215 protein-coding genes, 3 tRNA genes and 3 pseudogenes (1 of these 221 cut by a window edge) are annotated in these 228010 nt (G+C 64.7%); 93 read left to right on the forward strand and 128 right to left on the reverse strand.

Annotated elements, in window-relative coordinates; translation table 11 throughout:
* Positions 1-467: 467 nt before the first annotated feature.
* Positions 468-1955 (reverse strand): adenosylhomocysteinase, encoded by a 1488-nt coding sequence (gene ahcY / locus CXY77_RS14375; RefSeq protein WP_092341991.1) that lies wholly within the window; start codon positions 1953-1955, stop codon positions 468-470.
* A 78-nt stretch (positions 1956-2033) separates the two neighbouring features.
* Positions 2034-3257: an MFS transporter gene (locus tag CXY77_RS14380; protein ID WP_104130319.1), complete on the reverse strand. Its 1224-nt coding sequence runs from the start codon at positions 3255-3257 to the stop codon at positions 2034-2036.
* Positions 3258-3434: 177 nt separating this feature from the next.
* On the opposite strand from CXY77_RS14380, the gene CXY77_RS14385 reads away from it, so the two are divergent.
* The gene (locus tag CXY77_RS14385) at positions 3435-3869 is read left to right on the forward strand and encodes a MarR family winged helix-turn-helix transcriptional regulator (RefSeq protein ID WP_092341993.1); all 435 of its coding nucleotides are present in this window, start codon (positions 3435-3437) and stop codon (positions 3867-3869) included.
* Positions 3870-4056: 187 nt separating this feature from the next.
* Here CXY77_RS14385 and CXY77_RS14390 read toward each other — a convergent pair whose 3' ends face one another.
* Entirely contained in the window at positions 4057-4281 is a 225-nt protein-coding gene (locus tag CXY77_RS14390) for a DUF3499 family protein (RefSeq protein ID WP_092341994.1), read from the reverse strand.
* A gap of 44 nt (positions 4282-4325) precedes the next feature.
* On the opposite strand from CXY77_RS14390, the gene CXY77_RS14395 reads away from it, so the two are divergent.
* Positions 4326-4772, forward strand: coding sequence for a metallopeptidase family protein (locus tag CXY77_RS14395; protein WP_092341995.1), 447 nt, complete (start codon positions 4326-4328; stop codon positions 4770-4772).
* A 347-nt stretch (positions 4773-5119) separates the two neighbouring features.
* Positions 5120-5800: a hypothetical protein gene (locus CXY77_RS14400; protein ID WP_104130320.1), complete on the forward strand. Its 681-nt coding sequence runs from the start codon at positions 5120-5122 to the stop codon at positions 5798-5800.
* A 224-nt stretch (positions 5801-6024) separates the two neighbouring features.
* Here CXY77_RS14400 and CXY77_RS14405 read toward each other — a convergent pair whose 3' ends face one another.
* Entirely contained in the window at positions 6025-7044 is a 1020-nt protein-coding gene (locus CXY77_RS14405) for a glycerophosphodiester phosphodiesterase family protein (protein WP_104130321.1), read from the reverse strand.
* 197 nt (positions 7045-7241) lie between these two features.
* Here CXY77_RS14405 and CXY77_RS14410 point away from each other — a divergent pair, with 197 nt between their 5' ends.
* The 3 genes from CXY77_RS14410 (at position 7242) to CXY77_RS14420 (ending at position 10519) form a co-directional block, all read left to right on the forward strand.
* Positions 7242-8225 (forward strand): carbohydrate ABC transporter permease, encoded by a 984-nt coding sequence (locus CXY77_RS14410; RefSeq protein ID WP_104130322.1) that lies wholly within the window; start codon positions 7242-7244, stop codon positions 8223-8225.
* Entirely contained in the window at positions 8225-9088 is an 864-nt protein-coding gene (locus CXY77_RS14415) for a carbohydrate ABC transporter permease (protein WP_104130323.1), read from the forward strand. The genes CXY77_RS14410 and CXY77_RS14415 overlap by 1 nt, the downstream gene beginning before the upstream one ends.
* A 78-nt stretch (positions 9089-9166) precedes the next feature.
* Positions 9167-10519, forward strand: a complete 1353-nt coding sequence (locus CXY77_RS14420; RefSeq protein WP_104088455.1) for an ABC transporter substrate-binding protein — start codon at positions 9167-9169, stop codon at positions 10517-10519.
* 187 nt (positions 10520-10706) lie between these two features.
* On the opposite strand, the gene CXY77_RS14425 is transcribed toward CXY77_RS14420, so the two are convergent.
* The 3 genes from CXY77_RS14425 to CXY77_RS14435 all read right to left on the reverse strand — a co-directional run bounded on the left by CXY77_RS14425 (position 10707) and on the right by CXY77_RS14435 (position 13502).
* Complete coding sequence (locus CXY77_RS14425; protein ID WP_104130324.1) at positions 10707-10946, reverse strand: hypothetical protein; 240 nt, start codon at positions 10944-10946, stop codon at positions 10707-10709.
* A 2-nt stretch (positions 10947-10948) separates the two neighbouring features.
* Positions 10949-11989 carry a glycerophosphodiester phosphodiesterase family protein gene (locus CXY77_RS14430; protein WP_104130325.1) on the reverse strand — a complete coding sequence of 347 codons (1041 nt, stop codon included), beginning with the start codon at positions 11987-11989 and terminating at the stop codon, positions 10949-10951.
* Positions 11990-12116: 127 nt separating this feature from the next.
* Entirely contained in the window at positions 12117-13502 is a 1386-nt protein-coding gene (locus CXY77_RS14435; RefSeq protein ID WP_233197429.1) for a glycosyltransferase family 87 protein, read from the reverse strand.
* Between the two features lie 112 nt (positions 13503-13614).
* Between CXY77_RS14435 and CXY77_RS14440 the strand changes: the two genes are divergently transcribed.
* Together CXY77_RS14440 and CXY77_RS14445 are read left to right on the forward strand one after the other, a co-directional pair.
* Positions 13615-14871 carry a molybdopterin-dependent oxidoreductase gene (locus CXY77_RS14440; protein WP_092342003.1) on the forward strand — a complete coding sequence of 419 codons (1257 nt, stop codon included), beginning with the start codon at positions 13615-13617 and terminating at the stop codon, positions 14869-14871.
* Positions 14871-15389 (forward strand): hypothetical protein, encoded by a 519-nt coding sequence (locus tag CXY77_RS14445; RefSeq protein ID WP_140425540.1) that lies wholly within the window; start codon positions 14871-14873, stop codon positions 15387-15389. The genes CXY77_RS14440 and CXY77_RS14445 overlap by 1 nt, the downstream gene beginning before the upstream one ends.
* 119 nt (positions 15390-15508) lie before the next feature.
* On the opposite strand, the gene CXY77_RS14450 is transcribed toward CXY77_RS14445, so the two are convergent.
* The 3 genes from CXY77_RS14450 to CXY77_RS14460 are packed head-to-tail and all read right to left on the reverse strand — an operon-like array spanning position 15509 to position 17681.
* Positions 15509-16276 (reverse strand): class I SAM-dependent methyltransferase, encoded by a 768-nt coding sequence (locus CXY77_RS14450; RefSeq protein WP_233197430.1) that lies wholly within the window; start codon positions 16274-16276, stop codon positions 15509-15511.
* The gene (locus CXY77_RS14455; RefSeq protein WP_104130327.1) at positions 16273-16941 is read right to left on the reverse strand and encodes a DUF2064 domain-containing protein; all 669 of its coding nucleotides are present in this window, start codon (positions 16939-16941) and stop codon (positions 16273-16275) included. Before CXY77_RS14455 ends, CXY77_RS14450 begins: the two co-directional genes overlap by 4 nt.
* Positions 16938-17681, reverse strand: a complete 744-nt coding sequence (locus CXY77_RS14460) for a glycosyltransferase family 2 protein (RefSeq protein WP_104130328.1) — start codon at positions 17679-17681, stop codon at positions 16938-16940. The genes CXY77_RS14455 and CXY77_RS14460 overlap by 4 nt, the downstream gene beginning before the upstream one ends.
* Positions 17682-17978: 297 nt before the next feature.
* Between CXY77_RS14460 and CXY77_RS14465 the strand changes: the two genes are divergently transcribed.
* Both CXY77_RS14465 and CXY77_RS14470 read left to right on the forward strand, forming a co-directional pair.
* The gene (locus tag CXY77_RS14465; protein WP_104130329.1) at positions 17979-18758 is read left to right on the forward strand and encodes a response regulator transcription factor; all 780 of its coding nucleotides are present in this window, start codon (positions 17979-17981) and stop codon (positions 18756-18758) included.
* A gap of 103 nt (positions 18759-18861) precedes the next feature.
* On the forward strand, positions 18862-20013 hold the full coding sequence (locus CXY77_RS14470; protein WP_233197431.1) for a sensor histidine kinase KdpD: 1152 nt from the start codon (positions 18862-18864) through the stop codon (positions 20011-20013).
* Positions 20014-20220: 207 nt separating this feature from the next.
* On the opposite strand, the gene CXY77_RS14475 is transcribed toward CXY77_RS14470, so the two are convergent.
* The 7 genes from CXY77_RS14475 to CXY77_RS20195 all read right to left on the reverse strand — a co-directional run bounded on the left by CXY77_RS14475 (position 20221) and on the right by CXY77_RS20195 (position 29228).
* The gene (locus tag CXY77_RS14475) at positions 20221-21456 is read right to left on the reverse strand and encodes an NAD(P)-dependent oxidoreductase (RefSeq protein ID WP_104130330.1); all 1236 of its coding nucleotides are present in this window, start codon (positions 21454-21456) and stop codon (positions 20221-20223) included.
* A gap of 112 nt (positions 21457-21568) precedes the next feature.
* Entirely contained in the window at positions 21569-22534 is a 966-nt protein-coding gene (locus tag CXY77_RS14480) for an MTAP family purine nucleoside phosphorylase (RefSeq protein WP_369831307.1), read from the reverse strand.
* 281 nt (positions 22535-22815) lie between these two features.
* Positions 22816-24273, reverse strand: coding sequence for a DUF5719 family protein (locus CXY77_RS14485; RefSeq protein WP_104130331.1), 1458 nt, complete (start codon positions 24271-24273; stop codon positions 22816-22818).
* Positions 24263-27370 carry a glycosyltransferase family 2 protein gene (locus CXY77_RS14490; RefSeq protein WP_104130332.1) on the reverse strand — a complete coding sequence of 1036 codons (3108 nt, stop codon included), beginning with the start codon at positions 27368-27370 and terminating at the stop codon, positions 24263-24265. Before CXY77_RS14490 ends, CXY77_RS14485 begins: the two co-directional genes overlap by 11 nt.
* A 172-nt stretch (positions 27371-27542) precedes the next feature.
* Entirely contained in the window at positions 27543-27860 is a 318-nt protein-coding gene (locus CXY77_RS14495) for a WhiB family transcriptional regulator (protein WP_092342011.1), read from the reverse strand.
* A 215-nt stretch (positions 27861-28075) separates the two neighbouring features.
* On the reverse strand, positions 28076-29041 hold the full coding sequence (galE, locus tag CXY77_RS14500; RefSeq protein ID WP_104130333.1) for a UDP-glucose 4-epimerase GalE: 966 nt from the start codon (positions 29039-29041) through the stop codon (positions 28076-28078).
* A gap of 46 nt (positions 29042-29087) precedes the next feature.
* Entirely contained in the window at positions 29088-29228 is a 141-nt protein-coding gene (locus CXY77_RS20195; protein ID WP_158252843.1) for a hypothetical protein, read from the reverse strand.
* Between the two features lie 92 nt (positions 29229-29320).
* On the opposite strand from CXY77_RS20195, the gene CXY77_RS14505 reads away from it, so the two are divergent.
* Positions 29321-30277, forward strand: a complete 957-nt coding sequence (locus CXY77_RS14505; RefSeq protein ID WP_104130334.1) for a GlxA family transcriptional regulator — start codon at positions 29321-29323, stop codon at positions 30275-30277.
* A 190-nt stretch (positions 30278-30467) separates the two neighbouring features.
* On the opposite strand, the gene manA is transcribed toward CXY77_RS14505, so the two are convergent.
* Positions 30468-31748 (reverse strand): mannose-6-phosphate isomerase, class I, encoded by a 1281-nt coding sequence (gene manA, locus CXY77_RS14510; RefSeq protein WP_104130335.1) that lies wholly within the window; start codon positions 31746-31748, stop codon positions 30468-30470.
* A gap of 125 nt (positions 31749-31873) precedes the next feature.
* Here manA and CXY77_RS14515 point away from each other — a divergent pair, with 125 nt between their 5' ends.
* From CXY77_RS14515 to CXY77_RS14545, 7 genes are all read left to right on the forward strand, one after another.
* The gene (locus tag CXY77_RS14515; RefSeq protein ID WP_104130336.1) at positions 31874-33052 is read left to right on the forward strand and encodes an acyl-CoA dehydrogenase family protein; all 1179 of its coding nucleotides are present in this window, start codon (positions 31874-31876) and stop codon (positions 33050-33052) included.
* A 435-nt stretch (positions 33053-33487) separates the two neighbouring features.
* Complete coding sequence (locus CXY77_RS14520; RefSeq protein WP_104130337.1) at positions 33488-34954, forward strand: NAD(P)/FAD-dependent oxidoreductase; 1467 nt, start codon at positions 33488-33490, stop codon at positions 34952-34954.
* Positions 34955-35065: 111 nt separating this feature from the next.
* Complete coding sequence (locus tag CXY77_RS14525) at positions 35066-35503, forward strand: SRPBCC family protein (RefSeq protein WP_104130338.1); 438 nt, start codon at positions 35066-35068, stop codon at positions 35501-35503.
* 153 nt (positions 35504-35656) lie between these two features.
* Positions 35657-37078: an O-antigen ligase gene (locus CXY77_RS14530; protein WP_104130339.1), complete on the forward strand. Its 1422-nt coding sequence runs from the start codon at positions 35657-35659 to the stop codon at positions 37076-37078.
* Positions 37079-37100: 22 nt separating this feature from the next.
* The gene (locus CXY77_RS14535) at positions 37101-38384 is read left to right on the forward strand and encodes an O-antigen ligase (RefSeq protein WP_104130340.1); all 1284 of its coding nucleotides are present in this window, start codon (positions 37101-37103) and stop codon (positions 38382-38384) included.
* 493 nt (positions 38385-38877) lie between these two features.
* Entirely contained in the window at positions 38878-39129 is a 252-nt protein-coding gene (locus CXY77_RS14540) for a type II toxin-antitoxin system Phd/YefM family antitoxin (protein ID WP_104130341.1), read from the forward strand.
* The gene (locus tag CXY77_RS14545) at positions 39096-39527 is read left to right on the forward strand and encodes a PIN domain-containing protein (protein WP_199181929.1); all 432 of its coding nucleotides are present in this window, start codon (positions 39096-39098) and stop codon (positions 39525-39527) included. The genes CXY77_RS14540 and CXY77_RS14545 overlap by 34 nt, the downstream gene beginning before the upstream one ends.
* 39 nt (positions 39528-39566) lie before the next feature.
* Here the strand turns inward: CXY77_RS14545 and CXY77_RS14550 are convergent, their stop codons facing one another.
* Complete coding sequence (locus tag CXY77_RS14550; RefSeq protein ID WP_104130343.1) at positions 39567-40550, reverse strand: glycosyltransferase family 2 protein; 984 nt, start codon at positions 40548-40550, stop codon at positions 39567-39569.
* 227 nt (positions 40551-40777) lie between these two features.
* Between CXY77_RS14550 and CXY77_RS14555 the strand changes: the two genes are divergently transcribed.
* The 5 genes from CXY77_RS14555 to CXY77_RS14575 are packed head-to-tail and all read left to right on the forward strand — an operon-like array spanning position 40778 to position 45353.
* The gene (locus CXY77_RS14555) at positions 40778-41836 is read left to right on the forward strand and encodes a glycosyltransferase family 2 protein (RefSeq protein ID WP_104130344.1); all 1059 of its coding nucleotides are present in this window, start codon (positions 40778-40780) and stop codon (positions 41834-41836) included.
* Complete coding sequence (locus CXY77_RS14560) at positions 41833-42903, forward strand: UDP-N-acetylglucosamine 2-epimerase (protein WP_104130345.1); 1071 nt, start codon at positions 41833-41835, stop codon at positions 42901-42903. Before CXY77_RS14555 ends, CXY77_RS14560 begins: the two co-directional genes overlap by 4 nt.
* 28 nt (positions 42904-42931) lie before the next feature.
* A complete protein-coding gene (locus CXY77_RS14565) occupies positions 42932-44218 on the forward strand; it encodes a hypothetical protein (RefSeq protein WP_104130346.1) in 1287 nt (428 codons plus the stop codon).
* Positions 44219-44253: 35 nt separating this feature from the next.
* Positions 44254-44985: a glycosyltransferase family 2 protein gene (locus tag CXY77_RS14570; protein WP_104130347.1), complete on the forward strand. Its 732-nt coding sequence runs from the start codon at positions 44254-44256 to the stop codon at positions 44983-44985.
* A complete protein-coding gene (locus tag CXY77_RS14575) occupies positions 44985-45353 on the forward strand; it encodes a DUF2304 domain-containing protein (protein WP_104130348.1) in 369 nt (122 codons plus the stop codon). The genes CXY77_RS14570 and CXY77_RS14575 overlap by 1 nt, the downstream gene beginning before the upstream one ends.
* On the opposite strand, the gene CXY77_RS14580 is transcribed toward CXY77_RS14575, so the two are convergent.
* The 4 genes from CXY77_RS14580 to CXY77_RS14595 form a co-directional block, all read right to left on the reverse strand.
* A complete protein-coding gene (locus CXY77_RS14580; protein WP_158252844.1) occupies positions 45354-46889 on the reverse strand; it encodes a DUF2142 domain-containing protein in 1536 nt (511 codons plus the stop codon).
* Positions 46890-47004: 115 nt separating this feature from the next.
* Positions 47005-49521, reverse strand: coding sequence for a glycosyltransferase (locus tag CXY77_RS14585; RefSeq protein ID WP_369831308.1), 2517 nt, complete (start codon positions 49519-49521; stop codon positions 47005-47007).
* A 45-nt stretch (positions 49522-49566) separates the two neighbouring features.
* Complete coding sequence (locus tag CXY77_RS14590) at positions 49567-50700, reverse strand: DegT/DnrJ/EryC1/StrS aminotransferase family protein (protein ID WP_140425541.1); 1134 nt, start codon at positions 50698-50700, stop codon at positions 49567-49569.
* Positions 50697-51107, reverse strand: coding sequence for an FdtA/QdtA family cupin domain-containing protein (locus tag CXY77_RS14595; RefSeq protein ID WP_104130352.1), 411 nt, complete (start codon positions 51105-51107; stop codon positions 50697-50699). Before CXY77_RS14595 ends, CXY77_RS14590 begins: the two co-directional genes overlap by 4 nt.
* A 107-nt stretch (positions 51108-51214) precedes the next feature.
* On the opposite strand from CXY77_RS14595, the gene CXY77_RS19960 reads away from it, so the two are divergent.
* The 4 genes from CXY77_RS19960 to CXY77_RS14610 all read left to right on the forward strand — a co-directional run bounded on the left by CXY77_RS19960 (position 51215) and on the right by CXY77_RS14610 (position 56203).
* Positions 51215-52669 carry a hypothetical protein gene (locus CXY77_RS19960; RefSeq protein WP_140425542.1) on the forward strand — a complete coding sequence of 485 codons (1455 nt, stop codon included), beginning with the start codon at positions 51215-51217 and terminating at the stop codon, positions 52667-52669.
* On the forward strand, positions 52666-53697 hold the full coding sequence (locus CXY77_RS14600) for a glycosyltransferase (protein ID WP_158252845.1): 1032 nt from the start codon (positions 52666-52668) through the stop codon (positions 53695-53697). The genes CXY77_RS19960 and CXY77_RS14600 overlap by 4 nt, the downstream gene beginning before the upstream one ends.
* Positions 53698-53717: 20 nt before the next feature.
* The gene (locus CXY77_RS14605; protein WP_104130354.1) at positions 53718-54311 is read left to right on the forward strand and encodes an N-acetyltransferase; all 594 of its coding nucleotides are present in this window, start codon (positions 53718-53720) and stop codon (positions 54309-54311) included.
* A gap of 818 nt (positions 54312-55129) precedes the next feature.
* Positions 55130-56203 (forward strand): DUF563 domain-containing protein, encoded by a 1074-nt coding sequence (locus tag CXY77_RS14610; protein WP_158252846.1) that lies wholly within the window; start codon positions 55130-55132, stop codon positions 56201-56203.
* Between the two features lie 18 nt (positions 56204-56221).
* On the opposite strand, the gene CXY77_RS14615 is transcribed toward CXY77_RS14610, so the two are convergent.
* Positions 56222-57016, reverse strand: a complete 795-nt coding sequence (locus CXY77_RS14615; protein ID WP_104130356.1) for an N-acetyltransferase — start codon at positions 57014-57016, stop codon at positions 56222-56224.
* Positions 57017-57020: 4 nt separating this feature from the next.
* On the reverse strand, positions 57021-58178 hold the full coding sequence (gene rffA / locus CXY77_RS14620) for a dTDP-4-amino-4,6-dideoxygalactose transaminase (protein WP_104130357.1): 1158 nt from the start codon (positions 58176-58178) through the stop codon (positions 57021-57023).
* A 288-nt stretch (positions 58179-58466) separates the two neighbouring features.
* On the opposite strand from rffA, the gene CXY77_RS14625 reads away from it, so the two are divergent.
* Together CXY77_RS14625 and CXY77_RS14630 are read left to right on the forward strand one after the other, a co-directional pair.
* Positions 58467-59459 carry a glycosyltransferase family 2 protein gene (locus tag CXY77_RS14625; RefSeq protein ID WP_104130358.1) on the forward strand — a complete coding sequence of 331 codons (993 nt, stop codon included), beginning with the start codon at positions 58467-58469 and terminating at the stop codon, positions 59457-59459.
* Between the two features lie 81 nt (positions 59460-59540).
* Positions 59541-61022: a hypothetical protein gene (locus tag CXY77_RS14630; protein ID WP_140425544.1), complete on the forward strand. Its 1482-nt coding sequence runs from the start codon at positions 59541-59543 to the stop codon at positions 61020-61022.
* A gap of 113 nt (positions 61023-61135) precedes the next feature.
* Here the strand turns inward: CXY77_RS14630 and CXY77_RS14635 are convergent, their stop codons facing one another.
* From CXY77_RS14635 to CXY77_RS14645, 3 genes are all read right to left on the reverse strand, one after another.
* Positions 61136-64063 carry a hypothetical protein gene (locus CXY77_RS14635; protein ID WP_104130360.1) on the reverse strand — a complete coding sequence of 976 codons (2928 nt, stop codon included), beginning with the start codon at positions 64061-64063 and terminating at the stop codon, positions 61136-61138.
* Between the two features lie 158 nt (positions 64064-64221).
* Positions 64222-64965: an ABC transporter ATP-binding protein gene (locus CXY77_RS14640; protein ID WP_104130361.1), complete on the reverse strand. Its 744-nt coding sequence runs from the start codon at positions 64963-64965 to the stop codon at positions 64222-64224.
* On the reverse strand, positions 64962-65759 hold the full coding sequence (locus CXY77_RS14645; RefSeq protein ID WP_233197433.1) for an ABC transporter permease: 798 nt from the start codon (positions 65757-65759) through the stop codon (positions 64962-64964). Before CXY77_RS14645 ends, CXY77_RS14640 begins: the two co-directional genes overlap by 4 nt.
* Positions 65760-65853: 94 nt before the next feature.
* On the opposite strand from CXY77_RS14645, the gene CXY77_RS14650 reads away from it, so the two are divergent.
* The gene (locus CXY77_RS14650; protein ID WP_233197434.1) at positions 65854-66762 is read left to right on the forward strand and encodes a glycosyltransferase family 2 protein; all 909 of its coding nucleotides are present in this window, start codon (positions 65854-65856) and stop codon (positions 66760-66762) included.
* On the opposite strand, the gene rfbA is transcribed toward CXY77_RS14650, so the two are convergent.
* Positions 66759-67622: a glucose-1-phosphate thymidylyltransferase RfbA gene (gene rfbA, locus CXY77_RS14655; protein WP_104130363.1), complete on the reverse strand. Its 864-nt coding sequence runs from the start codon at positions 67620-67622 to the stop codon at positions 66759-66761. The genes CXY77_RS14650 and rfbA overlap by 4 nt on opposite strands.
* Positions 67623-67627: 5 nt before the next feature.
* A complete protein-coding gene (locus CXY77_RS14660; RefSeq protein WP_104130364.1) occupies positions 67628-68236 on the reverse strand; it encodes a dTDP-4-dehydrorhamnose 3,5-epimerase family protein in 609 nt (202 codons plus the stop codon).
* Positions 68237-68309: 73 nt separating this feature from the next.
* Between CXY77_RS14660 and rfbB the strand changes: the two genes are divergently transcribed.
* From rfbB to CXY77_RS14695, 7 genes are all read left to right on the forward strand, one after another.
* Positions 68310-69296 (forward strand): dTDP-glucose 4,6-dehydratase, encoded by a 987-nt coding sequence (gene rfbB / locus CXY77_RS14665; RefSeq protein WP_104130365.1) that lies wholly within the window; start codon positions 68310-68312, stop codon positions 69294-69296.
* 19 nt (positions 69297-69315) lie between these two features.
* Positions 69316-69750 carry a GtrA family protein gene (locus tag CXY77_RS14670; RefSeq protein ID WP_104130366.1) on the forward strand — a complete coding sequence of 145 codons (435 nt, stop codon included), beginning with the start codon at positions 69316-69318 and terminating at the stop codon, positions 69748-69750.
* Between the two features lie 140 nt (positions 69751-69890).
* Positions 69891-70742: a dTDP-4-dehydrorhamnose reductase gene (rfbD, locus tag CXY77_RS14675; RefSeq protein ID WP_104130367.1), complete on the forward strand. Its 852-nt coding sequence runs from the start codon at positions 69891-69893 to the stop codon at positions 70740-70742.
* On the forward strand, positions 70739-71881 hold the full coding sequence (locus CXY77_RS14680; RefSeq protein ID WP_104130368.1) for a glycosyltransferase family 1 protein: 1143 nt from the start codon (positions 70739-70741) through the stop codon (positions 71879-71881). Before rfbD ends, CXY77_RS14680 begins: the two co-directional genes overlap by 4 nt.
* Positions 71882-71883: 2 nt before the next feature.
* Complete coding sequence (locus CXY77_RS14685; RefSeq protein WP_233197435.1) at positions 71884-72288, forward strand: GtrA family protein; 405 nt, start codon at positions 71884-71886, stop codon at positions 72286-72288.
* 165 nt (positions 72289-72453) lie between these two features.
* Positions 72454-72714, forward strand: a complete 261-nt coding sequence (locus tag CXY77_RS14690; protein WP_158252847.1) for a helix-turn-helix domain-containing protein — start codon at positions 72454-72456, stop codon at positions 72712-72714.
* A gap of 3 nt (positions 72715-72717) precedes the next feature.
* Positions 72718-73986, forward strand: coding sequence for a type II toxin-antitoxin system HipA family toxin (locus CXY77_RS14695; protein WP_104130370.1), 1269 nt, complete (start codon positions 72718-72720; stop codon positions 73984-73986).
* 7 nt (positions 73987-73993) lie between these two features.
* Here the strand turns inward: CXY77_RS14695 and CXY77_RS14700 are convergent, their stop codons facing one another.
* From CXY77_RS14700 to CXY77_RS14710, 3 genes are all read right to left on the reverse strand, one after another.
* Entirely contained in the window at positions 73994-75358 is a 1365-nt protein-coding gene (locus CXY77_RS14700; RefSeq protein WP_233197436.1) for an LCP family protein, read from the reverse strand.
* On the reverse strand, positions 75355-75822 hold the full coding sequence (purE, locus tag CXY77_RS14705; RefSeq protein WP_092341640.1) for a 5-(carboxyamino)imidazole ribonucleotide mutase: 468 nt from the start codon (positions 75820-75822) through the stop codon (positions 75355-75357). The genes CXY77_RS14700 and purE overlap by 4 nt, the downstream gene beginning before the upstream one ends.
* An 83-nt stretch (positions 75823-75905) precedes the next feature.
* Positions 75906-77042 (reverse strand): 5-(carboxyamino)imidazole ribonucleotide synthase, encoded by a 1137-nt coding sequence (locus CXY77_RS14710; protein WP_092341614.1) that lies wholly within the window; start codon positions 77040-77042, stop codon positions 75906-75908.
* A 131-nt stretch (positions 77043-77173) separates the two neighbouring features.
* On the opposite strand from CXY77_RS14710, the gene CXY77_RS14715 reads away from it, so the two are divergent.
* Positions 77174-77704, forward strand: coding sequence for a GtrA family protein (locus tag CXY77_RS14715; protein ID WP_092341613.1), 531 nt, complete (start codon positions 77174-77176; stop codon positions 77702-77704).
* Here CXY77_RS14715 and CXY77_RS14720 read toward each other — a convergent pair.
* The gene (locus CXY77_RS14720; protein WP_092341612.1) at positions 77681-78256 is read right to left on the reverse strand and encodes a PH domain-containing protein; all 576 of its coding nucleotides are present in this window, start codon (positions 78254-78256) and stop codon (positions 77681-77683) included. The genes CXY77_RS14715 and CXY77_RS14720 overlap by 24 nt on opposite strands.
* Before the next feature lie 8 nt (positions 78257-78264).
* Complete coding sequence (locus CXY77_RS14725; RefSeq protein WP_104130372.1) at positions 78265-79089, reverse strand: biotin--[acetyl-CoA-carboxylase] ligase; 825 nt, start codon at positions 79087-79089, stop codon at positions 78265-78267.
* A gap of 243 nt (positions 79090-79332) precedes the next feature.
* Between CXY77_RS14725 and CXY77_RS14730 the strand changes: the two genes are divergently transcribed.
* Both CXY77_RS14730 and CXY77_RS14735 read left to right on the forward strand, forming a co-directional pair.
* On the forward strand, positions 79333-80937 hold the full coding sequence (locus CXY77_RS14730) for an acyl-CoA carboxylase subunit beta (RefSeq protein WP_092341610.1): 1605 nt from the start codon (positions 79333-79335) through the stop codon (positions 80935-80937).
* A gap of 47 nt (positions 80938-80984) precedes the next feature.
* The gene (locus tag CXY77_RS14735; RefSeq protein ID WP_158253279.1) at positions 80985-81173 is read left to right on the forward strand and encodes an acyl-CoA carboxylase epsilon subunit; all 189 of its coding nucleotides are present in this window, start codon (positions 80985-80987) and stop codon (positions 81171-81173) included.
* 417 nt (positions 81174-81590) lie between these two features.
* Here CXY77_RS14735 and CXY77_RS14740 read toward each other — a convergent pair whose 3' ends face one another.
* The 4 genes from CXY77_RS14740 to CXY77_RS14755 are packed head-to-tail and all read right to left on the reverse strand — an operon-like array spanning position 81591 to position 86071.
* Positions 81591-82640 carry a hypothetical protein gene (locus CXY77_RS14740; protein ID WP_233197437.1) on the reverse strand — a complete coding sequence of 350 codons (1050 nt, stop codon included), beginning with the start codon at positions 82638-82640 and terminating at the stop codon, positions 81591-81593.
* Complete coding sequence (locus CXY77_RS14745; RefSeq protein ID WP_104130373.1) at positions 82637-84016, reverse strand: sensor histidine kinase; 1380 nt, start codon at positions 84014-84016, stop codon at positions 82637-82639. Before CXY77_RS14745 ends, CXY77_RS14740 begins: the two co-directional genes overlap by 4 nt.
* The gene (locus tag CXY77_RS14750) at positions 84009-84716 is read right to left on the reverse strand and encodes a response regulator transcription factor (RefSeq protein ID WP_104130374.1); all 708 of its coding nucleotides are present in this window, start codon (positions 84714-84716) and stop codon (positions 84009-84011) included. The genes CXY77_RS14745 and CXY77_RS14750 overlap by 8 nt, the downstream gene beginning before the upstream one ends.
* 38 nt (positions 84717-84754) lie before the next feature.
* Positions 84755-86071: a class I SAM-dependent RNA methyltransferase gene (locus tag CXY77_RS14755; RefSeq protein WP_104130375.1), complete on the reverse strand. Its 1317-nt coding sequence runs from the start codon at positions 86069-86071 to the stop codon at positions 84755-84757.
* 85 nt (positions 86072-86156) lie between these two features.
* Here CXY77_RS14755 and CXY77_RS14760 point away from each other — a divergent pair, with 85 nt between their 5' ends.
* Both CXY77_RS14760 and CXY77_RS14765 read left to right on the forward strand, forming a co-directional pair.
* The gene (locus CXY77_RS14760) at positions 86157-86807 is read left to right on the forward strand and encodes a nucleoside triphosphate pyrophosphatase (protein WP_174774993.1); all 651 of its coding nucleotides are present in this window, start codon (positions 86157-86159) and stop codon (positions 86805-86807) included.
* Between the two features lie 85 nt (positions 86808-86892).
* Positions 86893-88665, forward strand: a complete 1773-nt coding sequence (locus CXY77_RS14765; RefSeq protein WP_104130516.1) for a biotin carboxylase N-terminal domain-containing protein — start codon at positions 86893-86895, stop codon at positions 88663-88665.
* 48 nt (positions 88666-88713) lie between these two features.
* Here CXY77_RS14765 and CXY77_RS14770 read toward each other — a convergent pair whose 3' ends face one another.
* Positions 88714-90150: an NAD(P)H-quinone dehydrogenase gene (locus tag CXY77_RS14770; protein WP_092341605.1), complete on the reverse strand. Its 1437-nt coding sequence runs from the start codon at positions 90148-90150 to the stop codon at positions 88714-88716.
* A gap of 182 nt (positions 90151-90332) precedes the next feature.
* Here CXY77_RS14770 and CXY77_RS14775 point away from each other — a divergent pair, with 182 nt between their 5' ends.
* Together CXY77_RS14775 and CXY77_RS14785 are read left to right on the forward strand one after the other, a co-directional pair.
* On the forward strand, positions 90333-91166 hold the full coding sequence (locus tag CXY77_RS14775; protein ID WP_104130376.1) for a purine-nucleoside phosphorylase: 834 nt from the start codon (positions 90333-90335) through the stop codon (positions 91164-91166).
* A gap of 389 nt (positions 91167-91555) precedes the next feature.
* Positions 91556-93337: a phospho-sugar mutase gene (locus CXY77_RS14785; protein WP_104130517.1), complete on the forward strand. Its 1782-nt coding sequence runs from the start codon at positions 91556-91558 to the stop codon at positions 93335-93337.
* 142 nt (positions 93338-93479) lie between these two features.
* Here the strand turns inward: CXY77_RS14785 and CXY77_RS14790 are convergent, their stop codons facing one another.
* The 5 genes from CXY77_RS14790 to CXY77_RS14810 form a co-directional block, all read right to left on the reverse strand.
* Positions 93480-94172 carry a DUF1345 domain-containing protein gene (locus tag CXY77_RS14790; RefSeq protein ID WP_104130518.1) on the reverse strand — a complete coding sequence of 231 codons (693 nt, stop codon included), beginning with the start codon at positions 94170-94172 and terminating at the stop codon, positions 93480-93482.
* A gap of 251 nt (positions 94173-94423) precedes the next feature.
* On the reverse strand, positions 94424-95476 hold the full coding sequence (locus CXY77_RS14795) for an NAD(P)-dependent alcohol dehydrogenase (protein WP_104130378.1): 1053 nt from the start codon (positions 95474-95476) through the stop codon (positions 94424-94426).
* Positions 95477-96027: 551 nt separating this feature from the next.
* The gene (locus CXY77_RS14800) at positions 96028-96303 is read right to left on the reverse strand and encodes a PTS sugar transporter subunit IIB (RefSeq protein WP_092341602.1); all 276 of its coding nucleotides are present in this window, start codon (positions 96301-96303) and stop codon (positions 96028-96030) included.
* Positions 96300-96743 (reverse strand): PTS sugar transporter subunit IIA, encoded by a 444-nt coding sequence (locus CXY77_RS14805; protein WP_092341601.1) that lies wholly within the window; start codon positions 96741-96743, stop codon positions 96300-96302. The genes CXY77_RS14800 and CXY77_RS14805 overlap by 4 nt, the downstream gene beginning before the upstream one ends.
* A gap of 69 nt (positions 96744-96812) precedes the next feature.
* The gene (locus CXY77_RS14810; protein ID WP_092341600.1) at positions 96813-97931 is read right to left on the reverse strand and encodes an adenosine deaminase; all 1119 of its coding nucleotides are present in this window, start codon (positions 97929-97931) and stop codon (positions 96813-96815) included.
* 192 nt (positions 97932-98123) lie between these two features.
* Here CXY77_RS14810 and CXY77_RS14815 point away from each other — a divergent pair, with 192 nt between their 5' ends.
* Together CXY77_RS14815 and CXY77_RS14820 are read left to right on the forward strand one after the other, a co-directional pair.
* Positions 98124-99074: a nucleoside hydrolase gene (locus CXY77_RS14815; RefSeq protein WP_104130379.1), complete on the forward strand. Its 951-nt coding sequence runs from the start codon at positions 98124-98126 to the stop codon at positions 99072-99074.
* A 416-nt stretch (positions 99075-99490) separates the two neighbouring features.
* On the forward strand, positions 99491-100447 hold the full coding sequence (locus CXY77_RS14820; RefSeq protein ID WP_104130380.1) for an SDR family oxidoreductase: 957 nt from the start codon (positions 99491-99493) through the stop codon (positions 100445-100447).
* On the opposite strand, the gene CXY77_RS14825 is transcribed toward CXY77_RS14820, so the two are convergent.
* The gene (locus CXY77_RS14825; protein WP_092341597.1) at positions 100444-101283 is read right to left on the reverse strand and encodes an alpha/beta fold hydrolase; all 840 of its coding nucleotides are present in this window, start codon (positions 101281-101283) and stop codon (positions 100444-100446) included. The two genes, CXY77_RS14820 and CXY77_RS14825, sit on opposite strands and share 4 nt — an antisense overlap.
* A 2-nt stretch (positions 101284-101285) precedes the next feature.
* Positions 101286-101507, reverse strand: a complete 222-nt coding sequence (locus CXY77_RS14830; protein WP_092341596.1) for a hypothetical protein — start codon at positions 101505-101507, stop codon at positions 101286-101288.
* 141 nt (positions 101508-101648) lie between these two features.
* On the opposite strand from CXY77_RS14830, the gene CXY77_RS14835 reads away from it, so the two are divergent.
* Genes CXY77_RS14835 through CXY77_RS14845 form a run of 3 tightly spaced genes read left to right on the forward strand, consistent with a single transcriptional unit; the run spans position 101649 to position 105086 of the window.
* Positions 101649-102509, forward strand: coding sequence for a DUF4349 domain-containing protein (locus CXY77_RS14835; RefSeq protein ID WP_092341595.1), 861 nt, complete (start codon positions 101649-101651; stop codon positions 102507-102509).
* Between the two features lie 10 nt (positions 102510-102519).
* The gene (locus tag CXY77_RS14840; RefSeq protein WP_233197438.1) at positions 102520-103743 is read left to right on the forward strand and encodes an acyl-CoA dehydrogenase family protein; all 1224 of its coding nucleotides are present in this window, start codon (positions 102520-102522) and stop codon (positions 103741-103743) included.
* Complete coding sequence (locus CXY77_RS14845; protein ID WP_104088561.1) at positions 103740-105086, forward strand: threonine/serine exporter ThrE family protein; 1347 nt, start codon at positions 103740-103742, stop codon at positions 105084-105086. The genes CXY77_RS14840 and CXY77_RS14845 overlap by 4 nt, the downstream gene beginning before the upstream one ends.
* Positions 105087-105137: 51 nt before the next feature.
* Here the strand turns inward: CXY77_RS14845 and CXY77_RS14850 are convergent, their stop codons facing one another.
* Positions 105138-105383, reverse strand: a complete 246-nt coding sequence (locus CXY77_RS14850) for a hypothetical protein (protein ID WP_134505318.1) — start codon at positions 105381-105383, stop codon at positions 105138-105140.
* Positions 105384-105562: 179 nt separating this feature from the next.
* Between CXY77_RS14850 and CXY77_RS20885 the strand changes: the two genes are divergently transcribed.
* The 3 genes from CXY77_RS20885 (at position 105563) to CXY77_RS14860 (ending at position 108262) form a co-directional block, all read left to right on the forward strand.
* Entirely contained in the window at positions 105563-105685 is a 123-nt protein-coding gene (locus CXY77_RS20885) for a hypothetical protein (RefSeq protein ID WP_255408738.1), read from the forward strand.
* A gap of 147 nt (positions 105686-105832) precedes the next feature.
* Positions 105833-106702, forward strand: coding sequence for a metal-dependent hydrolase (locus CXY77_RS14855; protein WP_104130381.1), 870 nt, complete (start codon positions 105833-105835; stop codon positions 106700-106702).
* A gap of 306 nt (positions 106703-107008) precedes the next feature.
* Positions 107009-108262, forward strand: a complete 1254-nt coding sequence (locus tag CXY77_RS14860; RefSeq protein WP_092341591.1) for an acyl-CoA dehydrogenase family protein — start codon at positions 107009-107011, stop codon at positions 108260-108262.
* Here the strand turns inward: CXY77_RS14860 and CXY77_RS19965 are convergent.
* The 15 genes from CXY77_RS19965 to CXY77_RS14930 all read right to left on the reverse strand — a co-directional run bounded on the left by CXY77_RS19965 (position 108182) and on the right by CXY77_RS14930 (position 123847).
* The gene (locus CXY77_RS19965) at positions 108182-108523 is read right to left on the reverse strand and encodes a hypothetical protein (RefSeq protein ID WP_140425545.1); all 342 of its coding nucleotides are present in this window, start codon (positions 108521-108523) and stop codon (positions 108182-108184) included. The genes CXY77_RS14860 and CXY77_RS19965 overlap by 81 nt on opposite strands.
* Before the next feature lie 421 nt (positions 108524-108944).
* A complete protein-coding gene (locus CXY77_RS14865) occupies positions 108945-110171 on the reverse strand; it encodes an acetyl-CoA C-acetyltransferase (protein WP_104088566.1) in 1227 nt (408 codons plus the stop codon).
* Between the two features lie 136 nt (positions 110172-110307).
* A complete protein-coding gene (locus CXY77_RS14870; protein ID WP_092341588.1) occupies positions 110308-110982 on the reverse strand; it encodes a 3-oxoacid CoA-transferase subunit B in 675 nt (224 codons plus the stop codon).
* Positions 110982-111776 carry a CoA transferase subunit A gene (locus tag CXY77_RS14875; RefSeq protein WP_092341587.1) on the reverse strand — a complete coding sequence of 265 codons (795 nt, stop codon included), beginning with the start codon at positions 111774-111776 and terminating at the stop codon, positions 110982-110984. The genes CXY77_RS14870 and CXY77_RS14875 overlap by 1 nt, the downstream gene beginning before the upstream one ends.
* 12 nt (positions 111777-111788) lie before the next feature.
* Positions 111789-113123 (reverse strand): alpha/beta fold hydrolase, encoded by a 1335-nt coding sequence (locus CXY77_RS21130; RefSeq protein ID WP_104130382.1) that lies wholly within the window; start codon positions 113121-113123, stop codon positions 111789-111791.
* Positions 113120-114664: a lyase family protein gene (locus tag CXY77_RS14885; protein WP_092341585.1), complete on the reverse strand. Its 1545-nt coding sequence runs from the start codon at positions 114662-114664 to the stop codon at positions 113120-113122. The genes CXY77_RS21130 and CXY77_RS14885 overlap by 4 nt, the downstream gene beginning before the upstream one ends.
* Positions 114657-115220, reverse strand: coding sequence for a protocatechuate 3,4-dioxygenase subunit alpha (gene pcaG, locus CXY77_RS14890; protein ID WP_092341584.1), 564 nt, complete (start codon positions 115218-115220; stop codon positions 114657-114659). Before pcaG ends, CXY77_RS14885 begins: the two co-directional genes overlap by 8 nt.
* Positions 115213-116022, reverse strand: a complete 810-nt coding sequence (gene pcaH, locus CXY77_RS14895) for a protocatechuate 3,4-dioxygenase subunit beta (protein WP_233197439.1) — start codon at positions 116020-116022, stop codon at positions 115213-115215. The genes pcaG and pcaH overlap by 8 nt, the downstream gene beginning before the upstream one ends.
* 77 nt (positions 116023-116099) lie before the next feature.
* A complete protein-coding gene (locus CXY77_RS14900) occupies positions 116100-116807 on the reverse strand; it encodes a TetR/AcrR family transcriptional regulator (protein WP_092341583.1) in 708 nt (235 codons plus the stop codon).
* Between the two features lie 92 nt (positions 116808-116899).
* Positions 116900-118255, reverse strand: coding sequence for an MFS transporter (locus CXY77_RS14905; protein WP_233197440.1), 1356 nt, complete (start codon positions 118253-118255; stop codon positions 116900-116902).
* Between the two features lie 55 nt (positions 118256-118310).
* Positions 118311-120188, reverse strand: a complete 1878-nt coding sequence (locus CXY77_RS14910; protein ID WP_104130384.1) for a bifunctional sugar phosphate isomerase/epimerase/4-hydroxyphenylpyruvate dioxygenase family protein — start codon at positions 120186-120188, stop codon at positions 118311-118313.
* Positions 120188-121090, reverse strand: coding sequence for a shikimate dehydrogenase (locus CXY77_RS14915; RefSeq protein ID WP_104088569.1), 903 nt, complete (start codon positions 121088-121090; stop codon positions 120188-120190). Before CXY77_RS14915 ends, CXY77_RS14910 begins: the two co-directional genes overlap by 1 nt.
* Complete coding sequence (aroQ, locus tag CXY77_RS14920; RefSeq protein ID WP_092341579.1) at positions 121087-121584, reverse strand: type II 3-dehydroquinate dehydratase; 498 nt, start codon at positions 121582-121584, stop codon at positions 121087-121089. The genes CXY77_RS14915 and aroQ overlap by 4 nt, the downstream gene beginning before the upstream one ends.
* Positions 121585-121731: 147 nt before the next feature.
* Positions 121732-122913, reverse strand: a complete 1182-nt coding sequence (locus CXY77_RS14925) for a 4-hydroxybenzoate 3-monooxygenase (RefSeq protein ID WP_104088571.1) — start codon at positions 122911-122913, stop codon at positions 121732-121734.
* Positions 122914-123028: 115 nt separating this feature from the next.
* Entirely contained in the window at positions 123029-123847 is an 819-nt protein-coding gene (locus CXY77_RS14930; protein ID WP_104088573.1) for an IclR family transcriptional regulator, read from the reverse strand.
* 31 nt (positions 123848-123878) lie between these two features.
* On the opposite strand from CXY77_RS14930, the gene CXY77_RS14935 reads away from it, so the two are divergent.
* On the forward strand, positions 123879-124253 hold the full coding sequence (locus CXY77_RS14935) for a DUF6855 family protein (RefSeq protein ID WP_233197441.1): 375 nt from the start codon (positions 123879-123881) through the stop codon (positions 124251-124253).
* A 147-nt stretch (positions 124254-124400) separates the two neighbouring features.
* On the opposite strand, the gene CXY77_RS14940 is transcribed toward CXY77_RS14935, so the two are convergent.
* From CXY77_RS14940 to CXY77_RS14970, 7 genes are read right to left on the reverse strand one after another with little or no spacing between them, the layout of a single operon-like run.
* Positions 124401-125081 (reverse strand): GntR family transcriptional regulator, encoded by a 681-nt coding sequence (locus CXY77_RS14940; RefSeq protein WP_104088576.1) that lies wholly within the window; start codon positions 125079-125081, stop codon positions 124401-124403.
* A gap of 25 nt (positions 125082-125106) precedes the next feature.
* Entirely contained in the window at positions 125107-126837 is a 1731-nt protein-coding gene (locus tag CXY77_RS14945; protein ID WP_104130385.1) for a biotin carboxylase N-terminal domain-containing protein, read from the reverse strand.
* 3 nt (positions 126838-126840) lie between these two features.
* Positions 126841-128403: an urea amidolyase family protein gene (locus CXY77_RS14950; RefSeq protein ID WP_104130386.1), complete on the reverse strand. Its 1563-nt coding sequence runs from the start codon at positions 128401-128403 to the stop codon at positions 126841-126843.
* A 3-nt stretch (positions 128404-128406) separates the two neighbouring features.
* Positions 128407-129165 carry a LamB/YcsF family protein gene (locus CXY77_RS14955; protein ID WP_104088581.1) on the reverse strand — a complete coding sequence of 253 codons (759 nt, stop codon included), beginning with the start codon at positions 129163-129165 and terminating at the stop codon, positions 128407-128409.
* A 5-nt stretch (positions 129166-129170) separates the two neighbouring features.
* On the reverse strand, positions 129171-130244 hold the full coding sequence (locus tag CXY77_RS14960) for a DUF2891 family protein (protein WP_104088582.1): 1074 nt from the start codon (positions 130242-130244) through the stop codon (positions 129171-129173).
* Between the two features lie 23 nt (positions 130245-130267).
* On the reverse strand, positions 130268-131236 hold the full coding sequence (locus CXY77_RS14965; protein ID WP_104088584.1) for a DUF979 domain-containing protein: 969 nt from the start codon (positions 131234-131236) through the stop codon (positions 130268-130270).
* The gene (locus CXY77_RS14970; protein ID WP_104130387.1) at positions 131233-131952 is read right to left on the reverse strand and encodes a DUF969 domain-containing protein; all 720 of its coding nucleotides are present in this window, start codon (positions 131950-131952) and stop codon (positions 131233-131235) included. The genes CXY77_RS14965 and CXY77_RS14970 overlap by 4 nt, the downstream gene beginning before the upstream one ends.
* A gap of 507 nt (positions 131953-132459) precedes the next feature.
* Here CXY77_RS14970 and CXY77_RS14975 point away from each other — a divergent pair.
* Both CXY77_RS14975 and CXY77_RS20200 read left to right on the forward strand, forming a co-directional pair.
* Positions 132460-133446: a serine protease gene (locus CXY77_RS14975; RefSeq protein ID WP_233197442.1), complete on the forward strand. Its 987-nt coding sequence runs from the start codon at positions 132460-132462 to the stop codon at positions 133444-133446.
* On the forward strand, positions 133427-133597 hold the full coding sequence (locus tag CXY77_RS20200) for a hypothetical protein (protein WP_158252848.1): 171 nt from the start codon (positions 133427-133429) through the stop codon (positions 133595-133597). The genes CXY77_RS14975 and CXY77_RS20200 overlap by 20 nt, the downstream gene beginning before the upstream one ends.
* 50 nt (positions 133598-133647) lie before the next feature.
* On the opposite strand, the gene CXY77_RS14980 is transcribed toward CXY77_RS20200, so the two are convergent.
* Together CXY77_RS14980 and CXY77_RS14985 are read right to left on the reverse strand one after the other, a co-directional pair.
* A complete protein-coding gene (locus CXY77_RS14980) occupies positions 133648-134295 on the reverse strand; it encodes a CoA transferase subunit B (protein ID WP_092341630.1) in 648 nt (215 codons plus the stop codon).
* An 11-nt stretch (positions 134296-134306) separates the two neighbouring features.
* Positions 134307-135023, reverse strand: a complete 717-nt coding sequence (locus CXY77_RS14985) for a CoA transferase subunit A (RefSeq protein WP_092341575.1) — start codon at positions 135021-135023, stop codon at positions 134307-134309.
* Positions 135024-135190: 167 nt separating this feature from the next.
* Between CXY77_RS14985 and CXY77_RS14990 the strand changes: the two genes are divergently transcribed.
* The gene (locus CXY77_RS14990; protein ID WP_104130388.1) at positions 135191-136063 is read left to right on the forward strand and encodes an IclR family transcriptional regulator; all 873 of its coding nucleotides are present in this window, start codon (positions 135191-135193) and stop codon (positions 136061-136063) included.
* A gap of 118 nt (positions 136064-136181) precedes the next feature.
* Here the strand turns inward: CXY77_RS14990 and CXY77_RS14995 are convergent.
* From CXY77_RS14995 to galU, 4 genes are all read right to left on the reverse strand, one after another.
* A tRNA-Ala gene (locus tag CXY77_RS14995) sits at positions 136182-136257 on the reverse strand.
* A gap of 100 nt (positions 136258-136357) precedes the next feature.
* Entirely contained in the window at positions 136358-137287 is a 930-nt protein-coding gene (locus tag CXY77_RS15000) for a hypothetical protein (RefSeq protein WP_104130389.1), read from the reverse strand.
* A gap of 105 nt (positions 137288-137392) precedes the next feature.
* Positions 137393-138052 carry a GNAT family N-acetyltransferase gene (locus tag CXY77_RS15005; protein ID WP_092341573.1) on the reverse strand — a complete coding sequence of 220 codons (660 nt, stop codon included), beginning with the start codon at positions 138050-138052 and terminating at the stop codon, positions 137393-137395.
* Between the two features lie 40 nt (positions 138053-138092).
* Complete coding sequence (gene galU / locus CXY77_RS15010) at positions 138093-138986, reverse strand: UTP--glucose-1-phosphate uridylyltransferase GalU (RefSeq protein ID WP_092341572.1); 894 nt, start codon at positions 138984-138986, stop codon at positions 138093-138095.
* Between the two features lie 34 nt (positions 138987-139020).
* Here galU and CXY77_RS15015 point away from each other — a divergent pair, with 34 nt between their 5' ends.
* The 3 genes from CXY77_RS15015 to mscL all read left to right on the forward strand — a co-directional run bounded on the left by CXY77_RS15015 (position 139021) and on the right by mscL (position 140547).
* Positions 139021-139599 (forward strand): 5-formyltetrahydrofolate cyclo-ligase, encoded by a 579-nt coding sequence (locus CXY77_RS15015; protein WP_092341571.1) that lies wholly within the window; start codon positions 139021-139023, stop codon positions 139597-139599.
* Between the two features lie 107 nt (positions 139600-139706).
* Positions 139707-140057 carry an FmdB family zinc ribbon protein gene (locus tag CXY77_RS15020; protein ID WP_104088590.1) on the forward strand — a complete coding sequence of 117 codons (351 nt, stop codon included), beginning with the start codon at positions 139707-139709 and terminating at the stop codon, positions 140055-140057.
* A gap of 4 nt (positions 140058-140061) precedes the next feature.
* Positions 140062-140547 (forward strand): large conductance mechanosensitive channel protein MscL, encoded by a 486-nt coding sequence (gene mscL / locus CXY77_RS15025; protein ID WP_233197443.1) that lies wholly within the window; start codon positions 140062-140064, stop codon positions 140545-140547.
* On the opposite strand, the gene CXY77_RS15030 is transcribed toward mscL, so the two are convergent.
* The 3 genes from CXY77_RS15030 to CXY77_RS15040 all read right to left on the reverse strand — a co-directional run bounded on the left by CXY77_RS15030 (position 140548) and on the right by CXY77_RS15040 (position 145629).
* The gene (locus tag CXY77_RS15030; RefSeq protein WP_140425546.1) at positions 140548-140766 is read right to left on the reverse strand and encodes a hypothetical protein; all 219 of its coding nucleotides are present in this window, start codon (positions 140764-140766) and stop codon (positions 140548-140550) included.
* Positions 140763-144533: an ATP-binding protein gene (locus CXY77_RS15035; RefSeq protein WP_104130391.1), complete on the reverse strand. Its 3771-nt coding sequence runs from the start codon at positions 144531-144533 to the stop codon at positions 140763-140765. The genes CXY77_RS15030 and CXY77_RS15035 overlap by 4 nt, the downstream gene beginning before the upstream one ends.
* A gap of 79 nt (positions 144534-144612) precedes the next feature.
* Entirely contained in the window at positions 144613-145629 is a 1017-nt protein-coding gene (locus tag CXY77_RS15040; RefSeq protein ID WP_092341566.1) for a magnesium and cobalt transport protein CorA, read from the reverse strand.
* Between the two features lie 89 nt (positions 145630-145718).
* Between CXY77_RS15040 and CXY77_RS15045 the strand changes: the two genes are divergently transcribed.
* Entirely contained in the window at positions 145719-146327 is a 609-nt protein-coding gene (locus CXY77_RS15045; protein WP_158252849.1) for a 4'-phosphopantetheinyl transferase superfamily protein, read from the forward strand.
* A gap of 336 nt (positions 146328-146663) precedes the next feature.
* On the opposite strand, the gene CXY77_RS15050 is transcribed toward CXY77_RS15045, so the two are convergent.
* Both CXY77_RS15050 and CXY77_RS15055 read right to left on the reverse strand, forming a co-directional pair.
* Positions 146664-147989 (reverse strand): M1 family metallopeptidase, encoded by a 1326-nt coding sequence (locus CXY77_RS15050; RefSeq protein ID WP_092341563.1) that lies wholly within the window; start codon positions 147987-147989, stop codon positions 146664-146666.
* An 18-nt stretch (positions 147990-148007) separates the two neighbouring features.
* On the reverse strand, positions 148008-151955 hold the full coding sequence (locus CXY77_RS15055; protein ID WP_104130393.1) for a Pls/PosA family non-ribosomal peptide synthetase: 3948 nt from the start codon (positions 151953-151955) through the stop codon (positions 148008-148010).
* Between the two features lie 530 nt (positions 151956-152485).
* Between CXY77_RS15055 and CXY77_RS20205 the strand changes: the two genes are divergently transcribed.
* Complete coding sequence (locus CXY77_RS20205) at positions 152486-152641, forward strand: hypothetical protein (RefSeq protein WP_158252850.1); 156 nt, start codon at positions 152486-152488, stop codon at positions 152639-152641.
* Between the two features lie 122 nt (positions 152642-152763).
* Here the strand turns inward: CXY77_RS20205 and CXY77_RS15065 are convergent, their stop codons facing one another.
* A complete protein-coding gene (locus CXY77_RS15065; RefSeq protein ID WP_104130395.1) occupies positions 152764-153168 on the reverse strand; it encodes a VOC family protein in 405 nt (134 codons plus the stop codon).
* A 1439-nt stretch (positions 153169-154607) separates the two neighbouring features.
* On the opposite strand from CXY77_RS15065, the pseudogene gnd reads away from it, so the two are divergent.
* The 3 genes and pseudogenes from gnd to CXY77_RS15080 all read left to right on the forward strand — a co-directional run bounded on the left by gnd (position 154608) and on the right by CXY77_RS15080 (position 158026).
* A pseudogene (gnd, locus tag CXY77_RS15070) lies at positions 154608-155555 on the forward strand (phosphogluconate dehydrogenase (NAD(+)-dependent, decarboxylating)).
* 418 nt (positions 155556-155973) lie between these two features.
* Positions 155974-156333, forward strand: a complete 360-nt coding sequence (locus CXY77_RS15075) for a MerR family transcriptional regulator (RefSeq protein ID WP_092341559.1) — start codon at positions 155974-155976, stop codon at positions 156331-156333.
* Between the two features lie 43 nt (positions 156334-156376).
* Positions 156377-158026, forward strand: a complete 1650-nt coding sequence (locus CXY77_RS15080; RefSeq protein WP_092341558.1) for a peptide chain release factor 3 — start codon at positions 156377-156379, stop codon at positions 158024-158026.
* A 74-nt stretch (positions 158027-158100) separates the two neighbouring features.
* On the opposite strand, the gene CXY77_RS15085 is transcribed toward CXY77_RS15080, so the two are convergent.
* Entirely contained in the window at positions 158101-159786 is a 1686-nt protein-coding gene (locus CXY77_RS15085; RefSeq protein ID WP_104130396.1) for a ribonuclease J, read from the reverse strand.
* Between the two features lie 26 nt (positions 159787-159812).
* A complete protein-coding gene (locus CXY77_RS15090; RefSeq protein WP_104130397.1) occupies positions 159813-160307 on the reverse strand; it encodes a hypothetical protein in 495 nt (164 codons plus the stop codon).
* 315 nt (positions 160308-160622) lie between these two features.
* Between CXY77_RS15090 and CXY77_RS15095 the strand changes: the two genes are divergently transcribed.
* Complete coding sequence (locus CXY77_RS15095) at positions 160623-161894, forward strand: MFS transporter (protein ID WP_233197444.1); 1272 nt, start codon at positions 160623-160625, stop codon at positions 161892-161894.
* A 15-nt stretch (positions 161895-161909) separates the two neighbouring features.
* On the opposite strand, the gene CXY77_RS15100 is transcribed toward CXY77_RS15095, so the two are convergent.
* Complete coding sequence (locus CXY77_RS15100) at positions 161910-162308, reverse strand: MerR family DNA-binding transcriptional regulator (protein ID WP_104130398.1); 399 nt, start codon at positions 162306-162308, stop codon at positions 161910-161912.
* 198 nt (positions 162309-162506) lie between these two features.
* Between CXY77_RS15100 and CXY77_RS15105 the strand changes: the two genes are divergently transcribed.
* The 3 genes and pseudogenes from CXY77_RS15105 to CXY77_RS15115 all read left to right on the forward strand — a co-directional run bounded on the left by CXY77_RS15105 (position 162507) and on the right by CXY77_RS15115 (position 167211).
* A complete protein-coding gene (locus CXY77_RS15105; RefSeq protein WP_092341553.1) occupies positions 162507-164027 on the forward strand; it encodes a SulP family inorganic anion transporter in 1521 nt (506 codons plus the stop codon).
* 183 nt (positions 164028-164210) lie between these two features.
* Positions 164211-165731, forward strand: a complete 1521-nt coding sequence (locus tag CXY77_RS15110) for a SulP family inorganic anion transporter (RefSeq protein ID WP_104130399.1) — start codon at positions 164211-164213, stop codon at positions 165729-165731.
* A 185-nt stretch (positions 165732-165916) separates the two neighbouring features.
* Positions 165917-167211 (forward strand): annotated as a pseudogene (locus CXY77_RS15115) (IS3 family transposase).
* A gap of 275 nt (positions 167212-167486) precedes the next feature.
* On the opposite strand, the gene CXY77_RS15120 reads toward CXY77_RS15115, so the two are convergent.
* The 8 genes from CXY77_RS15120 to CXY77_RS15155 all read right to left on the reverse strand — a co-directional run bounded on the left by CXY77_RS15120 (position 167487) and on the right by CXY77_RS15155 (position 172709).
* Positions 167487-167897, reverse strand: coding sequence for an ester cyclase (locus CXY77_RS15120; RefSeq protein ID WP_092341875.1), 411 nt, complete (start codon positions 167895-167897; stop codon positions 167487-167489).
* Between the two features lie 473 nt (positions 167898-168370).
* Positions 168371-169219, reverse strand: a complete 849-nt coding sequence (locus CXY77_RS15125) for an alpha/beta fold hydrolase (RefSeq protein WP_092341874.1) — start codon at positions 169217-169219, stop codon at positions 168371-168373.
* A 178-nt stretch (positions 169220-169397) separates the two neighbouring features.
* Positions 169398-169829, reverse strand: a complete 432-nt coding sequence (locus CXY77_RS15130) for a hypothetical protein (protein WP_140425547.1) — start codon at positions 169827-169829, stop codon at positions 169398-169400.
* Positions 169830-170055: 226 nt separating this feature from the next.
* Complete coding sequence (locus tag CXY77_RS20210; RefSeq protein WP_158252851.1) at positions 170056-170334, reverse strand: hypothetical protein; 279 nt, start codon at positions 170332-170334, stop codon at positions 170056-170058.
* A 287-nt stretch (positions 170335-170621) separates the two neighbouring features.
* On the reverse strand, positions 170622-171005 hold the full coding sequence (locus CXY77_RS15140) for a hypothetical protein (RefSeq protein WP_104130401.1): 384 nt from the start codon (positions 171003-171005) through the stop codon (positions 170622-170624).
* Positions 171006-171065: 60 nt separating this feature from the next.
* The gene (locus CXY77_RS15145; RefSeq protein WP_092341871.1) at positions 171066-171428 is read right to left on the reverse strand and encodes a single-stranded DNA-binding protein; all 363 of its coding nucleotides are present in this window, start codon (positions 171426-171428) and stop codon (positions 171066-171068) included.
* A 479-nt stretch (positions 171429-171907) separates the two neighbouring features.
* Complete coding sequence (locus CXY77_RS15150; RefSeq protein ID WP_104130402.1) at positions 171908-172321, reverse strand: hypothetical protein; 414 nt, start codon at positions 172319-172321, stop codon at positions 171908-171910.
* 178 nt (positions 172322-172499) lie between these two features.
* The gene (locus CXY77_RS15155) at positions 172500-172709 is read right to left on the reverse strand and encodes an AlpA family transcriptional regulator (protein ID WP_104130403.1); all 210 of its coding nucleotides are present in this window, start codon (positions 172707-172709) and stop codon (positions 172500-172502) included.
* 269 nt (positions 172710-172978) lie between these two features.
* Between CXY77_RS15155 and CXY77_RS15160 the strand changes: the two genes are divergently transcribed.
* The 4 genes and pseudogenes from CXY77_RS15160 to CXY77_RS20890 all read left to right on the forward strand — a co-directional run bounded on the left by CXY77_RS15160 (position 172979) and on the right by CXY77_RS20890 (position 174587).
* A complete protein-coding gene (locus tag CXY77_RS15160; protein ID WP_140425549.1) occupies positions 172979-173413 on the forward strand; it encodes a hypothetical protein in 435 nt (144 codons plus the stop codon).
* 77 nt (positions 173414-173490) lie between these two features.
* A complete protein-coding gene (locus tag CXY77_RS15165; RefSeq protein ID WP_233197445.1) occupies positions 173491-174363 on the forward strand; it encodes a site-specific integrase in 873 nt (290 codons plus the stop codon).
* Positions 174279-174461 (forward strand): annotated as a pseudogene (locus tag CXY77_RS20735) (site-specific integrase); the annotation flags it as partial. The gene CXY77_RS15165 and the pseudogene CXY77_RS20735, both read left to right, overlap by 85 nt.
* Before the next feature lie 3 nt (positions 174462-174464).
* Positions 174465-174587, forward strand: coding sequence for a hypothetical protein (locus CXY77_RS20890; protein ID WP_255410050.1), 123 nt, complete (start codon positions 174465-174467; stop codon positions 174585-174587).
* 226 nt (positions 174588-174813) lie between these two features.
* Here the strand turns inward: CXY77_RS20890 and CXY77_RS15170 are convergent.
* From CXY77_RS15170 to CXY77_RS15190, 5 genes are all read right to left on the reverse strand, one after another.
* A tRNA-Arg gene (locus CXY77_RS15170) sits at positions 174814-174888 on the reverse strand.
* Between the two features lie 83 nt (positions 174889-174971).
* Positions 174972-175364, reverse strand: a complete 393-nt coding sequence (locus tag CXY77_RS15175) for a VOC family protein (protein WP_104130521.1) — start codon at positions 175362-175364, stop codon at positions 174972-174974.
* A 10-nt stretch (positions 175365-175374) separates the two neighbouring features.
* Positions 175375-175872 (reverse strand): HNH endonuclease, encoded by a 498-nt coding sequence (locus tag CXY77_RS15180; protein ID WP_092112504.1) that lies wholly within the window; start codon positions 175870-175872, stop codon positions 175375-175377.
* Between the two features lie 346 nt (positions 175873-176218).
* A complete protein-coding gene (locus tag CXY77_RS15185) occupies positions 176219-176971 on the reverse strand; it encodes a C40 family peptidase (RefSeq protein ID WP_233197446.1) in 753 nt (250 codons plus the stop codon).
* A gap of 335 nt (positions 176972-177306) precedes the next feature.
* The gene (locus CXY77_RS15190) at positions 177307-178026 is read right to left on the reverse strand and encodes a metal-dependent transcriptional regulator (protein WP_092341864.1); all 720 of its coding nucleotides are present in this window, start codon (positions 178024-178026) and stop codon (positions 177307-177309) included.
* Positions 178027-178157: 131 nt separating this feature from the next.
* Here CXY77_RS15190 and serC point away from each other — a divergent pair, with 131 nt between their 5' ends.
* Positions 178158-179276, forward strand: a complete 1119-nt coding sequence (gene serC, locus CXY77_RS15195) for a phosphoserine transaminase (protein WP_104130405.1) — start codon at positions 178158-178160, stop codon at positions 179274-179276.
* A 19-nt stretch (positions 179277-179295) separates the two neighbouring features.
* Positions 179296-179556, forward strand: a complete 261-nt coding sequence (locus CXY77_RS15200) for a DUF2530 domain-containing protein (RefSeq protein ID WP_092341862.1) — start codon at positions 179296-179298, stop codon at positions 179554-179556.
* Here CXY77_RS15200 and CXY77_RS15205 read toward each other — a convergent pair.
* Positions 179449-180129, reverse strand: a complete 681-nt coding sequence (locus tag CXY77_RS15205) for a DUF3027 domain-containing protein (RefSeq protein WP_104130406.1) — start codon at positions 180127-180129, stop codon at positions 179449-179451. The two genes, CXY77_RS15200 and CXY77_RS15205, sit on opposite strands and share 108 nt — an antisense overlap.
* The gene (locus tag CXY77_RS15210; RefSeq protein ID WP_092112494.1) at positions 180122-180502 is read right to left on the reverse strand and encodes a cold-shock protein; all 381 of its coding nucleotides are present in this window, start codon (positions 180500-180502) and stop codon (positions 180122-180124) included. Before CXY77_RS15210 ends, CXY77_RS15205 begins: the two co-directional genes overlap by 8 nt.
* 93 nt (positions 180503-180595) lie before the next feature.
* Here CXY77_RS15210 and CXY77_RS15215 point away from each other — a divergent pair, with 93 nt between their 5' ends.
* From CXY77_RS15215 to CXY77_RS15225, 3 genes are all read left to right on the forward strand, one after another.
* The gene (locus tag CXY77_RS15215; protein WP_134505257.1) at positions 180596-180871 is read left to right on the forward strand and encodes a hypothetical protein; all 276 of its coding nucleotides are present in this window, start codon (positions 180596-180598) and stop codon (positions 180869-180871) included.
* Entirely contained in the window at positions 180871-182763 is a 1893-nt protein-coding gene (locus CXY77_RS15220) for a helicase-associated domain-containing protein (RefSeq protein ID WP_104130407.1), read from the forward strand. Before CXY77_RS15215 ends, CXY77_RS15220 begins: the two co-directional genes overlap by 1 nt.
* A gap of 167 nt (positions 182764-182930) precedes the next feature.
* Entirely contained in the window at positions 182931-184583 is a 1653-nt protein-coding gene (locus CXY77_RS15225; RefSeq protein ID WP_104089149.1) for a DNA repair helicase XPB, read from the forward strand.
* Between the two features lie 294 nt (positions 184584-184877).
* Here CXY77_RS15225 and CXY77_RS15230 read toward each other — a convergent pair whose 3' ends face one another.
* Both CXY77_RS15230 and folP read right to left on the reverse strand, forming a co-directional pair.
* Positions 184878-185552 carry a pyrimidine reductase family protein gene (locus tag CXY77_RS15230; protein WP_158252852.1) on the reverse strand — a complete coding sequence of 225 codons (675 nt, stop codon included), beginning with the start codon at positions 185550-185552 and terminating at the stop codon, positions 184878-184880.
* Between the two features lie 119 nt (positions 185553-185671).
* Positions 185672-186586, reverse strand: a complete 915-nt coding sequence (gene folP / locus CXY77_RS15235) for a dihydropteroate synthase (protein ID WP_104089148.1) — start codon at positions 186584-186586, stop codon at positions 185672-185674.
* 142 nt (positions 186587-186728) lie between these two features.
* On the opposite strand from folP, the gene CXY77_RS15240 reads away from it, so the two are divergent.
* The 3 genes from CXY77_RS15240 (at position 186729) to CXY77_RS15250 (ending at position 189616) form a co-directional block, all read left to right on the forward strand.
* Positions 186729-187421 carry a response regulator transcription factor gene (locus CXY77_RS15240; RefSeq protein WP_092112483.1) on the forward strand — a complete coding sequence of 231 codons (693 nt, stop codon included), beginning with the start codon at positions 186729-186731 and terminating at the stop codon, positions 187419-187421.
* Positions 187422-187467: 46 nt separating this feature from the next.
* Positions 187468-189201: a HAMP domain-containing sensor histidine kinase gene (locus CXY77_RS15245; RefSeq protein WP_092341855.1), complete on the forward strand. Its 1734-nt coding sequence runs from the start codon at positions 187468-187470 to the stop codon at positions 189199-189201.
* A gap of 124 nt (positions 189202-189325) precedes the next feature.
* Complete coding sequence (locus CXY77_RS15250) at positions 189326-189616, forward strand: WXG100 family type VII secretion target (RefSeq protein WP_092341854.1); 291 nt, start codon at positions 189326-189328, stop codon at positions 189614-189616.
* 33 nt (positions 189617-189649) lie between these two features.
* Here CXY77_RS15250 and CXY77_RS15255 read toward each other — a convergent pair whose 3' ends face one another.
* From CXY77_RS15255 to CXY77_RS15300, 10 genes are all read right to left on the reverse strand, one after another.
* The gene (locus CXY77_RS15255; protein ID WP_092341853.1) at positions 189650-191050 is read right to left on the reverse strand and encodes an ABC transporter permease; all 1401 of its coding nucleotides are present in this window, start codon (positions 191048-191050) and stop codon (positions 189650-189652) included.
* A complete protein-coding gene (locus CXY77_RS15260) occupies positions 191047-191808 on the reverse strand; it encodes an ABC transporter ATP-binding protein (protein ID WP_092341852.1) in 762 nt (253 codons plus the stop codon). The genes CXY77_RS15255 and CXY77_RS15260 overlap by 4 nt, the downstream gene beginning before the upstream one ends.
* A gap of 80 nt (positions 191809-191888) precedes the next feature.
* Positions 191889-192557 carry a response regulator transcription factor gene (locus CXY77_RS15265; protein ID WP_092341851.1) on the reverse strand — a complete coding sequence of 223 codons (669 nt, stop codon included), beginning with the start codon at positions 192555-192557 and terminating at the stop codon, positions 191889-191891.
* Positions 192554-193816: a sensor histidine kinase gene (locus CXY77_RS15270; RefSeq protein WP_092341850.1), complete on the reverse strand. Its 1263-nt coding sequence runs from the start codon at positions 193814-193816 to the stop codon at positions 192554-192556. The genes CXY77_RS15265 and CXY77_RS15270 overlap by 4 nt, the downstream gene beginning before the upstream one ends.
* 31 nt (positions 193817-193847) lie before the next feature.
* Positions 193848-194168 carry a hypothetical protein gene (locus CXY77_RS15275; protein ID WP_092341849.1) on the reverse strand — a complete coding sequence of 107 codons (321 nt, stop codon included), beginning with the start codon at positions 194166-194168 and terminating at the stop codon, positions 193848-193850.
* Positions 194169-194458: 290 nt separating this feature from the next.
* Positions 194459-196087 carry a chaperonin GroEL gene (groL, locus tag CXY77_RS15280; protein WP_092341848.1) on the reverse strand — a complete coding sequence of 543 codons (1629 nt, stop codon included), beginning with the start codon at positions 196085-196087 and terminating at the stop codon, positions 194459-194461.
* 141 nt (positions 196088-196228) lie between these two features.
* The gene (locus CXY77_RS15285; RefSeq protein ID WP_092341847.1) at positions 196229-197284 is read right to left on the reverse strand and encodes a DUF3048 domain-containing protein; all 1056 of its coding nucleotides are present in this window, start codon (positions 197282-197284) and stop codon (positions 196229-196231) included.
* Positions 197285-197355: 71 nt separating this feature from the next.
* On the reverse strand, positions 197356-197559 hold the full coding sequence (locus CXY77_RS15290) for a cold-shock protein (protein ID WP_035834941.1): 204 nt from the start codon (positions 197557-197559) through the stop codon (positions 197356-197358).
* A 282-nt stretch (positions 197560-197841) separates the two neighbouring features.
* The gene (locus tag CXY77_RS15295) at positions 197842-198405 is read right to left on the reverse strand and encodes a LytR C-terminal domain-containing protein (RefSeq protein WP_104130409.1); all 564 of its coding nucleotides are present in this window, start codon (positions 198403-198405) and stop codon (positions 197842-197844) included.
* An 82-nt stretch (positions 198406-198487) separates the two neighbouring features.
* Complete coding sequence (locus CXY77_RS15300) at positions 198488-198805, reverse strand: DUF3263 domain-containing protein (protein WP_104130410.1); 318 nt, start codon at positions 198803-198805, stop codon at positions 198488-198490.
* A 228-nt stretch (positions 198806-199033) separates the two neighbouring features.
* Here CXY77_RS15300 and msrB point away from each other — a divergent pair, with 228 nt between their 5' ends.
* On the forward strand, positions 199034-199435 hold the full coding sequence (gene msrB, locus CXY77_RS15305; protein WP_104130411.1) for a peptide-methionine (R)-S-oxide reductase MsrB: 402 nt from the start codon (positions 199034-199036) through the stop codon (positions 199433-199435).
* Positions 199436-199439: 4 nt separating this feature from the next.
* Positions 199440-200012 (forward strand): nitroreductase family protein, encoded by a 573-nt coding sequence (locus CXY77_RS15310; protein WP_104130412.1) that lies wholly within the window; start codon positions 199440-199442, stop codon positions 200010-200012.
* 1 nt (position 200013) lies between these two features.
* Here the strand turns inward: CXY77_RS15310 and CXY77_RS15315 are convergent, their stop codons facing one another.
* From CXY77_RS15315 to CXY77_RS15335, 5 genes are all read right to left on the reverse strand, one after another.
* The gene (locus tag CXY77_RS15315) at positions 200014-200724 is read right to left on the reverse strand and encodes a type 1 glutamine amidotransferase (RefSeq protein WP_104130413.1); all 711 of its coding nucleotides are present in this window, start codon (positions 200722-200724) and stop codon (positions 200014-200016) included.
* A complete protein-coding gene (locus tag CXY77_RS15320; protein ID WP_233197447.1) occupies positions 200721-201761 on the reverse strand; it encodes a DMT family transporter in 1041 nt (346 codons plus the stop codon). Before CXY77_RS15320 ends, CXY77_RS15315 begins: the two co-directional genes overlap by 4 nt.
* Before the next feature lie 121 nt (positions 201762-201882).
* Entirely contained in the window at positions 201883-203478 is a 1596-nt protein-coding gene (locus CXY77_RS15325) for an ABC-F family ATP-binding cassette domain-containing protein (protein ID WP_104089136.1), read from the reverse strand.
* Positions 203479-203632: 154 nt separating this feature from the next.
* Positions 203633-203708: transfer RNA gene (locus CXY77_RS15330), tRNA-Thr, on the reverse strand.
* 92 nt (positions 203709-203800) lie between these two features.
* Positions 203801-204715, reverse strand: a complete 915-nt coding sequence (locus tag CXY77_RS15335; protein WP_092341839.1) for a thioredoxin domain-containing protein — start codon at positions 204713-204715, stop codon at positions 203801-203803.
* A 210-nt stretch (positions 204716-204925) separates the two neighbouring features.
* Here CXY77_RS15335 and CXY77_RS15340 point away from each other — a divergent pair, with 210 nt between their 5' ends.
* Together CXY77_RS15340 and CXY77_RS15345 are read left to right on the forward strand one after the other, a co-directional pair.
* Complete coding sequence (locus CXY77_RS15340; RefSeq protein WP_092341838.1) at positions 204926-206023, forward strand: ABC transporter ATP-binding protein; 1098 nt, start codon at positions 204926-204928, stop codon at positions 206021-206023.
* Positions 206024-206076: 53 nt separating this feature from the next.
* Positions 206077-207387, forward strand: coding sequence for a DUF4032 domain-containing protein (locus tag CXY77_RS15345; protein ID WP_092341837.1), 1311 nt, complete (start codon positions 206077-206079; stop codon positions 207385-207387).
* A 276-nt stretch (positions 207388-207663) separates the two neighbouring features.
* Here the strand turns inward: CXY77_RS15345 and CXY77_RS15350 are convergent, their stop codons facing one another.
* From CXY77_RS15350 to CXY77_RS15370, 5 genes are all read right to left on the reverse strand, one after another.
* The gene (locus CXY77_RS15350) at positions 207664-208650 is read right to left on the reverse strand and encodes a type IV toxin-antitoxin system AbiEi family antitoxin domain-containing protein (protein ID WP_104130414.1); all 987 of its coding nucleotides are present in this window, start codon (positions 208648-208650) and stop codon (positions 207664-207666) included.
* A 355-nt stretch (positions 208651-209005) separates the two neighbouring features.
* Positions 209006-210160: a 23S rRNA (guanosine(2251)-2'-O)-methyltransferase RlmB gene (gene rlmB, locus CXY77_RS15355; protein ID WP_104130415.1), complete on the reverse strand. Its 1155-nt coding sequence runs from the start codon at positions 210158-210160 to the stop codon at positions 209006-209008.
* Positions 210160-211575, reverse strand: a complete 1416-nt coding sequence (cysS, locus tag CXY77_RS15360; RefSeq protein ID WP_092341834.1) for a cysteine--tRNA ligase — start codon at positions 211573-211575, stop codon at positions 210160-210162. The genes rlmB and cysS overlap by 1 nt, the downstream gene beginning before the upstream one ends.
* Positions 211572-212885, reverse strand: a complete 1314-nt coding sequence (gene ispD / locus CXY77_RS15365) for a 2-C-methyl-D-erythritol 4-phosphate cytidylyltransferase (RefSeq protein WP_104130416.1) — start codon at positions 212883-212885, stop codon at positions 211572-211574. Before ispD ends, cysS begins: the two co-directional genes overlap by 4 nt.
* 83 nt (positions 212886-212968) lie before the next feature.
* On the reverse strand, positions 212969-213451 hold the full coding sequence (locus CXY77_RS15370) for a CarD family transcriptional regulator (protein WP_092341832.1): 483 nt from the start codon (positions 213449-213451) through the stop codon (positions 212969-212971).
* A gap of 177 nt (positions 213452-213628) precedes the next feature.
* Between CXY77_RS15370 and CXY77_RS15375 the strand changes: the two genes are divergently transcribed.
* Complete coding sequence (locus tag CXY77_RS15375; RefSeq protein ID WP_092341831.1) at positions 213629-214156, forward strand: hypothetical protein; 528 nt, start codon at positions 213629-213631, stop codon at positions 214154-214156.
* A gap of 60 nt (positions 214157-214216) precedes the next feature.
* On the opposite strand, the gene CXY77_RS15380 is transcribed toward CXY77_RS15375, so the two are convergent.
* Together CXY77_RS15380 and CXY77_RS15385 are read right to left on the reverse strand one after the other, a co-directional pair.
* Positions 214217-214900 (reverse strand): response regulator transcription factor, encoded by a 684-nt coding sequence (locus tag CXY77_RS15380; RefSeq protein WP_104130417.1) that lies wholly within the window; start codon positions 214898-214900, stop codon positions 214217-214219.
* Positions 214897-216078 carry a cell wall metabolism sensor histidine kinase WalK gene (locus CXY77_RS15385; RefSeq protein WP_092341829.1) on the reverse strand — a complete coding sequence of 394 codons (1182 nt, stop codon included), beginning with the start codon at positions 216076-216078 and terminating at the stop codon, positions 214897-214899. Before CXY77_RS15385 ends, CXY77_RS15380 begins: the two co-directional genes overlap by 4 nt.
* 159 nt (positions 216079-216237) lie before the next feature.
* On the opposite strand from CXY77_RS15385, the gene phoU reads away from it, so the two are divergent.
* Positions 216238-216894, forward strand: a complete 657-nt coding sequence (gene phoU, locus CXY77_RS15390; protein ID WP_092341828.1) for a phosphate signaling complex protein PhoU — start codon at positions 216238-216240, stop codon at positions 216892-216894.
* 53 nt (positions 216895-216947) lie between these two features.
* On the opposite strand, the gene CXY77_RS15395 is transcribed toward phoU, so the two are convergent.
* The 4 genes from CXY77_RS15395 to CXY77_RS15410 all read right to left on the reverse strand — a co-directional run bounded on the left by CXY77_RS15395 (position 216948) and on the right by CXY77_RS15410 (position 220624).
* Entirely contained in the window at positions 216948-217700 is a 753-nt protein-coding gene (locus CXY77_RS15395) for a phosphoglyceromutase (RefSeq protein ID WP_092341827.1), read from the reverse strand.
* A gap of 299 nt (positions 217701-217999) precedes the next feature.
* Positions 218000-219280, reverse strand: a complete 1281-nt coding sequence (locus tag CXY77_RS15400; RefSeq protein ID WP_092341826.1) for a folate-binding protein YgfZ — start codon at positions 219278-219280, stop codon at positions 218000-218002.
* A 184-nt stretch (positions 219281-219464) separates the two neighbouring features.
* A complete protein-coding gene (locus tag CXY77_RS15405) occupies positions 219465-220229 on the reverse strand; it encodes an FABP family protein (protein ID WP_104130418.1) in 765 nt (254 codons plus the stop codon).
* A gap of 143 nt (positions 220230-220372) precedes the next feature.
* Positions 220373-220624: a hypothetical protein gene (locus CXY77_RS15410; RefSeq protein ID WP_092341824.1), complete on the reverse strand. Its 252-nt coding sequence runs from the start codon at positions 220622-220624 to the stop codon at positions 220373-220375.
* Positions 220625-220696: 72 nt separating this feature from the next.
* Between CXY77_RS15410 and CXY77_RS15415 the strand changes: the two genes are divergently transcribed.
* The 7 genes from CXY77_RS15415 to pstA all read left to right on the forward strand — a co-directional run.
* Complete coding sequence (locus CXY77_RS15415) at positions 220697-221389, forward strand: response regulator transcription factor (RefSeq protein WP_092341823.1); 693 nt, start codon at positions 220697-220699, stop codon at positions 221387-221389.
* Positions 221358-222392 carry a mycothiol synthase gene (gene mshD / locus CXY77_RS15420; protein WP_104130419.1) on the forward strand — a complete coding sequence of 345 codons (1035 nt, stop codon included), beginning with the start codon at positions 221358-221360 and terminating at the stop codon, positions 222390-222392. Before CXY77_RS15415 ends, mshD begins: the two co-directional genes overlap by 32 nt.
* Positions 222393-222527: 135 nt before the next feature.
* Positions 222528-224699 (forward strand): RNA degradosome polyphosphate kinase, encoded by a 2172-nt coding sequence (locus CXY77_RS15425; RefSeq protein ID WP_104089125.1) that lies wholly within the window; start codon positions 222528-222530, stop codon positions 224697-224699.
* A 5-nt stretch (positions 224700-224704) separates the two neighbouring features.
* On the forward strand, positions 224705-225640 hold the full coding sequence (locus tag CXY77_RS15430) for an NUDIX domain-containing protein (RefSeq protein ID WP_092341876.1): 936 nt from the start codon (positions 224705-224707) through the stop codon (positions 225638-225640).
* 150 nt (positions 225641-225790) lie between these two features.
* Positions 225791-226882: a phosphate ABC transporter substrate-binding protein PstS gene (pstS, locus tag CXY77_RS15435; protein ID WP_104130420.1), complete on the forward strand. Its 1092-nt coding sequence runs from the start codon at positions 225791-225793 to the stop codon at positions 226880-226882.
* A gap of 145 nt (positions 226883-227027) precedes the next feature.
* Positions 227028-227969, forward strand: a complete 942-nt coding sequence (gene pstC / locus CXY77_RS15440; RefSeq protein ID WP_092341819.1) for a phosphate ABC transporter permease subunit PstC — start codon at positions 227028-227030, stop codon at positions 227967-227969.
* Positions 227969-228010, forward strand: partial view of a phosphate ABC transporter permease PstA gene (gene pstA, locus CXY77_RS15445; protein ID WP_104130421.1) — the 5' portion only. The gene runs 1047 nt beyond the window's last position; 42 of the gene's 1089 nt are visible here — the first part of the coding sequence; it begins with the start codon at positions 227969-227971; the stop codon falls past the right edge of the window. Before pstC ends, pstA begins: the two co-directional genes overlap by 1 nt.

Raw genomic sequence — 228010 nt, forward strand, 5'->3', positions numbered from 1 at the left:
CACGCTGTTGAGTTCTCAAGGATCGGACACACCCGACTTCAGGCCCTGTTCTGGGCTGTCGCTCCGGGGCAACTTGTCTAAGTTACCCACCCAGCCAGTCGCTGTCAAATCGGCCAAACCGGGCAGTTTGCGGCACGCAAAGCACACCAAAACGCTCAGAAAACCCGACTCAACCAGCAACACACACTCGATGGGAGGCTTACTATCCTAGCCCAACTTCAACGCACTTGAAACAAGCACTCTCAGCTGATCTGGCTACGATCTGGTCCCGCATGAGGCCGAAAAGCACTGCGGCTTTTCGCACCTTTGGGGTACGTATAGATACATTACGGCCACCACACCCACCCGTCAAAACGCACCCCACCCGGGCGTGTCGCACCTACCGGGCCCACCCTATGAACACGGGCCCAGTTTATAAACTGGGCCCACGGACGGGGCCTGGGCCCCGTCCGCAATACGGGCAGGGGCTAGTAGCGGTAGTGGTCCACCTTGTAGGGGCCCTCGGCGGGAACGCCGATATAGGCGGACTGCTCGGGAGTCAGCACGGTCAGCTCCACGCCGAGGGCGTCGAGGTGCAGGCGTGCCACCTTCTCGTCCAGCAGCTTGGGCAGCACGTACACGCCCACCGGGTACTTCTCCGGCGAGACGTAGAGCTCGATCTGCGCGAGCACCTGGTTGGTGAAGGAGTTACTCATCACAAACGAGGGGTGGCCGGTGGCGTTGCCGAGGTTCATCAGGCGCCCCTCCGACAGAATGAGCACACTGCGTCCGCTCGGGAGGCGCCATTCGTCGACCTGCGGCTTGATCTGCACCTTGACGGCACCCGGCAGCGACTCGAGCGTGGCCATGTCGATCTCGTTGTCGAAGTGTCCAACGTTGGCGACGATGGAGAGGTGCTTCATGCGCAGCATGTGGTCGACGCCGATGACGTTGAAGTTTCCGGTGCCACTGACGAAGATGTCGACCTGCTCGACAACGGACTCGAGGCGGGCCACCTGAAAACCGTCCATCGCGGCCTGCAGCGCATTGATCGGATCGATCTCGCTCACGATTACGCGGGCGCCCTGGCCGCGCAGAGCTTCGGCGGCGCCCTTGCCGACATCACCATATCCGGCGACGAAGACGACCTTGCCGCCGATCAGCACGTCGGTGGCGCGGTTGAGGCCGTCGGGCAGTGAGTGACGAATGCCGTACTTGTTGTCGAACTTGCTCTTGGTGACCGAGTCGTTCACGTTGATGGCCGGAAAGAGCAGTTCATTGCTCGCGGCGAGCTCGTAGAGGCGGTGCACACCGGTGGTCGTTTCTTCAGTGACGCCCATGAGGTCGGCGGCGACCAGGGTCCAGCGGTCGCTCGACTCCGCCAGGGACTTACGGAGGGCGGCGAGAATGACGCCGTATTCGTGGCTGTCACCGGCAGCATCCGCTGGTACGGCACCTGCCAACTCGAATTCGCGGCCCTTGTGCACGAGCATGGTGGCATCGCCACCGTCGTCGAGGATCATGTTCGGGCCGGTCCAGCTGGCTCCGGCGCTAGCCGCCTCGGCGCTCCAGTCGAAGATCTGCGCGGTGCACCACCAGTAGTCCTCGAGGGTTTCGCCCTTCCAGGCGAACACGGGAACGCCGGCCGGGGCATCCGTTGTGCCGGTGGGGCCAACCGCGATCGCGGCGGCGGCATCGTCTTGCGTGGAGAAGATGTTGCAGCTGGCCCAGCGCACCTGGGCGCCGAGGGCCACGAGGGTCTCGATCAGCACGGCGGTTTGCACGGTCATGTGCAGGGATCCGGCGATGCGGGCGCCAAGAAGCGGCTTGGTCTCACCGAATTCGGTGCGGAGGGCCATGAGGCCGGGCATCTCGTTCTCGGCCAGGCGCAGCTGGTGGCGCCCAGCCTCCGCGAGCGACAGATCGGCGATTTTGTAGGTGAAGGTGGAGGGCACGGTGGGTGCGGCGACAGTCATGGCACTATCTTGCCATTTCAGCCTGAATGAACTCGACATTCTTACGCTCGTTGTGCGCGTAATCGCTCGCGCTGGCCGCTACGCTCGCGCTGCCACTTCGCTGCGGCTTTCCTCGTGCTGGCCGCGGTCCGTTGGCAGAGCGGATGCCGCGGCCCGGCGCCGCGCGCCCGCTGCGGCCAGCGCCATCACGAGGAACGCCACGAGCGCGGCGGCCGCTCCGGCCCAGATCGGCGCCGTGTAGCCGAGGCCGGAGGCGATGAGGCTGCCGCCCGCTCCGGCACCGAGCGCGTTACCGAGGTTGAACGCCGCGATGTTGGCGCCGGAAGCCAGCGTGGTGGCGCCGTTTGCGTAGCGCATCACCCGCATTTGTAGGCCGGGAACGACGCCGAAGCCGAATCCGCCCATCAAAATGAGCGAGACCACGGTCGCGATCGGGTTGGCAGCGGTGAGCGCAAAGAAAACGAGCACGAGGGTCAGGGCGCCGAGGAAGGCGAGCAGGCTCGCGTCGAGGTTGCGGTCGGCGAGTTTGCCGCCGAGCGCGTTGCCAGCGAAGAGTCCGACGCCGAACACCACGAGCAGCCACGGCACCATGCTCGCCGCGAAGCCGGCCACCTCGGTGAGGGTGAACGCGATATAGGTGAAGGCTCCGAACATACCGCCGAAGCCGAGCACGGTGACCGCGATCGACAGCCACACCTGCGGCGACCGGAAGGCGCGCAGCTCCTGGCGCAGGCTCGCGGTGCCGGCGCGCGGCGGCGCCATGGCCGGCAGCAGAAAGACCAGACCAAGCAGGGCGACGACGCCGATCGCGGTGATCGCCCAGAAGGTGGAGCGCCAGCCGAAGGCCTGGCCGAGCAGGGTACCGAACGGCACACCGAGCACATTGGCGGCGGTGAGCCCGGTGAACATGATCGCGATCGCGCCGGCCTTCTTGTTCTCGGGAACGAGGCTGGCCGCGACGACGGCGCCGATTCCGAAGAAGGCACCGTGGCAGAGGGCGGCGATGATGCGGCCGCTGAGCATGATTCCGTAGGTGGGGGCGATGGCCGAGAGCAGGTTGCCGACGATGAAGAGCACCATGAGCGCCACGAGTACGCGTTTGCGGGAGAACCGATTGACGGCGGCGGTGAGGCCGAGCGCGCCGACGACCACGCTGAGCGCGTAGCCGGAGATGAGCCAGCCCGCCACGGCCGGGGTCACCGCGAAGTCGGCGGCAACTTCGGGCAGCAGGCCCATGATGACGAATTCGGTGAGGCCGATTCCGAAGCCACCAAGGGCGAGGGCGATCAGGCTGATGGGCATGGCGAAACTCCTTGAACGAGACGGATGAGCGCCAACTCTGGTGGGACACAGATTGACCACCTACGCTGGTAATTGCACGCGCTGGTAGTTGCAGCCAACACTTGTTGCAGGCGCGCTACAAATACTTGCACACGCTAGCTATCCGCGCAAGCAACCATCGTGAACACCGGAGGATCCATGGGTATTGCAGACGACGCCGTCGAGGTGCGCGCCCAGGGCTGGCGTACCCTGGCATCCCTGCACGCGGCCATTGACACCGAACTCGAGCGAGCGCTCCAGGGCGCGGTCGAACTGTCGGTCGTGGAGTACACCGTGCTCGACGCGCTCGGCCGCCAACACGGCTGGCACATGCGCATGCAGCAACTCGCTGGCGCGACCGCCCTGTCGAGCAGCGCGACCACCCGCCTGGTCAACCGCCTCGAAGAGCGGATGCTGCTCACCCGCGTTCTCTGCGCCGACGACCGGCGCGGCATCTACACCGAACTCACCGCGGCCGGGCACGCCCTGCACGATCGGGCCCGCCCGGTGCACGATGCGGCACTCGAGCGGGCGCTGGCATCCGCTCGGCTGGCGCCGGAACTGGCCGGTCTCGTCGACGCGATCGCCGGCTAGCCCGGTCCGAACGGCTCGGCACGTCGCACTATGCCGCGCTCAAGCGAGCACTGCCATCCGCTCGGCTGGCACCGGCACTGGCCGGTCTCGTCAAAGCTATCGCCGCCTAGCCTGGTCCGAACGGTTCAGCAGCGTTCCCCCGGGCCGCGTCAGCGCGTTGGTCGGAGGCCGGGCCGTGCCACCGATGCTAGCGGGGAGAGTCGGGGTCGTCGGCCACGAAGCGGTGCTTCATGAGCTGCCAGCCCTGGGGCGCGCTCGTGCGCTCGGCGTGACGCGAGCACAGGTCAAAACTGTGCGGTTCTTTGCGGCCGGACAGCGGGCCGAGCACAGCCAGGGACTCCCCATAGTCAAAGGTGAGCGTGGCCACCGAGGGTTCGAGGCAGGCAACGCGAGAACACGGGCGGAATGTCATTGCCTATAAGGGTAGCCGCTCCCAGCCCGCCGTAGGATGGCAGCATGTCCCGATCCCGTCGATCCGCTTCGCCCGAACCGACCGTGCGCGGCCGCGGGCGTGACCGGCACGGCCGCGGCATCCGTAGTTCGGCGACCGGCCCGTTTCTGCCGCCGCTGCGCACCCGCATCGACCTGTTCGACATGACGATCGCCTCGACGATCGAGTATTTGCGCGGCGTCTGGCCCGAAGAATTGGGCAAGTCGGTTTTTGAGGTGGCCGCCGGACCGCCCTCGGTCATCCCCGGTGTCGGGGTCGAGCGCTGGATGGTCACGCCGGAGACGAATCGCGTGGTGTTCTACCGCCTGCCGATTCAGCGGCTGTCGCGCCTGCACGAGAACGACGAGATGCACCAGCGCATGATGATCGAGACCTGCGTGTTTCGCGGCGTCGCCGAACTCCTCGGCAAAGACCCCTGGGATCTCGCGCCGGATCGCTTCCGCCACTTCTAGACCACCGGGCGTGCTTTCGGCGAGCGCCGCCACAGAGAAGCGTCGGCCACTGGGCGTCGCGGCATGTGTTTGAAAAGTTGGCAGGTGTTCAAACCAGTGCCAACTTCCCCAATATGTGCCACGCGCAGAATGCGGGCGGGGCGGGCATTCGCAGGGCGGCAACCCCGCGATCCCTTTCTGCGACTGGGATCGCGGCGCTATTAGCGCGCGCGCTTGTCTGAACGTTTGCTGAATTGAGTAACAGAACGGTAACGGATTGGGGTAATTCCAAACCATTTCGGAGGTGGAACCGAACACCATGCAGACCCCAACACCACCTGCTCGAACTACAGAAAAGGATTTATCCCATGCGTACATTCACCAAGGCCACCATCGGTTTCGCATCTGCTGGAATTCTCATCGCCGGCCTCGCCGGCTGCTCGACGACCGGCACCACGACCACCCCGGCGCCTGCCGCCAGCTCGTCCAGCTCGGCCGAAGCCACCCCGACGCCGCTCGCCTCGATCCCCAGCCTCTCCGGTGTTGACACCGCGGTGCTACTCGACGCCAACTTCGCCGCTGCCCTGACGAGCCTCGGCCTCACCGCCGGAACCGTCGGAACGGCCACCCTCGAAGACGGCAGCCTGCACTTCCCGATCACCGGCGGCAACGTGGACTACTACGACCCGGCCGAAAGCTACCGCCCGTTCGTTCAGGGCTCCATTCAGCACGAGGGTTCCGGCTTCTCGCTGACCGCCGGCGACACCGTCGTCGAGCTGACCAACTTCACCATCGACCCGGGCACCTCGGAGCTCTTCGGTGACGTCTCGGTCAACGGCGCATCCGCCGCGACCCAGGTTCTCCTCTTCAACCTCTACGGCGGAACCCTGGAGCCCCTCAAGATGGACGGCGACAACGCCATCCTCACCGGCACCACGGTGCACATCTCCTCCGTCGCCGCCGGCCTGCTGAACGACACGTTCAAGACCGACGCCGTCGCTGACCAGCTGCTCGTTGGTATCGCGACGATCACCGCCGCCACCAAGTAGCTCTTCACAAGAGAGTCAGCGTCACAGCACGAATCGGGGCTCGCCACACGGCGGGCCTCGATTTTTGTGTGCCCGGGCGGTGTGTCGCACGTGACGTGCGCGCGCGGCGGGCTCGTGGCACGTCTTGGAGAAGTTGGCACGTGTTCAAACCAGTGCCAACTTCTCAAACGCGTGCCACGGCAGGATTAGGCGGCGGGACTGCGCGGCGGCATCCGCGCGGCGCGTCAAACGGATGCCGCCGCCCGGCTGCGCAGGTCGTCGCGCACGGTCACGGCGAGGTCGGGGTGGTCGACGAAGACCCCGTCGATGCCGCTGCCCATGACCGCTGCGAACTCGCCGCGCCAGTGGCCGAAATCGGCGGCCTGTTCACCGCGGCGATGCGGCTCAGTGAGGAAGGCGTTCTCGGGGCGCAGCGTCCAGCAGAGGATGTCCAACCCGGCCGCGTGGGCGTTCGCGACGAGAGACGAGACGACCAACTCGCCGGCGGCATCCGCCTGGATGATCAGGGATTTGTCAACGCTAATACCGTCAACGCTGAGAGCGGCGAGGCCGCTGTCGGTGAGATAGTCCGAGTAGTACGGGGCTGCGGCGCCGAGCTCGATGATTTTGTCGAGCGGCTGTCCGGTCGGGGCGATGAGAAACACGCTTTGAGCGCTGATGCCCCGGGCAGCGAGCTGCTCGAGCACGGTCGGTTCGAAGCTCTCGATGATGAGGCGCTCGTCGTCGTTGCTCCAGCCGGCCGCGCGCACCTCGGCGGCGAACAATTCGTCGAGCGGCAGGCCGATCGATTCGAAATAGGCGGCGTTCTTGATTTCCGCGACCATGCCGAGGGTGCGCCGATAGGTGTTCGAGGCCTCGTCGATGAGGTGGAACAGTTCGCTCAGCCGAAGGATCGGATACTGGTCGTCGTGCACGGCGCTCGTCGGCCGCAGGTGGGCGAGGCGTTCCCGGGCGCGCAGCGTGGCGAGTTCGGCCCAGGTGAAGTCCTCGGTGAACCAGCCGGTGAGGGTGTGGTCGGCGAATTCCTTGGTCGTGCGGCGGCCGGCGAATTCGGTGCGGGAGGCGACATCCGTTGTGGCGGAGATGTCGTTCTCGTGGCGCAGCACCAATATGCCGTCGCGGGTGGCGACAATGTCGGGCTCGACGGCGTCGGCGCCGAGCTCGAACGCGAGGTCGTAGGCGGAACGAGTGTGTTCGGGGCGGTAGCCGCTGGCTCCGCGGTGACCGATGACAAGAGGGGGCATCTGCACACCGTAACGGCGCCGGGTGACGTTGATAGCCGCTCAGGTGAACACCCGCTGAAGTTTCGACGCGGTGCAGGCGAACGACTCGCGAAGAGTGCGCGCAAACAATCAAATTGGCCGATCAGCGCCACGGGCGCTCCCTAACCTGACAGAGTCCACTGCTTGGCCGACGGTATTTTTCAGGGAGATTTCAGCGTATGCCCACCATCGAGGACCTGCACCGCAGCACCGATTCAGCGGTGGCGGTATCGGTTTCGACCGGCGTTGTGTCGCCCGTGATGCCCCGTACTTTCACGCCGCGTAAGAAGAAAAAGCCGTGGAAATCGTGGCTGCTGTTTCTGCTGTTCGCCGGGCCGAATGTGGCGCTGCTCATCGTCTTCACCTACAAACCGCTGCTGCAGTCGCTCTATTACTCGACGCTGCAGTGGAACCTCGGCTCGGCATCGGCAATACCCGTGGGGCTCGGCAACTACGTGACCTGGTTCAACGACCCCGGCACCGTTCGCGTCGTCACGGTCACCCTGATCTTCACGATCGCGACCGTCGGCGGCGGCATGGTGATCGGCCTGTTGTTCGCGGTGCTACTCAACCGCAAACTGCACGGTCGCGGCGCGGCCCGCACCATTGTGGTCGCACCGTACGTACTCTCCGGGGTTGCGGTCGGGCTGCTCTGGCTGTTCGTGTTCGACCCGAATTTCGGCATCACCGCAGCGCTGCTCGACGCGATCGGCGTGGCCTCACCGCCCTGGTACAATGATCCGCACTGGGCGCTGGTCATGGTCATCATCGTCTACCTGTGGAAAAACGTTGGCTACGTCGCCCTCATCTACCTGGCGGCGTTGCAGTCGGTGCCGCGCGACCTGCTCGAGGCTGCCTCGCTCGACGGCGCGTCGCCGGTGCGCGCGTTTCGCAACATCGTGCTGCCGCTGCTCGGCCCGACGACCTTCTTTCTGTCGATCACCACCCTGCTGAGCTCGCTGCAGTCGTTCGACATCATTCAGGCGATGACCAAGGGCGGACCGCTCGAGGGCACCACCACGATGATGTACCAGATTTACCAGGAGGGCTTTCAGGCCGGTCGGGCGGGGTATTCTTCCGCCGTCGCGACGATTCTGTTCGCCGTGCTGCTCGTGGTCACGCTGATTCAAATGAAGTACGTCGAGAAACGAGTGCACTACTAATGGCCACGCCTAGCCGTTCAAGGACCGCGGCCGCACCGCGTCGCCGCAAGCCGCTGCAGCTCGGCGGCTACCTCGGCCTCGTGCTGGCCATCGCGATCATGATCCTGCCGCTGGCCTGGATGTTCCTGGCCGGGTTCAAGGAACGCGACGAGATCTACACCGTGCCGATCCAGTGGCTGCCTGAAGCCTATGACCTGTCCAACTATGCGGCAGCCCTGGCCGCCGTGCCGTTTGGAAATTTCTTTCTCAACAGCACCATCACCACCGTCATCGGCGCCGGCCTCAAGATGCTGCTCGGCCTGACCACCGCCTACGCGGTCGTCTTTCTGGAGTTTCCGTTCAAGAAATTCGTCTTCGGGCTGGTCATCTTTGCCCTGCTGGTTCCGCAGCAGATCGTTATGATCCCGAACTTCACCCTCGTAGCCTCGCTCGGCTGGATCAACACCTACCAGGGCATCATCGTTCCGGGGTTGGCCAGCGCGTTTGGCACCTTTCTGTTTCGTCAGCATTTTCTGACCCTGCCGATCAGTATTCTCGAAGCCGCAGCCCTCGACGGTGCGAGCCACTGGATGCGCCTCTGGCGGTTCATCGTGCCGATCAGCGCGCCGACCATCGCCGCGGTCGCCCTGGTCTCGATCGTCTCCGAGTGGAACGAATACCTCTGGCCGCTGCTCGTCGTCGACCGCTCCGACATGATGACGCTGCCGGTGGGCCTGACCCTGCTGCAGAACAACGACGGCGTCACCAACTGGGGCGTGCTGATGGCCGGCACCGTGCTGGTCACCGTGCCCGTGCTGATCGCGTTCTTTGCGCTGCAGAAACGCATCATCGCCGGACTGACCGCCGGTGGCGTGACCGGCTGATCTGCGGGCATCCGTTTTATTGAAGCGGATGCCACCCCCTTCTTTTCCGCTTGTGCCTACCCCTACAAGGAGAGTTCTATGACCGCGACACCCACGTTCACCATCAACCGCCGGCAGATTCTGAAGCTCGCCGCGGTATTCGGAGCCACCGCCACTCTCGCCGCGTGCAGCGGGCCCTCGCTCGGAGCGGGTGCCGGCGCCGCTGACGCACCGGTCACGGACTGGACGGGAGTCATTCCGGCCAAGGAGATCACCTGGTGGAGCAACCACCCGGGAACCTCGAAGCTGATCGAGGAAGAATTCATCAAGCGCTTCCAGGCCGAGAACCCCGAGATCACGGTGAACCTGGTCACGGCCGGCGCCAACTATGACGAGATCGCGCAGAAGTTCCAGGCGGCATCGGGCACCAACAGCGTGCCCGACCTCGTGCTGGCGAGCGACGTGTGGTGGTTCCGGTACATGATCAACGGCCAGATTCTGCCGCTGGACGACCTCGCCAAGCACCTCGAGTTCGACACCGCCGACTTCAACACGACGCTGTACGACGACTACACCTTCACCGGCAACCACTGGGCTATCCCCTACGCCCGCTCCACCCCGCTGTTCTACTACAACAAGGCAGTCTGGGCGAAGGCCGGGCTGCCCGACCGGGCACCGAAGACCTGGGCCGAATTTGATGAGTGGGCACCGAAGATTGCGGCCGACGGCGGCGTGATGCCGCTCGGACTCGGCAAGGGCGCATCCTGGGCGGCCTGGTGGTTCTGCAACATGCTGTGGGGCCAGGGCGGCGCCTACTCCGACGAGTGGACGATGACTCTCGACACTCCCGAAGCGATCGCAGCGGCGGACTACCTGCAGTCCCTGATCTACGACCGCAAGATCGCTACCGTGGCCGCGGTCGACCAGGTCGCCGACTTCGGTGCTGGCCTGACCGGCTGCATCATGGGCTCGACCGGCTCGCTGACCGGCATTCTGAAGGCCGCAACGTTTGACGTCGGCACCGGTTTTCTGCCGGAAGGCCCGAAAGGGCAGGCCTGCCCGACCGGCGGAACCGGCGTCGCGATCGCCTCCGACCGCACGCCGGAACAGCAGCTGGCCGCCGGCATGTTCCTGAAGTTTCTGACGAACTCCGAGAACACGGCGTACTTCTCCTCGAACACGGGCTACATGCCGGTGCGCACCTCGGCCCGCGATGGCGAGACCATGACCAAGGTCTACGCCGAGTTCCCGCAGTTTCGTACCGCCGTCGACCAGCTCGAGACGACTCGCTCGCAGGACTGGGGCCGCGTCTTCGTGCCGAACGGCGACAAGGAGCTCACCACCGCGCTCGAGAAGATCATGCTGCAGCAGGCCGCCCCGGCCGAGGCCTTCGCCGTTGCGAGCACGGCGATCGCGACCTCGTTCGACGAGAACGTGAGCGCGTACCTGTAACTCCGGGTGCAGGAGAGCGGGCTCGCCGGTTGGCGGGCCCGCTTTTGCGTCTGCCGGGGCGGCATCGGCTTGCCAGGTAGCGACTCGTGGCGAGCGCCCGATAATAGGCGGGCGAGCCGCTTTTCACGAAGCGCACCGTTCGATCGCGGCGAAACTCTTTGCGCGCCGCGTGCGGGTTCTTCAGCGCCTAATTGTGCCGCAAATGAGCCTGATCGGGGGTAATACGGAGCTGTCGGAACAGGGCTTCGGGTTTGCAGAGCAGGCCGGACCCATTGAACGCCTCATACAGCACCGCGTGCGGGTTGATCGGGCGGGAGCGCCAGAAGGCATGGGCCTCATAGCGCAGAGCACGACGGATGCGACCGGCCGCCTGCGCGAGGCGGCGACGCGGCTCCGTGAACACGGTGGCGAGCAGCCGAGCGATCATGCTCACAGCTTTGGGTAGGCGGTCGGGAGGGCAAGGCCGCGCTCGGTGAGCACGGCGCGCAGCCGGGTCGGATAGTCGGTGCTGATGCCGTCGACGCCCAGGTCGATGAGGGTGTGCATGAGCGCGGTCTCGCTGACCGTCCACGGGATCACAGGCAGTCCGGCGGCGTGCGCCGCGGCAACGAGCTCGGGCGTGACCGTCTCGAAGATCGGCGAGAGCGCGTCATACCCCTGCGCGGCAGCGGCGCGGGCGACGGATCCGTCGTAGTCGTCGATGTCGATGCCGCCCAGGTGCACGCTCGTGCCGGGCCGGCCGACTCCGAGCCAGTCGTCGTCCTGGGCGAGGGCGACGAGTCGCAGCTTAGGGGCGATGTCGCGCACGAGGTTGAGGGACGCCCAGTCGAAACTCTGCACCGTCACACGATCGGCGCGGCCCGACGCTTCGATCGATGCGACGACGGCGCGGGTGAGCGCCTTCATTTCGTCTGCGCCCGCCGGGCCGGGGGTCTCGATCTTGGTCTCGATGTTGAGTTGCACGGTGTCGGCCTGGTGAACGTCGACGAGCGCGAACACGTCGGCGAGTTCGGCAATGGTGTTTCCCGGCACATTCTGCTGCTCCGGATAGCCCGGAAGCTGCTGGTAGCCGCAATCGAGCGTCTGGATCTGTTCCAGGGTCAGCTCGCGCACCCGGCTGCCGGCGTAGGGAAATTGCGGGTCGCCGCGGAAGGCGGCATCCGTGTCGCGGCACTTGGTCGCGGTGAGCACATCGTCGTGCCAGACCACGACGGCGTCGTCGCGGGTGAGATGGGTGTCGAGTTCGAGGGTGCTGACGCCCAGCTCCAGCGAGGCGGCAAAGGCGGCGAGGCTCTCTTCGGAATGTTCGCCGCGGCCGCCGCGGTGGGATTGCAGGTCGAACTCGGCGAGTTGTGTCGCGCGGGGTGTCTGCGCGGCGGGCGCCGGCTCCCCCTGCGCGGCCACCACGGCACCGCCGACCAGGACCGTGCTGAGGGCGGCAGCCGCCGCGATGATCACAATCTTGCGCATGCGGCACTCTTTCGTGGATCGAAGCACGCCGAGAGGCGTGCATCTGCCCACGTTAAGGAGGCGAGGTGGCCGGCATCCGCTTCGCAGCGGTCAGGCGGATGAACTCTGTGTTAACACGTTGACTGCGTTACGCGCGACGGGCGGTCAGGCGGGGCGGCAGCATCTGCTTGAGCGCACCGGGGCCGGCGCGGCGCAGCGAGACGGCCACGATCACCATCACCGCGACCGCGATCGACACCTGGGTGAGCTGCGGGTTCGGCAGGAGCAACCGCAGGGTGAGCGCCATCGGCACGAGCAGCCATTCCCAGCGGCCGCTGAGCGCCACGAACGGCAGCAGCAGCAGCGCATACCAGGGGTAGCGGGGGCTGAGCACGAGCAGGGTCGCGCCGATCATAACGAGCTGACCGACCCAGGGCTGGGTCTGGTCGGTTTTGATGATGACGAAAACGGCCACGATCGCCAGAATAATGCCCGCCACGATCACAGCGGATGCCCCCGGCGCGACCAGAGACACCAGCGCGAACCGCGAGCCGTCCTGGTAGCCCTCTTCGGTGAGGTAGCCGGGCAGGTAGCCGAGCACCCCGATTCCGGTGGCGAGCACATAGGGCACGTACAGCAGAGCGAAACTCAGAACAGATGCCGCCACCATGCGCCACCCGCCCCTTTTCAGCAGCGCCGGTGCCGCCAGCACAGGAATGAGTTTGGTGCCGATTGCGATTCCGAGCATGATGCCGCCGCGCCAGACTTTTTTGCTCGAGACCAGGAACACGGCCGCGACCACGAAAATGACGCCGAGCATGTCCACGTGCGAGTTGGTGATGGCTTCGGTCGCCACGAGCGGACACCAGGCCCAAAGGGCCGCGTTTCTCTCGTTCAGGCCGCGGCGGCGCATGCCGTTCAGGAGCAGGACGGTCGTTCCGAGGCTCAGCAGCAACCCGGCGAGCTGCAGCGGCCAATATTCCGGCCCTGGTCCGGTGAGAAAGCGCACACCGGCGAAAAAAATCTCGCTGGCCGGCGGATAGATCGTGGGTACGGCCGTACGGTTCAGGGCCGAGCAGAGCAGGTCGCCATCGGTCGTGCGGGCGCGCACGATGCGTTCACCGTCGCAGATTTCCTTGCCGACGGCGTTGGTCTGGGGTGCGGGGAAGAGCCAATCTGGTCTCAGGGAATCGAGGCGGGCATCCGCTGGCGTGAAAGCGAAGGGGCTGATGCCGTTGGTTTGTACGATGCCGTCCCAGGCGTAACGGGCCGAGTCGGTACTCGTGTTGGGTGGGCCGACCATGGCGGCGCCGCCGATCAGAGCGGAACCGGCGAGGATCAGCGCAACGACCGTTTTGCCCCGGACACGGCGCAACAGCCACCAGGCCAGGCCGAAGAGCAGCCAGAGCGCGCTCGTGACCAGCACGAGCTGCACCTCGTCGCGGTCGGGGTTGAACAGGTCGAACGTGAGCACGCCGAACGCGGTGAGGGCAGCGCTGGCCACCAGCAGGGCAGCGATGATCGTTATGCGCACGGTTCAGTCTGTCTCATGGGTCGTGACTTTTCCGGGACCGTTCACCCATTCACCCGCACATCGTAAGGAATTCTTACCCTTTTTGAGCGCGGCGCGGTGGTGCAATAAAGGTATGCGGCGATTGATGTACGAGGCCCAGCGAGCGCTGGCGTCGCCGGTGCGCAATCCGCGCATGGCCACCGTGATCGGGCGGCTGCTCGGCGCCGCTTTTCTGATCTGCTTCGGCACCGGCCTGTACAGCCACTTTCTGCAGGAACCGCTCGACTGGATGCGCTTCGCGACCCGGCCCGAGTTTCTCTACCAGGTGACCCAGGGCACGCACATCATCACGGGCATCGCCTGTTTTCCGCTGCTGTTGGCCAAGCTGTACATCGTCTTTCCAAACCTGTTTGCGTATCCCCCGGTTCGCGGCATCGTGCATTTTCTGGAGCGCGCGTCGATCGCCCTGTTTGTCGGTGCCTCGCTCGTTCAGATCACGATCGGGCTGCTCAACACCTACCAGTGGTACCCGTGGCCGTTTCCGTTTCGGCAGGTGCACTTTGCGCTCGGCTGGGTGCTGATCGGGCTGCTGGTCATCCACATCGCGGTCAAGCTTCCGGTGATCACGCGGTACTGGAACAAATCTCCGTCCTCCGACGACGAGCATCTCTCCGATGCGGTGTCGGGGGACCGCGGTTCCGATGCCGAGGCCGTGCGCCTCTGGGGCACGACCCGCCCCAATGGCGTGACCGGGCGGGTGCTCGACTACATTGACGCGACGCCGCGCACTGCGTCGCGGGTCAGTCGGCGCGGGTTTCTCACCACGGTCGGTGTGGCTACGACCGCCGTCGTCGGTCTCACCGCCGGGCAGACCTTCACACCGCTGAACGCGGTCAACCTGTTCGCGCCGCGCAAGAAGGGCGTCGGCCAGCAGGGAGTTCCGGTGAACCGCACGAGCGAACAGGCCAAGGTAGCGGATGCCGCCATGGCCCCCGCGTGGAGCCTCACCCTCGCTGTCTCCGGCACCGAACGCTCGTTCACTCGGGACGAGCTGCTCGCACTGCCGCAGACGTCCGTGCAACTGCCGATCGCCTGTGTCGAGGGCTGGAGCCAGATGGCATCGTGGCGGGGTGTGCGACTGCGCGACCTCGCCGATCTGATGAACGCCGACCCTGACACGTCGTTTCGCCTGATCAGCCTCGAAGAACGCGGCAGTTTCAGCAAAACGCAGATGGGGCGCGAGTATGTGCGCGACCCGCTCACGCTCGTTGCGCTCGAGCTCAACGGAGAGACGCTCGACCTTGAGCACGGGTATCCGGCCCGCATGATCGCGCCCGGCCGGCCCGGTGTGTTGCAGACCAAGTGGCTGAGCCGAATCGAGGCGATCTGATGACTTCTCTTCAAGGCGGTCTGACACCACCGCCGGCCGGAATCGAGGCGTCGACCGGTCAACGGATGCGCAGCATCCGCTTGGTGCTGCTGGGTGTCGGCGTGCTGATGCTGGCCTGGGGCGCGTTCGTGATGTTCGACTCGGTGCGGCTGACCCGCATTCCCGGGGTGGCGCTGTGGATTGCGGCGGCGATCGTGCTGCACGATGCGATTCTGGCGCCGATCGTGTTTGCGTTCGGGATTGCGCTGCGGCGGGTCGGACGACGGGCGACCGGGACGATCATTGCGATCGTGCAGGGCGGCATTGTCGTCGGGTCTCTGGTCTCGCTCGTGGCGGTGCCACTGCTCGTGGCAAAAAACTTCGCCCCGGCCAACCCAACGGTGCTGCCGCTAAATTACGGGCTCAACCTAGGGATTTTCTGGCTCGTGCTCGCGGTGGTAACCGTGGGGCTGTCGGTGTGGGCGTTTCTGCGCGGGCGACGACCGGACGTGGCTTTTCCGGACGACTCCGGGCGCTGATGTGGGGGGCTGTTGTCGGCGGCCCGCTATTGAGGAGCGGCCGAGCCCAGCTTTGAGAACTGGGACCATGATCTAGCATGGGCCCAGTTACCGGGCCCGGGCCCGGAAAGAAGGTACGGTCAGGCGCGGGCTAGGCGGGCGAAGGAACGGCCTCCGCGGGTCCATTCGGCGACCTGCACGAGTCCAACGCGGGCCGCGCGGCGGCGCAGGGCGCTGACGCCGATCTCGGCCCAGGGGAACGCATCGCTCGTGTGTCCGGCGGCGTCGTGCAAGGTGCCCTCGTAGGCGAGGTCATGCTCGGGGTCGCGGTGCACCTCGACGACGAGCACGCCGTCGGCGCAGAGCAGCGACACACAGCGGTCGAGCAGAGCGTCGGGGTCGCCGCCGATACCGATATTGCCGTCAACGAGGAGCAGGGTCGCCCAGGTTCCCGCGAGCGGAATGTAGTCGAAGACGGAGCGCTGCAGCACGGCGAGACCGGCTGCGAGGGCGATGCGCACGGCGGTCGGCGAGACGTCGACGCCGAGGGCATCGAGTCCCTCGTCGATCGCGGCCTGGATCATGCGGCCCGGTCCACAGCCGATGTCCAGCACCGGTCCCGCGACGCCGCAGAGCAGGGAACGGTCGATTGCATCGGCTCCGGCGCTCCAGCGCCCGGCGTGCATGGTCGACACGCGCGTCGGCGTTCCCGGATCAGCATCGGCTCGATTGCCGTGCAGGTACAGCACGTTGTCATCGGATTGCAGCGCCTGGGCATACGGTTCGGATCCGCCGGACCCGAACGTGGTCGGGCGGCGAAAACGCTCGGCCGTGGCGCGGTCTCTGGCAGCGTCGTCGAGTTCCCAGTCGGCCGACTGCTCCCACAGGCGCGGCGACACGAGGGTCATGAGCGTGCCCCGTTCACGGTGGGCAATTCGGCATTCCGCAACAGAGCGGATGCCGTCACCCCCGCGAAAGCACGCGCGAACCGGGTGTGGGGGGCGCTGGAGGCGACGGTGTGGGCATCCGTTATGGTGTCGATGTCGGTGAGTGAGGGCAGCAGGCCGACGGTGAGGCCGGCCTCGTCGAGGCGTTGCAGCTGGTGGGCGCCGGTGTCGGCGCGGCTCATCGGGATGCCGCGGAGCAGCGCGCCGGTCGGGTTTTTGAGCGCGAGCGCCCAGAAACCGCCATCGTCTGCGGGGCCGAACCAGGCAACCGTTTCGTCGCCCCAGCCGGTGAAGACGGGGGCGAGCGCGGCGGCGTTGATCTGGGGGGTGTCCATGCCGAGCAGGAGCGTCGGCTCATCGAGGTGGTCGAAGATGGCGGCGAGTCGCTCATCGAGACCGCCGGAGGTCTGCGGCAGAATCTCCCAATCGGATGCCTCCGGCGGCGGGGTCACACCGTCGAACGCGAGGATGTGGCGGGTGGCGGGCAGCGCGCCGGCGACGGCGAGGGTGTCGGCGAGGCTGGCGGCGGCAAGCTGGGCAGCCTGCTCGAGGGAGAGCGGCGGGTGCAGGCGGGTCTTGACCTTGCCGGGAAGGCATTCCTTGGCGATGACGACGATAGCGGTCATGAGCGGGCCTCGTTGGTGTTTGGGTTCCTGGTGCTGCTCGCGCTGTTGGCGCTTCGGGCGTTGTTGGCACTTTGGGCGTTGTTGGCGCTGAGCAGCGCGGACATGTCCTGAATGGCAGTCAGGGTTCCGCGCACGGTTCCGGTTACCTTGCTGCGGCCGACGCGCGGCGCGTAGCCCGTGTCCACCTCGCGGATGCGCCAATTCGCTGCGGCCGCGCCGAGAAACATCTCGAGCGGATATCCGCTGCGGCGGTCGTGCAGGTCGAGGGCGAGGAGGTGGTCGCGGCGGGCCGCTCGCATGGGGCCCAGGTCATGAATGTTCACACCTGTTATTCGGCGCAGTCGCCAGGAAAGATAGGTATTTGCTAGACGGGCATGCGGAGGCCAGGCGTTTCGGGTCGTGGGGCGACGGCGACCAAGCACGAGATCAGCCTCGTCGGCGCTGATCGGATCGACCACGAGAGGCAGGTCGCGGGGGTCCATCGAGGCGTCGGCGTCGCAGAAGGCCACGATCGGGGCGGTCGCGGCGAGGAGCCCGGCGTGGGCGGCGGCGCCGAATCCACGGCGGCGTTCGTGCACGACGTACGCGCCGAGGATGCGGGCGAGGTCGGCGGACCCGTCGATCGACCCGTTGTCGACGACGATCGCGCGGTAGCCGGCGGGCAGGCGTTCGAGGATCCACGGCAGTGCCTGCGCCTCGTTGAGGCAGGGCAACACCACATCGACCCGAATATTCATCATTCTTCGACCCTAAAGGGGAGGTCTGGGGCTTCGGGGCGAAACAGGTTACGAACCGCTGAATGTTTCTGGGCGTTTGGTGTGAAGTGGCTCAACGCACGATTGGCGGATGCCGGTGGCGGGTTGGTTGTCCGGGCCCATGTTGTGGCCCTGGGCCCAGTTTAGAAGCTGGGCCCGTGGACGAGGCCCGGGCCCCGTCCGGTTGGGCGGACGGCGTGAGGCGGGGCATCCGCTGGACCGACCGACAGGTGGGTGCGCGCGCCCCGCGCGGTATGGGGTGTGCACGCCTAGTCTGAGGGGGTGTCTCCCTCCCAATATTTTGCGCCGCCCCGAGCGGATGCCCTCGCCGGCCGTCGCGTGCTCCTGATCGAGGACGACCCGACGGTATCCGAGGTGGTCGGGCGATACCTGCGCGCCGCCGGATTCGTCGTGGATGAAACCGTGGACGGGCTTGCCGGCCTGCGCCAGGCCGAACTCGCGCAGCCCGACCTTATTGTGCTCGACCGCATGCTTCCGCTGCTCGATGGCATCGAAGTGTGTCGCCGCATCCGCGTGAACTGGGGCGCGCTTCCGGTGATCATGCTGACGGCGCTCGGCGAGGAGGAACACCGCATCGAAGGGCTCGAAGCGGGCGCGGACGACTACCTGGTGAAGCCGTTCTCTCCGCGCGAGCTGGTGCTGCGGGTGCAGTCAGTATTGCGGCGGAGCGGCACCGAATCCATTCCGGAGGGGATCCTCGACGCCGGCGAATTCTCGCTCAACCTCGCCGCACACGAGATTCGGTTGCGCGACAAGCCGCTCATGCTCACGAGCCGGGAATTCGACCTGCTCGCCTATCTGATCTGGCGGCCGTCGCGGGTGCTGACCCGCGAGGAGTTGCTGCGTTCGGTCTGGGGCTGGGAATTCGGGGACCTGTCCACCGTGACCGTGCACGTGCGGCGGTTGCGGGAGAAGGTCGAAGCCGACCCGGCGCATCCGCTGCTCGTGAATACCGTGTGGGGGGTCGGATACCGGTTCGATCCGGTGCCGCTTGGGGCCGGTTCGATGCCCGCTAACGACGCATCGAGGAGCGCGGGATGAGCGCGCCGGGCGAGGTCGTCACCACGGTGGTCTGGTATTCGAGGCTCGCGGGAGGCACCGGGGCTTGGCCGGCCCGCGGCATCCGTTTAGCGGGTGGCACACCGTGACCGCTGGCGTCTTTGCGACCGTGGCCGGCATCGCGCTCGGTTGCGCGCTGGTTGTGGGAGCACTCGCCCTGCTCACCCTGCGGCTGCTGTCGCGGGGGTCGCTCGTGATGCAGGTGGTCGTCGTCGCGTTCGCGACCGTCGTGTCGGTGGTCAGCGGAACCTCCGCGGTGGCGTCGCTCATGTACCTGTCGGAGCACGACCTGAACGTGTTCTACTCGGTAGCCGCCGTCGCCGGAATCGTGTCGCTCGTCATGGCCTCTGTTTTGGGGCGGTCGCTGGTTCGCGACAACCAGTACTTTCGGGCTGCTGCGGCAAGCATCGGTCGGGGCGAATCTGTTATATCTCCGGATCGGCATACATCGACGGAGTTCGCCTCGCTCGCCGGGGAGTTGGCCGCGACGGCCGATCGGCTGACCGAATCCCGCCAGCGGGAGGAGCGCATCGAGTCGTCGCGTCGCGAAATCGTGGCGTGGATCTCGCACGACCTGCGCACGCCCCTCGCTGGCATCCGCGCCATGGCCGAGGCCCTCGAAGACGGCATGGCTCCCGACCCACAGCGGTATTACGCGCAGATTCGCGGGCAGGTCGACCGGCTCAGCGGCATGGTCGACGACCTGTTCGAGCTGTCCAAGATCCACGCCGGGGCGCTGCAACTCAACTTTGAACGGGTGGCCCTGTATGACCTGATCAGCGACACCGTCGCAGATCTCGCGCCGGTCGCCCTCGGCAAATCGCTCGACCTGCGCTTCGAGGGTGAACGCGGTGTCACCCTCCAAGCGGATGCCCGGGAGCTCGCCCGCGCGGTCGGCAACCTGGTCATGAACGCCATTCAGTATTCTCCGGCCGACAGCGCCATCGTCGTCTCGGTCACCCGGCACGTCGACGGCAGGGCTGTGATTTCGGTTGTGGATGCGGCCGGCGGGATTCCGGAGCAGGATCTCGGTCGGGTGTTCGAGGCTGGCTGGCGAGCGAGTGAACCGCGGACCGTGTCCGCCTGGGGAACCGGCGCCGGTCAGAGCGGCGGCGCCGGGTTGGGGCTCGCGATCGTCGAGGGCATCGTGCGAGCTCATGCTGGGCAGGTGACGGTGACCAATGTGGGGAACGGATGCCGGTTTGAGATGCTGTTGCCGCAGCATCCGCTGGCCTGATCGGTCGGCAGGCCAAAGCATCTCCCGGTCTCTCTTCAGGGTTCAATCACTTCCCAGGGCATGACTCCTGCAATTTGCAGAAGGTGCCCGGAAAGTTGGCTGGAATTCCGCGCTTCCGCGCGGGGCCGCCGAGAATTTGCAGGAGTTACGCCGTTTTCGCCACTCCCACAGGTGTCTGTGGCGACCGGAATAGCCCCGTGGGCTGGGTCAGGGACACACGGCAGCACGCAGAGGGGCCGTGGCGAACTCGCGCATGCCGTCTTCGAAGGAGACCTGGGCGGACCAACCGAGTTCCGTGCGCAATCGCTCGGAGGACGCCGTAATGTGTCGCACGTCGCCGAGCCGGTACTGCCCGGTCACGATCGGGGTGAGGCCACCGGCCGCCGCGGCAAGGGCGGTCGCCATATCGCCAATGGTGTGCACGATTCCGCTGCCAACGTTGAACGGGCGGAATATTCCGGAATCGGAATGGGCCGTGAATTCCAGCGCGGAAATGTTGGCGGCGGCCACATCACGCACGTGCACGAAGTCGCGGCGCTGCCGGCCGTCTTCGTACACCCGCGGAGCCTCACCGCGCTCGATCGCCGAACGAAACAGGGAGGCGACCCCCGCGTAGGGCGTGTTCTGCGGCATGCCCGGTCCGTAGACGTTGTGGTAGCGCAGGGCGGCGACCTGCCCGCCGGTCGAGCGAGCCCAGGCCGTGGCGAGATATTCCTGACCGAGTTTGCTGCTCGCGTAGACGTTGCGCGGGTCGAGCGGGTCGGTTTCGCTCACCAGAACGGGCTCGAGCGCCTGGCCCGTCTCCGGGTCGCGCGGGTCGAAGCGCCCGGCGTCGAGGTCGCTCGCGAGGCGCGGGCCTGGCCGGGTGAAACCGTTCGGGCCGCGATAGCTGCCCTCCCCGTAGACCACCATGGATGACGCCAGAACCAGACGGCGGATGCCCCGCTCGGCCATCGCGGCCAGCAATACCGCCGTTCCCACCTCGTTGCTGTGCACGTAGTCGGGGGCGTCGGCAAAGTCGACGCCGAGTCCCACTTTGGCCGCCTGATGGCAGACCACGTCGATGTCTTCGAGGGCGCGGGCGACGGTGTCCGGGTTGGTCACGTCGCCGAGCAGGAACTCCACCCGTGGGTCCAGGCCCGCCGGGCGTGCGTTCCCGGCCCGGAAGCTGGGCCCAGATTCTCTCATGGGCCCGCTTTCCGGGCCCGGGCCCGGAAAGATAGGGGACGCGGATTCAGGCGCGGACTCAACCTCGGACCTTGGCTCGCGGTCGGCCGCGGACGCTCGCTCGGGCTCGGACACGAGTGCCGGCGCAGGCCCGTGCACGTCGGCGCGCAGTGAGTCCAGTACGCGCACCTGATAGCCGCGGGCGAGGGCGGCGTCGACGATCGCGGATCCGATGAAGCCCGCTCCGCCAGTGATCAGCAGGTGTTCGCCGGTCATGGCTGGTCCCGCTTGACGGTGCTGACGCAGCCGGCACCAGGGTGGCGCTCCGCGTTTCCCGTCGATCCGCCGGCGACCCGCTGAAACGCACCGCGCGCCGAGCGATCCATGTTCACGCCAGCGCATCCGGGTCAGACACCACGGCACGAGCGAGTACGGCGGCGACCTGGGCCGGGTCGATGAGCTCACGCGGAGCGAAGTCAGTCGGCAGAGCTCGCAGGATGCCGTCGATCGCGGCCAGAATACGCGGCTGGGCGTCGCGCAGGCGCCGGAACACGACCGAGGCGGTCACGGCATCCGTTTCGAGGGAGGTTACATCACGGGCGGCGGTCTCGGCGTCCCCGGCATCCGCTGCGAGCACCGGCGCGAGCCCGGCGTCGGCATCCGTCACGAAGGAAAGGTTCACAGTGCCCAGGTTGAGCTCCCCGGCCAGCACGATTTCGGGGTAGGCGGTCATATTGACGATGTGGGCGCCGATCGAGCGGAACCAGACTGACTCCGCCCGGGTCGAAAACCGCGGGCCCTGAATGACGACGACCGTTCCGGTGGGGGCGAAGTTCTCGCCCAGCTCTTCGAGGGCGTTCACGGCGTACCCGCGCAGCAGCGGATCGAACGGGTCGGCGGCGGAGAGATGCTGCACCGATTCCCGGTCGTAGAACGTGTCGGGACGTCCAGTCGTGCGGTCGATGAACTGGTCGGTGACCACGAGCAGCCCGGGCGCATACTCCGGCGTGACTCCCCCGACCGCCGAAGACGAAATGATCGCCCGCACGCCGATCGAGGCCAGCGCCCAGACATTCGCGCGGTAGTTGATCAGGTGCGGGGCGACGCTGTGACCGCTGCCGTGCCGGGGCAGAAACGCGACCCGGCGACCGGCTCGCAGGCCGATCGTGACGGGCGTGGTTCCGTAGGGCGTGTGTACCTGGTGCGTTACGGCGCCGGCCGGGTCGATGAGTTCGTAGAGTCCGGATCCGCCGATGACGGCAAACTCGGCACGCGCCGTCGGGTCGACCAGAGGTTCGGGCAGCGATTCGGCCGAGGGCGCAGCCAATTGGTCGGCAGTCGGGTCAAACGTCACAAGCGGCTCCCAGCGTTTAAAAGTCGAGTGTTCAGTGTGCCATCGAAACCTGCGTGCCCGCGCAGACCGCCTACGCGGTCGGGGCCCAGGCCCCGTCCACGGGCCCAGTTTATAAGCTGGGCCCAGGGACGGGGCCCGGGCCCCGACCAGAAAATGGGCGCCCGACACGGACTTCGAACTCGGCCCAAGGTCCGAGCCTGTTTCCGGGACCGGGACCGGTCGCTGGGACCACGCTAGAACATGGGCCCGGTTTCCGGGACCGGTCCCGGTTGCACAGACAGCTAGTGCGTGTAGACGCGAATCGACGACGCGAGCGGCCCGGGCGGGTTCAGCGCGAACGACGACAGCACCCCGTCGCCGGAGTAATCCACGAGCGCCCAGAGTTCAGACCCGCCACTCACCACGTAGCGCTCTCCGCTTTGAAGCGGCACCGTGGCGCTGGCCCCGGCGCCCACCGTGAGGTCTACCGGGGTGCCAGCGGCGGGGGTGAGGGTGAGCGAGGCATCCGCTGCCCCACTGTTGACGAGGTGCAGCGTCGGCGACGGGCCGTCGGCCACGGCCACCACGAAGGGGCCCTTGAGCGGCGCCGACGCCGAGAACCAGCCGAAGTCCTTACCGCCGGTGCTGTCAGTGGCGGTGCGGGCGGCCGCGACGATCGGCTCGTCGGAGCGCAACTGCACCGAGAAGCTGCCAACGGCCAGCGGCGCGAGCGGAATTTCGGTGGCGATGCCGGGCTCGACATCCACCTGGGTCGACGTGCCGGAACCTGACCCGTCGGCGCTCGTCACGCCGATCTGCACGGTCGCCGCCGCATCACCCGGCACGAACACCCGAATCGACGCGGTGTCGGCGTTGAACCCCTCGCCCGTCGTCACCGTCTCCTCGCTGACGGCCGCCGTGACGCGTACGCCGGCAATGATCTGGTTGGTGGCGGGGGTCGCGGTGGTACCGATGATCTCGACTCCGCCCGGTTCGATGCCGCGAATGCTGCTCTGCTCCAGCGACGCGGCAACCTGCCCGCCGCGCGAGGAGACGTGCAGAACCGGCGATTTCACGTTCGGCGCGAGTCCGGCTAGCGAGATGACCCGCTGCTCGCCCGGCTGCACCAGGATGCCGCTCGCGCCGGGTGCGTCCACGAGTCCGCTCTCGCCGTAGACCGTCACGTTGACGGTCGCAAGTACGGAGGTCGGGTTGCCGAGCAGCAGCAGGCTGGTACGCCCGATATCGGTCGAGCCGCCCACGATCCAGCTGTCGCTGACCGCTTCGGCGCAGGCGGCGACGGCGAGCCCGCCAATGGTGTCGGTGGCGGCGACCTGCGACTGACTTCCGGCCACGAGAGGCGGAACGGTCGCGCCATCCTGCACGGGAACGGTCAGCAGCAACGGCGGCTGCCGGCTGTTCGAATCATCGACCGCGGTGATCTCGGTCACCTGCGGCCGAATCTGTTCCAGCGATGAAGCCTCAACCGCTCCATACACAGCGGATGCCGCTCCCACACTCGACGCGGACTGCGCCTTCGTCGAGTCCTCGGCCAGGGTCAGCAGTGGTCCGGGGCAGACCCGCTGCTGCTCACTGGGCAGCGGCGCGATCTCGCTGGACTGCGGGTTGCGTTCAACGGTCGGCAGCGTCACGAGGGTGGCCGCGCCGAGCGTCGCGACGACGACAGCGATGCCGACGAGGCCGAGCACACCGCGTCCGGCCCGGCCGCCGATGCGGGCGAGTTGGCTTTTATCTGGCATTGTCGTCCTTCGGTCGGTCGTTGGCAGCCGGGCCGACGCCAGAGACGCCAGGCGTGCCAGCCCCTGAGGCAACGGCCGGGTCGGCAACAGCTGGTTCGGCCGCAGCATCGTCGTCGGCGAACCCGTCGTCCGATTCCAACCCGGTTCCGACGCCGGTCTCCCGGTCGATCGCGAGGTCGGCTTCGAGATCGGTGCCGAGCGGCACCTCCAACTCCTCGTCACGATCGGATGACACAGCACCCTTCGACCGCCGCACGCGCTTGGGCTTCTGTTTGGCGTCGGCACGGGCGGCCCGACGAATCGCGTCGCGGTTGGCCTGGCGCACGGCTTCGCGCCCGGCGCCGATCGGCAGCGACAGCAGAACGGCGCTGCCCACCACGGCGAAGGCAATGAGCAGGGTCACCAGGCCGAAAACGCCGCCGGCGCGAGCCGGTATCGGGGTCGAGGCGGCAGCATCCGTTTCGCCGAACTGCCAAAGGCGGCCGAACTCGGTATCGCCGACCGGGGCCAGGCTCGAGTTGCCGTCGAGGGCGGTTTCGGTGCGCAGCGCGGTGTCGGCCGCGTCGACGCCGGTATCGCCGGGCTGCAGCACAATAAAGCGGATGCCGAACTCGGCCAGGTCAGCGTTGGTGTCGAGTCCGCTGTGCGAGGCCAGGTTGCCGGCGAGCTCCGCGAGCGCTTTCTCGCGGGTACTGAGAGTCGCATCGGTGCTGTCCAGGGTGGATTGCTGGTTCAGTGTGGCGCCGATACCGCGCTCGATCGTGGCGAGCAGCCCGCCGTCAGCCTGCGGGGTGAGCTTGAGCGTGCCGACCCGGTTGTCGATCTGGGCCTCGGCGGCGACGAAGGCCGGCTGGGTCTGCCCGGTTCCCTCGCGCACGGCGGCGGTGCCGAGGTGCAGCGAGGCGACCAGCGGCAGCACGACCACGGCCAGGGCGAGCGCGGCGACCACACCGGGCGTCGATGCGAAGCGGTGCAGGGAGCGCAGGCTGATCACCAGGGCGCCGACTAGTCCGAGCCAGTACAGACTGAGGCCGCTGCCGGTCCAGACGCGCACCGGTTCGGCGCCGATCGCGGCGAGAACGAGCTGGTTGACGGCGAGGGCGGTGCCGAAGCCGAGCAGCGCAACGAGCCAGGCGCCGCCGGCGAGGCGCGCGCCGGGCAGCAGCAGCGCGAGCAGGGCGAGCACGGCGAGGGGCGCGAGCAGAATCGGTACGAACAGCTGCGGGTCCAGGCCCTCGACGCCGAAGCGGTCGAGCACGCCGGCCCAGCCGTCGGTTCCGGGCAGTCCGAGCAGAAGTTGCAGGGTAGGAGCCTGGCCGCTCGGCACGGGCAGGCCCGGGTCGGCGACGAGGTTCAGCCAGTCACCGCGCAGTCCCTGGTTGACCAGCAGGGGCAGGGCCAGCGCGAGCGCCGGCAGCGGAATACCGATGAAGCGCATCACTCGGCGGCCGGCCAGGGCCACGCTGAGCGCCCAAACCACGAGCAGGGCCGGGGCGAGCGAGGGCGCGCAGGCGACGACGGCCGCGAACAGCAGGGCAGCGGATGCCGATGCCGACCAGGTGCGCGCGGCGGCGAACCAGGCGAAGAACAGCCACGGCAGCAGCAGGTGCACCAGAATCGCGGCCGGACGTGCGTCGGCGAGGGCGATCAGAAAGGTCGGGGCCAGCACCCAGAGCGCGGCGGCCAGGGCGCGCAGGCTGCCGCGGTCGGTCAGCCGGGTCGCGGCCATCCAGGCGCCAACGGCGGCGAGGGGAAAGGCGAGCGCGTAGACCAATACGAAAGCAAACGACGGCGACCAGAACGCAATCGAGCCGAGCACGGCCACAACCGCGGCGAACGGATCGGCGGCGCCGACGAAGCCGAGCCCCAGGTCGCGCCAGCCGAAGCCGACACTCGCCCACAGTTCGGGCAGGGTCGGAGACAGCGGCAGCAGCCCGCCGCCGGTGAGGGTGTCGGCGCCGAGCAGCGGCACCATCATGATGATGCCCACGACCGCAGCGGCGAGCATGGTCCAGGCGCCGCCGCCGGAGAAGAATCGAATCTCGGGGCGTTCGCCGTGCAGGCCGAACAGGCTCGCCTCGCGCTTGAGCGAGTGTCGCCGGCGCACCTCATTCGAGGGAACCCGCAGCGTGGAGATGGCATCCCAACCGAGCGTGCGCGTTTTCGCAAAGGAGCGGCGGGCGTTGCCGACGCGCATTCCGTTGAACGCGGCGCCGAACGCGGCCGCGAATTCGCCCACGATCGCGCCGGGTTCCTTGCGCAGCAGTTGCCCGAGCGAGCGCACAAAAGCCAGCGGCAGCAGCGACAGCCAGTGAAAAACCAGGGCTCCGGCGGGCGCGTAGACCAGCCGGCGGTGCAGCTGCGCTGAACGTTCCGCGCGCACGCGGCGACGGCGGAGGCGCCCCCGCGAGGACTGGTTGGGCCCGGCGACGCCGTCACCGGCCGAGGCGACGCGGGCCGCCGGAACGACCGACACGCGGTACCCGGCGAGCCGCACACGCACGCAGAAGTCGAGGGAATCATCCACTGTCGGCAGGGCCGGATCGAACCCGCCGAGCTGCTCCCACACCGTGTGGCGCACGAGCAGGCCGCCGGCGCTGACGGCGAGCACGTCGCTCAGGCCGTCGTGCTGGCCCTGGTCGAGTTCACTCTCGACCAGGGTGACGGTGGCGCCGGTCGGCGTCATCGACTCGCCGAAATTGTGGATATATTCGCCGGCGATCCATTCCATGACCTTCGGTCCGGCGACTGCTACCGAAGGGGCGATCTCGAGCGCGTCGACGAGCACCTCGAGGGCGGTCGGGTCGGGCGCGCTGTCCTGGGCGAGCAGCCAGAGCAGCTCGCGGTCGTGCGTGGGCGGCGCGCTCACGCGCACTGCGGCGGCGATCGCCTGACCAAAGTTCAGATCGGTGTCGGCGGCAATGAACTGCGTCGGCCCGAATTCGGCGAGCATCTTTGCGGTCGCATCGCTCGAACCGCAGTCCACGGTGATGACAATGTCGGGTTTACGGGTCTGCAGCGACAGCGCCTTGAGAGTTCGCTCAAGGTGTTTCGCGCCGTTTCGGGCGACAAGGATGGCGGTGACTCTGGGTTGCATAACAGAACCAGCCTAGGTCGGGATCGGCCCGCGGCCCTGAACCGAGAGGGCGCGCCTCAAATATTGACGACGCAATAGCGAAGCGGATGCGGCGCCATCCTCTCAGAGACCGGGTCTCGTCGGTCCGTGGAGCGGCTCGCCTGCCGGCATTTGCTTGCGAGCGCCGAAGGAGTTAGGCGCGCTTTCGCAGTTTGCGGCGTTCGCGCTCGGAGAGTCCGCCCCAGATGCCGAACCGCTCGTCGTTGCTGAGCGCGTATTCGAGGCACTGGTTGCGCACCTCGCAGCCGGAGCAGATCTTCTTGGCGTCGCGGGTGGAGCCGCCTTTTTCGGGGAAGAACGCCTCGGGGTCGGTCTGGGCGCAGAGCGAGTCGGCCTGCCAGGCCAGAAGGTTCTCGTCGCCGAGATCTTGTCGTACGCCCGGGACACCGAGGGTGACGGGGTCAACGAACCAGTCCTCTGGTACTCCGGAACGATAGTCAGGTATAGCCATATCGTCTCCCAGCGCTCGCTACGCACCGTTTGGTGCTGCACCTAATTACACCGGTGTAATTCGCTAACGTCAAGTCGCAGATCGTAAACCCTCAATACGGGCTGGAGGGTTGCGACGCGCCGATGACGGCAAAATCGGCATTCGGGGGGTACGCGGGCTCAAAACAACGTCGCGAACGTAGCACGATCGTTGGCCCGACCGGCGTGTCGCTGAGCTCAGTGCGCGGCGGCGCGCGAGGAATCCCAGGCGCTCTGCACCATCTGCTCCAGGGTGTGACGCATGCTCCAGCGCAGGTCGCGGGCGGCGAGCGCGCCGGAGGCCACGATGCGATCCGGGTCGCCGGCGCGGCGCGGACCGATCTCGGGCTCGAAGTCGATGCCGGTGACCCGGCGCACCGTCGCCATGATCTCGCCGACCGAGACGCCATCGCCGCTGCCCAGGTTGTAGACAGGTTCGATTGCGTCGCCGGCATCGAGGCGGCGAGCCGCAGCCACATGGGAGAGCGCGAGGTCGGCCACGTGAATGTAGTCGCGCACGCAGGTGCCGTCGGGCGTGGCATAGTCATCGCCGTTGATGCGCGGCGTGCGGCCGTCGAGCAGGGCCGCAAAGACCAGGGGAAAGAGGTTGTGCGGACTGGTGTCACGCAGTGACACGTCACCGGAGCCGACCACGTTGAAATAACGCAGCGAGGTGTGGCGCAGACCGGTCGCCACGGCCTGGTCGCGCAGCAGCCACTCGCCGATCAGCTTGGATTCGCCGTACGGCGACTCCGGGCTCTTCGGCGTCTCCTCGGTGACCAGGTCGGTGTGCGGCGTGCCATAGACAGCGGCGCTCGAGGAGAACACAATGCGATCGATCTCGGCCGAGCTCATGGCGGCGAGCAGCGTGGCGGTTGCCGTCACGTTCTGCTCGTAGGTGTGCAACGGGCGCTGCACCGAGACGCCGGCGTACTTGAAGCCGGCCACATGAACGACTCCGTGCACGTGATGCTCGTGGAAGGCATGCAACACGGTTTCGCCATCGAGCACGTTGGCCCGAATGAACGGCACGTCGGCCGGCACGAACGACTCGTGTCCACTCGAGAGATCATCGAGCACGACCACGTCAAGGCCTTCAGCCTGGAAAGCACGCACCACATGCGAGCCGATATAGCCCGCCCCGCCGGTTACCAACCACGCCATGAGGCTCCGCTCGTTCGCGTGGCACTCGATGCGCCACCGCTACAGGCTAGCGCCAGCGAATCAGAGCGTCATATTCGTCGGTCACGTGGGGAGTTTTCTGGCCGTAGCCGTCGAGGTACAGGGAGCGGATCGTGGCAGCAATACCCGCGACCGCAAGGACGATGAGGAGGAGCATAAAGATGAACATGGCAGAAACTCTATGTATTGTGCTTTTCTGCCGCGAGTGGCAGCATTGACACCGTTCGACACATTTCTGCCAACCTTGACGAGAGGATGCCCATGCTCCAGAAAATCGTCTGCGTCACCCTCCCGGGTCTGGCGCCGTTCGAATTCGGCGTGATCTGCGAGGTGTTCGGCATCGACCGCAGCGCCCAGGGCGGGCCAGCCTTCGACTTCCACGTTGTGGCCGCCGAACCCGGACCGATCCGCACCAAGATCGGCTTCGACATCGTCGTGCATGACGACCTGTCAGCCGCCGCCGATGCCGACCTGATCGCCATTCCCGGCTACGAGTCCGGCGCACCCATCGACCCCCGCGTGCTCCAGGTCGTGCGCGACGCCGAAGCCCGCGGCGCCTGGGTACTCAGCGTCTGCAGCGGCGCCTTCGTGCTCGCCCACGCCGGCATCCTCGACGGACGCCGCAGCACCACCCACTGGATGTACACCGACGCCCTCGCCCGATCGTTCCCCCAGGCCACCGTCGACCCCGACGTGCTCTTCGTTGACGACAACCACGTCGTCACCGGCGCCGGCACCGCCGCCGGCATCGACGCCGCACTGCACATCGTGCGCACCGAGCTCGGCGCCACGGCCGCCAATATCATCGCCCGCCGCATGGTCGTGCCGCCGCAACGCGACGGCGGCCAGTCGCAGTACATCGAAGCCCCGGTCGTGGACTGCCAGGACGAATCCTTCGCCGCCGTCACCGAGTGGATGCTGCGCCACCTCGACCAGGAACTACCGGTCGACCTGCTCGCCCGCAAGTCGCTCATGTCACCGCGCACCTTCGCCCGCCGGTTTCGCGCTGAGCTCGGCACCACGCCGACTCGCTGGCTCAACCGGCAGCGACTGTTGCGCGCACAGGAACTGCTCGAAGACAGCTCCCGCAGCCTCGAAGAGATCGCCGCCGACACCGGCTTCGGCGCGGCCGCCGTGATGCGCCACCATTTTTTGCAGGTTCTGCAGACCACCCCGACCGCCTACCGCCGGGCCTTCGGCCCCCGCAAGGTCGGCTAGCCGCGCTGCGCCCTGCGTGGGACTTGCGCCAGTGCGCGGGAGTGCCAGTCTGGCCAGAACTCCAGCGCAACGCGCCGCGCGGGACTTGCGCCAGTGCGCTCGCGTTGTGCCTCCCACGCAGTGGCGCAACTCGAGCGCGGCGAAAACCTGCGGCCGCGGCGGCGAACTGCGGGGGGCGGCAGTCCCCGGGCTAGGCGCCGGACATCGCCAGAAAGACCTCGCCGGTGCCCGCGAAGGTCAGCGTGCCCTCGTCGGGTGTGACGTACACGGCCTGTCCGCGCTTCAACGGGCGAGAGGATGCCGCCCCCGCGACCAGAAACCCGCCGGCCGTGCAGATCGCAATGGCCGGGCCGGTGAGGGTGATCTGTCGCATGGTGACGGGTGTCGCCGATGCGGCGGCAGCATCCGCTTCAATGTGCACGAGCTCAAAATCAGGCACCCCGGGGCGATACACCGAGACGCCCTCCGCGAGCGCGACCGGCGCGAGGTACGGCGCCGTCACCGCCTCGAAGTCGAGCACCGCGAGCAGCTCCTCGATATCGATGTGCTTCGGGGTGAGCCCGCCGCGCAGCACGTTGTCGGAGGCGGCCATCAGCTCCACTCCGAGTCCCGACAGATACGCGTGGATGTTGCCGGCCGGCAGATACAACACCTCGCCGCGTTTCAAAGACACCCGGTTGAGGAGCAGGGCCAGCACGATTCCGGGGTCGCCCGGGTACTCGGCGGCGAGCGCGCGCACCGTCGCGAGCTCGCGGGCATAGCCGATGGCCGCTCCGCCCGCGGCCAGGAACTCGGCGTGCGCGGCGAGCGCGACCACCCGCTCGACCAGCCATTCCACCTCGCCGGAGTCGCCGCCGCGACCGTCGCGCAGCAGCCAGTCGACGGTGTCGCGCAGCCCCCCGGCCAGGTGATTCTCGAGCGAGTCGATGGCCGCGGCTTGCGGGTTCTCGGTCGCGAGGTCGAGCAGGCGCAGCTCGGCGATGATGCCGCGCACCTCGGGCAGCGGGCGGAATCCGCAGAGCGCTTCGAACGTGTCGCTCAGGGCAAAAATGAGTTCGGGCTTGTGGAACGGGTCACGGTAGTTGCGGTTGCCGGCGTCGACGGCGATTCCGGCCTCGTTTTCGAGCTCGAATCCGGCGCGGGCCTGCTCTGTCGTGGGGTGCGCCTGCAGCGATAGAGGGCGTCCGGCGGCCAGAATTTTCAGCAGAAAGGGGAGGCGCGGGGCATCCGCTTGCCGCGTCGCCCAGCCAGCGCCGAGCGCCACCTCGGGCGCCGCAGCGATCCATTCGGCGAGGTTCGAAGACCCACCGATTTGCGACGGATCCTCGATTACCGACGGCGAACCGGCATGGGCCCCCAGCCACAACTCCGCCTCCGGACCCCCCGACGGCGTGCGACCCAGCAGGTCGGCGATCGCGTGCGTGGACCCCCAGGCGTAATTGCGCGGCGCGTTGGTGATGCCCACAAACATGTTCGGCTCCTTCTCAAAGTGTTTAGACCAAACTACCAACCGACTTCGAGCATTCAGCCAACGACCCTAGGCTGACCAAACCGCACCGGTCGCGCGTCGACCGCCCATCTTGCAACGGAGCATCCATGACCTTTGAGCTACTCGGCAGCGACTTCTTCGGCTACGAAAACCTTCTCACCGAGCCCGAACAGACGGCCATCGTCAAACTGCGCGCCTACCTCGAAAAAGAGGTACGGCCGATCGCAAACGGATGCTGGGACCGCGCCGAATTCCCCACCCAGATCATCAAGCCGCTCGCTGAGCTCGGCATGTACTCCTTCGGCTGGGAGTCCACGAAGCCGTTTGCGAATTCGGCGGTGTTTCGGGGATTCGTGGCGCTGGAACTGGCGCGAGTGGATGCATCCGTCGCCACCTTTGTCGGCGTGCAGAACGGCCTGGCGGCCGGGTCGCTCGAAGCCTGCGGGTCGGACGAGCAGCGGGCCGAGTGGATTCCGCAGCTGGCCTCGGGCGACATCATTGGAGCGTTCGGGCTGACCGAGCCGCTCAGCGGTTCGGACAGCGCACGGGGCCTGCGCACCACGGCCACTCGCAGCGGCGACAACTGGACCCTGAACGGCGCCAAGCGCTGGATCGGCAACGCCACGTTCAGCGACATAACAATCATCTGGGCCAAGAACACCGCCGACAACCAGGTGTTGGGGTTCCTCGTTCCCACCGATACCGCCGGCTATGCGGCCACCAAGATCGAGGGCAAGATCAGCCTGCGCGCGGTGCAGAACGCGGACATCACCCTGACCGACGTGGTGGTTCCCGAGCGCCTGCGCCTGCAGAATGCCAACTCGTTCAAGGACACCGCCAAGGTGTTGCGGGCCACGCGCGCCGAGGTCTCCTGGGCGGCCGTCGGCAACGCCATCGGGGCTTACGACGCCGCCGTCGCCTACGCGCACGAGCGCGAACAGTTCGGCAAGCCGATCGGCGGGCACCAGCTCGTGCAGGACCTGCTGGTCAAAAGCCTCGGCAACATCACCGCGAGCCTCGGCATGGTCGTGCGGGTGTCGCAGCTGCAAGACGAGGGCGTGCAGCGCGACGAGCACTCCGCACTCACCAAGGCCTACACGACCAGCCGCATGCGCGAAAGTGTGGCCTGGTGCCGCGAGCTGTTCGGCGGCAACGGCGTCACCCTCGAGTACAACGTGGCCCGGCACTTCGCCGACGCCGAGGCCATCTACTCCTACGAGGGCACCCAAGAGATGAACACCCTCATCGTGGGCCGCACCATCACCGGCCAGGCCGCCTTCGTCTGAGCTTTCGGCGCGGGTGACGTGTGGCCCGGGGGCGGGCCACACGTCGATGTGTAAACATACCGGCGGCATGTGCTGTAACGGCAGCCCCAGACGGGGTGCCCCCAGAAAGAACGACCCCGGCCGCACGCTCTGCCGCGATCCGTTTGGCGCGGCGTGTCGCAGATCCCCGGCGTTACGTACCCAAACGGATGGCCTGCGACCCCGCTCCCGCGATCTCTACCCGGAGTGCCGTTCATAACTGCGGAGATTTCGCACGAACCGGGTCGTCATAGCCGGATTCCACGCATTCGCGGGAACATCTCCGCAGTTGTGAACACCGCCTCGAGTAGGGCTGCAGATTCTTAGGCACCCGCCCCCAAAACCGGCCGTGTACTGTGCGACAACCACACCCCCGGGCTACGGTGTCGGAATGAGACTTGACGAGCACGGCCGCGCGTGACGACCGACCAGGGGCTTGACGCGATAGTCGTCGGATCCGGCCCGAACGGACTCGCCGCCGCCGTCACCCTCGCCCGCGCCGGCCTCAGGGTGCGCGTCTACGAGCGCAACGCGCAGATCGGCGGCGGGGCGGCAACCGCCGAGCTCACCCTGCCCGGGTTCCACCACGACGTGGGCAGCGCCGTGCACCCACTCGCGCTGGCCTCCGAGTTCTTTCAGAAGTTCGGTCTCAAAGACCGCATCGAACTCACTGTGCCCGAGATCTCCTACGGGCATCCGCTGCCCGGCGGCCGCGCCGGCGTGGCCTGGCATGACATCGAGCGCACCGCGGCCGGCCTCGGCCGCGACGGCCCGGCCTGGCTTCAGCTGCTGAATCCCCTCGTCGATAACATCTCAGAAGTCGCCGAACTCACCGGGGACTCGCTGCTGCGGGTGCCGCGGCATCCGCTCACGCTGGCCCGGTTCGGGCTGCGCACCCTTGAGCAGGGCGGCCCTGCCTGGAACTGGCGCTTCACCGGCGACACCGCCCCGGCGCTGCTCACCGGAACGTTCGCCCACTCGATCGGGCGGCTGCCGAGCCCGTCAACCGCCGGCGCCGGCCTCGTTCTCGCCGCACACGCGCACGCCGGGGGCTGGCCCATCCCCACCGGCGGAAGCGGCGCCATCGTTCAGGCCCTCGCCGACGACCTGCTCGCGCACGGCGGCGAAATAATAACGGATGCTGACATCCACAAGCTCACAGACCTGCCACCGGCCCGAATCGTGCTGCTCGACGTGACGCCCCGGGCGCTCATCGAGCTGGCCGCCGGGGCACTGCCCGACCGGTACACCACGACCCTCAGCCGGTTTCGTTATGGCAACGCCGTCGCCAAGGTGGATTTCGCCCTGAATGAACCGGTGCCGTGGAGCGCCGACGACCTGCGGCGAGCGCCGACACTGCATGTGGGCGGAACCCGCGCCGACCAGGCCCGCGCCGAGAACTTGGTCGCCCGCGGGCAGCACTCCGACTCCCCCTACGTGCTCGCGAGCCAGCCGAGCATCATCGACCCCAGCCGCGCCCCGGAGGGCAAGCACGTGCTCTGGGCCTACACCCACGTGCCGGCGGGCTCCACCCGCGACCAGACCGAGCAGATCACCCGCCAGATCGAACGCTTCGCCCCGGGGTTTCGCGACACCATTCTCGCCACGGCCAGCCAGACCGCCGCGCAGATGCAGAACCACAATCCCAATCACATCGGCGGCGACATCGCGGCCGGAGCCATCAGCCTGGCCCAACTCGTGCGCCGTCCCGTGCTCTCGCCCGACCCGTGGCGCACCCCGCTCGACGGCGTCTACCTGTGCTCATCGTCGACCGCGCCCGGCCCCGGCGTGCACGGAATGTGCGGCTACCGCGCAGCCCTGAGCGCCCTGGCCCACGAATACAACATCGTGAAACCGCCCGACCTCTCTCCCACCGCCCAATAGGTCCGCGAGAGCGGGTGAAGTGTTGTTTCGGCCGCTCCGAAGCAACACTTCACCCGCTCTCGCGAATCGCTTGGCAGCATCCGCTCGCCGCAACCACCCGAAGGAGCCCCGATGGCCGTGAACTACCGAAAATTCAGCTGCACCCCCGAGCAGGTCTTCGCGGTGCTCGAAAACGGATGGCTCTACCCCACCTTGGTCGTCGGCGCGAGCCGCATGCGCGACGTCGACGCCAGCTGGCCCGCGGTCGGCAGCCGCATCCACCACTCGGTCGGAGTCTGGCCCGCCCTCATCGACGACACCACCTCCGTGCTCGAGTGGAACGCGCCCCGCCATGTCATGCTCAAGGCCCGCGGCTGGCCGATGGGTGAGGCGCACGTGTCGATCGACATCCAAAATCACGACAGCGGATGCCGCGTGCGCATCACCGAAGACGTCGTCGCTGGCCCGGCCCGCCTGGTTCCCACCCCGCTGAGCGATCTGGCCATCGCTTACCGCAACACCGAGACCCTGCGCCGCCTCGCTTACTTAGCCGAGGGCCACGCCGAGTAGCCGCGTCCCCTCGTCCCCCTCGTCCCGCCTCGTTCTGCGAGAGCGCAAAAAGTGCCCGATTGAGCCCTCCAATCGGGCACTTTTTGCGCTCTCGCGTGACCTGGCGCATCGGTGTCGCGCCTGCCGATACAACAACACCGGTAATCTGAAGCCATGTCCGCCGTGCAGAGTCGCCTCGTCATTCGACTCTTCGCGACCTTCGTCTGGTTCACCGTTCTGGCCGGCCAGTTCTGGCGCAACCTCGGCGGCTGGTGGGGCTTCGGCGCCATCGCCCTCATCGTGGTGGTCGGCAGCTTGATCGGCCTCAGCACCCAGCGCACCAACGCCCGCAACCGCGCCGCCGCCCGAAAACTCGTCAACGCAGGCAACGCCGCAAACGGCACCCCCACCGACCGCGACATCGCCCGCGGAAACACCTACCAGGCCGCCCTCGCCCCCGCCCTGAACTGGCGCAAGTTTCCCAAGACCATCACCGCGTTCCTGCTACTGGCGACCCTGTCCATCGCGTGGTCGTATTACCCGGGGGCATCCGCTCTGGGTGTGGCCCTGCAGCTCATCACCACCCTCGCCGCGCTGTTCCTGGCCGTCACCCTCACCTGGCCGGAGCTGCTGCGCACCCTGGGGGGCGCCCTGCGCTGGGTGCTCGCACTCAGCCTCGTGTTCGAGCTGTTCGTGGCCGTCGTCGTACAACATGAAGTGCTGCCGTTCTTCGTCGACTACGGCACGAATGACGTACCGAACGCCTTTTACTGGAGCCGCGGCCTGCTGCTAGCCGGCGGCCCCATCGAGGGCATCGTCGCCAACCGCAACCTGCTCGGATTCATCGCACTCACCGCCATCATCGTCTTCGCCGTTCAGCTACGAGCCCACACCGTCAAGCGCAACGCCGGCCTGGTCTGGCTCGCCCTGGCCATCGGGATGCTGCTGCTCACCCGCTCCGCCACGGTCACCGTGTCGCTCGTCGCGGTCGTCGCCGCCCTGCTCTTCGCCCTCTGGGCGCGCACAGTGCACGACCAGCACCGCCGGCCGCTGTATGCCGTGGCGGCGGCATCCGTTCTGGCGGTGGCAGCGGCACTCGCGCTGTTCTCCGGGCAGCTGTTCGGCGTGCTCGGCCGCAGCGACGACCTCACCGGCCGCTTCGACATCTGGGGCAGCGTCACTCACCTCGCCCTGGAACGTCCGGTGTTCGGCTGGGGCTGGGTGAGCTACTGGGTGCCGTGGGTGGAACCGTTCAACGACCTCGCCGTGCGCAACGGCGTCACCTACCTGCAGGCGCACAACGTCTGGCTCGACGTGTGGCTGCAGCTCGGCGTGATCGGCGTGATTCTGTTCGCCGCCCTGGTCTTCTCCACCCTGTGGCGGGCCTGGTTTCTGGCCGTCGACCGGCCGCGGCTCGGCGTGAAAGACACCGAACCGTTCGCCGCCAGCGCCCTGCTGCCGCTGCTGCTGCTCGCCGCGCTGATCGCGCAGAGCATCGCCGAAAGCCGGATGCTGATCGAGAGCGGCTGGGTGATTCTCATCGTGCTCGCCGTTGTCACCAAGCGGCAGCAGCACGCGCCACGACCAATGCCCTGACTTCGGCGCGGTAAATTAGAGGATGCCCACCCTGCCCGAAGCCCTGCGTCGCGTACTCGCGTCGCCGAAGTTCGCGGCTTCGCTCACGCTCATCATTCTGGCCACCGCCTTCAGCACCCACCTGCTGCGCAGCGTCATGGGCTGGGCCGGCCTCATCGGCATTCTCGGCGGCCTCGTCGTGCTGGCCATCTTCTCGCTCGTAGCCCGCCGCCCCATCGTGGAGTGGCACGGCCTGCTCCCCATCTCGATCATCGTGTTCGTGGCCTGGTGCGCGCTCTCCGGTCTGTGGAGCGGCTACGTCTCCGACACCATCATCGGCGTCAGCTACCAGGTCACCGTGGGGTTCCTCGCGATCTACGTGGCCCTCGTGCGCGACACCTTCCAAGTCGTGCGCGCCACCGGCGATGTGCTGCGCGTGCTGCTCGGGCTCTCCATTGTGCTCGAGGTGCTCTCCGGCCTGCTGCTAGACCTGCCGATCGCCTTTCTCGGCGTCGTCGGCGACATCGACCGGCTCGGCCCCATCCAGGGCATCTTCGGAAGCCGCAACGTCTTCGGCCTCATCGCCCTCATCGCCGCGGTCACCTTCTACGTGGAGCTGCGCGCCCGGTCCATTCCGCGCGGGCTCGGCATCGGCTCCATGTGGCTGGCCGGCATCTGCCTCGTGCTCACCCGCTCCCCCGTCATCGTGGTCGTCGCACTCTGCGTGACCGTCGCCGCGCTCGCCCTCTACCGGCTGCGCCGCACTGCCGTTGACGGCAGGTGGATGCTGCAGCTCGGCCTCCTGAGCGCGGCTCTCGTGGCCGCCGGCGCGGCCTGGCTCGGCCGCGCCGCCATCATCAGCGCCCTCAACGCCGGCAGCGAGTTCGAAGCCCGCTACTCACTCTGGACCGAGATGTGGCGGCTGGTGGAGCTGCATCCGCTCGAGGGGTGGGGCTGGGCCGGATTCTGGCCGCAAGACGTGACCCCGTATGGCTGGCTGGAATTCACCACGGGACGCCTGCACGTGACCGGCCTGAACGCCTACCTCGACGTGTACTTTCAGGTGGGACTGATCGGCTTTCTGGCGTTTCTCGCCCTGGTGCTGCTGGCTTTCGTGCGCTCCTGGCTGCTCGCTTCGAACAAGCGCTCGCTGGCGTATGTCTGGGCTCCGCTCATTCTGGTGACCCTGCTCGTGACGAGCGCGGCCGAGAGCACCATTCTGTTCGAGTTCGGCTGGCTGCTGCTCGTGATCTGTGCGGTCAAGGCCGCCCAAGGTCTGAGCTGGCGCAGCGCCCTCCCGCACAAGCCGCACCCCGACGCCCCGTAGCGGTTGACCTGGCGGTTTCCGGACCCTGGGTTGGCCGCGTGGCGCGCAGGCCGTCTGTCATCGGGCCCACCTACGCGGGGACTGCGCCGCTGCGCGGGACTTGCGCGACTTCGCGGGGATTGCCGTGGCCCGGTGTCCCGAAGCCGGGCCACGCTGCGCGGGAACTGCGCCAGAACGCGGGAGCTGCGCTCCCAAAGCTCTGCCAGCCAATCGCCCAGCGCGGGGGCTGCGCCAATTCGCGGGAGTTCCGGCCTGGCCACAACTCCAGCGCAACCCGCCACGCTGGAGTTGCGCCAGTGCGCCCGAGTTCCGCCTCCCGCGCACTGGCGCAACTCGCGCGCCTCGCGAAAGCGGCCCGCGACGAGCTCCCGACCGCTCGGTCAAGGCCGCGCAGGGCGCCGTAGCCTGCCCCACTCGCCCGACCCCGAAGCCTCGTGAGCGCAGGCAGCCTCGCCCCCTAGTTCCGGACTGCTACGTTTGCTACATTCGCGGCATGAGAACAATCGCTCGTCGCGACCTACGCAACAACAGTGCCGAAGTGCTCCGCGCCGTTCGGGATGGTGAGACTCTCCAGATCACCAATCACGGCGAGGTCGTCGCCGTGCTGTCCCCACCGCCCGTCGCAGCGCTCGGCGGCATACGACACCGGGCGCCCCTGATCCGCGGCGGCTTTTCCAACATGCCGCTCTTCACTGTTGCCGTGAGTACCGAGTGCGCCCTGGACGAGCTGCGCGCCGAACGTTGATCAGCTACCTGGATACCTCTGCCGTCGCCAAGCTTCTCGCCGACGAGGTCGAGACCAACGCGCTCCGGGCACACCTCGACGACAGGGTCGCGAGCGGGGACGCCGATCTGGTCTCGGCGTTTCTCCTGGAATCCGAATTGCGACAAATGGCCACGCGAACAGGAATACCACAGACCGCGGTCCCTGACGTGCTGTCACGGTTGAGCCTGTTGGACATGGACCGGAGCGTTTTCCGCGATGCCGGACTCCTCATCGGCGCCAACCTGCGGAGTCTGGACGCCCTCCACATCGCCGCGGCCCTCCACGCAGGAGCGAACGAGTTCATCACGTACGATACTCGCCAACAGGAGGCAGCCGGGGCCGTCGGCCTGCTCGTACGCACCCCCGGACGAAGCTAGCAGCTCCCAGCGCTTGAGGCGCGCGCTGCGGCCCATGAATCAGACCGGCTGCACCAGATCCCGCAGCACGTCCTGCAGACCCAGCCCGAACCGGGAGTAGTCCCTCGCGCGCCAGCCGCGCACGATCGGCGCCACGCGCCGCAGCCGCGCCGCGGGCAGTGCGCTCCGCCGCTTTTCGTGTGCGAGCTTCGCCTCGATCAGCGCCAGCACCGAAACGGATGCCGCCGGCTCAAACCCCGACGCGCGTTGCTGCAACGCCGCAGCTCGCGCTAACAGCCGTGCATTGCGTGCCCTACGCGGTGCCCGCAGCCGACTGAGCTTGCCCGTTGCGTCGAGGGTGGTCACGCCGATCTGGTTGCGGCCGTGTTGCCGATAGTCGGTAAGGGGCTCTTCGATCAGGTCGACCTCGCCGGTCGCGGCGGCGACCATCGCTATCCACTCGTCGTGAACCCACGCGGGCGGAAAAGGCCTTGAGCGCTCGACCAGCTCGCGCCGCACCATCATCGTTGCGCCGGTTACGATGTTACGGCGCAGATAGGCGTCGATGGCGTGCCCCGCGTGCACGGACGCCCGGTCGGTATCAGACACACCCAAGGTTTGCAGCAGAGTGAAACCCAAGGGTGCCCCGGCAGCATCAACGAGTCGGGCGTCTGCGTGCAACATCTGCAGTGCGGGCCGCCGGGTGAACTCGGCCATCATGCGTTCCAGACGCTCCGGCCACCAGACATCATCCTGGTCGCAGAGCGCGATGAGGTCGCCCGAGCAGGCCGCGAGCGCCTGCTCGAAGTTCGCCGTCACTCCGAGCGCGGTGGCGTTCCGCAGTACCACGAAGTTGAGATCAGGCCACCCAGCCGCGACCCGCTCCAGAATGGACAGCGTCTCGTCCGTCGATCCGTCGTCGGAAACAACGATCTCGCCCACAGGCAGAGACTGGCCCAAAATGCTGAGCAGCTGCTCTTCAAGATAGGCGGCGCCGTTGTAGGTACACAACGCGACGGAGGTTCTTGGCGCTACCGGAATCATTTTCCCAATTTCATCACGAGGCGCTTCGCGCGTTGGCAGCCAATCCGTACTAGTACCTTAAGGCTAAAGACATTCTGGCATGCCAAGCTGAACCACTCGGAGGACAAACTAGCCACCCGACGGTGAGCGATTTCCTAGGCACGATTCACGAACGTTTACCATGTACATGGCGGCAGCGTCAGAAATGACGATATGAGGAGTACCGATTGAAGTCCCGGCAACACAACATGAATGACTTTTCGCTGTCCGTCGTCATACCGAGCTATAACTCTGCGCCGTGGCTGCCCTCAACCCTGGCGGCTCTGGCGGCGGCCCTTTTGCATACCGCATGGACGGTCGAAATCATTGTCGTCGACGACGGCTCAACGGACGACAGCGGAACCGTACTGCGCGAGATTCAGGCAGCGTATCCCTTCCCATTGCGCATCGTGGCTCAGCCGAATCAAGGACGATTCTTGGCCCGGTGGGCCGGGACTCAGGCTGCGAGGTATGAGAACATACTTATCGTCGATTCACGAGTTCTCGTACACGAGCGCGCATTCGAGCACGTCGCCCTGGGGCTGCGGGGTGACGACGCCGCGAAAGTGTGGAATGGCCACATGGTGACGGACCGCGCCGCACCCTTAGTCGGCCTGTTCTGGGAGGTACCTACTTATGCTTTCTGGGGCGACTATCTATCACACCCTCGACCGACCGTAATCACCGTGGAAAACCTAGACCGGGTTCCGAAAGGCACGACATTCTTACTCTTGCCGAAAGAGCTGTTTGTGCGGGCTTGCCTTGCATCTTGGCCAGAGGGGAACGCTCACCTCGTCTCTGACGACACCAAATTGTTGCGTTTTATGGTTACTCAGATGCCCATTCGTCTCGATCCTGGATTTTCGGCAACTTATCGCCCCCGCACGACTATCAAACAGTTTCTTTCCCATAGTTGGGTACGGGGCACACTCTTTGTGGACAGTTATGCCGGCACGAGCGCTCTGCGGAGCCTCATGCTGATCGCGTTGGTTGTGTTGCCGCCCGTTACGGTTGCGCTCGCGGTGGTAGCAATTGTCACCGGCATATGGTCATTGTTCTTCGTTCTGATCGCGCTCGCATTTGCCTCACTCCTTGCTCCCGCATTCGTCGGCACCCTACGTCGATGCCCGCCGCGCGCGACGATGTCCTACCTCACGTTCGTACTGCCATTCGGTGTCGTGTTTTGGGCCGGCCTCACTCGCGGTCTCGTAATTCATCGGGGGGCCTTCCTCCACACCCCACACTCTGAGGAAAAGGCACGATCATGATTGTATTTATTTTTGGAACGACAGCGGAGGCGATCAAACTCGCCCCGATCGCCCGGCGCCTCGACGAGCAGAAGATTCCCTACCAATATTGGCTCACCCTTCAGCACACGGCCGCGTTGATGGAGATCCTGCCTGGTCTCGGATTCGGCGATCCCGATCAGATGATCGCGAATACCCCCACGGGCAAACCACTAAAGAACTATGGCGACGTTTTTCGATGGTTGGTTCAAAGCGCCCGTTGGCTCGTCTTCAAGTCGCGATCGGTCCGCCGATCGCTGCCGGCCAACACCATCGTCATCGTGCACGGTGACACCATGACCAGCGTGCTTGGAGCTTTCATCGCAAAGTGGTTGAGGTTTGATTCGGCGCACGTGGAGGCAGGTTTGCGTTCCGGCAACTGGCGCCACCCGTTTCCCGAGGAGCTCGACCGGCGGATCGTCGGAAAAATGGCGAGAGTGCATTACTCACCCTCAGATGTTTCGACAGCGAATTTGGGGCGCAGGCCCAATGTCGTGCACACTCACGGCAACACGGCCATCGACGCCGTACTCGACCGGCCCGCGTTCGAGACCGACAACACCGATAAATTTGGTGTGGTCCTTCTTCACCGTTTTGAGCTTCTCGCCAAGCCGTCTTTGGTGGAGGACACCATGAAGACTTTGGCTTCTCGTAGCCCCCTACCGTTTCATCTGTTTGTCAACGAGTTTTCCGAGGGCGCGCTCACGCAGGCCATTCCGTCAGCGGATCGGAGCAAAATCCAAGTACAAAAAAAGGTGGCACACGACGAATTCGTGGGTTTTCTTCGCAATGCACAGTTTGTCGTGACGGACTCGGGCGGCATCCAGGAGGAGGCCGCCCTCCTTGGCGTGCCGACGCTTGTGCATCGCGTAGCCACTGAACGCGGCGAGGGCCTCGGCCAGAATGTCGTGCTTTCGGAATGGAAAATCGACCGCCTATCAGACTTTCTTGCAAATTTCGCTCGTTATCGCAGACCGATGGCTGTACCGGAATCGTCGCCGTCAGATGTAATCGTGTACGACCTGATCGCGCGCGGCTACGCACGATGACGAGAGCAGGCACGATTGGTAAATCAGTATGAGTATCCGAAACAGGGGCCAGGCTCTCTTTGCCCAGCACGGCAAGGCATTGCTTGAGATTGGGGCGCTCAGCGCCCTTGGAATCTTGGCGACGGCCGGGTTTCAGGTAGCTGCCAGCCGGGGGCTGGGACCCGGCGGATTCGGGCTACTTGCTGCCTTTCTCGCGATTATCAATGTGGCTGCCGTTGGAAGTTCGGCGCTGCGTAACTCGGTCGCCGTGGTCGCGGCGGACAGCAGGCTGTCGGGACAGTCGCTAGTGAAAGTACCTGGCCTTGGCACCGCACGTCGACGCCTGGACAGCTCCATGGTAGAGGCGCTTGTTTTGGGCGGCGTCGGCATGGTCGTGCTCAGCGTTGTTTCGCCTTGGTTGGCCCGTTCTCTCGAGACGAATGTCACTGCCCTCGTGTTGACGGCCGCTACGATCCTCCCGTATTTCCTTTTCGCGCGAGCCCAGGGATTGCTTCAGGGAACTGGCGACTCTCGCTCGGTCGTGATGTGGACTACTGGGTCCCAAGTCGCTCAGCTGCTGCTGGCGTTGGTCGCGATCGCGTTGGGATTCGGCGCCATCGGGATCCTCGTCGTCGTCTTGGTCACGGCAACGGCAGGGGCATTAGGCGCGGCTTACCAAACAAGACGGCTCACAATTCCCGTTATCCGCAAGCCATTCTCCATCGCCAGCTCCGTCGTACTTCTGCTCACGATCGCCTTCGCCTGGTTGACCAACGCGGATGTCATCCTGGTGCGCTCGGGTGCCTCCGAACTGATCGCCGGTTCGTTTGCAGCTGCCGCCGTGCTCATCAAGACCACCCTAATATTGCCCACCACATTGTCGCTTTACCTCCTGCCCCGGTTCGTTAACCGTCGGGGTGACGCATCAATGACCAAGTTCGGTGTCAATATAACTTTGGCACTCACCTTTCTCAGTGGCATAGCCATGTTCTTGGTCGTACTCATTGCCGGCAAGCCTCTCGTGCTTCTGATTTTCGGAAGCGGATACGAAATGGCCGTAGCGCTTCTGCCGTGGCTCGCTCTGATGTGGCTGCCGTGGGCTATGGCCCTCGCCGTACTTGTGCGCATCACTGCGGCCGTATCGAAGACGAGCTTGGTTGTTCTCCTTCTCGTCGTCGCCATCCAGTGGTTGGGATCAACGGCAATTCTCCCGGACATCTACGGCATGATGGCGTTCAACGGCTCACTCGGTGGGGTCACGCTTGCATTGCTTTTCCTCATTCACTTACGCAAAACCCGCAGCGTTGAAACCTCCACGGCGGCCCCTGCCCGCTGATCGGGGAGAGTTTGTAAGCTTGGTAATATTGGATGATGCAACCCCTTTTAGCCAAGACGCTTATCGTCATGCCGGCTTTCAATGAGGAAGAGTCGGTCGGCGCAGTTGTCCGAGAAGTATTTGCCAAGGTACCGGGAGTTTCCGTTCTTGTCGTCGATGACGGATCAACGGATGCTTCAAGTCGGGTCGCGCGCGCTGCTGGCGCGCAGGTTGCCACCCTCCCCTTCAACCTGGGTGTTGGCGGCGCGATGCGCGTGGGCTTTCGATACGCCCTCGAAAATGACTTCCAAAACGTCGTGCAGATCGACTCCGATGGGCAACACGACCCCGCTAGTGTTCCCTCCTTACTCGCAGCGCTCCACGGCTCTGATCTCGTGCTCGGTGCTCGTTTTGCTGGGCAAGGGGACTACGCGGTCAGCGGACCACGCCAATGGGCGATGCGTTTGCTAGCGTTCATTTTGAGCAGGATCACTAAGACCAAGCTCACCGACACGACATCAGGGTTTCGCGCTTCAGGTCCGCGCGCTGTTCGACTTTTCGCGGAGCACTATCCGGCCGAATATTTGGGCGACACCATCGAGGCTCTCGTCATAGCGTCACGTGCCGGGCTCACGGTGAAGCAGGTGCCTGTGTCCATGCGGCATCGCGCCGGTGGCGTTCCATCGCACAATCCATTCAAAGCGGCCGCGTACCTCTCGCGAGCGTTTTTAGCACTAATCTTTGCCCTCGTGAGACCTTCGTCGACCTATCATGTGGGGACCCGCTGATGAACGCCACTACTTACATCTTCGGCATTATCTCAGCACTTCTAGTGCTGATCGTCGTCGTGGAGTTATTGCGCCGCCGACACCTGCGGGAACGACATGCAATCTGGTGGCTTGTCGCTGGGGTATTTGCCCTCATCGCAGGCATCTTTCCCAGCACTCTTAACTTCACGGCCGGTCTTATCGGGGTTGCCGTGCCTATTAATCTGGTGTTCTTTGCCAGTATCGCCATACTGTTCTTAGTGAGCTTGCAATTCAGTTCAGAGCTCACCCAACTTGAGAGTAAAACGCAAACACTTGCGGAGCGTGTCTCGCTCATCGAACTCGAGTTGCGCACACTCAAGAGTAAGAACGTGGGCCACGACGTCTAATCATGCAGCGACAACTTCCGACTCCGAAAGTGCGTTTGTCGCTCCCGCCGCACCGCCAATGGCGCCTTGCTGGAGAACAGCCTGAGAGTGTCGAATAGTGTAAACCGTGACGCCGAATAGAGTCGCAGCTAACGAAACAGACGCGATAACCCACACAGCCATAGGCGAGATAGGTAAGTCCCACCACCATTCGCGTCCGTTGTCCAGATTCAATCCACCCACGTCAACCCCAGTTACATAGCGGCGAATATTGACGTGAAGTGCTACCGCGTGGGCCATGGAGAGCACCGACGCCACGACAATGAGTTGAATTGAATTCAGTCGAATCGTCTCTCGCTTCAATTGAAGCAACGCTACACCAACGAGGATGATCATCAACGGATAGATATATCGTGGTTGGACACCTGACCCTACCAACACCCTGTCGTTAACAAGAATGTACATAGGTATGACAATTAGACTACCAAATATCATGGTCAAAGCGAGCGACTTCCGTTTGCCCATGGAGTTCAATCCCCAAAAGAGCAATGCGGCGAATACTGCGAGCGTTGTCACCCAGACCAAACCCGGCATAGCCGTATCCAGCCACCCTAATCCCCAAAAACCAAGAGCGCCCGCCCACAACTGTGGCAAGAGTATGAGGTTTGAGTAGGTCAAGTTAACCACCTCGGCACGTGTCGCGCCCTCAGCAATGGCATCTGGAGTAACAACGGAAGACTGACCCGATGCCAAAAACATAATTGCAGCAACCACGGCCAGCGAAGCAGGCAGCAGGCACAAGAGTGCAAAACGTTTTGTGCGCGCCCAACTGAGAACGAAGACCACTGCTATGGCCAAGACACCGTAGACGGCAGCATCGCTCCTAGCGCCCGCTCCCATCACTAAGCTGACCGTCGCGATAACGCCGAACGCCGTCCTCTTCCTAATTGATTTCGCCTCAAAATACCCGAGGAGGGCTACCCACAAGGTAGCAGCCGACAGGACAGCCCAACTGCTCGGGTTCACACTCGGTATCAAGAACATACCAAGAGGGATTAGCGATGCAAGGGCGCCCCACACCAGGGGCGGACGCCGCGATCGCTGGAGGAGATAGAAGAGTGAAGATCCCACCACAACAAATAGAAAAGCATTTACCATTCTCATTGCAATGATCGAAGCTGCTATATCCTCCCCCGCAAATATGCTCATGAAACCATAATATAGGGGGGGGTAAACCCCACCGAAGTTGCCGCGGTCAGTATTGACCATCGTATTGGAAGCATCAACGGAACATGCTGCGCTATTTGTGGGTTGAAACGCATAGCAATGCGCGGCCTCATTTACATATACCGGTACTCGACGTTCCTCGGGCTTGTCCCCAAGTTCACATAAATTCTCTCGGATACCTTGGCCGCACCAAATGCTAGCCATGTGATAGTCGTCATCAGGGCTAGCGCCTACCGGTGACGCAAGCCCCCAGCTAGATAAAGAGATGAAGAGCATTATCGGTATAAGGGTCGAGAGAACGATTTTCTTGACAGTTCGTTTTCTGCTCATTACATTCTCCGTAAGCATTGACTCAATTTTCAGACTCGTCTCTGCTGCGGTCTGGCACTTAGACAGCTTACTGGCGGCATTTTTTGTTCAAATCGCGAGTGCGGTCTTTCAGAAATTAGCGAAGACGTCTTAAACGGCTCTGAACCTTCTTGACGACCACTCGAGGACCTCCCGTGCGGAGATAGTGCAGGAGGAGATCAACGTCGTGACGCAGGCCGTGCTTCCGCCGGCGTATGAGAGGAGACCGCACGGCCTGATTTGTGGCTGAGACCACGCCGCTCACGAGTAGATCTGGAGCATGGTGAGGGCTGGCAACAAATGTGACGAGGGGTTCCAGCACCGAGTCCCACTCATAGCTGGTACGCACTCGCTGAATATTGCTGCGGGCGGCTCGAATGAAAGTCTCGTCGAACAGAATTGTCTCAAGCGCATTTGCTAGCGCAGTCACGTCGCCGGCGGGAACGACGATACCAAGCTCTTCGGACGCTACGAGTTCTGCGAAGTGGTCACCTTCAGTGACGACCATCGGGAGACCCGACCAAAGATAATCCAGAATTCGCGTGCGAAAGGAAAAGGTAGTTTCCACATGCGCAAAATGCGTGCTGACGCCGGCATCAGCTTCACCAAGGTAGTTGTGACGGTCGGCATAATCTACCCACGAGCCGTTGAAAAAGACCGACCTGTCGAGGACACCAAGGTCGCGGGCCAAGCTCCGCGATTCCGCTACGATTCCCATCTCAGGCACGCCAGGATGCGGATGCTTTGTTCCCTGAAAGAAAAGCCGCACGTTGTCGTGCCGAGTCGATAGGTCGGCCACAGCGGAAATCAGGGTCTTGGGGTCAAACCAGTTATATAGCCCACCGCTCCACAGGAGCAGTTTGTCGTCGTTCCCGATACCCGGCAGTACACCCTTAAGTACCGGCCGGCTACTTGGGGGGAACACCGGGTTGAGTCCGAACGGCACAACGTCGATAAGGCCCGTCAAATCGGGGTCATCGGCGTAGTTGGCCGGATTGACCCTACCTAGGGCTGCGAGTTGGCCCAAGTAGAAAAATCTTTGGCGTTCAGATGCGCACAAGAAAAAGTCGCCACGAGCGAGCTGCTCATTGAGCACGTCGGTGGCGTCGGATACCTGTCGACCCCATTGCTCCGCGCCTTTCTCTCGGCCCTGTTCGAGTTGTTCGAGGTGCATAGGGTCGTAAATATCGGCGACAACAATTTTGTCCGTCTTTCTCAATGACTCAAACAGCGCCATAGCCAGACCTTGAAAGATGATGACGTCAGTATCGGACTCAAGTCGCCTCATGGCACGGTCATCACCGGGCTGAATGTGCAGGATGTTGAACTGAGCCGAAGTTAACGCCGCCCCAGCCAGCGTAACCAGAGTGACCGCGTTGTCTTTCGACAGGGCTTCAGCGATATGCCACGCTCGAATCGCTGGACCCGCCATCTTGGCGCCGATTGGGTCGCCAGTGATAATAAGCACACGGGTCAATGCGGGCTTTTCCGTCACGCCAAATGCTGTAACGATCTTCTCGTATCCGGATAGATAGTGATCCTTGGAGTAGGAGGGAGCGTCCGTCTCGCCGAAAAGCTCCCAAATCTTGTTGTCCCCAACCATTCGGCTGGCCTGAATCTCAGTTCGCGATTGCACCAAAGACGGTAGATTCTCGACAAACTGATCTATTGCGTACAGGCCCGCCAGCGTCTCCTTCGCCACGGTGGAGGACGGCCCGTCATTGCCGCCCTTTCTGATATCAAATTCGGTCGAATCCAAATCTCCGCGGGCAACTGCCCGGCGCGCCGCCAAAGCAAGGGTGGCCGGAAAAGTCTTGGCCAGAGCCTCATCGCTCAGGTTCTTGTACTGGCTAAAAAGTGCATTTCGTTCGAGAAGGTAGGTCTCTTTGAAGGAACCAAACGAAGTCATCGACGCATGGTGTTTATGAAAAGCAATGGACGTAGGCGCGTAGGCATAGCGCCAGCCCTTGAGGTTCAAACGCCAGCCGAGGTCGACGTCTTCGAAGAACATGAAGAAGCGTTCGTCAAAGCCGCCCAGGTCGAGAAAGACGGATCTCCGAACGAACGTGGCCGATCCAGTACCGAAAAGCACGTCTTGGGCACGATCAGGTGTCGTCGGGAGGGGCTGGCCGGTGAGCGGCTTGTAGCCCATTCCGAACCACGTCATACCTGCGCCAATGAAATCCACGAGCGCGCCATCCCAATCCAAAACTTTCGATGCAACCGCCCCGATCCGTGGCGACTCCTCAAAAGTCGCAACTGCAGCGGCAACCCACTCAGGGTCGGGCTTCGCGTCGTTGTTGAGAAAGGCCAAATACTCGCCGCTGCTCGCTGCCACTCCCAGATTGCAGCCTCCGGCGAATCCTAGGTTCTCACTCGACACCACGAGATTGACGTATGGCGCTGCAGCTCGGATTTGCTCCGCACTGTCATCACCTGAGGCGTTTTCGACAATAACAATTTCGAGCTGATCCTGCGGCCAATTGAGTTTCTTGAGGTGCTCCAGGGCTTCAATTGTGTCACTTGCGCCGCGAAAGTTCACGAGTATGACGGAGACGAGGCCGGACTTAACTAGAGGCATTTGTCGTGCTTTCTGCGCAGGGGATACGTACATCGAAGCGAATCAAGTAGAAATTGAGCAAAATAGGTCGGTCGATCGCTAGGTCGCCAGGAGGCGGTCCGGCATTTCCTTCAGGACGGCGGCGACGTGATTAATCTGATCGGCGGACATCCACGGTCCCATAGGAAGGCTCGTAACCCGCTCAGCCAACGTGTCTGCGACTGGAAATTCCTGCTCGAGGCTGAGCGTATTCATAAGTGCGCGCATGGGGGCAAGTTGATAAACGGAATAGGGATAGTGCGCATCGGAACTCACGCCATGTTCGGACAGGTAGGACTGTAGTTCGTTTCGGTTGGCGGCCTTCAAAACGAAGTGGTGCCAGACACTCCCCTGAACGTCCATTGGACCGACGACCGACGCGGCCTTGCCCTCTCCCAACGCATCACGATACGAGGTCGCGATAGCGCGCCTCTTGTCGGTCCAGTCGTCCAGGCTCCTGAGATGAAGCGATAGAAAGGAGGCCTGAAGAGGATCCATCCGGGAGTTCCAGCCTGTGTCCACGTGGTCATATTTGGCCGCCCCTTGGCCATACGACCGTCGGCTTCTGATGCGGGCGGCAATGTTTGGGTCTGACGTAGTGACACAACCGGCGTCACCGAGGGCACCCAAATTCTTTGTCGGATAAAAGGAAAATGCGGCGGCGTCACCAGCTGAACCGGTCATTCCGGCGCTCGAGACCGCGCCATGGCTCTGCGCAGCATCTTCCACTACGACGAGATTGTGTTTTCTGGCCACGGCAAGGATCGACCGTAGGTCGGCAGCCTGACCGTAGAGATGCACGGGAACAATGGCCTTCGTGCGCTCAGTGATGGCCTTCTCGAGCCCGGCTGGATCCATATTTGCAGTCGTGGACATTACTTCGACCGGCACAGGTGTAGCGCCTGTCTGCGTGACCCCGAGCCAGGTCGCATAGAACGTAAACGCTGGAACAATGACTTCATCGCCCGGGCCTACGCCGTAGGCCTCGAGAATAAGCCGTATAGAGTCCAGCCCGTTGGCCGTTCCCACACAATACTTCGAGCCAACGAATGCCGAAAATTCGTCTTCAAATCGCTCCGTGAGCGGTCCACCGACGAAATATCCGCCTTCGAGAACTTCGTCGAGACATGCGTGTAGGTCATCGGCGTGCGACCTGGTGAAGCTGCCCAAATCAAAGAATGGAACATTCATCATGCCCGCGCCCACTCAGCAAACTCGTCGTAGTCGCGGATGTAGTCGTCTGGGTTGTACTCGGAGGACGCGAAAACCAATGCGGCGGATCCGGCGGAGAAATTGCGGAGCGTGCGCCAGTACCCTGGGGGCACCGTTAGGCCCTTATTCGGGCTATTGAGTATGAACCGGCTGTTCGTCTTGCCATCATCTAGGTCGACCTGAAAACTCCCGGATACGGCGACAATAAGTTGGTGTAGGTCCTTGTGAGCATGGGATCCGCGGACGGCGTTTGACGGGACGTCGTACAGGAAGTACACGCGTTTGATCGGGAACGGGAACGGCGCGTCTTTCTCCACCACCCCTAGAGCACCAAGCCCATCACGGAACTCAGGTACATTAATGAGGGTCGGAACATCCCAGTCAGTCATCTAGAAACTGTAACAGTTAGCCATGTAGTCCCGATCTGCAGGTCCCACTCAAGGCCTTGAGGTACGAGCGGGAGTCCGACCAGACACCAACGGTTCGTAAGGAAGTAGTGAGAGTGCACATCGCCAAGGCCGTGCTTTCATCCGGGACGGTTTCGATCCACCCCCCCGTTTCAGAAGACCTCCAGCTCGAATGCCTGCGTCGACTACGCGAAAGGCTCAGGGCAAGTTACCCCGGAATAAACGTGCCCGAGCTCTTCCACGTACTCAAGGAATTCAAACTCAAGGAATTCCCCGATGCATTCCTCATGACCGGAGGTGTCCGGGACCGGTCACCCGATGGCGCACGAGCAATGCTGTCCCGTGCGGCTGACGGCGTCAAATCACGCGAAATACGCTGGCATCCACTCTTTTCCGCTGAATACTACGATGCAGTCAACCCCGACATCGCAGCCGCTGGCGTGTCGCCGTGGTTGCACTACCACGTGCACGGTCGCGCCGAAGGGCGTTCGCCTCACCCGTTGATAGATAGCGAATTTCTCGCTGTGTCCGTTTCCGAAGTCCTTCGAAGTGAGGTCATCGATCGATATCTGACATCACCACGACTGTGGGTCTTTGATACAAGTCCATATGTTGACTGTCAGAAATTCGTATTGAGCGGAAATTGGGATGGGGTCTCCAACCCGCTCACTCAAATTGTGACGCATTACTTGGACAGCCAATGGGTTCGCAAACGCCTGATGCTCGTCGATTCTCCATCGCCCTCCGCGGCCCGCGCAAGGATGATCGGGAGCACAGTCCTCCTAACCAGAAACCATCCTGGATCACAATTCGCGCCGATAAGCATCTGGGCCCCCCGTTCTGGAGCAATCCAGCCCTCAGGGGAGAAAACTGCGGCTGAATATACGGTCGTGCCGGGGTTCTTTCTGGGCTCCCGAGGCAAAGAGGTCGCGTCCCACGACGGCGTACGCATAAGCCCGGATTCAACAGTCATCCGACTAGTAACAGAATTTCTTAGTGTTGGTTCGGGCAGATCGGTGTCATCGGAAAACCTTGTCTACCTGACCGGCCCCTGCGTCCGAGGCTATCTGTCAGAGATAGTGGATTCCATGGACGGCCCCACATTTATTTCGCCAGACAGCGCTGCCCAGGCACTGGCCCTTGCCCAAGTCCTAGAGACTCGGGATGCTCCCCACATTGAAGTTCTCCCCTACGGCGTGCAAGTCAAGGTCAGAAGCATGCGCGCCGTGGTCGAGTCCCCGCCCGCGCCTTCCCCCCTGCCTGTTTGGTCATGGTCGCGCTCCGAGAGGTCCGGCGATATCGCAATTGTCCTCAGTCAGCAGCACTCTCGGCGGGCCAGCGCAGATGATCGACTCTCGTGTCTCCTGTCAGAAGGAGCCTCTCTCTGCATCGTCGACGAAACGAACGTATCTACATGGCTCCCCATACTCCAGAATCGCCCGTTCATCTTGGTCGAACGGGCGCTCGTCGAACTCATTGAGTGCATAGTGGAAGACGCAGCGTTGTTCGTGCTCCCCAGCAGCGAAGTAGGCAACCAATCGTGAAGACCCACACAACCACGGGTATCATCGCGACCTATAACCAGCAGGATTTTATCCGTGAAGCCGTTGTCAGCCTGGCTGTTCAGGTCGACGAGATCATCGTTGTCAATGACGCGTCGACGGATGGCACCCGAGCGGCACTCGACGAACTCCAAATATCTAACCTTCGAGTCCTCCACAACGAGACGCAGTGCGGTGTATCAGCAACTTATAACAGGGCTGTCACAGCTGCGACTTCCGATCTCCTCCTCATCCAGGGCGGAGACGATCGCTCATTGCCGGGCAGGGCCGCGAGACAAATAGACGCACTGAACGATCCAGACGTATCACTGGCCTACAGCCTCCCGACCGTCATTGATTCCGCAGGCATGGAACTTCCTGATTCTCTCGCCTCTGAGTTTCATGCCGGACGCGAGCTGATCGACCCCCTGACTTTTCTCTTCTTCCACGCGAATTACATCTGTGCGCCCGCTGCGGCCGTTCGACGCGCGGATTACCTGCGCCATGGTGGCTTCCCTGGGGGTCTCGACCTTCTTCAGGACTACGCGCTCTGGCTTAGGCTCGCGGCCGACGGCCGGTTTGCCGTAATCGATGAGCCGGTTGTCGAATATCGGAAACATGGCAAGAATCTGTCCCGCGAGTATTCCGGTCTCGATTCGGTCAAGCATCGGCGGCTGGACGCAGAACAAGAGTTTATTCGCACCAGGTTCCTGACCAGCGCTTCCTCGGCAACGATGGATAGACTTGCACGGTATGCAAGACTCGACCTCGGCCGATTCACGGCGCTCACCGCATCGGAGAAAATCGCGCTTATTCAGCTGTCGCATCGTGATCGGCTCATGGTTCGCCACGGCGTTTCGTTTCTCTTTGGGATTGCTGGCGAACCTGATTCCGCGGTGCGTTTTGCCCGACTCGGCCTCACGCGAGATGACTTATCCCGACTTGCAGTGCAGGCCGATCACAACAACCTGGGAGATGTCAGCCGCGCCCTAGGGGTCCAACAGGCAATCAATCGAATTACGGCTTCGTAGGATTTAGGAATGGTGTTCAGATGGCAATTCACCCCGACGCGACGATAGATCCCCGCGCCCTCGTCGACGACACCGTGACGGCGTGGGCAGGAGCGCAGATCAGAGAATTTGCCCAGATCGGTGCCCGGAGCAGCCTCGGCCAGTGGGCATACATTGGCCCGGGGGCCAGGATCGGTGCCGATTGTAAGATCCAAAATGGGGCCATGATCTATGAACCAGCGATAGTGGCCGACGGTGTCTTTATCGGACCGCGGGTCATTCTCACGAACGATCGTCACCCCCGAGCGATTCGACCAGATGGCACCCAGAAGAGCGCAGCGGACTGGACTCCCGTTGGCGTAACGGTTTGCTACGGTGCGGCCATCGGCGCAGGTGCCATCTGCGTCGCACCGGTCATGATTGGCGAATGGGCCACCGTAGCGGCCGGGGCAGTGGTCGTCTCTGATGTAGCACCGCACGCGATCGTGGCCGGAGTTCCTGCAAAACGCATTGGGTGGGTCGGGCGCACCGGCGACTTGCTCATTCAGACTGACGGACTTTGGCATTGTCATGCAACCGGCGATAGTTTCCGCGAAGTCGAGGACGGCAGCCGCATAGAGCGTCTAATCTCGTGAAGCGCTTCGGTATTTTACCACGAAAATTCCGGTCCTTCGAGGACGCGGTCCTCGAACCCATTCGGGCCTACTCGCGAAATCATGATGGGGAACTGCTCCGCAAGAGTGCCCGAGAGGTGAAAGCACTTTTTGACCAAGTCGACGAGCACGTGGTTCCACTCCGACAGGAAGTACTCATTTCGGGATGGCTAACGCCACAATCGGGCTACAGGCTTACCCGCCGGACGTTGAGGAACCTCAACCCCGGATACAAAGTCTCCGTAGTTCGCGTAGCTCGCAAGGACGTGATCGTGGCAGGGAAGCCCCGCAGGCAGCGTTTCGGGTTTCACGTCTGTGCAAGGGGTGCAACGTCGCTGCCCCAATTTGTCTTCGGTGTGGTTAGCCAGGATGGGCACGTTGTCTCATTGCCTGCCTCGAACTTTGACGTCGCGGAACGTCTGAAGTACGGCGCGCGAAATCAGCACACCGCGGTCGCAGACGTCAGAGACTGCGCGCAACCTCCCTTTGGATACGTTGACAACATTATCCAATCCCTCATTCCGGTTAGCTCAGAACCGAATACGTGGTTTGATGCGCTCGTACATCGCTTTCCCCGGGAGATTCTCGAGCTGGCAGACTCTGAGGAAGGGCGGTTCTTGGCCCCCGATGCAGCACGATTGTTGGGTAAGTATCCAATCGATTCTTTTTGGGCCGATCGATTAAATCTCTCGGCACACGGTTCATCGGGGACTTACACAAGCGACCTAATGCTCCTATCAGTCTCGAGACCGAATCCGATGGGGACACCGGCTCCCGGGACAGGGATCCACCTCCCTGTCATGGAGCATTATGGCGCCGTCATCAAGTTCGTCGCTGGGCCCACGGTCATGCGACAGCCCAGCCAGAAATGGCTGCGATATGAGAATGCGTTCGTTCAGGACGGTGGAACTCTGGTAGTGGGCGATCAGCTGATCAGCTATGAAGCCGCGGCTGATCCCTGTCTCGATTTTGTCGCGGGTCAATGGGAGACAGTGTTTGGATCCCGCCACCACCCAGACTCTGCTCTCCTACGTAAGCGAGAATATGCAGACAAAGTAATTCCCGAGGGAATCTTGCTCTCTGGACGCAACGATTCCAATTGGTTTCACTGGCTGGTCGAATACCTACCCCGCTTAACGCAGATTAGCGACAATGTGGGTGCCGATGTGCCGGTGGTCGTAAGTTCACGAACTCCCGAAACCGGGATCGCCGCCCTCCGTTCACTAACCACTCGAGAAATCGTCGTCCTCGACGCCGAGCTGGCGCACAAAGTAGATGTCATTCATGTCATGGCACCGCCTGTGCAGATTCTCGATACGACCCGGGTACCGTGGGCTCAGGGCTTGAGCATGAATCCACGACCCCTCCATGAAATGCGCGCTCAACTTGGGGTGACAGATCTCTTGCCGCCCACGCGCCGCGTCTTCCTTCAGCGACAGTCAGCGCACCGCGGATTGCGTAACGAAGCGGAGTTGACCGGCATCGCTCGCCGCCACGGGCTGGAAATCCTGGATCCAAGCACGATGACCTGGACCGAGCAGCTGACGATGTTCTCAACGACCTCCTTGCTGGTTGGTGCCAGTGGTGCCGTTATGGCCAACTACATTCTGATGGCCCCGGGGAGCAGCATTCTGGCCCTCACCTCAGAAGCTCTCGGTGACTTTGTCCTTCCAGCAGCGATTGCCTCCGCCGTCGGCGCTCATTTCAGTTACGTCACCGGCCCCACGGTGATCCCCCTCATCGAGTGCCAAACACGGAACGCTTGGCTGCACTCGGATTTCACAGTGGATGCGACAGATTTCGAGGCTGCCCTCATCACTGCACTCGCCGGGGACTCTGACTATAAAGCCAACTTACGCAGGGTGCATACCTGATCAGAAAGCAGGCCCGCGCTATTCTCTGCCCAAGGCCTTCGTATCCACTAGGTGGACCGTCTCAATCGATGTAACTGGTTGGAAGCCCAATTTCACCCAGGCGCGCTGAACTGCGATGTTGTGTGACTGTGTGGAGATGACAACCCGAGTCGCGCCAGCACTGTGAGCAGAAGACAGGACAGCGCGAATCAGTTTGAGGTATTTCCCTTTGCCCTGGGACGCGCTGGCGACACTTGCAAGTTCGATTTCCCAGATCGTGCCCACAACTCCGATGACCGCAACTCCGACAATGCGAAGGTCGGACAGGACCACGAAGACTTTGTTTCCTGTGCGAGCCATCGTCGACTTCGCCCAGTCGGCGTACCCGGCTACGACGATTCCGGGCGGTAGGAGCGGGTTTGCGGAGTAGTGGTTTACATACCCGTGAAACGAATCTTCCAGAACGGTCTCGATCTTCTGGGCGAATTCGATCCTGTCAGGGCCGACCAGTTCTCGCGTATCGGGTTCGGGACCAGCATGACTGTGTGCCGGTCCCTCCCAGTAGAGTATGGAACCACCGGGGAAGACCGACATTCCGTCCGTGCGGAGGTCACGCAGAAGTGAGACCAACTCCGAGGGGTAGCGCAGGATATTGATTGAGGCGGCAGTCCCGTCCAACACTCGCTGGGCCGCTTCGACTAGCTCCCGGTCAGGCCGCGACGACGCAGCAAATAGTCCCACAGTGGTGCGGTCGGTCGAGAATCCGAACCTCGTCGTCTCACTCAGGCTCGGCTTGCGCGTGATCTCAGAATTCTGGTATTCCGCGAGGCCCATCGATCTAGCCCTTCGTTCCGGCCAGAGGTCGGAAGGACTTTACCGCTTCAATCACTCGCGTAACGTCAGATTCAGAAAGCCCGGCCCACAAAGGGAGGCGCACGAGTCGTCGCGAGAAATCCAGGCTGCTAGCGCAGGCGTAGGGAGTACGCCCCAGGCGAAGCCCGGCCGGACTAGAGTCCAGGGGAATGTAATGAAAGGTACCAACAATTCCATGCTTTCGGAGATGCGCCAGTAGCGCCGTCTGCTGGTCGTGGTCGGGCATCACAAGGTAGAAGACATGTGCAGTGTGTTTCCGGTCTGAGTCCACGAACATTCGACGCACACCCACGTCCTCCGACCATTCCAGCAACTCTGAGGAATATCGGTTCCACACGGCGTGCCGCAAGCCCTGAATCGTATCAAACTCACTGAGTTGGGAGTCCAATACGGCTGCGTTGAGTTCGCTCATGAGATAACTGGACCCGATGTCGTTCCACGTGTACTTGTCAACCTGCCCACGGAGGAAACGTGAGCGATCGGTTCCCTTTTCGCGGATAATTTCCGCGCGTTCCAGCAGGGCTTCATCGTTTATGAGGAGCGCTCCGCCCTCGCCCGAATGGACGTTCTTCGTATCGTGGAAACTCTGGGTTCCGAGAGAACCCAAGGTCCCTAAATGCAGTCCTTTCCACATAGCGCCGAGTGCATGTGCGTTGTCCTCTACGAACGGGAGACCATGCTCGTCCGAAATCCTTATGATCTCGTCCATGTCAACGGCTACACCGCCATAGTGGACAATCGAAAGCGCTTTAGTCCGTGAAGTGATTGCCGCTTCAATGAGAGAAGGGTCGATGTTCCCGGAAGCGGCGTCAATATCGACAAATACCGGAACTGCACCAGTAAGAGCGATGGCTGTTGCAGCCGAAGGAAATGTGAAACTCGGGAGAATGACCTCGTCACCCACCGTCAGCCCCAGGAGAAGACTTGTCATTTCAAGCGCGTGGGTGCAGGAAGACGTCAGCAGAACGTTTTGGGCACCAGAGATCCCCTGAAGCCGCTCCGTTGCGGATTCCGTAAACGGGCCGTCCCCGTGAACGTGCCCCGACGCCAACACCGCGTCGAGGTTACGGCTCTCATTTGCGGAGCGGAAGGGCCGACTGAATGGAATGACTGGAAGGGACATAAGTCAAAGTATTCCACGATGTCAGCATCGGGAACCGTGATCACATTCAGACTGCCGGCGTCCGAGCAGTGAAAACGCGTCCAAGGGCGCCACTGCGTCTGCAAAGCTGAAGTCGTGCACCAGATAGGATAGAAAAGAATGCCGACGGCTGAGAACGCGATGACGGGCCGACTCGCGGTCCGCATTCATGTGATGACAGCTCCGGCAATTCCTGACCGGACGTGGGCACGAGGTTCCTGAAACAGTTAAACCACACGATATTCTGTTGTCGCAAGAAGAAGGTCCATCATGAAAACATCCATAGTGATTCCCTGCTACAGGTCCGCGTTGGTGCTGACAGGTCTTGTCGAACGAACCGCGGCCACGATGACAGCTCTCGTGGATCAGGGAGTTGTCGACGATTGGGAATTGATCCTCGTCGTGGATGGGAGCCCCGACAACACGGCCGCCGTGGCAATTGAACTCGTGAACTCACAGCCGCGAGTTCGGGTTCTGGAACTTAGACGCAACTTCGGCCAGCACAATGCCTTGCTTGCGGGAATTCGCGATGCGAATTTCGAGACCACTGTGACGATCGATGATGACCTTCAGCACCCTCCGGAGGAGATTCCCAAACTCCTCGCGGTTCTCACCGACCCGGGAGTTGACCTTGTCTATGCCGTCCCAGAGGAAGAAGAACATGGGGCAATGCGCTCAAGCGCTTCCCGCTTTGTCAAAGCTTCCCTGGCTTTGGCGGGAGTTGACAACGCGAAGTGGGTTGGTGCCTTTCGGGCATTCAAGACGGATCTACGGGACGGTTTTGCGTCAGTCAACGATTCCCAACTGAATCTGGATGTGCTGCTGTCGTGGTCGACTACGGCAGTCTCTCCAATCGGCGTGACAATGAACCGTCGGGAACAGGGGCGTTCGAGCTACAGTTTCTCAAAACTTGTCAGCCACGCAATGAACATGGTCACCGGATATGGTGTTGTTCCTCTCAAGCTCGCGACATGGCTCGGGTTCGCGTGCGGCGTATTGGGAATCGTTCTTCTCTTGGTTGTCCTAATTCATTACGTGCTCGGGGAGACAACCGTGGCCGGATTTACCACGACTGTTGCATTGATCTCGTTGTTTTCCGGGGCACAGATGATCACGATCGGAATCATCGGCGAGTACCTCGGGCGTCAGCATTTCAGAAGCATGCAAAAACCGACATATCTGGTGCGCACTCGCCATTCAAACACTGCCGCCCGTGCACCTAAAGTCGCACAGATGCCGACCAAAGATGGCACTCGTGGGTAAATGGATCTCGCTGGGTTCGGCCGTAGGACTTCTTTTTCTAGCCTATGCAGTCATCACGCTCCTGACGAAGTGGCTCAGCTAATGGTCAAGATCTCACCGTGGAACCGTTCACGCCTTCGCGCGGCCCCGTTTCAAGATTGGGTTCACCGACCTGCAGTACTGATGACCGCGAATTGGACAGCTCAATTCGCCCTCACATTGACCCTCCTCTTCTTTCAAGGGTTGAATACTCCTCACGGTCTCGTGACAATGGGGCTGTCGCCCGCCCGAATGATCGAGATCTTCGGGTTCGCCGATGCTGGCTCGTATCTGCAGGCCGCGCAGAACCTGGTCGCAAACGGCAGAATTGTTTCCGAGTGGCAGTGGGTTTACAATTTGTGGCCCCCGGGCATGGTCTGGCTTGACGCCTTGACCATTCGGTTCTCTCCGTTGAGCTTCGGAGTCACCATCGGCCTCGTAACGAGCCTCGTCTGGAGCATTGCACTTGCCCTCCTAACCTGGCCGTTCATCCGGACTCTTCGAGCCGCGGCCATTGTCTTTCTGATCGAAGTCCTCCTCATGTCCACGTCCCCCTTCCAATCCTGGATGTTCGATGAAGGACTGTTCTACGCTGACGGTCTGGCCGCCGGGCTTTTCCTCATCGGACTCACGCTCATCGTGATTCGAGTGCGAAAACCTGCCCCACTTCAATCCTGGATCCGTGACGGCCTATTCGCGGGTATCGCCTTCGCGTCAGCAATCTACCTCCGGGCCTCGTACCAGCTGGTGCCTTACGCCCTCGCCGCAGTTACCCTACTGGTGGTAGTGCTCGCCCTCGTCGCCCACGCGAGAAAGGCCGATTCCTCCGGCCTGCTCCGTCAAGCCGTTCTCGTCGCGACTGCGGCGCTGAGTATCGCTATCCTCATGCAGCCTTACTCCTCGTTCGTGCAGCGAACAATGGACCGGTCCCAATTCGTGCAAACAGAAAATCTCGTCTATGAGCATGCTTGGGAAGACCCAACATCCGACCCGATTCCACAGTGGATGCGGGATGGTGGCTCCACAGTGGGCTGCGATATCGATCCGGTGCAATGTGAAGTGTTCCAGAGGGAAGCCTTGGCAGGACAAGCCGCAAGCTCCGACGCCCTCAAAGACGCATTGATCACAGCGATTCTGACGAATCCACTGGAATTCGTTGGAAATCGTGTTCCCGTCGTTGCCGAGCAATGGTTTGGTGATGAGCTCGACTCGTATTCGCACGTGGAGACGGATTTCACGTCTGGTCCGGTCTCGTATTCATCCTCGGAAAACTTGAATCCACCTCAGGGACTCTTCTATTTGAGCCTCATGCTCCTAGCCTTGACAACGGCAATCATGCTGGCGATCCGGGGGAGGTGGGCCCTCCTCGTATTTCCCGTCCTGGCACTGGTTCTGCTGGCGCCATTCGCAATTGTGCATGTGGAGGTCCGGTATTTGATGCCACTCAAGTTGATGGCTCTTCTCGCGCCCGTACTGGTCCTGACATTGCGCGAAGATCGTCAGGCCCGGCTTGCGGCGAGGTTAGCGGTAAATGCAGGCGGTTGATTCTCCCCGGCCTGGCATGATCTTAGGCTAGGCGAACGTACTAGGGCCCCTGGGTTCGCGGTCGCGGGGGTGTGGTGGGCCAAAGACTTTGAGGAAACCTGGCGGGACACCACTTACCCCAGACGCGCGCCCTGAGACGGCGACCAGTAGATGGACCCGCTCTGGAACGTCTGTGAACAGGCACCCTCGGCAAGCCCACAGACGGCCGCAGCCGTCGGCCAACCGAGTGTTCCCGCCTCGCCCAATTGCGACCAATAGAAATCGCGGATTGCATCCGTCACCGCGAAGGCCCCAGCACCTGCGGACCAATAAATCGACCCTCCCTCGAAGCCCTGTCCTACTCCCCCACCATTCGCTGATGATTGCTGCAAACCACCGATTCGCGAGCCCAAAGAACCGGTCGCGCCGCCGAGTTCCGCGTAGGCTGCGTCGATTTGCGGCATGACAGTACGTGCTCCTGTGCTCGAACTCCAGTAGATCGTTCCACCTGTAAATGTTTGTGAGCACCCCCCGTCGCTGAGCCCGCACGTAGCCACGGCCGTTGGGAATCCAAGCAGACCTGCCTCACCGAGCTGCGACCAGTAGTAAGAGCGGATTGGACCATTAACGGGGAAACCGCGTGCGCCGGCCGCCGCATAAATTGAACCGCCTTGGAAGGCCTGTGCCGTTCCGCCACCGTTCGCAGTGATTGACACCAGATCGCTTGTCGGCCAGCCGAGCTTACCCGTTTCTCCGGCTGCAGCGACGTACGCATCCCTGATGTTGCCTGATACGGCGTGGGCACCACCGGCGGCTGACCAATAAATGGAACCACCTTGAAAGGACTGCCCCAGCCCCCCACCGTTGGCAGACACGGTGGTGGCCGGCCCGGCAGGGAATCCCAAATTCCCGCCTTCCCCCAACGCGGACCAATACGCATTGCGAATTGGGCCAGTCACGGCAAACGCTCCCCTAGACGAGGACCAATAAATTGACCCTTTTTCAAACGCCTGTGCGAGTCCGCCGCCATTCGCCGAGATGGTCACTACGACGCTGGTTGCCCTGCCGAGTTCGCCCGTGGAACCGCCGAGGGCCGCGTGGGCTGTTGCTATTTGCGGCACCGAGCCGAGAGATGCGCCATCCGATGAAGACCAGTCAATGGCACCGTTCTGGAATGACTGGGTGCAGGAAGTGGCAGAGACACAGGTCTGAACGCTCGTAGGCCAACCCAAGGCCCCGCCTTCGCCGAGGAGGCTGAAGTAGAAAGACCGAATGGGCCCACTTACAGGGAATGCGCCGGCACCTGAGGAGTAGATTGAGCCGTCTTGGAAGGCTTGGGCGGTGCCGCCTCCATTGGCGGTCGACGATATCAAATTGCTTGTCGGCCAGCCGAGAGCACCAGCTACGCCACCTGCCAAGCCATATGCAGAGCTCACGGCGCCCGACACAACACGCACACCTGTCGACGAGGAGGCCAAAATCGTCCCCATCTGGAAATTCTGGGCGGTGCCTCCACCGCGCACCGAGACAGTCATGACGTCACTCGTTGGCCAACCCAACACACCACCTTCACCGAGAGCACCAAAGTATGCAGGAAGCATGTTGCCAGTGACTACCCTTGCACCGGCGGCCGACGTCCAATAAATGGAGCCGTTTTGGAAGGCTTGGGCCTGACCGCCGCCATTGGCACCAATCTGAACGACACCACTGCTGGGCCAGCCAAGCAGCCCGCTCTGGCCAGAAACGGCATGATACGTAGTCAGGATCGCCCCGGAGACGATTCGAGGTCCGGTAGAGGCATTCCAGAAGATCTCACCGCCTTGGAAAACCTGCTTCATTCCGCTCCCATTCGCGGAGTCATAGTTGGCGTCAGAAATGGGCCAGCCCAGGAATCCGCCCATGGATCCTCCCGAGAGGAATCCTTGACCAATTCCGCCAGAAACAATTCTGGCACCAGCACCGACCGTCCAAAAGATGGCTCCGTTCTGGAACGTTTGGCTTTGTCCGCCACCGTTGGCGGTGCTCTCCGTGACGGGACCGGTTGGCCAACCAAGTGATCCACTTTCCGCCTGCGCCTCGAGATACTCTGTCAAGATCGCACCGGATACTATCCGTGCTCCGCCGCCTTGGCTCCAATATATTGACCCATTCACGAATCCCTGCCGCAGGCCTCCACCGTTCGACCGAATCTCGGTGAGCGCGCTCGACGCGGCGCCCATCCAGCCGGATCCTCCGCCCTGTGAGCGATATAGCTCGCTCATAAGTGTCGTGCCCGGGGTCACCGACGAACCAAACCAGTTATTGAAGTACACCCAAAAATTCCTGTTTCCGTAGGACGAGCAGGAATCCCCTGTACCCCCCAGATTCGACAGCGCGGCCGCGTTGGGCTGGTAAGGCGTGTAGTAGTACAGGGCAGCAGTAGCTCGATTCTGGATAACTACATTGGATGATCCGCATCCCTCAGGGTGGAACCGCACAGCGTTCGACTGGCCCACCTTGATCGAGGTGTGAGAGCCCGCCGGATTCCCGTACCAGGCAAACTGCCGTGCCGCGGAATATACCTGCATGAAGAATCCGTAATATGTAGAATCGCACGCCGCCGTATCTGGACAGCCTTGTCCGAGCGCCTTGCGCAATACGGCCTCCGTCGGCGCCTTGCTCGTGACCAGGCCTTGTTCCTTCTGCAGCGTCACCAAGAGAACCTTGGCGCTGATGGAACAGGCTCTCTGCACCTTGAAGATCATGCGTGCAGCAGATTCATTTGCTTCACCTGGGTAGGGCGCGCAAGTACCGAAGTTGAGAGTTGTGTTCGTCGTGTCGATACGCAGAACATTCAGACAAAACGAGTTCTGACAGGTACCAATTTGCGCGTCGAGAAACGCCTGAATTTGATCCTGAGACATTGCGTCAGATGCATAAAATTGCGCATCGGAAATGATGTTTCCCGGGTTGAATTCCGAACCCGTCAGCGCTTCCGCACGCTGTGGAGCAAAAACGAGAAGAGCGCCGAAGCAGGCCAGAAGTGCGACAAATGCACACGCCCGTCGAATTAACGCGTACATATCGAATATCTTCCCACGATGCGAACAGAACTAGCCCTAGAGTAATCGTGCCGTAATCGAGGGCCTATGCGGCACGCACAGATTCTAATTAATTTATCACCGAGTGACACTCGCATGGGCGGGTAACATCGATGAATTTCGCACAAATTGGCGGCTATTTAGTGCCCCAACTGGGGCAGGGAGTCTAGGTAGGCCGTGATCGTTTCGTCGGCCCCGCCGACCTGGACGAGTCTTCCGTTTCGAAGCCACGCCGCGCTATCGCACATGTCGCGGACAGATTCCATGGAATGACTGACGAGAATCACGGTGCGTCCCTGCGACTTAAAGTCCACAAACTTCTTCGCGCACTTGGCCTGAAACTCCGCATCGCCAACTGCGAGAACTTCATCAACAACCAGAATATCCGGGTCCACGTTGATCGCAATTGAAAATCCGAGACGCACGTACATGCCAGAGGAATAGTTTTTCACCGGCTGGTCGATAAATTGTTCCACGCCGGAAAAGTCGACAATCTCGTCAAATTTGCGGGTGACCTCCTTCTTGGACATGCCAAGAATGGAGCCATTGAGGAAGATGTTCTCCCGCCCTGACAGCTCGGGGTGGAAACCTGACCCAACTTCCAACAGGGCCGCAATTTTACCGTTGTAGGTGATGCTCCCCTTCTCCGGATAATAGATCTTCGCGAGGCACTTCAGCAGAGTGGATTTACCGGAGCCATTACTGCCGATGAGCCCGAAGGTGGATCCTGTTGGTACCTCGAAACCAACGTCCTGTAGAGCCCAAAAGTCCTCGTGCACGGAGCGGCGACCTCGCATGAGCGCCGACTTGATCGATTGGTTTCGCTCGTGGTATAGACGGAATTTCTTGCTGACGTTTTCGATGTGCACGGCGATGTCGCTCATAGTGCTTCGGCCAAACCCTTCTCGCTGCGTCGGAAGATCCAGAGGCCAATCGCGAACACAACCACCGCCCAAATAACACACAACATGAAGTCCTGCGAATCCGGCCATCTGTTGTCGTACATGATCTGGCGAAAGACGGCGACGAATCGTTCCAGCGGATTGACCTGATACAGATTTAGGATCGTGATCGACGTACCGAAAAGCCCCCCGTACTTTGCTGACTGTTCCTCGACAAGGCTGATCGGGTAAATGATCGGGGTGAGGTACATCCAGATCTGCATCACAATCGATACAAAATATTGAGTGTCACGAAAATGCACGTTTGCAACGGCTAGCATCAGGGCCAGACCAGAGGCGAAGATCGCGAGGAGGACCATCATCACAAGGACCAGAGGTATCCAGGGCCAGATAAAACTGCCCACGAGCGCCAGAACAACGACGAGGACAGCCATCTCGAACAGCCAGTTGTATCCCACCGAGCCAACCTTCGACAGGGGCAACACGATGCGACTGAAATAAACTTTTTGAACCAAACCGACGTTGCCGAGAATGGAGCTCATACCTTGTTGGACAACACTGGAAAAAAACGTCCACGGCAGCAGACCGCAGAGCAGCCACACCGCAAAAATATCTAGTCCACTCGGGTCACCGGGCGGGGGCGTTACCCGAATGATGAAAGCGAACACAATCGTGTAGACGAGCATGGAGGCCAGCGGATTAGCCAAGGACCAGAGTTGTCCAAAAATCGTTCGTTTGTATTGACCTCGAATCTCACGCAGGGTGAGATTCGCCAAAAGTTCTCGTGACGCGAGAACCTCCTGTAGATATCGCATGTAGCCTCACTGGGTAGCTGGTCAAGATGGCCGAAGTTCAATCTAGCCTAGAACTATGATTGAGAGTCGTATGGCCACCACACACACCTCCCCATCGCTCATCGGACGCGTTGCTGTCGTGACGGTCAGTTACGGCTCGGAAGACGTCCTGGGACCTTTTCTCGCCTCCATCCCGAACGGTACAGCACTGTCACCGCTCGTTATCGTCGCGGACAACAAGGCGACTGGCGTCAGTGGCAGAGTTGCAGAACTGACAGTCGAGGCCGGCGCTGAATACTTGCCGTTACCGATGAATCGCGGTTATGGGCACGCCATTAATGAGGCAGTCAAGAGCCTTCGTCCCGAAGTGGATTGGGTGGTAATTAGCAACCCCGACGTCACGGTCAACCCTGGATCTATCGACCTTCTGCTCGCGACTGCGGACGCGGATTGGACTATAGCCGCCGTGGGTCCACGCATTCTCACCTCGGACGGTGAGGTATATCCGTCCGCCCGAACAATACCTTCCCTCAGGTCTGGAATTGGTCACGCAATCTTCGCCAATTTATGGCCCTCAAACCCGTGGTCCCGCACGTATCGCAAAGAGACCGATGCGTGCCTAAGCCAGCGCGACGCGGGCTGGCTGTCCGGCGCATTCCTAGTGGTAAGGCGTTCCGTGTTCGAGGCGCTTGGCGGATTCGACGAATCATACTTTATGTACTTTGAAGACGTCGACCTCGGATACCGGATCGGAAAGCTGGGGCTTCGGAACGTTTACCAGCCTGCCGCCGCCGTGGTACACACTGGCGCGCACTCCACATCCACTACAGACGAATCCGCGCGAATGATCCGTGCACACCATGAGAGTGCCCAAAAGTTCCTGTCGAAAAAATACTCCGGCCCGTTCCTCCTGCCAGTGCGAATCGCACTGGCAGTCGGCCTCGGCATACGCTCCCGTCTCGAAGCCGGACGGAGGAGGCGTTAAGGCTGAGCTAACGCGGCCAGATACCGACCATATCCGCTCTTGATGAGTGGAGCGGCGAGAACTGCGAGCTGGGCGTCCGTGATCCAGCCTGCGCGCCACGCAATCTCTTCGATGCACCCCACTTTGAATCCCTGACGGTCTTCGATGACGCGAACGTACTCGGAGGCCTGCATCATTGACTCGAACGTGCCGGTATCAAGCCACGCTGTGCCCCGGTCGAGCACCTGCACGTGCAGCGTCCCTTGTTCCAGGTATCGCTCGTTGACTGTGCTGATCTCCAACTCGCCCCGAGCGCTCGGCTCAATGGTCTTTGCAATATCGACGACAGAATTGTCGTAGAAATACAATCCGGGAACTGCATAGTTGCTCTTGGGCTTGGACGGCTTCTCTTCAATAGAAATCGCCGTACCGGTCTCGTCGAATTCGACGACTCCGTATGATGTGGGGTTACTGACATGGTACGCGAATATTCGAGCACCTTCAATCTCCGCATTGCCCCGGAGCGCAGATCCCAGACCGGCTCCGTGGAAGATATTGTCACCGAGGACCAGCGCAACGCTTTCATCCCCAATGAACTCTTCACCGATAATGAATGCCTGGGCGAGACCGTCCGGAGACGACTGAATCGCGTACTCGATACGAATACCCAGATCTGAGCCATCACCGAGCAGAGCACGGAACTGCTCGTTGTACTCCGGAGTGGTGATGATGAGAATCTCCTTGATGTCCGCCATCATCAGCGTCGATAAGGGATAGTAGATCATTGGCTTGTCATAAATGGGCATGAGCTGCTTCGAGATGCCCTTGGTGATCGGCCACAGGCGCGTGCCCGAGCCGCCGGCGAGAATGATTCCGCGCATCAGCGTTAGTTCCTGTCGTTCAGAGTGGCGTAGTGGGCGCGGGCGGCATCCCACGTGGGGAGCAGACCAGAAGCGGCCGCGGCTGCGAGAGTAGGGGCTTCCGTGTCTTTAGGAGACAGCAGCAGCTCGCCGGCCTCGGGCGGGAACACTAGGGCGATCTCTTCGTCGAGCGGGCTGATGCCGTGTTCGCGGCCCGGGTTAAAGGTGCTGTTGACGAGGTAGCTGACCGTCGCGTTGTCGGTCAGCGCGACGAAGCAGTGACCGAGTCCCTCAGCAATATAGACGGCGCGACGATCGGCGTCGTCCAGCAGAACGCTGTCCCATTGTCCAAAGGTCTGCGATCCGATTCGTATGTCGATGACAAAGTCCAGCACAGCTCCAGATACGGCCGTGACATATTTCGCTTGGCCGGGCGGCAAATCGGAAAAATGTATGCCACGCACGGCGCCTCTCTTCGAAATAGACGTATTCGCCTGTGCAAGAAGAAGTGAATGCCCGACCCTCTCTTCCAAACGGTCAAATCGATACCACTCGAGAAAGACTCCCCGGTCGTCACCAAACTGCTTGGGGGTGATCTCGTAGGAGTCTGGGATGGAGAGTTCGCGAATCTGCACGGTGGGAAGTCTACCAAGCGGCTTCCGGTAGAATCGCGGAAGCCATGCAAGCGAACGGAACGGTTACTCCTATATGAAGATCCTCGTCACCGGCGGAGCCGGTTTCATCGGCTCCAACTTTGTACGACGCACGATTGAAGACAAGTACCCGGGCCTGGAAGGCGCCGAGGTTGTCGTGCTCGACGCCCTGACCTACTCGGGCAACCTCGAGAACCTCGCCCCGATTGCCGACTCATCGCGCTACTTCTTTGTGCACGGCGACATCCGCGACGGCAAGCTCCTCGACAGCCTGTTCCCCGGGCTCGACGCTGTGGTGCACTTCGCCGCCGAAAGCCACGTGGACCGCTCCGTGATGGACTCGACGATCTTCGTCGAGACCAATGTGCTCGGCACTCAGCAGCTGCTCGACGCGGCGCTTCGCCACAAGCTGGCCCGGTTCGTGCACGTCTCCACCGACGAGGTCTACGGCTCGATCGCCAAGGGCTCTTGGAACGAGGAGCGGGCCCTCGAGCCCAACTCCCCCTACAGCGCGTCGAAGGCCGGCAGCGACCTGCTCGCCCGCAGCTACCACCGCACCCACGGCCTCAACGTGTCGATCACCCGCTGCTCGAACAACTACGGCCCGTACCACTTTCCCGAAAAGGTCATTCCGCTGTTCGTCAGCAACCTGATCGACGACCTGCACGTTCCCCTCTACGGAGAGGGCAACAACATTCGCGACTGGCTGCACGTGGACGACCACACCCGGGCCATCGCCATGGTGCTCGTCGGCGGCCGCGCCGGCGAAATCTACAACATCGGTGGCGGCACCGAACTCACCAACAAGGAACTCACCCAGCTACTGCTCGACTCGACCGGCAAGGACTGGTCCTACGTTGACCGCGTCGCCGACCGGCTCGGCCACGACCTGCGCTACTCGGTCGATATCTCGAAGATTCAGGCCGAGCTGGGCTATGCGCCCGAGGTTCCGTTCGAGCAGGGCCTGGCCGACGTCGTGCAGTGGTATCGCGACAACCGCCAGTGGTGGGAACCACTCAAGGCTCGTGCGGCGCTGAACTAGTCTTCGTCGCACCCGGCGTATGAAGAAAATGATGCTCAGCAAGTTTGCCAATGACCAACGCGTGCGGTTTCTCGCTGTGGGTGCCACAAACACGCTCGTTGGGTACATCATTTTCTCGGCACTTACACTCTGGGTTTTTCGGGAAATGTACTTGGGCTACCTACTGAGCCTCGCCGCCTCGTATGCGATCGGGATCTCACTGGCCTTCATCCTTTATCGGCGCTTCGTATTCAAGGTTCACGGGCACGTCCTGCGCGATTTCGCACGGTTCGTGAGCGTCTACGTTGTGGCGATTGCTATCAACACGGCCGCTCTGCCAATTTTGGTTGAGGTAGCTAAAGTGCCGCCGCTTTTCGCCCAGTTCGTGATCCTCATCGCGACGACACTACTGAGCTTCTTCGGACACAAATCCTTTTCCTTCCGACGGGGTGCGACGGACGTGCCGACAACCTAGCTTTTCTACATCGACTCTTATCGAGGATTCAGTTTGTCTAGTTTCGCGGATACGTATCTCCAGAGAATGATTCGTACACTGGCTGAACTGCGGATCTGTATTCTTTTAGCGTCTTCACCTTCTATTTGTTCGAGGAGCATATGAAGTATCTGATCACCGGAGCGACCGGCATGCTGGGCCGCGACCTGCAGACGGCTTTGGCCGGCCGCGAGGTGACGGCCCTCGGCCGGAGCGACCTCGACGTGACCGATCTCGACGCGGTCACGGCCGCCGTTGCCGGGCACGACGTCATCATCAACTGCGCCGCGTACACCAAGGTCGACGACGCCGAAACGCATGAAGACGAGGCCTACGCCGTGAACGCGGTGGGGCCGTACAATCTGGCGGTGGCGGCATCCGCTCTGCAAGCCAAGCTCGTGCAGATCTCAACGGACTACGTCTTCGACGGCAGCGCGACCACGCCCTACGCCGAGAACACTCCGCACAGCCCAATCTCTGCATATGGCCGCACCAAGGCGGCCGGCGAGGATTTCGTGCAGGTGGAAAACGGCTCGCGCAGCTACATCGTGCGCACCGCCTGGCTGTACGGCAAGAACGGCCCGAACTTCGCCAAGACCATGCTCAAGGCCGCTGACACGCGCGACACGTTGAGCGTTGTCACCGACCAGGTGGGCCAGCCCACGTGGACGGTGGATCTTGCCGCGCAGATCGTGCTGCTGCTCGACTCTGATGCGCCCGCCGGCATGTACCACGGCACGAACTCCGGGGTCGCCTCGAAGTTTGACCAGGCCCGCGACGTGTTCGCCCTGGCCGGACTCGACCCCGAGCGCGTGCTGCCGACCGACAGCTCAGCCTTCGTGCTGCCCGCACCCCGGCCGGCCTACTCGGTGCTCGGTCACGCCGGTTGGGCCGCCGCGGGGCTCGCGCCAATGCGCAGCTGGCAGGACGCCCAGGCCGAGGCCTTTGCCGCGGGGGTTTTCGAGACAGCATGATCACTCTGCGGGTAGTCGTCGACCAGATGGTCGCCCCGGTTCCGGGCGGCGTCGGGCGTTACACCGAGGAACTCACGCGCGCACTGATTGCTACCGCGCCGGCCGAGTGCGACGTTGAGGGCATCGTTTCGTCGTCGCCACCCGCACAGTATGAACTCATTGAGGCCGCCCTGCCCGGCCTGGCTAACCTGCACAAGACGACGCTGGCCCGCCGCGAGCTGGCCACGGCCTGGGCGCTCGGCGTGACCGCAGCGTCGGGCACCGGCCTGATTCACGCGCCGGGACTGCTTGCGCCGCTGCGCCGCCACAACCGTGCCGACGACGGCACCCAGATTGCAGTTACGCTGCACGACGTGCTGGCGTGGACGCATCCGTCGTCGCTGACCCCGACGACCGTGGTCTGGACCAAGGGCATGCTCAAGCGCGCCCGCAAGCACGCGGACGCAATCGTCGTGCCGAGCCACGCCGTGGCCAGGCAGCTGACCGAGATCATGGACCTGGGCGACCGGGTGCGCGTGATCGGCGGCGCCGTCGGGCGCGGGCTCGTGTTGCCGGCCATTCCCCTGGTGGAAGAGCGCCTGCAGGCGCTGGAGCTGCCGTCACAGTACATCCTGACCTCCGGGTCGCTCGACCCGCGCAAGGCCGTGACCGCGCTGATCACAGCGCTCGGGCTACCGGGCGCGCCGGACCTACCGCTGATCGTGCTCGGACCGGACACCTGGGGCGAACTCGACCTCGCGTCGGTCGCCGACGAGGCCGGGCTCGCACCGGGGCGCGTGCGCGCACTGTCGGGCCTGAGCGACTCCGATCTGGCCGTGGTGATTGCCCGGGCGAGCGTCTTCGCGTATCCGAGCTTGGAAGAAGGCTTCGCACTGCCGATCATCGAGGCCTTCCACCTGGGGACCCCGGTGGTGCACTCCGACGCCCCGGCACTGCTCGAAGCGGCCGGCGATGCCGGCGTCGCGGTCGAGCGGTCAGACCCCAAGGAATACCCGGCCCGACTCGTGGATGCGATCAACCGGGTGCTCGGCGACAGCGTGCTGCGGAACCGCATGACGATCTTCGGCGGCGACCGCTCGCGGGCCTTCAGCTGGCGCGACTCGGCCGAACGGGTCTGGCAGCTACACGCGGACCTGTAGTCGTGAGCTTTCTGCGCTTGCTGCGAGACCAGCGCGTGCGGTTTCTCGCGGTCGGTGCCACGAACACGGCGGTCGGGTACCTGGTCTTCTCTTTTTTCACCCTGTGGGTGTTCGCGGATGTCTACCTCGGCTACCTGATCAGCCTCGCGCTCTCCTACGTGGTCGGTATCACCCTGGCGTTCGTGTTGTACCGACGGTTCGTGGTGCACGGGCACGTGCTGCGGGATTTCGCCCGGTTCGTGAGCGTGTACCTGGTGGCGATCGGCATCAATGCGGCCGCGCTGCCGCTGCTGGTTGAAGTCGTGCTGGTGCCGCCGCTGCTCGCCCAGCTGTTCATTCTCCTGGTCACGACGTTGCTGAGCTTCTTCGGGCACAAGAAGTTCTCGTTTCGCCGCAGTGGTGAGTGAAGCGAGGGTTAGCCGCCGATCGCCGATGGGTGACCCACTCGTAGGTGGCCGCTTCGCGATGTGGGTTGCTGTTCTGGAGAGCATGTGCACGATCATACACTTGCTGGATTGTGGATGATCATCCATAATGGAAACTGTGGACGATCATCCATCTTGGAGGATAAAATGTATACACGTTCCGCACAAGATCTTGGTGCGCTGGCGCGCGCGAAACGCGAGGCCTTGGGACTTACTCAACAGCAAGTAGCCGACCGCGCAAAAGTCTCTCGTGAATGGCTCGTCAACTTCGAATCCGCGAAGGTGGGCGTGTCGCTCTTTCGTGTTTTCGACGTGCTTCAGGTGCTGCAGCTCGCCCTGGATGTCAGCGATCGAGCCCCGGACCCGCACAATGTGCTTGACGATGTCTTTGCCGATCTGGGGCGATGACCGGTGAACTCCGAACTCTACGTCTACCTCGACGGCGAGCGCGTCGGCACGCTCGCCCAAACCAAACAGGGCAAAACCACCTTTGCCTACGACGAACGATACCGGTTGGATAGTCGGTCGACGCCCCTATCGCTTTCCATGCCGCTGGCAAGGCGCGAGCACCCATTGCGGGTCGTCACGGCCTTCCTGCAGGGCCTTTTGACCGACAGCCCGACCAAGCTTGCTGAGCTAGCTGCAACGTATCAAACATCCGCTCGAAACGCTTTCGGGCTGCTGGCCCACGTCGGCCGGGATGCCGCGGGAGCCGTACAGATTCTGCCGCCCGATGAGACCTCGACCGATGCCGCCACTCAACAGGGAGATGTCGAACGACTTTCCGATGATGAATTCAGTAGCCTCATCAAAGACATCGTTCAGCACTCCGATACCTGGGGACAGCGCGGCGACGACGCGCGGTGGAGTTTGCCTGGCGCGCAGCCCAAGGTTGCCCTATTCCGATTCGATGATGGAGGGTGGGGCGTGCCCAACGATTCCACGCCGACCACGCACATTCTGAAACCGGCCATCGCGCCGTACTCCAATCATGACGTGAACGAGTATGTGACGATGCGCGCGGCCCGGCTTCTGGGGCTCAACGTCGCCGACCACGAGCTCACGACGACGGAGCAGGACGATCGCGTCTTTGTCTCCCGCCGATACGACCGACGACAATTCGACGGACGATGGGCACGGCTACATCAGGAAGACCTCTGCCAGGCTCTAAGCGTTCCACCAGACCTCAAGTATCAGCAGGACGGCGGCCCGGGCGTTGGCACCATCGCTCAATTGCTCGGCCGATTGCCCTTAAACGATCGGGAGGCAAGCCAGAAGCGGTTCTTTGATTCCCTCGTGTTCAACGTTTCGGCCGCTTGCACCGACGCGCATGCAAAGAACATTTCGATTCTCTTGCGTGGCGACCGCGCTGTGCTCGCCCCGCTTTATGACCTCGGTACGCATGCGCCGTATCCGGCGACTGGTGCGCTTCGCTCGGCGATGAAGGTCGGTGACGAGTATCGCATGAACGCCATCGGGCTTCAGGACTTTCTCGCGGTGGCCGCGAAACTGCAGATCCCTGCAGATTACGCTGAAGAGCGTGTTCGCTACATACGCGGCAATGTTGCCGGCGCATTCGCGGATGCCGCCGGGAGCGTCAGTGGTGGCTCGGAGGAACAGGGATTTGCGACGACGGTGTCAAAATCGATCTTCACACTTGCGCGCGAACGCGGTTGGTAACGAAGGGCTACTGGGCCGGTGTGGCGGTGGGCGCGGGGGCGAGTGCCGTGGCGATCATGGCCTTGATGGCCGCGTAGTCGGGGTTTTCGGGGTCGACGCCGTTCTCGGGAATCAGCGGCACCGAGATGACCGGCAGTTCTTTGGTTTTGCTGGCGAGGTTCACGAAGTAGCCGAGCATGCCCTGCGGCACGTCGGTCTTGACGACGCGGGTGCCGGCAGCGGCCACTCCCTGGAACTTGGAGAGCACGTTCGCCGGGCTGGCCTGCGCGAGCAGGGCCTCCTGCATCTGCGTCTGGCGCTGCATGCGGTCGTAGTCACTCGTGCCGTGGCGGGAGCGGGCAAACCAGAGGGCGTGGTAGCCATCCATGTGCTGCATGCCGGGCTCAAACCAGAACAGCACCTTGCTGAAGGTCTCGTCGGTGTGCACCGGAACCCGGTTCTTCACGTCGATGTCGACGCCGCCGAGGGCATCGATGAGGTCGGAGAAGCCCTGCATGTCAATGAGTACGAAGTACTGGATGGTGAGTCCGGTAATGCCCTGCGCGGCCTCGAGCGTGGCCTGAATGCCCGGGGAGCTGCCCTCGGCCGTGGCGTTGGGGTAGTATTCCGGGCGTTTCAACTCGGCCTCGGTGAAGATGGAGTTGAGCATGCAGGCCGAGACGTCGCATCCGTCGATCGAGCCATAGCCCTCGGGGTAGAGGGCGCCGAGGGAGGATCCGGCCGAGAACGGCGCGTTCTCGAGGTTGCGCGGCAGGCTGATGGTCGTGGCCTGGCCGGTTGTGGCGTCGATACTGACCACTGAGATGCTGTCGGGGCGCAGGCCGTCACGGTCGGCACCGGCATCGCCGCCGAGCAGCAGAATGTTGTAACGGCCGTCGACCGGCGGTTGGCTCGGGCCCGCGACGAAGACGGAGGAGAGAAATCCGCTGGCCGAGGTGGCGACGAAGGCGCCGTAGCCGGCTGTGCCGCAGACGATAACCATGAGCGCGGCGGAGAACGCCGCGATGAGCGGGCGGGCACCGGGCGCCGCCTTGATCAGGTTGATCAGGCTGAGGGTGTTGACGGTGAGCACGAGCCAGGTGACCGCGTAGAACGCGAGCACTGCGGCGGCGACCCAGAGGCCGATCGTGCTCGTGAACACCGTGAGCAGCACTTCGGGCCAGAACAGATAGACGGCGCCGGCGATGATGGCCACGGCCACCAGGGTGAGGGTGGCACCGAGGCCGAACCGGCCGAGCCGACGGTTGCCGGCCAGCACCTGCGCCGAACCGGGCAGAACGAAATTGAGTACGACAAGCCACCACGCACGCGTCGTCATAATGCGTGCGGAGCCGGAATTCGGGTGCCGGATCGGGTCGGAAACACTACTCATAATCGCTCTTGGAGGTCCCGGTTCTTCTGCTCAACCAGATCTGCGAGCTGTACCGAATAGTCTTCGAGCTTCACGCGCAGCGCGTCGTCGCTCGTGGCCAGAATCTTGATCGCGATCAGCGCGGCGTTCTTCGCTCCGCCGATCGATACGGTCGCCACCGGAACGCCGGCCGGCATCTGCACGATCGACAGCAGCGAGTCGAGGCCGTCGAGCAGCCCGAGAGGAACGGGCACGCCCACCACGGGCAGCGTGGTCATGGCGGCGAGCATGCCGGGCAGGTGCGCGGCTCCCCCGGCTCCGGCGATGATCACCTTGAGGCCGCGGGCCTGCGCGGTGCGGCCGTAGTCGAGCATCCGCTCTGGGGTGCGGTGTGCCGAGACAACCTGCACCTCGTGCGCGACCCCGAAGTCCTTCAGGGTTTGCGCTGCAGCGCTCATGACGGTGAAGTCGGAGTCGCTGCCCATGACCAGGCCGACGATAGGCTTGCTGCCGTCAGTAGGCACAGTGGATGTCTCGGTGTTATCTGGCACGCAGATGATCCTATGGCTCAGTCCTGAAAGATTTGTGCAGTGGCGCGCGCCTGATAGGCAACTTCATCGAGATCGTCGCCGCCCGCCGTCACGTGGCCCACCTTGCGGCCGGGCCTCGATGCCTTGCCGTAGTTGTGCACCTTTACAAGCGGATGCTCCGCGAGAGCGCTCCCATAACGATCACCCAGCGAGCCTGACGCGGGTCCACCAAAGATGTTCACCATCACCGTCCACGGGTCCCGGGCGCCGGTCGCTCCGAGCGGCAAGTCAAGCACAGCGCGGAGGTGCTGCTCGAACTGGCTCGTGGTCGAACCCTCGATCGACCAGTGACCACTATTGTGCGGGCGCATCGCCAGCTCGTTGATGAGGAGGCGCTCATCCGTGGTCTGGAACAGCTCGACGGCGAGCACCCCGGTGACGCCGATGCCCTCGGCCACGGCAACGGCGATGTCGGTGGCGACGTCGGCGAGACGCCCCATGGACTGGGGGGCCGGCGCGATGACCTCGGCGCAGACGCCGTCTTTCTGCACGGTCTCCACGACCGGCCAGACGGCGATCTCGCCGCTCGGGCGGCGGGCGACCACCTGGGCGAGCTCGCGGCTGAAGTGCACGAGCTCTTCGACCAGCAGGGCACCGCCGTTGCCGTCTTCGGCGAGCGCCTGAAACCAGTCGTCAACGTCGTGTTCGTGACTGACCACGCGCACGCCCTTGCCGTCGTAGCCGCCGCGGGCGGTCTTCACGACGGCGCGGCCGCCGTGGTCCTTCAAAAAGTCGGCGAGGCCGGCCACGTCAGTGATGCGAGCCCAGTCCGGCACGGGCAGGCCCAGTTCGGCGAGTTTCTCGCGCATGAGCAGCTTGTCCTGCGCGTAGAGCAGGGCGTCGGGGCCGGGGTGCACCCTGACGCCCTCGCGCACGAGCTCGCGCAGAATCTCCTGCGGCACGTGTTCGTGATCGAAGGTGATCACGTCGACGGTCTTGGCGAAGGCGAGCACGGTGGCCAGGTCGCGGTAGTCGCCCACGCGGACCGCGGCGAGTTCGGCGGACATGCCATCGGCTTCAGCGAGAACCTTGAGCTCGATGCCGAGGTTCACGGCCGCGGGGATCATCATGCGGGCCAGCTGGCCTGCGCCAATCACACCGACGGTTAAAGCCATTTGTTCACCATTTTCTATACAAGCGTTCAGCTAAACGAACGGGAATACCCAGCCAGGCAATTTCAACACGCCGTAGACTGCGAGACTTCAATGCTTTCCTAGTGCCACTTTACCGAACGTCGGACGGACGCATGTCGATCACCCTGAAGCAGCGCCTGCTCAGCTTTCTGAGTCAGGGCCTCAAGTTCGGCGCCGTCGGTGCACTGGGCTTCGTGGTGGACTTCACGGTGTTCAACCTGCTGCGCACCACCGTGCTGGATTCCGCCGACGTACACGCCGGCCCCATCTACGCCAAGGTCATCTCGACCGTGCTCGCCATTCTGGTGAACTGGCTAGGCAACCGCTACTGGACCTTCAGCAAAAACCGGCAGGACCACACGGCTCGCGAGGGCCTGGAGTTTCTCGCGGTGAGCCTCGTGGGCATGGGCATCGGCATCGGCTGCCTCTGGTTCAGCCACTACGTGCTCGGCTACACCAGCGTTCTCGCCGACAACATCTCGGGCAACGTCGTTGGCCTCATTCTCGGCGCGGTGTTTCGTTTCGCGCTGTACCGCTACTGGGTGTTCGCGCCGAGTCGGAGCGGGGCGCCGGCATCCGTTGGTATCGCCGTGGTCAGTACCCGCACCGGGGCTATTCGGCTAGCGGCGACCCCAGAACGCTGACTCTTCGGAGAGCGCCGACTGCTCCTGCCGGCGGGAACCCATGACCGTGCTGGCCTGCTCCATGAGGTCGTGCAGCGTGCTCTGCACGAGGTCGACGTTGGGCAAGTCTTTCAACACAAGCGGATGCTCCAGCCCCGAATTTATGAGCACCGTGCCCGAGTGGAACCCGGCCTGCAGCCAGTTCTGCCGCACACTCACGTCGTAGCCGCGGCTGTGCAGCAGCTCTTGCCGGATGCGCACGAAGAACCCGTGGCGAAAGATGATGCGGCGGGTGGTGATCGTGTAGCGCTTGGTGAGCCAGGCGGCGAGCGGCAGCAGCCAGCCGAGTAGCGCCAGCAGGATGGCACCGGCGAGCAGGGCGGCGTTCTGCCACGGCTCGGGCAGGTTGCCAAAGAAGTAGCCGGTGCCGCCGGCCAGGGCGAACAAGAGCAGGGTGGGCCAGGCCAGCACCCGGGCGTGCGGGCGCAGGCGGGCAACGACCTTCTCGGGCCGGCTCTCGCGGGCGTAGCCGGAGGGTTCGGTCTCGTTGGGCTCTGTCTTCTTGGCTTTCATTACTTCTATTAATACCTCAGGTGGGTGACATCGCCGGCGGCGACAGACCGTTCTTCGCCATCGACCTGGTTGACGACGCGCAGCCTTCCCTCGGCGTCGATGCCGGTGGCGGTGCCGACCAGGTCGGTGCCGCCGGGCAGTTCCACCCGTACTGCGCTGCCGAGTGTGCCACACAGTTCTTCGACTTGCTGATGCAGTCCGCTGTGTTGGGCGTCGCCGTTGGCCTTCAGGAAGGCCCGGTACAGCGTGGCGAGCTCGTGCAGGTAGGCGGCGAGTACCGCGTCGGGGTCGGGCGCGGTGCGGGTGACCAGCAGCAGCGAGGTGGAGGTGAGGGTGGGCAGGTCGTGCTCGTCGAGCGTGAGGTTGAGGCCGGCGCCGATGATGATGCCTGTGCCGTCGGGCAGCAGTTCGCAGAGGATTCCGCACACCTTGTAGCCGTCGATGAGCACGTCATTGGGCCATTTCAGGGTCACGTCGTGGCGGGGATCCTCGGCCTCTTTGACGCCTTCGACGGGCTTCATGCTTTTTTCCACCACGTTTTTGACGGCACGGGTCATGGCGGCGCCGGCCAGGAGCGGGAACCAGCCGAGGGTCGCCGGCGGTAACTGGGGTCGGATCAGCACCGAGATGGCCAGGGCTTTGCCGGTCGGGGCCAGCCAGACGCGACCGAGCCGGCCACGCCCCTGAGTCTGGTTGTCGGTGACGAGGGCCGAGAAATCGGGCCAGGCGGCGGCATCCGTTGTGGCGAGTTCTTTGAGCACATCGTTGGTGGAGGCGGCCTCGGACCGGTACTCGAACCAGGTGACCTCGGTGCGGCTGAGCGAAAACTCCATGGCTACTCTCTCCTTCAAACGTAACTGCGGTAATTCTGCCGAATCTGACCCCAAATGTGTTATTCCTTGCCATTTCGGCCAGGATCTCCGCAGTTATGAACGGGGAGGGCGGTAGAGGTCGCGGATTGAGCCACGATGCGGGCTGAAATGCTTGGCCAGAGGGGGAAACGACCAGGGTTGCGCCGCAAAGTTGCGGAATATCGTCAACGGAAAGCGCCCGGGGGGTGCCGGTAGAGTAAAACGGTGACTGATAAGACGCCCGCTGCGGCACCGGACCTGTATACGACGGCGGGAAAACTCGCCGACCTCAAGCTGCGCTATCACGAAGCCGTGACCGCCAGCGGGGCGACCGCCACCTCGAAGCAGCACGCCAAGGGCAAGATGACCGCCCGCGAGCGCGTCGACCTGCTGCTCGACCAGGGGTCCTTCGTGGAACTCGACGAGTTCGTGCGGCACCGCACCGTGGCCTTCGGCATGGAGAAGAAGCGGCCGTACGGCGACGCCGTCGTCACCGGAACCGGCACCATCCACGGCCGCCAGGTGGCCGTGTACTCCCAGGACTTCACCATCTTCGGCGGCTCGCTCGGCGAGGTCGCCGGCGAGAAGATCATCAAGGTGATGGACCTCGCCCTGAAGACCGGGGTACCGATCATCGGCATTCTCGACTCCGGCGGAGCGCGCATCCAGGAGGGCGTCGTCGCCCTCGGCAAGTACGGCGAGATCTTTCGTCGCAACACGGCGGCATCCGGTGTCATTCCGCAGATCTCGATCATCTGCGGCCCGGCCGCCGGTGGCGCGGTCTACTCCCCCGCGCTGACCGACTTCGTGATCATGGTCGACAAGACCAGCCAGATGTTCGTCACCGGCCCCGACGTGATCAAGACCGTCACCGGCGAAGACGTGGGTATGGAAGAGCTCGGCGGCGCCCTCACCCACAACAAGATTTCCGGCGTCTCGCACTACCTCGCCAGCGACGAGCCCGACGCGCTCGACTTCGCCCGCGCCCTGCTCAGCTACCTGCCCGACAACAACCTGGCCGAGCTGCCCGTGTTCGACAGCGAGGTGGAGCTCGAAACAACGGATGCCGATCGTCGCCTCAACACGATCATCCCCGATTCGCCCAACCAGCCCTACGACGTGAAAACGGTCATCGAGCACATCGTCGACAACGGCGACTTTCTCGAGACGCAGCCGCTGTACGCTCCGAACATCGTCGTGGGGTTTGCCCGGGTCGAGGGCCGCTCGATCGGCATCGTGGCCAACCAGCCCAACGCCATGGCCGGCACGCTGAACATCGAGGCCGGCGAGAAGGCCTCCCGCTTTGTGCGGTTCTGCGACGCATTCTCCATTCCGATTCTCACCCTCGTGGACGTGCCCGGCTTTCTGCCCGGTACCGACCAGGAATGGACCGGCATCATCCGTCGCGGGGCGAAACTGCTCTACGCCTACGCGGAGGCCACCGTGCCGCTGGTCACCGTCATCCTGCGCAAGGCCTACGGCGGCGCGTACATCGTGATGGGTTCCAAGCAGCTTGGAGCCGACACCAACCTGGCCTGGCCGACCGCGGAGATCGCCGTCATGGGCGGCCAGGGAGCCGTGAACATTCTCTATCGCGCCGAGATCAAGGCGGCCGAGCAGGCCGGCGAAGACGTCGCCGCTGTGCGCACCCGCCTGGCCAACGAGTACACCTACAACGTAGCGAGCCCGTTTCTCGCTGCGGAGCGCGGGGAGCTCGACGGCATCATTGAGCCGGCCGCAACCCGGGTATCGGTCATCAAGGCGCTGCGCGCGCTACGCACCAAGCGGGCCACCCTGCCTGCCAAGAAGCACGGGAATATTCCGCTCTAATGCCATCTTCGAAGCCTTCAGAGTTCGACCCGTCAGAGCTGGTTTTCGTGACCACGCGTGTGAGTGATGTCGAGGTGTCGGCGGTGAGCGCCGTCATCCGTGGTCTGTTGCAGGAAGAGTCCGACGAGCGTCGGGCCGCGCCGGAACTGGGCCAGAGCGCCTGGCAGCAGAACCAGCGTGCCATTCGCAAGCCCGTGTACCCCGGCGCCGGTCGCTGGCGCGGCTTCACCGGCTGACTCCCCCGCCTCTCGCCCGTGTCTACTGTGGACGGGGCCCAGGCCCCGTCCACAGGCCCAGGTTATAAACTGGGCCCCGGGACGGGGCCTGGGCCCCGTCCCCAAAATGCGGGGGCGCAACTGCCGGTCGGTCTGTCCTCCTAAATGCCGACTGTGCGGGCAGCGGGGATAGTACAGACTGAAGGTGCTCGGTGACGCTCCTGGAGTTTCACCACCAATCATTCGCTGACTAGGGTAAGCGAGCGAATGTGTTGGGGGCGAGAACGGATGCCATTCGGGTTGGCGTCCTTTCTCGAATAGTCGTTAGGGGATCAGCTTCGGCTGATCCCCTTTCGCGTTCCCACCAGCGGATGGTCCGTCACGCCGCCTACTTCGCCGCCCGTCAAGCACCCCGGCACGCGGCCAGCCACGCCCCCGTCAGACCACGGCAGTCGCTGCCCGCCGAGGGATCTCCATCCACAGGTCGACTTCTTCTTCGCCGGATGAGTCCGGTCCGAGGGCGCTCACGGCCGGGTCGGGGCTGTTCAGGCCCACCACGGTCACCGCGATGGTCGCGCTGTCGGCCGACGTGCGGGCGATGATCTTATCCGCGTTCGTGCGGCCGATGGCCGTCGCGAGGGCGTTGAGCACGATCTCGAGCTCAGATCCGCTGAGGTCGTCGATCCCGCCTTCATCGAGCAGGGTGACGCTCGCACCCCGTCGCCGGGCGGCCATGACCTGCTCGCGCACGGCGTGGTTCAGCAGACGCCGCCCGCGGATTTCGTCTCGAATTGCCGCTTCGAGCAGCCGGCACTCCTGGCGGTCGGCCTCGCTCAGATCGCCGTCGCTCTCGCTGATGCGGCGCAGCATGGGCATGGCCAGGCGCATGGTCTGGGTCAGCCGAACCTGGCGCTCGTAGAGGTGAGCCTCCTGGGCGGCATGCCATCCGCTCGCCTCACGCTCGGCCCGCGCATACTGGCGCGCATCCCGGCTGGCCTTCACGAGGGCTCGAGAGAGCAGCCCGGCAGCGACCACCCAGACCACGCTGCCAATGACGCCCATGTGCCCCAGCTCGCCGACGCCGGCCCAGATGACGCTGTGCACGACGAGCGCGCCGACCCCCAGCAGGGCCAGCTGCGGGCGCTTGCGGGTGGCGGTGATCGTCATCAAGGTGCCCACCGCGGCCACGTACCAGGTGGCGTACCCCAGCCTGCCGGAGGACCCGTCGAGCTGGCTGCCCACGATCAGCGGAATCGCCACCGAGACACCCACATTGAACAGGGCCAGCGGCAGCGACATGCGCATCGGCTTGGAGGGCCAGAGGCTCGCAACCGTCGCCACGAGATACAGGCCCATGGCAGCGAAAATCGGTGCTGCCGAATGCGGTGTGTCGAGCGAATATACGCCGAGCAGCACGTGATAGCCAGAGAAGAAGGCCGCCACGATGAGGGCCAGGGCACGGGAGACAACGACGACGCCGGTCATCATTGGCCGCCCGCGTCGCGCCCGGACAGCGCGCCCTTCGCCTCGGCTGGCTGGTCGGCGATCGGCTCGCCCGCCTCACCGGGCCGTGGCCAGGTGATGGTGATGGTCGTGCCCTGGCCCAGGCTCGTGCGCAGCACTGCCACGCCGCCGGCGGTGGCCACCCGGTCATGGATCGACACCCGCAAGCCCAGGCGGCCGCTGGCGACGGTGGACACGTCGAAACCGCGGCCGGTGTCGCTGATGTCGATCGTGCATCCGCTCTGGTCGTTACCGCCCACCGTGACGCTGCGCGATTGTGCGGGACCCGCGTGCTGCACGCTGTTGACCATGGCCTGCACACTGGCCGAGTAGAGGGCCTCGGCGACATGCTCCGGAATGCTGAGGCCATCCACGCAGAGCTCGGTCACGGTGAACACGCCCGTCGCGGTCGCGGCGAAGCGGATGCGCGCGACCAACTTGCTGACGGCGACGGACGCATCGTCAAGATTGCGCTCGCCGTTGGCTTCCTGCAAGCGGATGATGGCGCTGCGAGCCATGGCGGCGGCCAGTTCCGCGCCCCTGGCATTGCGCACGCCCGCCGCAGAGAGCAGGGTCGCGAGCACACTGTCGTGCACGATGGAATCAACCTCGACACGTTCCACCTCGGTGGCGTGATGACGCACCGCCACGGAGTACTTTGCGAGCGCATTGGACTGGGCGGAATCGACCTTGGCCGTGGCCTCGCGCAGCACATAGATGATGATGAGCACGGTGCCGCCGAGCAACATTGCATAGAACGTGTCGAGCACGGCGAGCACGGTCTCGGCCTCGCCGCCGGACGGCAGCACCCGCACGAGTCCGAAGGCGACCGGGGTGATCACGGTGTAGGCGACGGCCCAGAACAACGGCAGGGCGATGGCGGCACAGGAGGTGGCGACAGTGCACATGAACCACAGCCACGGTTTGCTCGCGAGCACGAGGGTGGGATCAATCATGACCAGCGGCCAGACCAGGAGCGCGACCAGGTAGATGCCGCTCACCACGGCAGCGGAGCTGCGAATGCCACGTCGCAGGAGAGTCGCGAAGACGAACACCAGGATCGACAGGCCGAGCAGCCCGGCGAGAGGGATGGCCGCCTCGGTTTTTCGGCTGGACAGTTGCTCGAGCATAAGTGGTACGGACTGCAGGGCAAAGATCACCGCGACGGCGGCCACCGATCGCGACAGCACGATTTCGATCTGGGCGTGGCTGATCGGGTTGCGCGGCTGCCGGGCGTGGCCAAACAGGCTGCCGTCGGTCTCGAGTGCGTCGTCACCGACGGCCGTGAATGGCTGCGTTGCCGTGGAGACCAGGGTGCCCTGGCGGTTGCGGTCGCCCTGGCGGGCGGCCCGTTTAGACACCGCGGTCAGCTTCGGTGGCGTCGAGCCCGGGCAGGATTCCATCTTCGACGGCGCGGCGCAGCAGGTCGACCTTGGTCGGCGCGGGGCGACCGACCTCGACGTACTTTACGCGAATGCGATCGAGGTATTCGCGGGCGGTGGAGTGCGCGATCCCCAACTGCATGGCGACCATCTTGAGCGGCAGGCCCGAAGCGTAGAGGTGCAGCACGTCGCGTTCGCGGCGGCCGAGCTGCGCCTTGGCGAAGTCCCGGTCGGCGTCGATGGCGGTGGCCCACTCGAGGTTGTTGAGCACGTCGCCGCGGGCAACGGATGCGACGGCCGCCATGACCGTGGTGGTCGGCGACGACTTGGGGATGACCCCGGCCGCGCCGGCAGCGAGGGCTTCCCGCACCGAGGCGACCCGGTCGGCGATGCTGTGCACGAGTACGGCGGAGCCGGTGGTTTGCACGAGGTGCACGTTGTCGGTGACGAGCGACCCGTCACCGAGCGAAAGATCGAGCACGATCACGTCGCACTTGCGGCCGGCCAGGCCGGCGACGAGCGCCTGCGCGGTTGCTGCCGCGAACAAAACTTCGTAGCCGGCGTTCTCGCAGGCGGCTTGTAAGCCCAGTCGTACCGACTCGTGGTCGTCGACAATACCGACGCGAACGGGCGCGTCGGTGGGGGTGGTTGGTGCGGGATCTGCTGCTGTGTTGCTCACGGTAGGGCTGCCTTCGGGTTGTTTGGGTACAACGATAGCTATTTGCAGAGCAGCGCGACGGCTTCGACGTGGTGGGTGTTGGGGAACAGGTCGAAGGCGCGCAGGGACTTCAGCTGGTAACCCTGCTTCGCAAACAGGGCCACGTCACGGGCCAGAGCCACCGGGTCGCAGGCCACGTAGACGATTTGTTGCGGTGCAATGGCGACGAGCTGGTCAACGACGGCCTTGCCCGCTCCGGAGCGTGGCGGGTCGAGCACCACCGTGGCGGCGGCGAGACGGGCGCGTTCGGCGGCATCCGCTTCGCGCAAGAGGCGCTGCAGAAAGCGGTCGACGCGGTCGGCCTCGGCGGTGGCACCGGCCCATTCCTTGAGGTTGCGGGCGGCGAACGCGACAGCTTCGGGGTCGCTTTCGACCGAGGTGATGCGGGTCGTCGGGCCGAATTTATCGCCGACGGCCGCGGCGAGCAGTCCGACACCACCATAGAGGTCGAGGTTGGAGGCGCGCGGGTCGAACGACGACGGATCGATGATGTTCTGCACCGCGTGGAACAGCGTGTCGGCGGCCATGGAGTGTACCTGCCAGAATCCGGAGCGGTCCAGCTCGAATTCGCGGTCGGCGACGATCTCGTGAATGAGACCGTGCGGCACCCGCTTGGGCTTGCCGTTGCTGTCTTTGGCCGAGACCAGCACCTGCACGTCGCCCTTGCTTGGCGCGACCAGGTCCACTTGAGCTGCGTTGTGAAACAGGGTGTCGAGCGGGGCGCGCAGTTCGAGCTCGTGTTCGGCGAGCGGCAGGTCGTCGACCGGAATCACCCGGTGGCTGCGGACGGCGTACGGGCCGATGGTTCCGTCGGCGGCCACGTGCAGGCTGACCCGGGTGCGCCATCCGGTGCCGTCCATCGCGTCGCCGGGGCTGGCCTTGACGCTGACCGCGACCGGCTCGACCACGACGTCGGTGGCGAGCCCAGCCATGCGCTTCAGGGCGTCGGCGAGTACCTGGCGCTTGAGTTCGCGCTGGAAGCCGAGTTCGATGTGGCCGAACTCGGCGCCGCCGGCCCGATTTTCGGGGGCGCGGTCAATGGATGCCGCACTCCAGATATGCGGCTGCCGTTCGGGGGCGGCGTCGATGACGGCGACGGTTTCGGCCCGCCAGAAACTCTTGTGGTTGGCCTCGGTGAGACGGGCCCGCACCCGTTCGCCGGGCAGGGTGTCGCTGACGAAGATGACGCGGCCCTCGTGGCGGGCGATGAAGATTCCGCCGTGGGCGACGTTGGTGATGTTCAGTTCAAGCTCGTCGCCGACACTGGCAGACAATGTCGGCTCGGAGGCCTGGGGCTGGTGACTCGTGTTGCTCATCTAACGATGATCCCACACCGTTTGCCGGGCTGCGGGTTGCCGCCTGCTTGAATGGATGCTTACGCCCCGTTTGAAAAGGATCACCATGCGCCTCTATCTGGCTTCCACCTCTCCGGCTCGCCTGGCCCTGCTGCGCGCGGCCGGCATCGAACCGGTGCTGATCAACCCCGAGGTGGACGAGGCTCGGCTCGTCGCCGAGACTGAAGCCGCTGTGGGCTCGGCGCTCGAGCCGCGAGTACTCGTGGAGCTGCTGGCGCGCGCGAAAGCGGAGGCAGCGGCATCCGCTCGGCTGGACGAACCGCTGACCGGCCTGCTGCTCGGCGGCGACTCGGTCTTCGTGCTCGACGGCGTCATCTACGGCAAGCCACACACAGCGGATGCTGCCCGCGAGCGGTGGGAGCGCCAGCGCGGTCGCACCGGCACGCTGTATTCCGGGCACTGGCTGATCGAGGTCGCTGATGGCCGGCCCGGGCGGGCGATCGGCGCGGTCGCGGTGGCCGAGGTGACCTTCGCCGACGACCTCGACGACGCCGAGCTCGACGCCTATATTGCCACCGGGGAGCCATTGTTCGTGGCGGGGGCCTTCACGATCGACAGTCTCGGTGCTCCCTTTATTACGAGTATCGTCGGGGATCCGTCGACCGTGGTGGGGCTGTCGCTACCGACGCTGCGGCGGCTGGTGCGCGCCCTCGGACACGAGTGGCCGACCCTGTGGAATCGCCCCGGAGCACTCTAGTTGTAGGCATCCGCAAGAATCTGCCGGGTCTTTTTGTGGGACAGAACCAAAAGGGATGCGGCGGCGGGCAATAGGCTAAGTGATTGTGTCACTCATAACGAAGGTCCTCATCGCCAACCGAGGCGAGATCGCCGTTCGGGTCATCCGTGCCGCGAAAGACAGTGGAATTCTCTCTGTCGCCGTCTACGCCGACCAGGATCGCGACGCTCTGCACGCCCGTCTAGCCGACGAGGCGTACGGTCTCGACGGCACCACCGGCGCCGAAACTTACCTGGTCATCGACAAGATTCTGTCGATCGCCCGCCGGAGCGGCGCTGACGCCGTGCACCCCGGCTACGGCTTTCTGGCCGAGAACGCCGACTTCGCCCGCGCCGTGATCGGCGCTGGCCTCATTTGGATCGGGCCGTCGCCCGAGGCCATCGAGCAGCTCGGCGACAAGGTCTCGGCCCGCAAGATCGCCGAAAAGGTCAATGCACCGATGGCGCCCGGCACCCTGAACCCGTGCAGCGATGCCGCCGAGGTGCTCGCCTTCGTCGACGTGCACGGCCTGCCCGTCGCGATCAAGGCCGCCTTCGGTGGCGGCGGCCGCGGCCTCAAGGTGGCCCGCACCCGCGACGAGGTTGCCGAAATGTTCGACTCCGCCACTCGGGAGGCCATTACAGCCTTCGGTCGCGGCGAATGCTTCGTCGAGAAGTATCTCGACTCCCCCCGCCACGTCGAAACCCAGTGCCTCGCCGACATGCACGGCAACGTCGTCGTCGTGTCGACCCGCGACTGCTCGTTGCAGCGCCGGCACCAGAAGCTCGTCGAAGAGGCGCCGGCACCGTTTCTCACCGAAGCGCAAACGGCCGAGATGTACCGCGCGTCCAAGGCAATTCTGAAAGAGGTCGGCTACCTCGGCGCCGGAACCTGCGAGTTTCTGATCGGCCAGGACGGCACCGTCTCGTTCCTCGAAGTTAACACCCGCCTGCAGGTCGAGCACACCGTCTCCGAAGAGGTCACCGGCATCGACCTGGTACGTGAGCAGTTCCGCCTCGCAGAGGGCGGCGAACTGACCTACGGCGACCCGGTCGCATCCGCTCACTCCTTTGAATTTCGCATCAACGGAGAGGATGCCGGCCGCGGCTTTCTGCCCGCCCCCGGCCCGGTACACGTCTTCAAGCCCGCCGGCGGGCCCGGCGTGCGTGTCGACACCGGCGTGCAGTCGGGCGATGTGATTAGCGGATCGTTCGACTCGCTCATCGCCAAGCTCGTCGTCACCGGCGCAACCCGTGAACAAGCGCTCGAGCGTTCGCGCCGTGCCCTCGACGAGTTCGAGGTGGCCGGCCTGCCCACCGTGCTGCCCTTTCACCGCAAGGTCGTGCGCGACCCGGCCTTCGCGCCGACCGATGGCAAGCCTTTCACGGTCTTCACCCGCTGGATTGAGACCGAGTTCGAGAACGACATCGAACCGTGGAGCGGCAGCATGGAAGACGCCTCGGGCGAGCAGAAGCGCCACAGTATCGTCGTGGAGGTGGAGGGACGCCGCATCGAGGTGACGTTGCCCACCCGTCTGCTTCCCGGCGGCGCGAGCGCTCGTTCGGTGGGACCAGCACCGAAGCGTCGCGGCGGCCTGCACTCCGTCGACACCGCCACCGGAGACGCCATCAAGGCGCCGATGCAGGCGACCATCGTGAAGCTCCTCGTCGCCGAGGGCGACCTGGTCGTCAAGGGCGACCTGCTGCTCGTGCTCGAAGCCATGAAGATGGAGCAGCCCCTCGTCGCGCACCGCGACGGCACCGTGGGCAACGTCGCCGCCGTCGTCGGCGAGACGGTCTCTTCCGGCTCGGTGCTGCTGACGGTCTCCGACGCCGCCTAGCCTTCAGCCCTCGCGCCTCGTTTTCGAGCAGGCGCGGGGATTGAGGAACTAGAGGACTACGTGCATCGCTCGCGCAGCATCCGTTATGGAGCCGGTCAGGGAGGGGTAGACCGGGAAGGTTCGCGCAACCTCGTCGACGGTGAGGCGGTGCTCGACGGCGAGGGCGAGCGGGAAGATGAGCTCGCTGGCCTTGGGGGCAACGATGACGCCGCCGATGACCGTGCCGCTGCCGGTGCGGGCGAACAGCTTGACGAAGCCGTCCTTGATTCCCATCATTTTGGCGCGCGGGTTTTGCGACAGGGGCAACTTGTAGATCTCGCCCTGGGCGAGTCCGTCTTCAATCTGCTTCTGGGTGTAGCCGACGGTCGCGATCTCGGGCTGCGTGAAGATGTTCGCGGCCACGTTGCGAATCTCGATCGGGTTGACGGTGTCCCCCATGGCGTGGAAGACGGCGGTGCGGCCCATCATCGACGCAACGGATGCCAGCGGAATCTCGGTCGTGCAGTCCCCGGCCGCGTAGATGTTCGGAATCGAGGTTCGGGCGACGCGGTTGACCTGGATGTGACCGGAGTCGGTGATCTGCACGCCGGCCTGCTCCAGCCCGATGTTGGCGGTGTTCGGAATGGAGCCGACGGCGATGAGGCAGTGGCTGCCCTCGACCGTGCGTCCGTCTTCGAGGGTGGCGATGACGCCGGTCTTGGTGCGTTCCACCGAGGAGGCCCGCGACTTGGACAGCACCGTCATGCCATTGCGCTTGAAGACGTTTTCGATGACGTTGGCGGCGTCGGCGTCTTCACCGGGCAGAACCTGGTCGCGGCTGGAGATGAGGGTGACCTTGGCGCCGAGGGCACGATAGGCGGAGGCGAACTCGGCGCCGGTGACGCCCGATCCGACCACGATCAGGTGCTCGGGGATTGCCTTGAGGTTGTAGAGCTGGGTCCAGGTGAGGATGCGCTCCCCGTCGGGAAGTGCGGAGGACAGCACGCGGGGGCTCGCCCCGACCGAGACCACGAGGGTGTCGGCGTCGATGCGGTCGAAGTCGGTGGCGGTCGAGTCGCCGGAGGTGGCGACGATGATTCCGGTGGTGCCGTCGAGGCGTCCGTGGCCCTGTACATAGCGCACGCCGGCGCGAATGAGCGTGGCCTTCATATCTTCGGACTGCTGGCGGGCGAGGGCGAGCAGGCGCTTGTTGACGGCGGCCAGGTTGATGGCCACTTCCGGGCGCAGGGGCTTGCCCGTTTCTCCGCGCACGAAGAACTGCACGCCGAGGTCGGTGGCCTCGCCGATCGAGTTCGAGGCCTCGGCCGTGGCGATGAGGGATTTGGAGGGGACGACATCCGTTATCACGGCGGAACCGCCGACACCGACGCTTTCAATGAGGGTGACGTCAGCACCCTGTTGTGCTCCGGCGATGGCCGCTTCGTATCCGCCGGGCCCACCGCCTAGTACTGCGATGCGCTGCTTGCGTTCGAACTCATAGGCCATGTACTCCATTCTCTCAAGGCGCCGAGCCCCCACAAAACCGCTTCGCCGCCCGCGGAGCCCGGTTTGTCCCTCGAAAAGGGCGAAAACACGCCGAATGACCGTTTCGACGGCCGTTCGGCGCGCCGATGAGCAGAATTCGCGCAGAATCTCCGTGCTCAAGGTGGGGGTTCTAGAGTAGTGAAATGTTCACGAACGAGATCAACCCGTTAGACCTGCCCGAAACAGATCCGTTTGAGGCAGCACGTTCGGCCGCTGCGGAGATCGCCGGCATCACGAGAGTGCCCCGGCACGACATCGCTCTCACCCTCGGCAGCGGCTGGGCCAAGGCCGCCGACCTGATCGGCGAGACCACGCACACCGTGGCCGCCGCAGATATCACCGGGTTCAGCGCTCCAGCGCTGGTCGGCCACGCCGGCACGCTGCGCTCAATCCTGCTTCCCGGAGGCAAGCGCGCCCTCGTGATCGGCGCCCGCACGCACTACTACGAGGGCCACGGCGTGCGCCGGGTTGTGCACAGTGTGCGCACGGCGGCGGCGACCGGTGCGACAACGATGATTTTGACCAACGGGGCCGGCGGCATCCGTGAATCGTGGAAGCCCGGAACCCCGATACTGATCAGCGACCACATCAACCTGACTGCCGATTCCCCGATCGAGGGCGCGAACTTCGTCGACCTGACCGACCTGTACTCGAAGCGACTGCGCGATCTCGCGCGCGGCATCGACCCAACCCTCGACGAGGGCGTGTACTGCCAGTTTCGCGGGCCGCACTACGAGACGCCCGCCGAGGTACAGATGGCCAAGGCCATCGGTAGCCACATCGTGGGCATGTCGACCGCGCTCGAGGCCATCGCGGCCCGGCAGGCCGGCATGGAGGTTCTCGGGCTCTCGCTCATCACCAACCTCGCCGCCGGCATTCAGAAGACCCCGCTCAGTCACGGCGAAGTGATCGAGGCCGGCGCGCTGGCCGAACCCGTGATCAGCGCGCTCCTCGCCCGGATCGTGGCCAAGCTGTGACCGGCAGCGAGCGTGGCGATTCCGAGAACGACGCCCCGACGGTTTCGCGCAGCGGCGGTCGCCATTCCGGCCCGCCAGCGGATGCCGCGGCCGACGTGACCCCTTCGGCCCCGCCGGTCACTGCGCCGGTCGTTGCGCCGGTCACCGCGCCGGTCGTTGCGCCGGTCACCGCGCCCGCAACGCCGCCAGCCACCTCGGAGCCAGCCACCTCGGATGCCGCGCCGCACGTCACCGACCCCGACGCGGCCGACGAAGTGCACACCCCGACCCGCGCCCTGCCGATCGTGCAGGACAGCGACGATGCCGGCTCCGAGCCCACCGTCGCCATGCAGACCATCGTGCACGACAGCGACGATGCCGGCTCAGAACAGACCGTTGCCATCCAGACGATGAGCCCTGATGGCACGGCAAACGACGATGTCGACGACCTCGCAACGGCTCCGGTCGCGCACGAGGCGCCGGAGACTCCGAGCGACCGCACAGCGGCGCTGCTGCAGGCGGCCAGGTCCTGGCTGAATCAGGATCCCGATCCGGAGACGCAGGCGCAGCTGCGCGCTCTCATCAATGCCGTCGACGACGGCGACACGGTGGCCCTGTCGAACCTACACTCGCGCTTTGACACCCGCCTTGCCTTTGGCACGGCCGGGCTGCGCGGCGAAATTTCCGCCGGACCGAACCGCATGAACCGCGTGCTCGTCTCGCAGGCCGCGGCCGGCCTCGCCACCTACCTGCGCCGGCACGCAGCGCCCGGCGTGACGCCATCGGTGGTCATCGGCTACGACGGACGCAAGAACTCGCACGTCTTCGCGACCGACACGGCGGCGCTGATGGCGGGCGCGGGGGTGCGCGCCATCCTCTTGCCGCGTCTGCTGCCGACGCCCGTTCTCGCGTTCGCGGTGCGGCACTTCGACGCGAGCTGCGGTGTGATGGTGACCGCGTCGCACAACCCGCCCAATGACAATGGCTACAAGGTGTATCTGGGCGGCGCGAACAACGGCGCGCAGATCGTCTCCCCCGACGACAAGGCGATCTCGGACGAGATTCTGCGCGTCGCCGCCGACGAGCACGTCTTGAAGCTTCCGCGCGGGACGTATGAGACCGCCGAGGAAGACGTCGTGCTCGCCTACATCGCGGCGACAGCCGGCATCGCGCACACGCCGCGCGCGCAGGTGAACGCGGTGTACACCGCAATGCACGGGGTCGGCTGGGATACCACCCGCCGCGTGCTCGTCAAGGCCGGCTTCGACCTGCCGACCCTGGTCGACGCGCAGATCGCCCCGGACGCCGCCTTTCCGACCGTCGCGTTTCCGAACCCGGAAGAGCCCGGCGCCATGGATCTCGCCTACGAGACCGCCCGCGAGGTGAGCGCCGAGCTGATCATCGCCAACGATCCGGATGCGGACCGCCTCGCCGTGGCCATCCCCGATCTGTCCAGCGCGAGCGGCTACCGCCGGCTGAGCGGCAACGAGGTTGGCGCAATTCTCGGCTGGCGGGCCGCTGCGCTGGCTGGTTCTGACCCTGACGCTGTTATCACTGAGGAGGCCGGCGCACTCGCGTGTTCCATCGTGTCGTCTCCCGCCCTGCATGCGGTAGCGGATGCCTACGGCCTGCGTTTCGTAGAAACCCTCACCGGATTCAAGTGGGTATCGCGGGTGCCTAACCTGATTTACGGCTTCGAAGAGGCGCTCGGCTATCTGGTCAACCCGGAGACCGTGCGCGACAAGGACGGCATCTCGGCCGCGGTCGCGCTGCTCTCGCTGGTGAGCGACCTCAAGTCGGAGGGGACCACTCTCGCCGGCTACCTGGACCTGTTCAGCGAGAAGTTCGGACACTTCGCGTCGGGTCAGATCTCAGTGCGGGTGTCCGAACTGTCCACGATCGCGCTCGTGATGACGCGTCTGCGGGAGTCCCCGCCGACCCACGTCGGGCGCATTCGGGTCGACGAGATCGACGACTTTCGCTGGGGGTTGGGCGACCTTCCCCCGAGTGACGTGTTGCGCATCCGTTTGACGGACGGGTCGCGCGTCATGGTGCGCCCGAGCGGAACCGAGCCGAAACTTAAGGTGTACATCGACACCCGCAGCACGGTCGGTACGTTGGTCGAGCGGCGCGCTGCGGCGCAGGCGGCGCTCGATGAGCTCGATCGGGGCATGCGAGCGCTGATCGCGTAGGTGGTGCGGCTGGGCGCGCGGGCGCTGCTCAGTGCTCGGGCTTTCACGGACGGGGCCCAGGCCCCGTCCACGGGCCCAGGTTATAAACTGGGCCCAGGGCTCGGGCCTGGGCCCCGTCCGCGGCGCGGTGGTTCGGGGGCGGCTAGCCGAGCAGGGAGACCGCCCGGGCGATCACGAGGGCGAGCAGCACGAAGCCGCCGAACGATTCAAGCGCCATGAGCGACTTGGCGCGCAGCGAGAGCGGCATCGTGTCGGTCGGGCTAAACGCCATGGAGTTGGACAGCGAGAAGTACACGTAGTCGAAGTATGACGCGACCCAGCCGATGCGCCGCGAGGAGCGGGCCGCGACCTCGTCGATGGCGTCGTGGTCCTCGTCCTGCGGAAAGCGAAAGTCGGCCGGGGGAAAGTCCGCACGGTCGGCATGCCGCCGGGAGACCGGGCCGCCGCGGTCGAGTTCCCAGTAGACCAGGGCGAACGCAATCACGTTGGTCACCCACACCTGCAGCGCCGCGAGCAGCAGGGTCGGGCCGTCACTCTTGCCGCTCGAGGTGAGCTGGATAACGAGCTGCACGAGCGCGACCTCGTTGGCGACGACCAGCAGAAAGGCCTGGCCAGTGGCGATATATTTCGACCAGCGGGTCTCCCGGTGCAGCCGATGCGGGTTCAGGGCGATGAGCGGGATCAGCAGGGCGATACCGATGGCGACGACCGTGTAGCGCAGGCCGGGGAGGAACGTGCTGGGCAGCGTCGCGTAGAGCGCGAGCGCAATCAGCAACCCGAGTACGGCCGGCCAGCGATGTTCGGCCCTGGCACCCCGCTTCACATTGTCGCTCATGCCGCTGAGCATAGGCCCGTCGTGCGGTCATTGGGCGTGCCCACGCGCCGTGCGGGGTTTCGGACTAGGAGGAGTGCGGGGTTTCGGAGTCGCGCGGCGCGGCCGGTCAGCGGCGCGAGGGCGGCATCGGCGCGCCGGGCCCACCTTATAGCCCGGGGCCCAGTTTAGAAACTGGCACCGTGGACGGGGCCTGGGCCCCGTCCACGGTGCAGCGGATGCCACGCCTCCGCCGGCGCGCAGCCAGCGGCGGGCTACCGGGCGAGGTGCGGCACGACGACAGCGCGGCCGGTGAGTTCTCCGGCTTCGAGCTTGCGGTACGCCTCGAGGGCGTCTTCCATGGCGAAGAGTTCGACATCGGGCGTGATCTGCCCGGCCTTGTACATGGCCACGACCTCGTAGAGGTCCTCGATGGTTCCCCAATAGGTGTTCGTCAAGGTGGACTCGTAGGGCGTGGTGAAGAATGACCACTCGTACTTTCCCCCCGCGATCCCCACGACGGTGAGGCGCGACTTGGTCGCCATGACGGAGGTGGCGAGGGCGATGGTCGGAGCGATTCCCACGAAATCGAAGGCGGCGTCGACGCCGCGTCCACCGGTGATTTCGCGAATCTTCGCGGCCTGGTCCGGGCCGCTGGCCACGGTGATGGCGCCGTGCGCTTCTGCGCGAGTCATGGCATCCGCTTTGGAATCGGTCGCGATCACGGTGGCACCGGTGAGCGCCGTGAGGATCTGGACGGCAACCTGGCCGAGGCCGCCCAGCCCGACAACGAGGGCGAACTTGCCGCCGCCAGCGAGGTTGGGCAGGGAATTCTTGATCGCGTGATACGGCGTGAGGCCCGCGTCCGACAACGGCGCGGCCGCAATTGGATCGGCATCGCCGAGCGGCACCAGATTGCGTGCCGGAACCACGATGTATTCGGCCATGCCGCCATCGCGGCCGAGGCCCGATGCCAGGTACGGCATCGTGGCAGCGTTGGAGCAGTAGGTGTCTTCGCCCCGGGAACAGGCCACGCAGTGTCCGCAGCCGATCGGGCCATAGACCAGGAAGGCGTCGCCGAGGGTGATGCCCTCGACTCCCTCCCCGAGCTCTTCGGCCCAGCCGGAGTTTTCGTGGCCCAGCACATAACTGGGCGCGAGCTGTGGGGGCGCTGTGGCTGCCTCGAAATCCTTGTACACGGCAACATCGGAGTGACACGCGCCCGCACCGGCCACCTTCAGCAGCACTTCACCCGGACCGGGTGTGGGCTTCTCGATGTCCTTCAAAGTCGGGAAAGTCTTCCAAGCCTCAAATACGACGGCGCGCATTTTCTCTTCTTTCTAATACTTCAAGCAATTAGGTCAGTACATGTATACGCATATGACCGTACTCCTCGTGCCTGGCCGTACTGGTCGCGAAACGATGCCACAGCGTCGTGAGCGGATGCCGCGGCGCGGATTGGGCTGCGGCATTCGCTTCCGTTGGTTTGAGGGAGCGGTAGCGTCAGTTTTGCCGAGCTGTGAGTTTCGTTCGCCGACCCTTGAGTTTCAGGCCATTTTTGCTTAAATCGGGCTGAAACTCACGGCTCGGCGAGCGGATGCCACCGCGCGGCGTGCTCGCGCTGGCGGGTATCCATTTTGCGGCGCTCGCGGAGTGAGCGACGGCGTGCGGGTGCCGGGCCCACCTTCGGGGACCGGGCCCGGAAAGTTCCAAGCGGGGAATCGGCACGCCGGGCCCACCTTATAGCCCGGGGCCCAGCTTATAAACTGGGCCCGTGGACGGGGCCTGGGCCCCGTCCACAATGCGGGCACCATCGGGGATGCGTAAACCGTCCACAATGCGGGCACCGAACGCTACCCGCGTGCGCACAAAGCGGGGGCTAGGAGCCCAGGGCGACCTCAAGCTTGGCGACGAGTTCGTCGACGTCGAAGTAGTTGTTGATGACGATGACGTCGGCGTTGGTCTTGCCGATCGCGTTGACGAGTTCCGACGAAGTCAGGATGACCTGCGCGTCGGCGGCGGCGGCGCGCACACCGGCGACATCCGTGGCCTGCACACTAGCGTCGATGTCGAGGCGTTCGAGAGCGCGCTCGGCATTGACCTTGAGGATGGCCGAAGTGCCCAGGCCGATTCCGCACATCACGACGATCTTCATGATCGACCGAACACGCTCTGCACGAACTCGGCGGTGGTCGCGCCGGCCAGCGCCGAAATCACCTTCGGGTCGTTGAACACGTTGGCGAGTTCGGCGACGAACTGCAGGTGGTCGTCGGCGCCGGTCACGGCCAGACCGACGATCACGCTGACCGGGTCGTTGTGCGGGTGCCCGAAGGCGACCGGCTCGGCGAGGGTGACGACGCAGAGTCCGTCGGTGAGAACATCCGCTCCCGGACGGGCATGCGCGAGCGCCAGGCCCGGCGCGATCACGATATACGCGCCGAATTCGCGAATCACCGCGATCATGCGCTCGGTATAAGCGGATGTCGCGGCGCCGGAACGCACGAGGGCGTCACCGGCCGCCGTGATGGCGGCCGGCCAGTCGTCAGCGTGCGCGCCGATGGTGATGGCGTTTAGCGGGAGGTGCGGGAGAGGCATGATTTCTTTCGGGTAAACGGGTGGTGCGGGTGAGCCGGGTCGTGGAGGTGCCGGCTCGGGCGGCCGGTCTCAGGCGTCGCCGAAGCCAGCTTCGATGGCTTCGACGAGCTCTTCGCGGTCTTCCAGCGGCAGGAAGGCGGCGTGGGCCGCGTTAAGCTGGAAGGTCTCGAGGTCGCCGAGGTCGTAACCGAAGGCATCCGAGAGCAGGGCGAGCTCCTGAGTGAGGGTCGTGTCGCTCATCAGACGGTTGTCGGTGTTGACGGTGACCTTGAAGCCGAGCTGGTAGAGCAGGTCGAACGGGTGGTCGAACAGTTCCTCGCCCCAGGCGGCGACCGCTCCGGTCTGCAGGTTCGAGGAGGGGCTCAGTTCGAGCGTGATCTCGCGGTCGCGCACCCACTGGGCCACCGGGCCGAGGGTGACGAAGGTGTTGTCGTCGTCCTGACGTTCAATCGTGACGTCTTCGGCCAGGCGCACGCCGTGGCCGAGGCGGAGGGCGCGGCCGTCGAACAGGGCGCCGCGGATGCTGTCGAGTCCGTCGGCCTCGCCGGCGTGCACGGTGACCGGCATGAATTCGCGGGCCAGCAGGTCGAAGGCTGCCCGGTGGTTTCCGGCCGGGAAGCCGGCTTCGGCACCGGCAATGTCGAACCCGACGACGCCGTCGAACCGGTAGCGCACGGCGAGTTCGGCGATCTCGAGGCCGCGGTTCGCGTGGCGCATGGCGGTGATGAGCTGGCCGATGCGGATGCTGCGGCCGGACTGCTCGACGTTCTCGATGCCTGCTTCGATACCGTCCTGCACGGCTTCGACGACCTCGTTGAGGGTGAGTCCGCGGGCCAGGTGCTGCTCGGGAGCCCAGCGGATCTCGCCGTAGATGACTCCGTCGTCGGCGAGGTCCTCAACGAATTCGCGGGCGACGCGGCTGAGGCCCTCGCGGGTCTGCATCACGGCCGTCGTGACGTCGAAGGTCTTCAGGTATTCCACGAGCGAGCCGGCGTTGGACTGGTCGGAGAACCATTCGCCCAGGGCGTCAGCATCCGTTGTGGGAAGCACGAATCCGATGGAGTCGGCCAGCTCGATGATGGACTGCGGGCGCAGGCCGCCGTCGAGGTGGTCGTGCAGGGAGACCTTGGGCAGGGTGTTGATGCTCGTGCCGCCGCCGGGCATGAGGAATTCCTCGATCAAAGTCATACGAACAAGCTCCTCGGTACGGGGGCGGATGTGAACTACAACCGCGCGCCCAGCTTATCGGAGGCGCTCTGGACGGACCATCAGAAATGCGGCGAGCGGATGCCGCGCCTCCCGTCGCTTTGGTCGCCCGTCCTCGCTGCGTCTTGCAGACTGCATGGGGCTCGGAAAGCGCACGACCACGTACCCTGAGCTGTGCCCTCCAAAATCATCCTCGACTGCGACCCCGGCCACGACGATGCGATCGCGTTGCTGCTCGCGCACGGCAATCCGAACATCGACCTCGTCGCCGTGACCACCGTGATGGGCAACCAGACCCTCGCCAAGGTCACCCGCAACGCTCTCTCGGTCGCCCGCGTAGCCGGCATCACCGGCGTGCCATTTGCCGCCGGATGCCCGCGCCCACTGGTTCGGCAGATTGAGACGGCGCCGTCGATTCACGGCGAGTCCGGCCTCGACGGCCCGGTGCTGCCCGAACCCACGCTCGAGCTCGACGGCCGGCACGCCGTCGACCTCATCATCGACACGATCATGGCGCACGAGCCGGGTGAGATCACCCTCGTGCCGACCGGCGCGCTGACCAACATCGCCCTCGCCGCCCGCAAGGAGCCGCGCATCGTCGAGCGGGTCAAACAGGTCGTGCTGATGGGCGGCGGTTACCACGTGGGCAACTGGTCGGCCACGGCCGAGTTCAACATCGTCATCGATCCCGAAGCCGCCCACATCGTCTTCAACGAGAAGTGGCCGTTGACCATGATCGGGCTCGATCTGACCCACCAGGCTCTCGCCACCCCCGATATCGTCGCCCGCATCGCGGCCGTCGGCACGGCGCCGGCCCGGTTCGTCGGCGATCTGCTGGCCTTCTTCGCCGAGACCTACAAGGATGCCCAGGGTTTCGACTTTCCACCAGTGCACGACCCGTGCGCGGTCGCCTACGTGATCGATCCGAGTGTGATCACCGTGCGGAAGGCTCCGCTCGACGTGGAACTGGCCGGAACCCTCACCCTCGGCATGACCGTGGCGGACTTTCGCGCGCCGGCCCCATCGGATTGCACCACCCAGGTTGCCGTCGACCTGGACCACGAGAAGTTTTGGGCGCTCATCGTCGACGCCCTCGAACGCATCGGCGACCCGCCGCAGGGCTGAGCGCTCCGGCCTGCAGGGCGCCGGCAAGACGGACGGGGCCCGGGCCCGGGCCTTGGGCCCAGTTTGTAAACTGGGCCCGGGGACGGGGCCTGGGCCCCGTCCCCGAGAGTGAGGGGTCAGGCGAGCAGCGGGGCAAGCTCAGCGAGGGTGCGAGCAGGTGGGTCAGGCGGGACGTGGCACGGTGAGGTGGCGCCACGCTGCGCGGGAGGTGCGCTGATTCGCGGGGGCTGCGCCAATGCGCGGGAGTTGGGGCATTGTCTTGGAGCGAAATCGCAGCCGCGGAGCAGCCGCGGAGCAGCCGCAGAGCAGTCGCAGACCGGCCAGTGCGCACCCGTGAATGTGCCCGGCACACCGGCAGCCGCGTGACTTCCCCCGCCCGAACGGGTTCAATAGAGCACCACGACAACGGGAGCCTCATGACGAAGACCAGCACCAAGACCCTCCCCGATATCCAGGTTCCCGACCTGCGCGGCAAGCTCGCCGTCGTCACCGGCGCCAACAGCGGACTCGGGTTCGGACTCACCGGCCGCCTCGCCCGGGCGGGCGCCGAGGTCATCCTCGCCGTGCGCAACGAGGAGAAGGGCAGTGAGGCCATCAAACGGATAAAGGAGGAGAACCCCGACGCGACCCTCAGCATCCGTCACCTCGACCTCGCGTCGCTGTCAAGCGTCGCCGGATTCGGCGAGGAACTCACTAAGGAGGGACGCCCGATCGACATCCTGCTCAACAACGCAGGCCTCATGATGCCGCCCGTGCGCGACGAGACCGAAGACGGGTTCGAGCTGCAGTTCGGCACCAACCACCTTGGCCATGTTGCGCTCACCGCCCACCTGCTTCCGCTGTTGCGCGCCGCCGGAACCAGCCGGGTCGTGAGCCTCTCAAGCCTGATCGCCCGCACCGGCCGCCTCGATTTCAACGACCTGCAGAGCCTGCGCTACCGCCCGCACCGCGCCTACGCTCTCTCCAAACTGGCGACGCTCATGTTCGCGCGCGAACTCAACCGGCGCAGCATTATCGGCGGCTGGGGCGTGCGCAGCGTCGCCGCGCACCCCGGCGCGACCGTCACGAACCTGCAGATCACCGGGCCCACGCACAACGGCGCGTCGGCGAAGGTCTTCCTCGCCGTGAACGAAGCCAGCCACCGCATCGGCTGGATGTGGCAGCAGATCGACCAGGGCATCCTGCCCGCACTCTACGCGGCGACGAGCCCGGCCGCGGCCGGCGGCGGCTACTACGGCCCCGGCGGATTCGGCGAACTCACCGGCAGCCCCGCGCCGGCCAAGCTGCCCCCGCGCTCCCTCGATGAAGCGGATGCCCGCCGCCTCTGGTCGCTCTCCGAGGAGCTCACCGGGGTCACCTTCCCGGCCGTCTAGCCGTCGATCACCTTCACCAGCACCCGGGCAAGGCGCTTCCGAATGATGTGGTCGTTGGCCTCCACGCGGTGCATGGTGACGTGGCGCATCCGCTCGATCACGGTCATGCTGCCCTGCGCGATGAACGCGTCGAGCGCCCCATAGATCACATCGACCGGCACAGTGAGGCTCGCGATGTCGCTCACCACGGTCTGCGATTCGATGCAGTGCTCCATCGATTTGATGAACGGCGTCCAGGTTTTCTCGGTCAGCTCGAAGATGCCCTTGGGCAGCAGGCGCGACATGATCGCGGCGTTGGCGAGTGTGAACTCCTTGTTGGCGCGCAGAAAATCGTAGGCACGCAGGTAGGCGCTCACCCGGGCCCGCACCCGCGGATCCCCGATATCACTCGGCGACAGATACACCGGCGGTCCCACCAGCAGCAAGCGGGAGACCGGTCCGCGGGCGGTCAGCCGGCGCCACGCTGCCCAGAACCGACCGTGCCGTTCCATGGCCGCATACCGGGTACTGATCAGGCTGCCAAGCGAATGCCCGACCAGAACGAATGGTTCCTTCAGCTTCAGCGAGCGGATGGTCGCGGCCAAGGCCCCGACATGATCCTCCAGCCGGTACTCACACCCGTCTGGCGCGGGCGACTGGCCGAAGCCCAGAATGTCGACGGCGATCACCCGGTGATTCGGCGTCAGCATCGGGATCACCTCGTAGAAGGTGACCGACGACGACGCGATGCCGTGCACGAGAATGACGACCGGGCCGCTGCCGGCATCCGTTGCGACGTGCAAGAGCGGCGGGCGGGGCCGACGCGCTCTGCGCATCCGCTCCGCCCACCAGGTCATATCTAATTATCGTCGCGCAGCGTGGCTTTGAAGTCATTCTTGGCCTCGGTGACGCCCCGCTCGGCCTCGGCGTGCTTCACGTCGCCCTCCGCCTTCTTCACCTTGGCGTCGGCTTTGACCTCATCGGCCTTGTCTTCGACGCGGTCCTTGGCGTCATCCACAGCCCGGCCGATCTTCTTGCCGGTGGCGTCGAGTGCATCCTTGGCATCGTCAATGAATCCCATGTCGTCCTCCTGGTCGTCGCGAGTCGGGCTGAACCGCCGACCCCACGACCTTACTTCGGGGGACAGACATCGAGTCCCAATTGTGATCCGACTCCCAGACTGCCTCCAGTCCCGGGCGTCGGCGCGCCAATACAGTGAGACATGAGACGAACTTGGGGTGTGATCGCGGTTTTTCTGGCGGCCGTTTTGCTGGCGGGATGCACGACGAACAGCGGCAGCTCGGTGAGCAGCGATTCGGGAAATTCGTCGGAAAGCGTCTCCGGCGGCGTAGCTCCTGCCGCGGGCGATAAGGCCTCCGTCACCGGCACCACCGGCGACGTGAACACCTCCAGCCGCGATGTCATCACCACCGGATCCCTCTCGATCACCGCCACCGACCCGGTGAAAGCGAGCGAATCGGCCGTCACGATCACGGAACAGGCCGGCGGCCGGGTCGACAGCCGCAGCGAAAACCCGGCCACCGACGTGCAGCCGGCCAGCGCCAACCTGACCCTGCGCATTCCGTCCGACGAACTCGACCGCACCCTGGCCGAGCTGAAAAAGCTCGGCACCCTCAACTTCGTCACGCTCACCGCGCAGGACGTGACCCAGCAGAGCCAGGACCTCGACGCCCGCATCACCGCGCTGACCACCTCGGTCGACCGGCTGCTGGCGCTGATGGCGTCGGCCACCACCACGGCCGACCTGATCAGCATCGAAAGTGCCCTGTCGAGTCGCCAGGGCGAGCTGGAAAGCCTGCAGTCCCAGCGCGACTACCTCGCCGACCAGATCGACTACTCCACCGTGCAGCTCGAACTGGTCGCGGAGGGCACCGTCGCCGCGAGCGGTCCCGACACCTTCTGGAGCGGAATCATCGCCGGCTGGACCGCCCTCGTGACCGCCCTCGGCGGCCTGTTGGTGGGCCTCGGAGTTGCCTTGCCTTGGCTGGTCCTGCTGGCGATTGTGGGGACAATTGTGCTTCTGATCGTGCGCATGTTCGCGCGGCGCCGCAAGGCTGCATAGGCTTGTCTGTGTGACCAAGTTTCTCCCTGCCATAGCCCTGCCCGCGGCGCCCGTTTTTGTACCCTCCAGCGACGAATCGCTGCTGTCCGCCGAGCTGCTGGCGGGCATCCGCTCGCGGGCTGCCGGGTATGACCAGGCCAACGCGTTCTTCACCGAAGACCTCGAAGCGCTCGTCGCCGCTGGCTACCTGCGCGCCCTGGTGCCGATAGAGTTCGGCGGACTCGGACTCACCCTGCAGCAGATCATGCGCGAGCAGACCCGACTGGCCGCGCACGCCCCGGCCACCGCCCTCGCCGTGAACATGCACCTGGTCTGGACCGGCGTCGCCCGCGGCCTGCACGCCCAGGGCGACCGCTCGCTCGACTTTCTGCTCGACGAGGCCGGCCGAGGCGAAATCTTCGGCTTCGGCGTGAGCGAACCCGGCAACGACCTGGTTCTGTTCGGCTCCCAAACGGACGCCCGCCCTACGCCAGAAGGCGGCTACCGGTTCACCGGCACCAAGGTTTTCACGTCGCTGTCCCCCGCCTGGACCCGGCTCGGCACCCTCGGACTCGACTCGACCGCCCCGTCAGACCCCGCGATCGTCTGGGCGTTTCTCGAGAAAGCGGATGCCGGCATCCGCTCCAAAGATGACTGGAACACCCTCGGCATGCGCGCCAGCCAGAGCCAGAGCACCGTGCTCGACGGCGCTCTGGCCCGCCCCGACCGGGTCGTGCGACGCTTGCCGGTCGGTCCGAACGGCGACCCGCTCGTGGCCGGAATCTTCGCCAACTTCGAGATTCTGCTCTCCGCGGTCTACACCGGAATCGGCCGGCGCGCGCTGGAGCTCGCCGTCGCGGGAGCGCACCGGCGCACCTCGCTGAAGAACGACGGGCGCACGCATGCGCAGGATCCGGTGGCCCGATGGCGGGTCGGCGACCTCGTCATCGCGATGGACGGCATCTACCCGCAAATCGACGCCCTCGCCCGCGCGGTCGACGAGCTTTCGTTCACGGTCGGACCGGCCTGGTTCGCGCAGCTGTCCGGGCTCAAATACCGGGCCACACAGAACGCCAAGTTCGTCGTGGACACCGCCGTGCAAGTCGCCGGCGGCCAGGCCTACAACACGACCTCCGAACTCTCCCGGCTCTACCGCGACGTGCTCGCCGGTTTCTTCCACCCCTCCGACGCGGATTCCGCGCACGCCACCGCCGCAGCATCCGTTCTCGGCCCGATTGATCTGCCCACCCCATGACCTTCAGCAAGACCACCGCCATCACCCTCGACCACTCCGGCTATACCCGGGCCGTTCTCGACCTCACCATGCGACTCGCGGAAGTTATCTTCACCGCCGGAGCCGGTGCCGAAGACGCGACCGCCGCGATGATCGCGCTCACCCGTGCCTACGGGCTCAAGGGCACCGACGCGAACATCACGCACACCATCATCACGCTCACGCAGGAAGACCCGGCGACGCACGAGTCGATCACCCGCAGTCGCAACGTGAAATACCGAACCCTCGACTACTCCAAGCTCACCGCCACCTCGGAGCTGATCGCGGACATCATCGAGAAGCCGATCGAGGTGGCCGAGGCGCGCAAGATTCTGGCGACCATCGTCAGCTCGAAGCCTCAGGTGCCCAAACAGTGGCGCCGCATCGGCTGGAGCCTGGTCGGTGCGGGCGCTGCCGTGCTGATCGGCGGTGGGCCGACGGTGATCATCGCCGCGTTCATCGCCACCTGGATCATCGATTGGATCACTTCGGTGCTCGACCACCGGCAAGTTCCGCTGTTCTACCAGACCGTGGTCGGCGGTGCGGTCGGCCCGATCGTCGCCGCGATCGTGGGCGTGATCGACCCCACCGCGAGCCCCTCACTCGTGGTCGTCGCCACCATCATCATGCTCCTGGCCGGCGTCACCACCTTCGGCGCCGTGCACGACACACTGTCGGGGTTCTACCTCACCGGCACCGCCCGGTTGGTCGAGGCGCTGCTGATCACGGCCGGCCTGGTCACCGGGGTGTCCGGTTCGGCGCTTTTTTTGGCGCGGTTCGGCCTGGTTCTCGAGATCGATTCAAACCCGATCGTGACCCTGGCCGTTCTGCCGGTGCTGCTGGTGGCTGCCGTGGTGATCGTTATCGGGTTTGCGCTCGCCGTTCAGGTGCCGTGGCGGGCGATCTGGGTGGTTTGTGTGCTCGGCGCCCTCGCTGAGTTTTTGTTCGTGGCCGCGATGGCCGGCGGATTTGGCCTGGTCTGGGGGTCAGCGGCGAGCGCCCTCGGTGTCGGCCTGCTCGCCGCGGTCGCCGCGCGCATGGTGCGCACTCCCCCGCTCGTGATCATGGTGACGGCCCTGGTACCACTCGTTCCCGGGCTCACCCTGTTTCGCGGACTGCTGAAGCTCTCGGAGGGCGACATCAATGGGCTGCTCTCGCTGCTCACCGCGGCGGGCATTGCCATGGCACTCGCGGCCGGCGCTCTTCTGTCGCAGTACGTTGTGCAGATCGTCTGGGGTCCGGCTCGTCGCCTGCAGCGCCGCTTCGTCGGACCGCTCATGGCCCTGCCGGTGCGGCTCGGCCGGGACTCCACCAAGCGCATTTAACTTTCGAACGAGTGGCGGCATCCGCTGTGAAAGCGGATGCCGCCACTCGCGTCAGTTGGGAACGTCGGCCTCTCCGTCGTCTTCGGCGACGTCTTCTTCGACGAACCGGTACGGAATGGGCTCCTCGGTCTCCCGACCGCGCCTGTAGGTGCGGGTGATCGTTTCCGTATCTTCGACCGACTCGAGCACCACGACGTCTTGGTAGGCACCGTCGATATATTCCAGCTCCACTTCGGTTCCGGCGGCGATCGGGTTCGGTCCAAAGAGAACTGCACGGTAGGTGGCGCTATGGCTCATGAGGGTGACCTTTCGACGAGAAACGGTTCGGTAGAGCGACAGCATACGACACACCGGCAGTCGTGCACAGGGCTGCCGGCGGGTTGGCCGGCTGAGCCGTGCCGCAAGATGACGTTTGCGCTAAACCCGCGTATTCTCAAGGTGACGGGGCCCCACGGCTCGGCGCGAAGGAGTACACAATGGCTGACAAATCACCGAAAAAGGATGCAACCAAGAAGGTTGCCGACAAGTCCCTCAAGGAAAAGAGGGCCGACAAGAAGGCGAAGTCTGAAGAGACCGCTTCTCGGGCCCGCAAGAGCTAGGTTCCAACCAGCGCACGAGGTGCCGCCACGATCGTGGCGGCACCTCTTTTTTTCTCGCACCACTTCAATCCGCTGGGTTGATGTACCCGCTTGCGCCGTAGCATCCGCTCGGATGACGCGCCGTCTGCCACAGTGAAAGGACCAGCCATGACCCTGCCCACCGAAGACACCCGTGTGCTCTACCCGGGTGGCGCGGTCGACGCCCAGGCGACCGTTCTGCACTCCGAGCTGCTGCCGGGCGGCGGGTTTGCGGTTCTGCTCGACGTGACACCCGTGCATCCGGTCGATGCGGGCTGGCCCGACCAGGGCCCCGACCTCGCCCTGCTGCACCACGGCGCCGCGTTCTGGCCGGTCGAAGACTGCATCGTGGGCGCCACCGACGGGTCAGCGCTGTATATCGGCGAGGACATTCCGGTGGGCAAGGGAACGCCCGGCTGGGCCTTCGTCGTCGTGCACGTGGTCGAGACGGACGGGCTGTCGGCCGGCGACACCGTCACCGTCGAGGTCGACGAGGGCCTGCGCGACAGTACGAGCGCCGGGCACACGAGCTGCCACCTCGCCTCGCTCGCGCTCAACCTCGCACTCGCCGACCGTTGGAAAAAGGAGGTGCGCCCCGACGCCCTGGGCCATCCCGACTTCGACGGCCTCGCCATCGACGAGTCGCTGATCGGGCCGAACGCCTCGGTCGACACCTACCGGCTCGGCAAGTCGCTGCGCAAGAAGGGTTTCTCCGTGGACGGGTTCGCCGAAGCGCTGCCCCAGCTCAAAGCAGCCATCAACGCGACCCTCTTGGACTGGACATCAACGAAAGCCGCGGTGCACATCGACCGCGACGGCGACCTTTTGACCGATCGCCGCTACTGGGTCTGCGAGCTGCCGGGCACGAGCGTGCGAATCCCCTGTGGCGGCACCCACGTTTCGTCGCTCAGCACCCTCGGTGTCGTGACCGTGACGCTGGGCCTGCACGACCTGGACGGCACCGACGTTCTGACTATGAACACCTCCGCGACGCGCTAGCGGGTCGCGCGCGGTAGCCATCCGCTCGCTGAGGTGTGAGTCTGAGGCCATTTTGAGCAAAATTCGCACTCAAACTCACACCTCGGCGCACGAAACTCACGGGTCGATGACGCACCTCGGCGATCACCTCCTGACGCCCGCCTCGGGGGCTTACAATTGGGCGCTCGGTCCACTCGCGCAGAGAGGGCAATCTGGCGGGCCTCCTCCCCCAAGTCTTTGGCATTATGCACGGTCTTCAGGCGAGAGATTGCGCAATTGGGCTCATTGGCGCACAATTCAGGTGTACCAGGTCAGAGAGGACCAGCCATGAGCATTGTCATTGCCAGCACCGACATCGCCGCCACCCGCGGCATAGACGACGCAACGGCCTACCCCGAAACGGATGCCGCCAGCCCCGCTTTCTTCACCGGCCCCACCGCCGACTTCTTCTCCTACCAGGACCTGCTCTCCCCCGAGGAACAGCAGCTCGTAGCCCAGGCCCGTGCTGTGTTCGAACGCGAGATCCGCCCGGTCGTGGCCGAGCACTGGAACAACGCGACTTTCCCGTTCGAGATCATTCCCGTGCTCACCTCCCTCAACCTGGTTGAGCTGTGCGCCCGCGGCAACAATTTCTTGCTGCACGGGTTCATGACCCTCGAGCTCTCCCGGGTAGATGCCTCCATCTCCACCTTCGTCGGCGTGCATAGCGGACTGTTCGCGGCGGCCATTGCCCAGCTCGGCACCGACGACCAGCACGAACGCTACCTGGACGACGCCGTCTCCCTGCGCAAGATCGGAGCCTTCGCCCTCACCGAGCCGGAGCACGGCTCTGACGTTTCGCGCAATATGGAGACGACCGCCACGCGCAGCGGCTCCAGCTGGACCTTGAACGGCGTCAAGCGCTGGATCGGCAGCGGAACCTTCGCCGCCAACGTGCTGGTCTGGGCGCGCGACACCGCCGACGACCAGATCAAGGGCTTCATCGTCGACGCCACCCTGCCCGGCTACAAGGCCGAGGCCATCGAAAACAAGATCGCCCTGCGCATCGTGCAGAACGCCACGATCACCCTCGACAATGTCGTGGTCGCCGAGCGCGACCGCCTTCCGGGAGCCTCGAGCTTTCGCGACACCAACCGGCTGCTCACCAACTCCCGCGTGTGGGTCGGCTGGCAGACCGTCGGGCTGCAATTCGCCGCCTACGACCATGCCCTGCGCTATGCCCTCGAGCGCCAGCAGTTTGGCAAGCCGATCGCCTCGTTCCAGCTCGTGCAGGAGAAGCTCGTACGCATCCTCGAGAACGCGACGACGTCGCTCGGCACGATGGTACGCATCGCCCAGCTGCAGCAGGCCGGAACGCTGCGGCCCGAGCACGCCGCGCTGGCCAAGGCTTCCTCCAGCGCCCGCATGCGGGAGTCCGTGGCGCTCGGCCGTTCTGTGTTCGGCGGCAATGGAATCTCCACCGATTTCGGCATGGCCCGCGTCTTCGCCGACGCCGAAGCGCTATACACCTACGAGGGCAGCTACGAAATCAACACCCTCGTGGTCGGCCGCGCCATCACCGGCATCTCCGCGTTCCAGTAGCGTTTTGCGGGCCCGGAGATCCCCAAGACGGATGCCGCTGGTCGCCTCACGACGCCGCCGAAGGGCCCTCGGCTTGGGCGGATCGATCGGACTCGGTGCCCTGCTCACCGCGTGCAGCACGGCCGAGCCCGGCTCAGCGACCACGGCGGCGACCTCGAGCGGCACGGCAACACTGACCCCGTCGACGAGCGCGGCCGGCGACATCGTGGCCAAGCTCGACGCGGTCGGGTCATCCTGCGGCACTGAGACCGAGTCGCGCACGGCCGGGCCGTATTACTTCGACGTGGATTCCATTCGCAACGACCTCGCTTTGGTTCTGGCGGGTCTGGTGCCACGACCGACGGCAGCTACACCGAGGGCGATTCCGAGGCCACGCCCGGCGACGACGGCACCTATCTGCGCGGGGCCCAGGTCGCCGACGCCAACGGGATCGTGCAGTTCACGACGATCTGGCCAGGCTGGTATCGGGGCCGCACCGTGCACATCCACTTGAAGGTGCACGTCAACAAGGCCACCGTACTGACCGCCCAGGTCGGCTTCGATGATGACCGCAACGGGGTATCTGGGCTACATCAACCTCGATGTCGGCGTAGTCTGAAGCATCCGTTCGCCAAGGTGTGAGTCCTAGCCCGAATTTGGCCGAGAATGGGCGCAAACTCACACCTCGGCGAAGCGGATGCTGCTAGGCGCGTTCGAAGATGGCCGCCAGGCCCTGCCCACCGCCGATGCACATGGTTTCGAGCAGGTAGCGTCCGTCGGTGCGCTGCAGGTGGCGGCTCGCGGTGGCGAGGATACGGGCGCCGGTCGCGCCGACCGGGTGACCGAGCGAGATGCCCGAGCCATTGACGTTGGTGCGGGCCCAGTCTTCGGGAACAAAGTTCCACTCCCGGCTGACGGCGAGCACCTGGGCGGCAAAGGCCTCGTTGAGTTCGATCAGGTCCATGTCGGCGAGAGTGAGCGCGGCGCGCTCGAGTGCGAGCTTCGTCGCGGGCACCGGGCCGAGGCCCATGCGGGATGGTTCGACTCCGGCGCGTGCCCACGATATAAGCCGCACGATCGGAGTCAGCCCGAGTTCAGCCGCCCGCTCCGGGGTGGTCACGATGCACGCGGCGGCGGCGTCGTTCTGGCCGCTGGCGTTGCCGGCGGTGACGGTGGCTGCGGCATCCGTTTTGCCCATGATCGGTGTGAGGCCTGCGAGGGCCTCGAGGGTGGTGTCGCGCGGAGTTTCGTCGACGGAGACGACGACGGGGCCCTTTCGACCGGGTACGGTGACCGGCACGATCTCGTCGACGAAGCGGCCGTCGGCGACGGCGGCGAGGGCGCGGCGCTGGGATTCCACAGCGAGCTGGTCTTGTTCGACGCGGTCGATGCTGTAGTCGCGGCGCAGGTTCTCGGCGGTTTCAAGCATGCCGCCGGGCACCGGATAGTTGCGTCCGCCGGCGGTCTCGCGGCCACGGCCGAGGGCGTCGCGTAGCAGCACGCCGGCGGTTCCGGCCAGGCCCCAGCGGGAATCGACAGTGTAGAGCGGGGCCTGGCTCATGACGTCGACGCCGCCGGCGATCAGGAGATCGCTGACGCCGGTTTGCACCTGCATCGCGGCGTCGAGGATGGCCTGCAGGCCGCTGCCGCAGCGGCGGTCGACCTGCACGCCGCCGACGGTGACGGGCAGGCCAGCGTTGAGGGCGGCGACCCGGGCAACGGGCGCGGCCTCGGCCGAGGGATAGGCTTGGCCGAAGATGACGTCATCGACGAGGGCGCCGTCGAGTCCGGTGCGTTCCAGCAGCGCGACGATGACCGCCGCAGCGAGGTCGGCCGGGGCGACGGTCTTGAACGCGCCGCCGAACCGGCCGATCGGCGTGCGGAGCGGTTCGCAGATGACGACCTGGCGGAGGGTGGTGGTGGTGGTCATGCGGCGGCTCCGTTGCTGAGGGTGGTGGTGAAGCAATTCCGGGCGGGCACAGCGCCCCGGTCGCGACGGGCACACCGGGCGGGCAACCCGCACAGGGCGGTGCGGGTGTTTCGGAAGGTCGTCGCGGCGAGCATCATCACGTGCCAGCGCCGATCAGGGTCGTGATGGTGGTCGGCGGGGTCGGCACGAGCAGGGTGGCCTCGGTGGCGGCCTGTACCTCGGCGACGGTGACGCCGGGCGCGACCTCGCGCAGCACGAGGCCGTCAGGGCTGACGTCGATCACGGCGAGATCGGTGATGATGCGCGTGACGACGGCCTTGCCGGTCAGAGGCAGGTCGCAGACCTTCTTGATCTTGAACTCGCCGGTCCTGGTCGTGTGTTCCATGACGACGATGACGGTGTCGGCGCCGTGCACGAGGTCCATCGCGCCGCCCATGCCCTTGATCATCTTGCCGGGCACCGCCCAGTTGGCGATATCGCCGACCACGCTCACCTGCATGGCGCCGAGCACGGCCACATCGATCAGCCCGCCGCGGATCATGCCGAAGCTCTGCGCCGAGTCGAAGTACGCCGCTCCCGGGTTGACCGTGACGGTCTCTTTGCCGGCATTGATGAGCTTGGGGTCGGCCTCGCCCTCCCACGGGTACGGGCCCACGCCGAGCACACCGTTCTCGGAGTGCAGCACGACGTGCACGCCGTCGGGGAGAAAGTTCGGAATCAGCGTCGGGAGGCCTATGCCCAAATTGACATATGAGTCCGGGGCGAGCTCTTGGGCGGCGCGGGCAGCCATTTCGTTACGCGTGAGAGCCATCAGTTCGCCCCAGTTTCCGTCGACGGTCGCGGCCGCGTCGTCGTCTTCTCAATCGGCAGATCAGCGGCATCCACCGCGCCGAGCTGCACGATGCGGTTCACGTAGATGCCGGCGAGGTGCACCTCGTCGGGGTCGATCTGGCCGGGTTCGACCAGTTCGTCGACCTCGGCGATGGTGATGCGGCCGGCCATGCCGGCCACCGGGTTGAAGTTGCGGGCCGATTTCTCGAACACGAGGTTGCCGTGCCGGTCGCCCTTGGCTGCACGCACGAGGGCGTAATCGGTGACGATGGCCTCTTCGAGCACGTATTCCTTCTCGCTGCCGAGCGACGAGAACAGCCGGGTCTCCTTCGGCGGCGATGACACGGTGACCTCGCCGCCGGGGCCGTAGCGCCACGGCAGTCCGCCGTCGGCGACCATGGTGCCCACGCCACTCGCCGTGTAGAACGCCGGAATTCCGGTGCCGCCAGCGCGCAACCGCTCGGCCAGAGTGCCCTGCGGGGTGAGCTCAACCTCGAGCTCACCACCGAGGTAGCGGCGGGCGAAGTCCTTGTTCTCACCGATGTACGAAGCGATAACCCGGCTGATCCGGCCCTCGCGGAGCAGCTCGCCGAGCCCCCACCCATCGACGCCGCAGTTGTTCGACGCGACGTGCAGGTTGGTACTGCCGAGCGCGAGCAGCGCACGAATGAGCACGATCGGTACACCGACCAGGCCGAACCCGCCGACGGCGAGCGACGCACCATCGGGAATGTCAGCGACGGCAGCCGCAGCGGAGGGATAGGTCTTGTCCATGGTTCGAAGTCCTTAGCTGGGCCGAATAGTGGTGTCGTCGGTGCAGGTATCAGCAGCCGCATCGAGCCCGGCAAAGGTCTCGCGGGCCACGGCGAATGCGGCGTTGGCGGCCGGTACGCCCGCATAGATTGCGGTGTGCAGAATCGCCTCGCTGATTTCGGCGCGGGTCAGTCCGTTGGTCAGGGCGGCCCGAACGTGCATCGCGAGCTCGCCCTCGTGCCCGCCGGTGACGAGCGCGGCGATGGTCAGAAAGCTGCGGGTGCGCCGGTCGAGGCCCGGCCTGGTCCAGACTTCGCCCCAGGCGTAGCGGGTGATGAAGTCCTGAAACACGGCGGTTTCGGGGGTGATCGCGGCGGTCGCCGCATCGACGTGCTTGTTGCCGAGTACCGCGCGGCGCACGACCATGCCGTCGTCATAAGCGGATGCTGCGGTGCGGCCTCCCGGCAGCGGCTCGGCCGCGGTGGTGGGTCGCGGCGCCGCGGAACCGACGTCGGCACCAGAACCGACGCCTCCACCAGAACCGGTACCCGAGGCACGACCAGCACCGGCCGGGCCCGGCGTAGCCGATACTCCCGCCACCCACTCCGCCAACAGCGCGCCGACCTCGGCCGGCCGTTCAAGCGACGGCAGGTGCGCGGCCCCGGCGATCACGGCCGATGTAGCGCCCGGGATGCGGGCAGCCAGCTCCCCGAGCTGCGCGGTCGGTGTCACCTCGTCGAACTCGCCCGAGACGCACAGAACGGGCGTGCGAATGCCGCTGAGGGCATCCGTTTGGTCGAAAACGGCGAGCGCCTCGCAGGCGAGTGCGTAGGATTCGTCGTCGATGTCGAGCAGCTGGTTGAGGGCGTGCGCGCCGGCCTTGGGGTCGCGGCCGAGAAAGTCGGTGGCGAACCAGCGGGAGGCGCTGCCGGCGATGAGCGAGGGGGTGCCGCTCGCCCGCACCCCGGCGGCTCGTTCGGTCCAGGCCTCGAACGAACCTATTTTTGCGCCGGAACAGAACACGGCGAGGCTCACGAGGCGGCCTGGGTGGTTCACGGCGAGGGCGAGGCCGATGGCGCCGCCGAGGGAGATTCCGGCGTAGTGAAACGTGTCGACACCAAGGGAATCGACGAGGCCAACGACGGCGTCGGCGACCTCCTCGAGGGTGAATGCGGCCGACGCCTTCGGGCTAAACCCGTGCCCGGGCAGGTTGTAACACAGCACCCGGTGGGTGGCAGCGAGCGCCGGCACGACGGTGGCCCAGAGGTCGGTGGTGGTGCCGAGCGAGGGGCCGAGCACGATCAGTGGCGCGTTGGCGTCTCCGTTTCGCGCCGGCTCGATGGTGCAGTGAATGACGGGCTGGGTCATGCGGTCCTCACGTCATTGTTGGATCGAGCATTGTTCGATCGAGCATTGTTCGAGCGAGCGGGGGCGCCCACCTTCGCGTCGTCTCCTTCGACCATATCGGTAGAGTTGGCCGCCCGGGCACGCCGTGCGGCGGCATCCGATCGCTGGCGAAAGGCGCGCACGACGCGGTCGATGCCGGCCGCCGATTGGCCGGGCTGGCCCTCATAGTCGAAGGCCGCCCAGATCTGCGCGCGCAGTTCGTCGGAACAGCCCTCGGTGATGAGGATGCTCGCGAGGACAACCTGCAGCGGCCGGTTGGTAGCGAACGCCTCCTGGGACGCGCGTTCGACTAGCGCGAACGCCGTGGTCTTGCCGACGGTTTCGGCCAGAATCGTGGTGACTCGCTCACTGAACACAAGTCCGTCGGTCAGGTCGAGGTTGGCGCGCATGCGATCGGGGTCCACGTCGAGGCGAGCGACGAGCGACGCGGCACCGGTCACCGCCGAAATCGTGAGCCGTTCGAGCACCCGCAGCGACTGCCATTCGGCATGCCAGGCCCCGCTCGGGCGCTGGTCTTCAGCGAGCATGCTTCCATACAGAGTGGATGCGAGACCCGGCGTCTGCAGCGCCGCCGCAGTGATCAGCACGGCTGAGACGGGGTTGCGCTTGTGCGGCATAGCGCTGGAGCCTCCCTGGCCGGGGGCGAGGCGTTCGCTCACCTCGGCGATTTCGTTGCGGGAGAGCACCGACACGTCGAGAGCAAAGGTGCCGGCGACCCCGGTCGCGGCGGCCAGCACGGACGCCAGTTCGGAGATGACGACCCGGTTGGTGTGCCAGCTGAGGCGCGGCACGACTAGGCCGACATGGTCAGCGAACCGCTCCAGCACAGTGTCGAGAACCTCCGAGGCTGGTGTTTCACTGCGCCGGGCGCGGCCGATTTCGGTGAGCACGGAGAGGTTGCCGACGGCTCCGCCGAGTTGTACCGGCAGGGAGTCACGAATGCCTTCGAGACGGGTGACGATCAGCAGCACGGCGTCGAGCCAGCCGGCCGCGACGAAGCCGAAGCTCGTCGGCGAGGCCTGCTGGCCGAGGGTGCGGCCGCTCATCACGGTGCCGCGGTGTTCGTCGGCGAGGTCGGCGAGGTCGGCGCCGAAGGAATCGAGCTGGTGGATGAGCTCGCAGATGACCTTGCGGGCCACGATCATCGCGGCGGTGTCGAGAATATCCTGGCTGGTCGCGCCAACGTGAAGGTGGTCCGACGCCCCGGCACGCACCCGTTCGGCGGCGCGGCCGAGGTGTTTCACAAACGGAATCACCGGATTGCCGCCGTTTCTGGCTTCGGCAGCGATGGCGCGGAGGTCGAATTGCCTGGCATCCGCTAGCGCGTCGCAGACTGCGAGCATCCATTCGGGGGCCAGCTCGGCGTCGACGAGCGCGCGAGTCAGCGCAAGCTCGGCGTCGACCATCGCCTGCAACCAGGCCTGATCGCTCGTGAGCTCAGACTCGCGGGTGCCGTGGCTCAGCGGATTGAGCAGCCCGACATCAAAGGTGAAATTAGTCATCAAAGTCCAAAAATACTGTCTCGTTCTCGCCCTGAACGCGAATATCGAAGCGGTATGACTCGGCTCCCCCGACAATTCCCTCTGAGACACAGATGAGTGTGTTCCGGCGGTCAGCAGGCAGGCTGCTGAGCACGGCATCCGTCGCGTGCAGCGCGGCATCCTCGGCAAAGTAGGCCCTGGTGAACAGGTGGTGGGTGACTCCGCGAGCGAAGACCGTCACCAGAATATACGGCGCTGCGGTGCCGGCCGCCCCCGGTTTGAGCGTCGTGAAGGTGTAGTGCCCGGCGATCGTGGTTGCGCAGCGGCCGAACCCGGTGAAGGTGAAGCCGTCGCGGTCGAGACTGCCCAGCTCTCGCACGAGCGTGCCGCTCTCGTCGGCCTGCCAGATCTCGAGCAGGGCGTCGAGGATCGGCTCGCCGGCGCCGTCGGTGACGGTTCCGTGAAAGCGGATGGCGCGGGGATGGTACCCGGGAACCAGTTCAGGTCCGCCCGCATAGGGCAGGGCGTAGCCGTAGAACGGGCCGACGGTCTGCGACGGTGTTTGGAGCTTATTCATCGGCGTCTTCGCTTTCCATCCAGGTGGACTTCGGGCCGGTCAGCACGATGTCCCAGTTGTAGCCGAGCGAGAATTCGGGCACGCTCAGGCTGTGGTCGTACTGCCCGACCAGGCGGGCGCGAGCGTCGGCATCCGCTATCGACTGGTAGATCGGGTCGAGGGCGAACAGCGGGTCGCCGGGAAAGTACATTTGCGTGATCAGGCGCTGCGTGAACGCGGTGCCGAATAGTGAAAAGTGGATGTGGGCAGGTCGCCACGCATTCAGGTGGTTCTTCCACGGGTAGGGCCCGGGCTTGATGGTGGTGAACGAGTATTCGCCGCTGTCTCCGGTGATGGCGCGGCCGACTCCGGTGAAGTTGGGATCGAGCGGCGCTGGGTGCTGGTCGCGTTTGTGCACGTAGCGTCCGCCGGCGTTGGCCTGCCACAGTTCAATCAGCTGGTGTCGCACCGGGCGGCCCTCGCCGTCGAGCACACGGCCGCTCACTGTTATGCGTTCGCCGATCGGTTCGCCGGCGTGCTGGATGGTGAGGTCGCTCTCCAGCACGTTCACGTCGGTGTGGCCGAAGGCGGGTGAGACACGCTCGACCTCTTCCGGGTCGACGCGCACGAGCTCGTGGGTGGGGTGACGCAGCAGGGAACTGCGGTACGGGGCGTAGTCGCGGCGGGGCTGCATCTCGGGTGAGCCGCCGGCGGCGACGCGGGCGGCGGCATCCGCTTCGATCGCTTCGATCTCAATGGTGATGGAATCCTGAGATTCACGGCCAGAGCCCGGCGTAGGGGCCGAAACGAAGTCGTGGGGCACGGTTTCTCCTAGCAACGGTGACAGGTGGATAACATGAGTCTGGCCGAGGGATAACCCTCGGCGAGGCGAGCTTCCGCTCAGTGGAAGTTTGGTCCCGGCAGGTCGCTTCCCAGTGAAGGGGGCACCAGATCGGGACGCTGCAAGTCGGTCATAGTTGCGATGATCATGTCGCCGACTAGCCGCCGGTAGTAGGAGTGCCGCTCGGGTTCGAGCAGGTCACGCCCAAATAGGGTGCGAAACGTATAGCGGTTGGACACATGAAAGAAGCAATAGGCGCTGATCATGACATGGACGTCGAGCGCGTCGATGTCGGTGCGAAACTCCCCCGCAACCGCGCCACGGCGGAGCAGGTCCTGTAGGGCATCGATCGCGGTCGAGTTGAGATCGTGAATGACCGTCGACTTGCTGATGTGCTGGGCGCGATGGATGTTTTCGATACTCACGAGTCGAATGAAATCCGAGTGACTGGTGTGGTGGTCGTAGGTGAACTCTGCGAGCGCGCGTAAACCGTCTATCGGTGACAACTCAGCGACATCGAGTTCGCGTTCGACCGTTCGAATGAGCGCGTAGGCCGTTTCCATCACCTGCAGGTACAGGCTTTCCTTCGATTCGAAGTAGTAATAGATCATGCGCTTGGTGGTGCGCGTCAATTCCGCGATGCGGTCGACGCGGGCTCCGGCGAATCCGCTAGCGGCGAATTCAGCGGTAGCGACTTCGAGGATCTCTCGTTTCGTGCGTTCCGGATCGCGGCGGTTTCCGCCGTCCGCCGGTGTGATCGCGGTCATAGTGCTCCTTCGTACCCTCGCCGAATCCGTTCTCCGGTGGGGGAATCGGCCGACGCAGCCGCCGATTCCCCCACCCTACGCGGGGTGCACTGTTACACAGTGACCCGCGATGCCTGCTCAGTGCTAACTTGCTTCAGCCCGAGCTGACTCATCGGCGTCTGGAAGGTTTCCTTTGCCGTCGCGACGGCGATCACGTTGATGAGGCAAATGATCGCCGTAATCACGGCCACGATGAACCAGGCGTTGGCTCCGTCGCCCGCCACTGCGATCGCGATGGTGGGGGCGAAACCGGCGACCGCGAATCCGATCTGGGTTCCAATGGCCATCCCCGACAAACGCACGGTAGCCGGAAACATCTCGGCGTAGAACGCCGGCCAGACGGCCGAGGTAGCGGTGTAGACAAAGCCGAACATGCCGATTCCGACCAGAAAAATGAGTGGATAATTCGCGATCGCGATGGCATAGAGATAGGCGAACATGAGCGCCGCGCAGCCCAGCGAGCCTGCGATGAAAACGGGCTTTCGTCCGACCCGATCGGAGAGCATAGCCCACAGCGGAATCGTGCCGAGCGCGGCGACATTGGCGAGCACGCCGACCCACAGCATGGTGGTTCGGTCCAGGCCCACGGTGTTCACCGCGAAGCTCAGTGCGTAGACCGTGAAAATGGTACTGACCGACGCGATCAGGGCTGCCGCGATAACGCGCAGGACCCCGCGCCAGTGGTCGCGGAACAGTACCCGCACGGGAACCTCGGCGACGACACCCCCGGCGACTTCCGCCGTGAATACCGGGGTTTCGTCAAGCGTGCGGCGAATCAGGAAGGCGACGACGATAACAATGGCGCTGATCCAGAACGGGATTCGCCAGCCCCAGCTGAGCAATTGGGCCTCGGGCAGCAGCGCCACAGGAATGAAGACGGCGGTGGCGAAGATCTGACCGGCCTGGGTGCCGCTGAGCGTGAAGCTGGTGAAGAACGCGCGGCGATGGTCAGGGGCGTGTTCCATCGACATGGAATTCGCACCGGCCTGCTCTCCACCAGCCGAGAACCCCTGGGCGAGGCGCAGCAGCACGAGCAGTACGGGTGCGGCGACGCCGATCTGCTCGTAGCTCGGGAGGAACCCGACTAGCACTGTCGAGATTCCCATGAGCAGCACTGTAAGCACGAGTACCTTCTTGCGCCCGACGGTGTCGCCGAGGTGACCGAGAACGAGGGCGCCGATCGGGCGGGCGAGGTAGCCGACGCCGAAGGTAGCCAGGGCGAGCAGGGTGCCGGCCAGCGGGTTGCTGTCGGGGAAGAATACGCGGCCGAAGACCAGTGCCGCAGCGGTGCCATAGATGAAGAAATCGTAGTATTCGAGAGCGCTGCCGATCCAGGCTGCGGCGGCGGCGCGGCGCGGGTTGGCCTTTGTGACGGCGGGTGCGGTGCTCGGGGTTGATCCAGGGGTCATCATTGATCCTCTTGTCAGTTATGTCTGAGTGTGGTCGGTGCCGGGTGGAACGGTCCTAGTCGGTCGGTCTCCCCCGCTCCTCGGCGCGTTGCGACGCAAGCCGCACTGGGGCGTTGGCTGCGCCGTATCCGTCGTAGCCCCGGGTTCGTTGCACGATCTCGAAGAAGACCTGGCCGATCGGCATCGTGTAGACGTGGAGAAAATCGCCCCGGTCGTCACGGTCGAAGAGAATCTCAAGCGAGCGCAGAGTCTCGACTCTCTCAGCACCCAGGTCAAGCCGGGCGTCGAGGTCCTCGTAATAGTTCTGTGGAATCGGCAGCAGTCGGGTGCCCCTGGCCCGAAGCACAGAAACTGTCGCGACGAGATCGTTCGTGTGCAGTGCAACGTGGTTGGGGTAAACCTCCGTCTCCCCTGGCTGCAGCGGCGTCACGTTGAGAGCGAGACGGATGCCGCGGTCGGCTGTGACGAGGCTGCGGCTGCGGACCAGCCCGGCTTCGCCGGCGAGGTCGAGGCTGTCGGACACGGTGAGGCCGAGGATGCTCTGATAAAAGAGGACGGCCTCGTCGGCGCGCTGCCAAGGCTGCACCAGCGCGATGTGATCCACGTGTGTGATGCCGGTGTGAGGCAGAGTCGAAGACGCGGTCGGGATGCTGGCACCCGGGCCGAATTCAGCCAGCCAACCAGGGGTCTCGCCGGCGCGTTCGCTGAAATACACCTCCGTGCCGTCAGGCGCCAGGATACCGTTGAGAATGTCTTCGTCAGTGGCGCGGTCCCGGGGCAGCAGATGTGAGCGCAGGGCGACTGCCCGGGCGGACGCACACTGGACGTTGGAGACCTCGAACCCAATGGCCGCGACGCGCGGTCGCGTCCCCTCGAGGTCGCCGTTCACGATGATGTGCACATCGGCCTGCGACCAGAGCTGGGCGTTCTTGCGCTGGTGCTTGCCCCGGTGGATGAAGCCGAGTTGTGTCAGGAGGTCGTCGACTGCGGATCCATTGCCCGGTTGCACCTCGATGAAGCTGAAGCCGCGGCTGGCATCGACGCGGGGCAGCCCGGCAAGGAGGGCAGGAGCAGGCACAACATCAGTCACGGCAGATTCCGTCACAGCGAGCGGGAGCCGGGCCGCGCGGGCCGCGTCCTCGAGCAACACGAGGGAACGCCGGGCGTCTCGGGCGGTAACCCCGGGGTCGCCCTGCCGAAACACATCGTTGAAGACCTCCAGGGAGAGGGGTCCCTGGTATCCGGCGTGCACAACTCGGGCCACGAAATCAGCGAGGTCCCAGCTGCCCTCGCCCGGGAACAATCGGAAGTGCCGGCTCCAGCTGAGCACGTCGAGGTTCATGAGCGGGGCATCCGCCAACTGGCAGAAGAAGATCTTCTCACCCGGGATGGTTGCGATCGCGCCGAGATCGCTTCCGCGGGACAGAATGTGGAAGCTGTCGAGGCAGACGCCGAGGGCGTCATGGTCGACCTGCTCGACCAGGCGCCAGGCGTGGTCGTAGGTGGAGACGAATTTTCCCCAGGCGAGCGCCTCGTAGGCGACGCGCACGCCGTGTTGTGAGGCCAGCACCGCCAAAGCTCCAAGCTGGTCGACGGCAACCGATTCCCCGGGGAGAGTAGCGGTGCCCACATTGGAGCACAGCAGCATGGTGTCAACGCCAAGACGGTTCATGAGCTCAAATTTGTGATCAGCGCGGCGGAGGTTGCGAGCGAGTTGGTCTGGTGCGACTCCTTCGAAATCACGGAACGGTTGGTAGAGGTCGATCGAGAGGCCGAGGTCGGCGGAGCGGGCCACGACCTCCTCCGGTGACATCCGACTCGTGACCAGGTCGAGTTCAAACAGCTCGTAACCGTCGAATCCGGCATCGGCGATGGCCGTGAGCTTGTCGCCGAGCGACCCGCTGATGCACACGGTCGCGATAGAGGAGCGCATCAGACCCGCCCCCAGGCCGCAACGACGCGTGAGGCCGCGCCGTCGCCGAGCAGTTCCAGGAAATGCGTGCGCATGCGTATTGCGTCGGGTTCGGAACCGGTGATCAAGCGGATGCTGTCGACGGCCTGGCCCACAGCCATACGTCCTCCGTCGAGCACCTCGTGGCCAAGCGAGCGTGCCGCTCGCAACAACTCAGTATCGATCGGGCGGTAGACGATGTCGGCGACCCACGCAGTCGCGGCGAGCGCGGTCACGTCGACGGGAAGTCCGGGGTGTTCCTTCATGCCGGTCGGGGTAGCGTGCACGACGCCATCGGCGGTGGCCAGATCGGTGTGCAGGGAATCCGTGGTGCTCACGCACACCTCCTGGTCGGGAAACAGCGGAGCATAGGCGTTGACCAGGGCTTGTGCGCGCTCGGGCAGCACGTCCACGATCGCGAGCCGGTGCACGCCGAGTGTCAGCAGCGCGTAGGCCGTGGCGCTGCCGGCACCACCGGAACCGAACTGCACAATGCGGTTGCGCCGCGCATCGGGAAGTCCGGTGAGCAGGGCTGAGCGAAACCCGGTCCAGTCCGTGTTGTGACCGATCAGCCGACCGCTCTCGATGAGCACCAGGTTCACGGCACCGATGTGTTCGGCGGCCGGAGTGAGCTCGTCGAGGAACGGGATGACGATTTGTTTACAGGGGTGCGTCACGTTGAGGGCTGCAAAGCCCTGCTCGCGCGCTTCCGCTAGTATCGCGCCGACCTCTTCCGGCGCTCGTCCCGATTCGAGCAGGTCGAGAATGCGGTATTCGTAGTCGAAGCCGAGGTGGCGACCCTCGCGCTCGTGCATCGGCGGGGTCAACGATGCGGTGATGCCCTCGCCGATGAGCCCGACGAGAAATTCGGTCGGCGCAGTCATTCGACAGCCCCTGCCGTGTTGTGGAAGGCATCCACTTGGGCTACCCGGCTAGCGAGCAGCTCCAGGGCAAAGTCGTAGCCCTTGGGACCAGCGCCGACGATTACAGATTCTGCGATGTCAGACAGGAAGGAGTGGCGGCGGAACGGTTCACGCGCGTGCACGTTAGTAAGGTGCACCTCGACCATCGGCAAGGCCACGGCCGAGATCGCATCGCGGATTGCGACCGACGTGTGGGTGAATGCGCCAGCGTTGATAATGATTCCCGCTGCGCGCTGACGCATGGCGTGGATCGCGTCGATCAACACGCCCTCATGGTTGCTCTGCACGAATTTGACGTCCACGCCCACCCGCTCAGCCGTACCGGAAATTCGTTGTTCGAGGTCGGCGAGGCTGGTGGTGCCGTACTTCGCCGGCTCTCGGGAACCGAGCAGGTTCAGGTTCGGTCCGTTCACCACGAGCACGAGCGGGCGTTCGGGCCGGTCGGAAATCGTCATTGATTCATGTCCTTGGTTATGAGGTTTATTAAGTACGGACTAGTTAGTACATTATGGAAATGGTGGACCTTCTTGTCAAGGCCCCGGGCAAGGTTCGACTCGAATGTGACCAAGAGCAGGCGTCTCGCGGTCCGAGCAGGGGCAAGATTAAAGCAGGAGGCCGGTGTACTGCTCGGCGAGCATGCACTGGGCGAGCGGCGAGTGGGTGACGTAGTCGAGCTGGCCGAGCTGGCTGCGGTAATCGAACGCGCCGGTCTGCAGATCGCCGGGGCTGGTGTGCAGCATCTCGGTCATCCAGCGGGAGAACTGTTGCACCCGCCACTGCCGGGCCAGCGCGGTCTCGCTGTACCGACCGAGCAGCGTCTCGTCTTGGGCGTAGAAGGCGGTGAGCGCGCTCGCGAGCTGGGTGACGTCGGAGATGGCCGAGTTGAGGCCCTTCGCGCCGGTCGGCGGCACGATGTGGCCGGCGTCGCCGACTAGAAACAGGTTGCCGTAGGCGAGCCGCGACGCCACGAAGCTGCGCATCGGGGTGATCGATTTGTCGGTGATCGGGCCTTGATTCAGGGTCCAGCCGGGCGTGCCGAGCCGGGTCTGCAGAGCTTCCCAGATGCGGTCGTCCGACCAGTTCTTGATATCGTCGGCCGGATCGACCTGCAGGTACAGCCGTGAGACGACCGGCGAGCGCATCGAGAGCATCGCGAAACCATCTTCGTGCAGCGCGTAGACGAGTTCGTCCGAGGACGGTGCCACGTCAGCGAGAATGCCGAGCCAGGCGTAGGGGTAGCTGCGGTCGAACAGGGTGATTTCTTCGGCAGGGATCGACGCGCGGCAGATGCCGTGAAATCCGTCGGCACCCACCACGAAGTCGGCGTCGATGGTGTGCGCTTCGCCATCGTGTACGAAGGTCACGCTCGGGTTCTTCGTGGTGAGCGAGTCGACGGCCACATCGGAGGCTTCGTAGTAGATCGTCGATCCGGCCTGCTCGTGGGCTGTGACGAGGTCTTTCACGACCTGCTGCTGGCCGTAGACGGTGACCGTGCGGCCGATCAGCTCGTTGAAGTTCACATTGTGTCGCTCACCGGCATATTGCAGAAAGATTCCGTCGTGCTGCAGGCCCTCGGATGCGAGGCGGTCACCCAGCCCGAGGCGGGTCAGGGTCTCGACCGAGCCCTGTTCCAGCACGCCGGCGCGGATGCGCCCCTGCACGTAGTCCTGCGAGCGGTTTTCGACGACGATCGAGTCGATGCCGGCATCACGCAGGGCCCAGCTCAGGAGAAGTCCGGCTGGACCGGCGCCGATGATAGCGACGCGGGTTGTTTCGTGGGGCACGGGTTCTCCTAGCGACGATGACAGGGGGTGTTGCGATCAGTGTGCCGGTCTGGGCCAGACGCTAATGGACGTATTCCACTCAGTGAAAGTTGAGTTGTCGATGGGCTTTGGGTGGCTACTGCTGGGCACGCCGGTAGCCGAGGGCACGGCTGACACCCTGCGCGGCAACGCGCACGGCCCGCTCCTGCTCGGGGTTGGCGGTGTCAGTGGTGCGGATCACGATCGACACGGCGGCCACGACCAGCCCGGTCCGATCCCGGATCGGAGCGGCAATCGAACTGGAGCCCAGCGTCATCTCCTCGGACATGCGGGCCACGCCGGTCAGACGAATCTCGGCCAGTCGTCGGCGCACGGCGTCCGGCTCTGTCACCGTGCCGGGAAGAAAGCGCTCCAGACTCGTTGCCAGATAGTCCTGCACGACATCGGTTGGAGCGTGTGCCAGGAGCACGAGGCCAACCCCGGTGGAGTGCAGCGGCAGACGCGCACCCACCCGTGAGGTCAGGCGAACAGCGTGGTGCCCGGATAGCTTCTCCAAATAGAGAGCATCTCGCCCGTCAAGAATGGCGAGGTGCACGTGTTCCCGCGTCGTCTCGTAGAGGTCTTCCAGATAGGGCAGCGCGATCGTGCGCAGGTTGCGGGCCGTCGGAGTCTGCACGCCCAGCTCCCACAACTTCATGCCGAGCGAATACTGGCCATTGTCCTGGCGGGTCAGGCCGCCCCAGCCGACCCACTCCGCGACCAGCCGATGAGTGGTCGAGAGGGGAAGGCCGACGCGTTGGGCGATCGCCGTGAGGGAGAGTGTGAAGGACGTCGCCCCGGCGGGCGTGGCGAAGGCGTCGAGGATGGCGAAGAGTCGCGCCGCGACGGAACGATCGTCGACCGTTACGCCGTTCTCGGCGCCGCTCGTGCGTTTCTGTGCTGGTTTTCCGCTCATCACCCGCCACGCTACCGGTTGCTTCCACTGAATGGAACCCGTCGGTGGTTACCGGCATGCGCTCCACCCGTTGTGCGCCGCGCGGCCGGCCTGGCTGCCGGCACTGATCTGCAAGGTCGGGTCCACGACGCTCTCCTATCGACTGAGCTGCATTGAGGACCTGCACGCCATGCTCACAGAGAACGGTGATTGGGTCGAGCTGGGTACCGCCGACGAGAAGAAGGCGGCCAAGCCCGACACCGTCGAGGCCTGGGGTCGCGCGGAGAGCAACCCGGTCGGAGGCTGGTACGGCCTGAAGAACGGGTTTCGCGGTCGTTTCGGCATGTACGTTCCGCCGTTGCTCGAAGCCCTCGGCCTTGCCGAGGGCGAGCACAACCCGCGCAATAACCGGATGCGCGCGCTCTAAGCACTGTCGGGTCGCGGCCGTCCGGGCGAGCGTCGGCGCTGGGCGCACGTTGGCTCGCCTGGCGAAGGTTTGATCCTGCGCCCAGCCACGAAACCTGCGCCCGGCCACGAAACCCCGACCACCCCAGAGCGGATGCCCCGCTTGGCCCTACGCGCGCGCGTGCGCCTCCAGCAGCTGCCGCTCGGCCCGCTCGAGGTACTCGACCATGAGCGCGGCGGCCTCGGTGCGCGCACCCGCCTCGAAACGCTCGAGGATTCCCGCGTTCTCGTCAACATAGGGCGCGTGGAACAGCGGGTCAGCGACCATGGAATGAAATACCAGCCGCATCTCCGCGAGCACCTGAGCCATCTGCCGACTCAATCTCTCGCTGCCGGCCAGCGCCACGACGCCGGCATGAAAGTTCTGGTTGGCGCCGGCCATATCGGCCACAGAGCTCCGTGACCGGGCCAGGCGGGCGCGCTCGATCGCGGCGTGCAGGGCATCCGTTGTGGGGCTGGCCGACCATAACAACGCCGCCGGTTCCAGAAAGCGCCGCACCCGGTAGATCTCACGGATGTCATCGGCGGTCGGTCGTGCCACGAACACACCCCGGTTCGGGATGCGCGCCACCATGTGCTCGATGGCGAGCGTCGCAAAGGCCTCCCGGAGGGTGTTCCGGGAGACGCCGAGGAGATCGCAGAGCCGCTCCTCCGACAGCTTCGTACCGGGAACCAACTGCCCGGCGGCGATGCGCCCGCGCAGCACCTCCGCGGCCCAGCTGCCGGTCTCGGCGTGGCGCACCTTCGCGCCCTGACGCCGCAGGTCGGCAAAGATCTGGTCGAGAGTCATTCCCCCAGAGTAGCGATTGGGCCGCTCAGGTATCGATGCGAGCGATGGCCTCGTTCAGGGCAACGTTGTCTCCCGCGGCCACGAGCACACCGCCCAGCGTTCCCGAGCGGTGCGCCACGACGGTCGATTCCATCTTCATGGCTTCGAGCACCAGAAGAGGATCGCCCGCGGCCACCGTGGAGCCCTCCTCGACCAGCCATTTGACCACGGTGCCGACCATGCCGGAGTGGAGCTCGGCCGGGTCGGATTCGTCGATCACCGGCGCCGCGACAGCGGGAGCGCCGTGCACGAGGCCGCCCAGCAGGCTCTCTGGCAGCCCGAGCGCCACCCGACGCCCGTCGAGTTCGATCGTGATGGTGCGGCGGCCCACCGGCGCGGCGGCCGGGGCGAGCGAGGGGTCGGCCGCGAGCTGCTCGGCGAATTCGGTCTCGATCCAGCTCGTGTACACGCCGAGCCGGTCAGGCCCGGTGAACGCCGGCAGGTCGACGACGGCGCGGTGAAAGGGCAGCACGGTCGGCAGCCCGGCGATCTCGAACTCGGCGAGCGCCCGGCGCGCCCGGCGCAGGGCCTGCGGCCGGTCGGCGCCGGTCACGATGAGCTTGGCGAGCAGCGAATCGAATTGCGGCGCCACCGAATCATTAGAGCGGATGCCCGCATCCACCCGGATTCCCGGCCCCGTCGGTACGGTGAACGTGGTTACGGTGCCCGGCGCGGGCAGAAAGCCGCGGCCCGGGTCCTCGGCGTTGATGCGGAACTCGAAGGAGTGGCCGCGCGGCACCGGGTCTTCGGCAACCGGCAGCTCTCCGCCGGCGGCGATGGCCAGCTGGGCAAGCACGATGTCAACGCCGGAGGTCTCTTCGGTGATCGGGTGCTCCACCTGCAGGCGCGTGTTCACCTCGAGAAAGGAGATGCTGCCGTCCTCGGCCAGCAAATACTCCACGGTGCCGGCGCCGGCGTATCCGGCCTCACGGCAGATGGCCTTCGCCGAGGTGTAAATAAGATCCCGCTGCTCAGCGGTGAGAAACGGTGCCGGCGCCTCCTCGACCAATTTCTGGTTGCGGCGCTGCAGCGAGCAGTCGCGGGTGCCGACGACGATCACCCCGCCGTGCCCGTCGGCCAGAATCTGCGCTTCGACGTGCCGGGGCCGGTTCAGAAAGCGCTCAACGTAGCATTCGCCGCGACCGAACGCGGCCATGCTCTCGCGCACGGCGGAGTCGAACGCCTCCTCGATCGCGTCCAGCTCCCAGACCACCTTCATTCCGCGGCCGCCACCGCCGAACGCCGCCTTGATGGCGACCGGAAGGCCGTGTTCCTCGGCGAAGGCACGCACCTCCACAGCGGTCTCGAGGGTGCCGTTCGAGCCGGCCACGAGCGGAGCGCCGACTCGCACGGCGATTTCGCGCGCCGACACCTTGTTTCCCAGCAACCGGATGCTCGCCGGGCTCGGGCCGATCCAGATCAGCCCGGCATGCTGCACGGCCTGGGCGAAATCGGCGTTCTCGGAGAGAAAACCGTAGCCGGGATGCACGGCGTCGGCACCGGCCCGCCGGGCGATGGCCAACAGTTTCGGCACATTGAGATAGGTGTCAGCTGGGCTGTCACCGCCCAGCGCGTAGGCCTCGTTGGCCATACCCACGTGCAGGGCGTCGGCGTCGACATCCGCGTAGACAGCGACGGAGGTGAGCCCGGCATCTGAGCAGCCACGAATGATGCGCACGGCGATTTCGCCACGGTTGGCGATGAGTACTTTCTGCACGGTTCAGCTCTCGTTTGAAGGAATTGGAGTGAAGCGGATGCGCGCGCCGGTTCCGAGCTGCGCCGCCCGGTCCAGGTCGGCGTGCAGGACGACGCCGAGCACCGGGTAGCCGCCGGTGACCGGGTGGTCGGCGAGAAACAACACCGGAACACCAGACGCCGGCAGCTGGATGGCGCCGGAGACGGTGCCCTCACTCGGCAGTTCGCCATCCCGCGCACGTTCCAGCGCCGGCCCGTCGAGGCGCAGACCGATGCGGTTCGACTGAGCGGTGACGCTCCACTCGGAGCGATCGAAATCGGCGAGCGTGTCGGCGCTGAACCAGTCGGCGCGCGGGCCGGGCACGTACCGCAGCACGGTGACCTCGGCCGGCGGGGCCGGCGACGGTTCGGCGGCACCGACCACGCTGGTCGGCGGGGCCGGAAGCACCGGCAGTTCGGCACCTGCCCTGAGGGGCGCCGGTCCGATGCCGGACATCGAATCGGTGGAACGGCTGCCCAGCGTGAGCGGCAGGTCCAGGCCGCCGCGCACGGCGATATAGCTGCGTACGCCCCCGAGCGGGGTGCCCAGGCTGAGTTGTTCGCCGGCGTGCAGCGCGAACGGGGCGTCGGTGGGGACGACGCGGGGGGCGGCATCCGCTTTACTGATCGTGATCAGAACGGATGCCCCCGCCACCGCGAGTACCTGCTCGGTACGGGCTTCGAGCACGAGGCCGCCGAGGGCGTTTTCGAGCACAGCGGCCGAGCCGGGGTTGCCGACCAGCCGGTTGGCGCGGCGCAGGGCGCCACGATCGAGGGCGCCGGCGCCGGCCACACCGAGGTGGGCGAGGCCGGGGCGGCCGAGATCCTGCACGGTGGTTTGCAGGCCGGGCTGCACGACGACGAGGTCCCCGGGGCGCTGTGCCTCCGCCATCGAGGCCGTCGAGGCCGTCGGAGCGACGCGCAGGAACTCACGCACGGCACGAAACTGCACCCGGTTGCCGGGTTGCACCAGGGCCGGCTGGTCGCGGTCGAGGTTCCACAGGGCGGCGTCGGTGCGGCCGATCAGCTGCCAGCCGCCGGGACTGACCCGCGGATACACGGCCGAATAGCCGTCGGCGAGCGCCACCGCGCCGGCCGGCACGGCCTTCCGCGGGGTGGCGCGCCGGGAGACGCGCAGGCGGTCGTCGCTGACGAGGTACGCGAAGCCGGGGGCGAAGCCGCCGAACGCGGCGGTCCACAGCTGACCGGTGTGCGCCGCGATCACGCCGCCCTGGCTCAGGCCGGTGAGCTCGCCAACCTCGGCGAGGTCGTCCCCGTCATAAATCACGTCGATGGTCACGAGCCCGTCGTTCCCGGCCTGAATCGCGCGCGGTTTTATCGCGCGCAGCCGGGCAGCAAAGCTGCGGGCCGCTGTTGCCGAGTCGGCCGTCACGAGCACGGTTTCAGCGGCCGCGACGACATCGACCTGCCCGGGCAGCGGATGCTCACGCAGCGCCTCATACAATCCGAGGACCTCGGTGAGCGTGCCGAGCGGCACGAGCACCGCCCGCTCACCCACGGCCCGGATGGATCGAATGGGGGTCGGCATCCGCTAAACGAAACTGGCGATGGACACGCCGGCGGCCAACAGCGCGGAACGCACCGCTGCGGCGAGCCGCACGGCGTCGGGGGTGTCGCCGTGCAGGCAGATGCTCGCTGCCGGCACCGCGATGACCGAACCATCGACGGCGACGACGGTGCCCTCGAGGGCGAGGCGCACGACCTGCGCCGTCACCGCGTCGACCGAGTGCAGCACCGCGCCCGGCAGCGTGCGTGACACCAGGCTGCCGTCGGGGTTGTAGGCACGATCGGCGAAGGCTTCGGCCACGGTGCGCAGGCCCGCGGCCTGGGCAACTCGTTCGATCTCACTGTTCGGCAGCACCATGAGCGGCAGGGCCGGGTCGACGGCGAGCACGGCGTCGACCACGGCGCGGGCCTGCACCGGGTGACGAGCGATCGTGTTGTACAGGGCGCCGTGCGGTTTCACGTACTGCACCCGCGTGCCGGCCGCGCGGGCGAGGGCCTGCACCGCGCCGATCTGGTAGATCACGTCGTTGCCGAGCTCAGCCGCATCCATCTCGATGAACCGGCGGCCGAAACCGGCCAGGTCGCGATAGCCGGGGTGCGCGCCCACCGTCACGCCAGCAGCGGCGGCAGCAGCGCAGGTCGCACGAATAGTCGTCGGGTCGCCGGCGTGGAATCCGCCGGCCACGTTGACGCTCGTGACCGAAGCGATGATGGCGGCATCGTCGCCGAAGGTCCAGTTGCCGAAAGATTCTCCGACGTCGCTGTTCAGATCGATCGTTGCCATAGGTTCTATGCTGCCGTATCGGTCGGCTTCACGAGGGCGGATGCCGACAACAGCGCATCCCAGGCGAAGGTCGCCAGCCAGTGCGAGGACATGAACTCCTGCGCGACGACGGCCTCGAGTCCGGCCCGCAACAGCGGTTCCCTGGCCGCGGTCAGGGCCGCCACTGCTGGTGCCGACTCCGGCGCCCGACCCAGCGCACGCAGAATGCGTGCCACCTGCCCGGCGCGGGAGAGGTTCAGCCCGTGCAGGTGCACGAGGTAGCCGTCGGTTTCATCGGTGACCCGAAACGGGCGCACGATGCGTGAATCGGCCGTCAAGCTGGGCAGAAAGGACACGAACCAGGCGTCGAATTGCTCGGGCGCCAGCACCCGGCGCAGCAGGTCTGCCTCGCTCAGACCGGCGGAAAGAAAGTCCTGGCCGCTCATTTCCCAGTCGCCGGGCCAGTCGGCATCCGCTTCGAACCAGGCGAGGGTCGCGGTTTCACAGGCCGCAGCAGCGTCGGCGCGGCCGAGGGCTCGAAAAGCGTCGAGCATCAAGCCAAGCCCGAAAGCCGTATTGGTGTGCAGACCGTGACGCACCGGCCATTCGGCCTTGCCCGCCCAGGCCACGAACAGTTCGGCCACAGTGTCGACGATCGGATCGAGAGCGGATGCCCACCCGCGAATCTCGGCGTCGGTCGACGCCGCGCAGGTGGCCGCGAGCCGCACCAGCCAGGCCCAGCCGTATGGGCGTTCCCAGCTGGGGTTGGCGAGCAGGTACGCGCCCTCGACGCGCAGCTTCTCCACCGTGAGGTTGGCGCCGATCGCTTGACGGAGGGCAGCCTCCCGCTCACTGTCCAGACCGTGCTCGAGCAGCATCACGCCCAGGGCGTGCATGTGCACGCAGGAATGCCAGTCGAACGAGGTGTAGAACGACGGGTGGATCTGCTCGGGCGTTGGTCGATCATCCGCTGAATGCGTGGTGTGGTGCGCCGAGTGCGGGTAGGGCCTGGCCAGATTGTCGAGAACGACATCGGCGTAGGTCGGTGCCAGCCCAGCCAGCAGTGCGGGTGCGTCGAGAACGGTTGATGCGTCGGGCATGGTGCTCCACTTCGTTGTGCGGTTTAGAACGCGAGAAAGTACATCAGGGCAACGTTGACGCCGAGCATGGGCACGCCGGTACCGACCTGCGCCTTGATCACCCCGTACTTATCCTTCATCTCCAGCAGGGCTGAGGGAACCAGGTTGAAGTTGGCGGCCATGGGGGTGACCAGGGTGCCGCAGAATCCGGAGAGCATGCCGATGGCAAAGACGGCGGCCGGGTTGCCGTCAAAGATCTGCACGAGTACCGGCCAGCCGATGGCGGCGGTCATGATCGGGAATGCCGCGAAGGCGTTGCCCATCAGCACGGTGAACAGGAACATGCCAACGCAGTAGACGAGCACGGCGGCGATCAGCGAGCCGTCCGGCAAAACGACGGTCGCGAGGGTGCCCACGGCCACGCCCACGCCGGCCTTGGTGAAGAGGATGCCCAGAGTCGACAACATTTGCGGCAACAGTGCCGCCCAGCCGATCGACTCCAGAATCCGACGCCCTTCGAGAATGGGGGTGAAGAGCTGGCGCGGCCGCAGAATGAACAGGCCGACGATCACGCCCGCGAGCGAACCGATTCCGAGAGCGACCAGGGTCGTGTTGACCGGGCTGATCAGCAGCTGTCCGTTGATGGAGATGTAGGGGGCCAGCAGCACGATGAGCACCGTGACGACCGGCAGGGTCAGTGCTGGGATGAACAGTTTGTTGCCGAATCGGCGAGAGGAGACATCGCGTTCCTCAGCAGTGGTCGTGCGTGCCCGGCCGTCTTTGAGCCGGCCGGTGCTCGCGAGCACGACCATGACGATGACGGCGATACCGAGAATCCAGCCGGGAGCCTGTTCGCTCTGCACCCAGGTGCCGTAGAAGAAGCAGAGGCCCAGGAGGCCCCAGAAGGCTGAGCTTCCCCAGCGGCGAGGGTGGCCCGCATCGCCGGCGATGAGCAGCGCCCAGGCCAGAAAGAGCGCGCCGACAAACCAGTAAACCGCTTCAACGCCAATCATGCCGTGCCTCCTGCGTTGATGATCTCGACGTTGTCGGCGGCCTCGATGGCGCGCACCTCGCGGTCGAGCTGTTTGTCGAGTCGAAGCAGCCGGAATCCATGCACGAGCAGGGCGGCGATGGCGGTCGGGATCGCCCAGACGGCAACGTGCAGGGGGTCGAGCTGCAGACCATAGGTGGCATCGACGAAGGTGGTGATCAGCAGAATCGAGCCGACGGCCACGAAGATATCTTCGCCAAAGAACACGCCGACGTTGTCGGTCGCCGCCGAATGCGCCTTGATCTTCTCCTTGATCGGGTCGGGAACCGTGCCGTAGCGCCGCAGGGCCGCGCCCTCCGCCATCGGAAAGATGAGTGGGCGCACGGTCTGCGCGTGGCCGCCGACACTGTTGAGGCCGAGCGCCGCCGTGGCCTGGCGAATAACGAGGTAGCCGATCAGCACCCGGCCCGTGGTCAGCCGCGACAGCCGGGAAATCAGTCGTTTGGCCTGCTGTTGCAGGCCGAAGCGTTCGATCAGTCCAATAACCGGGAGCACGATCACGAAAACGGTCACCGAGCGACTGCTGGCAAAGCCCGTTCCGAAGGCATCCAGAATCTCCAGCGGCGTCAGCCCGCCGAGCAGAGCCGTGACGATCCCAGAGACCGTGACCACGACCAGGGGGTTCATGCGAATGGCAAACCCCACGATGACGAGCAGCACACCAATCAGTACGAGCATATTTCTCCCAGTAGCGCCCGCGTACCCGGGTATCCGGGTACGCCAAATAAACCCGTGATCACCGGGGGTATTGCTCGCCATTTCAGAGCGGATGCCCGATCAGCGTTTTCCAGAGCCTACCGAATTGTTGAACAATCCCACAAGGTTTTGGCCGCAAGTTCTGTCGAGCCCCCTCGCGCAATCGCTTCAAATCTAAAAGAGTTCTCACGGTGCGCTTGCGCCCGGCTTAGCTGCGGGCGCCACCGTGAAGCACGGATTACCCCCACAGGTTCCCCACGTAGACGTCGACAATGTTTGATCGGGGTCAAAATCGTAGCCCGTCCGACATGCACCTAGCATGGCAACTGCCACCGACACCCGAGCACGCGAACAAATGCCGACCCAGATCATCGACCCCCTAATGGGTGTGACCCATAAAGGGTAGACAGGGAGTGCACTCCTCAATATTGTATTAATACCTACGGCAATACAGTCCGCGGGATGCGATCGATAACTGGAGTGAAGCACATGATGCGAAGCAAAGTTAAGACCGGCGCCCTCTCGGCGCTCCTGATCGGCACGTTAGTCGGTACCGGCGGTTTTCTGTCGGCCGGCGCAGCCTCAGCCGCCATCGCGCCGGGGTCACTGACTACGACCACGTCAACGTCTGCGGATGTCGACCGTTGGGTCGTTCCGCAGACTCAACAGGGCGGCGACTACTGGACCGCCGAGCGCATGCAGTCCGCCATCCCCGGCGAAGTACTGGTGCAGGACAACGTCGCGGCCGGCATGATCGGCGCCGTCGCAGCCGGAGCCACCTCGCTCGTGGCCCCGCAGCAGGCCGACCCCGACCAGTCGCCCACGGCCACCCAGGTCTCCCCCATCTCGCACATCGGCAAGATCTTCTTCACCCTCGGCGGCACCGACTACGTTTGTTCCGGCAACTCCATCTCGGCCGCGAACGAGAACACCGTCGTCACTGCCGGGCACTGCGTCAATGAAGGTCCCGGCAACTTCGCCTCACGCCTCATTTTCGTGCCGGCCTACGAGAACGGCTCGGCACCGTTCGGCCAGTGGAATGCCACCGAGCTCTACGCTCCCACCCAGTGGAGCAATAACGGCGATATCAGCTATGACACCGGCTTCGCCATCGTCGCCTCGCCCACCGGAACCTCGCTGAGCGACAGCGTCGGAGCCTCGGGCGTCACGTTCAACCAGAGCCGCGGCCTCACCTACACCGCCTACGGTTACCCGGCGGCCCCGCCCTTCACCGGCGAGACCCTGCAGTCCTGCTACGGCACCGCCAGCGCCGACCCCTACGGCCAGAGCCAGTCACAGGGAATCCCGTGCGACATGACCGGCGGCTCCTCTGGCGGCCCGTGGATGATCGGCAACGGCTCCAGCGGCCTGCAAAACTCAGTCAACAGCTTCGGCTACAACAACATCGCCAACACCATGTTCGGCCCGTACTGGGGCTCGGTCATCGAGAATACCTATGTCGCAGCATCCGCTTGATCCGAGCGACGCAGCCGACGTGGCCCGCCAAAAGCTCGACCCCGAGACTGACGATTGGAACGACGAGCGGATGCGCGCGGCCCGGCCGCGCAGCATCCGCCTGAACCCAGACGGGTCGCGCGAACAGGACACCGACGAACCGGAATCCTGAATACCTGAAGGTCCCGCCCAGAACCTGAGCGGGGCCTTCAGATTTGGCGACTAGACCGGAGCCAGTTCCTCAACCGTAAACGCGGCCTCGGTAGTGTCCTCGATGTCCTGCAAGCTCACGCCCGGGGCTCGCTGCCGCAACACGAGGCCGGTCGGCGTGACGTCGAAGACGGCGGTGTCGCTGATGATACGGTCCACGACGCGCACGCCGGTCAGCGGCAGGGTGCACTCGGTGACGATCTTCGGCGTGCCGTCTTTGGCGACGTGCTCGGTGAGCACCACCACCCGCGGGGTGCCGGCCACGAGATCCATTGCGCCGCCCATCCCCTTGACCATCTTGCCCGGGATGGTCCAGTTGGCGAGGTCGCCAAGCCCGGAGACCTGCATGGCGCCGAGAATGGCGACTTTCACGTGGCCGCCGCGGATCATGCCGAACGACGTCGCCGAGTCGAAGATCGACGCCCCGGGCAGCACTGTGACGGTCTGTTTGCCGGCGTTGATCAGGTCGGCATCTTCCTCGCCCTCGAAGGGGAACGGCCCCATGCCGAGCAGGCCATTCTCGCTCTGCAGGGTCACGTGGATTCCCTCGGGCAGGTTGTTGGCCACGAGCGTCGGAATGCCGATCCCGAGGTTCACGTAGTCGCCGTCGCTCAGTTCCTGCGCCGCGATCGCGGCCATTTCGTCTCTGGTCCAAGCCATGGTCATTCTCCTTAAGCGGATGCCAGCACGGGCCGGCTGCGCACGGTGCGCTGTTCGATGTCTTTGACCCGCGCCGAGGCCTGGATCAGGCGCTGCACGTACACCCCGGGGGTGATCACGTGGTTCGGGTCGATGTCTCCTGGCTCGACGATCAGCTCAGCCTCAGCAATGGTCACGAGTCCGGCCGTGGCTACGACCGGGTTGAAATTGCGGGCAGTGAAGCGGTACTCGAGGTTGCCGAGGGTGTCGGCGCGCCAGGCTTTCACCAGCGCGACGTCGGCGACGATGCCGCGTTCCTGCAGGTAGGTTTCGCCGTCGAAGTCGGCGAGCGGCTTGCCCTCGGCGATCAGCGTGCCAACACCGGTCTTGGTATAGAACGCGGGAATGCCCGCGCCGCCGGCCCGCAGCCGCTCGGCGAGGGTGCCCTGAGGGCTGAACTCCACCTCGAGTACGCCGGCCAGAAACTGCTCGGCGAACAGCTTGTTCTCACCCACATACGAGGCGATGACCTTGCGAACCTGGCCGGCTTCGAGCAGCACGCCCAGCCCCTTGCCGTCAACGCCCATGTTGTTCGAGACGACGGTGAGATCTTTCACACCGGATGCCCGCACCGCGTCGATGAGATCGGCCGGAATTCCGCTGAGGCCGAATCCGCCGACCGCGAGCACCATCCCGTCGCGCAGTACATCCTGCAGCGCCTCGCTCGCGCTGGCCTGAACCTTAGACATGCTGTCTCCTCGTTGAGTGATGATCCTGTGGTGTCCATTTTGTGGACATCGGCACGTAACGTCATGGTATTCAGGCGCAACAGGCCCTGTCAATTGCTAGTTTTATGAGAATCCACCCCATGAACAGTAGGCTGCTAATCATCCACATTATGGACAAAGGAGTCGAGATGACCGGTCAGTCGCCCGCCCACGAGCCTCGGAAGGCCCACACAACGCAGCCACCACGCCCGGCCCAGCAGCCACCGCTGGCCCAGCCCGTGCAGGGCGCTCAGGTCGTGGCGCGAATTGCCCTATTGTTGCGCCTGGTCGGACGAAACCCTTCGGGCACTCCCCTGGCCGAGATCGTGCGGGACTCCGGCCTGACCCGGCCCACGGTGCACCGACTGCTCACCTCGCTCGCCGCCGAGGGGCTGCTCGACCATGACGCCGTGCGGCACACTTGGCACTACGGACCAGAGGTCTTCGTCATGGGAACGGTCGCCGCCGCCCGCTACCCGATTGAAGAGCTCGCCCGACCGAGTCTCGTTCGCCTCGCCGAGGAGACCGGCGAAAGCGCGTTCCTCTCCATCCGGCGCGGCGCTGAAACCGTCTGCCTGCTCCGCGAGGAGGGCAGCTTCCCCATACGCTCCTTCGTGCTGCACGAGGGGGTGCGCTTTCCGTTGGGGGTCGCATCCGCTGGAATGGCGATTCTGGCCTACCTGCCCGATGCCGAAGTGGATGCCCTCCTCGCCGACACTGGTCTCGGCGAAACCGAGACCATCGCGGCTCGCTGGGGCGCCCAGCATTCACCCGCGAGCATCCGCGCCAATCTGGAACGCACCCGGGTCACCGGTTACGCGGTCAACCCCGGACTCATTCTGGAGGGCAGCTGGGGCATGGGCGCAGCGATCTTCGACCGCAGCGGACGACCGGGCTGGGCGCTCTCACTCACCGGAATCGAGCCACGGTTCAAGCCCGAACGGCAGAAGGTGCTCGGCCAGCTGCTGCTCGACGAGGCCAGCCGCATCACCCAGACCCTGCAGCGGCCACCACTCACCTAGCCAACGACGCGAGACGACGGAATCTGCCCCATTCGCCCGGCCCTCCACCCGCAGCGGGCAGCAATCTGGTCGGGGAACGAGAAAAGTCCCGACCGAAGCCGGGACTTTTCTTACAGTGTGGTGGAGCTTAGGAGATTCGAACTCCTGACCTTCTCATTGCGAACGAGACGCGCTACCAACTGCGCCAAAGCCCCAAACTGCCTTTGAAGAATATCACGGGCTGGGCGACAGTTTCACCGCTTTCAAGCGTGAGGCACGATTTCGAGACCGCGCCTGGCGCCCGAGTGCGGCGAACTAAACCGCGCGACGGCGACGCAGTACGGCGTCGAGGTCGGTCATGCCCGGCTCCGTCTCACCGACGATACCCATCGACGCGAATCGACTCGGCACCGCGGCAGGCTCGGGGCGCGCCAAGGGCGTGACCGCCCGGTTGGCTTCCTCGGCGAGCGCGGCGGCGCGGCGGGCTACCTCCGCTTCGGCGGCAGCCTTGCGCAGCTGATTGGCCGCTTCAACGGATGCCATCGCCGTCTGCGCGATGGATCCGCGCGACAGGTGCAGCGCGCGTGGCAGCGGCTGGGGCGTCCAAGTGGCTGCGGCGACCGGAGTCTCTTCGAGCTGAACGGGTTCAAAGGTCTGGCCGATCAGCACTGGCAGCTCAACCGGGGCTTCCAGCCGCACGATGCGGGCAGAGCGGGCGACCGTGGCCAGGCGGCCCAGGATGCCGAACGCGGCGACCATGACGACTCCGCCGCTGACCAGCGCGGTGAACGAACCCGCCAGAGCGGGCGCGATTCCTGATCCAGCCAGCACGAGGCCGGCCAGCAGAATCGTCGACACCAAGCCGCGAAAGCGTCGAAGCCGGCGGAGTTTCTTCACCGGCGACTCCGGCAGGCGCGGTGTGGCTGCGGCGGCCACAGCGGCGGCTGCGCGGCGAACGTCGCGAGCAGCATCCGCTACCGCCTGCGCTTCAACCCGTTCGGACTGCTCGACCCGGGCCAGAACCCGCTGCTGCTCAGCCACGGTGCGAGCCGTCGCCTCAAGCCGCACTTGCTGAGGAACCTCGGCTGTTTCCGCCAGAATACGCAGTGTCTGCTGCAATCGCACCGCATTTCGTTCGGTCGCCTGATACTGCTTGCGCCGCGACCAGGTGGGCATCAGATAGGCAACCCAGAGCACGGCAGCCACCGCCACCATGACCCCGCCGCCCAATGCCTCACTACTCATGTTGACAACGGTAAGAGGCGCGGGCGCATCCGCCGAGGATTACTCTCGGTGTGTCACCCAACTTAATGCACTGATCCTGCCCCCGAACAGGGAAATTCTTCACCGTCATCGGGTGATGACACGCACCGGATGCGCGGCCGACTCGAGATCTGCCGTGGTGACGCTCGCGGCATCCGCTGGCACCAGGCCATCCTGCCAGCGACGCATGACGCCCTGGCCGAGTTCCTCGGCGACCAGACCGAAGCAAAAGTGATCGCGCCAGTCGCCGTTGATGTGGATATAGCGGCGGCGCAGTCCCTCGTACCGAAAGCCGAGTTTCTCGACGACGCGCAGGCTGGCCTTGTTCTCGGGGCGGATGCAGATTTCCATGCGATGCAGGCCGAGCTGGTAGAAGCAGTAATCGGTGGCGAGGGCCACGGCCGTGGGAGTAACCGACTGGCCAGCGAATTTCTCGCTCACCCAGTATCCGATCGTCGCCGACGACAGCGATCCCCAAGTGATCGACGAGACGTTGAGCTGGCCAGCCAGTTCACCGTCCTGCTCCACGATGAACGGCAGACCGTGGCCCGACCGTGAGTGCGTCAACAGACTACGGATACTCGCCCGCGTGTCGAAGGACATCGGCGCGTACGGATTGGTCGCCTCCCACTTGCGCAGCCACGACCGGTTGGCCAGCAATTCGCCCTCGAGGGTGCGCGCATCGCGCAAGCGGATGGGGCGCAGGGTGACGGCGCCCTCACGAAGGGTCGGAATTGCGATCGGCACGGTTCGCCTGTCTGTTCTGGAATGGAAGCTGGGTGATGATTTAGTCGAGCGTGGCGACGAATTCGCGCAGCCACGGTTTCAGGTCGGCACCGAGATCTTCACGATCGACGGCGAGTTGCACAATGGCCTTGATGTAATCGAGCCGATCGCCGGTGTCATAGCGCCGACCGCGAAAGATCAGGCCATATACGCCGCCGGTCGACTCGGGGTTGACGGCCATCTCCTGCAGGGCGTCGGTGAGCTGAATCTCGTTGCCCTTGCCGGGCGCCGTGTGTTCCAGAATATCGAAGACTTCGGGGCGCAGCACGTAGCGACCGATGATGGCGAGGTTCGAGGGGGCATCGGCGGCGCTCGGCTTTTCGACCAGGCCGGTGATGCGCACGACGTCGGGATCGTCGGTGGACTCGACCGCGGCCGCGCCATACATATGAATCTGCGAGGGGTCCACCTCGAGCAGAGCCACGATGCTGGCACCGCGCTTGACCTGTTCCTCGAGCATGCGGGTCAGCAGCGGGTCGCGGGCGTCGATGATGTCGTCACCGAGCAGCACCGCGAAGGGCTCGTTGCCCACGTGCATGCGCGAGCGCAGCACGGCGTGGCCGAGTCCGCGCGGGTCGCCCTGACGCACATAGTGGATGTCGGCGAGTTCGTTGGATTCGCGCACCTTGGCGAGCCGGGTCTGGTCGCCCTTGCGTTCGAGCATGGCCTCAAGTTCGGTCATGCGGTCGAAGTGGTTTTCCAGGGCATTCTTGTTGCGACCGGTAACCATCAGTACGTCGCTGAGGCCGGCCGCGACGGCTTCTTCGACGACATATTGAATCGCCGGCTTGTCAACGACCGGCAACATCTCCTTCGGCATGGCCTTGGTCGCTGGGAGGAAGCGTGTTCCGAGTCCAGCTGCGGGAATGACGGCTTTAGTTATCGGGGTACCCATGGGCACTAGGTTAGTGGCAAGTAGGATGCCTTATATGGACTCCGACACAGGTCATTACAAGCGTGCGCTGAGAGCGGAATTGCGCGAACGCCGCCAGAACATGACCTCCTCGGAACGCGAGGCCGCCACGGCCGGCTTCACCGAAAACCTGCAAAGCCTCGTGCTCGACCTGTCGGCGCGGTCGATCTCCTGTTATTTATCGGCTCGTAACGAGCCAGATACTCGACCTTTTCTCAACTGGGCCACGGCAGAGGGCATCCGGATTCTGTTTCCGATTTCACGCGAAGACGGCCTGCTCGATTGGACCGTCGGCGACGGTGAGGAAGAATTCACCGGCATTTCGGGGGTGCCAGAAGCCGTCGGAACCCTGCTCGGCCCGATCGCCATCAACGATGTCGACCTCATCATCGTTCCGGCGGCGGCCGTCGGTGAGGACGGACTGCGCATGGGCTGGGGTCGCGGCTACTTCGACAAGACCCTCGGATCGATGGAGAAGTGCCCGCCGGTCTACGCCGTGGTGTTCGACAGTGAATATCTGCAGGAAGTTCCTCGCGAGGTGCACGATCAGCCGGTCAACGGTCTCGTAACGCCGACCAGAATCATCGCTTTCTGACCGTTTTTACCGCTCATGACCCGCATTCTGAACGTGCGGGCCCTTGGGCGCGCATAACCTTAGTACTGGCAGGCGTTTGCCTGTCGGCTCAACCAGCTGGAGATGCAGTGCCTACCTACTCTTACCGTTGCACCGAGTGCGACACCGCCTTCGATATCCAGCAGGCCTTCACCGACCACTCACTCACGGTGTGCCCGACCTGCCAGGGAAAATTGCGCAAGGTGTTCTCCTCGATCGGCGTGACCTTCAGCGGCTCCGGTTTCTACAGCAACGACTCCAAGTCGGACTCGAAGCGGTCCAATCCCAACCTCGATCGCAAGCCGGCCGAGAAGTCTGCCGACACGTCCGACTCGTCGGCGAGTAAGCCGGCCGAGAAGAAATCCGAGAAGAAGCCCGACAGCACGCCCGCCAAGTCGTCGACACCGTCCTCCTCCGTTCCGGCCGCGAAGGCGTCTTAGGTAGATGGCGCTGACAAAGACGGTCTCCCAAGTCATTCGATTGGAGCACCCCGTGATCAACGGTTTCAAAGAATTCATCATGCGTGGCAACGTCATCGACCTCGCCGTCGCGGTCGTCATCGGCACGGCGTTCACCGCCGTGGTTGCCGCCATCGTCGTTAACATCTTCAACCCACTGATCGCCGCGCTATTCGATGCCGCGACCCTCGCCGAAGCCCTGCCGATTCCGTTGCGCTCCGGCGAGAATCCGCCGACGCTTATGCTCGGAGCGGTCATCGCAGCGATCATCAACTTCGTACTGATCGCTGCCGTGGTGTATTTCGTCTTCGTGCTGCCGCTCAACAAGCTGAAGGAGTCGCAGGACCGCCGCCACAACGCGGGTATTCCCGCGGCCGTCGTCGTGGACCCCACCACCGAGCTCGACCTTCTCACCGAGATCCGTGATCTGCTGGCCAAGAACGCCGCCGCTGACCAGGGCCCCAAGCACTAACTACCAGTGCGGCGGGCGATCCTGCCGCAGTTGAGCCTCGTTCGCGCTGGGCGCACTTCCGGTGTGCGCGACGCCACCCTCTTCGCGCAGCACCGGCGGGTGCGGGTTGGGGTCGGTGTCCGGTGCCGGCAGCAGCTTGGCGCGCCGAGCCTTGCCTGCGGCCTTCACGATCGGCTGACGAGCCGTTCCGAGAGGCGGCACACCGTCAGAAGCATTCACGCGCCGGGCCGCTTCGGAGCGATCGGGTCGCCGGTCGAAAAGGGAGCGGCATCCGTTTTGGGCACACCGGCGATCGCAGCGACGCGCGCCGCGACGGCGTCCGGGTTGCTGAACAGCTCGAAGCTGTGCACGCGCAGGTAGTGCCAGCCGAGGCGGCGCAGCACTTCGGGGCGCAGCCGCAGGGACTCGCGCAGGCTGGCGCGGCCGACGACGGCATCCGTTTCGACGACGATCGCGCGGGTGCCGTAGGACGCGGCGAGGGCGAGCTTGCCGCGGTGGCCGAGGCGCACGGTGAGGCCGAGCTTTTCGAGGCGGCCGCCAAGGTCGACCAGCATTGCCTCGCTCGCGTCGGGCACCTGCACCTCATCGCGCCGCGCTTCGGTTTCGCTGAGCACCTGGGACAGGGCGAGGATGCCGTGGCGCTGGCGGTCCTCGTCGATGTCGGCCGGGCGGAAGCACGAGACGATGTCGAGCGCGCGGCGGGCGCGGGTCATGCCGATCGCGAGCAGGCGTTCGCCGCCGGGCTCGCCGAGCGAACCGAAGTTCGACAACAGGCGACCGTGCGGGGTGCGGCCGTAGCCGATCGAGAAGATCACCCGGTCGCGGCTTTGCGCGACGGCCTGCTCGAGGGTGAGCACGGTGAACGGTTCGCTGCGGTCCTTCAAAATGAAGTCCGAGAGGTCGGTGCGTTTGGCGAACGCGGCGAGCACGGCCTGCTGCACGCGCACGGCGTGCCGGGTGCTCGCGGTGATCACCATGAGCGATTCGCGCGGGCGCTTTGACGCGTGGTCGAGCACGAGGTCGACGACCTTGACAACCTCGGCGTCGACGCTCTCGATGGCACCGCTGTCGGCGTCGGGCATGCCGCGGCCGCCGGCCACATAGTTGATGGTGAGGCTGCCGTGGCCGAGAAAACTGCCGGCCCAGGGCAGGGAGTCGATGCGTCCGCCGTAGAAACGGTGGTTGACGAGTTCGGCGAGGTCTTCGCCGCCGGCCCGGTAGCTGCGGGTCAGGGTGAGGGTCGGCAGCAGTTCGCCGAGGCGGGCCAGGGCGGAGTCGGCGTGCAGGGCGTCCACCGAGACCTCGGGCGCGGCCGTCTCCCCTGAGCCGGCGATACCGGTCTCGAAGGCCGACGGGGTCTGGGTGACCGGGTCGCCGAACGCCACGATCTGGCGGCCGCGGCGAATCGCGCCGACGTTTTCGGCGAGGGTTGTGGCGCCGGCGTCGACGAGCAGCACGGTGTCGAAGGTGATCTGGTCGCTGATGCCGGCGATCTCATACGGCGAGGCCAGCCAGACCGGGGCGAGGACGCGGCCGAGGTGCGGGGCAACTTCGTTCAGCCGGGCCGGGGTGGCGCGGTCGGCGCGCAGCAGGCGGCGCAGCTGGTCGGCTTCCTCGGGAAAGTCGACGACGCCGATCTTCCACGTTTCGGCGAGCAGCCAGGCCAAAAGCTTGCCGGTAGCGGATGCGTGCGCCTCGTCGACGAGTTTGAAATCGGCCTCGAGGCGGTCCAATACCGCAGTGTTGGCGCCGAGCAACGCCCGGTCGCTCGCGAGCATGATCTCGAGCACGGACTGCCACCAGGCCAGCTCGAGCTCGGCGGCGACGTTCTCCTCCGAGACATGTCGCTGGGACAAATCGGTCATCAGCGGGTCGAGGTTGTGCTCGCGCAGCGTTGCCAGCAGTGCGGTGCGCTCATGCAGGTTCGCGAGCACCTCGCTCTCGGCGGCGAGGCCGGAAATCATCGACACGAGCTCATTGATTTGGCGCCCGGCGAGAGCGCGCGTCGTGCCAATCGTGCCGAGCGGAACGTCGAGCAGACCGAGGTCTTCGGAGACTCGCTGAAAAGCGACGTGCACATCGTTGATGCCGACCGGCACCTCGGGCGTGACACCGGCGGCGGCATAGCGTTGCCAGAGCGTGCGCTGGCTTTGGATGCGGCGGAGGCTCTCGTTCATGTCGTTGACCCGCACGCCGGGGCGCTGGTATTCCTCGGCGAGCTTACGCAGCCTTCTGCGGCTGGCCGAACTCATCTCCGACGATTCGCGGCGCGACGAGGTGGCGGCGATCAGCTCGGTGAGCGACCGGTCGTAAACCCCGGGCTGAAACTTGTCGAGCGTTTCGCGAATATCCAGCAGCAGGCGCAGGTAGATGCCGAGCTCGTTGATGGTCTCGAACGGGCGCAGCCGGGTCTGGCCGATGAGGCCGTTGGCCCGTTCAAGCAAACGCGGCAGTTCGATCTGGTTGATGCGTTTGGCGAGCTGGTGGCTGTTGGAGGCATCCGCTGTGGAGGTGAACGAGGCACCGTACCAGGGCGAGTCGCCGGGACCGTAGCGGAACTCGCCGAGCACGGCGGCCTTGATCAGGGTGTTGGCAGCGGCTGACCGGGAATGGGCGAGCAGTTCGAGGGCCTGGCGGTCGAGGCGGGCGGTGGTCGACGGCGGCTCGGGCAGCTGGGCCAAGCGGGCCAGTTCACCGAGCGCGTCGAGCACGGAGACTCCGAGGGCCGAGTCGCGGCGGGTGAGCGCCGACCGGTAGTCGAGCAGCACCTTGCGGAGGCGCACAAGGGCGTCGTCGACGTCGCCGACGCGCGGCTGGGCGGCCTTCTCATTGCGGGTGATCGATTGGATCAGGTCGCGGCGCAGGGTGCGCGGGGTCACGGCGATGCCGGGCAGGCCCACCTGCACGAGGCGGCCGTGGATGCCGTCGAGGCTCGAACGGCGGGCGCTCACCACGAGCACCCGCTTGTGCTGGGCCACGAGCGAGCCGATCGCGTTGACGATGGTCTGAGTGCCGCCGGTACCGGGCAAGGTTTTCACGACGAGGGAGTTGCCGGCCGCGATCTGCGCGACAACGTTCTCCTGCTCGGAGTCGGCGTCGCCGAGCAGCGTGTCGGTGGCCGGCGGCCTGGCATCCTGTCCGATCGGAACCACCGGGTTGTACGCCGTCTCGATGTTGCGGCGGGCGGTCTTGTTGCCGGCCACGGCGTCGAGCAGCGGATGGTCAAGGTTCGACGCGTCGGCGGCCAGCGCCCGCCCCACGTCGGCGAAGCTTGAGACCACCAGGCGCGGCACGACGTTGAACCAGGGCAGGTGTGAGGTCAACCCGCGCAGACGGTCGATGACCGGTTGCGGTTTGAACGCGCCGTTAGTCACGGCGAGCGCCACAAAAGCGTCGGCGTCGAGCACGATCTGAAACTGGTCCTTCAGGGCACGGGCGAGTTCCGGGTTGAGAAAGGGCTGGCCCTTGAGCTTGAGTTCGTAGTCGCGGCCGTAGCGGCGAATGGCGAGGGGGCGCAGCAGCACCGGGGCGCTGTAGTCCACATCCTGATAGCGCCATTCGGCGAGGCCGATGGCGAGATTGACCGATTCGAGGCCGCGCATGGAGCGCAGTTCGATGCCCTTCTGCGTGATCTCGTTCGCGGCCAGGCGGGCGTTACGCAGCGCAAGCTCATCGCGAATGAGGTTGGACAGCAGGGTGGTCTTGCCGATGATGAACTGCGGCAGACCGCCGGGATGCGTGGCGCTCAGCTCGATGCGGGTGCGGGCTTCATCGGTGAAGTGCAGCAGCGGGGAGCGGCCGCCGAGCGCGGCGAGTTCGTCGCGCCAGCGCTGCCAGACCGGCTCGGCGATGTTACCGGCGGTGAACGCCGGATCGCCCAGACTGAGGTTGTGTGGACTCGTCACGTTTTGAGGGTCGACGGGAACGACGTCCAGGTACTTGGAAAGCACGTCGTCGTCGTCTTGTTTTCTATCGAGGTGCCACACAGGGATACCCTAATTGGCAAATCACCGGTTTGCCCTGAGGCGGCCGGGGTTTCGCGTGTTTGTGCCCCAATCTGGCCGTTCACAGCCAGCCTCGCCGTTTGAACACGGTGTACAGGGTAAACCCCATGGCGAGCATCAGAGCGATCGCAAAGGGATAGCCGAGCGGCCAGTGCAGCTCGGGCATGTTGTCGAAGTTCATGCCGTAGATGGTGCCGACCAAGGTCGGGGCGAAAAGGATAGCCGCCCAGCTGGAGATCTTCTTCACTTCTTCGCTCTGCGCGAGGCTCGTCTCGGACAGGTGCCGCATTTCGTCGTTCTGGCGTTGGCCCACCAGGGTGCTGTGTACGGTCAGAGCGTTCTGCAGCAGTTGCCGAAACGCGTCGCCGCGCTCCACGATGCGCAGAGTGTGGTCGAGCACGTCACGCAGGTGCCGGTGCAGTTCGAGGTCCACGTTGTATTTGTCGAAGCCCCGCTGCATCGCCTCGAACATGCTCACGAGCGGCTGGGTGGCCCGCTGAAACTCGATCACCTCGCGGGACAGTGCGTAGATGCGTCGGCTGACCTCCGGGTCGCCGTCGAACAGCTGGTCTTCGATCTCGTCAATGTCGTTCTCCAGCCCGGCGACGACCGGCCCGTATTCGTCGACGACCTGGTCGAGAATGGCGTACAGCACGGCCTCCGGGCCGAGGGCGAGCAGGTGCGGGGTGCTCTCCATCCGCTCCCGCACCAGGGCGAGGTCGGGCGATTCGGCGTGGCGAATGGTCACCACGAAATCGGGGCCGACGAACACGTGCAGCTCACCGAATTCGACGCGCTCTTCGTCGTCCATGTAGCGGGCCGGGCGCAACACAATGAACAGGATGTCTGCGTACCGTTCAATCTTCGACCGCTGGTGCCCCTTGAGGGCGTCCTCCACGGCCAGGTGGTGCAGGCTGAACTCGGTCGCGACGGCCCGCACTTCCTCCTCGCTCGGCCGGTACAGCCCGATCCAGGCGAAGCCCTTCTTCTCTTTCATCACTTCGAAGGTCTCGTCGAGGCTCGGCGGCGTGGCAACCCGGTGCCCGTCCACGTAGACCGCGTTGTCCACCAGCGCCATTGGCTCTCCTTCTCCGATCTACCAGTGTGCCACTCGGCGTAGCTGCGCGGTAACGCCGGTGCAGTTTTGCCGGCGGGTACGGTTAGATCGTGCCGCAAACGTTTTTTTCCCTCTTGTTACAACCGCGCGCGCCGCTTCCCCAGACCGACCGGCTACTACTCGCCGCCGCTGTCGCCCGGGTCTGCGCCGTTGACCTGGCGGCCGTCACCATCGAACAACGCTGCGAACGCTGCGGCGACGCGCATGGGCGGCCTCGCGTGCTGACACCGGGCGGGGTGCACGTGAGCCTGAGCCGCGCCGGTCGCACCGTTGTCGTTGCCGTGTCGCAGGTCGGACCGATCGGGGTCGACCTGGAGAGCGTGGCCTCGGTCGCCCGGGCCGGATTCGACGACGTCGCGTTCAACGCCGACGAGCGCACCGCCCTAGCGGAGCTGCCGGTCGACGAGCGCGATCGGGCGCGCGCCGCGCTCTGGACCACCAAGGAGGCTCTGCTCAAGCTCTCCGGCGAGGGGCTGACGGTGGACCCGCGCGAGGTGACCGTGGCGTTGGGGCCGGGTGGGGCATCCGCTCTGCTGAGCTGGCCGACCGCCACCCTCGATCTGAGCCGGGTGCACGTCGTGGGCTTCGACGCGGGCCCCGGTCTGGTGGGCACCCTGGCCTTGCTCGGTCCGAGAGCCCCGAGCCTTTCGATGCTTTAAAACTCACTCTTTCCGCTCGCAGCCATCCCTTTCACGCCGCCGCGGGAGTTGCGCCAGTGCGCGGGAGGCGGAACTCCCGCGCACTGGCGCAGGTCCAGCCCGTCGCGTCGCGCTGGAATTGTGGCCAAGCCCGAACTCCCGCGAATCGGCGCAACACCCGCGTAGCCCACGCTGCGGGGGCCAGCACCTCACTCGAACTCCCGCGCACCGGCGCCGCACCCGCGCAGCAAACCCCGCAGCTGACCGCGCTGGCGCACGTCAGCACCTCGGCGCCGTCGAGGCGGCCAACCTCGAATTCCCGCGCAGGGCAACCACGCCCACGCCCACGAGGCTCGGCTAGAGACTCGGCAGCGCGCTCTGCTGCACCCAGCGGGCCACAAACCCGCCGATCGCCCGGCTGCCGGTGTGTTCGGAGAAGAACTCCACGAAGTCCTCGGTGGAGACCTGACCGTGCCGCCGGGCCGCGGTGTAGGCGCGCAGGGCGGCAAAGAAGGCCTCGTCACCGAGCGATTTGCGAATCGCGTGGAGGGCGAGCGCGCCGCGTTTGTAGACCCGGTCGTCGAACATGGCGTGCGGGCCGGGATCGCCGACGACGATGTCGTGCGGCAGGGCCGCCACCTTGCCGCGGTGCAGTACGGCAAGGGAATCGGCGGTGCGACCGCCGCGCTGTTCCTCCCAGAGCCATTCGGCGTAGCAGGCGAAACCCTCCTGCAGCCAGATGTCCTGCCAGCGGGCCACGGTGAGGCTGTTGCCGTACCACTGGTGTGCCAGCTCGTGGGCGATCAGGCGGTCGCTGCCGTGCTCCCCGTCGACATGGTTGCTGCCGAACACGGCCAGGCCGTGCGCCTCGAGGGGGATCTCCAGCTCGTCGTCGGTCACCACGACCGAGTATGACGCGAACGGGTACGGGCCGAACCGGTCGGCGAAGAACGCGATCATCTCGGTGAGGCGAGCGAAGTCGGTGCCGACCCGGGTCGCAAGCTGGGCCGGAAAGAACAGACTGTGCGCGACCGGAGCTGCGGCGAGGTCGCGGCGACGGTAGCGGCCGATCAGCACCGTGGCGAGGTAGGTCGCCATCGGCTCGCGCACGTCGAAGGTCCAGCTGGTACGGCCCGACCGGCTCGACCTGGCCGACAACACCCCGTTCGACACCACGGTGTAGCCGGATTCGCAGGCGATCTCGATGCGATAGGTGGCTTTGTTACTCGGATGATCGTTGCAGGGAAACCAGGATGCGGCCCCGCACGGCTGCCCGGAGACCAGCACGCCGTCGTCGAGTTCTTCCCAGCCGACGTCGCCCCAGGCGCTGCGAACCGGATGCGGCGCCCCGCGATAGCGCACCGTCACCTCGAACACCGCCCCGGCCTCAACCCGAGTGGCAACGCTGATCACGAGTTTGCGGGCGCTGTGCGTCACTTTGGTCGGCCGCTCGCCGTTGACCGTGACCTTCTCCATGCTCAGCCCGGCGAAGTCAAGGCTGAACCGGTCGAGGGGTATGAGGGCGCGCGCGGTGATGATCGCGGTCGCGTTCAGCCGGTTGGTAGCCACCCGGTAGGACAAGTTCAAATCGTAGTGTTCGGCAACGTAACCGCCGTTGCCGCCGGTGGGAATATAGGGGTCGCCAGCGCTGGCCGAGCCGTAGGTCGTCTGCACAGGGGCCATCGGTCCACTATTCCACGTTCACCGTTGCCACGGCGGCTGATGCCACGGCGTGATCGGGTTGCCAGACCAGAGCGACCCGGTGGGTACCCGTTCGCCGCGCATCACGAGCGAGCCGGGCCCCACGGTCGCCCCAGCTGAAATCGACGCGGCCGGGAGAATGACGCCGTTCGGCCCGAGCGTCGATCCGTCGGCGAGTTCCACCGCGTCAAGCTGCATGATGCGATCGTGAAAGAGGTGGGTCTGCACGACACAGCCGCGGTTGACGGTGCTGCCGTCGCCCAGCCGCACCAGGTCTGCCTCGGGCAACCAGTACGTCTCACACCAGACGCCGCGCCCCACCGAAGCCCCCAGCGTACGCAGCCACACGGCGAGCGCTGGCGTGCCGGAGGCCTTCTCGGCAAACCACGGGCGGGCGACCATCTCGACGAAACTGTCCGACACCTCGTTGCGCCAGATGAACGATGACCAGAGCGGATGCTCCGACGCGTCGATCCGCCCTACCAGCATCCACTTGACCACCGTTGTCACCCCGGCTGCCACGGCGCCGGCGGCGAGCATGACCACGCCGGACAGCGCGATCGCCGCGCCGAGGCCGAGCTGCAGCCAGAGCAGGTCGAGCAGGGTGAGCGCGAGCAACGCGATCCAGGCGCTGGTAAAGCCGGCCACGATGCGCAGGAGTTCCCACAGCGATCGGGCTACTTTCAGGCGCACGGGAGGGTGGAAGGTGCGGGAGTCGTCGGCATCCGTTTGCTTGCGACGCAGTCGCGAGGGCGGGTTGCCGAGCCAGCTCGACCCACGCTTGGCCTTGCGCGGGGTCGAGGAGAGTACCGCGACGAGTCCGTTGCGCGGTACCGTGCGGCCGGGACCGGCCATGCCGCTGTTGCCGAGAAAAGCCCGGCGGCCAACCTTGGCCGGGCCGATGTGCATCCAGCCGCCGCCGAGTTCGTAACAGGCCACCATGGTGTCGTCGGCGAGAAACGCGGCGGGCGCGATGGTCGTGAGCGACGGCAGCAGCAGCACGGTCGATGCCTCGACGTCCGCTCCTACTTTGGCGCCGAGCAGGCGCAGCCAGGTGGGGGTGAGCAGGCTCGCATAGACCGGAAACAGCACGGTGCGGGCGCCATCGAGGATGCGTTCGGTCATCCAGACCTGCCAGCCGATGCGGCTGCGCACCGGGTAGTAGCCCTCGCGCAGGCCCACGCCGAGGACGCGCACGAAGCCGATCACGAGCAGCGCGTAGACGAGACCGCCCGCGATGACGGCGACCGGCATGATCAGGGCGGCGCGCAACACGGCCACGGCGAGACTGTCCGCGTGACCGACGACGGCACCCACGATGAGCGCGCCGAGTACGAGGGCGACCGTGGGGATCGCGATCATCGCGACCGACCCGGCCGCGAAGGCGCCGAGCCAGCGACTGGCCCGCGGCGGTCGTTCGGCCGGCCACGGGCGGCGAGCCGAGCCCACCCGACGCGCCGGGGAACCGGCCCAGCGCTCCCCCGCCGGCACCCGCGACGAGACGGCGGCGCCCGGGTCGATCTCGGAGCCGTTACCTACGTGGGCGCCACCGAGCAGGGTACTGCGGGAGCCGATGCGAGCATCTGCGCCGACGTGCAGGTGGCCGATGCGCAGCACGTCACCGTCGATCCAATGCCCGGCCAGGTCGACTTCGGGTTCGATCGAAGCCTGGGCACCGATGGTCATCAGTCCGGTCACCGGCGGCAGCGAGTGCAGATCGACGTCGGGGCCGATCTCTGCGCCAAGTGCTCTGGCATAGTAGCTGATCCAGGGCGCGCCGGCCAGGCTTGCGGCGTCGACGAGCAGCGCGATCTGCTCGGCCAGCCAGAGCCGCAGGTGCACCGACCCGCCCCGCGGGTAGTTGCCCGGCATGACGTCGTGCAGCAGCAGCCGTGCGGCAATCACGGCGATGAGCATCTTGCCAGGCGGGGTGACGAACAGCGCAAACCCGAGGGCCACCCACCACCACGACAGCGTCGGGGCAAAGCTGGCACCGTTCACGCTCAGCAGGTTGTTGGCAATGGCCAGATAGACCAGCCAGCGCGCGCCACTCAACACGTGCAGCGGAATGCCGAGCACCGTCTGGGCTAGCTGGCTGCGGGCCGGCGTCGGCAAAACGTTCCGCAGCACCGGGGGTGTGACGGGGGTGCGGGCATCGAGTTCGTCGGCGAGCGAGCCGATGCGCGGGTGGTCGTAGAGGTCGGCGACGGTGGTTTCAGGATGGCGGGCGCGTACGGCCGACACGAACTGGGCGGCCGAGAGTGAGCCGCCGCCCTGGGCGAAGAAGTCGTCGTCGGGCCCGGTCACCGGCACCCCCAAAATGGATGCCCACGCCTCGGCCAGCCACGCCGCCGTCGGTGACAGCGCGGCCGCGTCGTCGTCCGAGGCCGGGAGCGGCCACGGCAGCGCCGCCCGGTCAACCTTGCCCGAGGTGCGGGTGGGCAGCGCGTCGACCACGGCGAGAAGTGGCACGAGCGCGGCGGGCAGTTCCTCGCGCAGCCGGGTTAGAGCGGCCTTCCGGTCGAGCGGAGCGTTCGCGCTGGTGAGCGCGATATACCCGACGAGGACGTGATTGCCGGCCGGGGTGATCTGCACCACGGCGGCGCCGCCGGCCACCCCGTCCAGGGCGTTGAGGGCGGCATCCACTTCGCCGAGTTCAATGCGTCGGCCGCCGAGTTTCACCTGGTCGTCGGCGCGCCCAGCGAACACCAGGCCGGCGCGGTCGAAGCGCACGAGGTCGCCGCTACGGTAGGCGCGCGCCCAGCCGAGCTGAGGGTGCGGCGCATATTTCTCGGCGTCTTTGGCCGCGTCGAGGTAGCGGGCCAGGCCGACGCCGCCGATAATGAGCTCGCCGATCTCACCCTCTAAAACCCGCTCGCCGCGCGCGTCGACGACGGCGAGGTCCCAGCCGTCGAGCGGCAGGCCGATACGCATCTCGCCAACGCCGTCGACGAGGGCGCCGCAGGCGACGACGGTGGCCTCAGTCGGGCCGTACGTGTTCCAGACTTCGCGGCCGCGGGTGGCAATGCGAGCGACCAGTTCGGGCGGGCAGGCTTCGCCGCCGAAGATGAGCAAGCGCACGGCTTCGAGCGATTCTTCCGGCCATAGGGCGGCGAGGGTCGGCACGGTCGACACCACGGTGATGCCGTGCGTGATCAGCCAGGGGCCAAGGTCGGCGCCGCTGCGCACGAGGGAGCGCGGGGCCGGCACGAGGCAGGCGCCGTTTCGCCAGGCCAGCCACATCTCTTCGCAGCTCGCGTCAAAGGCCACCGAGAGTCCGGCGAGCACCCGGTCTGCGGGGCCGATCGGTTCAGATCGCAGGAACAAGCCGGCCTCGGCATCGACGAAGGCGGCCGCCGAGCGATGGGTGACGGCGACGCCCTTGGGCACGCCGGTCGAGCCGGAGGTGAAGATGACCCAGGCATCATCGTCGGGCGAGGGAATATTCGCGGTCGGAAACACCAGCGCGGGATCCTCCTGCGGTTCGACGCGGCGAGCGCGCAGGGACTGCAGGTCGAGGCCGTCACGCGGCGCGAACACACTGCTCTCGCCGATGATGCCGACCACGTGTGCCTCGGCGAAGACCAGCCGGGCGCGTTCTTCGGGGTCGTCGGCATCGACCGGAACGTAGGCGGCACCCACGAACAGAGTCGCCAGAATGGACACGTACAGGTCACGGGTGCCCGAGGGGATGCGAATGCCCACGGTGTCGCCGCGTCGCACGCCGGCCAGGCTCAGCGCGTTGGCTTGGGCCTGCACCCGCCGCAGCAGGCCGCGGTAGCTGATCGTGCCGGCCGCGTCTTCCAGCGCTAAAGCATCCGGATGCTGCGCTGCGGTTACCGCAAGAATGTCGGCCAGGGTGCGGGCCGGCTTGGCCCGGTGGCCTGCCGCGAGCACCGACTGGGAGTGCCCGCTGGCGCCCGCTGGGCTGTGCTGGTGCTCGCTCACACGCCTCCTCGTTCAGGTCGTGGCAGTACGGCACGCCGCGAAAGTATCAGTCTAGAACTCGCGGGTAACGGACGGGTGAACTGTGCGGCGCTCTCCGCTCAGCCCGGGAATAGTATTTGCGTGAGGAGTTTTCATGAAACGAGTTTTCGCATCCGCTGCCCTGCTGGCATTGCTGTGCGTTGGACTCTGGGCTGGCCAGCCGGAGGCGGCGTTCGCCATGACTCCGCCGCGACCCGCTCACGTCGTGATCGTTGTGCTCGAGAACCACTCGTACAGCCAGGTCGCCAATGAGCCCTATCTCACGAGCCTGCGGGCCAAGTCGGCGGTGATGACGAATACGCACGGGGTCACGCATCCATCGCAGCCGAATTATCTGGCACTCCCCAGTCTGTCGCACGGCGTACGCCCATGTTCGCGGCCGTTCGGGTTGTCTTCCCGGGGCATTGAGTGTCTTCTCCCGGCTCAATTCCCGTTGGCGGGCGAGGATAATAAGCGTTGATCCCGTCGGGGGACGAACGGAGCGCTGAACCATGAAGCATGTATCGAACTCCACGTGGGAGCGCCTGAAAGAAGAGTCGGCCGTTCATCTCTACGACGAGCTGCATCACGTTGCGCAGGACGCCAGCGCTGCCGTTGCCGATCCGGAGACTTCACCGATCACGGTGCAACGCCCCGTGGATTCCTGACCCCGAGATCGGTGCCCGGCCGGCCCCTGCGGTCCTTGATCTCCTGCTCGATTTCGGCACGATATTCCAAACGGATGCCCGACCCAAGCGCACCGCAGAAACGGCCAACCGTACAGCACGTCTCAGCCGCTACGCGGCGTTGACGCGACGACTTCAACTTTGAAACCGGCTTCATTTTCGAGATACGCGGCGTAGTGGTCGGGGCCTCCCGCGTAGGGGTACCGATCGCCGTACAGCGCATTCCATCCGTGGGCTGATGCCTGACCAACGATGCGGTCAATATCAGCTGTGCTCCCTCCATGAAGGCCAATGTGATTCAGTCCAGGAAGTCGCCGGTCATGCTCCCGGCCAGAGATGGCAGGCGGTCGCGTGACCACGATGTACACCTCGCCGCATCGCCAGGAGATGCCCATGCTCCATTCCTGGTCGACGGACCAACCAAGAGCTACCAGCAGCCAGCCCCACGAATGTCGGGCGCTGTCCAAGTCAACGACCCAAATCTCGATGTGATGCACGCCAGCTGCCATGCAACCATCGTTCCATGAACGCCAGGGCACCTCTCCCAGCAGCAACAGCGGGAGCGATATTTACCATGTGTGCGCTCATGTGGGCATCACGGCAAAGCACCACCTAACGGGGGGTCCCGTGATCACGCGGTTCTTGCCGTGTTCCCGTGGTGCCCCTGGAGGGATTCGAACTCCAATAACCGTCCGCGCGGTGTCATCGATGGCGTCAAGAGCCGCGTGGATTCAACGTTTTTGAGTCACAATGAGGCATCCAGATTCACTCAAAGTTTTTTCAAGTGTGGGCAAATCGTGGGCACGCTTGCGAAGCGTCACGCGTTACCTTGCCAGCGTCGCAGCCGTTACGCGGCACCGGTGTATCCTCCAGCGAAGTACCCTCGACGGAAACGTTCAGCGGGATCAGTCGACGGCTCTAAACCGTTCGAGCCCCACACGTGTGTTGTCATCCACAACAACAAAGCTGGGTCCATCAGAAAGCCCCTCAGTTCATCACCCTCACGCGTCCCCACAGGGCGCTGCGGTCGATACTAATGGTTATGTCAACAAGCAATGTATTCGGTGCAGAATTCGCCGAAGAAAGTGTTCTGACACGGCTGCTGCTTAGCGTCAAGAAGGGTGCGCTGAGGCGCTCCGGCTCCATCTGAGCGTCGCAGTGTCGACATGTTGGTACCGCGCTCCGAAGCTGAGCGAATCGGCAAGTTGGCATCGAGGCCATGAATAAAATCTAAGTCGAGAAGACTGAAGCAAATGAGGCGACCGCTGACTCGAAATGATCGAACATGACATGTCGTCGCGGTGTCTCTATGTTCATGACTTCATAAGCGGAACCACGTTTCTCGATGTAACCCAGCACCTTCTCGGGCGACCTTTCGTGGCAGCGTCGATCAACCACACGCCATTCATGATCGGATAGGCTGCGGATCTCGAGATCTCCCGTTGCGCACGGTATATGACCCTGATGCGACATTGAATCTCCTCATGATGAGCGGTCCAAACCGGCGGTACCTCGACCAGCTCGGATGCCGCTTGCATCACCACCCAACATACCCCCGCCCATGACAGCATGCCGTTGCCGGCAAATGCACCGCCCAATTGTCGTTATCGGGGCAGTGCTGCGCAAAGACTTCCCGCAGACGGTGTTGCCGACGGTCCGCGCCTATTTTGGCCAAGATCTTGAAATGTTCGGGCTCACACTCGATGGAACTTTTGGCGTTGCGGACTTGCTGAACGCAGCATCTCGTAACCCTGCGGTTCGGTGCCTTGGCTTAAACGAAAGGATTCTTCTGCGCGGTCGCCACGAGCTTGCGTCCAATTCCGGCGAACGTACCGTTCTCACTGCACTCACCACAGCCGGGGACGGAAGCGTAGCCTGGCTCAGTGGTGTTGGAGCACAACGAATACACCCGAATCCCCGACGGCGTCGATCTTTATGCATACGTTTGATGAGCACACCTCAAGCTATCTCGGCCCAACAGGACACGACTGAAATGAGCACCATGAACATGCACATCGGCCTCATCGGCCTCGGAAAAATGGGCGCCAGCATGCGCACCCGCCTCCGCGAAAACGGCGTGGAGGTCACCGGTTACGACCGCAACGCCGACGTCACCGACGTCGCGACCCTGCAAGACCTCGTCGATGCCCTCCCATCGCCCAAGGCCGTCTGGGTGATGGTTCCTTCCGGCGCCATCACGAAGGCCGTCATTACTGAGGTCGGCGAGCTCTTGGGCACCGGTGATTTGGTCATTGACGGCGGTAATTCCCGTTTCAGCGACGACTTCGTGCACGCGGCCCTCCTCGCTGAAAAGGGAATCGACTACATCGACGCCGGTGTCTCCGGCGGAGTCTGAGGCCAGGAGAACGGCTTTGCGCTTATGGTCGGTGGTAGCCAGGCATCCGTTGACCGGCTCATGCCGGTATTCGACGCCCTGCGTCCGGCCGGACCGCGCGAGGAAAGCTTCGTACACGCCGGCGAGGTCGGTGCCGGTCACTACGCCAAAATGGTGCATAACGGCATCGAATACGCCCTCATGCAGGCCTACGCCGAGGGATACGAGCTACTCGCCAAGCGCGAGGACATCGTCAAGAATGTTCCCGGAACGTTCAAGGCCTGGCAGCGCGGCGCTGTTGTTCGGTCCTGGCTGCTCGAGCTCCTCGTTCAGGCGCTCGAGGAGGATCCGGCCCTGACCAGTATCGAAGGATACGTCGATGATTCCGGCGAGGGCCGCTGGACCATTGAAGAAGCATTGGCGAATGCCGTGCCCGTTCCCGCCATCAGCGCGTCAATCTTCGCCCGGTTCGAATCTCGCCAGGAAGATTCCCCGGCGATGAAAGCCGTCGCCGCACTGCGCAACCAGTTCGGCGGTCACGCGGTCAAGTCCGCCGAGTAGCCGCCGAACACAGGCAGCGGCAGAACCGAGGCTGGTCCAAGGGGCTGGCCTCGGGGCGTTTGGGCAGAATGTGATCGTCCGAGGAGTGGTGCCGAGCGCGGCGCAGGACCCACGGCATCAGATAGGTGCGGGCCCACGCGACATCGCTCGTTCGTGCGCTCCGCCAGGACGGTATTGGCAACGGTTCGATCTGGGATGGCTGCAATGAGTTCTCGACGCGGAGAGTGCTCAGAACGCTGCGTGCAATCGTGAGGTGACCCAATGGGTTGAAGTGCAGCCGATCCGGAGCCCACATGCCCGCGTCCACGGGTGGTTCAGGCCTGCGTTGGTCATATGTCTCATGTCTATTACCACTAACTCTACTCTTACGTTAGAGTAGAGATGTACGATTATTCCCGTACGAAACGAGGTGGCATTCATGCTTATTGGTGAGTTTGCCGAACGGACTGGACTTTCCCAGCGCACCGTGCGGCACTACGACGAGATCCACATTTTGCAGGCGTCAGGGCGCAGCGATTCCGGCTATAGGCTCTATGCCCCGGCCGACCTCGACCGGGCACGCATCATCCGCAGCCTCCGAGCGTTGTCGCTCACCCATCCGGAAATCAAGAATGCTCTGGCGACACTGGATCTGGTCGACTCCGACCCAGACGGGAGAGTGTCAACAATCCGGCGTGATCTCGCCATCCTGATCAGCGATATCGAAGCGCGTGAACGTGCTCTTTGCGAACAGGTTCGCGTAGCCAGCGGGTTCGTCGACCTGCTGCGGAGTCTGTGACTCAACCACGCCCACTTCGTGATCACGCTCAGACAGGAACACCGTGACGCATCAAACCACCCCCACCGTCTCTAACCTCGACATCCTCGCCCAAGCCCACAAACGGCGCACCTTTGCCGTTATTTCTCACCCGGATGCCGGCAAGTCCACGCTGACCGAAGCACTCCTGCTGCACGCGCACGCGATTGATCGGGCGGGTGCGGTACACGGTAAAGCAGGCCGGCGAGGCACCGTATCTGACTGGATGGCCATGGAGCAGGCCCGTGGCATTTCCGTGACATCCGCCGCTATCCAGTTTGAGTATCGCGACACCGTGATCAATCTCGTTGACACCCCCGGTCACGCCGATTTCTCGGAAGACACCTTCCGGGTCCTCTCCGCTGTTGATGCCGCTGTGATGCTCGTCGATGCCAGCAAGGGCCTCGAACCGCAAACCATGAAGTTGTTTGAGGTGTGCCGACAACACGGCCTGCCTGTGATCACGGTCATCAATAAATGGGATCGCCCGGGAAAGTCCGCGTTGGATCTCATGGACGAGATCCAGGATCGCACCGGACTTGTGCCCACACCGCTCACCTGGCCGGTCGGGCTCGCCGGCGAGTTTCATGGAGTTCTGGATCGACAATCCCCCGGATTTGTGCGTTTCACCCGAACTCCAGGAGGCGCGACCGCTGCCATTGAAGCTCGTACCACGGCGACGGCCGCTGCCGCGGAACTCGGCCAGGATTGGACTAATGCTGCCGAAGAATCAGCACTGCTCCATGCCGAAGGGCACGACCACGACGAGGCACTTTTTCTTCGCGCGACGACCACGCCGGTGCTTTTTTGCGCTGCCGTCCTCAATTTTGGTGTTCACCAGCTGCTGGACGCTCTCGTGGAATTCGCTCCGCCCGCTCTGGCCCGGGCAGATATCACCGGTCGACAACGGCCCGTCAACGGTGACTTCTCCGGCTTTGTCTTCAAGGTTCAGTCCGGCATGAACGCCTCGCACCGTGACCACGTCGCATTCGTGCGGGTGTGTTCGGGCATGTTCCACCGCGGGATGGTTGTGACGCAGGCATCGACCGGCCGTCCGTTTGCCACGAAGTATGCGCAACAGATGTTCGGACGGGAACGCACCATGGCGGAGCAGGCCTGGCCCGGCGACGTCGTCGGGTTGATCAACGCAGCCTCTCTTCGGGTGGGCGATTCACTTTATGATTCCGAACCCGTTGAATACCCGCCGCTGCCGGTGTTCGCCCCCGAGTATTTTCGTGCCGTACGCCCCGCCGACACCAGCAAGCACAAGCAATTCCGTCGCGGAATCGATCAGCTCGACCATGAGGGGGTCATTCAAGTCATGCGGTCTGACCTGCGGGGCGACCAGGCACCGGTACTCGGGGCGGTGGGTCCGATGCAGTTCGACGTCGTTGAGGAACGCATGACGCATGATTTTGGTGCTGATATCCGCATGGAGGCGTTGCCCTACCAAGTCGCGCGCCGCACCGATCGAGCAAGCGCGGGCAGACTGGGGTCGCTGCGCCAGGTGGAAGTGCTCACTCGATCCGACAACACGCTCTTGGCCCTGTTCAGCACCCCATGGCGGTTTCAGGCTGTCGCTCGGGAGTTCCCGGATATCGTGCTGGAGAACCTCAGCCCGTCCGTCGAGATGGAGTCCGTCGAGGGCGCAGCCCGCGGCGATAAACGTCGCTGAAGGTGAGTCACCGGCGAGAACAGCAGCGGCCCGGCACACGTAATGTGCCGGGCCGTTGCTGTGCTGGCTATCGTCTAGGCGTCAACGACGACCGCCGTGATCACCGGGTTGCGCCGATACTTGCGTTGCATCCATCGGGTCACGCTCTCGGAGAAGATGCGCTCGAGGGCTGCTCCGTCGAGAGCGTTGCTCCGGGTTGCTGCGACCATGGCCTCGTCGATGACCTGCGCGGCATTGGCTGCCCAGTCGGCATCGTGATTGAAGCCGCGGGAGATGAAATCCACAGGTTCGGCCAGGCGTCCCGTCTCGGTGTTGAGAATTCCCAGAACGGTAATGGCACCGTCTTCCGCGAGGAGTCGACGGTCTTCCATCGCTTCTGCTGCGTCTCCTCCGACGGTCACCCCGTCGACCAGGACGTAGTCGGCTGGCACTCGGCCCACGACGGTGGCGCGTCCATCGACCAGGTCGACCACGATGCCATCTTCGACGACGAGAACGCGGTCTTTAATGATTCCGGTGCGCACGGCCAGGTCCGCATTGGCGGTGAGGTGGCGCCATTCACCGTGCACGGGCATCACGTTGGTGGGGCGCATCACGTTGTAGCAGTAGACGAGTTCGCCCGCGCTGGCGTGCCCGGACACGTGTACTTTGGCGTTGGCTTTGTGCACGACGTTGGCGCCCCAGCGGGTCAGTCGGTTGATGACCCGGTAGATGGAGTTTTCATTTCCGGGAATGACCGAACTGGCCAAGAGAACGGTGTCGCCCTTTCCGATGCGGATGGTGTGTTCACGGTTCGCCATACGGGCAAGTGCCGCCATCGGCTCTCCCTGTGAACCGGTGCAGATAAGAACGACCTTGTCGTCTTTCATCCGCTCCAGGGCCTTGACATCGACGAGCAGTCCCTTCGGGACGTGCAGATACCCCAATTCAGCGGCTATACCCATGTTGCGCACCATGGATCGGCCGACGAAGGCCACCTTGCGGTTGTGGCGCACAGCCGCATCGATCACTTGTTGGATGCGATGGACGTGGCTGGCGAAGCTGGAGACAATGATCCGTCGTGGCGCGGTGCGAAACACGGTGTCGATGGCGGGGCCGATGTCGGCTTCGGGTGTGGTGAATCCGGGCACAACGGCGTTGGTCGAGTCGATCAGCAGCAGGTCGATGCCTTCATCGCCAAGCCGGGCGAAACCGGGCAGGTCGGTGAGCCGGTTGTCGAGGGGGAACTGATCCATTTTGAAGTCGCCGGTGTGCACGACCAGCCCGGCTTCTGTGCGGATGCCGATGGCAAGGCCATCGGGGATGGAATGGTTCACGGCCAAGAATTCGAGGTCGAAGGGACCAACAGAGCGACGTTCGCCTTCCTTGACTTCAACAACCGGGGGATGCAGGCGGTGTTCCTGAAATTTTGCTCCGACGAAGGCGAGGGTCAGCTTGGAGGCGATGACGGGAATATCGCCGCGTTCCTTGAGCAGGTAGGGCACGGCGCCGATGTGGTCCTCGTGGCCGTGGGTGAGGACGATGGCTTCGATGTCGTCGAGCCGGTCACGCAAGATCGAGAAATCGGGCAGGATCACGTTGATGCCGGGCTGAATGTCTTTCGGGAACAGCAGCCCGCAGTCGATGACGAGCAGTTTGCCTTTGTGCTCAAACACGGTCATATTACGGCCGATTTCGCCGAGACCGCCGAGCGGGATGATGCGCAGGCCGCGCGCAGGAAGTGCGGGCGGTGCGGTAAGGGACAGTGGATGGGTGCTCATGGAGCTCTTTTCTTGGGGCGCGGGCGTCAGCCCACGGAATGGTCAGATTCGTACGGGTCGGGCAGGAAATCGGCCACGTCACTGGCAATGAAATCCGAGGCCGGCATGGTGAGCCGGTCGAGGAATTCAAAGGCGAGTTGTCGGATTGCCGGAGCGGCGATATCGGTTTCGGCGCTGATGTCGGTGGAGAACCACCGTGTCAACGCTCGTTTGGGGTCGTTGCTGGCGACAGCATCGATGAAGTCGCCGAAGAATGTTGACTCGTCGCGATCGGGACCGGTCTTGGAGGTGTTGAATTCCGCGTGGGCGCGCGTGACCGCGACGTAGTACCGCGCGACGGTGTAAATGAAGAGGAATGCGTGTCCCTGCGACGATCCTTCGCGGGACTTGTCGTCCATTGTTGTGAGTTCAAATTTCCACTCCTCATGTTCCGCGTGGCGGGCCAGCAGGAGGGTGATCTTGGTCAGCATGAAATCCTGAATTAGGTGCTGGTCGGTACGAGCGAGGGGATGAATGAACATGGAGTGCTCCTCTCGGGAACCTAGAACGGGGAAAGTTGGGACCGCGATCGGGTGACGGACCGCTAAGCAGTTTTCTGTCAACCACTTACAGCAACTCTACCGTAACGTAAGGGAAGAGTAGGAATTGACGGCGCTCTCCTATCCACCATCGATCACCTTCCTCTCACGTGAGAGTAGAGTGTAGGTGGGCTTGCGTGTCGCTCACCATTCGAAAGCTGTTCGAAAGCTGTTCGAACCTTCCAGATGCGCTCTTTTCCCACGTCGCAGCTAACGCACTGCTGGCGCGCCGTCTGCCCCATTCTTGTGAAAGCTTCCGTGTCTTCTACACCGCACTCCCCCCACTCCCCCGCGCCGTCCGACCGCGAGGCAGCGCCACGCCCACGCCCACGAATCTCGTGGTCTTGGCTGTCCCTCATCGGTGCCGCCGGGCTGATCTCGGTCATGACGGCCCCCGGCCAGACTGCCGGTCTCTCCGTCTTCACAGATCCCCTGATTGCCGACCTGGGACTGTCGCGAACGGATGTCTCGCTCAGTTATCTCATTGGCACGCTCGTTGGCGCGACCGTGCAGCCGTTCATTGGGCGGGCGTTGGATCGATGGGGAGCACGGTCCGTCACGGTCGTGATTGGCGTGGGCTTCGCCGTCATCCTTCTGGCCTTCAGCTTCGTTGGCGAGATCATCGGACTCACCGCCGGCTTCACCGGTGTTCGGATGGCCGGCCAGGGCGCGCTTACCCTGGCCGCGACCACCGCGGTTGCCCGGGCCATCCACCATCGGCGCGGGCTGGCCCTCGGCATTGCGAGTGCCATCGGCTCGGCCGGCATCTCACTCGCACCGATCTTTGTGGAGCGGCTGATCGCATCCGTGGGTATTTATGATGCGTGGCGGTGGGAAGCGGTGCTTGTGGCCGTGGTGGTCATTCCGCTGGCGTTGATCTTTCCCAAGCGCGCCCCCGCCGTCGATCCGGAATCGACCCCCTCCACGGCTCAACTCACCATTCAGAAAGAATCGTGGACACTGCCGGAGGCCATCCGATCGGGCATGTTCTGGGTCATCGCCGCGAGCCTGGCAACCTCGGGCATGCTGACAACGGCGCTGGCGTTTCACCAAATTGCCATTTTAGGCGCCCAAGGCCTGACTCCGTTAGAAGCGGCGGCGAACTTCCTGCCGCAGACCGTGACCGGGATCCTGGCCACCCTGCTCACGGGAAGCCTCGTCGACCGGGTTAGTCCCAAGGTTTTCATCGTTTTTTCCATGGTGACGCTGGCCGCGTCTCTCGTTCTGCTGCCGTGGGTGAGCAGCGGAGTGGCGGCCATCGTCTATGGCCTCGTTCTGGGTGCGGCCGGAGGGAGCCTGCGCGGTATGGAAGCCGCCTCATACGTGCGCTATTACGGCTTGGCACACATTGGCAATATCCGAGGAGTAGCTACGGCAATCGGCCTCGCGTCGACGGCTTTCGGTCCGGTCGCGCTCTCGCTCGGGTTCGACCTGACCGGCAGCTTCACCACACCGGCACTGGCACTGGCGCTTATTCCCGTCATCGTCGTCGGTATCACTCTCTTCGTGCGACCACCGCAGCGTGCCTAGGTCGCTCGCTCGGCCCTACTGACTGCGCAGAACCTCAAGAAACTCGTCGGCCATTCCCAGCTGGTCTTGGAGTTTTTGCCGACGCTCAACCGCTTGTGCAATGAAGGTGTCGAGCTCCGCGCGGACATTTGGATTGTCCGAACCAGCCACGCCGCCCTGCAGCGTGTCGATGATCTTCAACAGCGCCATCATCTCTTCGAGAGAGAACCCCAGCGGCTTCATGCGGCGAATCAAGATCAGCCGAGAATGATCTTCCTGCGTATAGAGGCGAAAACCGCCCTCGGTACGACCAGAGGCCTTAAGTAGCCCGATTTCGTCATAGTGACGAATGGTGCGCAAGGAGAGACCGGTCTTCTCGGCGAGCTCTCCAATGTGCATGGTGCCCGTGGTGGCCGTGGCGGCTTGGGAAGTCATAGTTGATACCTTTTCTCGAACGGATTAGCAATCAACCCTAACGTTAGAGTAGTGTTGCAGAAGTTGGCTGACATTGTCATGTGAGCCCACTCTCCCACCATTGTCCCTGATGACTGGTGGAGGTGCGCGACGGGGCGCCCACACTCACTTCTTCTACTCATCCGACACCACTCGTGTGTCCCGCTCCAGGAAGGCCCCATGGCCATCATTGAAAAAACCACGGAAAAGAATCGGTACAAAGCCGATCCCACCGTGATGAAAGCTCTGCGCACACCGCGCATCCTCACCCGGGAGGTGCTCGCCGGCCTCGTCGTGGCCATGGCCCTCATCCCCGAAGCAATTGCCTTCTCCATCATCGCCGGTGTGGACCCCCGCGTCGGACTGTTCTCGACCTTCATCATGGCCGTGTCGATCGCATTTCTCGGTGGCCGCCCCGCCATGATCACCGGTGCGACCGCAGCCATTGCGCTCGTAATCGCCCCAGTCGCGCGGGATTACGGCATCGACTACTTCATCGCTACCGTGATCCTGGCGGGTATTTTCCAGATTGTCTTCGCCTTCATCGGCGTCGCCAAAATCATGCGGTTCATCCCCCGCAGTGTCATGGTCGGCTTCGTCAACGCCCTCGGCATCCTGATCTTCACCTCACAGCTACCGCAGCTGCTGGGCGTCCCGTTCATGGTCTACCCGCTCGTCGCGGTCGGCATCATCATCATGGTCGTCATGCCCCGCTTCACCAAGGTGGTCCCCGCACCGCTCGTCGCGATCGTCGTTCTCACGATCCTCACCGTCGTGGTGTCGATCAACGTCCCCACCATCGGCGATCAGGGCGAATTGCCCACCACGCTGCCGCAGCTGTTCTTTCCCAACGTGCCGCTCAACATGGAAACGTTGACGATCATCGCTCCTTACGCCTTCGGCATGGCGATGGTCGGAATCCTCGAATCCCTGATGGCGGCCAAGATCGTCGACGAGAGCACGGATACCCACTCTAATAAGACCCGCGAGTCCTGGGCTCAGGGCGTTTCCAACATGCTTTCCGGCTTCTTCGGCGGCATGGGCGGCTGCGCAATGGTCGGCCAGACCATGATCAACGTCAAGGCCTCCGGGGCCCGCACCCGCATCTCCACCTTCCTCGCCGGCCTCTTTTTGCTCGTGCTCGTGCTCGGCCTCGGCGATGTACTGTCCGTCGTGCCCATGGCTGCTCTGGTCGCGGTGATGATCATCGTGTCCGTGCTGACCTTCGACTGGCACAGCATCCGCCTGAGCACCCTGAAACGAATGCCCAAGAGCGAGACCACGGTCATGGTCGCCACGGTCATCGCCGTCGTCGCCACCCACAACCTCGCCGTCGGCGTCGTGATCGGTGTCGTCATCGCCATGGTCGCCTTCGCCCGCCGCGTCGCCCACCTCGCACAGGTCGAACGCAGCCTGACCGTGGATGATCAGGGCCCGGTCGCCTACTACACCGTCACCGGCGCACTATTCTTCGCCTCGAGCAACGACCTCAAGACACAGTTCAGCTACCTCGACGACCCCGACCGCATCATCATCGACATGACGAACTCGCACATCTGGGATGCCTCCACCGTCGCCACCCTCGACGACATCAAATACAAATACGAACGCCACGAGAAGACCGTGACGATTGAGGGACTCAACGAAGCGAGCAGCCTGCTACACGCCCGCCTCGCCGGCAACATGGGCTCGGGCCACTGACCCGGCACATCACTGCCTCATCAGGCCGAGCCCCCGTCGCATGACGGGGGCTCGGCCGATTTGTGCTGCCCGGATCGATAAACCCTTACGTTAAGGTAACCTTGCCAAGGTCAACGTGGCACTGTCGCCGACTCCCATTCATTCGGCTTCTCCGTGAGGTCCCTTCCCCTTTCTGGAGGCCTCATGGCCATCGTTTCCAAGCCCATCACCGCGAACCGCTACCGTGCGGAGCCGTCGGTTCTGACCGCGCTGCGCACGCCTCGACTGCTCACCCGTGAGGTGCTCGCCGGTCTTGTCGTGGCCATGGCGCTCATTCCCGAGGCGATCGCGTTCTCGATCATCGCCGGTGTCGACCCGCGCGTGGGCCTGTTCTCATCCTTTGTCATGGCCGTCACGATCGCCTTCGTCGGTGGCCGCCCGGCCATGATCACCGCCGCCACCGGAGCCATCGCCCTCGTCATCGCCCCGGTGGCGCGCGAATACGGCATGGACTACTTCATCGCCACCGTCATCCTCGCCGGCGTGTTTCAGATCGTGCTGAGTGTGATCGGCGTCGCCAAACTCATGCGCTTCATCCCTCGCAGTGTCATGGTCGGTTTCGTCAACGCCCTCGCCATCCTCATCTTCACGGCCCAGTTGCCCCAGCTTCTCGGCGTGCCGTTCATGGTTTACCCGCTCGTCGCCGCCGGCCTCATCATCATGATCGTGATGCCGCGTCTCACCAAAGTCATCCCGGCGCCGCTCGTAGCCATCGTCGTACTCACCATCGCGACCGTCGTGATCGCCATCAACGTGCCGACCATCAGCGACCAAGGCGAACTCCCCCAGAGCCTGCCCGAACTGTTCTTCCCCAACGTTCCTCTCAACTGGGACACATTCACAATCATCGCCCCCTACGCCCTCGGCATGGCCCTGGTCGGCATCCTCGAGTCGTTGATGACCGCGAAGTTCGTCGACGAGATCACCGACACGCACTCGAACAAGACCCGCGAAACGTGGGGCCAGGGTGTCGCCAACGTCATGTCCGGCATTTTCGGTGGCATGGGCGGCTGTGCCATGATCGGCCAGACCATGATCAACGTGAAGGCATCCGGCGCTCGAACCCGCATCTCCACGTTCCTCGCCGGCATCTTCTTGCTCATTCTGGTGCTCGGCCTCGGCGATGTGCTCGCCGTCGTACCCATGGCCGCCCTGGTCGCGGTGATGATCATCGTGTCGTATCTGACCTTCGATTGGCACAGCATCCGCTTGTCGACTCTCAAGCGCATGCCCAAGAGCGAGACGACCGTCATGGTCGCCACGGTCGTCGTCATCGTGCTCACCCACAACCTCGCCATCGGCGTCGTCATCGGCGTGATCGTGGCCATGGTCGCCTTCGCCCGCCGGGTCGCCCACCTCGCCAGGGTCGAACGCACCGTCGAACTCGACCAGCCGGTGCCGACCGCGTATTACACCGTGACCGGCGCCCTGTTCTTCGCCTCAAGCAACGATATGATGACCCAATTCGAATACGCCGACGACCCCGACCGCATCGTGATCGACATGTCCGCATCCCACATCTGGGACGCCTCCACGGTTGCCACTCTCGACGCGATCACCTACAAATATGAGCGGCACGACAAGTACGTCGTCATCGAGGGACTCAACGAGGCCAGCCATGAGCTGCACAGCCGCCTAGCCGGAAACCTCGGCGCCGGCCACTGACGAGTTCGCCGTTATGCAGTGCAGCACCAAGACGTCAGAAAATCGTCCCAATCGGCGCTTCGGCTCATCAATCTCACCGCGCGACATTTCACGAGTGGCCAAAAAAATGACAAACGAAAACTAAACGAGAAGTCTGAACCGTCCCTGATTTCTTGCCGCTTTCTTTCTAGTGAAAGGATTTGGTTATGCCCAAGAAATACCCAGATGAGGTTCGTGAGCGAGCGGTTCGTATGACGCTTGATCGTGTGAAGGATTACCCGTCGATGTGGGCCGCGTGCCGCGAACTGGCCCCCAAGCTCAACGTCGGCCCGGAAACGTTGCGGAAGTGGGTCAGGCAGGCGCAATCCGACGCGGGAGAACGGACCGGCCCAACGAGCGAAGAGCTCGAGGAGATCCGGCGGCTCAAGCGCGAAAACCGGGACCTGCGGGAAACCAACGAGATCCTGAAAGCAGCGGCGTCTTTCTTGAGCTCAGGGAGCTCGACCCTCGCAACCGTCCATAGTCGCCTTCATCGTTTCGATGAAGGCGAACGGCCATGGAGTCGAGCTGACTTGTGGCGTCCTGCGTGAGCAGGGCGTCTTGGTCACTTCACAGCACGTATCGTGCGTGGAAGATCCGCGCTGCTGCGGTTAGGACCCGCAGCGACGCTATCCTTCTGGATCGGCTTAAAGCGTTGACAGTGCGGGACGTTCAGGGCCGGCAGCAGCCAGAGATTCTCTACGGCCGCCGCAAGATGACGGCCTGGCTGAGCCGAGGCGAGTTCGCCGGCGTGTCCAAGCACACCGTGGACCGGTTGATGCGGCTGGAAGGCATGAACGGCCTCGTTCGCGGCCGTAAACCGCGCAGCACAGTCTCCACCGGGAAGGATTCGGCCCGTGCTCCTGACTTGTTGAAACGCAATTTCAGCGCGCCCCACCCGAACCACAGCTGGGTGACGGACTTCACGTATGTGCCGACGTGGGGCGGGTTCATCTACGTGGCCTTCGCGATCGACTTGTATTCTCGAGCGATCGTCGGCTGGCATGCGTCCACGGTCAAGGACACCCCGTTCGTTGAGGTGTGTTTGAACATGGCGCTCTGGCGCCGAGACAACGCCGGGCACACCGTCCAACCCGGCCTGATCCATCACAGCGATGCCGGCTCGCAATATACGTCCATTCGATTCACGGAGACCGTAGCGCTCGAGGGATTGGTCGCATCGATCGGGACGGTCGGTGACGCGTATGACAATGCGGCCGCCGAGACCGTGATGGGCCTCTACAAGAACGAGGCCGTCGCGAAGAACTCACCCTTCATAACCGGTCCGCTGAAGACCCTCGCCGACGTCGAGAAGCTCACCTTCGACTGGCTGGACTGGTACAACAATCGGCGTCTACACAGCGCCCTGGGAAACATGCCACCGGCTGAATACGAGCTCAACTATTACGCTGGAACAAACGGCCCGATAAATATCGAAGCCGCCAACAAAACGGCGGCATGAAACCCGGGACGGTTCAACATGCCGCCGGCCGAATATGAGGTCAACTATTACGCTGGGACAAACGGCCCGACAAATATCGAAGCCGCCAACAAAACGGTGGCATGAAACCCGGGACGGTTCACGTTGACGGATGGCCGCGCTGCCAGGGGTGCATCAGCTACACCCCTGCCTGCGTGCCTGCCACGTGCGATCACGGCCGTCTCACGTCGTAAGTCATATTCGAGTGTGCGCCTTCGGCCCTACTTCTTCTGCTTGGAAACGCCAGTTATTGCCGGTTACGGTGCCAGGCCAAGTTGTTCGAGCATGCCCTGTTCGTCGCTGCTGCCCCACCGCTCGACAAGTTTCCCGTTCTCAAACCGGCTAATTTGCATCCCGCGAACAGATATCGTTTTCCCGCTAGCGGCGTGGCCCTTCAAAGGACCTTGGTGGGTGCCTGTGAGGGTGTAAGCGAATGCGACGTCGGTATCGTTTGCGACGAGGCGCTCGACGGCGATGTGCAAATCTGGAAAAGCAGCAATCATCTCGCCGAAGAACGCTTTGTAGCCTGCCGGCCCCGGGCCTTGGCCAGGGGCCGGGTCGTTATCGACCGCGTCTACGGCCACGAGATCATCGAGAAGATCAAGTTGCCCGCTGTTGACGGCGTCACCAAACTTCTGCTGGGCAGCAATATTTGCTTCTTGACTCATGTGTTTACTCTCTTCCTAGGATTTACATGGATGGGATTGTGAGGGCCACGAGGTGACCATACCGCCGTTGACGTTCAACGTCTCGCCGATGACACTGCGTACTCTAGTAATCCAGCCTTGTGGCGAAATTCTTGGTCCCCTGCGGTCCTGCGTAGTCGACGCGGTCAAGAGCAAGGACAGGCGCGTATGCCTCGAGGACGCAGTGTTGCTAATCGTGGAACCCGGTACGGGAGAACGGATGTGATGACCCAGAACATGGCAACACGTTGGCTATGAACCGGCGAGGTTGACGACGCCCTGACGGGGCGACCAACACCTGCCTCGATTGTTTCCGTACAGGGCAACAAGTCGACGTCAGGATTCTGCCCAAAAAGGGCCTCAGTGCCGGCGTGCTCACGCACCGCCACGACCTATCGAAGGGAGCCTGCACTGCCGGCTCTTCACCGCGTCGGCTCGGTCCCTGTTCGGTTCCGCTACTTCGCGAGGAAGGCGAGTACGTGCCGGTTCCACTCGTCCTTATGTGAGACGGTGAGACCGTGAGGGGCACCTTCGATCAGCACGAGTTCGCTGCCGGAAATGGCCTCGTGAGTGCGCTTGCCACTGACTTCGAAAGGCACGATGGTGTCGGAGTCACCGTGCATCACCAGGGTCGGCACGGTGATTTTCATCAGGTCAGCGCGGAAGTCCGTCGTGGCGAATGCGGTCGTGCTGTCGAGCGTTCCCTTCGGCGACGCCATCTCGGCGATATCAAGGTTGTAAGCAATCTGCTCCGAGCTGACCTTCGGTTTGTTCACCAGCGACGGCTTGCCAGCGGTGAAAAACATCTGCACAAATTCGTGCAGGAACGCCGGCCGGTCCCCGGTCAACCCGTCGTGAAACCACTGGGCCAGTCCGGCGTCCACGCCGCCATCGGGGTTGTCATCTGATTTCCACAGGTACGGTGGCACTGCGCTGGCGAAGACGAGCTTCGCGACGCGGTCGGTGCCGTACGTGCCCACGTAACGGGCAACCTCACCGCCACCCATCGAGAATCCGATCAGGGTAACGTCCCGGAGGTCCAGAGTGTCGACAACAGCCTTCAAATCGGCAGCGAACGTGTCATAGTCGTACCCATTCCACGGCTGCGACGACTGGCCGAACCCGCGACGATCGTACGTAATCACCCGGTAGCCAGCATCGACCAGCGCAGGCACCTGACCCTCCCAGGACCTGCTACTCAGCGGCCAACCATGAATCAAGACGACGGGCTTACCGGCACCGACATCTTCATAGTGCAGTTCCACGTCGGGATCGTTCTGACCGGGGACGGTGATGAAAGGCATGTTCTCTCCTCGTAATCGTAGATGGTTCGCTAGAGGTAACTGAGATTGCAAACTCCAGACAACCGAGGTTCGCTGAAAGAACGCTGAAATGATGGTCGCTGAGAAAAATGATCTCGCGATCGACCCGCCTGACGGCAATTGAGGGGTGTCAGTCGTCGCAGGTTTCGCAGGGCATGACTCAGCCCACGCACAGCCGCTGCTTCTGCGAGCATAAAATTCGCGCTTCCACACGAATCGTCAGCACCAGCTCAGGGCTGTTCGGTTTGCGATCCCGCCGCCACGTGAACCCCTGCGCCAGATAGCGGGCCGACACCGTCGCGACCGCTACCTCGTGCCGCGTCGTCTGCCGAAACAGATTCGGCGCCGGCTTCCCAATCGCCAGATACGTGGCCCACACTATCGACCCGTCCCGATACGCAACCCGGCCTCGGTCGAGCAATCCAGTCCCGATCATCCGCGCGGCCCACTGCTGCGCCCGGCGCAATGACACCGGTTCACCAGCACCAGATAGGGCGCCCAACGCCCACCGCACGGCGTCCATATCCGCGAGCCGAACGACGTCTAACCATGCCAGAAGTGCCTCGTCGCGCTCTGTCACCTGCACCATCACTCAGCCTCCGAACTGACACCGTTTCAGCTTTCCACCACGATTCTGCACCCAGCCACCGACACATCCCGGAATGCCACACCGCACATCATCGATTTCTCCCTCGTCGGCGTCATCGCGTCTACTCGTCACTTTTTCTTACCCGATTGCCTTCTATTTTTCTGCCGTCGGTTCCCACATTTTCGGCCCGCCTTCGTTGTCTTTTCCTGTTCCCTTTTTTCACCTTTTCTCACTTCTTCTCTGTCTTTTGCTCTTGTTCTCCCTCTTTTTTTCTTTTCAGTTTTCTTTTTTTTTGTTTTTGTACTTCTGTTTTTTCTTCTACTTTTTTCTTCTCTTTCCCTGTCCCACCACCCCCCTTTACTTCCCAACCTCCTACACACTGAGGAACGATGGGTGTGGGAGGTTGGGAAGCGAGCGCAGCGAGGGGGCGGCGGTGGGACAGGGAAAGAGACCCCGCACCTAGTCGTTTACCTATTCGCTGCCGGTGCATAGGTAAACGAATACCCACGCAGTCTTGCGACACCCTCCGTGCGACCAAATTCGTGACGGACGACGTGGTGCCTGCGACCGATCTTTGGCCCCTCTGCTGCTCATCTAGCAGCCGCCCGCACTGGACCTGCTCCGCCGGACGAAGCCGAAATGGGGGCCCGAATATCGATGGCATCCCGTGACGTTGCACCCGCGGAAGCGTCGACGCGAGCGGCCAAATCTTGTCGGCTCTATGTCGTTTCAGCCGTCGAGCCGTGGGCAACTCGATGTGCGACCACGGGCCGTTCCGTCGCCGGAGTCAGCTCGTTACGACAAGCGCGGGAATCGTTCCACGCTGTCGAACCAGCAAACGACGCTGTTGGCGTTGTGTGCTTGCATGAGGGCATCTTCGACGATGCCGGTGAATTGGGCGGCATCGCGAAGGCCGAGTTCAGCCCGAGCGACTCCGGGCACGCAGCCGGCGCCGCAGCCGTCTTCGCCGTTGTACTCGACGCCGTCGACGACGTTGCTGTGCCAGGTGGCGAGCTGGTCGTACACCTGGCCCAGGGAGCGCTGGGTGGCGGTCAGACATTTGAGCAGCAGGTACGAGTCGTAGGGCCGGTCGATCGCCCGAGTCGCGTGCGCCAGGCTGCGTGCGATGTCGGCCAGCTCGTTCGCCCGGCTGATCAATTCGCTGTCGTGGTCGTTCATGGTGGTGGTCCCTTCATGAGGTATCCAGGGTGGGCCGCGCGTGCGGCCCACCCTGGATGGCTATTCGGCGTCAGGCTTGGAGTTGCGCCGCACGGTTGCGACGGCACGGTTGAGGTCAGGGCCGATGTTGTCGGCGTCGATGACGCGGCCGTATTGGCGTGCCTGGTCGTCGCCCCAGCTGTCAGTGTGTTCGCGGCCGACGACGATGACGGGGTCGCCCTTGTGCAGGGTGGCGGCGACGTTCTGGCCGAGCTCGAACTTGGCTTCCACGAAATGCGTGGTTGTGGCGTCGTGGGCGAGCCATTTGCCGCCGCGGTACTCGCCGGTGTTTTCGATGACGCGCAGCTTGGTGATTTGAATGCTGCCGGCAGTGACGACCTCGGGGTCGGGAGCCAGGTTGCCAATGGTGGTGCGTGTGGTCATGAGTGCTTCTCCTTCGATGACTGCTGCGTTGACGTGCGGTGGGTGTCGTTGGCCTTGGGTTCTTCGACCAACTGTTTTTTGTGCCTTCCGGCGAGAAAAATCAATAGCGAGCGTGAGCGGCGATAGTGCCCTGAATCTCAGGCGAATTGAGGGAGCGTGCGACCGCCTCTGAGATTCCGGGAACGGTTGGCGCGCAGCGAACTACGATGACCTGCCGGACAGGTCACAAATTGTGTTTTACGTGGTGTCACATCGAGCCGATTTCGGCTGCGATCGAAGGCTCGTTGCACGGCGTTTTGGGCGAGTTATCCACAGGCGTTTCTCGTGCGCGCGTACTGTTAATGTTTTGTTTGTTCTGTTAGTACTGTTAGGGGGGCCGATCAGCGGCCCCCTATAGGGCCAGATCTGGCCCCTATCGGTACGCTAAACGGCCCCCTATAGGGCCAGATCTGGCCCCTATCGGTACGCTAAACGGCCCCCTACGGGGGCCACTCACCGGCCCCCAAACCTCCGTGCCGCAACATCGGAATGACGTTGGTTTCATACCGGCGGTGACCGCCCGGTTTCGTGCTGTCGACGAGCAGATTGAACTCGGCATTGTGGCCACGGTGGCCAGCGCTGACTCGCTCGATTGCGCCGCTCGCGACCAGTTCGGCAATCGCCCGCTTGACCGAGTGGTGTGCCGACTCTGATCCGTTGTCCGGAGCCATATAGCCCAGGGCGATCGCCGAAGATTCTCGGGACGCGAAGTACCACCGCGGCGGTTGATTGCCGGGGTTGTCGGTATCGTCCCAGCTTTCCAGCGCCATGTGCAGCAGCAGCCGCGTCGCCGCGTGCCCCAGACCCAGGCGTGCAGCCACAAGAACGGCACCCTTCGCCGCGTAGAGGCCCACAGCGCTCTCACCCACCAGGTCGGGTGCGAGGCGTTGCGAGATGGCAGAATTTTAGTATTCTGGTTATAGATCAGATCCTTTGCGGGTGTTCGATCCTTGCCCCGGGGTGCAACCCGGGGCTTTTTCTTTGGCCTGCCGCCGGCCGACAATCTCGTCGTCCGCAAAAGCAGATGCGGGCTCACCGCGCCACGAGCGCGCGTTCGCCCGTCTGCGTCTGCGCACTGGCCTCGACCCAAGCGATCACTTCGGACCGCTTGTACAGGACCTTCTTGGGCGTCGGCTTGTAGAAGCGGGGCCCCCGGCCCAAGTAGCGCAGGTGGGCCAGCCCGCCGACGGTCAGTCCGGTGAGTTCGGCGACGGCAACGGGGAGGATGAATTCTTCGGTCATGATTACGTTCCTTTGATGACACGAAACACTCGTTGTCTCGTGTTGCGATCACAATAAAACGCTTTTTACTGTTTGACAAGGACCGATACCTGTACGGTGTCGGCATGACAGGTTTTGTGAGGCAATCCGGAATTGGCGAGCGGATCCAAGCCATCCGGAAACGGCACGGCATCCGCTCTGCCAAGGACCTGGCCGACTTAATGCCAGGTGGCAACGTCACGGAGGCGATCCTGCAAAACCTGGAGGCCGGCCGAAAACAGGACCTTTCAGTGAGCCAACTCCTGAACATCTCCCATGCACTTCGAGTACCACCCGTCTTTCTGCTGGCACCAATTGGGCGTCCGCACGACCAACTGGACCTGGTCAACCTCAGCGACACGTTTGCGGGAATGACCGTCGCCGAATTCGATGCCTGGATCTCCGGGGAGACAGATGGTGCCTACCGGTGGAGAAACCTCACCGAGCGCACTGAGCGCTCCCAACTCGAGGCTATGCGCGAGCTCATCGCGAGCCTACGAGAGCGTCGCCGCCTCACCATCAACGTGGCCATTGAGGCAGAGCTCACCCCCGCCAGCGAGGTCACCACCGAACCAGCGCTCTGGGACACCACCCAGGAACAACTTGCCGAGGCGAACCAGCGCATTCAACAACTCACCACCTACCTGGCCGATACGGGTTGGGACCTCGAAGGATGGGCCAAGTAGCCACATCATTTCGATCTCAGTGGGTGCGAGGACAGTCAGCTTATAATCACGATCACTGACGATTCCGAGGTGAGGTCATGGGAACGATTTCGGCGTATGAGACAGCCTCAGGCAAGCGATATCGCGCACGCTACCGCAAGCCCGATCACAGCCAGACGGACAAACGAGGGTTCAAGACCAAACGCTCCGCCGAGCTGTTCCTCGCGTCCACCGAGGTGCGCAAGGCCACCGGCGAGTACATCGACGCCCAAGCCGCCAAAGTCACGATCAGTACCTTCGGCGCAGAGTGGCTTCGTGCCCAAACCCATCTGAAAGCCAGCTCGTACAACGTCGTCGAGACCGCCTGGCGCGTACACGTTCAGCCCGTGTGGGGGCCGCGGCAGCTCGGTGAAATACGGCACACTGACGTGCAATCATGGGTGAGCGAACTCTCGGCAAAGAAAAGTCCCACCGTCGTGCTGCGCGCATACGGCATTCTCGCAGCCATGATCGACGTCGCCGTACGCGACCGCCGATTACCGTCCAACCCGGCCCGAGGCGTGAACCTCCCACGCAAGGTCGGCAAACAGCGGCACTACCTCACTCACGCGCAGGTGCAGATTCTGGCCGATGAATCCCGCCGCAACGCAACGCTGGTGCTGCTGCTCGCCTACACCGGCCTGCGCTGGGGCGAAGCGGTCGGACTGCACGCGAACAGCCTCGACCTCGCGCGACGGCGCGTGCTCGTGCAAACGAACGCCGTGCGGGTGGGCGGCCATATCGTGATCGGCTCCCCCAAGGCTACGAGATGCGCAGCGTGCCTTTTCCTGCCTTTCTCGACGGGCCGTTGGCAGATCAGATCGCGGGAAAACAGCGAAATCAACTCGTGTTCGGCGATGGCAACATTTACTTGGCCACGCCGACTCACGGTGACGGCTGGTTCGCGGGAGCCCGAAAACGCGCGCGCCTGACCGATTCGTCCATTCCTGTCGGGCTGACGCTGCATGATTTACGGCATACCGCAGCATCCCTGGCGATCTCGGCCGGCGCAAACGTGAAAGCGGTACAGCGCATGCTGGGACACGCCTCAGCGGCGATGACCCTGGACACCTATGCCGACCTGTTTGACGATGACCTTGACGCCGTGGCGATCGCGCTTGATATTGCAAAGATTAGGTCGGACGCGCTGCCGTAACGATTCACGCCGTCGGGGCCGGTTGTCGATCTCGAGGAGCCGCCTCAAAAACCCCTGGCAGGGTGTCCTCGTTGCACGTTGAAATGCCAGTTTTGAGCCGTTTCACCGACTTCAGATCACACCGAAATTTTTTGAAGTGTGGGCAAAATGTGGGCAAACGGCCATTCCTGAGAAGTACGAAAACCCTACAGCCCAGTGTTTACATGGGATGCAGGGCCTCAAAGCATGGTGCCCCTGGAGGGATTCGAACCCCCGGCCATTTCCTTAGGACGGAATTGCTCTTCCACTGAGCTACAGAGGCGGTTCGGCAAGTTTAGCCGGTCACGCCGGTCCGCCCGCTCGATGGCGGGTCGCGGCACACGAACGCCTGCAGGCTTGGGTCAGCTAGCTGGCCATGTGCACAATCTGAATGAGGTTGCCACACGTGTCGTCGAGAACCGCGGTGGTCACCGGCCCCACGACCGTGGGCTCCTGGGTGAAGCGCACGCCGAGGCCTCGCAGTCGCTCATACTCCGCCGGAACGTCATCGACAGCGAACTGGGTGAACGGAATACCGTCGGCGACCAGGGCGTCCTTGAACGGCTTCGCGGCCGGGTGGCCGCTCGGCTCCAGCAACAGTTCGGTCCCCTCAGGGTTCTCCGGGGACACCACGGTCAGCCAGCGGTCCTCACCGCCCAGCGGAACGTCGTTCTTTTTCACGAAGCCCAGCACCTCGGTGTAGAACCGCAGCGCCTTCACCTGTTCGTCGACGAACACGCTCGTAATGTTGATTCGCATGACCAAAAGCCTACGCGGCGGGCGCCAGGTAGGCATCCCATTCCTGCTCGGGCCGCTCGACTCCGCGCACGATCCAGGTCGTGCCCTGCGGCATCCGTGGGGTGAAGCGCAGCTCCCAGCCCATCTCGGCCGGGGTGTGGTCGCTCTTGAGGTTGTTGCAGCGCAGACAGCAGGCCGCGAGGTTGTCCCAGGTGTCGCGGCCACCGCGCGACCGCGGCAGCACATGGTCGATTGTGGCCGCCGACTTGCCGCAGTAGCAGCAACGGTGCTCGTCGCGGCGCAACACCCCGCGGCGACTCACCGGCACCAGGCGTGACATGGGGATGCGCACGTACCGGGTGAGCAGAATAACGCTCGGGCGATCCCACGAGCCCGAGGCCGCGAAAACAGGGTGGTTTTGATCCGACTGCACGATCGTGGCCTTCTGGTTCATTACCAGAATGAGCGCTCGTTTGAACGAGACAACGGCGAGGGGCTCATAGCCCGCATTGAGTACCAGTGTGCGCATGCGCTCCCTTTCGAAGGAGGCTGGACGGCTTCCAGCCATTCGAACTACATCCGATGCGGAAAGAACAGGAGCGTGGCAAAGCGAAAAAGAGTACAAAAAAAGGCGCCGTCACAATGACAACGCCTTCTGGCTGCTCACACAGCTCTTCTTGCTCTGACAACTATGCCGAAAGCACTCGCGACCGCGCACATCCATGGTGTGGATAGTGCGTCGCTCATGCATTGGCTCTCCTTACGGCCCTACAAACTACATCAGGGCACTAGGTTAACCCACAAATGGCCCAACAGGTGAACCTGTGTGCGCCATTTGTGTGAGCTGTTACCTAGTGTTCACGCGAGGAGGCGAACTAGATGCCGATCCGCACGATGTAATAGTCGCTGGTCCAGATCGGCTGGATCCGCACGGACTGGCCGGTGTACGGCGCGTGCAGAATGTTTCCGTTGCCCGCGTAGAAGCCGTCGTGGCCGTCCATGATCACGAGGTCGCCGGGCACGGCGTCTTCGATCGAGATCTTGGTACCGGCCGCTCCCTGGCCCACTGAGGAGTGCGGCAGGCTGATGCCGAACTGCGCGTAGACGTACATAATGAAGCCGGAGCAGTCGAAGCCGGCCGGGGTGGCGCCACCGTAAACATACGGTGTGCCCTGATACTGCGAGGCAACATTGAAAACGGATGCAAGATCAAAATTCGGGTAGGTCGGGTTGGCCAGGAAGTCGGCAACACTCGGGCCAGAATAGCTCGCGGCGTAGGAGGTCATCTGCGCGGCAACCTCGACACGGCGGGTTTCCGCGGCCGCGGCGGCGGCAGCAGCAGCAAGTTCTTCGGGAGTGGTGGCGGTGAATCCCTCGCGAGCCACGCTCACGGTGGCGGCCTGCGCATCGACTTCAACAGCCTGCGCCTGAGCCTTGGACATCTCCGTGGACTCGGTGGCCTTGAAAGAGGCGTCCTTCGAACCGGGAACAAAGGCATACGCCGGGAGAGCCATGGTGGCAACGAGGCCGGTGGCCAGGGTCATGACGACGATGTTGGCGATACCGCCACGGCGCTTCTTCGGGGTCGCGCGCGGCAGTGCTCGGTGGGAGTGTGCCGACGATGCCACTTTTTCCAGGGAATCGGATGTTCGGCTCAGCCCACGTTGGGACCTTCTCGTTCCTAATGCAGCCAAAGTTTTAACCTCCGGCGCCTCGACAACACTAGGTCGTTGTCCCGTCCACTTCGCTGATCGCGGGTGTGTTCGTAAATCAAGAGACGGGGTAAGCAGGCGTCTTGACTAGAGTCCTTCGACCTTTCATGGTCTGTGGGACATCCCCGAGGCTACAAGAACTGCGCCCATTTGTCACCCTGAAGTGACACTTTTCTAACGGATTGGTAACGGACCGGCTAACAGGTCGAGACGACTGGCTCGATTCATTGCACTGCGAACCCGGCGCAATGTCAGTGAGCGACCGGGCTGTAGCCGATCGGCGTGGTCACGAAAATGTGCCCGGCGACCTCGTTGGGCAGCTCTAATCCAGCACCAAAACCCTCGACCTGTACTAGAACGTACGATCCGGCGGCCGAAAACGCCCCGGTCGCACCGGGCATCACACCGCTCTGCTTGAGCTGCAGCAGCAACTCCGGGTCGAACTGCACGGGTTCACCGAGACGACGGATGACCGCGGTCACCGGCACGGTCGAATTCCCCACCACCGACAGCACGCTGGTCACCCCCGCCATGAAGGCAACGGCCGCGGACTCACCGAACTCGTCGAGGCCCGGAATCGGGTTCCCGTAGGGGGACTCGGTCGGGTGACCGAGCAACTCCAAAATCTTGCGTTCTACCTGCTCGCTCATCACGTGTTCCCAGCGGCAGGCTTCGTCGTGCACGAACTCCCACTCGAGTCCGATCACGTCGCTGAGCAGCCGTTCGGCCAGGCGATGCTTGCGCATCACGTGCACCGCCTTGCTGCGGCCGGCCGGGGTGAGTTCCAGGTGTCGATCCCCAGACACGATGACGAGGCCGTCTCGTTCCATCCGCGCGACGGTCTGCGAGACGGTCGGGCCGGAGTGACCGAGGCGTTCGGAGATGCGCGCCCGCAGGGGCACGATCTGCTCTTCCTCCAGGTCGAGGATCGTGCGGAGATACATTTCGGTGGTGTCGATCAGATCGCTCATCCGCAGCCCTTCATTCGGCTCGTGCGTGCACCGTTCATAGGTAAGTGAATGGTGCTCCGTTGGCGGCCCCGGCCGGGCCCGCACAGCGTCACAAGCCTACCCGCCCGCAGCTGGGCAACTAGAATCGCCGTATGGCCGACCTACTGATACCCACCGATCTGCTCCCCCTCGACGGACGATTCGGCTGCGGCCCATCGAAAATCCGGCGCGAACAGCTCGATCACCTGCTGGGATTCGGCACCGGAGTGCTCGGCACATCGCACCGCCAGGCCCCCGTGAAAGACCTCGTCGGTCGCGTGCGCGCCGGCCTGGGCGAACTGTTTCGCATTCCCGACGGCTACGAAGTTGTGCTTGGCAACGGCGGCTCGACCGCATTCTGGGATGCCGCCGCCTTCTCCCTCATTGAAACCCGCGCGCAGAACCTGGTCTTCGGCGAATTCGGCGGCAAGTTCGCCAAGGCGGCCGCTGCCCCCTGGCTCGAAGCCCCCGACGTGATTAAAGCCGACACCGGTTCACGCAGCGACTTCGTGGTGCGCGACGGCATCGACGTCTACGCCTGGCCCCAGAACGAAACCTCGACCGGCGTCATGGCCCCGGTCACCCGGGTCGACGGCGATGCCGGCGCCCTCACCGTCATCGACGCCACCAGCGCCGCGGCCGGCATCGACTTTGACGCGAGCCAAGCGGATATCTACTACTTCGCCCCGCAGAAAAACCTCGCCTCCGACGGTGGCCTGTGGATCGCCCTGTTCTCCCCCGCCGCGCTCGAGCGCGTCGAACGCATTGCGGCGAGCGGCCGGTACATTCCCGAGTTCCTCAGCCTCAAGAACGCCGTGGACAACTCGCGCCTGAACCAGACGTTGAACACGCCGGCCCTCAGCACCCTGCTGCTGATGGAGAACCAGATCGACTGGATCAACCAGAGCGGCGGACTGACGTGGGCTTCGGCGCGAACGCAGGCATCGTCATCCGTTCTGTATGACTGGGCAGCCGGCGTCGACTACGCGACCCCGTTCGTGGCCGAACCGACGCACCGCTCGCAGGTTGTCGTCACGATCGACTTCGACGACGCCATCGACGCCTCAGCCATCAGTAAGACGCTGCGCGCCAACGGCATCGTCGACACCGAGCCGTACCGCAAGCTCGGCCGCAACCAGCTGCGCATCGCGACCTTCACGGCGATCGACCCGGAGGACGTCAAAAAGCTCGTGGCGTCCATCGAGCACGTCGTCGGACACCTCGGCAACTAGCGAACGTAAGGATCGGGTCATGCGTCTCTGGTTGAAAGACAGCGAGCGTCGGCCCGATCCGCTGCCCGCGCGAACGGATGCCCGCAAAGCCCTGTTCGTCGGCACCATCGTCTGGCTGGTCGCTCTCGGCGCCGCCCTCATCGTTGAGGTCACGGCGCCGGCAGCGTCAGACTTAGGGGCGGCGAGCGCGACGACCGCGGGTTGGTGGCTGTGGTGCACTGTGATCGGCGTCGGCCTCGGCCTCTTCGGTCTCGCCTGGGTGCAGTTCCGCCGCCGCTAGCGCCTCGTCGAAGTCGATGCCGTCGAGCGCGTCGAGCGAGTCATCCGCGTCGTCGTCGCCCGACTCTGCGTCGTCGTCCGCGTCGTCGTCTGACTCGTCATCCGACTCGTCGTCGTCATCATCATCGTCATCGTCTGACTCGTCGTCGTCGGTGTCGTCAGCATCCGCTTCACTGTCGTCGCCACCGTCGTCGACGAGGCGATCCGACCACGGCACCCACTCGGGTGCGAGCAGCGAGTCATCGCCGGGTGTGAGCTCGGTTTCGAGCACCTTCGGCTCGGAGTTCTCGTCGACCCGCGCGAGGCTGACGGTCCAGCGCCAGCCCGGGTAGCCGGTCATTAGGCAGTCGAACAGCAGCGACACCACGAGGTCGCCCTCGTCGATGTGGCCGATGACCTCGCCGATGGTGTCGTCGGTCGTGATCTCCAGCAGCGCCGCGCGGGCCAGCTCGACGGCCGCGAGCAGGGTGGCGTCGGTCGGCCGGGTGGGCTCGGCCTCGGTCGGCTCGGCCGCGGTGAGCTCGGCCGCGGTGAGCTCGACCGCGGTGGGCTCAGCGTCTGTCAGCTCAGGCATCCAGTTCCTCGGCAACCTTGCGCAGCATCGCCGCGATCTTCTTGCTGTGGCTCGACTCGGGGTAGCGTCCACGCTTGAGGTTGGTGCCGATACCGTCGAGCAGCTTCACGAGGTCTTCCACAATGATGGCCATATCGTCGGCTGGCTTGCGGTTGAACTTGCTCAGGCTCGGCGGCGCCTCGATCACTCGTACCGAGAGCGCCTGGGCGCCGCGTTTGCCGTCGGCGATGCCGAATTCGAGCTTCGCGCCGGCCTTGACGGTTACGCCGGAGGGCAGGGCGGAAGCGTGGAGAAAGACTTCTTGACCGTCATCGGATGTGATGAAGCCAAAACCTTTCTCCTCGTCGTAAAACTTGACCTTGCCGGTGGGCATCTGAACCTCACTGAGTTTTGGGCGCACAGAAGTGCGCGGGGTGTGAACCAAGCATATTCGGTTGTGGCACCGGCGTGCCCGTATCCTTAGCAGGTGACCAATCAAACTCCACACCCCGTTAGCCGGCTTGAGCGCGTTCTCGCTTACATGGTGGCGAGCGTGGTGGGGCTGTCGATTCTGGCGTTCGTCATGGTGATCATCGCAACGGCGATGGGCGTCGGCGCCAATGACGGATTCAGCCGTGGTATCTGGCCACCAATCTTCATCCTTCCGCTCTACGGACTGCCCTTCGGCTTCGTGCTCATCATCGCGCTCATGATCTCTGTGGGAGTTCGCCGCAGCCGCGAAGCTCGACGAGACCGCGAGTAATGCTCGGCCTCGCATCGAGACTTCGGGTCCTGCCCGATGCCGAGCTGCGGCGCGTTATCGGGGTGCGCGGCATTTCTGTGAGCGGCATCCATGACTTCTTCGATCTGGCCGAGGCCCTGCTTGACCCGGGCAATGTGCAACTGGCCTTGAGCCACCTCGACCGTTCGACGATCGCTGTTCTGGCGGTAGCCGGGCAGCTCACGAGCAACAATTCCGTTCCCACCCTCCAAGCGGTGACGAACCGGTTGCGCGAATTGGGGTCGACCGAGGTCACGCTGACCGAGGTAACCAGTCGGGTCGACACCCTGCACGCCCAGCTCCTCGCCGATCACGCCGACGGATGCTGCATTCCTTACGACGCCGTGTCGGCTCACCTGGCGCGCTGGCCGGCCCAGGGCCTGCCGGGTGCCGCCGACCTCGCTGTCGCTCTGCCCCCGGCATCCCTCACCGCTGTCCCCGAAACCGAGGTCGCGTTCATCGACCAGCTGGCCGCCGAACGCGCCTTCGCGGTCGTGTCATCGATCGCCGAGCTGGTCAACGAGCTCAGCCGCGAGCCTGCCCGGCAGCTCAGCCGGGGCGGGCTAGGCCTGCCCGACACCAAGCGACTGTCCGCCGTGATGTCCGTCGACGTCGATCTGGTGGCCCCGATCCTGGCCCTGGCATCGCGGGCCGACCTGCTCGCCCGCTCCGACGGTTATTGGATGGAGACCGAGGCGGGCGAAGGCTGGCTGCTCGAACGCACGACCGCGCGCTGGGCGGCGCTGGCCGCGGCCTGGCAGTCGGCGCTCCCGCCGATCGTGGCCGATATCCTGCCGCGTCAGGCCGGGCTGCTCTGGGGAGACGGCCTCACCACGTTCATCGCCTGGCTGTACCCGGCCGGCGGCGAGTGGATGCTCGCACAGCTCACCGAGTTCGCCCGCGACGCCGAGTTGCTCGGTATCACCGCCCACGACACCACCAGCACGGCCGGCGCGAGCGTACTGCGCGGCGACCTCGAGGCGGCCGTGGACACCATGGCGATCGCGCTCCCGACCGAGGTCGGCGCGGTGTATCTGCAGCACGACCTCTCGATCGTCGCGCCCGGACCGCTCGCACCGTCCATCGACTCCCGCCTGCGCGGGATGGCCGACGTGGAGAGCCGCGAGCTGGCGTCGAGCTATCGCATCACCGCGGCATCCGTCAATCGCGCCTTGGCCGCGGGCGAGAACGCCGACTCGCTGCTGGCTTTTCTCGCGTCGATCTCGCTCACCGGCATTCCGCAGCCGGTCGATTACCTCATCAAGGAGTCGGCTTCGCGGTACGGTCGGGTGCGAGTGGGAAGTCTCACCGGCGCCCCGGTCGCTCCGGTCGCTCCGGTCGGCGATGAGACCGTTTTTCTGAGCTACGTCTGCTCAGCGGATGCCGCGCTGCTCGGCACGATCGCCGTCGACCAAACTCTGGCGCCACTCACTCTCGTGCGCGCCGGCGACAGCGAACACTTGCTCAGCCGCTTCGCCGGTGATGCCGTGTTCTGGGCACTCAGTGATGCGCGCTATCCGGTCGCCGCCGAAGACGACCTCGGTGAGATCGTGCACCTGCGCCGCCACCAGATCGCCCACGTCACGCTGACGCCGACGGTTGATACCACCCGCAACCTGGTCGAGAAGCTACGACTCGGCGCCGAAAGTGGTATTTCGGTAGCGGATGCCTGGCTCACCCGCCAGCTCGACACCGCCATCAAGGCCAAGCAGACCATCCTGGTGAGCATTGCGATGCCCGGCGGCGCTGTGGTGGACTACCTGCTCGAACCGGCCAGCGTCAGCAACGGACGCTTTCGGGCCCGGGACCGCCGTGCCGATATCGAGCGCACCCTACCGCTCAAGAGCATCCTCAGCATCACACCGGCGCCCTGACCGGCCTGCGCGCGGGCATCCGCTGGACGCGACCGACGACCGGACGAGAGTGAGAGCGCAATGACCAGCCCCTGGACAGGACCGCGCACTGACGAGAGTCATGAATGCGTGCGCAATGACCAGCCCCTGGACAGGACCGCGCACTGACGAGAGTAGGATTGGGCGCTATGTCTGATGGCCCCCTGATTGTCCAAAGTGACCGCACGGTGTTGCTCGAAGTCGCCCACCCTCTTGCCGAGGATGCTCGTCACGACCTCGCCGTTTTCGCCGAGCTGGAACGCGCGCCCGAACACATCCACACCTACCGCATCACGCGGCTCGGCCTGTGGAATGCCCGTGCGGCCGGGCACGATGCGTCGGATATGCTCGCAACGCTCGAGAAATATTCCAAATTCGCCATACCGCAAACGGTCAGCGTGGACATCACCGAGACCGTCGGGCGTTACGGCCGGCTCGTCATCGAGCGCGATTCCGAGGGCGCCCTCGTGCTGCACAGCAGCGACCAGGCCGTGCTCACCGAAATCGCCGGAGCCAAGCGAATCGCGCCACTGTTGATCGGGCATCCGTCACCGGAGACATACCTGGTGGAGGCGTGGGCACGCGGACAGCTCAAGCAGGAGCTGGTCAAACTCGGCTGGCCGGCCGAAGACCTCGCCGGGTACACGCCCGGAACTCCGCACGACATCGCCCTGTTGAAAGACGGCTGGGCGCTGCGCGACTACCAGAACAAGGCCGTCGCGAGCTTCTTCGACGGCGGTAGCGGCGTGGTCGTGCTGCCCTGTGGCGCGGGCAAGACCCTCGTCGGAGCCGGAGCCATGGCGACCGCGAAGACGAACACGCTCATTTTGGTGACCAACACGGTTTCCGCGCGCCAGTGGCGGGACGAGTTACTCAAGCGCACCACCCTGACCGCAGAGGAGATCGGCGAGTATTCCGGCCAGGTGAAAGAGGTCAAGCCGGTCACCATTGCGACCTATCAAATTCTCACCGCGAAGCGCAAGGGCGAGTACGCGCACCTTGAACTGCTCGACGCGATGGACTGGGGCCTCGTGATCTACGACGAGGTGCACCTGCTGCCCGCGCCCGTGTTCAAGCTCACCGCTGAGCTGCAGGCGCGTCGCCGCCTCGGCCTCACCGCCACGCTCGTGCGGGAGGATGGCCGGGAGGGCGACGTGTTCAGCCTGATCGGCCCGAAGCGCTTCGACGCCCCGTGGAAAGAGATCGAGGCCCAGGGCTTCATCTCCCCGGCCAACTGCTACGAGGTGCGCATCGACCTGCCGCAGTCCGAGCGGCTCAGCTACGCCGCTGCCGCCGACGACGAGCGCTATCGCCTGGCCGCGACCGCACCGGCCAAGCTCGGCGTGGTGCAGGCGCTGATCGCGAAGCACGAAGGCGAACGCATCCTCGTGATCGGCCAATACCTCGACCAGATCGACGAACTCGCCGAGGTCTTGAACGCCCCGCAGCTCACCGGCGCCACGCCGATCGACGAACGCGAGCGGCTGTACCAAGCGTTCCGGGTGGGCGAGGTGAAGGTGCTCGTCGTCTCGAAAGTCGCGAATTTCTCGGTCGACCTCCCCGAAGCGACCGTGGCCATCCAGGTGTCGGGCTCGTTCGGCTCCCGCCAGGAGGAAGCCCAGCGCCTCGGCCGGCTGCTGCGACCCAAGGAGTCCGGCTTGTCGGCGAACTTCTACACGCTGGTCGCCCGCGACACGGTCGACCAGGATTTTGCGCAGAATCGCCAGCGTTTTCTGGCCGAACAGGGCTACAGCTACACGATCCTCGACGCCCAGAGCCTCACGGCCCCCCTCGCTGTCTGACCCGCGGGCAGTTTTGTCCAGCGGCCTCGCCGACCCGTGAGTTTCCTGCGCCGACCCGCCCCCAAACTCACGGCTCGGTGAGCGGCCCGCCCCCAACTCACCTCTCGCCGAGCGGATCACCCCCCCAGCCCCGCGCACACCCGCGTCCCCCGGTGGCTGTGGACGGGGCCCAGGCCCCGTCCACAGGCCCAGTTTATAAACTGGGCCCAGGGTTATAAGGTGGGCCCAGCCAGTGCGGCCCCGCGCAGGCCGCCCACCAGCACGCGATCAGCCCGCGCGCTCAGCCGCCCCCGCTCAGCCGGCGGGGCGCAGGTAGCGCAAAAAGAGCATGTCGCCGACGCGCAGCACGTGCAGCAGTTCCATGGCTCGGGTCGCCGCGGCCTCCCCGACCGCGATACGCCCGGCGGAACCTCCGACGAGGACCGGGGCGAGGCTCAGGCAGAGCTCGTCGACCTGGTCCGCCGCGACCAGATCGCCGAACAGGTGCGGACCGCCCTCGCACAGAATCTGCGGCAGGCCCCGCGCCGCGAGCTCCGCCACCAACCGGCGTGGGTCAATCGCCTCGTCGCCGCAGATGACGACGTCGGCCACTGCGGCGAGCGCGGCCCGGCGGTCGGCCGGTGCGGCAGCATGGGTCAGCACGATCGGCCGGGTCGCCGCATCAACGAAAACCGGATGCCCCGGCTCAAGATCCAGCCGCCCCGACACAATCGCAACGGGGGGCTGGGAGGCCAGGCCCGCTTGCACGCGCCAGGCCGCGTCATCCTCTGACAGGAGAATGCCGCCGTAGCCCTCGGCCCGCACGGTTCCGGCGCCGACCAGAATCACGTCGGTGAGCAGCCGCATGGTGTCGAAGACCAGCTTGTCGTCGGCGTTATTCAGGCCACCGCTGAGGCCGTCAACCGTGGCGGCGCCATCGAGGCTCGCGATAAAATTCACGCGCACCCACGGCACCGAGCGGTCAGCCACCCGGTAACGCTCGATCAATTCGGCCCGTGGCGGCAGTTCGGCGCGTACGGAAGACTCAGAGCTCGGAGGTAGTTCGGCCCGCACCGACGACTCAGCCCGCGAGGGCACTTCGGCACCCATCAGGCGAGGTTGTGACGCTCGTAGGCAGGCTCGCGAAACCCGAGGATGGCCTCGGTCATGCGCACGGCGTCGACGGCGGCCCGCACGTTGTGCATGCGCACGATGCGGGCGCCCTGCAGAATGCAGACCGTCATGGCGGCCAGCGACCCCTCGACCCGTTCGCCGCGCTCACGGTCAAGGCTCTCCCCCACGAAATCCTTGTTCGACACGGCCACCAGGGTGGGCAGGCCGAGGCCGGCGATCTCACCGAGCCGACGGGTCAGTTCGAGCGAGTGCCGGGTGGTCTTGTTGAGGTCATGGCCAGGGTCGATGATGAGGCGTTCGGGCGGCACCCCGCGCCCGACCGCACGGTCGACCCTGGCGAGCAGAAACGCGCTCACCTCGGCCACGACATCGTCGTAGTGCGGCGCCGGGTACGGCATTCGCGGCGCCGCGAGGCTGTGCGTGATCACCAGGGTGGCATCGCTGTTTGCAACGACATCGGCCATCGCGGGGTCATGCACCCCGGTCGTGTCGTTGATCACGTGCGCGCCGGCGGCGATGCTCGCGGCGGCCACGGCGGGGTGAAAGGTGTCGACCGAGATGACGACCCCGGAACCGCGCAGGGCCTCGACCACCGGAACCACCCGGTCGATCTCCTGCTCGATCGGCACGGCCGGCCCGGGCGCGAACTTCGCACCGCCGATATCGATCCAGTCGGCCCCGTCGGCAATAGCCTGACGGGCCGCCAGAACGGATGCGTCGAGAGCGAACGTTGCGCCCTGGTCATAGAACGAGTCCGGCGTGCGATTGATGATGGCCATCACGGCCACCTCACGATCGAAGTCGAAGGTGCGGCCGCCGATCAGCCGGCGCGGGGCATCCAGTTGTGGCAGCGTCAAGGCCGGGGCCGAACTGATTCTGGTGCGGGTCATATCGGTCCTCAGGTTGAAACACGTCGATCGTTCCTCCCATCATGTCGGTAATTCGTGCCGCACGACGGATCACCGCCCGCCGATCCCACCACGTACCGCCCACTCTCAGCAAAGCTCCAGCTAACGCGCAGATACTAGTGGCATGACTGACGGCCCCCGCATCCTTATCGTCGATGACGAACCCAATATTCGCGATCTCCTCACCACCAGCCTCCGTTTCGCCGGCTTCGCCGTGCGCGCCGTTGGCAATGGTGCACAGGCCATCTCCGCCGTGCTCGAGGAGGAACCCGACCTCATCATTCTCGACGTCATGCTCCCCGACATGAACGGCTTCGGGGTCACCAAGCGCCTGCGTTCGGCCGGCTACACCGCACCGATCCTCTTCCTCACGGCAAAAGACGACACCGAGGACAAGATCACCGGACTAACGGTCGGCGGCGATGACTACGTGACCAAGCCGTTCAGCCTCGACGAGATCGTCGCGCGCATCAAGGCCATTCTGCGCCGCACCATGCACGCCGACGAGGATGCCGTGATCCGCGCCGGCGAGCTCACCATGGACCAGGACACCCACGAGGTTCTCGTGGGCACCGAGGCCATCGAGCTGAGCCCGACCGAGTTCAAGCTGCTGCGCTACCTCATGCTGAACCCCAACCGGGTGCTGTCAAAGGCGCAGATCCTCGACCACGTCTGGGAGTACGACTTCAATGGTGACGCCGGAATCGTGGAGAGCTACATCTCCTACCTGCGCCGCAAGGTCGACGTGCACTCGAGCGAACCGCTCATCCAGACCAAGCGTGGCTTCGGCTACATGCTCAAGGCTGCCAAGGCATGATCCATGGGGCTTAGGCACAGCGAGCTTTCGTAGACTAAATTCACTTATGCACGAAACCCTGTCCAGGCGGTGGAGCAGCATCTCCCTCCGTTCCAAGATCACCGGTGTCACGGTGCTGATGCTCACGCTCGGCCTGCTCGTTTCGGGCATCGGCACCATGGCCATGCTCAAGCAGTATGTGGTGACCCAGGTCGACACGCAGCTGCAGGTCGACACGCAGACCGCGCTCAGCGGCTACTCGTCGAGCGTGTTCTCGCAGGGTGACACCGAGGGCGTCGCGTCGGACTACTTCGTGGCACTGTATGACCAGGACGGCGCCCTGATCACCCGCACCTGGCAGGAACGCGACCACGCTGAGCTGCCTGTGGTGGGTATGCCGCTCGACCTGAAGCGGGTGTCGCAGCTCGACGGGCAGATTCAGACACTCTGGGACGCTGCCCACGACACCGAGTTTCACGCCATCATGGTGCCCGTGGTGATCAGCCCCACCGGCACCTACGGCACCCTCGTCATGGCCGTTTCGCTGCGGCCGACCGAGAACACCATGGCCACCTATCTCACGATCTTTCTGGGCTTCGGCGCCGGGGTCGTGTTGATTGGTGCCATGCTCACCCGGGTGCTCGTCACGACCACCTTCGTGCCGTTGCGTGAGGCGGAACAGACCGCCGCGGCCATCGCCGACGGCGACTTCAGCCAGCGGCTCGGCGGGGCCACCCCAAACACCGAGGTCGGTCGCCTCAACCGCTCGCTCAACATCATGCTCAGCCGCATCGACCGCGCCTTCAAAGACCGAGCCCGCACCATCGACCAGATGCGCCGCTTCGTCGGCGATGCCAGCCACGAGCTGCGCACCCCTCTCGTCTCGGTGCGCGGTTACGCCGAGCTGTACCGCATGGGCGCGCTGCAAACCCCCGAAGATGTTGCTCAGGCCATGGAACGCATCGAGAAAGAGGCCATTCGCATGGGCGGCCTGGTCGAGGACCTGCTCGAACTCGCTCGCCTCGACGAGACCAAGCCGCTCGCGCTGACCCCGGTCGACCTCGTTCCCCTGGCCCGTGACGCCGCCCTCGATGCCATGGCGAGCTCCCCGGGCCGCCAGGTCACCGTACTCACTCCCCCGGCTGTTGTCGGGCCGCTCGATGGCGATCTCGACGGGCACGTTGACGGCGACTCCGGCGAAATTGTGCCGTTCGAAAACGACTCGTCGGAGAGCGTCACCACCGGCGCCATCACCCGGCCGTCCGGAACCGGCACGCCGACCGGAGCCATCGCCTTCGCCGGCGCCACCCTGGCCCGGCTGCGCACCCGCAAACCGCGTCGAGGAACCGTCGTTCTGCCCGAGGCTGACCTGACTGTACTGCCGGTGGAGCCGCAACTGCCGCCGATCGTCATGGCCGAAGAGAACAAGATTCGGCAAGTCATCACCAACCTGATGGGCAATGCGATGCGCTTCACCGCCTCGGACAGCCCGATCGAGCTCGAGGTGATGGTCGACTCGCACGCCCAGCGAGCTTCCATCGCCGTGATCGACCACGGCGAGGGAATTCCGCCGCAGATTCGGGAGAAGATCTTCCAGCGATTCTGGCGCGCCGACTCGTCTCGCGCTCGCGAAACCGGCGGCAGCGGCCTCGGACTCGCCATCGTCGCCGCGATCGTCGCGAGCCATAACGGCACCGTCGATGTCGTCGACACTCCCGGCGGCGGCGCCACCTTCCGTATCTCGCTGCCCCTCGCCGGAACGCCGAGCGCCCCGCAGCACGCCCAGCCCGTCATCCCGTAGGGGCTCCTCCCCAGGGTACGGGTGGCGACATCCGCTCACAGATCCGGGCCTGACAAGCGGATGCTGCCGCTCCTCTTCTACTCTCACAGTCACCAACCACTGTTATGTAGGAGAAGGGCACACCATGACGAGCTTTCAGGTCGACAGCGATGCGGTGCAGAGCACCGCGAGCACCGCCCGCGGCACCATCGCGCGAGTGCAGGCCGATGTGGGCGATCTCAACGCTCAGCTGACCAGTCTCGAAGGGTTCTGGACCGGCCAGGCCTCCGCCGCCTTTCAGAGCGCCTTCGCCGAGTGGCGCGGCATGCACCAGCAGCTGGAGGAAAGCCTGACCGTGCTCAACCAGGCGCTGAGCGTGGCCGGGCAGCAGTACGCCGAGACCGAGCAGGCCAACACCCGACTGTTCGCACGATGAGGCGAACGCCTGCACCTGCTCGGCCAGCTACGCCTACTCGGTCGCGAGGGCCACGACCGGGGTGATGCGGGTTGCCCGGCGGGAGGGCACCAGCGACGCCACCGCGGTGAGGGCAACCGCCGCGACAACGATAACCGCGAGCAGCACGAGCGGCACCGTCGGCACCACGATGCCCGGTGAGCCCTGGATACCGCCGATGAGCGACTGCGCCCCGGCCCAGCCGTAGAACGTACCGAGCACAAGGCCGACGACCACCGCCGCGGCGCTGAGTTGCGCGCTCTCGATGAGAATCATGCGGCGGATCTGACGCGCTGTGAACCCTAGCGCGCGCAGCAGGCCCAGTTCCCGGGTGCGCTGCAGCACGTTGAGGGAGAAGTTGTTCACCATTCCGACGGCAGCGATCAGGGCGCTGAACCCCATCAGTACCGAGAACACTGTCACCGTAATGGCCAGCAGCGGGTCGACGCCCGCGTAAACCCCGGGCATTGACTCTTGAGCCGCCTCGATGAGGCTTTGGTAGCTCGCCACCGTCACGGCGAACGTCGTGATCAGGGTGACTCCGATGACGAGCCCAATCGTGGTGCGAGCGCTCCGCTCGGGGTAGCGCACCGCGTTCTCGCGAGCGAGGCGGGCCGTGGCGCTGGTTCCGAACGCCCGGCCGATGAGGCGCAGGGCGCGCGGCATGATGACAGAGGCTCCCAGCACAACGCCGGTAAACGAAAATATTCCGCCGACGAGTCCGATGAGCACGCCGAGCGGATCCACGAGGCCGACCAGCACGCCCGCAACCAGAATCAGGTCGCCGATGACAAACACAGCGAGGGCAACCCTGTTGCGAACTCGCCGGGCGGTCTGCTCGCTGAATGATGACTCACCGGCCGCACCGAGGGCATCCATCGGCGAGACTGACAGTACGCGCCGCGATCCTGCCCACGAGGCCGCGGTCGTGGTGAGGGCGACGGCCAGGACCGGCAGCAGCATCGTGGCCGTGAGGTAACTGTAGTTCCCGGCTGGGAGCGCGCCGGACCGCACCCCGGCATAGACGACGAGGAGGGAAAACAGCACGCCAGCGATTCCCCCCATCAAGGCCCCGACCACCCCGACGGTGAGCCCTTCCCGGGCGACGGCGAGGCGCTGCCTGGCTGCGCTCGAGCCGATGAGCCGCAGCAGGGCAATCGTACGCACCCGACCGGCGATGATGGTAGCAAAGGTGTTCGCCGTGACCAAGGCGCCCACGTAGAGGGCGATGACGACGAACACGACGGCGATGAACGAGAGGATGAAGGTGAGTGTGGCGCTGTCAACGCCGGAATCGCGGATGACCTGGGTGAGAACACCGGTGATGGAGATCAGGCTGACGCCGAACGCCGTCGACAGGCCTGCCACCAGGATGCTCGGTGCGTGTTCGCGCACTGTGTGCACGGTGAGATTCATGAGAGGGCTTCCATGCCGAGCATGATCGAGCTGATCTGTTCGGGGGTGGAACGACCACGATCGTCGACCACGCGGCCGTCGTTCAAAACGATGATGCGATCGGCGTAGCTGGCAGCGACCGGATCGTGCGTCACCATGGCGATGCTCTGCCCGTACTCTCGGCTCGCGGTTTGAAGGAGGGTGAGCACTTCCCGCGAGGTGCGGGAATCGAGGTTGCCGGTCGGCTCATCTGCGAACACCAGGTCCGGCCGCGTCGCCAGAGCGCGAGCGATCGCCACGCGCTGCTGCTGGCCGCCCGACAGTTCGTGCGGGCGGTGCCGCAGTCGATCGCTGAGCCCGAGCACCGCCACGAGCCGGTCGATCCACGCCCGTTCGTCGATCGAGGGCGCTCGTCCGTCGAGTTCGAAGGGCAACAGAATATTTCCGCTGATGTCGAGCGTGGGCACCAGGTTGAAGGATTGAAAGATGAAGCCGACCCGCCGCCGCCGCAGAACGGTCAGGCTCGAATCATCGAGGCGGGAGATATCGCTGTCGCCGAGCCACACCGATCCGCTGCTCGCGGTGTCGAGGCCGGCCATGATGTGCATCAGGGTTGATTTGCCCGACCCGCTCGGGCCCATGATGGCCGTGAACTCGCCACGGCGAATTCCGACGCTCACGTCGGTGAGGGCATTCACCCGAGTGTTCGTGGCCCCGTAATACTTATGCAGCTGGGTCACCCGGGCGACGAGGCCGAGGTCAGTCGTTGTAGTTTTCATGTCTTCCAGTCTGGAGAACCGCCCCAATCCGCGCGTCCGGCCCCAGGATGGTGCTGCTACATCGCAGGGATGACTGGGAGTTAGGCGATGAGCGAGTTTTCGTAGGCGTAGACCACCAGTTGCACGCGATCGCGCAGTTCAAGCTTGGCCAGGGTTCGACTGATGTGTGTCTTCACTGTCGCCTCACTGAGAAACTCCGTCGCCGCGATTTCGGCGTTGCTGAGCCCCCGGGCCGCGAGCGCGAAGATCTCCTGCTCGCGCGGGGTGAGACGGGTGTAGGCGACCGGCGGGGCCGGCGGCATCCGTTTCTGGTCGAAGTGCTCGAACAGCTCGATGATCTGCGCGGCGGCGATGACAGACGAGCCCGCGTGCACGGTGCGGATTGCGGCGAGCAGAAACTCCGGATCGGCGTCTTTCAGCACGAAACCGCTCGCGCCCCCACGAATCGCGCGCGCTGCGGCTTCGTCGAGGTCGAAGGTGGTTAGCACGATGATGCGGGGGCCACCCCCACCGGCCGCTCTCGACGCGTTCACGATGTGAGAGGTGGCTTCGATGCCGTCCATGACCGGCATGCGTATGTCCATGAGCACCACGTCGGGGCTGGCCGACTCGACCAGGCGGATGCCGTCGGCCCCGTTTGCAGCTTCGCCCACGCACTCGAGGTCAACCTGCGACGAGATCAGCAGTCGGAGTCCGGCACGGAACAGTGCCTGGTCGTCGACGAGGGCAACGCGAATCGGAGTGGTCATGCGGGCATCGCCCCTCTGGTGTGCGGAAGCGACGCTGTCAGCGTCGGCAGTGTCAAGCACACGACGAAACGATCGCCCACCTCGCCGGCCTCGAAGGAGCCTCCGGCCAGAACCGCGCGCTCGCGCATGCCGTCGAGGCCGTGCCCGTGCGGCGCGGCACCGACCGGCCGTGACCCCCGCAGCCCGCTGTCCACGGTGAGGATGACGGCATGTGCCTCCCAGCTGAAGCCGATGCGGACGCCTATTGCGGAGTCGCCGTGACGAAGCACGTTGGTCAGTGATTCCTGCACGATTCGGTAAATCACGAGCTGTTGCCCCGGTCCGAGCGCAGCAGTCGGCCCGGAAGCGATGCGCTCAATCATGAGGCCCGAAGCGCGCAACTGGTCGATGAGCCGGTCGAGATCGTCGAGGGTAGGCTGTGGTGCGGCCACGACGGACCGGTCTGACCGGTCGCTACCGGGATCGGCATCATCGTTGGCGCGCAACTGGCCCAGCAGTACTCGCACGTCGGCCAGGGCTGACCGGGCCGTGCTTGCGATGGTGCGGAAGGCCTCATTCGCTGCTTCGGGGTCGGCGGCACGCGCGTAGCGTCCGCCGTCGGCCTGAGCGATTACAACGGCGAGGGAATGCGCCACCACATCGTGCATGTCGCGGGCGATGCGGGTTCGCTCCTGCTCCACCGCCACTTCGCGCCGGGCGTCGGCCTGCTCAGCCGCCGCCGAACGGAGAGCAGCCCTGCCGTCCCGCGCGGTTCGCCAGGTAGCCACGAGCAACCCGAGAACCCAGCTCAGCCCGAACAACGCCGCGGCAGAGACGAAACCGATCACCCCTGGGGCTCCAGCCTGGAAGGCCTCGCCCGTTCGTATCTGCAGAACGAGACTGGTGAGCCCGTCGAAGCCGCCGGACTGAAGGAATAGCACGTACACGGTCGCGATCAGCGCACCGATGGGCACCGATGCGAGACCGGCCCACCTGACGGTTCGGGAACCGTAGGCAGCCGTGGCAAACAGCACGGGAAGAACGGCCGCGTTCGCGATATCGGGAGGCAACGACGCGGAGAGTTGAACGGCTACGGTGCACCACGCCAGCCCGAGCGCGATACCCGGACTGAGCCGTCTCAGGAACAGGGCACCGGCCATACCGACAGTCATCCAGAACGCCACGGCCCCGTCGTAGCCGAGCACTGTGCGCGCGAGGAGCGCGATCACGGCCATCACGGCATCCACCAGAAGTTGCGGGCGGGAGAGGCTGCGGATCATGACTCAACCGTAGACGGTGAATGACCGGTGGTCATTGCGCGGGGGACACAGCCATCTCGTCTGGGTCGTTCGGCGTCCAGCCGTACCAGCCGTCGGCGATCTTGATTACGGCCCAGTTGGCGCAGGCGAAGACACGATCCACGTACACGTCATCCGGTGACCAGTCTTCGGCGTAGGTCGGTGCCGACTGCCGGTCGGTCTCCGCACACTGCATGGGGTCGAGGTCCGAGTTGGTTGTCACCGCCAGGATGGCCGGACCGCCGCCGGCCGCCTCCTCCCGGATCGTGATTTGGGTCGCATCGGCGGGCAGCCAGTCCGCAGGCTGGTCCCATTCCTCGGTGAGGATCGGCACAGACGCGAATTCGAGCGACTTCTCGCGCTGGACCTATTCGATGATGCTCGAACACCCGGTGAGGGCGAGGGCGGTCAGCGCTGCGGCGGCGAGAACGGGGAGGAGCTGGATCCTTTTCATATCTCCAGCCTGCTGGGTCACTACCGGGCGGTCGTCCGTTCCGAGTCGCTACGCGCTACCTCGCAAGGATGACTCTGTCGGGTGGACCGAACTCATGGCTCGACGCGGAACGCACAAAAAATGGGCGCCTCTCGAAGAAGACGCCCACTTTCGTGTACTGCTGGCGGGACTTAGAAGTCCATGCCACCCGAGGGGTCGCCGGCCGGAGCCGAATTCTTCTCGGGCTTGTCGGCGACGACGGCCTCGGTGGTGAGGAACAGTCCGGCGATCGACGATGCGTTCAGCAGCGCGGAGCGGGTGACTTTCACCGGGTCATTGATTCCGGCAGCGATCATGTCGACGTACTCGCCGGTGGCGGCGTTGAGGCCCCATCCGACGGGCAGGTTGCGCACCTTGTCGGCGACAACGCCCGGCTCCATGCCGGCGTTGAGTGCGATCTGCTTGAGCGGGGCGTCGATGGCAACGCGCACGATGTTCGCGCCGGTCGCCTCGTCACCAACGAGGTCAAGGATTGCCTTGCCCTCGAATGCGGTCTTGCCGGCCTGAATCAGTGCAACGCCACCACCGGCAACGATACCCTCTTCGACGGCAGCCTTGGCGTTACGCACTGCATCTTCGATGCGGTGCTTGCGCTCCTTGAGCTCAACCTCCGTTGCGGCTCCAGCCTTGATGACAGCAACGCCGCCAGCAAGCTTGGCGAGGCGCTCCTGGAGCTTCTCGCGGTCGTAGTCGCTGTCGGTGTTCTCGATCTCGGCACGGATCTGCGAGACGCGACCGGCGATGGCTTCGACGTCGCCGGCACCCTCAACGATCGTGGTCTCGTCCTTGGTGATGACGACCTTGCGGGCGCTACCAAGCAGGTCGAGGGTGACGTTCTCAAGCTTGAGGCCGACCTCTTCCGAGATGACCTGTCCACCGGTGAGGATGGCGATGTCCTGCAGCTGAGCCTTGCGACGGTCGCCGAAGCCCGGAGCCTTGACGGCGACGGACTTGAAGATGCCACGGATCTTGTTCACAACGAGCGTGGCCAGTGCCTCCCCATCGACGTCTTCCGCAATGATGAGGAGCTGCTTGCCAGTCTGGATGACCTTGTCCACGATGGGGAGCAGGTCCTTGATGTTGGAGACCTTGGAGTTGACGATCAGGATGTAGGGGTCTTCGAAGACCGCTTCCTGACGGTCGGGGTCGGTGACGAAGTACGCCGACAGGAAGCCCTTGTCGAAGCGCATGCCCTCGGTGAGCTCGAGCTCGGTGCCGAAGGTGTTCGACTCCTCGACGGTGACAACACCTTCCTTGCCGACCTTGTCGATGGCCTCGGCGATGATCGCGCCGATCTCGGTGTCTCCGGCGGAGATGGACGCGGTTGCGGCGATCTCTTCCTTGGTTTCGATTTCCTTGGCGCTGGCGACGAGCTCGGCGATGACAGCGGCCGTAGCCTTCTCGATGCCGCGCTTCAGGCTGATCGGGTCGGCGCCGGCAGCGACGTTGCGCAGGCCTTCGCGAACCAGGGCCTGGGCGAGAACGGTTGCGGTGGTCGTGCCGTCGCCGGCTACGTCATCCGTCTTCTTGGCGACCTCTTTGACGAGCTCCGCACCGATCTTCTCGTACGGGTCGTCGAGCTCGATCTCCTTGGCGATTGACACGCCGTCGTTGGTGATCGTGGGGGCGCCCCACTTCTTCTCCAGAACGACGTTGCGTCCGCGCGGGCCGAGGGTGACCTTGACGGTGTCGGCCAGAATGTTCAGGCCGCGCTCAAGCCCACGACGGGCCTCTTCATTGAATGCAATGATTTTTGCCATATGTGTAACTCGTCCCTCCCGGACGTTCCAAACGATGATGGGGTTAGCACTCAGATGACGAGAGTGCTAAAACGATTCTGGCACTCTGGGGTCGAGAGTGCAAGCGAGCATCGGGGGCGACGCCGGGCTATCTGCAGACCCTCAGGGAACGAGGTCGACCGAGCCGGTGCCGTTGGGTACGAGCTGAAACCAGGTATTGCCCGGTGCCAGCCGAATTGTCACTCCATTGGCATCGACGAGGCGGATCGGCATGCTCTGGGAGTCCTTGCTCCAGGTGGCCGCGATGGTCTTTCCGCCGCTGGAGATCGACGCTTCCCCCGACGCGATCAGCTCGGTCTTGGGGATGCTCTGGTCGACGGTCACATTCACCCGCACCACGACGACGTTCGTTGCCTTCAGTTGCGCGCCTTCCGGAGTCAGATCGGGCGCGCCGTCCTGCGCGCGCAGGTATGCGGCGGCTTCGGCGTTCCAGGTCCAGCTGCGGGCACTGGAGTTGGAGAATCGGGTGTTGATCACCGAGATCGGGGTGCCGTCCACGACGGCGGATGCCCCGGCGAGCGCGGGCGCATAGCCGTACTGCTGGGTGGGCGGTGCGACGGTCGCGTTTCGGTTGACGAATTCGGAGGCCGCGAGGATAACGTTGTGCGGGGCCGCTGTAGCCTTGGAACGAGAAAATAGCCCGGTCGTGTCGTAGTCGAAGATGGCACTGATTTGACCGGTCGCGTTCATCGCGTCGACGAATCGTTGCTGCCCGCCCGAAAACGCTACGAGGCCGCCGAACGGCGCAATGATGTCGGGATCCATCGGACGGATCGAGCGCACCGGGCCGACCTGGTCGGGAATGCTGGACTGCCACACGGCGACGTATCGGGTGATACCACCCTCGACCAGCTCTTCGAACACCAGGTCGGTACGGTCGATCGCGACCTGCGGGCGAGCGGCCACGTGGTTGTCGATCTTGGCCGCGAGGGAGGGACGTGCCGACGACCCGACCGCAACGGTCAGGCCGCTGAGCGGGGCGATTTCCGTAGCGGCGGGGGCGACATAGTTCGACGTCCACGCTTCGGCCGTCTGCGTTTTGGTCAGCGTCGCGCTACTGCCGGTGCATCCGCTCAGCAGCAATGCTGGAACGATCAGAGCGAGCAGACCCGCGGTCTTCAGCGGTCGAATTGTGCGGGCTGTCTTTTTCTTGGTCACCGGTAAACACTAACGCCGCCCGTTGCAGCGGGCGGCGTTAGGTGGGGGACAGACCCCGTTTAGGGGGTGGGTCAGGCCGGTCGAACCGATTCAGCCTGGGGGCCTTTCGCTCCGGCACCGACCTCAAAGACGACCTGCTGGCCTTCTTCGAGCACCTTGTACCCGCTCATGTCAATGGCGGAGTAGTGAACGAAGACGTCCTGCCCTCCCCCATCGACAGTGATGAAGCCGAAACCCTTTTCAGCGTTGAACCATTTAACGGTTCCGTTCGCCATGTGTTACTCCTTGCTCAATTTCGACGGCACGGCCCATTGGCTGTTCCGGGCCCTGCCGCAGAGACTGCGTTCATTCTGAACGAGCAGCAAATCCCCGAGAGCAAGTCTTCTGTTGCAAGTTACCTACTGGTGCAAGTTACCTTGGGCGAGCGTTCTTGATCCGGGCGGGTATTGCCCGAACAAAATGTTTGACCAAAACCAGATAGTACTGAAGTGGCCGCAGAAGAAAAGGGGCTTGACGAATCAGGTAATGCCCAGTAGCTCGGCAGTTTCGAGTTAAGATCAGCCCGCAGGAATGACGTAGTCGTTGCCGACGACGACGGTCAGGCTGGCACCTGTGTCAACAAAATTGGACGAAACGACGATCGTCGAGCCGGGCAGTGAGGCTGCGATGCCGCGGGCGGCGCCTTCCAGGCTGGCATCGGCGTAGTAGATGACGGTGGTCGGTTCGGTGTCTGTGCTCGCGTTGCCGGTGCCACTGACTACCCAGCCGGCGGCGGTGAGCGTGTCGCTGACGGATGCTGCGACACCGTTCGCCGCGGAGCCGTTCAGCACATTCACGGTCAGCGCCGGGTCGACGGTGGCTTCAGCCGTTGGAATGACGGTCTCGGTGGGGATCGGAGTCGAGCTGGCCGAGGACAGACCCGGGATATTGGAGAAGTCGAGGCGATTGTTGATCGCGAAGATTCCGACCACGCCAACCGCGATCAACAGCACGGTGGCGCCGAGCGCCCACCAGAACCCGATCCAGCCGCGGCCCTTCTTACCGGGAGCACGGTGAGCACCCACCCGGTCGAGGGCATGCGCGTGGGTGTCGAAACGGTCTTTCGCAAATTTTCGCGCCATGGTGATTGAATCCTTGGTTGGCCAGCCAGGCCGGAATCGAGCGATGTGTAACGGCCCGGTTCTGGCGGAAAGCGGTCAGGTACTAGTCGTGGGTGGGCAGCGAACGACTGGCGCGCGCCTCGGATCGTGCGGAACGCATCCGCTGCAGTCGGTTCACGAGCATCGGGTCGAAGGCCAGCGCCAACGGTGAATCGACCAGTGCCCCCAATAGCTGATAGTACCGGGCGGCCGAGAGGCCGAATGTGGCGCGGATGGCCTCTTCTTTGGCGCCGACGTGCCGCCACCATTGCCGTTCAAAGGCGAGCACGGCTTCGTCGCGCTCGCTGAGCTGGGTCGAAATCAGGGCGCTGCCGGCGGGCAGAGCGGTGCGTTGCGCGGGGGCCGGTGTGCTCTCACTCATTGATCTATCTCTCCCCCGGGGCAGTTTCGACGCGTTATCCTACGGGCTCATCCTATTTGCGGGCGGCTGGATGTTGCCTCCGGCACGCCCGGAACGGCCCAGTCCAACGACCGGTCGCCGTGCAAACGCTGCGAAACCTATCGGCCAGGAATGCGCGTTTCGCTGCACGAGTTTAGGCTGGGTAGAGGTTGTCCGGGTGCGGACGGCCAGATCGAAGGGACATCCACCATGGACTACACAATCAAGAAGTCAAACGACGAGTGGCGCTCCGAGCTGGGCCCGGAGAAGTTCAAGGTTTTGCGTGAAGCCGGAACCGAACGCCCCGGAACCGGCGAACTGCTCGACGAAGAGCGCTCCGGCACCTACACCTGCGGTGCGTGTAACGCCGAGCTGTTCAAGAGCGGCACCAAGTTTGACTCCGGCTGCGGCTGGCCAAGCTTCTACGAGTCGGTACGGCCCGAAGCGGTCGAATTGATCGAAGACCGTTCCCTGGGCAGCGTGCGCACCGAGGTGCGCTGCGCGAACTGCGGCTCACACCTGGGACACGTTTTTCCCGACGGATTCGGCACGCCGACCGGCGACCGGTACTGCATGAACTCGATCTCGCTCAACTTCACGCCCGCTGAGTAGAGCGGTGCTGTCGACAACAGATGCTGCCACCTCGGTTGTCTTTCGGGCCGTCAATCATCGGCGCAGCTACTCAAAAGTGAGCGCCTTGGCACCGACCCGAGCCGAGCTGCTGCCCCTCGTTGCCGCGGCGGCGCGGGTGGCCGATCACGGCGCGCTGCGTCCGTGGCGGCTTTTGGAGCTGCGCGGCGACGCCCGCGAGCGGTTGGGGGCGGCGTTTGTGGCGGCATCCGCTTGTGAGGGTAGTGATGCGCTCAAGCTGGCGGCTAAGCCGCTGCGGGCGCCCCTGTTGATCTCGGTCGTCGCGTCGCGTCGGGCCAGTTTCAAGGTGACCGACTGGGAACAGGATGCTGCTGCGGCGGGGGTCGCGCACCTGCTGTCGCTGCTTCTCGATGACGCGGGGTGGTGCGCGATGTGGCGCACCGGCCCACTCGTGCGCACCGGCCCGGTGCGGGTCTTGCACGGCCTCGGCGACAACGAGGAGCTGCTCGGCTGGCTCTATGTCGGCGGCATTCCTGAGGATTCGAAGCCGGGCGTGCGGCTGTCGATCGACCCCGAGGAGTTTCTCGGGGTTCTGTGAGTCAGACCAGGCCTATCCATCGATCGGCGACTTCTGACCAGACCCGCCGAAGGTCGTCTTCGTTCTCGCGCATGGGGTCGATGACGTGTTCCGGCAGGTAGCCGGCGGCACGCAAATCGTCGCTGTCACTTTCAGCCCAGGCTTCGGCGGTCGCCGCCGAAGCCTCCAGGTGGAATTGTAGCCCCCAGGCCGCGGGGCCGACACGAAAAGCCTGGTTGGGGCAGCGATCGCTGGTGCATAGCGACACGGAGTTCGCCGGCAGGTCGTGTACTTCGAGCGAATGCCACTGCAGCGCCCGGAGCGGCGACGGCAGGTCATGAAGCAAGGGATCCGCGGCGGCACTGTCGGTCAGCTCGAGACCGCTGAGGCCGATCTCGGCGCCGCGCCGCGCCCGTCCGACCGTTCCACCGGCTACGACGGCGAGCATCTGGGCTCCCAGGCAGATCCCGAGGAGCGGGACCTCGCTCTGGAGACCGTCGGCGATGAGTTCACGAACCCGGGGCAGCCAGGCTGCTCGTTCGTCGTCCGTCGGCCCGGTCGTTCCGCCGAGTACGACGACACCATCGAAGCCGTCGGCACGACCGGGAATCGGGGCCCCGGTATCCGGGCCGACCCGAACCAGGTCGATGCCGGCCGCGAGGATTCGCTCCCCGACCAGCCCCACACCAGCATTAGCCTCGTGTTCGACCACTAAAATTCGTTTCACAGTCACAGCCGTTCGCTTGGTTCGTCAGAATGGCCCGGTGTTCGCGCCGTGCCCCGTGCGTGGCCGGGGCGGTGCCAGCGCACTGCGGCGATAACGACGGCCACCAGGGCGAGAGCCGTGCCGGCAATGGTCGTCAGGCCAAGCGGATGCCCCGCCGACGGCGCCAGCAGATCCAGCGCGAGGGCGCAGAGCAGCTGCCCGGCGACGATGCAGAGTCCCAGCATGAGCACCCCGGTGGTACGCACGACGAGCGCGGCCCCGGCGATGAAGATGCAGCCGATCAGTCCGCCGGTATAGAGCCACGGGTTGCTCGGCAGGTCGAGCGCGAAGCCGACCAGCAGGCCGTGCACGAGCGCGGCGAGCACGAGGGCAATGGTGCCACTGAGAAAATTCAGAAAGGTCGCTGTGAGGGCGCTTTGCGCGGTGACCCGCACCTGACCGTTCACGGCTTGCTGCCAGCCCTGCCCGATGCCAGCGATCAGCGGCAGTGCGAGCAACCAGAGCGCGCCGCTGCCGTGCAGTTCGCCGCTCACCGTGAACGCGACAGCCACCAGGGCGAGCCCGGCACCGACGATTTTGGACGCGTGCAGGGTTCGACGCCCACCGGGGCCGATGCCGAAACGGTCCATGAGCACGCCGCTCACGGTCTGGCCGGCCACGACGGCCACCGTGAACAGGGCGATGCCGAGCGGCGCGGCGACGAGGCCCTGGGACAGCACGAACAGGGCACCGGCCAGGCCGCCGAGCAGATGCCACCAGGAGAGGTGCTTCGTTTTCACACCGCGGGCGACCAGTTGCAGGCCGCGGCGCCCGCTACGAAACACGACGAGGCCGAGGCTCAGAATGACCAGGCCAGAGCCGAAGGAGATGACGGCTGCGGTGAATCCGTCGCCGATCTGGTGCCCGAGTTCGCCGTTCACCCGCGATTGCACCGCGTACAGCGCCCCGATCAGCACCGAGAAAACCAGGGCCAGCCAGACCGGCACAGCGGATGCTGGCGCGACCGAGGAATCCGTTCGGGTCTGCGCGCGGGCCTGGGTCACCTGGTAATACTACGAGGTGCCGGGCGCTGAGTTCCGCCGGGCCCACCTTCGGACACCGGGCCCATGATCTATCGTGGGCTCAGTTTCCGAGCCCGGGCCCGGGAAGTGTAGACAGCGCGGGTCAGGCTGCGCGGACCTCGATCTCGCCGGGAGCGGCTCCGTCGCTGCCGAAAACGAGGCGGCGGTTGGCGATCTTGTCCGTGAAGAACCGGTCGTGGCTGACCACCACGACGGCACCGGGAAAGTGCACGAGCGCGCGTTCCATCACCTGAGTGCTCGACATGTCGAGGTGGTTGGTCGGTTCGTCAAGCAGCAGCACCGACGCTCCGGAGAGCAGGCACTGGGCCATCGCTACTCGCGCGCGCTGCCCGCCGGAGAGGGCACCGATCTTCTGCTTGAGGTCGGCCTCGCTGAACTGGAACATGGTCAGAAAGCGGTTGACGGACTTCTTCGTTGCGGTCAACGCGAGGCTGCCGGGCATGGCATTCACGGCGTGACTGACCGTGTCGCTCGGGTCGAGTTCGTCGAGAATCTGGTTGTAGGAGACGACGCCGGCGCCGCTGGCCCAGGCGACGTCACCCCGGTCGGCCGTCTCTTCGCCGGTGAGCACGCGCAGCAGGGTGGTTTTGCCGCTGCCGTTGCTGCCGAGCACGACGATGCGGTTACCGCGACGCACTTCGAAGCTGAGGTTCTCGAACAACACTTTGTCGCCATAGCTCTTGGCGAGACCGTCGACCCGGCAGAGCACGTCCTTGACGTGCAGGTTGCCGTAGATCTCAGTGATGATCTGGTCGACCGGGCGCGGCGTGCGCGACTTCTTGATGTGGGCGAGCTGGTTGCCGAGCTGACGGCTCTCGGCTTTGGCTGCTTCGCGCCGGTCCGCGATTCCCTCGGCTTCAAAAGCGAGCAGCTCGGATTCGTGCACGAACTGGGCCTCGAGGGTCTTCAGCCGAAACTGCTTCTGCACAATGTACTCGCCGAAGTTGCCTGGATACTCGTGCAGGTGATAGTTCTCGACCTCGATGATGCGGGTGACGACGGCGTCCAGAAATTTGCGGTCGTGCGAGACCACGATCGCGGCACCCTTGAAGCTCTTGAACCAGGCCTCGAGCCACTCCACGCCGGCCACGTCGAGGTAGTTGGTGGGCTCGTCGAGAAGCAGCACGTCGGGCGCCTCGAGCACGATCTTGGCCAGGGCCGCCCGGTTGCGCCAGCCGCCGGAGAGCTCGTCGATCGAGCAGACGCGGTGCGCCTCGTCGAATCCGAGGGTGGTCAGGGCGGTGTCGATGTGGCGCTTGTAGTCCCAGCCGTCCAGGCGGTCCATCTCTTCGAAAAGTTCGCCCTGGCGGGTGATCAGCCGGTCGAGGTCATAGCTGGCCGAGGAGTCCAGGGCGATTGCCGCGTCGATGGAGGCGAGTTCAGCCTCGACCGCCTTCACCGCCACAAACAATTCGTCGAGCACCTCGGTGATGGTCTGCGCGCCGTTGAGTTCGGAGAACTGCGAGAAGTAACCGACCTTGATGCCGTCCTCGAGCGTCACCTCGCCGGTATCGGGCGAGACCTGGTCGAGAATCAGCTTGAGAATGGTGGATTTGCCGGAGCCGTTCTTGCCGATCAGGCCGACCCGGTCACCGGGTTCGAGGCGAAAGAACGCTTCGCGCAGAATCTGCGTGTTCTCAAAGCGGATGCTGACGTCGTTCAGCCGGATCAGGCTCATGCGTATTTCCTTTCGGGGCGCGGGTGCGCGGGGGCGGGCATCCGCTCTTAAAACCCCAGCCATCAGTGTACGTGGAGGCCGTGTGCGGCCCTGGGGAGAGAGCGTCGAACCGGCAGACAAAAACCCCTACTTCCCAGTTGGGAGTAGGGGTTTGTGGGGCCGGCCACGGGACTTGAACCCGTAACCCCCACTTTACAAGAGTGGTGCGCTACCAATTGCGCCAGGCCGGCATGAGGCCAAAGCCTCGAAAGACCATCCTAAATGATTTCGGGGCCGCCACGGGCAACAGCCAAACGGATGCGCGTGGGGCATCCGCTGGTAACTACCCGCCGGGTGTTGGTTCGGGCGTCGGCGTCGAGGTGGAGTACGTCTCACCGAGGGCCACCTGCACGAAGGACGCGAACTCCTTCGGGTCTTCGATCGACCCGGTGTACGGCTTGCCATTGACGAGCACGGTGGGGGCGCTCGTGATCGCCTTGATCGAGGAATTGGGTATGGGGCCGTCGAGCGCGCGATTGGTTGCCGCCTTGACCCACGATTCATAGGTGCCGTCATCGATGCAGGAGTTGATGTTGGAGACCGCCGTGCTCACGCCGGAATCCTTCACGACGGCCTTAATCTCGTCGTTGCTGCGGCCGGGCGACGTCTCTTCCGGCTGGTCAACGAACAGGGCCGAGCTGAAGGCGAAGAAATCATCTGGCGAGTAGTTGGCGACGCAGGCTGCAGCGTTCGCCGCCCGCAGGGAGTACTTGGTGCCGGCGGACTTGCTCGTGAGAATGGCCACCGGGTGAATTTCAACGGTCGCAGCTCCAGAATCGACCCAGTTGGCGATCTGTTCGTTGTTGGCGTCTTCGAAGTCGCCACAGAGCGGGCAGAGGTAGTCGACATAGATGCGAATGTTGGCGACGGCGCCGGAGGTATCCGGTTCGGATGCCCGCAGGTTCGCGTCGGGCTGCAGCGCGGGCGTCAGCGCGGTAACCATGCCCTCGCCGATAAGAGCGCCGTCACTGGCCATATTTTTCGGGCCCGGACCTGACGGTTTGATCGAATTCACGATGATGACGGAGACCAGAACGACGATGGCAACGGCGGCGATAGCGATGCCGCCCTGCAAGAACAGTTTGTTGCGGCGGTCCTTCTTCTTTTGGCTGACTCGTAGCTGCTTTGCCTTGACCCGGGCGGCGTCACGCCGCCGGTTTTTTGAGGGACTGCTGTCGCTTGGCCCGCCAATAGTCATAAAAATTCACTTTCGAGAAGTAGGGGCGCACGTGAAGGCACCTCTGGAATAGTAGATCCCCTGACTGGGAAACGACCAAACGGGGGGCGGACCGGCGCCGGGGCATCCGTCGTGTAATAATGGAAATGTCGCTCTCTTTGGCGCGCGACGCACAAATCCTATTCACAACGGATCGTCCGGCACGTTCCTGCCGGTGAAGGAGTAATAATCATGGCTTCAGTGACCTTTGACAAGGCAACCCGGCTCTACCCTGGTTCCACGAGGCCGGCTGTTGACCAGCTCGACCTGCAGGTCGCCGATGGCGAATTCCTGGTTTTGGTCGGCCCGTCCGGCTGCGGCAAGTCCACTTCACTGCGAATGCTCGCCGGCCTCGAAGAGGTCAACGATGGCAACATTCTTATCGGTGACCGCAACGTGACCGATGTCCCGCCAAAAGACCGCGACATCGCCATGGTCTTTCAGAACTACGCGCTGTACCCGCACATGACCGTCGCCGAGAACATGGGCTTCGCGCTCAAGATCGCCGGCATCAACAAGGACGAGCGCGCCGCCCGCGTGCTCGAAGCCGCCAAGCTGCTCGACCTCGAGCCCTACCTCAGCCGCAAGCCGAAGGCACTTTCTGGTGGCCAGCGCCAGCGCGTTGCCATGGGCCGCGCGATCGTTCGTCAGCCTCAGGTGTTCCTGATGGACGAGCCGCTCTCCAACCTTGACGCCAAGCTGCGCGTGCAGACGCGTACGCAGATCGCGTCACTGCAGCGCCGCCTCGGAGTCACGACCGTCTACGTGACCCACGACCAGACCGAGGCCCTGACCATGGGTGACCGGATTGCGGTACTGAAGGACGGCATCCTGCAGCAGGTCGGTTCGCCCCGCGACCTGTACGCGAAGCCGCAGAACGTGTTCGTGGCCGGCTTCATCGGCAGCCCCGCGATGAACCTGTTCCTCGCCGACACCGTCGATGGCGGCATCAAGTTCGGCACCGCGACCGTTCCGGTGCAGCGCGAGACGCTCGCCAGCTCGACCGGCAAGAAGGTCACCGTGGGAATTCGCCCGGAGGACATCCAGATGTCGTCCACCGCTGGCGACGGACTGCAGATCGAGGTCGACCTGGTTGAAGAACTCGGCGCCGACGGCTACCTCTACGGCCACTCCACCATCGAGGGCAAGCGCACCGACATCGTCGCTCGCGTCGACGGCCGCTCGCACCCGAACGCCGGCGAGACGGTGTACCTCACGGCTACCCCGAACCACCTGCACGTGTTCGACGCGGAAAGCGGCCTGCGCCTCGGCGGCGCCGTCACCGACTAGTCTCCATGAACGGCGGGAGGGGCTCGCTCCCTCCCGCCGGTTAGGCTCCAACCATGAGCGGTTCCCTCAATATCATCGCGGCCACTGCCGACCCTGCCCTGCTCGACCTGCCGTGGCAGTTGCCCCTCGATGCCTGGCCGAATGAGAACATCGCCTCGCTGCCCAAGGGCATTTCGCGCCACCTCGTGCGCTTCGCCCACCTGAGTGGGCGGGTGGTCGCCATCAAAGAGACCACGAGCGAGATGGCCAAGCGCGAGTACGACATGTTGCGCACCCTGGCCAACCTCGAGATCCCCTGCGTCGAGCCGGTCGCCGTCATCACCAACAGAACGGATGCCGACCTCGACCCGCTGAATTCGGTTTTGGTCACGCGTCACCTCAAGTTCTCACTCCCCTACCGCGCCCTGTATTCGCACGCCCTGCGACCGGATACCGCTACCCGGCTGGTCGACGCCCTCGCCGTGCTGCTCGTGCGGCTGCACATGATCGGGTTCTTCTGGGGCGACGTGTCGCTCTCGAACACCCTGTTTCGCCGCGATGCCGGTGCCTTTGCCGCCTATCTCGTCGATGCCGAAACCGGGCAGTTGTATTCGGGCGGGTTGTCGAACGGCCAGCGCGAAAACGACCTCGAAATTGCTCGGGTGAACATCGCCGGGGAGCTCATGGACCTCGAAGCCGGTGGCCGGGTCGCCGACGAGCTCGACCCGATTCGGGTCAGCAACGGAATCGTCGCCGCCTACCGACTGCTCTGGAAAGAGCTCACCGGCTCGGAGTCATTCTCCAACTCCGAACGCTGGCGCATCACCCAGCGCGTGCAACGCCTGAACGACCTCGGTTTCGACATCGAGGAACTGGCAATCAAGACCGACAGCGCTGGCTCGAGCGTGCGGATTCAGCCGAAGGTCGTCGACGCCGGCCACCACCAGCGCCGGCTGCTGCGCTTGACCGGCCTCGACGCCGAAGAGAACCAGGCCCGCCGCCTGCTGAACGACCTGGATTCGTACCGGGCCGCTTACGGTTCGCCGGCCGCGGACGAGGAGATGGTCGCCCACGAGTGGCTGGTGCGGGTGTTCGAGCCGGTGGTGCGGGCCATTCCCGAGGAACTGCAGGGCAAGCTCGAGCGGGCGCAGGTGTTTCACCAGCTGCTCGATCACCGTTGGTACATGGCGCAGAACCAGTCCCGGGACATCCCGCTCGCCGAGGCTGTCACGTCCTACGTGCAGGATGTGCTGCGCCACCGCCGGGACGAGGCCACCGTGATGGACCCCGTCACCGAGGCCATCACCCTGCCGATTCGCACGCAGCTCGGCGACGACACGTCTTCTGACCCCGACGATGCCGACGACTGGATGCTCAAGGTCTAGCCTCGCCATCAGGGACGGGGCCCGGGCCCCGTCCCTGGGCCCAGTTTATAAACTGGGCCCCGGGCCACAAGCTGGGCCCACAGAGGTGCAGGCGCGCGCGGTCGGTGCGCACACGGGCATCCACCCCCGCGGGGCCCGGGCCGCAGTCTGTGCGGACAGGGCCCGGGCCCCATCAACGGGCCCGGTTCATGAACCGGTCCACAAGGTGGACCCGAACGCCGTGACGACGAGGACGCGCGATGTCCCGGTTGCGCGCGGGGCGCATCCGCTGCCTGATTACGCGCGCGGAACGTTGTGCTGAATCAGGAATTCGTAGAATAGGCGGGGCGAGTAGGCCGTGTCCCAGTCCCAACGGTCGAAGCTGTTGACTTCTGGGCGCAGGAGATTCTCTCGATTCTTTTCGACGACGACCACCTCGCCGGGGTGGCGGTCGCCCAATATTGCGCCCCGCGTGTATTTGATTTTGCCGTCGAACTCACCGATCTTGCGCACTCTAGGCCAATAGAAGTCGACCCAGTACTCCCGCCCGTGCACTACGAAGCGCACCTGCAGTTCGGGTATCTCGAAGCCCAGCTCGGCCATGCGCACCCGGCTCATCGACTCGCCAGGGTTAGCGGAAAGCAAATTCGAGAAGTCTATGATCCGACGCACCTTCGGGCCTCCGCGTCTCGGATGCACCATCATCAGTTCCGCGTAGAGATCCTCCTTGGCGAGGGCCGCAGCACCGGGGATGCCCATTCGGCGTTCGTTCTCGGCGCGCTCCGCCTCGACGCGCAGGGCGTGGTCCATCATCGTGACGCCGACGAGAAAGCTCGAGGTGGCTGCGACATCGATGAGGGTGCGCGCGAGTGTGGTGGCAGCGCATCCGTCGATCACCACCTGTTCGGGCTCCACCACGCTCCGATGGCTCGTTGTGAACCGGGCGCTACTGCCCCCGGCGGTTTCGTTGTTGATGGCGTGCACGACGTTCGGCCACGGACCGATGATCGGCAGATTGTGCAGCGCTGCCGCCGAGAGGTGCGAGAGGAGGAGCGGCTGCTCGGCCGTGGCCACAGTCGCGCGAACGAATAGTCGATACCGGTCGTCGCTCTCGGCGCCGCGCCACGTGGCGCCCAGAGTGTAGACACCGCGCCGGATGCGCACCAGCTCACCATTCGCAAGCAATGCGCGCACGGCGCGCGTGTTCAGGCCCGCTGCCCAGAGGGACTCGGCGAGAATCAGACCGTCGTTGTGGGCATTGGGGACATCCAGAATGTCAAGCATGATTCAGTGTCACCATTGTCAGGAGGTGGACGCTGGGACAGCGACTGATCTGTGCACAGTGGGGCAAAACATCCGCTGTGGAGGACAAGCACCTGTCGGGACGTTCACGCCATCGCGGTGGTCATCGGGCCCACGTTATGACCACAGGCCCAGTTTATAGACTGGGCCCGTGGACGGGGCCTGGGCCCCGTCCAGTAGGCAAGAGCAACGCGGAAATCGGACCGCACGAACGGACGCGACACAGGCCCCACGCAATCGGACGAGCCCGACCTCTTCGGGCCCACCTTATGACCATAGGCCCAGTTTATAAACTGGGCCCGTGGACGGGGCCTGGGCCCCGACCACGCGGCGGGGGCTAGGAGAGCTTGGCAGCCTGCTTGGCCTGCTTGATTTGGGCGCGGAGACGAGCCACCTCGTAGAGGGTGACGCCGGCGGCGATTCCGGCATTGAGCGACTCGGTCGCCGCGCTGATCGGAATCGAGACGATCGCGTCGCAGGTGTCGGTGACGAGGCGAGACAGGCCTTTGCCCTCGCTCCCGACGACGATCACGATCGGGCGTTCGGCGAAGCCGATGCCGAGGTCGGGCAGCGACACGTCGCCGCCACCGTCGAGTCCGAGCACGAACACGCCCTGCGCCTTGAGCGCCTTCAGCGTCTGGGTGAGGTTGCTCGCCATGGCGACGGGCGTGCGCGCCGCGGCGCCGGCGCTGGTCTTCCAGGCTGAGGCCGTGACGCCGACCGAGCGACGCTGCGGCACGATGATTCCGTGGCCGCCGAACGCAGCGGTCGAGCGGATGATCGCGCCTAGGTTGCGCGGGTCGGTGATGCCGTCGAGGGCCACGAACAACGGCTTGTGGCCGCGGCTGATCGTGAGTTCGAGCAGCTCCATCGGGTGCGCATACTCATACGCGGGAACCTTGAGGGCGAGGCCCTGGTGCACGGCGTCGCGACCGGCGAGACGGTCGAGTTCGGGGCGCATGACCTCGAGGATGGGGATATTACGGCTGGTCGCCATGAGCAGAACCTCTTTGACCCGCTCATCCATTTCGATGCGCGCGGCAATGTAGAGGGTCAGCGCCGGGATCTTGGCGCGCAGCGCCTCGAGCACCGAGTTACGACCGGTGACAATCTCGTGCTCGTCGATCTGCTTGGCGCGACGCGTCGAGGATCCGCCACCGCCGGTGTTGCCGGTGCCGCGCTGGGGTGCACCCTGCGAGGCGCCGCGGGCACCACCGCGGGGGGCGCTGCCGCGAGCCGGGGTGCCGCCGCGCGAGCCGCCACGGTTGGCGGAGGCATCCGCTGCGGGGCGCGAGTTGAAGCCACCGGCAGCAGTGAACCGCTCGGCGGCCGCCTTACGCTTACCGGCGGGGTGGTACGGACGGTCTTCGGCCTTGGGGGTGGGCTTTTTGCCCTCGAGCGCCTGACGGCCCTGGCCGCCGGAGCCGACCTGGGCTCCGCGGCTGCCCTTGCGCACCGATCCAGTGCGCGATTTGCGGTCAAGATTCTTCATCAGTCAAAGCTCCAATGGGCACCCGACGGGGTGTCTTCGATGGTAATTCCGGCGGCGACGAGTTCGTCCCGGATTCGGTCTGCGGCCGCATAGTCGCGGTTTTCGCGGGCGTCGTTGCGGTCGCCGAGCAGTCGCTCGACCAACGCACTCAGGGCCACCATGGCCGGTTCGTCTGTTGCCACGGCCCAGCCGGGCGACAAAGGGTTGATTCCCAGCACTTCGCTCATCGCGAGTACTTCACTGCGAGCGGATGCCGCAGCGTGAAGGTCTTCGGCATCCAGCGCGGCGTTACCGGCGCGCACGGTGTCGTGCAGCACGCCGAGCGCTTGCGGAACGGCGAGGTCGTCGTCCATCGCCGCGGCGAAATCATCGGGCACGACCTCGACGCCAGTGCCGGCGAACCGGGTTCCGGCCAGCCGACGATCGGCGCGGTCGAGAAAACTCTCGACCCGTTCGAGGGCGGCTTCGGCCTCGGCCAGCGAGCCCTCGTTGTAGTCGATGGTGGATCGGTAGTGGGCAGCGCCCAGAAAGTAGCGCACGACGATGGCGCGGGCCTGTTCAAGCAGTTCGGCCGCGAACACCGAGTTGCCGAGCGACTTGCTCATCTTCTGCCCGTTCACGTTGACCAGACCGTTGTGCACCCAGTAGTTCGCGAAGTCGCTGCCGGCCGCGTTCGATTGGGCCAGTTCGTTCTCGTGGTGCGGAAACCGCAGATCCAGTCCGCCGCCGTGAATGTCGAAGTGGTCGCCGAGGTAGCGCGCGGCCATGGCCGAGCACTCGATGTGCCAGCCCGGACGCCCCTGGCCCCACGGCGACGACCAGGCTGCGGAGTCGGGTTCGCCGACCTTGGAGCCCTTCCACAGGGCGAAGTCGCGGGGGTCGCGCTTGGCGCGCGGGGAGGGATCCGCTGCCGCTTCCATATTGCCGGGCGACTGGTGCGTGAGCGCGCCATAGGCCGCCCAGCTGGCACTGTCGAAGTAGACGTCGCCGGACGCGTCGGGGGCAGCATACGCGTGGCCGCGCTCGATCAGGGTGGATATGAGGGTCTGCATCTCGGTGATGCTCGCCGTCGCGCGCGGCTCGTAGGTGGGGGCGAGAATGCCGAGGCGCTGGTAGCCGGCGGTGAACTCGAGTTCGTAGCGGTACGCGAGCGCCCACCACTGCTCGCTCGAGCCCTTCGCGTTGATCAGGATCTTGTCGTCGATGTCGGTGACGTTGCGCACGAAGGTGACATTCATGCCGCGGTAGCTGAGCCAGCGACGCAACTGGTCGTAGACCAAGGCGCTGCGCAGATGACCGATGTGCGGGCTGGACTGCACGGTGGGGCCACACACGTACATCGAGACCTGGCCCGCTTCGAGGGGGACAAAGTCGCGCAAGGCTTGCGCCTTCGAATCGTACAGTTGCATGGTCACGCCTCCCAGTTTAGGTCAGGGGTCTGACCCGGCTCGGGGGCAGCGTAGAGCAGCGCGGTTGCCGTCGCGGCGATACCTTCCCCGCGTCCGGTGAAACCGAGCGCATCCGTGGTGGTCGCGGCGATATTGACCGGTGCAGAGAGGATGCCGGAGAGCCGCGTTTCGGCTTCGGCCCGACGCGGTGAGAACTTGGGGCGGTTGCCGATGATCTGCACCGAAACGTTGCCGACCCGGTAGCCGGCGGCCGCAACCAGGCGCACGGTTTCCTCGAGAAAAACGTGGCCGTGGGCACCGCTGAAGCGCGGATCGGCCGTGCCGAATACGCTGCCAATGTCGCCGAGTCCGGCGGCTCCAAGAAGGGCATCGCAGATGGCGTGGGCCGCGACATCGCCGTCGCTGTGTCCGCTGAGTCCGCTCTCCCCCGGCCAATATAATCCGGCCAGCCAGAGTTCCGTCGTGTCGTCGGCCGCGAAGGCGTGCACATCGAGGCCGGTGCCGATGCGCGGAAGCAGTGTGGGCTGCGGGGCGGCAGCCTGCAGAATCAGATCGGCGCGCTCGAGGTCTTCGGGCGTCGTGATCTTGAAGGCCAGCGGATGCCCACCGATCACGCTCACCGGATTCCCGGCGTCGGCCACGAGCGCTGCGTCGTCGGTGAGCGCTTCGAACCGGCCGTTCTGCACGGCCCAGGCGCGGGCGGCCTCGAGCATGGCGCGGGGAAACCCTTGCGGGGTCTGCACTGCGGAGAGTTCCGACCGATCGACGGTTCCAAGAATGGCACCGGATTCGGCGACACGCTTGATGGTGTCGACCACGGGCTGGCCCGGAATGACGCCGTGCCCGGTGGCGCGCACAGCGGCGACGACCTCGTCGCACAGTGCGGCAGGGGTGAGTGCGCGGGCGGCGTCGTGTACGAGCACCACGTCGACGCTCGGCAGCAGGGCGTTCATGCCCTGGTCCACGGAGTCCTGACGGGTGCGTCCCCCGGCGACCACGGTCACGGACCCGGTGGGCGCCTCGTGGCGGGCGACGGCGCGGACGGCGATGGCGCGGGCATCCGCTTCCCGATCGACGGGGGCGACCACGATGATCTGCACCGGCTCGTTCATGCCGAAAATGGAATCTAAGGCATGGTCGAGCAGCGGGCGCATATGCAACAGCACGAATGCTTTGGGTTCGGCGTGGCCGAGGCGGGTTCCGCTGCCGGCAGCGACCACAATGACCGCGACCGTGGGCGTCGCGGCGACAGCGGAGGCGGGTTCGGGTCGAGCGCCGCGGAGGGGCTCTGCCGGCGAATCGGTGGAAACAGTCATATCTGGAGGGTATCTATCTGGTGAAGTGCGAGGGAACATGCAAAAGGCGGCGCCTCACGGCGCCGCCCCTCACGAAAGAATAGTCAGGAAGCAAGGACCTCATCGAGAACGGTGGACGCTTTCTCTTCGTCGGTCTTTTCGGCCAGGGCCAGCTCGCTGATCAGGATTTGGCGAGCCTTGGCCAGCATGCGCTTCTCGCCGGCAGATAGACCACGGTCCTGGTCGCGGCGCCACAGGTCGCGCACGACCTCTGACACCTTGATCACATCGCCGCTTGCCAGCTTTTCGAGATTGGCCTTGTACCGGCGGGACCAATTGGTGGGCTCTTCGGTGAACGGTGCGCGTAGCACTTCGAACACCTTGTCGAGGCCGTCCTGGCCGATCACATCGCGAACGCCGACGAGGTCGACGTTTTCGGCGGGAACTTCGATGGTGAGATCACCCTGGGTGACATTCAGCTTGAGGTACAGCTTCTCTTCGCCCTTGATGATGCGGGTCTTCACCTCGGTGATCATTGCGGCACCATGGTGGGGATATACGACGGTTTCGCCAACCTGAAACAGCATGGATGTGATCCCTTCAGCAACTTCTAAGATACCACAGCTTCGAGGTGCTACAGTACGCGCGCCCCCGCGAGGCACCGGCCGACAATCGTGCGCTCACACACGCCGCTAAGCTAGTGACAAAGAGAATTTTGCAGCGTCGGCCACTGTCGCGCGCTGCTTTCAGTAAGTGGAGGTCTTGTGAGAGCGCGCATCGCTGCATCCGTCGTCTTGGCGGCTGGCATTCTGTTGGGCACGAGCGCGTGCGGATTTTTCGCACCGCAGGCCACCTCGATTCAGTACAACGCGAGTGACGGCGTGAGCGGAGACGTCGGCGAAATCCACGTTCGCAACGCCCTACTGGTCTCCGCCGACGGCGAACTGGCCAACCTCATCGTCTCCGTTGTTAATCCGACGGACACCCTGCAGCAGGTGCTCGTGCAGTACAAGTCCAGCACCGGCACGGTGTCGCAGGACATTCCAGTCGAGGCCAACACCACCGTGACGTTCGGCACCGACGGCGCCCCCTCGGTGGTGCTGGAGAACATGGGCAGCCAGCCCGGCTCGCTGTTTCCGGTGTTCTTCCAGTACGGCGAAGAGACCGGCATCGAACTGCTGCTGCCCGTTCTTTCTGGCACCCAGGGCGAGTATTCGACCCTGATGCCCACGCTCGCACCGACCGAGACTCCCACCGAAACACCAACACCGACGGCCACGCCCGCCGCGTAACGTTCTTCTAGCTCAGGCCGTCGCCCCCCTGCGGGTCGGCGGCCTGAGCTGTCTTTCGGGCTACGCTTCGAACCGGTAACCCAGCCCGCGAACGGTGACGAGCATCACCGGCTCGGAGGGCGCAGTTTCGATGCGCGAGCGAATGCGTTTGATGTGCACGTCGAGCGTCTTGGTGTCACCGAAGTAGTCGGTGCCCCAGACCCGATCGATGAGCTGGCCGCGGGTAAGCACCCGGCCGGCGTTGCGCAGCAGAAATTCGAGCAGTTCGAATTCCTTCAACGGCATGTTGACGAGCTCGCCGGAGACGGTGACGGCGTGCCGCTCCACGTCCATGCGCACCGTGCCGGCCGTGAGCATGGTGTCCACATCGGCCGTGCTCTCGTCTTCGTGCCGCCGCAGCACCGCGCGAATGCGGGCGACCAGTTCGCGGGTGGAATACGGCTTCGTGACATAATCGTCGGCGCCGAGCTCGAGCCCGACGACGATGTCAATTTCGGAATCCTTCGCCGTGAGCATGATGATCGGCACGGTCGACCGGGTACGAATCTCCCGGCACACCTCGGTACCCGGAATGCCGGGCAGCATCAGGTCGAGCAGAATCAGGTCGGTGCCGTTCTGGTCGAACTCGCTGATCGCGCTCGGGCCGTCTTCGGCTACGACGACCTCGTAGCCCTCACGCTCGAGCAGAAAGCTGAGCGGCTCGCTCAGTGCGCTCTCGTCTTCAACCAAGAGGATGCGTGTCATAGTGTGTCTCCTGCCGCCGCACGGACGGCTCGTTTCGGTTGGATAGTGTCGACGGGCTTCGCCGCCTCTGGAAGGCGAATGGTGAAGGTGGATCCGCTGCCGGGCTGCGACCAGACTCGAATGTCGCCGCCGTGGTTCTGCACGACGTGCTTGACGATGGACAGGCCGAGGCCGGTACCGCCGGTGTGCCGGGACCGGGCCTGGTCGACTCGGAAAAAGCGTTCAAACACCCGATCGAGGTCGGCCTCGGCAATTCCGACGCCCTGGTCGGTCACGGTGATCTCGACGATGCCCTTCTGCAGGCGCACGCCGACGCCCACCCGGGACCCCTCGAGGGAATAGTTCACCGCGTTCGCGACCAGATTGTGCACGGCCACGGTGAGCAGTGCCTCATCACCGAAGACCAGGGCGCCGGACTTCTTGCCGATGACGATCGTGATGCGCTCGGCCTCGGCGACCACCCGGCTTTGGTCGACCGCGGCGGCGACGATGTCGTCGACCTTGAGAATCTCCGGTTCGGCGAGGGCGTCCTGCGCCTGCAGCCTGGAGAGTTCGATGATCTCCTGGGTGAGGCGGCCGAGCCTGGCCGACTCTGTCGTTAACCGGTTGGCGAACCGGCGAACCTGCTCCGGTTCATCCGCTGCCTTGTCGAGCGCCTCGGCGAGCAGCCCGACGGAGGCGATGGGGGTTTTCAGCTCGTGGCTGATGTTGGCCACGAAGTCGCGGCGCACCTCGTCGAGGCGAAACGCTTCGGTGCGGTCCTCGGCCAGAAGCAGCACGTAGCGTGTGCCGAGTCGGGCCAAGCGCACCCGAAAGCGCATGCTCGCGTCGCCGAACGGGCCGCGGGAGAGCACGAGGTCTTCACTGATCGGCTCGCCGGTCAGCCGTACCCGGCGGGCCAGTTCGAGCAGTTCGGGGTGCACGAGCTGCTGGTTCCAGACCAGCCCGAGGGTGAGGGCTCCCGGGCTGGTCTTGATCACGTTGTTCGACGGGTCGAGAACGACCCCGGCAGTCTCGAGGGCGTCGAGCACCTGATCGATACCGTCCGGTACCGCTGGGTTCACTACCTCAGAGGCGCGGCGACCGTGACGCTCGGCGACGTGCACGAGCGACACGAACCCGGCGCCAACACCGAGTCCGAGTGCCAGCGACAGCAACACCAGCCACGTCGATTCCATCTCTACAGATTACTGACAGTCTTCGGCCGTCGTTCGCAGCGTGGGTGTGCGGGAGCCTGTACTTTAGAAAGTGTTCAAGTCTGCGGCACCTGCCGTTAACCTGAATTCGACATCATAAACCGATCGTGCGTGTTCGCGCGGCAAGGAAGGAACACCCCCATGCGCGATGTATTTCAACAAGAACTCGCCGAAGTTCAGCAGCGACTCGTGGAAATTTCGCGCCTCGTCGCGATCTCCATGGACAAGGCCACTCGCGCTTTCAACGAAAGCGACGTGGGTTTGGCCGAAGAGGCCATCACTGAAGACGAGAAGATCGACGAGCTCACGGTCGAGCTTGACGAGCTCGCCATCACCATTCTCGCGCGCCAGCAGCCGGTCGCCCGCGACCTGCGCATCGTGGTCAGCGCCCTGCGCATCAGCGCCTCCCTCGAGCGGATGGGCGACCTCGCCACCCACATCGCCCAGCTAGCCCGGTACCGTTTTCCCGACAAGGTCATCCCCAAGGGGCTGCGCGGCACCTTCGCCGAGATGGGCGCCCTCGACGTGGTCATCGCGAACATGCTCACCGAGCTGCTCACCCACCAGGACATGCACCTCGCCGACACCATTCGCAACGAGGATGACAAGGTCGACGCCCTGCACCTGAGCGTGTTCGACGCCGTGCTCGGCGAGACCTGGAAGGGACTCGCGGCCGACACCGTCGACGCGACCCTGGCCAGCCGATACCACGAACGTTTCGCGGACCACGCGGTGTCCATCGCCAAGAAGGTGCAGTACCTCGGCACCGGGGCCTGGCACCAGGACGACAACGTCTGATTTCTGGCACGCGAGAGGCCCCGGAGGTCCTACTCCGGGGCCTTCTATGCCGGCTACTTCTTGTTGCCTTGGGCTGCTACTGCGGCCGCTCCGGCGGCTGCCGCCTCGGGGTCGAGGTACTGCCCCGGCGCCAGCGGCATGAGGTCTTCGCCGAGCTGGTAGACGAGCGGGATTCCGGTGGGAATGTTCAGCTCGGCGATGTCCGCGTCACTGATTCCGTCGAGGTGCTTGACCAGGGCCCGCAGCGAGTTGCCGTGCGCGGTGACCAGCACGGTCTTGCCCGCCTGCAGGTCGGGAACGATGTCGGACTGCCAGTAGGGCAGCATCCGCTCGACGACGTCTTTGAGGCATTCGGTGCGGGGCAGGTCGGGGCCGAGGCCGGCGTAGCGGGCGTCGTGCGCCTGCGAGAATTCGCTGGAGTCGTCGAGCACGGGCGGCGGGGTGTCGTAGGAACGGCGCCACAGCATGAACTGGTCCTGGCCGAACTTGGCCTGGGTGGCGGCCTTGTCGAGGCCCTGCAGCCCGCCGTAGTGGCGTTCGTTGAGGCGCCAGGAGCGCTTCACGGGGATCCACATGCGGTCGGCTTCCTCGAGCGCGAGGTTCGCGGTCTGGATGGCGCGGGACAGCAGGCTGGTGTGCAGCACGTCGGGCAGCAAGCCGGCGTCCTTCAGCAGCACGCCGGCGCGCGCGGCCTCGGTGGCGCCTTGCTCGCTGAGGCGAACGTCCACCCAGCCGGTGAACAGGTTCTGCTGGTTCCAGGTGCTTTGGCCGTGACGGAGGAGGACGAGTGTGTAGGGGGCAGACATGTGCCCACTCTATCGAGGGCGGTCGGTGTTCGTGCGGGCAGGCGTTGGCTGCAGCAGTACGTGCGGCCACAACGGATGCCGCCACCCGCGTGATTGCGCGCGCGGCAGCGCCCTCGTCGTGTTGGCTGACAAGACTGCGGAGATTTCGGAGGGATCAGGCCCAATCTGCCATGTTTCATCAGGGGCTGCGAACGAGAATCTCCGCAGTTTTGAACGGTGCCGCCGATACCCGTCTACGTCAAGCTCTCGCCGAAGGCGCGAAAATATAGTCCGTAGCCTGAATTTGAGGCAACCGCAGGCTAGTGCGCGGTGCGCACTCCGAGGCGGGGCAGGCGCGGGATGTCGGCGACGGATCCGGCGGACTGCGGCACGATGATTTCCTGGGCGGCCGAGATGCTGATTCCCTCGGACTCGACGTACAGCGTCGACGCGGCCGGAATGGTGCGCTTGATCACGGCGAGGGCGATCGGGCCGAGCTCGTAGTGGATCGCGCTCGAAGTTATGGCGCCGACGGTGACCCGCTCGGCTTCTTGCTCGGGCCGGACGCGATCGGCCTGCACGGGGTCGCCCGGGGCGGGAAGCACTCCCTCTGAGCCGTCGAGGTGCAGCATGACGAGGCGGCGGGGCGGGTGGCCGAGGTTGTGCACCTTCGCCACGGTCTCTTGCCCGCGGTAGCAGCCCTTGCTCAGGTGCACGGCGGTACGCAGCCAGTCCAGCTCGTGTGGGATGCTCTTCTCATCGACCTCGCGGGCCCGGCGCGGGCGCCAGGCGGCGATGCGCAGGGCTTCGAGGGCGAGGAGTCCGGCGGGTTTCACTGGTGAAGCGGATGTTGCGGCGCTGGTCTCGCGGGCCGGCGCGGTCCGGGTGTCGGGCGTGCCGAGCGCGGGTGTTTCGGCGGGCGCGGCGGCGAGGGCGGGCGTTACCGTCAGGGTTCCGGCGGCGAGGGCATCGCGCAGGGCTGGCAGGCTCGCGCGCGGTACGAGGGTTTCGGTGTAGGTCCAGAGGGTTCCGGGATGTACGGGGGTCTCGGCGTACTGGTGGCCGCCGCGGGTGACGGAGGCCCAGGGGTCCAGCCAGGTCAGGGGCACGTCGTTGGGTGCGGCGGCGGCGAGGCCGACGGTGGCGGGGGCATCCGTCATGGCGCCGATCGTGGCGTAGGCGAGGGTGTGGTCGACGACCTGAACGCGCAGCATGAACTTCATGCGGTCGAGGAAGGTGTGCAGGGCGGGCAGTTCGGCGGCTTCGAGGAGGAGCCAGGTTTCGACGCCGTCGTCGAGCACGCGGATGGCGAATTCGAGGCGTCCGGTGGGGTCGAGCAGCAGCATCTCGGTGGATTCGCCGGGTTTCAGGGCTTTCAGCTCCTGGCTGGCGATCGAGTTGAGCCAGGTGAGGCGGTCGGGGCCGGCGACGGAGAGCACGCCGCGGTGCGAGAGGTCGACGATGGCGCGGCCGGCAGCGAGGGTGCGCTGCTCGATCAAGGGGTTGCCATAGTGGGCGGCGACGCCGGTGTCGATTCCTTCGGACTGCACCGCGCCGGGCAGGGTCAGCAGCGGGGAGACGGTTGTTACCGGGTCTGTCATGTCGCTCAATTCTGCCGGCCGGGTTGACGGCGGCTGGGGGTTCCCCCGTATCAACAGTACGGGTGCGTGATTTATTCGGGGTGGGGCGACTGCTCGGGCGAACGGGCCCACCTTATGACCATGGGCCCAGTTTATAAACTGGGCCCGTGGACGGGGCCTGGGCCCCGTCCCCAAAGGGGAGGGGCTACTGGACGCGAGCCAGGCGGCCGGAGGCGTGGGTGCGGAGGTCCTGGCCGAGGGCGGCGATGTCCCAGGCCCAGAGCAGGTGATTGTCGACGAGGCCGTAGAGGCGGGTGGCGGCCGCGTAGGGTTTGGCGCCCGCGGTGCGGAGCACGGCATCCGTTGCGAGGTCGATGCGCGGACCCTTGACCTGCCCGAGGTAGAGCTCGGCGACGCCGCCGGGGTGCACGAGGGTGACCTCGATGTCGAAGCCACCATCACGGTTGCGCAACGTTTCCACGGCCGCAGCCGACGTGAATGGACGTTCCCCGGTGCGGGGCAGCATGCCGGGTCCGGGGTCGCCGTCGCCCTGATGGCGACTGAGCCGCCAGTATCCGGTTTCGGTGACCAGCGGGGTTCTTTCGTCCGACATCAGCTCGGGCGGCAAGTTCACGGCGCGCGTTTCAGCGGATGCCGCCGCGCCCGCTTCGGAGGACGCGGGCGTTTCAGCGGGCGCGGCGGCCTCCGTTTCAGCGGGCACGGCGGCATCCATTTCAGACGCTGCCGCGCGAGCGGCGGCATCCGTTGCGGATTCGGGCTCGAGCCAGGTGTAGGAGCTGTAGTTCAGGTGCGGCAGGCCGTCGTGGCTGAAGCTGATGCGGTGGCCGAAGGTGCGGCTGACCGACTCCTCGCCGATTTTGTATTCGAGCACGCCGGAGCCTTCCCAGACTCCGATCAACCAGGAGAGCGGAACAAGTTCGGACGGCAAACCGACCGGAAGGTCAAACATACGTACTTACCGCTGCCCCCGGTACAGCTTGTAAACAACCATGCCGGACACCCAGGCGATCGACAAGCTGGCGAGCCCCAGGAGGCCCAGGAAGAAAAGTTCTAGCGCTAACAGATCCATGCTGCGAGTCTAGTGGGGGCGCATCAGAGCGAGACGACGATTGTCGCCACCACGAGAATGACGATGGCCCCGGTGATGCTCATGGTGACCCGTTTGACGTAGCCCTCTTTGGTGCCGGTGGCGATCTGCAGGCCCAGCGTGACGAGCGTGCAGAGGGCGAGGGTGAGGCCGATCCAGCCGATCGCTGAGGCGGGCGTGGCGAGAATCGCGGTGAGCACAGCGCCTACAATCGCCAATACCCACACGGTCGCGATCGTTTTCCAGTGCCAGCTCACGTCTCTATTGTGCCTGACCGCCCGCGTTCCATGGCACGCTAGTATGAAATTCGAGATACTTGGAGGGCGCGAGTGGCGCAGTTGTTGATCCTGACCTCGGCGGCCAACAATGATGTACTCCCCGCCCTGGCGTTGCTGTCGCACAGCGCACGGCTGATTCCCGCCCAAGCGGACCAGCTCATCAACGCGCCCGACTCTGACCTCATTCTGGTCGACGCCCGCACCAATCTGGCCGCGGCCAAGTCGCTCTGCCAGATACTGCGCACGATGGGCAGCTCCACTCCCCTGCTGCTCGTGATCACCGAGGGCGGCCTCGCCGCCGTCAGCCCCGATTGGGGCGTCGACGACGTCATCCTCGACACAGCCGGCCCGGCCGAAGCGGATGCCCGCATCCGCCTGACCGCAGGCCGCCTCGCCCAAACCTCGCCGTCGAACACGATTCGCGCCGCCGGCGTCGTCATCGACGAGGCGAGCTATTCGGCAAAGGTGCACGGCAAACCGCTCGACCTCACCTATAAGGAGTTCGAACTGCTGCGGTTTCTGGCGGCGCACCCGTCACGGGTGTTCACCCGCGAACAACTGCTGAGCGAAGTCTGGGGCTACGACTATTTCGGCGGCACCCGCACGGTCGACGTGCACGTGCGGCGCCTACGCGCCAAGCTCGGCGACCAGGAGTCGATCATCGGCACGGTGCGCAACGTCGGCTACCGGTTCAACGTGCACGAAGAGAACGATGAACGAGTTCCGAATTCTGTTCGCGCTTAGTACAGCGGATGCCGCTGGCCTGGCTACCTTTCGCCGGGTCGCCGCGGGGGCGCTTGCCTTCGACGGGTACGCGCCGTTCAATGAGCAGGCGTTGTATGACCTGCAGGCTGGTCTTCGGACCGCCTATTTGGTGCGCGTTGCCGGTCACGAAACCGAGACAGGTCACGTGCCCGGTATGGCGGCCTCGACGGGCTCGACCAACGGAGACGGTCACGTCGGCGCCGCGGCGACGATCGTCGTGGGAGCAGCGCTGGGCGGACGCGGGGAGATTGACCTGGTGATCAGTCCGGAATATCGGCGACGCGGGTTTGGCCGAACGGCCTTTCGTGAACTCGCAGCGACCGAGCCCAACGGGCTGACCGCCTGGTCGCACGGCGATCATCCGGCTGCTCGCGCCCTCGCGATCGAACTGCGGTTCGTCGCCGCCCGCACACTGCTGGAATTGCGCAAGCCACTCTTTTCGGCTGAAGCCGGGGCAGGCGCATCTGACGCTGCGCCGGAAGCCGAGGTGGCGGGCGAAGCTGAGGCTGCCTCGGCGAGCGGGGCGGGGGCATCCGTTTTGGGCGATGCGAGTATTTCGGGATTTCGGGTGGGAGTTGACGACGCCGAATGGGTCGCGCTCAACGCGTTGGTGTTCACGAGCCACCCGGAGCAGGGTGCGATCACCGAGGCCGACCTGGCCGCGCGGCAGGCCGAGGACTGGTTCGATGCCGACGACTTTCTGATTCTGCGCGACGCCGACGGCCGCATGATCGGCTATAACTGGCTCAAGGTTGACGGGGCGATCGGCGAAATTTACGTGGTGGGGGTGCATCCGGATGCCGCTGGCCGCGGGCTCGGCCGGGTGCTCATGCAGGCCGGCCTGCAGCGCCTGGCTGACGCCGGTTGCACGAGCGCCGCGCTCTATGTCGAGGCCGACAGCCTCGGCCCGGTGCACCTGTATCGGGCGCTCGGCTTCACCGACCACACCGTCGACGTGCAATACCGCCGCCTCGCCGGCTGAGGCACCACCGACTGACACCGCGCGACGTAACACTGGGTACCCGACACGCCGCAAAGTCAACGGCCCCGGCATAATTTCGCGTGACGTTCACCCGGTTCGTCGCGACGGCGCGACCAACGGTGTCAGGATGGTCAGATGGACGGCGAAATCACCCAAGCAGACTCGGGACTCACAGACTTCGATGACGACTTTGACCCACTCATCGAAAAAGTCGACCCCACGCTGCCGGACGACCGCTACCTCGACCGCGAGCTGAGCTGGCTCGCCTTCAACCAGCGGGTTCTGGAACTGGCCGAAGATGAGAGCCTGCCGGTACTGGAGCGCACCAACTTTCTCGCCATCTTCGCCAGCAACCTCGACGAGTTCTTCATGGTGCGCGTCGCCGGCCTGAAGCGCCGCATCCTCACCGGGCTGGCGGTGCCAACCAACGTGGGGCGCGCTGCCCAGGACGTGCTCAGTGACATCTCGGCCGCCGCCCACGCCCTGCAGGATCGCCACGCCCTCGCCTTCCAGAGCCTCGTGCGCCCCGCCCTCGCCGAGGCCGGGATTGAAGTCGTCGACTGGCAGAGCCTCGATGACTCCGATCGTCGTTCGCTCCGTACCTATTTTTCTAACCAGATTTTTCCGGTGCTGATGCCTCTCGCGGTTGATCCGGCGCATCCATTTCCTTATATTTCGGGCCTGTCGCTCAACCTGGCCGTGCGGGTGCGCAACTCCAAGACCGGCAAGCAGGAGTTCGCCCGGCTCAAGGTGCCACCCATGCTGCCACGCTTCGTGCGGGTCGACCGCCGGGAGTCGGTTGACCGCATCCGCTATATCGCCCTGGAAGACCTGATCGCCAACCAGCTCGGCGATCTGTTCCCGGGCATGGAGATTCTCGAGCACCACGTGTTTCGGGTCACCCGCAACGAAGACGTCGAGATCGACGAAGACGAAACCGAGAACCTGATCAAGGCGCTCGAGAAGGAGCTGCTGCGTCGCCGGTTCGGCCCGCCCATTCGGCTCGAGATCACCGAGGACATGGACGAGGTCACCCTCGGCCTGCTCGTGCGCGAGCTCGACGTGACCGAGCAGGAGGTCTACCACCTGCCCGCGCCGCTCGACCTCGGCGGCCTGTTCGACCTGCGCATCGACCGGCCCGACCTGCACTTCGCCAAGCACGTGCCGACCACGGCGGCGCAACTGTTGCCGAGCGAGCCCAACGCCGAGCAGGACATCTTCGCCGCGGTCGCCAAGCAGGACGTGCTGCTGCACCACCCCTACGAGTCCTTTGCGACGAGCGTGCAGGCCTTTCTGGAGCAGGCCGCGGCCGACCCGAACGTGCTCGCCATCAAGCAGACGCTGTACCGCACGAGCGGCGACAGCCCCATCGTCGAGGCCCTCATCGCCGCCGCCGACAGCGGCAAGCAGGTGCTCGCGCTGGTGGAGATCAAGGCCCGCTTCGACGAGCAGGCCAACATCACCTGGGCACGCAAACTCGAAAAAGCCGGCGTGCACGTGGTCTACGGCCTGGTCGGCCTGAAAACCCACTGCAAGCTCGCCCTCGTGGTGCGCTACGAGAAGGGCGTGCTGCGGCACTACAGCCACATCGGCACCGGAAACTACAACCCCAAGACCAGCCGCATCTACGAAGACCTCGGACTGCTGACAGCGGATGCCCAGGTCGGCAAAGACCTCACCCGCCTGTTCAACGAGTTGTCGGGTTACGCCATTGAGAAGAAGTTCAAGCGGTTGCTGGTGGCTCCACTGCACCTGCGGAAGGCTTTGCTGAAGCACATCGCGATCGAGACCGAGAACGCGCTCGCCGGTAAGACCAGCGGCATCCGGATCAAGGTGAACTCGATGGTCGATGAGGACATCATCGACGCGCTGTACCGGGCCAGTCAGGCCGGCGTGCAGGTCGACGTCTGGGTGCGCGGCATCTGCAGCCTGCGGCCGGGCGTCGTAGGCATGAGCGAGAACATTCAGGTGCGGTCGATCCTCGGGCGGTATCTCGAACACTCGCGCATCTTCAGCTTTCACAGCCTCGGCGGAACCCAGGTGTACATCGGTAGCGCCGACATGATGCACCGCAACCTCGACCGCCGGGTCGAAGCTCTCGTGCGGCTGGTCGACCCTGAGCATCTGGTCGAGATCGATGCGCTGTTCGAACGTGCGATGGATCCGCGCACGTCGAGCTGGTGGCTCGACGCAACCGGCCAGTGGACCCGCCACGACGTCGACGAGAACGGCGTACACCTGGACGACATGCAGAACAAGTTGATGCAGCAGATCAGCGCGCGCAAGCGGCCGTCCGGGCGTCGCTAGTGGCTGTGAAATCGACCGACGTTTACGCCGCCGGAGCGGTCTGCTGGCGCCTGATTGACGGCCGCATGCACGTGCTGCTCATTCACCGCACAGTGCACGGCGACGTGACCATCCCCAAGGGCAAGGTTGACCCGGGCGAGACTCTGCCCCGCACCGCGGTGCGCGAGGTCGAGGAAGAGACCGGGCTGGCCGTCGCGCTCGGTGTTCCGCTCGGGGTCTCGCACTACGATATGCCCGACGGCCGCACCAAGATCGTGCACTACTGGGCCGCCGAAATTACGCCGGAGGCCATCGCGAAATCGACGTTCGTGCCGAACGGCGAGGTCGCTGCCATCGAGTGGGTCACCATTAAGAAGGCTCGCACCTACCTGACTTACCCGGCCGATGTGGAGATTCTCGAGACGTTCTCTGCGCTGGTCGACGCTGGCGTGACTCGCACGTTCGCGCTGATCGCGCTGCGCCACGGTAAGGCGGCGCCGCGCACTGGCGACGGTCCCGACGCGCGTCGCCCGCTGACCGCGCGCGGCGTAAAGCAGGCCGCGAGCCTGGTCGACACGATCACGGCCTGGCGCCCGCTGCGCATTCTCTCGAGCACCGCAACGCGGTGTGTCACGACGGTGGCTCCGCTGGCTGCGTTCACCGGCATCCCGATCAAGCAATCCGAGCTGATCAGCCAGGACGCCCTCGAAACCGGCGAAGCGGATGTTCGCACCGTCGTCGGCAAGCGGGTGCGGGCCCGCAAGACGGCGGTTTTGTGCAGCCACGGGCCGGTGCTGCCGGAGATTTTGCGGGAGATCGCGCTGGCGACGGGCTCGCAGCCGTCTGCGGCGCTGTCGGACGCGGCGCATTTGGACACCGGAGGGTTCTCGATCGTGCACCTGTCGTCGGAGAACCCGGCCTCGGGCATTCTGGCCGTGGAGACATACCCCGCGACTGCCTGAGCCGCGGGGCAGCAAGCGTTATCTCTCGTTCACCTTCTGTTTACCTTCAGGATGGTCGGCGGTTACTTCAGATCTCTAGCCTCGTTCACGGGCCAGCACCGGCTTGCATCAGCAAACACAGTCTTGTCAAAACCCTGAAAGGGAACACACGTGAACTTCAAGCGTTTCGGCCGTCCCGCGGTCATCGCCATTGCCGCAGGCCTCGCACTCTCGTCCTGTGCAGCAAACGAAGGCGCCGCACCGGCGTCCGACGAAGCGTCGGCCTCGACGCTCACCGGCACCCTCAACGGCGCGGGCGCCAGCTCAATGGATGCCGCCCAGCAGGCCTGGATCGCCGGCTTTCAGACCGCTAACCCCGCCGTCACGATCAACTACGAGCCCTCCGGCTCGGGCGGCGGACGCGAAGCATTCATCGCCGGCGGCACCGACTTCGCCGGCAGCGACTCCTACATGAGTGCCGACGAACTCGCCGGCACTTTCAAGTCCTGCGCTCCCGACAGCAAGGCCGTTGACCTGCCGGTCTACATCTCCCCCATCGCCGTGATCTTCAACGTCGACGGCCTCACCGACCTCAACATCGATGCTGACACGCTCGCCAAGATTTTCTCCGGCGCGATCACCAGCTGGGACGACGCTGCCATCGCCAAGCTGAACCCCGACGCGAGCCTGCCGGCCACGGCCATCGCCGCCGTGCACCGCTCGGACGACTCGGGTACCACGAAGAACTTCACCGACTACCTCGGCAAGGCCGCCTCTGACGTGTGGACCGAAAAGGCCTCTGACACGTTCCCCTTCCCCGGCGAGGGTGCTAAGGGCACCTCCGGTGTGGTTGACGCCGTCACCAACGGCGTGGGAACCATCGGCTACGCCGACGCTTCGCAGGCCGGCAAGCTCAGCACCGCCAAGCTCATGGTCGGCACCGACTTCGTGGCTTACACCCCCGAGGCTGCGGCCGAGGTTGTCGCCGGATCGCCCCTCGTGCCCGACCGCGCAGCCGATGACCTCGCGCTCGACCTGAACCGCAAGACCACCAACCCGGCCGAGTACCCGCTGGTTCTGGTGAGCTACGCGATCGTCTGCAACGAGTACGCTGACCCGGCCAAGGGTGAGCTCGTCAAGGCATACATCGAGTACATCGCCAGCGCTGCCGGCCAGACCGTTGCTGAGGGAGCCGCCGGTGTTGCACCACTGACGAGCGAACTCGAAACCAAGGTCGCCGCGGTTCTCGCGACCGTCAAGTAACAACGTTTACCTACCTGCCCGGTCCTTTCTCGCACATCTGCGAGGACGGATCGGGCAGACTGGGGTGTACGGCCAGTTGCGTCCAGCCGCATGGCACCCCCGTTTCACATAATTTCACCAGCACGACGCTACTTAGGAGACCGGCATGACCACCGCTGCCGCCACGACCATCAAGGCCAGGCAACGCCCGGGCGACCGCATTTTCTCCTCGGCCACCGTGATCTCCGGCAGCCTGATCCTCGCCATGCTCGCCGCCGTGGCCATCTTCCTTCTCGTCGAAAGCCTGCCCGCGTTTGTCGCGGCGCCCGAGGATTTCAGCGGAGACGTGACCAACTTCTGGTCCTACGTAGGCCCGCTCGTGTTCGGCACGATCTACTCGGCCATACTGGCGCTGCTCATGGCCGTGCCGGTAGCCATCGGCATCGCCCTGTTCATTTCGCACTTCGCCCCGCGCAAGCTCGCGCAGGGCCTCGGCTACCTCGTAGACCTGCTCGCCGCCGTTCCCTCAGTGGTGTTCGGGCTCTGGGGCATCGGCGTGCTGGCCCCGCTCGTGCAGCCGTTCTACACCACCATCGTGGAGTGGTTCGGCTGGTTCACCCCCTTCGCTGGCCCGGTCTCGGGCACCGGGCGCACTATCTTCACCGTCTCGATTGTGCTCGCCGTGATGATTCTGCCCATCATCACCGCCATCTGTCGTGAGATTTTTCTGCAGACGCCGCTGCTGCACGAGGAAGCCGCTCTGGCCCTCGGTGCCACCCGCTGGGAAATGATTCGCATGGCCGTGCTGCCGTTCGGCCTGCCGGGCATCATCTCCGCCTCGATGCTCGGCCTCGGCCGAGCCCTCGGCGAGACCATGGCCGTGGCCATGGTGCTCTCCCCCAGCCCCGAGGTGATCTTTCAACTGCTGACCGCGCAGAACTCCAACACGATCGCCGCCAATATCGCGCTGAACTTTCCCGAGGCGCACGGCGTTGGCGTGAACATTCTGCTCGCGACCGGCCTCATCCTGTTCGTCGTGACGCTGCTCGTGAACATGCTGGCCCGGGTCATTATCAACAGCCGTAAGGCATTTTCGGGAGCCAACTGATGTCATCCGTTTTGGAAGCCGCGCCGCTGACCAACTCCCTG

Origin of the sequence: Cryobacterium sp. N21, from assembly GCF_002929575.1 — a bacterium.
GTDB classification, from domain to species: Bacteria; Actinomycetota; Actinomycetes; order Actinomycetales; family Microbacteriaceae; genus Cryobacterium; species Cryobacterium flavum.

Coding starts and splice junctions, on each gene's coding strand:
- CXY77_RS14825 (WP_092341597.1), bottom strand. CDS start 101,283: ATGACCTGGTGGGCGGAGCGGATGCGCAGAGCGCGTCGGCCCCGCCCG.
- aroQ (WP_092341579.1), bottom strand. CDS start 121,584: ATGACGATTTCCGACCGGCCCGAACGCCCGCTCGTGCTCGTGGTGAAC.
- CXY77_RS14380 (WP_104130319.1), bottom strand. CDS start 3,257: ATGCCCATCAGCCTGATCGCCCTCGCCCTTGGTGGCTTCGGAATCGGC.
- CXY77_RS14710 (WP_092341614.1), bottom strand. CDS start 77,042: ATGGCTTTAACCGTCGGTGTGATTGGCGCAGGCCAGCTGGCCCGCATG.
- CXY77_RS15425 (WP_104089125.1), top strand. CDS start 222,528: ATGGACGGCGAAATCACCCAAGCAGACTCGGGACTCACAGACTTCGAT.
- CXY77_RS20205 (WP_158252850.1), top strand. CDS start 152,486: ATGAAGCATGTATCGAACTCCACGTGGGAGCGCCTGAAAGAAGAGTCG.
- CXY77_RS14565 (WP_104130346.1), top strand. CDS start 42,932: ATGAGTATCCGAAACAGGGGCCAGGCTCTCTTTGCCCAGCACGGCAAG.
- CXY77_RS14515 (WP_104130336.1), top strand. CDS start 31,874: ATGACCTTTGAGCTACTCGGCAGCGACTTCTTCGGCTACGAAAACCTT.
- CXY77_RS14390 (WP_092341994.1), bottom strand. CDS start 4,281: ATGACATTCCGCCCGTGTTCTCGCGTTGCCTGCCTCGAACCCTCGGTG.
- CXY77_RS15220 (WP_104130407.1), top strand. CDS start 180,871: ATGCTCGGCCTCGCATCGAGACTTCGGGTCCTGCCCGATGCCGAGCTG.
- CXY77_RS15255 (WP_092341853.1), bottom strand. CDS start 191,050: ATGAATCTCACCGTGCACACAGTGCGCGAACACGCACCGAGCATCCTG.
- CXY77_RS14445 (WP_140425540.1), top strand. CDS start 14,871: ATGACTTCTCTTCAAGGCGGTCTGACACCACCGCCGGCCGGAATCGAG.
- phoU (WP_092341828.1), top strand. CDS start 216,238: ATGCGCGATGTATTTCAACAAGAACTCGCCGAAGTTCAGCAGCGACTC.
- CXY77_RS14680 (WP_104130368.1), top strand. CDS start 70,739: ATGATCACTCTGCGGGTAGTCGTCGACCAGATGGTCGCCCCGGTTCCG.
- CXY77_RS14835 (WP_092341595.1), top strand. CDS start 101,649: ATGAGACGAACTTGGGGTGTGATCGCGGTTTTTCTGGCGGCCGTTTTG.
- CXY77_RS14640 (WP_104130361.1), bottom strand. CDS start 64,965: ATGAGCGACATCGCCGTGCACATCGAAAACGTCAGCAAGAAATTCCGT.
- CXY77_RS14460 (WP_104130328.1), bottom strand. CDS start 17,681: ATGATGAATATTCGGGTCGATGTGGTGTTGCCCTGCCTCAACGAGGCG.
- CXY77_RS14575 (WP_104130348.1), top strand. CDS start 44,985: ATGAACGCCACTACTTACATCTTCGGCATTATCTCAGCACTTCTAGTG.
- CXY77_RS15015 (WP_092341571.1), top strand. CDS start 139,021: ATGGACTCCGACACAGGTCATTACAAGCGTGCGCTGAGAGCGGAATTG.
- CXY77_RS15000 (WP_104130389.1), bottom strand. CDS start 137,287: ATGAGTAGTGAGGCATTGGGCGGCGGGGTCATGGTGGCGGTGGCTGCC.
- CXY77_RS14960 (WP_104088582.1), bottom strand. CDS start 130,244: ATGCCCGACGCATCAACCGTTCTCGACGCACCCGCACTGCTGGCTGGG.
- CXY77_RS14540 (WP_104130341.1), top strand. CDS start 38,878: ATGAGAACAATCGCTCGTCGCGACCTACGCAACAACAGTGCCGAAGTG.
- CXY77_RS14630 (WP_140425544.1), top strand. CDS start 59,541: ATGGTCAAGATCTCACCGTGGAACCGTTCACGCCTTCGCGCGGCCCCG.
- CXY77_RS14790 (WP_104130518.1), bottom strand. CDS start 94,172: ATGAGCGACAATGTGAAGCGGGGTGCCAGGGCCGAACATCGCTGGCCG.
- CXY77_RS15205 (WP_104130406.1), bottom strand. CDS start 180,129: ATGCCTGAGCTGACAGACGCTGAGCCCACCGCGGTCGAGCTCACCGCG.
- galU (WP_092341572.1), bottom strand. CDS start 138,986: ATGGGTACCCCGATAACTAAAGCCGTCATTCCCGCAGCTGGACTCGGA.
- CXY77_RS14905 (WP_233197440.1), bottom strand. CDS start 118,255: ATGACCCCTGGATCAACCCCGAGCACCGCACCCGCCGTCACAAAGGCC.
- CXY77_RS14670 (WP_104130366.1), top strand. CDS start 69,316: ATGAAGAAAATGATGCTCAGCAAGTTTGCCAATGACCAACGCGTGCGG.
- CXY77_RS14940 (WP_104088576.1), bottom strand. CDS start 125,081: ATGACTCTCGACCAGATCTTTGCCGACCTGCGGCGTCAGGGCGCGAAG.
- CXY77_RS14560 (WP_104130345.1), top strand. CDS start 41,833: ATGATTGTATTTATTTTTGGAACGACAGCGGAGGCGATCAAACTCGCC.
- pcaG (WP_092341584.1), bottom strand. CDS start 115,220: ATGAATAAGCTCCAAACACCGTCGCAGACCGTCGGCCCGTTCTACGGC.
- CXY77_RS15370 (WP_092341832.1), bottom strand. CDS start 213,451: ATGCTGTTTCAGGTTGGCGAAACCGTCGTATATCCCCACCATGGTGCC.
- CXY77_RS14530 (WP_104130339.1), top strand. CDS start 35,657: ATGTCCGCCGTGCAGAGTCGCCTCGTCATTCGACTCTTCGCGACCTTC.
- CXY77_RS14910 (WP_104130384.1), bottom strand. CDS start 120,188: ATGCGCTCCTCTATCGCGACCGTGTGCATCAGCGGGTCGCTCGGCGAC.
- CXY77_RS14725 (WP_104130372.1), bottom strand. CDS start 79,089: ATGGAGTTTTCGCTCAGCCGCACCGAGGTCACCTGGTTCGAGTACCGG.
- CXY77_RS14810 (WP_092341600.1), bottom strand. CDS start 97,931: ATGACTTTGATCGAGGAATTCCTCATGCCCGGCGGCGGCACGAGCATC.
- CXY77_RS14830 (WP_092341596.1), bottom strand. CDS start 101,507: ATGGGATTCATTGACGATGCCAAGGATGCACTCGACGCCACCGGCAAG.
- CXY77_RS14505 (WP_104130334.1), top strand. CDS start 29,321: ATGCTCCAGAAAATCGTCTGCGTCACCCTCCCGGGTCTGGCGCCGTTC.
- CXY77_RS14775 (WP_104130376.1), top strand. CDS start 90,333: ATGTTCACGAACGAGATCAACCCGTTAGACCTGCCCGAAACAGATCCG.
- CXY77_RS15265 (WP_092341851.1), bottom strand. CDS start 192,557: ATGACCACTCCGATTCGCGTTGCCCTCGTCGACGACCAGGCACTGTTC.
- CXY77_RS15400 (WP_092341826.1), bottom strand. CDS start 219,280: ATGACAGACCCGGTAACAACCGTCTCCCCGCTGCTGACCCTGCCCGGC.
- CXY77_RS15325 (WP_104089136.1), bottom strand. CDS start 203,478: ATGAGCCTGATCCGGCTGAACGACGTCAGCATCCGCTTTGAGAACACG.
- CXY77_RS15290 (WP_035834941.1), bottom strand. CDS start 197,559: ATGGCGAACGGAACCGTTAAATGGTTCAACGCTGAAAAGGGTTTCGGC.
- CXY77_RS14955 (WP_104088581.1), bottom strand. CDS start 129,165: ATGGCAACGATCGATCTGAACAGCGACGTCGGAGAATCTTTCGGCAAC.
- CXY77_RS15295 (WP_104130409.1), bottom strand. CDS start 198,405: ATGGCGCGAAAATTTGCGAAAGACCGTTTCGACACCCACGCGCATGCC.
- rfbD (WP_104130367.1), top strand. CDS start 69,891: ATGAAGTATCTGATCACCGGAGCGACCGGCATGCTGGGCCGCGACCTG.
- CXY77_RS14425 (WP_104130324.1), bottom strand. CDS start 10,946: ATGATCGCTCGGCTGCTCGCCACCGTGTTCACGGAGCCGCGTCGCCGC.
- CXY77_RS14415 (WP_104130323.1), top strand. CDS start 8,225: ATGGCCACGCCTAGCCGTTCAAGGACCGCGGCCGCACCGCGTCGCCGC.
- CXY77_RS14800 (WP_092341602.1), bottom strand. CDS start 96,303: ATGAAGATCGTCGTGATGTGCGGAATCGGCCTGGGCACTTCGGCCATC.
- CXY77_RS15145 (WP_092341871.1), bottom strand. CDS start 171,428: ATGACCACACGCACCACCATTGGCAACCTGGCTCCCGACCCCGAGGTC.
- mscL (WP_233197443.1), top strand. CDS start 140,062: ATGGCGCTGACAAAGACGGTCTCCCAAGTCATTCGATTGGAGCACCCC.
- CXY77_RS14795 (WP_104130378.1), bottom strand. CDS start 95,476: ATGCGCGCCGTCGTATTTGAGGCTTGGAAGACTTTCCCGACTTTGAAG.
- CXY77_RS15260 (WP_092341852.1), bottom strand. CDS start 191,808: ATGAAAACTACAACGACTGACCTCGGCCTCGTCGCCCGGGTGACCCAG.
- purE (WP_092341640.1), bottom strand. CDS start 75,822: ATGGGCAGCGACTCCGACTTCACCGTCATGAGCGCTGCAGCGCAAACC.
- CXY77_RS15345 (WP_092341837.1), top strand. CDS start 206,077: ATGAGCGGTTCCCTCAATATCATCGCGGCCACTGCCGACCCTGCCCTG.
- CXY77_RS14805 (WP_092341601.1), bottom strand. CDS start 96,743: ATGCCTCTCCCGCACCTCCCGCTAAACGCCATCACCATCGGCGCGCAC.
- CXY77_RS20890 (WP_255410050.1), top strand. CDS start 174,465: ATGCTGGGACACGCCTCAGCGGCGATGACCCTGGACACCTATGCCGAC.
- CXY77_RS15350 (WP_104130414.1), bottom strand. CDS start 208,650: ATGCTTGACATTCTGGATGTCCCCAATGCCCACAACGACGGTCTGATT.
- CXY77_RS15395 (WP_092341827.1), bottom strand. CDS start 217,700: ATGTCTGCCCCCTACACACTCGTCCTCCTCCGTCACGGCCAAAGCACC.
- CXY77_RS15085 (WP_104130396.1), bottom strand. CDS start 159,786: ATGAGCACCCATCCACTGTCCCTTACCGCACCGCCCGCACTTCCTGCG.
- CXY77_RS14870 (WP_092341588.1), bottom strand. CDS start 110,982: ATGGCTCTCACGCGTAACGAAATGGCTGCCCGCGCCGCCCAAGAGCTC.
- CXY77_RS14485 (WP_104130331.1), bottom strand. CDS start 24,273: ATGCCAGATAAAAGCCAACTCGCCCGCATCGGCGGCCGGGCCGGACGC.
- msrB (WP_104130411.1), top strand. CDS start 199,034: ATGGACTACACAATCAAGAAGTCAAACGACGAGTGGCGCTCCGAGCTG.
- CXY77_RS14580 (WP_158252844.1), bottom strand. CDS start 46,889: ATGAGCAGAAAACGAACTGTCAAGAAAATCGTTCTCTCGACCCTTATA.
- CXY77_RS14855 (WP_104130381.1), top strand. CDS start 105,833: ATGACCCTGCCCACCGAAGACACCCGTGTGCTCTACCCGGGTGGCGCG.
- CXY77_RS14845 (WP_104088561.1), top strand. CDS start 103,740: ATGACCTTCAGCAAGACCACCGCCATCACCCTCGACCACTCCGGCTAT.
- CXY77_RS14440 (WP_092342003.1), top strand. CDS start 13,615: ATGCGGCGATTGATGTACGAGGCCCAGCGAGCGCTGGCGTCGCCGGTG.
- CXY77_RS15190 (WP_092341864.1), bottom strand. CDS start 178,026: ATGAGCGATCTGATCGACACCACCGAAATGTATCTCCGCACGATCCTC.
- CXY77_RS14410 (WP_104130322.1), top strand. CDS start 7,242: ATGCCCACCATCGAGGACCTGCACCGCAGCACCGATTCAGCGGTGGCG.
- CXY77_RS15165 (WP_233197445.1), top strand. CDS start 173,491: ATGGGAACGATTTCGGCGTATGAGACAGCCTCAGGCAAGCGATATCGC.
- CXY77_RS14625 (WP_104130358.1), top strand. CDS start 58,467: ATGAAAACATCCATAGTGATTCCCTGCTACAGGTCCGCGTTGGTGCTG.
- CXY77_RS15335 (WP_092341839.1), bottom strand. CDS start 204,715: ATGACTATTGGCGGGCCAAGCGACAGCAGTCCCTCAAAAAACCGGCGG.
- CXY77_RS15225 (WP_104089149.1), top strand. CDS start 182,931: ATGTCTGATGGCCCCCTGATTGTCCAAAGTGACCGCACGGTGTTGCTC.
- CXY77_RS14535 (WP_104130340.1), top strand. CDS start 37,101: ATGCCCACCCTGCCCGAAGCCCTGCGTCGCGTACTCGCGTCGCCGAAG.
- CXY77_RS14860 (WP_092341591.1), top strand. CDS start 107,009: ATGAGCATTGTCATTGCCAGCACCGACATCGCCGCCACCCGCGGCATA.
- pstC (WP_092341819.1), top strand. CDS start 227,028: ATGACCACCGCTGCCGCCACGACCATCAAGGCCAGGCAACGCCCGGGC.
- CXY77_RS14385 (WP_092341993.1), top strand. CDS start 3,435: ATGGGTATTGCAGACGACGCCGTCGAGGTGCGCGCCCAGGGCTGGCGT.
- CXY77_RS15200 (WP_092341862.1), top strand. CDS start 179,296: ATGCGTCTCTGGTTGAAAGACAGCGAGCGTCGGCCCGATCCGCTGCCC.
- CXY77_RS14715 (WP_092341613.1), top strand. CDS start 77,174: ATGTCGATCACCCTGAAGCAGCGCCTGCTCAGCTTTCTGAGTCAGGGC.
- CXY77_RS14900 (WP_092341583.1), bottom strand. CDS start 116,807: ATGACCGCGATCACACCGGCGGACGGCGGAAACCGCCGCGATCCGGAA.
- CXY77_RS15250 (WP_092341854.1), top strand. CDS start 189,326: ATGACGAGCTTTCAGGTCGACAGCGATGCGGTGCAGAGCACCGCGAGC.
- CXY77_RS15050 (WP_092341563.1), bottom strand. CDS start 147,989: ATGGCCCCTGTGCAGACGACCTACGGCTCGGCCAGCGCTGGCGACCCC.
- rlmB (WP_104130415.1), bottom strand. CDS start 210,160: ATGAAGAATCTTGACCGCAAATCGCGCACTGGATCGGTGCGCAAGGGC.
- CXY77_RS15270 (WP_092341850.1), bottom strand. CDS start 193,816: ATGATCCGCAGCCTCTCCCGCCCGCAACTTCTGGTGGATGCCGTGATG.
- CXY77_RS14820 (WP_104130380.1), top strand. CDS start 99,491: ATGACGAAGACCAGCACCAAGACCCTCCCCGATATCCAGGTTCCCGAC.
- CXY77_RS15180 (WP_092112504.1), bottom strand. CDS start 175,872: ATGCGCACACTGGTACTCAATGCGGGCTATGAGCCCCTCGCCGTTGTC.
- CXY77_RS14400 (WP_104130320.1), top strand. CDS start 5,120: ATGCGTACATTCACCAAGGCCACCATCGGTTTCGCATCTGCTGGAATT.
- rfbB (WP_104130365.1), top strand. CDS start 68,310: ATGAAGATCCTCGTCACCGGCGGAGCCGGTTTCATCGGCTCCAACTTT.
- folP (WP_104089148.1), bottom strand. CDS start 186,586: ATGACCCGCACCAGAATCAGTTCGGCCCCGGCCTTGACGCTGCCACAA.
- CXY77_RS15210 (WP_092112494.1), bottom strand. CDS start 180,502: ATGCCCACCGGCAAGGTCAAGTTTTACGACGAGGAGAAAGGTTTTGGC.
- CXY77_RS14430 (WP_104130325.1), bottom strand. CDS start 11,989: ATGCGCAAGATTGTGATCATCGCGGCGGCTGCCGCCCTCAGCACGGTC.
- CXY77_RS14740 (WP_233197437.1), bottom strand. CDS start 82,640: ATGATGACCGGCGTCGTCGTTGTCTCCCGTGCCCTGGCCCTCATCGTG.
- CXY77_RS14875 (WP_092341587.1), bottom strand. CDS start 111,776: ATGGACAAGACCTATCCCTCCGCTGCGGCTGCCGTCGCTGACATTCCC.
- CXY77_RS14850 (WP_134505318.1), bottom strand. CDS start 105,383: ATGAGCCATAGCGCCACCTACCGTGCAGTTCTCTTTGGACCGAACCCG.
- CXY77_RS14490 (WP_104130332.1), bottom strand. CDS start 27,370: ATGCAACCCAGAGTCACCGCCATCCTTGTCGCCCGAAACGGCGCGAAA.
- CXY77_RS15105 (WP_092341553.1), top strand. CDS start 162,507: ATGGCCATCATTGAAAAAACCACGGAAAAGAATCGGTACAAAGCCGAT.
- rffA (WP_104130357.1), bottom strand. CDS start 58,178: ATGTCCCTTCCAGTCATTCCATTCAGTCGGCCCTTCCGCTCCGCAAAT.
- CXY77_RS14595 (WP_104130352.1), bottom strand. CDS start 51,107: ATGACTGACTGGGATGTTCCGACCCTCATTAATGTACCTGAGTTCCGT.
- CXY77_RS14590 (WP_140425541.1), bottom strand. CDS start 50,700: ATGATGAATGTTCCATTCTTTGATTTGGGCAGCTTCACCAGGTCGCAC.
- CXY77_RS14760 (WP_174774993.1), top strand. CDS start 86,157: ATGCGCCTCTATCTGGCTTCCACCTCTCCGGCTCGCCTGGCCCTGCTG.
- CXY77_RS14605 (WP_104130354.1), top strand. CDS start 53,718: ATGGCAATTCACCCCGACGCGACGATAGATCCCCGCGCCCTCGTCGAC.
- CXY77_RS15040 (WP_092341566.1), bottom strand. CDS start 145,629: ATGGCGCTGGTGGACAACGCGGTCTACGTGGACGGGCACCGGGTTGCC.
- CXY77_RS14990 (WP_104130388.1), top strand. CDS start 135,191: ATGACCGGTCAGTCGCCCGCCCACGAGCCTCGGAAGGCCCACACAACG.
- mshD (WP_104130419.1), top strand. CDS start 221,358: ATGAACGAGTTCCGAATTCTGTTCGCGCTTAGTACAGCGGATGCCGCT.
- rfbA (WP_104130363.1), bottom strand. CDS start 67,622: ATGCGCGGAATCATTCTCGCCGGCGGCTCGGGCACGCGCCTGTGGCCG.
- CXY77_RS14785 (WP_104130517.1), top strand. CDS start 91,556: ATGAGCCCTGATGGCACGGCAAACGACGATGTCGACGACCTCGCAACG.
- CXY77_RS15090 (WP_104130397.1), bottom strand. CDS start 160,307: ATGTTCATTCATCCCCTCGCTCGTACCGACCAGCACCTAATTCAGGAT.
- CXY77_RS14950 (WP_104130386.1), bottom strand. CDS start 128,403: ATGCCGACCCCCATTCGATCCATCCGGGCCGTGGGTGAGCGGGCGGTG.
- CXY77_RS15380 (WP_104130417.1), bottom strand. CDS start 214,900: ATGACACGCATCCTCTTGGTTGAAGACGAGAGCGCACTGAGCGAGCCG.
- CXY77_RS20200 (WP_158252848.1), top strand. CDS start 133,427: ATGTCGCAGCATCCGCTTGATCCGAGCGACGCAGCCGACGTGGCCCGC.
- CXY77_RS15125 (WP_092341874.1), bottom strand. CDS start 169,219: ATGCCTTTCATCACCGTCCCCGGTCAGAACGATCCCGACGTGGAACTG.
- CXY77_RS14495 (WP_092342011.1), bottom strand. CDS start 27,860: ATGGCTATACCTGACTATCGTTCCGGAGTACCAGAGGACTGGTTCGTT.
- CXY77_RS14930 (WP_104088573.1), bottom strand. CDS start 123,847: ATGAGCGGAAAACCAGCACAGAAACGCACGAGCGGCGCCGAGAACGGC.
- CXY77_RS14885 (WP_092341585.1), bottom strand. CDS start 114,664: ATGACTAATTTCACCTTTGATGTCGGGCTGCTCAATCCGCTGAGCCAC.
- CXY77_RS14550 (WP_104130343.1), bottom strand. CDS start 40,550: ATGATTCCGGTAGCGCCAAGAACCTCCGTCGCGTTGTGTACCTACAAC.
- CXY77_RS15245 (WP_092341855.1), top strand. CDS start 187,468: ATGCACGAAACCCTGTCCAGGCGGTGGAGCAGCATCTCCCTCCGTTCC.
- CXY77_RS14615 (WP_104130356.1), bottom strand. CDS start 57,016: ATGGGCCTCGCGGAATACCAGAATTCTGAGATCACGCGCAAGCCGAGC.
- CXY77_RS14690 (WP_158252847.1), top strand. CDS start 72,454: ATGTATACACGTTCCGCACAAGATCTTGGTGCGCTGGCGCGCGCGAAA.
- CXY77_RS14650 (WP_233197434.1), top strand. CDS start 65,854: ATGATTGAGAGTCGTATGGCCACCACACACACCTCCCCATCGCTCATC.
- CXY77_RS15140 (WP_104130401.1), bottom strand. CDS start 171,005: ATGAACGACCACGACAGCGAATTGATCAGCCGGGCGAACGAGCTGGCC.
- CXY77_RS14450 (WP_233197430.1), bottom strand. CDS start 16,276: ATGACCCTCGTGTCGCCGCGCCTGTGGGAGCAGTCGGCCGACTGGGAA.
- CXY77_RS14555 (WP_104130344.1), top strand. CDS start 40,778: ATGAATGACTTTTCGCTGTCCGTCGTCATACCGAGCTATAACTCTGCG.
- CXY77_RS15075 (WP_092341559.1), top strand. CDS start 155,974: ATGCTTATTGGTGAGTTTGCCGAACGGACTGGACTTTCCCAGCGCACC.
- CXY77_RS14405 (WP_104130321.1), bottom strand. CDS start 7,044: ATGCCCCCTCTTGTCATCGGTCACCGCGGAGCCAGCGGCTACCGCCCC.
- CXY77_RS14700 (WP_233197436.1), bottom strand. CDS start 75,358: ATGAGTAGTGTTTCCGACCCGATCCGGCACCCGAATTCCGGCTCCGCA.
- CXY77_RS14420 (WP_104088455.1), top strand. CDS start 9,167: ATGACCGCGACACCCACGTTCACCATCAACCGCCGGCAGATTCTGAAG.
- CXY77_RS14570 (WP_104130347.1), top strand. CDS start 44,254: ATGCAACCCCTTTTAGCCAAGACGCTTATCGTCATGCCGGCTTTCAAT.
- CXY77_RS14980 (WP_092341630.1), bottom strand. CDS start 134,295: ATGGCTTGGACCAGAGACGAAATGGCCGCGATCGCGGCGCAGGAACTG.
- CXY77_RS15065 (WP_104130395.1), bottom strand. CDS start 153,168: ATGGCAGCTGGCGTGCATCACATCGAGATTTGGGTCGTTGACTTGGAC.
- CXY77_RS14970 (WP_104130387.1), bottom strand. CDS start 131,952: ATGCTCGTACTGATTGGTGTGCTGCTCGTCATCGTGGGGTTTGCCATT.
- CXY77_RS14985 (WP_092341575.1), bottom strand. CDS start 135,023: ATGTCTAAGGTTCAGGCCAGCGCGAGCGAGGCGCTGCAGGATGTACTG.
- CXY77_RS14395 (WP_092341995.1), top strand. CDS start 4,326: ATGTCCCGATCCCGTCGATCCGCTTCGCCCGAACCGACCGTGCGCGGC.
- CXY77_RS15240 (WP_092112483.1), top strand. CDS start 186,729: ATGACTGACGGCCCCCGCATCCTTATCGTCGATGACGAACCCAATATT.
- galE (WP_104130333.1), bottom strand. CDS start 29,041: ATGGCGTGGTTGGTAACCGGCGGGGCGGGCTATATCGGCTCGCATGTG.
- CXY77_RS14635 (WP_104130360.1), bottom strand. CDS start 64,063: ATGTACGCGTTAATTCGACGGGCGTGTGCATTTGTCGCACTTCTGGCC.
- groL (WP_092341848.1), bottom strand. CDS start 196,087: ATGGCAAAAATCATTGCATTCAATGAAGAGGCCCGTCGTGGGCTTGAG.
- CXY77_RS15340 (WP_092341838.1), top strand. CDS start 204,926: ATGGCTTCAGTGACCTTTGACAAGGCAACCCGGCTCTACCCTGGTTCC.
- CXY77_RS15100 (WP_104130398.1), bottom strand. CDS start 162,308: ATGACTTCCCAAGCCGCCACGGCCACCACGGGCACCATGCACATTGGA.
- CXY77_RS15405 (WP_104130418.1), bottom strand. CDS start 220,229: ATGTTTGACCTTCCGGTCGGTTTGCCGTCCGAACTTGTTCCGCTCTCC.
- CXY77_RS14720 (WP_092341612.1), bottom strand. CDS start 78,256: ATGAAAGCCAAGAAGACAGAGCCCAACGAGACCGAACCCTCCGGCTAC.
- ispD (WP_104130416.1), bottom strand. CDS start 212,885: ATGACTGTTTCCACCGATTCGCCGGCAGAGCCCCTCCGCGGCGCTCGA.
- CXY77_RS14455 (WP_104130327.1), bottom strand. CDS start 16,941: ATGACCGCTATCGTCGTCATCGCCAAGGAATGCCTTCCCGGCAAGGTC.
- CXY77_RS20885 (WP_255408738.1), top strand. CDS start 105,563: ATGGCTGACAAATCACCGAAAAAGGATGCAACCAAGAAGGTTGCCGAC.
- CXY77_RS15110 (WP_104130399.1), top strand. CDS start 164,211: ATGGCCATCGTTTCCAAGCCCATCACCGCGAACCGCTACCGTGCGGAG.
- CXY77_RS14975 (WP_233197442.1), top strand. CDS start 132,460: ATGATGCGAAGCAAAGTTAAGACCGGCGCCCTCTCGGCGCTCCTGATC.
- CXY77_RS21130 (WP_104130382.1), bottom strand. CDS start 113,123: ATGACCCAGCCCGTCATTCACTGCACCATCGAGCCGGCGCGAAACGGA.
- CXY77_RS15175 (WP_104130521.1), bottom strand. CDS start 175,364: ATGCGAATCAACATTACGAGCGTGTTCGTCGACGAACAGGTGAAGGCG.
- CXY77_RS14965 (WP_104088584.1), bottom strand. CDS start 131,236: ATGATTGGCGTTGAAGCGGTTTACTGGTTTGTCGGCGCGCTCTTTCTG.
- manA (WP_104130335.1), bottom strand. CDS start 31,748: ATGTTTGTGGGCATCACCAACGCGCCGCGCAATTACGCCTGGGGGTCC.
- CXY77_RS20195 (WP_158252843.1), bottom strand. CDS start 29,228: ATGTTCATCTTTATGCTCCTCCTCATCGTCCTTGCGGTCGCGGGTATT.
- CXY77_RS14770 (WP_092341605.1), bottom strand. CDS start 90,150: ATGGCCTATGAGTTCGAACGCAAGCAGCGCATCGCAGTACTAGGCGGT.
- serC (WP_104130405.1), top strand. CDS start 178,158: ATGGCCGACCTACTGATACCCACCGATCTGCTCCCCCTCGACGGACGA.
- CXY77_RS14755 (WP_104130375.1), bottom strand. CDS start 86,071: ATGAGCAACACGAGTCACCAGCCCCAGGCCTCCGAGCCGACATTGTCT.
- CXY77_RS15155 (WP_104130403.1), bottom strand. CDS start 172,709: ATGACCGAAGAATTCATCCTCCCCGTTGCCGTCGCCGAACTCACCGGA.
- CXY77_RS14915 (WP_104088569.1), bottom strand. CDS start 121,090: ATGACTGCGCCGACCGAATTTCTCGTCGGGCTCATCGGCGAGGGCATC.
- CXY77_RS14525 (WP_104130338.1), top strand. CDS start 35,066: ATGGCCGTGAACTACCGAAAATTCAGCTGCACCCCCGAGCAGGTCTTC.
- CXY77_RS14610 (WP_158252846.1), top strand. CDS start 55,130: ATGGAGCATTATGGCGCCGTCATCAAGTTCGTCGCTGGGCCCACGGTC.
- ahcY (WP_092341991.1), bottom strand. CDS start 1,955: ATGACTGTCGCCGCACCCACCGTGCCCTCCACCTTCACCTACAAAATC.
- CXY77_RS14935 (WP_233197441.1), top strand. CDS start 123,879: ATGGAACCCGTCGGTGGTTACCGGCATGCGCTCCACCCGTTGTGCGCC.
- CXY77_RS15120 (WP_092341875.1), bottom strand. CDS start 167,897: ATGAGTCAAGAAGCAAATATTGCTGCCCAGCAGAAGTTTGGTGACGCC.
- CXY77_RS14865 (WP_104088566.1), bottom strand. CDS start 110,171: ATGACCACCACCACCACCCTCCGCCAGGTCGTCATCTGCGAACCGCTC.
- CXY77_RS14475 (WP_104130330.1), bottom strand. CDS start 21,456: ATGACCGGCGAACACCTGCTGATCACTGGCGGAGCGGGCTTCATCGGA.
- CXY77_RS14585 (WP_369831308.1), bottom strand. CDS start 49,521: ATGTACGTATCCCCTGCGCAGAAAGCACGACAAATGCCTCTAGTTAAG.
- CXY77_RS15385 (WP_092341829.1), bottom strand. CDS start 216,078: ATGGAATCGACGTGGCTGGTGTTGCTGTCGCTGGCACTCGGACTCGGT.
- CXY77_RS15300 (WP_104130410.1), bottom strand. CDS start 198,805: ATGAGTGAGAGCACACCGGCCCCCGCGCAACGCACCGCTCTGCCCGCC.